The organism is Roseateles sp. DAIF2, from assembly GCF_015624425.1.
Taxonomy (GTDB): domain Bacteria; phylum Pseudomonadota; class Gammaproteobacteria; order Burkholderiales; family Burkholderiaceae_C; genus Kinneretia.
The window spans coordinates 5,421,993-5,642,611 of the sequence record NZ_CP049919.1 but is presented as its reverse complement, the minus strand read 5'-3'; the positions used below and the strand labels follow the sequence as shown (position 1 = coordinate 5,642,611).

The window sequence follows — 220,619 nt, the reverse complement described above, 5'->3', positions numbered from 1 at the left end:
GAGCCCGAGGCATCCTCGCCGATACCCGCGAAGAGCGAGAACCCGTTGGCGCTGCCGTCGCTGAGGTCGACGCCGATCTCCGACAGCCAGCTCGACGAGAAGGTCGACAGATTGACGTTCCACGAGATGGCGGTGATGCGGGCGCCCTCGAAGAGATTGATGAAGTGGGTCTCGTTCGAGGCATCGCCGAACCCGGCGTTGCTCGAGATGCCCGCCACGTCGAAGGTGACGACGCCCGCGTGGGCCGCGGTCCCGGCCATCATGCTTGCGGCGATCAGCGCCGTGCCGATGGCGCTGCGCTTGAACAGATTCATCATTTGCATTTGTTCTCCAGACTCGTTGACTCCCGGCCGGCCAGTTCCGGGCGGAAGCACAAAGTGGCGCCAATCTGCCATCCGATGTCGCGAGCGACAAGATGAGATGCCCTGCTCGGCCGCTGGCCTCCCCCGCGACTCGGTGGCCGGGCTTACCCGCGTGTTCCCGAGTGCGCAGTCCGCCCGTCGGGAAAGCACCGATCCAAACGCCGCGCCAAGTGGTGAGCATCCTCACTTTCGCAAATCGGAGAGTTGCATGCCCAATTGGAATTTGAGCCGCAAGCCCATCGTGCTGGCGATTGCCGCGCTGTCGACCGCCACGCTGGCGATGGCCCAGTCGGTGCCGGCGTCGGAGGCCGAGGGCTCGCGCCTGTGGTTCATCGAGTTTGCCGGCAAGCCGGTGGCCGATGGCGCCAGCGTGGCCGCGGTGCAGGCCGAGCAGGCCGCGTTCCGCTCGGCCGCCGCCGCCGCCAAGGTGAGCTACCAGGAGCGCCGCGCCTTCAATTCGCTGTTCAACGGCCTGGCCGTCTCCGTCAGCGCCGCCGAGCGCGCCAAGCTGGCCAGCCTCACCGGCGTGAAGGCGCTCCATCCGATCGAGACCATCCAGGCCCCGACGCCCGAGCAGGCCGCCGGCTCCATGATCGAACTCAGCCGGGCGCTTGCGCTGACCGGCGCCAATATCGCGCAGAACTTGCTGGGCCTGACGGGCGCGGGCGTGAAGGTGGGCATCATCGACAGCGGCGTCGACATCGACCATCCGGCCTTCGGCGGCAGCGGCGTGAACGGCACGACCCCCTTCCCGAACGCCCGGATCGTGGCGGGCTGGGACCTGGTCGGCGATACCTACAACGCGGACTCGACCAGCCCCACCTACAACCCGATCCCCTCGCCCGACAGCGTGCCCGACGACTGCGGCGGCCATGGCACGCATGTGGCCGGCATCGTGGGTGCCAACGGCGGCGGCCTCAAGGGCGTGGCGCCCGGCGTCACCTTCGGCGCCTATCGCGTGTTCGGCTGCAACGGCAGCACCGAGGCCGACATCATGCTCGAGGCGATGGAGCGCGCCCTGGCCGACGGCATGCAGGTGATCAACCAGAGCATCGGCTCCGGCCGCCAATGGCCGCAGTACCCGACCGCCCAGGCCGCGACACGCCTCGCGAAGAAGGGTGTCGTGATGGTGGCTTCGATCGGCAACAACGGCCCCGGCGGCAGCTCGCCGGATGCGCTGTATGCCGCCGGCGCGCCCGGCGTGGGCGAGGGCGTGATCGGCGTCGCTTCGTTCGATAACGCGCAGGTATCGTTCGCCGTCAATGGCACGCCCTATGGCTACAACCCGTCCACCGGCGCGCCGCTGCCGCCGACCTCGGGCAGCCTGACTATGTCCAAGACGGGCGTAGCCGGCCAGCCCACGCTGCCGGCGACGGCCCCGGATGCCTGCTCGCCGCTGCCGGCCGGCAGCCTCACCGGCACGGCCGCGCTGATCCGGCGCGGGGCCTGCTCCTTCTACATCAAGGCGGCCAATGCACAGGCGGCGGGCGCGGCGGCGGTTGTCCTCTACAACAATGCCGCGGGCGCCATCAGCGCCACGGTGGTGCCGACGGGCAGCGACCCGGCGATCACGATCCCGGTCGTCGGCATCACGGCGGCGCAGGGTGCCGTGCTGGACGCCGCCATCGTCGCCGGCGCGACCTCGCTGAACTGGACCGCCAATGGCGTCGGCTTCCCCTTCGGCACCGGCGGCCTGATCTCGGGCTTCAGCTCCTTCGGCCTGGCCGCGGACCTGAGCTTCAAGCCCGACCTGGGCGCGCCCGGCGGCGGCATCTTCTCGGCCTATCCGCTGGAACTGGGCGGCGGCTCGACGCTGAGCGGCACCTCGATGGCGGCACCGCATGTGGCCGGCGCGGCCGCGCTGATCCTGCAGGCCCTGCCCAACGCGGGCCTGGGCCGCGAGGGCCCGATCGTCGGCCGCAACGCGCCGCCGATGATCAATATGCTGACGCGCCTGCAGAACACCGCCAAGCCCAAGGCCTGGTCGGGCAATGCGAACCTCGGCCTGCTGGACCATGCCTTCCGGCAGGGCGCCGGCATGGTCGACATCGTGGCCGCGGTGAAGGCGCAGCAGTTCGTGCTGCCGAGCAAGATCTCCACCGGCGAGAGCGACGCCGGGCCGACGGTGCAGAAGCTGACCCTGCGCAACGATGCCCTGGTGCCCGTGACCTACACGCTCGGCCATGTCGCTGGTGTCGCGGCGGGTGCGAACACGCAATCGGGCACGAGCTACAACATCAGCGGGGTCTTCGACGCGCCGGCCACGGTGGCCTTCAGCAGCCCCAATGTGGTGGTGCCGGCCAAGGGCGTGGCCACGGTGACCGTGACCATCACCGCCAATGCGAGCCTGCCCAACCGCGCGCTCTATGGCGGCTACATCACCTTCACGCCGCAGGCCGACGGCGCGCCGATCCAGGTGGCCTACGCCGGCTTCAAGGGCGACTACCAGTCGACCCAGGTGCTGACGCCGACGGCCAACGGCTTCCCGTGGCTGGCCAAGCTCAACGGCACCAGCTACAGCAAGCAGGCGGCCGGCGCGAGCTACACGATGGTCGGCAATGACATTCCCTTCGTGCTGCTGCATCTGGACCATCAGCTGCGCACGCTGAAGCAGGAAGTGCTCGACGCCACCACCCTCGCGTCCCGCGGCGTCATCAGCGAGCAGCACTACCTCGGTCGCAGCGCGACGCCGACCGGCTTCATCGCCAACGGCTGGAACGGCACGACGAACCAGGGCACCCTGCCCAACGGCAGCTACATCATCAAGGTGTCGGTGCTGAAGGCGCTGGGCGATGCCGCCAATCCGGCGCATTGGGAGACCTGGAGCTCTTCGCCGCTGACGATCGCACGCCCCTGAGCGGTCGCGCGCCGTCATGAAGAACAGGCCCCGCGGGGCCTGTTTTTTATGGCTGTTTGAAGGCCTGGGCGTGTCTCGCCCGGCCTAACGCAAAACCTGACCCCCGAGACCCGGTTTGTCACGGTAGAAACCCCGGTAATCCCTAGATCACGGGGCGGGCAAGCGCGAATGTAAAGGAAGCTTCACACAGCCAGAATCGCGCGCTGACACTTTGGCCGCCTAAAGCCAGTTGCTGCGGTGTCACGAGCAGTGATTTGCGCGGGGCCGCTGGTATCGCCTATGGCCTCGCGTACGCCATATCCGGGTGCAAAGACACCAAGACCATTGGTAATGAGAAGAGGTTCAGTATGCGAGTGATAGTCAAGAGTGCCATTGCGCTGGCAGCCGCGACCCTGGTCGGCTCCGCGCTGGCAAGTCCGGCCACCGCCTTCAACATCGAGTTCGAGGGCACGGCGGGCACCAATTTCAACGGCGGCAGCAGCTTCAACGAAGCCGGCATGAAGCTGAGCGTGGTGGATCCGAACGGTTCGGGCTTCGTCGGCGCCGGCATCGGGGGCGGCACCTGCTCGATCTCGATCTGCCCGCCGCGTGGATCGACCTACTATGCCGCCCTGACCGACGGCAGCCTGACCCTGCAGAACCAGCAGGGCCTGGGCTTCACCCTGCATGGTTTCGACCTGGGCTTCATCGCGACGGTGTTCGATCCGCTGCTGGTCGGCCAGGTCGGCCAGATCGTCGTGACCGGCCAGGCGGCCTATGGCGCCAAGGAAGTGCGGTTCGACCTGCAGGGCCTGCTCGACGACGGCACCAGCCAGTTCGCCCATTTCGACTTCGATCTCAACTTCCGTTCGACCTGGTTCAGCCGCATCAATATCGCGGCCTGCATCTACGACTTCGACGGCTCCTGCAAGCCGGGTGAGAGCTTCAACCTGGCCCAGTTCGGCCTGGACAGCGTGGCCGGCCAGGTCATTCCCGAGCCCGCCACCTATGCCCTGATGGGGCTGGCCCTGGGCGCCGCCGGTTTTGCCGGCCGCCGCCGTCGCAGCGCCTGAGTCGCGCCCGCCAGTCGCATCCATCCCGAACGGAGTCGAAATTCCATGAAACGTACGTCCATCAACTGGGCAGCCTTGCTGCTGCTGTCCGGCGCCGCCTCGCTGGCCGCCGCCGATGACATCCGCCGCCCCTATATCGTGCAGCTGGCCGACACGCCGGCCGCTTCCTACACCGGCGGCGTTGCCGGCTACGCCGCCACCCGCCCGGCCGTGGGCTCGCGCCTGGATGTCAGCGCCGCCTCGGTGCAGGCCTACATCAGCTACCTGGAAGGCAAGCGCAACCAGGTGCTGTCGACCGTGTCCGGCGCCAACATCGTGCACCGCTACTCGGTGGCCTTCAACGGCTTCTCGGCCCTGCTGACCGACGCCGAGGCGCGCCGGCTCAAGTCCGATCCCGGCGTCGTCGCGATCGAGGCCGATGTGCCGCGCCGGCTCGACACCAACTACACGCCCAGCTTCCTGGGCCTGGACAAGCTGCCGAACGGCCTGTGGGCCCAGCTGGGCGGCCCGACCGGCGCCGGCGAGGACATCATCATCGGCGTGATCGACGGCGGCGTCTGGCCCGAGAACCCCTCGTTCGCCGACCGTGTCGATGCGAATGGCAAGCCGACCTTCGATGCCGCGGCCACGCTGGCCTACGGCCCGCCGCCGGCCCATTGGAAGGGCGAGTGCGAGGCCGGCGAGGCCTTCAGCGCGGACCTCTGCAACAACAAGCTGATCGGCGCGCGCGCCTTCTCGCAGACCTTCCTGGCCAATGTGGCCTCCGGCCGCCTGGTCAAGCATCCGGCCGAATTCCTCTCGCCGCGCGACAACGGCGGCCATGGCACCCACACCGCCAGCACCGCCGGTGGCAATGCCAAGGTGGATGCCAAGCTGGACAACACCAATGTGCTGGTGGGCGGCGTCTCGGGCATTGCGCCGCGCGCGCGCCTGTCGACCTACAAGGTCTGCTGGACCTCGGTCAATCCGCAGACCACGCGTCCCGACGCACGCTGGCCCGACTACGACAATGGCTGCTACGGCGGCGATTCGATCCGCGCCATCGAGGCCGCGATCGAGGACGGCGTGCATGTGCTGAACTATTCGATCAGCGGCTCGACGACCAATATCGCCGACTCGGTGGACGTGGCCTTCAAGGCCGCGGTCGACGCCGGCATCTTCGTCGCCGCCTCGGCCGGCAACAGCGGCCCGACCACCTCGTCCACCGCCCACCTGGGTCCCTGGATGACCACGGTCGGCAACTCCACGCACGACCGCCTGTTCACCGGCACCGTGACCCTGGGCAATGGCGCCACGCATGTCGGTGCCTCCAGCAATCCCGACACCCCGTCGGCACCGCTGATCCTGGCCGAGAACGCCGGCCTGGACGGCCTGTCGGCCAGCGACCAGCTGCGCCTGAAGGAATGCTTCGGCCTGTCCGATGCGAACGCCGTCGTCGGCGGCGCGGCCTGGAGCAAGAAGAGCCTGCTGGATCCGAACAAGGTCCGCGGCAAGCTGCTGGTCTGCAACCGCGGCAACAACGTGCTGGTCAACAAGAGCGCCAACGCCAAGGCGGCCGGCGCGGCCGGCGTCGTGATCGCCAACGTGGCGGGCTTCGCCAACACCATCGTCAACCAGGGCCACACGGTGTCGACCGTGCATGTGGCCCAGGCCGATGGCGACGCGATCAAGGCCTATATGGCGGCCAATGCGGCCAACGCGACCGGCTCGCTGGGCAATCTGCAGGCGATCAAGGACCAGAGCGTGGCGGCGCCGGCGATGAACGACGGCTCCTCGCGCGGCTTCAATGCGGGCAACCCCAGCATCATGAAGCCCGACCTGACCGCGCCCGGCACCTCGATCCTGGCCGGCTACACGCCGGACTACACGATTGCCGAGCATGACCAGATGATCGCCACCGGACAGGCCGGCCGGCCGAACTACTCGATGCTGTCGGGCACCTCGATGTCCAGCCCGCATGTGGCCGGCCTGGCCGCGCTGCTGCGCCACAAGTATCCGAGCTGGAGCCCGGCCGCGATCCGTTCCGCGCTGATGACCACCGGCATGGACGTGTTCAACACGCTGACCGGCCTGCAGCAGGGCCGCCTGCCCTGGGGCCAGGGCGCCGGCTTCGTGCAGCCCAACAATGCGGCCGATCCGGGCCTGATCTATGACATCGCGCCGATCGACTACAACCGCTTCCTGTGCGGTGTGGGCCAGGCCGGTGTCGTGGCCTCGGTGGGCCTGCAGCCGGGCGTGAACTGCGGCACCACCGGCAGCATCGTCGCGACCGATCTGAACCTGCCGTCGCTGACCTCGGGCAGCGTGCTGGGCATCCAGGTCTTCAACCGCAAGGTGACCAATGTCGGCGCCGCCGCGGCGACCTACACGGCCAGTGCCAGCGTGCCCGGCTTCACTACCGTGGTGACGCCGTCCAGCCTGACCCTGAACCCCGGTGAGACCAAGAGCTTCCAGGTTCGCCTGACCCGCACGACCGCGGCCCAGGGTGCCTGGAACTATGGCTCCCTGGTCTGGACCGACGGCTCGCATGTGGTGCGCAGCCCGCTGACGGCCCGCGCCAGCTTGGTGGCCGCGCCGGCGCTGCAGTCCAGCGATCTGGCGGCGGGCAACAAGATCTTCCCGATCGGTACCGGCTTCGATGGCGCGATGGGCGTGGTCAAGGGTGGCCTGAAGGATGCCACCCGCACGCCGCTGACCGTGACCGGCGTGAACCGGGCCAGCCAGCTGCCGACGCTCGGCGCGGCCTGCCTGGCCGGCGGCGCGGGCATGAGCCCGTTCAATGTGGTGATCCCGGCCGGTGCCCTGGCGGCGCGTTTCATGACCTTCAGCGCGGAGACCTCGGGCGGCCAGGCCGGCCTGGATGACGACCTGGACATGGTGATGATCAACAGCACCGGGGGCGTCGTCGGCTACAGCGGCAACAACGGCAGCAGCGAGGAGATCACCCTGGTGGCCCCGGCCGCCGGCACCTACCGCGTCTGCACGATCGGCTATTCGCATGCCGCCGGTGCCAACAGCACCAACTACACGCTCAGCTCATGGGTCGTGACCCCGGCCGACAACGGCGGCAACTTCGCCGTGTCCCTGCCCAGCCGCGCCTATGTGGGCCGTACCGCCACGGCCGGCCTGAGCTGGTCGGGCCTGGCCCCGGGTGGCCGCTACCTGGCCGCCGCGAGCTATCAGGTCGGCGGTGCCTCGGCGGGCGCGACCACGCTGCTGGTCGTCAACACCGATGCGCCGGTCGCGACCAACGCGGCGATCACGGCCGGCCGCGAGGCGGGCCAGGCCGCGCAGTAAGCGGCGAGCAGGTCGGTGGCGCAGCCCTTGCGGCTGTGCTGGCCGTCCCGATGATCGGAGCCAAGGCGGGCAGTGATGCCCGCCTTTTTTCATGATCTGGCCGACTCAGCGAACCGACAGCCCGCCGCCGATGCCCTGCTGCTGCAGCTGGCAGCGCCCGGCCCTGCAGACGGCCCCAGGGTCCGTCACCAGGCGGCAATCCGACATTCGGCCCAGTCGCTCGCTCTCGGCCCGTTCGGCCTGGGCGTGGCGCTGCACCAGATCCTTCAGCCGGGCCTCGTCGACATTCTTGGTCGACCAGGCCATATAGCTCCCCGGCCCGCCGCAGGCCTTGAAGCCGACGGCGATGGTGCGGCATTGCGCATCGCTGTCGCAGGGGGCGTCGCCGATCAGGGTCTTGATGCGCGGCATCAGCTGCCTGGCGCTGTCGTCCTCGTCGCCGCTGGCGGCGCGTGCGGGCGGTGGCGGCGTGGCGCAGGCGCTGAGCTGGCTCGCGCAGAGCAGCAGCAGGACGAAGATCCGGCGCGACAGGCGAGGGCGGCGGGAAGAGGTGGGCGTGTTCATGCCCCGATGCTGGCCCAGCCCGCGCCGGCTGGCAAGCCGGCGTCCCTGCTGGTTTATCGGCAAGAATCCGGGGCTCGGAATGGCGGAGCGGCAGCGGTTGGCGATGGTGATGGCAGGGGGATGGCGGTATTGCGGCATGGCGGGTCTGCTGGCCTGCGGCATGGCCTGGGCGCAGCAGGCGCCCCTGCCTGCCTGCCAGCCGAGCGCGGAGCAGGTGCTGCAGCACCTGAACGCGCTGCGCGCCAGCCCCCGTTCCTGCGGCGGTGCTCCGCCGCTGCCGGCCGCCGGCCCGCTGCGCTGGCATGAGCGCCTGGCCGATTCCTCGCAGCGCTATGCCGAGGAGCTGGCGCGGCGCGACCTGATCAGCCACCAGGGCCTGCAGGCCGCGACCCTGCGCGAGCGCCTGCGCCAGTCCGGCTACCGCCTGCGCAATGCCGGCGAGAACCTGGCCGCCGGCCCCGGCAACCTGGACGAGGCGCTGGCCCAATGGCTGCTCAGCCCGGCCCATTGCGACAACCTGATGGCGCCCGAGTTCGAGCATGCCGGCCTGGCCTGCGTCGCGGCGCCGGGGCGCTACGGGCATTTCTGGGTGCTGCACCTGGGGCGCAGCCTGCCGGACTAGATCCAGCCGAGGTCGATCGCGCGCAGCACCGCCTGGGTGCGGTCGCGCACGCCCATCTTCGAGAAGATCGCCGAGCAGTGGTTCTTGATCACGCCTTCGCTATTGCCCAGCAGGGCCGCGATCTCGGTGTTGCTGCGGCCGCTGGCGACCAGGCGCAGCACCTGCAGCTCCTTGGGGCTCAGCGGATCGGGCTCGGGCGTGGCCTGGAAGCCGCGCTCGACCTTGGAGACCTCGCGCTCCATGCGTTCGGTCAGGCCCGGGCGCAGCGCGGTGCCGCCGCCGGCGACGTCGCGCAGCGCCTGCATCAGGGTGTCGGGGCTGATCGCCTTCAGCAGGAAGCCCTTGGCGCCGGCGCGCACCGCCTCGTCGAAGGCCTGGGTGTCGTCGAAGGTGGTCAGCAGCACCACCGGCACCGGCAGCGCGCGTGCCGCCAGCGCGCGGATCAGGCCCAGGCCGTCCAGGCGCGGCATGCGCATGTCCGACAGCACCACATCGGGCAGGGACTCGGGCGCCTGCTCGGTGATCAGCGCCAGCGCGTCGGCGCCGTCGGCGGCCTCGCCGACCAGCCGGATGTCGGGGTTCAGGCCCAGCAGGCCCTTCAGGCCCTCGCGCACCAGCTGCTGGTCCTCGACCAGCAGCACCTTGATCGGGGCGGCGGCATTGGTCGTATGGCTACTACTGCTACTACTCATCATGCGGTCCTCGGGCAACGCAGTTCGATCTTGAATCCGGGGCTCTGGCGCGCCAGCGTCATGCTCCCTCCCAGTTCGGCCATGCGCTCGGCCATGCCCTTCAGGCCGTTGCCGGCCGTCAGGCGCGGCGCGCCGCCGCCATCATCATCCACCGTCACCAGCACCTGCTGGTGATCGGCCTCGCCGTCGCCGGGGGCATCGCCCAGCACGGCCAGGCTGACCCGCACCCGCGCGGCGCTGGCATGGCGCACGCTGTTGGTCACCGCCTCCTGCACGCAGCGCAGCAGCGCATGGGCCAGGCGCGGGCTCAGGTCGCGCGCGGCCGGCGCGATGTCCAGTTCGATGCGGGTGCTGGCGATGCCCTCGGCCAGCACCTGCAGCGCCTCGCTCAGGTCGATGCGCTGCGAGGCCCGCTCGGCCGACACCGCGGCGCGCACATCGGCCAGCAGCCGCTCGGCGCTGCCGCGCGCCTTCTCGACCGCCTGGCTGGCGCCGGCCGTGTCGGCGCGGCGCAGCAGCGCGTCGCCCAGCTGCAGCTGCAGGTTCAGCGCGGTCAGGTGGTGGCCCACCACGTCGTGCAGCTCGCGCGCCATCAGCGCGCGCTCGGCATAGCGCAGCTGCTCGGCCTGCAGGCGCTCGGCGCTCAGCTTCTCGGCCAGCATCGCCTGCAGCCAGCGGCGCTTCTCGGCCTCGGCGGCGGCCATGCGACCCAGGCCGAAGGCCATGCCATGCAGGGCCACCATCGCCATCAGCTGGCCGAGGACGTCCAGCCACAGCGGCTGGCCGGAGCGCAGCTGCTCCAGGCGCTGGCCCTCGCTGGGCAGCAGCAGATAGAGGCCGACGCTCAGGCCCACCTGGGCCAGCGCGAAGCCGAAGGCCGGGCGCAGGCGCAGGATGATGGCGCCCAGCGCGGTGACCAGGAAGGGCAGGCCCGGCGTGACCGCCAGCGCCAGCAGGTCCAGCGCGACGATGCGCGCCAGCGCATGGGCCGGGGCGCGGTCCGTGCCGCCCTGGCTGGCCAGGCGCCAGTAGCCGACGGCGAACAGCAGCACCAGCGCGAAGCTCAGCAGGGTCAGGCCATGGGCGCCGCTCGCGCCGCCGAGCAGCCGGTGCAGGGTGGCCAGCAGGCCGTCATAGGGCTCGGTGCGATGCCCCAGCAGCGCGCCGACCAGGGCCCACAGCTCCAGCACGCAGACCGCCAGCGCGGCCACGCGCAGCACGAAGCCGGGCTGGGCGATGCGGGCGAGCAGGCGGTCGTGATTCACGGGGCGGGTTTTAACTCAGGGTCGGACGCAAACCCGCGAGCCTGCCACAGCCGCCGGGGTGTGTCTAAGGTAATGCCTGGGCGATCACGCCGCCGCCGAGGCAGACCTCGCCGTCGTACAGCACCGCGCTCTGGCCCGGCGTCACCGCCCATTGGGCCTGCGGGAAGTCGAGCCGGATGCTGGCCTCGCCGGGCGTCAGCGCGCAGGGCGCGTCGGCCTGGCGGTAGCGGGTCTTGGCGCCGAAGCCACCGAAGGCAGGCATCGCGCCACCGGTCCAGCTGAGGTCCTCGGCGACCAGGGAGCGGCTTTGCAGCAGCGCATGGTCATGGCCCTGCACGACGATCAGGGTGTTGCTCTCCAGGTCCTTGCGGGCGACGAACCAGGGCTCATGCGCACCGCCGCCGCGCGGCGCGCCCTTCTCCTTGACGCCGCCGATGCCCAGGCCCTGGCGCTGGCCCAGGGTGTAGAAGGACAGGCCGACATGCTCGCCCAGCTTGCGGCCGCGCTCGTCCTTGATCGGGCCGGGCTGGTGCGCCAGGTAGCGGTTCAGGAACTCGCGGAAGGGCCGCTCGCCGATGAAGCAGATGCCGGTCGAGTCCTTCTTCTTCGCATTCGGCAGGCCGATCTCCTCGGCGATGCGCCGCACCTCGGTCTTGGGCAGGTCGCCGACCGGGAACAGGGTCTTGGCCAGCTGGGCCTGGTTCAGGCGGTGCAGGAAATAGCTCTGGTCCTTCAGCGGATCCAGGCCCTTCAGCAGCTCGAAGCGGCCCGCGCGTTCGCGCACCCGCGCGTAATGGCCGGTCGCGATCTTCTCGGCGCCCAGGCGCATCGCATGGTCGAGGAAGGCCTTGAACTTGATCTCGGCATTGCACAGCACGTCCGGGTTCGGCGTGCGGCCGGCCTGGTACTCCTGCAGAAAGGCGGCGAACACGCGGTCCTTGTAGTCGGCCGCGAAGTTGACATGCTCGATCTCGATGCCGATCACGTCGGCCACCGCGGCCGCGTCGACGAAGTCGATGTTGGACGAGCAGTATTCGCTGTCGTCGTCGTCTTCCCAGTTCTTCATGAAGATGCCGACCACCTCATGGCCGGCCTGCTTCAGCAGGTGGGCGGTGACGGCCGAATCGACGCCGCCGGACAGGCCGACGACGACGCGCTGCTTGGGATCCCTACTCAGATTCATCGGCCGATTGTCCCGCAAGGGCGCAAATGGCGGTCCCGGCGGGGTCTTCATCTGCTACTCATCTGAAGTCCGTATGCTGCCGACCCATTTGCCTTTACATTGCGCCCCCGGCTCCGTGCCGATGAGAACTGGGGGGATCCAACATGAGCATCAACAACGCCTTGCGCGAAGTCCTGGCCGAAACCCTGGCCATCGACACCGAACGCTTCGTCGCCGGCACGCCGCTGCTGGGCGCGGTGCCGGAACTTGACTCGATGGGGGTGACCGCCCTGATCATCGCGATGGAGCAGCGCTTCTCGATCCAGATCGCCGACGAGGATGTCGGCGCCCAGATCCTCGCCAGCATGGGCAGCCTGGAGAACTATGTCTGCGCGCGCCTGAGCGGCTGGGGCAACGCATGAGCGTCCTGATCGACGGCTCGATCCGGCTGCTGACCGGTGGCCTGCGGCGCCTGCCGGCCACCGCGCGCCAGGCCTTCGCCTTCGCGGTTGCGCCCTGGGTGCTGCGGCTGGCGGGGCGCACGCACCGCCGCTTGCTGGACAACCTGAGGCTGGCGCAGCCGGCGCTGGATGCGGCGCAGCGCGAGCAGATCGCCCGCGGCGTCAGCCAGCATATCTGCCTGGGCGTGCTGGACGCGTTCTGGATGGACCAGCTGCAGCTCGATATCGACTATGCCGACCCGCAGGCGCGCCAGATCCTGGCGGCCGGCGAGGGCGCCAGCATCGTCACCCTGCACATGGGCTGCTACGAGGCGGTGGCGCTGGCGGTGCAGCGCCTGACCGGCAAGTCGACCACGATGGCCAAGCTGCCCGCCTATCTGAAGGATGGCGACCGGATGTACCGCCGGGTCGGCATCGACTGCCTGCGCCAGAAGCAGGACGGCGCCTTCTTCGCGCTGCTGCAGGCGGCGCGCGAGGGCCGCTATGTCTCGCTGCATGGCGACCACCATGGCACCGACATGCCGGTGCGCTTCTTCGGCCGCGACACCCGCGCGCCGGGCGGTGCGCTGCTGCTGTCGGCGCTGGCGCGCAAGCCGCTGCTGCTGGCCTACGCGGTGCTGAGCGGCCCCGGCCGCTACCGCGTCGTGTTCGAGACCCTGCATGCGACGCCGCTGCGCCGCCATACCGCCGAGCTGCAGCAGGCCGCGCAGCGGGTCTACACGCGCTTCGAGCAGATCATCGAGCAGCATCCCGCGCATTGGGACTGGTCCTACAAGCGCTGGCGCGAGGGCGACCGCGCCGCGGCGCCGGCCACCGCCGCCGCCGCGCCCTCAGGGCCGGCGCTCGGGGACAAACAGGCTGTCGTCGGCCTGCACCAGGTCCAGCGGCAGGCGCCGGCCGGCCAGATGGTCCTCTAGGCAGCGCCAGACCAGCGGGCTGCGCAGCCGGCCCGCGTCGCGCGCCGCGGCGATCTCCGCCGGGCTCAGCCACAGGCAGCGCAGGATGCCCTGGTCCAGCGTCAGCCCCGGCAGCGGGCCCTCGCCCTCGATGCCGCCGCAATAGGCGATGCGCAGATAGGTGACGTCCTCGCCGCGCGCGGCGCGCTGGAAGCGCGACATATAGAAGCCCAGTAGCGCCTCGGGCCGGAAGCGGTGCGCGGTCTCCTCCAGCGCCTCGCGCACCGCGCCCTGCAGCGGCGTCTCGCCCTGTTCCAGATGCCCGGCCGGGTTGTTCAGGCGCAGGCCCTCGGCCGTCTCCTCCTCGACCAGCAGATAGCGCCCCGCGCGTTCGATCACGGCGGCGACGGTGACGGAGGGCTTGAAGGGACGCGAGGCTTGAGGATCGGACATGGGCGGCGATGCTGGGGGCTGGTCGCGTCCCGGTCAACACCTAGACCGCAGCGGTTTTAGGAAAAACCCTGTCGTGCGCGCAACACGGCGTCCCGCCAAGCCCATGTAAGCTCGGTGCAAGCGATTGACGAGGCCGGGTGCCCGGTGGGCGCCGGCCTGGCAACAGGAGGGATTCCGATGCTGATAGGTGTCCCGCGCGAACGCGCGGCCGGTGAGACGCGGGTGGCCGCCACCCCGGAGACGGTCAAGAAGCTGAAAGCCCAGGGTCATGTCTTGCGCGTCGAGAGCGGCGCGGGCCTGGCCGCCAGCGCCACCGACGCGGCCTACGAGGCCGCCGGCGCGGAGATCACCGACCAGGCCGGCGCTTTGAGCGCCGAGCTGCTGCTGAAGGTGCGCGCGCCGGAGGCCGAGGAACTGGCCCTGCTGCGCCCCGGCACGGCCCTGGTGGGCATGCTCAACCCCTTCGACCGCGCGGGCCTGGAGCGCCTGGCCGCGGCCGGCCTGACCGGCTTCGCGCTGGAGGCGGCGCCGCGCACGACGCGCGCGCAGAGCATGGACGTGCTGTCCAGCCAGGCCAATATCGCCGGCTACAAGGCGGTGATGATCGCGGCCGACAAATACCAGCGCTTCTTCCCGATGCTGATGACGGCGGCCGGCACCGTGAAGGCCGCGCGGGTCGTGATCCTGGGCGTCGGCGTTGCGGGGCTGCAGGCGATCGCCACCGCCAAGCGCCTGGGCGCGGTGATCGAGGCCTCGGACGTGCGGCCCTCGGTGAAGGAGCAGGTCGAGTCGCTGGGCGCCAAGTTCATCGAGGTGCCCTACGAGACCAGCGAGGAGCGCGAGGCGGCCGAGGGCGTTGGCGGCTATGCGCGGCCGATGCCGCAGAGCTGGCTGGACCGCCAGCAGCTGGAGGTGGCCAAGCGCGTGGCCCAGGCCGATGTCGTGATCACCACCGCGCTGATCCCGGGCCGGGCCGCGCCGGTGCTGGTCAGCGAGGCCATGGTGCGCAGCATGAAGCCGGGCTCGGTGATCGTCGACATCGCGGCGCCGGCGGGCGGCAACTGCCCGCTGACCGAGCCGGGCCGCACCGTGAGCAAGCATGGCGTGACGATCGTCGGCGAGACCAATCTGCCGGCCCTGGTGGCGGCCGATGCCTCGGCCCTGTATGCGCGCAATGTGCTGGACTTCCTCAAGCTCGTGATCACGAAGGAGGGGGGGCTGCAGGTGCCGATGGACGACGACATCGTGGCGGCCGTGCTGGTCTGCCGCGACGGCCAGGTCACGAGGAGCTGACGAGCATGGAACTGATCTCCCCCACCATCACCAACCTGATCATCTTCGTGCTGGCCATCTATGTCGGCTACCACGTGGTCTGGACCGTCACGCCGGCGCTGCACACGCCGCTGATGGCGGTCACCAACGCGATCTCGGCGATCGTCATCGTCGGCGCGATGCTGGCGGCGGCGCTGACCGAATCGGACGCCGGCAAGATCCTCGGCACCCTGGCGGTGGCGCTGGCCGCGGTCAATGTGTTCGGCGGCTTTCTGGTGACGCGCCGCATGCTGGAGATGTTCAAAAAGAAGGACAAGGCCGTGGCGAAGAAGGAGGGCAAGCAATGAGCCTCAACCTCGTCACCCTGCTGTACCTGATCGCCAGCGTCTGCTTCATCCAGGCGCTGAAGGGCCTGTCGCATCCGACCACCTCGATCCGCGGCAATATCTTCGGCATGGTCGGCATGACGATCGCGGTGCTGACCACCGCGGCGCTGATCGTCAAGCTGGCCGGCGGGTCGGGGCCGGGCCTGGCCTATGTGCTGGCCGGCCTGGTGGTCGGTGGCGGCATCGGCGCCTACATGGCCAACAAGGTCGAGATGACCAAGATGCCCGAGCTGGTGGCCTTCATGCACAGCATGATCGGCCTGGCCGCGGTCTTCATCGCGGCGGCCGCGGTGCTGGAGCCCTGGGCCTTCGGCATCACCGACAAGGGCGGGCCCATCCCCGGCGGCAACCGCATCGAGCTGGCCCTGGGCGCCTTCATCGGCGCGGTCACCTTCAGCGGCTCGGTGATCGCCTTCGGCAAGCTCAGCGGCAAGTACAAGTTCCGCCTGTTCCAGGGCGCGCCGGTGGTCTTCCCCGGCCAGCACAAGCTGAACCTGGCGCTGGGCCTGGCGGCGCTGTTCTTCTGCTTCGGTTTCTGGCATTCGCAAAGCTGGATCGACTTCGCGCTGATCCTGGCGCTGGGCTTCGCCCTGGGTGTGCTGCTGATCATCCCGATCGGCGGCGCGGACATGCCGGTGGTGGTGTCGATGCTGAACAGCTATTCGGGCTGGGCCGCGGCCGGCATCGGCTTCTCGCTGAACAACAGCATGCTGATCATCGCCGGCTCGCTGGTGGGCAGCTCGGGCGCGATCCTGAGCTACATCATGTGCAAGGCGATGAACCGCTCCTTCTTCAACGTGATCCTGGGCGGGTTTGGAGGAGACGCCGCGGCCGCGGCGTCCGGGGCGGCGACACAACGGAGCGTCAAGAGCGGCAGCGCCGACGATGCCGCCTTCATCATGGGCAATGCCGAGAGCGTGATCATCGTGCCGGGCTACGGCCTGGCGGTGGCGCGCGCCCAGCATGCGGTGAAGGAGCTGGCCGAGCGCCTGCACGAGAAGGGCGTGACGGTGAAGTACGCGATCCATCCGGTGGCCGGCCGCATGCCGGGCCATATGAACGTGCTGCTGGCCGAGGCCGAGGTGCCCTACGACCAGGTGTTCGAGATGGAGGACATCAACGCCGAGTTCGGCCAGGCCGATGTGGCCATCATCCTGGGCGCCAACGACGTGGTGAACCCGGCCGCGCATACCAAGGGCAGCGCGATCTACGGCATGCCCATCCTCGAGGCCTACAAGGCCAAGACCATCATCGTCAACAAGCGCTCGATGGCGGCCGGTTATGCGGGCCTGGACAACGAACTGTTCTACATGGACAAGACCCTGATGGTGTTCGGCGACGCGAAGAAGGTGGTCGAGGACATGCTGAAGGCGGTCGAATAGGCGGCCCGTCGCGGCAAAAACAACAAGCGGACCCGGCGGCGCCGGTGCTCCATCGTGGTGCCCTGCGCACCCGAGAGCCCACTCTACGCACCGCTATCGAATCCCCTGATGCTGGTGTTTTCCAGCATCGGGGAGAATCCGGGCCGCAATTGGAGACGATTTGATGGAGAAGATCTGGCTGAAGAACTACCCGGCGGGCGTGCCGGCGGACATCAATGCGGAGCTGTATCCGTCCTTGGTGGCCCTGATGGAAGGGGCGTTCAAGAAATATCCGCAGCAGGCCGCCTACAAGATGCTGGGCCGCTCCATCAGCTTCGCGCAGATCGACGAGGCCTCGCGCGCCCTGGCCGCCTATTTCCAGGGCCTGGGCCTGGAGCGCGGTGACCGCGTCGCGCTGATGATGCCCAATGTGATGCAGTACCCGGTGGCGGTGGCCGCCGTGCTGCGCGCCGGCCTGGTGGTGGTCAACGTCAACCCGCTCTACACCCCGCGCGAGCTGGAGCACCAGCTGAAGGATTCCGGCGCCAAGGCGATCGTGATCCTGGAGAACTTCGCCGCCACGCTGCAGCAGGTCATCAACAACGTGCCGACCAAGCATGTGGTGCTGGCCTCGATGGGCGAGATGCTGGGCTTCCCCAAGGGCATGATCGTCAACTACGTGGTGCGCAAGGTGAAGAAGCTGGTGCCGGCCTTCGAGCTGCCCGGCGCGGTGCGCTTCAACGACGCGGTGGCCAAGGGCCGCGGCCAGCCCTATACGGCGCCCAAGGTCGGCCCGGGCGATATCGCGGTGCTGCAGTACACCGGCGGCACCACCGGCGTCTCCAAGGGCGCGGTGCTGCTGCATCGCAACCTGGTGGCCAACACCCTGCAGGCCGAGGCCTGGTACCAGCCGGCATTGAAGAAGGTGCCCAAGGACGAGCAGCTGATGAGCGTCTGCGCGCTGCCGCTGTATCACATCTTCGGCTTCACGACCAACATGATGCTGTCCATGCATGTGGGCGGCTGCAACATCCTGATCCCGAATCCGCGCGACCTGCCGGCGGTGTTTAAGGAGTTGTCCGGCCATCGCTTTCACAGCCTGCCGGCGGTCAACACCCTGTTCCTGGCGATGGCCAACCATGCCCAGTTCAACACGGTGGACTGGAGCGGCCTGGTGATCTCGGTCGGCGGCGGCATGGCGGTGCAGCAGGCCACGGCCAAGCTGTGGCTGGAGAAGACCGGCTGCCCGATCGTCGAGGGCTACGGCCTCTCGGAGACCTCGCCGGTGGCCAGCTGCAACCCGACCGACAGCACCACCTACACCGGCTCGATCGGCCTGCCCCTGCCCAGCACCGAGCTGTGCCTGCTGGACGACGAGGGCCAGGAGGTGACCGGCGGCGGCACCGGCGAGATCGCGATTCGCGGCCCGCAGGTGATGGCCGGCTACTGGCAGCGCCCCGACGAGACCGCCAAGGTGATGACGGCCGACGGCTATTTCCGCACCGGCGACATCGGCACGGTGGACGAGCGCGGCTACTTCCGCATCGTCGACCGCAAGAAGGACATGATCCTGGTCAGCGGCTTCAACGTCTATCCGAACGAGGTCGAGGACGTGATCACGCAGATGGACGGCGTGCTGGAGGCCGCGGCCGTCGGCGTGCCGGACGCGAAGGCCGGCGAGGCGGTCAAGGTGGTGATCGTCAAGAAGAACCCGGCCCTGACCGAGGACGATGTGCGCGCCTTCTGCGAGGCCAACCTGACCGGCTACAAGCGCCCGCGCGTGATCGAGTTCCGCGCCGAGCTGCCCAAGACCCCGGTCGGCAAGATCCTGCGGCGTGAACTGCGCGACAAAAAATGACAAAGTCGGCGTGATCCGGCCGCGCTGCCGCGTAGGGCCTGCCACCCAATAGGACAGCCCTGCGTAGCCTCACCCGGCGGGCGCAATCTAGGCGCAAAGCGGAACCGGGGTTGGGCCCCGGTGAGCATTTGCAACGACGAGTGCGCCCGCTGGGTGGGGCTACCCGAAGGGCCGGGGCTGCAAGACACGCATCGCGTCGTTGCGGTCCTGGGTCGGGGATGGCCCCGACCTGCGGCCCGCGTCTAGCGCTGCATGCCTTGCAGTCCCGGCGCAGGGTTGCCCTATTGGATGACAGGCCCTAGATTCGCGGCACAAGAGATGCGGAGGAGAGGCGGGCATGCTGGATCACAGTTATAGCAAGACCGAGGCGGGCCGAGGCGAGATCAAGGCGCGCGCGCTGCCGCTCTCGCGCAGTGCGCGCAACCTGCTGCTGGTGCTGGACGCCAGCAAGCCGGCGCGCCAATGGCTGAGCCTGGTGCAGGGCGTCGGCGAGCCCGACCTGGCCTTCCTGCTCGAGCATGGCCTGATTGCCATGGCGGGCGCGGCGGCCCCGGTCGCCGCGCCGCTGCCGGCGCTGGCCGATGATTTCGGCAACCCGCCGCGACTCGGCTACGAGCAGCTCTATGCCTATCTGAGCGGCCAGGGCCCGAAGCAGCTGGGCCTGGTGAAGGGCTACAAATTCGCGCTGGAGGTCGAGCAATGCCCCGACCTGGCGGCGCTGCAGAAGCTGGCCCTGACCCTGGTCGAGCGGGTGCAGCAGAGCAAGGGCGCCGAGGCCGCGGCCGCGCTGCGCCAGGCGCTGGGCCTGCAGCCGCGCGGCTGACGGGCCGCGATGCTCGTCACAGATAGCTGGTGACCGCCGGCGGCTGGTGCCAGCAGTTGTTGCGGCCATCGGCATAGGCGACCGGGATCGCCGCCAGCACCTCGGGCGCCACATCGTCCAGGCAGGCGAGATTGACGCTGACATAGTCGCCGCCCAGGATGTCCAGATGGCCGCGCAGGAAGGGCCGCACGCCGCAATGGCGGCAAAACAGGTGGTGGCCGCTGCGGGAGCCGAACTGGTAGTCGCTCAGCTCGGCCTCGCCGGCCAGCACGCGCAGTTGCGCGGGCCGCACCAGCTGGTTCCAGCCGCGGGTCTTGCCGCAGATCGAGCAGTTGCAGCGGCCGCTGGGCTGGCTCAGGTCGAGGTCGGCCTCGAAGCGGACTTGGCCGCAGTGGCAGCTGCCGGGGTAGGTCTGGATGGGCATCGGAAGGCTCCGTTGGCGTGGGATCCGCATTGTTGGCGGGCCCTGCTGCCAGTCTGTGTCAGCATTACGCCCCGAGAAGCATTCGAGACCGAGAAGAGAGAAAGCAAGAGCCATGGCCCCGCCGCGTTTTTTTGTCGACCAGCCGCTCGTCGCGGCCGGCGAGATCGAGTTGCCGCCCGTCGCGGCCCGCCATGTGCAGGTGCTGCGCCTGCAGCCCGGCAGCCCAGTGCTGCTGTTCGACGGCGCGGGCGATGACTGGGCGGCCGAGGTCACCGCGATGGGGCGCAGCGCCGTGCGGGTAAACCTGCTGGAGCGCCGGCCGGTGGCGCGCGAGCTGGCCCAGGCCGTCACCCTGGCGCTCGTGATGCCGGCCAACGACCGCATGGACGGCCTGGTCGAGAAGGCCACCGAGCTGGGCGTGGCCCGCATCCAGCCGCTGATGAGCGAGCGCTCGGTGCTGCGCCTGGCCGGCGAGCGGGCCGAGAAGAAGGTGGCGCATTGGCGCGGCGTCGCGATCGCGGCCTGCGAGCAATGCGGCCGCGGCCGCGTGCCCGAGATCGCGCCGGTGCGCCCGCTGGCCGCCTGGCTGCAAGACCTGGCCCCGGTTGGCATGCAGCAGCGCCGCTGGCTGCTGAGCCCGACCGCGGCGCAGCCGCTGGCCGCGCAGGCGGCCGCCGGCGAGACCCTGGTGCTCAGCGGTCCCGAGGGCGGCCTGAGCCCGGCCGAGGAGGATGCCGCACGCGCGCGCGGCTTCGTCGCGCTGCAACTGGGACCGCGCATCCTGCGTGCCGATACGGCGCCGCTGGCGGTGCTGGGCTGGCTGGCGCTGTCGGAGGCCTGAACCATGTCGGGCGGCGACTGGAAGGAGATGTATGGCGCGGCGGTCGACGGTGATGTCGAGCTGCTGCGCTATTACCTCGGCAAGGGCGTCGACCCGAACTTCCAGCATCCCGAGTTCCAGTGCAGCGCGCTGGTCGGCGCCCTGCTGGCCGGACGGCTGGAGACCAGCCAGGCCCTGCTCGAGGGCGGGGCCGATCCGCGCCTGCTGTCGGAGTTCGACGCCCTGACCCCCGTCCAGGCGGCGCAGCGCAGCGGCCGGTCGGAGCTGCGCGAGCTGCTGGCGCGGCATGGCGTCGCTAGCGACGAGGGGATCGCTGTGACAGGACCGGAGGCGAAAGACTTCGGCTTGCGAGCACTGTGGCGTTGGTGGCGTGAGATGTAAACGCTACAGTCCCGGCTCCACAACATCCAACAGGGAGCCCAACCCATGCAACGCCTTCTGTCGATCCTCGCTCTAGCGGCCCTCACGGGCTGCGCGACGCTCCAGCCCTCGGTACCAGACGACTACAAGGGGCCTACCGCTACGGTTGCCGACAGCGGTTTTGCCGAAGACGGGAGCAAGGCTCAGTTTTTTGCGGTGCAGGAGATCGATGGCCGCGCGATCAACAGCGCCATCATCGAATCGCGCAAGGCGAGCCATGGACGAGGCTTTGCACTGAGCGCCCAGTTCGTCACGCGCAAGGTTCCGACCGTGCCATTGAAGCTCAAACTGATCGGCACTCACCAGACGGCGGCCCCGATTCACGAGCTGGCCAGCCGTGCCGCCGGCACCTTCTTCGAGGTGGAAGGGGTCGTCGAATTCACGCCGGTGGCCGATGCCCGCTATGTGGTCAAGGGCGAGCTGAAGAAGGACGGCTCCTCGGTCTGGATCGAGGATGCCGCTACCCAGCAGGTCGTGACGGAGAAGGTGCGAGCCAAGAAGTCCTGAGGTCCCAGCTTGGGACCCGGTAACTAGCGAGCCGTTCAGGCCTCTTCCGCCGCCGGCTTGTCCTTGCGCGCCGAGCCGGCCACCAGGTCGAAGCGGAACATGCGGCATTCGATCGGGCCGTTCCACATCGGCACGCGGCGCGACTCCTTCAGTCGCATCTTGCTGGGCAGCTTCATGTCGGGGCACAGCAGCCAGGCGGTCCAGCCGGCCGCATGCTGCGTGTAGGCGCGCTTCCAATGCGCGGACAGGCGCGGGAAGAAGTCGTCGCCGCCATCGCGCGCCTCTGAGCCGCCGGCATCGCGCACGGCGGCGGCCTTGCCGCGCACCTCGATGCGCTCGCCGTAGGGCGGGTTCATCATGATGGTGCCGGGCATGTCCTCGGGCAGCCTGGGCGCCGGGCGCTCCAGCGCGTCGCCGCCGTTGAACTGGATGTATTGCGCGACGCCGGCGCGCTCGGCGTTGCGGCGCGCGAAGTCGACCATGCGGAAGGCCACGTCGCTGCAGTAGATCGGCACCGCCGGAGCATGCTCGCGTGCCTTGGCCTCCTGCTTCAGCTCCAGCCAACGCTGGCGCAGCGGCGCGAATGGCAACTGGCGCTCGAAGGCGAAACGGCGGTGCAGGCCGGCGGCCATGCCGCAGGCGATCTGCGCGGCCTCGACCGCGATCGTGCCGGAGCCGCAGCAGGGATCGTGCAGCGCGCCACCGCTCTCGGGCGTGCCCTTCCAGCCGGCCGCGGCCAGCATCGCGGCGGCCAGGGTCTCCTTCAGCGGCGCATCGCCCTTGTCCTCGCGCCAGCCGCGCTTGAACAGCGGCTCGCCCGAGGTGTCGACATAGAGCGCGGCGCGCTCCGCGCCCAGGTGCAGCACCACCGGCAGGTCTGGCGCGCGGGTATCGACGCTGGGGCGCTCGCCCTGCGACTCGCGTAGCTGGTCGCAGATCGCGTCCTTGATGCGCAGGGTGGCGAAGTTGAGGCTCTTCAGCGGCGAGCGCTGGGCGGTGGTGTCGATCTTGATCGTGTGCTGGGGCGTGATCCAGCGCTCCCAGTCGACCCGGCGCGCCAGCGCGTAGAGATCGTCCTCATGGCGGTAGCCGCCCTCGATCAGCTCGACCAGCACGCGCTGCGCCAGCCGGCTTTCGAGGTTGATACGCATCACGCCCTCGGCATCGCTGTGCACCGAGACCCCGCCGCGCAGCGCCTCGACGCCGGCCTTCGGCACGATGGCCTTGATCTCGTCCGCCAGCCAGGACTCGACGCCGGCGGGGCAGGAGACGAAAAGATAGAGAGTTTCGGGGCGGGCCATGATGGGGACGGAAGCGACGGAAGAAAGCGCTATTGTCCCCTGCCCGCGGTTAGAGCGATTTGCGCAGGTTCGCCGGCGCGATCTTCAGCGCCTCGCGGTACTTGGCGACGGTGCGGCGCGCGACCTGGATGCCCTGCTCCTCCAGCATGTTCGACAGCGCGCTGTCCGAGAGCGGCTTGGCCGGGTCCTCGGCGGCGACGAACTGCTTGATCAGCGCGCGTACCGCGGTGCTGGAGGCGTTGCCGCCGGCCTCGGTCGAGAGGCCGGAGCCGAAGAAGTACTTCAGCTCGAAGGTGCCGAAGCGGGTCGCCATGTACTTGGCGTTGGTGACGCGCGAGATGGTCGATTCGTGCAGGCCCAGCTCGTCGGCTATTTCTCGGAGCACCAGCGGCTTCATCGCCAGCTCGCCATGGGTGAAGAAGCCCTTCTGGCGCTCGACGATGGCCCGCGAGACGCGCAGGATGGTGTCGAAGCGCTGCTGGATGTTCTTGATGAACCAGCGCGCCTCCTGCAGCTGGGCGCCCAGCGCGGTGTTGCTGACGCCGCCGCGCGTGGCGCGCAGGGCTTGGGCATAGAGCTCGTTGATGCGCAGCTTGGGCGCCACATCGGGATTGAGCAGCACGCGGAACTCGCGCCCGACCTTCTGCACGATCACGTCGGGCACGACGGCCTGCGCCTGGTTGCGCGAGAAGGGCCGGCCGGGCTTGGGCTCCAGCGCGGTGATCAGGGCCTGGGCCTCGCGCAGCAGGGCTTCGTCGGCGCCGGTCAGCGACATCAGGCGCTTCGCATCGCGCTTGGCCAGCAGCTCCAGGTATTGCTTGCAGATCAGGATCGCCACCGCCTGGGCCTGGCAGCGCGGCTGGGCGCGCAGCTGCAGCAGCAGGCATTCGGGCAGGTCGCGCGCGCCGACGCCGGCGGGCTCCAGGCTCTGCAGCCATTTCAGCGCGCAGCGCAGCCGGTCCAGCAGTTCCTCGCGGGTCTCGGCATCGGCCTCCCCGCCGAGCAGCGCCTCGGCCAGCTCCTCGAGGCTGTCCTCCAGATAGCCGTCCTCGTTGAGCGACTCGATCAGCACATGCAGCGCGGCGCGGTCCTCGGGGCCCAGCAGCATGCCGGCCAGCTGCTGGTTCAGATGCTCCTGCAGGCTGATCGACGGCGCCTCCTGCTCGGGGCGCTCGCCATCCTCGTCGCCATTGCCGCTCGCGCCGCTGCCGGGCAGCTCGCGAATGCCGTCGAAGTCATCGCGCTCGGTGCCATTCTCCCAGTCCTCGCGCTCGGTGGTGCCGAAGTCCTCGGCGCGCATCTCCTCGCTCGGGGCCTCGGCATCCGCGGCCTGGCCGCTCGGCTCGTCGTTGCTGGCGCTGCTGCGCGGCTCGGGCATTTCGGGCGCGGGCTGGTCGGCGAACTCCTCATCGGTCTCCAGCAGCGGGTTCTGCGCCAGCATCTGCTCGACCTCCTGGTTCAGCTCCAGGGTCGAGAGCTGCAGCAGCCGGATCGACTGCTGCAGCTGGGGCGTCAGGGCCAGATGCTGGCTGAGGCGGACCTGCAGGGAGGGCTTCATGCGGGCCGCTGCCTCTACATCCGGAAATGTTCGCCCAGATAGACCTTGCGCACGTCCGCGTTCTCGACGATCTCGTGCGGCGTGCCCTCGGCCAGCACCGTGCCCTCGCTGATGATGTAGGCACGGTCGCAGATGCCCAGGGTCTCGCGCACGTTGTGGTCGGTGATCAGCACGCCGATGCCGCGCTGCTTCAGGAAGCGAATGATGCGCTGGATCTCCAGCACCGCGATCGGGTCGACGCCGGCGAAGGGTTCGTCCAGCAGGATGAAGCGCGGTTGGGTGGCCAGCGCGCGCGCGATCTCGACGCGCCGGCGCTCGCCGCCGGACAGGGCCGGGGCCGGGCTGTCGCGCAGCTTCTCGATCGAGAGCTCGTGCAGCAGGTTGTCCAGCGCCTTGTCGATGCGCGCCTTGGGCCAGGCGCGGCCCTCGGCGTCCTGCTGCAGCTCCAGCACCGCGCGGATGTTCTCCTCGACGGTGAGCTTGCGGAAGATCGAGGCCTCCTGCGGCAGGTAGGACAGGCCCAGGCGCGAGCGCAGATGAATCGGCAGGCGCTGCACCGGTCGGCCGTCGATGCGGATCTCGCCGGCATCGGCGCGCACCAGGCCGACGATCATGTAGAAGCTGGTGGTCTTGCCGGCGCCGTTGGGGCCCAGCAGGCCGACCACCTCGCCGCTGTGCACGTCCAGGTGCACGTTCTTGACCACCTTGCGCACGCCATAGGTCTTCTGCAGGCCCTCGGCCTCCAGACGGCTGACCGGGGCGGCCGGCGCGCTGACGGCCGCGCTCATGAGGGCTGGCGCGGGGTCAGGGTGAGGCTGGGCTGCAGCGGCGCGGCCGAGGGCGGTGCTGCGGCCGGCGCGGCGCCGTCCGGGGCGGAGGCGGCGCGCGGCATCATCACCAGGCGGCCGCGGCCGGTCGGATGTGGCGAGGCCTGACCACCCTCGACGCTGAAGACCTCGGAGCGGTTGTCGAAATTGATCACCGCGCCGATCACCTCATCGGCGACGACGCTGCCGCGCAGGCGGCGCACCACCGCGTTGCCGACGAAGCGCATGGTGTCGGAACGGGTGTCGTATTCGACCTGGTCGGCGCGGCCCTCGATCGATTCGCCGGGCACGTCGCGCGCCTGGCGGAAGCTGACCGGCTTGCCGGAGGCGCCGCTGGCATAGGCCTGCTGGTAGCCGTCCGCGGTCTCGCGCAGATCCAGATGCTCGGCCTGCAGCACCATGCTGCCCTTGCTCATCACGACATTGCCGCTGAAGCCGGTGCGCTGCTTGACCAGATCCACATCGCCACGGTCGTAGGTGATGTGAATCGGCTTGTTGCGGTCGGCCCGCTCGGCCAGCGCCGCACCGGTGCACAGGAGCAGTGTCAGCGGCAGCAGGCCGAGGCGGCGGAGGAGGGGCGTGGTGGGCTTGCGGGTCATAAGGGCACAAATCTTGCAGACCATTCTAGCCCTGGCGGGGGACGGGATGTCCCCCGAATGCTTAAGCCTTGCCGCCGCGCAGCTGCTGGAGCAGGAAGTCGGTGGTCTGCAGTGCGCGCTGGCCCGACTCCAGCTCGCTCATGCGCTGGCCGCCGGTGGCCATCGCGGGCGAGGTCAGGAAACGGCCGCCGACGCCGATTGCCGGCACGCCGTCGATGCGGTAGGCCTCGCTGAGCTTCTCGGCCTGCAGGCATTTGGTCTGCACGCCGAAGGAGTTGTAGGCCTGCTCGAACTTGGCCGGCTCGATGCCCAGCGGCGCCAGGAACTCGGTCATCGCCTTCAGCGAGTCCAGCCCCTTGTTCTCGCGGTGCATCGCGCTGAAGACGCGGGCGCGCACTTCCTTTTCCTTGCCCAGCGCTTCCAGCGCGTAGAACAGGCGCTGGTGCAGCTTGACGTTGGCGCGGAAGGCCACATGCACCGGGCGGAAGCTGACGTCGGCCGGCAGCTTGGCGGCCCAGTCGGAAATCAGCGGCTCGAAGGCGTAGCAATGCGGGCAGCCGTACCAGAAGAACTCCACCACCTCGATCTTGCCGGGCGTGGCCGGCAGGGCCTGGGACAGGCGCTGGTAATGGCGGCCTTCCTGCGGGCCACCCTGGGCCAGGCTCAGGCCCGGCAGGCTCAGGCCGCCGACAACACCGGCGGCCAGGGTGGAAAAGTCACGACGCTTCATCCTGAAATCCTTGCGAAGGGGTGATGGAAAACCGACCGCATCCTAAGCGCTAGCGCTCAACGTTGCACGCGGACGAGATTGGCCTCCATGCCGGCGGCCTCGACCTTGCGCTGCAGCGCCTCGGCCTCGTCGCGGCCGTCCAGCGGGCCCATGCGGACGCGGAAGACGGTGCGGCCGGACTGCTCGCGCTCGAAGATCTTGGCGCCGAAGCCCTGCATCGCCAGCTTGGCGCGCTGCGCCTCGGCGTCCTCGGTGCGGGTGTAGGCGCCGACCTGCACGAAGTAGACGTAGGGGTCGGCACCTGCCGGCGCGGTGGTGCCGGCGGGCTTGGACGCGGCGGCCGTCGCCACCGGGGCCGAGGCCGCGGGCTTGGCGGCGGTCGGCGCGGCGGGCGTGACGGCGGGGGCGGCCGGCTGCTGCGGCTCGGGCGCCGGCGCGGTGCCGCCGACCACGCCGCTGGCGGCCTTGGCGCTGGGGCGACTGCCGCCCAGGGCCGCATTGGGATCCCAGTTGCGGTTGCGCGCCGCTTCCTCGGCGTCCTGCTCGGCGGTGCGCTGCGGCACCTTGTTGACGAAGGGGATGGGCACCTTGGTGATGTACAGCGCCACGCCGAGGGCGACGCCCAGGCCCAGCAGCAGGCCGATGATCAAACCGAGGACAAAGCCGCCGCGTTGGCTGGCCTGGGCCTTAGACATGCACGCTCCTCAAGCAATCAATGAGTCTTGTCTTCAACGGCGATGTCGCGCGACATCGCTTCCGGCGCGCTGACGCCCAGCAGGGCCAACGCATTGCGCAGCACCTGGCGGGTGGCCGCCAGCAGCGCGATGCGGGCGCGGGTCAGCTCGGGCGTCTGGTCCAGCACGCGTTCCGCCGCATAGTAGCTGTGGAAGGCGCCGGCCAGGTCGCGCAGGTAGAAGGCCACGTCATGCGGCGCCAGGCCCTCGGCCGCGCCGGTCAGCACGCGCGGGTAGTCGGCCAGCTTGAGCATCAGCGCGGCCTCGGTGGGCGCGTTCAGCAGGCCCAGGTCGGCGTCGGCCAGGGTGGCCTCGTCGGCGCCCCAGTTGCGGATGATCGAGCAGATGCGCGCATGCGCGTACTGCACATAGAACACCGGGTTCTCGTCGTTCTGCTTCAGGGCCAGGTCGATGTCGAAGGTGAACTCGGTGTCGGCCTTGCGGCTGATCAGGAAGAAACGCACCGCATCGCGGCTGGTCCAGTCGATCAGGTCGCGCAGGGTGACGTAAGAGCCGGCGCGCTTGGAGATCTTGACCTCCTCGCCGCCCTTCATCACCGTGACCATCTTGTGCAGCACGTAGTCGGGGAAGCCTTGCGGGATGCCGACGTTCTGGGCCTGCAGGCCGCCGCGCACGCGCGCGATCGTGCCGTGGTGGTCGGTGCCCTGGATGTTGATGCACTTGGTGTAGCCGCGCTCGAACTTGTTGACGTGATAGGCCACGTCCGGCACGAAGTAGGTGTAGCCGCCGTCGGACTTGCGCATCACGCGGTCCTTGTCGTCGCCGTAGTCGGTCGAACGGAACCAGAGCGCGCCGCCGTCCTCGTAGGTCTTGCCGCTGGCGACGATGCGTTCGACCGCCTTTTCCAGCTGGCCGCCGGCGTAGACGCTGCTCTCGAGGAAGTAGTTGTCGAACTTCAGGCCGAAGGCCTGCAGGTCCAGATCCTGCTCGTGGCGCAGGTAGGCGACGGCGAACTGGCGGATGCCGTCCAGGTCCTCGGCGTCGCCGCTGGCGCTGAACTCGCGGTCATCGGCCTTGACGGTTTCGCGGCGCAGGAAGGCGTCGGCGATGTCCTGGATGTAGTCGCCGTTGTAGAACTTCTTGCTCTCGGGATTTTCCGGATCGGTGGGCCAGCAGGCGTCACCGGGCTTGAAGCCCTTGATGCGCAGCTGGGTGCTGTGCGCCAGGGTGGCGATCTGCACGCCGGCGTCGTTGTAATAGAACTCGCGCGTGACCTGCGAGCCCTGGCTGCGGAACAGGCTGCAGATCGCGTCGCCCAGCGCGGCCTGGCGGGCATGGCCGACATGCAGCGGGCCGGTCGGGTTGGCCGAGACGAACTCGACCATCACATGGCGATCGTTGGCCGGCTGGTTGCCGAAGGCGGCCTCGGCGCGCAGCACCTCGGCCACGACGGCCTGCTTGGCGGCGGGCTTCAGGCGTAGATTGATGAAGCCGGGGCCGGCGATCTCCAGGGCCTCGACCCAGGTCTGGAAGGCGGGACGGCGCTGCAGCGCCTCGATCAGGGCTTGCGCCAGCTCGCGCGGGTTCTTCTTCAGCGGGCGCGCCAGCTGCATCGCGGCGGTGATGGCGTAATCGCCATGGCTGGCCTGCTTGGGCGACTCGAAGGCGGGCGCCAGCTCGGCGCCGGGGCTCAGTTCTTGGATGGCCTCGCCCAGGGCGGCGAGCAAATCCTGCTTGGCTTGAATCATGGCTGCAATTCTACGGGGGCCTTATATGATGGCCCGATGTCCATGGACTCCAGCACGCCGACCACGATCCCTCCCGGGGTGGCCGATCTGCCCGCCTATGTCGGCAAGTACCGGGTGCTGCGCCGGCTGGGCGAGGGTGCGACCAGCGATGTGTTCCTGGGCCAGGATGATTTCCAGGGCATCGAGGTCGCGATCAAGCGCGTGCGCGCCTGGGCGCTGAGCAGCCGCAGCGGGCCCGAGGGCCAGATCGGCAATCGCTTCTTCGCGGCCGAGGCGGCGCTGGCGGGGCGGCTGTCTCATCCGAATGTGGTGCAGATCCTGGATGCGGTGCCCGACCCGGACGCGCCCTATCTGGTGATGGAATATGTGCCGGGCGTGACCCTGAAGAGCTTCTGCCGCAGCGACCGGCTGCTGCCGCTGGACCAGATCGTCGAGCTGGGCTTCAAGTGCGCAATGGCCCTGTCCTATGTGTTCCGCCAGGGCTTGATCCACCGCGACGTCAAGCCGGCCAATCTGCTGGCGGTGCTGGACGGGCAGGGGCAGGTGACCGATGTGAAGGTCAGCGATTTCGGCAGCGCGCTGAACCTGCGCTCCGATGCGACCCAGGTGCACCGGGTCGGCTCGCTGGCCTATATGCCGCCGGAGCAGATCGAGGGCGGCGACGTCGATGCGCGCGCCGACATCTACTCGCTCGGCGCGGTGCTCTACAACCTGGTGGCCGGGCGGCCGCCGTTCGACGCGCCGACCCAGATGGCGCTGATGCACCAGATCTACCACCAGGCGCCGGCCTCGCTGGTGGGGCAGCGCGGCGGCGTGACGCCGGAGCTGGACGCGGTGATCCTGCGGGCGCTGGCCAAGCATCCGGGCGAGCGCTATGCGGACTGGGAGGAATTCGGCCGCGCGCTCTCCGAGCTGGTGTCGCGCCAGCTGGTGCCGCTGGCGCGGCTCTACGAGGTCAAGGACTCGGAGCGTTTCAATCTTTTACGCGAGCTGGAGTTCTTCGCGGACTTCGGCGACGTGGAGCTGTGGGAGGTGGTGCACCGCGCGCGCTGGCGCCGCTACCCGCTGGAGCATGCGCTCTACAAGAAGGGCCAGGAGGGCAACAGCTTCCACATCATCGCGCAGGGCGAGGTCGAGGTGTTCCGCGACGGTACCCTGGTGGCGACCCTGGGCAAGGGCACCTCGGTCGGCGAGATGGCCTATCTGGCGCCGAACCCGGACCTGCGCCGTCACAGCACCGACATCAAGGTCAGCGAGGTCTGCACGACGATCTCCTTCACGCCCGAGTCGCTCGGGGCGCTGAGCCCCGAGTGCCAGCACCGCTTCGATCGCGCCTTCATCCAGGTGCTGGTGCGGCGCCTGCATGCGGCGCATGAGGCGTTGGCGCATCCGCGCCGCATTCTGTAGCGCCGCCGCTGTAAACCGAGCTTGAGCGGGCTGCGTTGCTGTGTTGGAATCAACGCGGCACCCCGCCACTCACATGCCCTCGATGACAGGGAAGGAGACCTCAGCATGAAGCGACAACATCTCATCGGCCTGCTGGCCCTCGCATTCGCCGCCTTCGGCGCTCAGGCCGAGGACAAGGCCCCGACCAAGCAGCAAGGCAAGATGACGACCTGCAACAAGGATGCGGGCGAGAAGAAGGGCGACGAGCGCAAGGCCTTCATGAAGGAATGCCTCTCGGCCAAGCCCGCTGCCGCCACCGCCGCGACCGGCACGCCGCAGCAGGAGAAGATGAAGACCTGCAACGCCGATGCCAAGGGTAAGACCGGCGACGAGCGCAAGGCCTTCATGAAGGAATGCCTGAGCAAGAAAGCCTGATTCCATCAGGCCCGATAAAGCGACAGCCCCTCACGAGGGGCTGTCGTCATTTCAGCGCGTCAGCACGCCGCGCGCCAGCATCACCGCGGCGATCGGGATCAGCAGCAGCAGATGGGCCTGCAGCATGATGCGGGCGCGCGTGCTCTTCACCTCGGCCTCGGTCGGCAGGGCGCCGCTGGCGTCCAGCGCCTTGACCCAGCGACGAAAGCGCAGGGTGGGCTGGATCGACAGCAGGCCGATCACGACGAACAGGCCCAGCTTGGCATGCAGCAGCGGCTGGCTCCAGTACCAGCTGCCGCCCTTGATGCCCCAGTAGGCGCGCGCCAGGCCGCTCAGCAGCACGGCCACCGCGGTGGCGCCGTAGATCGCGTCCAGCCGCGCCAGGCGCCGCACCACGGCGGCGTTCAGCCATTCGACGCGGCACAGCGCCGCCTGGCTGCTGAGGAACACCACCAGGCTGAGGATGGCGAGGATGTGGAGACCGGCGAGCAGGGCTTCGAGCGTCATGATGATGAGGAGGCGGATGGGTGGCGGGAAGGCTGGGCCCAGTAGCTGGGGTTGCTGTAGTGCTGCTTCAGGAAATCGATCCACAGCCGCACGCGCAGCGGCAGATGCTTGCGCTGCGTCACGACCGCGTAGATGCCGTTGGGGGGGGCGGCGAACTCGTCCAGCACCGATTGCAGCCGGCCGGCCGCGATATCGCCCTCGACCTCCCACAGGCTGCGCCAGGCCAGGCCCAGGCCGGCCAGGCACCAGTCGTGCAGCACCTGGCCGTCGCTGCAATCCAGCCGCCCACCGGGGCGCCAGTGCAGCACCTCGCCATCGACCAGGAAGGCCCAGCCGCGCGTCTGGCTGGCCTCGGAGGACAGGCCCAGGGTCTGGTGCCGCGCCAGCTCGGACGGGTGCTTGGGCGTGCCGGCCCGCTTCAGGTAGGCGGGCGCGCCGACGCACAGGCGCCGGTTGTCGGCCAGGCGCATGCTGACCAGGCTGGAGTCGACCAGGTCGCCGACCCGCACCGCGCAGTCGAAGCCCTCGTTGACGATGTCCACCACCCGGTCGCTAAGGTTCAGCGAGACGCTCAGGTCCTGATGCCTGGCCAGGAATTCGGGCAGCAGCGGCGCCACATGGCGGCGCCCGAAGCCGGCCGGCGCGGTGATGCGCAGATGGCCGCTGGCTTTCAGCCCGCCGGCGCTGACGCTGGCCTCGGCATCGGCGAACTCGACCAGCAGGCGCTGGCAATCCTCCAGGAAGGCGCTGCCCTCATGGGTCAGGGTGATGCGCCGCGTCGTGCGCACCAGCAGCTTGACACCCAGGCGCTCCTCCAGCGCGTCGATGCGCCGGCCCATCACCGCCGGGGCCACGCCCTCGGTCTGGGCCGCGGCGGTCAGGCTGCCCTTGGTAGCCACCAGCGCAAAGGATTCGATCTGTTTCAGGCGATCCATGGCGCCGGATTGTGCGCTCTCATCGGGTGATTTTTACGAAAATCTCATGGATTACATGCTTTTGACTCGATGAATCGATAGGCGTCGCTGGCATAAATTGCGAGCAGAGCTGCTGTCTTCCCATTTCACTATCTATTCATCCACCAGGAGTCCGCCATGTCCGCACGCACCGCCTGCCATCGCCTGCAGGTCGACACGCCCCTGTACCGCTTCATCGAGGAGCGGGTCCTGCCCGGCACCGGCATCGCCAGCGCGGCCTTCTGGGCCGGCTTCGACGCGATCGCCCATGAGCTGGCGCCGAAGAACGCCGCGCTGCTGGCCGAGCGCGACCGGCTGCAGACCGAGCTGGATGCCTGGCACCGCGCCCACCCCGGGCCGATCACGGACATGCCGGCCTACCGCGCCTTCCTGGAACAGATCGGCTATCTGGTGCCGGTGCCCGGCGCCGTGCGGGCCACGACCGCGAATGTGGACGCCGAGCTGGCGCTGCAGGCCGGCCCGCAGCTGGTGGTGCCGATCCTGAACGCGCGCTACGCGCTGAACGCGGCGAACGCGCGCTGGGGCTCGCTGTATGACGCGCTCTACGGCACCGACGCGATTCCCGAGACCGATGGCGCCGAGCGCGGCGGTGCCGGCTACAACCCGGTGCGCGGCGCTCAGGTGATCGCCTTTGCGCGCCGGGTGCTGGACCAGGCAGCACCCCTGGCCGGCGGCGCCTCGCACAAGGATGCGAGCGCCTATCGGGTCGAGGGCGGGCGTCTGGTCGTGGGCCTGGCCGGCGGCGCCAGCACCGGGCTGGCCGATCCGGCCCAGTTGGTCGGCTACCAGGGCGGGGCGGCGGCGCCGAGCTCGGTGCTGCTGGTGCACAACGGCCTGCATCTGGACATCCAGATCGACCGCGGCACGGCCATCGGCAAGAGCGACCCGGCCGGCATCGCCGATGTGGTGCTGGAGGCGGCGCTCTCCACCATCCTGGATCTGGAGGACTCCATCGCCGCGGTCGACGCCGAGGACAAGCTGCTGGCCTACAGCAACTGGCTCGGCATCCAGCAGGGCACCCTGACCGAGGAGGTCGCCAAGGGCGGCAAGACCTTCACGCGGCGCCTGAATGCCGACCGCGTCTACACGCGGCCCGCCGGTGGCGGCACGCTGAGCCTGCACGGCCGCTCGCTGATGTTCGTGCGCAATGTCGGCCACCTGATGACGAATCCGGCCATCCTGCTGGAGGGCGGCCGCGAGATTCCCGAAGGCATTATGGATGCCGTTATCACGACGACGATCGCGCTGCATGACCTCAAGAGGCGCGGCAATTCGCGCACCGGCTCGATCTACATCGTCAAGCCGAAGATGCATGGCCCGGCCGAGGTGGGCTTCGCGGCCGAGCTGTTCGGCCGCGTGGAGCAGCTGCTGGGCCTGCCGGACAGCACGGTCAAGCTGGGCATCATGGACGAGGAGCGCCGTACCAGCGTCAACCTGAAGGCATGCATCGCCGCCGCGGCCAGCCGTGTGGCCTTCATCAACACCGGCTTCCTGGACCGCACCGGTGACGAGATGCACGCCGCGATGCTGGCCGGGGCCATGCTGCGCAAGGGCGACATGAAGTCCAGCGCCTGGATCCAGGCCTATGAGCGCAGCAATGTACTGGTCGGCCTGTCCTGCGGCCTGCGCGGCCGCGCCCAGATCGGCAAGGGCATGTGGGCGATGCCGGACCTGATGGCCGCGATGCTGGAGCAGAAGATAGGCCACCCCAAGGCCGGGGCCAACACCGCCTGGGTGCCGTCGCCGACCGCGGCGACCTTGCATGCGCTGCACTACCACCAGGTCCATGTGGCCGCGGTGCAGCAGGAGCTGGAAAAGATCGACGCGGACGCCGAGCGCGCCGCCATCCTGGAGAAGCTGCTGACCGTCCCGGTGGTGGCCGCCCCGGCCTGGAGCGCGCAGGAGCGCCAGCAGGAGCTGGACAACAACGTGCAGGGCATCCTCGGCTATGTCGTGCGCTGGATCGACCAGGGCGTCGGCTGCTCCAAGGTGCCGGACATCAACGGCATCGGCCTGATGGAGGATCGCGCCACCCTGCGCATCTCCAGCCAGCACATCGCCAACTGGCTGCAACATGGCGTCGTGACCGAGGCTCAGGTGCGCGAGACCTTCGCCCGCATGGCCGCGGTGGTCGACGGCCAGAACGCCGGCGACCCGCTCTACAAGAGCCTGGCCCAAAACCCGCAGGGCGCAGCCTTCCAGGCGGCGCTGGAGCTGGTGTTCAAGGGCAAGGAGCAGCCGAGCGGGTACACGGAGCCGCTGCTGCATGGGTGGAGGTTGAGGGTAAAGCAAGGGGGGAATTGACCCGAGCCAGGCCTTTGCCTGCTCATTCACGCAACCCAGCTTGCTATACCAAGGCGCCCTCGGCGCCTTTTTTCCGCGTTTAGCAGGGGATTTAGGCCGGCGTCGGTGGTTCTCTGCTGGCTCTTTGATGAAAACAGGCGCCGGATAGCTTGAATTTGTTCGAATGTCGCCCTTTACTGTGGTGGTAAGGCAACTAGGGGGTGCCAAAACTCATAGATAGACTGGTATTAACCCTTGCCGTGATAGCGTTTTTTTCATCAATTAGCAGTTGGGTGTAATCAATTAGGGGGAACCCGCGGCATTGAAAGAGTTTGAACCTGAAAACTTGCGCCTCTTTTCGAGGCCCTGGTGACATGACCGGCGGCCATTTGTTGGTGGCGCCGGTATCCAAAAGAGCCGGTGTGGCGCCTTTTTTGGAGCGATTGGATGTTCAAACTCAACACAATCAGCGCTGCGGCGCTGGTCTGCCTTGGCTTGGCCGTGACGGCATCTGCCACGGCGCAAGAAACCCTGGAACGCGTCACCGTGACCGGTTCCAACATCAAGCGGATTTCCGCCGAAGGGCCGCTGCCCGTCGAGGTGATTACCCGTGCCGACATCGAGCGCAAGGGCGTGGCTACGACGAATGAGCTGCTGCGCTCGCTGTCGTACATGTCGAGCTTCAACGATGAGCTGCAGTCGAACAGCCCCAACGCCACCGGCTCTGCTACCGCGGGCTTCCGTGGCCTGTCTGGCGATCAGACCGTGGTGCTGCTGAATGGCCGCCGCCTGGCCAACTACGGCTTCGACGGGGCCTTCGTCAACCTGAATACCATCCCGCTGGGTGCTATTCAGCGCGTCGAAGTGCTGAAAGATGGCGCCGCGGCGATTTACGGTGCCGATGCGATCGGCGGCGTGATCAACTTCATCACCCGGCGTGACTATCGCGGCGCTGAAATGTCGGCGTCCTATGGCGTCACCTCGAAGGGTGATTCCGATGAAACATCGGTGACCGGCACGGTTGGCCATGGCCAGTTGGACAGCGATGGCTACAACGTGCTGGTCAACCTGAACTACTTCAAGCGCGAGCCGCTGATGAATCTGGACCGTGAGCGCACGCGCACGGGTGACTACAGCCGCTTTGGCGGCAGCAACCAGCTGTCGACCTATGCGCCGACCGGCAACTTCGTGAACCCGACTACCGGCCTGCAATCGCCGTTCACGCCCTGTCCCGATCCCAGCCTGATCGTCACGCCGTCGCCGCTCTCCGGCTCCGGTTCCAGCTGCGTCTTCGACTTCACTCCCTACCGCACGACCTTGTACGGTGCGGAGCGCTGGGGCGGCCTGATCTCCGGCCGAGCTAATCTGGGCAGCAACGCTCAGGCCTTCGCCGAAGTGATGTTCTCGCGTAGTGAGAGCTTCGCCAGTGCTGCTGGAGCTCCCGGCATCTTTACGCTGCCGGTGGGGCATCCCGCCAACAGCTTCAATACCGCCATCTCGGTGCGCGGACGTCCGCTGCAGGCCGGCCCGCGAACCACCGACAACACTTCCGACGCTTCGCGCGTGCTGGTCGGCATCGAGGGCACCTTTGGCAAGTACGACTACAACGTGGCGGTTGGTCAGGCGAAGAACAAGACGACCAACGTCGATGGTGGCTACTTCCTGCTGGACAAGATGTTCGCGGCGATCGCCAACCGTACCTTCGATCCGTTCTCGCTGAAGAACCCACAATCGGTGGTTGATGCGATCAAGTCGAGCGACACCCGTGTCGGCGAGACCACCAATACCTTCATCGACGCCAAGGTGTCGACGGAGGTGGGGCAACTGTCCGGCGGCGCCATCGGCCTGGCGGCCGGCGTGACCTTTGGCAAAGAGGAAATTTCCGACGTGCCGGGTGCGAATGCCCGTATTGGCAACATCTTCGGCGGCATCCAGCAATCGCAGGTCGTTGCCGACCGGACCTTGTCGGCCGCCTATGCCGAAATGAGCCTCCCATTCACCAAGAGTATCGAGGCCCAGCTGGCGCTGCGCCACGACCGTTATGAGGGCGGCATCAGCTCGACGACGCCCAAGGTCGCGGTGCGCTTCCAGCCGGTGAAGGAGGTGCTGCTGCGCGCCTCCTATTCCGAGGGCTTTAAGATGCCCTCGCTGCGTGACCAGTTTGGCGGCCAGAACCAGAGCGCCGACTCTGTGCAGGATACCCCGGGTTGCACGGCGCGCAAGCAGACGACCTGCCCGCGCCTGCAGTACGACCGCTTCTCCAGCGGCAATCCGGCACTCAAGCCCGAGAAGGCCAAGGGCATGAACTTCGGCGTGCAGCTGGAGCCGACCGCCAACACGCGCCTGGGCCTGGACTATTTCATGATCGACAAGACCGATGAGATCGGCCTGGTCCTCACGCAGTACGTCATCGACAGCGTGCCTTATGTGACGGGCGCCACTACGACCCTGGGCGGCAACTCGCTGTACTCGGTGACGCGCAATGCCGGCGGCACCATTACGGCGGTGAACACCTCGAACGGCAACCTGGGCCAGCGCAAGATCCGCGGCTTCGATGTTTCAGCTGAGCAGCGCATCCTGACATCGATTGGCCGCTTCACCCTGGAGGCCTCGGGCACGTACTACAGCAAGTACACCTATGCCGACATGCCCGGCACGCCGATGTACAACCGTCTGGCCCTGCTGAACCTGCCGCGCTGGCGCACTCAGGCCCGCCTTGGCTTCCAGACGGGCAACTGGGACAGCAGCCTGGTGTTCAATAGCCGCGCCGACATGTATGACAAGCCGCAATCGCAGGCGGCCACGCCCGTGACCGCTGCCACCGCCGTTGTTGGCAACTTCGACACCTTCGATTTCTCGCTGGTCTACACGGGATTCAAGGGGTTGCGTCTGTCGGGGTCGGTGCGGAACCTGCTCAACAAGGAGCCGCCGTTCTCCAACAACGACCCTCGCACCCTGGGCTTCTCGCAGATGGACGATATTCGCGGCCGCTACTTCACGGTCAGCGCCAACTACTCGTTCTGATCGAACAGCAAGACTGCAAAAGGCCCTTCGGGGCCTTTTTTTTGGCCCGCTCTTCCCGCCGATCTATGTGGGCGTGCAACGCCCATCAATCTCCTATTGCAGTGGATCTCGTTCGCGGCGTCTTGGGTCTCTCTGATGTTGGTCGCATGGAGTGATCGCGGTTTGACGAGTCGATAGCTGAATGTCTCGCGTCGATGCAAGCATCAAGAGCGACCAAATGCCGGAGGTCACCCTCAGTTTTCGTGCGATCTGCGGCGTGTTTTCCTGCGCTGTGTGCTTCGGCTGACGCCGTATGGTTTCTCCGCATTCTTGGGTCCAAGCAAGTCATCGAAATTGGCGCCCTCGTTCGAAACACTCGAGCGAGAAGGGAGTCTGCCGGTGTACGTACCACGTGACTGGTTGGCTATGACGAAATCAAAACGAATGCACTGGAAAATCATGTTCAAAATGACTCGGGTGAGTGCCGCAGTGTTAGCGGTGCTTGGGGGGATATCGGCGAGTTCGGTTCTTGCGCAGCAGCAACAGCTTGAACGCGTAGAGGTCACGGGGTCGTCCGTGCGCCGTATCGATGCCGAATCGGCCTTGCCGGTGATGGTGTTGAAGCGCGAGGACATCGAGCGCTCCGGCGCCACATCGACGGTCGACCTGCTGCGCCGCGTGACCTCGGTGCAAGGGGCAACCGGCGAGGCCAGTTCCGTGGGCGGAGCCACCTTCGGCTTCTCTGGCGTCTCGGTTCACAACATCGGTGAGACCCGCACCTTGGTGCTGTTGAACGGGCATCGACTGTCCTTGTTTGGCGGTCAAACCCTGACCGGCTTTGCTGCGGGCTTCGATCTGAATGCAATTCCCGTCTCGGCCATCGAGCGTGTCGAGGTGCTGACCGATGGAGCTTCCGCGCTGTACGGTGCAGACGCGATTGCCGGCGTGGTGAACTTCATCACCAAGCGCGATCTGTCCAAGGGGGATTTGAGCGTCGGAATTTCCAAGCCCGATGGGGGCGCCGAGGAAAAGCGCTTCAGCATCAGCAAGGGCTTCGGCAATGTGGCGGCCGACGGCTACAACCTGATGCTGGCCTATGCACATGACGAGCGCACCCAGTTGCTGTCGTCGGCACGCAGTTATGGCAAGACCGGCCTGATTCAGTTTGAGCATGCCGGCAAGCGCTACCAGTTCAAGCAGTTCTCGCAGAGCCCCATCCCGGCGAACGCCACCAATGATGCGGGCCTGCTGTTCAGCCCCTATCTGAAGGCAAATGGCTCCTGCCCGGAGAAGACCTTCCGCATCACTGATGCGGGAGGCGACTATTGCGGCTACGACTTTGTCGGCGATCTGGAAATTTATCCGGAGCGCAAGCGCGACAGCGCCTTTGCCTCCTTTACCAAACGGCTGGGCGAGCATGAGCTCTTCGCCGACCTGCTGTGGTCCAAGACCGAGCAGACATCGCGCATCGCCCCCGTGCCGGGCAACATCACCATCGCGGCCGGCTCCGCCTTGCATGACAAGTACCTGAAGCCCTGGGGGGTCACGGGCGACAGTACGGCTGCTTATCGCCTGTTCGATATGGGCAAGCGCACGAACAACGACACGGCCAAGTTCTTCGACCTGTCGCTGGGTGTGCGTGGCGCGTTTGCGGGCTGGGACTACAACGCCGGCTTTACCCATTCCAAGAGCGATGTGGCCGGTGTGACTTCTGGCTATCCGGGTGCGATGGCGGTCGGGCGCCTGCGCGCCAGCGGTCTGCTCGATCCCTTTGTCGGCCCGGGCAAGCAGTCGGCCGAGGCGATGAAGGCGATTGCGGGCACCAACTATGTTGGCTACTGGGACGGTGGCGTGTCCAAGCTGACCACGGCCGAGCTGCGCGGCTCGCGCGAATTGCTGCAGCTGCCGGCCGGCCCGATGCTGCTGGGTGTCGGCGTGAATCTCAGCAAGGAGGACTTCGCGTCCAAGCCCAGCCTGTTTGCCCAAGGTCTGCTGTCCGACCCGGTGGCCGGCACTATCGCCACCAAGCCGGAGGACCGCGACCAGCGTTTCGGTGATGCCTCGGCAAAGGGGCCCTATTCGGCCGGACGCAAATTGCGGGGCGGCTTCGCCGAACTGGTGATTCCGGTGGTCAAGGGTTTCGAGTTGGGCACAGCTATCCGCTATGACCGTTTCTCCGACTTTGGTGGCACCACCACCTTCAAGGAGAGCTTCCGCTGGACCCCGACCTCCAATCTGCTGATCCGTGGCTCGCTGGGTTCGGGCTACCACGCTCCCACCGTCTCGCAGATCAACTCGCCGCTGCAGGCCTATGGTGTGACCAGCGACAAATATGACTGCTCGGATCCGAATGCACCGCAACTGGCGGCCATGGCCAAATCACTGGGCGTGCTATGCCATCCCGGCAGCAAGCAGTATGACCAGTTGGCCGGCGGCAACCCGGAACTGAAGCCCGAGAAGTCGCGTCAGGCAACGCTGGGCGTGCGCTTCGAGCCGACCAAGAGCGTGACGCTGGGCGCCGATCTGTGGTGGGTGGGGATCACCGATGCCTTCGGTCAACTGCCCGAGCAGCTGGTGTTTGGCAATCCGCAAGCCTATGCCAGTTCCTGGGGCAAGCAGACCGATGTCGGGACGGGCAAGACCTACCTGGCTTTCAAAGCCGACAACCGCAATCTGGGCAAGGCCTATCACTCGGGCATCGACCTGGATTTCGCGACGCGCATGAAGCTGGCCTTCGGGGACTGGAATTCCCAGTTCACCGCGACCTACATGATCCGCGAAGACCAGCAGCAGCTGAAGGATGGCCCTTACAACTCGGCCATCGGCGACTACAGCAAGGCTCTGGGGGTCGTCACCTTCCGCGTTACTGGGCGTTGGACCAATACCTTGAAGGCCGGCCCCTGGACCCACACCCTGGGCATCAACTTCAAGTCCGGCTTCAAGGACCAGGAAAAGACCGTGGAGGTTCTTGATGCCAGCGGCAAGGTGACGGGCAAGGAGACAATTCGCCTGGACGTGGGTTACTACGCGACGGCGGATTGGCAGACCGGCTACGAGCTGAACAAGAGCTTCGTCTTCACGGGTGGGGTACTGAATCTGTTCGACAAGAACCCCCCGCTGTCGATCTCGACCAGTGGTGCGAATCGGGGTCAGCCGTTTGGCTACGACCCTCGCTACTACGACCCACGTGGACGTACCGTCTATCTGAACGGCACCTACAAGTTCTGACTTAAATCCGGCTGAAGCCGGTCGAGCCACCTGGGTCGGGCCATGCCTCGATTCAGGTGGCTTTTTACTCTGCCAATCGAAGCTTCAAGCTATTTGGGCGATTTGCAATGCACATGTGTGGCAAAAGGGCGTTGTCCGACTGCAACGTCCGACACCCGCACAGTTGGTCGGAGGGCTAGGGCTTTCACCAGGATTTTGTGCGAAAGGCGGTCGAATGTGCTGCCGTCCCTGTGATCCGTTGGCTCAATTGGGGCCAACCCGGAGGGTCGATTTTTTCCGCTTCGTGAACAGTTGGTAACTGGATCGCAGAAGGCTTACTGGCCCATGCCCCACCAACTTGCCTGTTTCTCACGAAGAAACGGCTTCATTGTCTCTTCCGCACTTGGAGTGCTCTATGTTCAAACGAAAAGCCACCAGCATCGCAGTGCTGATCGTCATGGGAGGTGCTCTAGCGACCCCCGTGGTCGCACAGGAGAAGCTTGAGCGCATTGAGATTACTGGCAGTCGGATCAAGAAAGTCGATCTGACGGCAACCAGCCCCATCCTTACGATCACCGAGGCAGAGTTGAAGGCAAACCAGGACGTTACCCTGGATACCTTCCTGAACTCGCTGCCGCAGATCAACCCTGCGGGCACCACCACCTCCAACAATCCGGGCAATGGCGGTCAGGCCAATATCGACCTGCGTGGTCTGGGCTCCAACCGCAACCTGATCCTGATCGATGGACGTCGACCGATGGTGTCGGCGTCGGATCAGACGGTGGACTTGAACACCATTCCGATGGCGCTCGTCGAGAGCATCGAAGTGATCACCGGCGGTGCCGGCGCGGTGTATGGTGCCGACGCGATCGGTGGCGTGGTCAATATCAAGCTGAAGCGTCGCTTCCAGGGTCTGGATCTTCGCGCCGGCATTTCGAACACGACCAAGCAAAAGGATGCCGAGGAGAAGAACGCCAGCATCACCCTGGGTGGCAACTTTGCGGACAACCGCGGCAATGCCGTCCTCTCGTTCGAGTTTGCCAAGCGTGAAGGCCTGATCAAGGGGCAGCGCCCGTTTGCCGCCGTGGCGACATCGACGACCTCCTTCTGGCCTGAGGGGCGCTATATCGCAGGCTCCACCAATCAACCTAGCCAGGCCGCGGTGGATGCGCTGTACAACGGCTACGCTGGAACGCCTGCCGGCCTGATTACGAGGGGATCGGCCCATTCGTTCAATACGGACGGCACCTTGTTCTATCCTGGGGTGTTCAACAACAAGAACCTGGACGTCATCAACTGGCGCTACCCGGTGGACATGGGGGTGAACACCAAGCTGTTCCCGGACGTCTATTCGTACAACTTCGATGCCGTCAACATCCTGACGCTCCCCTTGGAGCGGCGCTCGATGATGGGCCGCATGGACTTCAAGGTGACGGACAAGACCGAGGTCTTTGCCCGTTTCGGCTACACCCGCTATGAGTCCGCCACGGCCCTGGCCCCGACCCCGGTGCCGACCATCGAGGTCAAGGCGCCCAACGTGGCCAAGTCGAACGAGGGTTCCAGCGCGCTTGTGACACCTGGTCGATCGGCTCTGAGAAACCTGGTCATTCCGGTCACCAATCCCTTCATCCCCAAGGACTTGGCGGTACTGCTTGCGTCGCGGACCGGCGATGACCCGAACCTGGTGGGCTCGGGCGCCAGCGAGGCCTTCCTCTTTACCTGGCGTACCGTCCCGGTGGGTCTGCGCCAGAACAAGTTCACCAATGAGGTGAGCCAGGGCCTTATCGGGGCCAAGGGCGAGCTGTGGTCGGATGCGTGGACCTGGGAGGCCTACCTGTCCGAGGGCCGCACCAAGATCACGAACGACGTGACGGGCAATGTCGACACCAACAAGCTGCTGAATGCCCTGGCCGCTGCGGACGGCGGCAAGAGCCTGTGCGATGGCGGGATCAACCCCTTTGGCCGCCAGAGTATGTCGGCATCCTGCCAGGCCTATCTGGCAGCGCCCGGAGGCCAGCAGACCACCTTCGATCAGAGCATCGGCCAAGCCTTCATCTCCGGTGAACTGGCTCAGTTGTCTGCCGGCCCGCTGGCCCTGGTTGGCGGTCTGGAGTTCCGCAACTTCAAGTACAACTTTGATCCCGGTGCGGGCAGCGGCCCAATCTCGGGTTTCAACGTCCAGTCTCCGGCCGGCGGGAAGAACAGCTTCAAGGACGTGTTCGGTGAACTACAGATCCCGTTGCTGAGCCGCGCTCCGATGGCGAAGTCCCTGGACCTGAGCCTGGCAGCACGCCACTCCACGGCCAAGGCCACGGACACCTTGAATAACCTGGACACCCCCAGCCAGAGCAGCAATGCCTTCTCGCTGAACCTGACATGGGTGCCCAGCGACGACCTGCGCGCCCGCATGTCGCTGCAGAAGGCGGTGCGTGCGCCCAATTTCGGCGAGCTGTTCGATGGCAGTGGCTCTGCGCCGCAGATCTTCGACCCCTGCTCTGCCAGTTCGGTGGCGCGTACGACCGGCGCGGATGCGGCCAAGCTGGCCGCCCTGTGTCAGGCGACCGGCGTCTCGGCCTCCAATCTGGCGACCTACGCCCAACTGCCTGGATCGCAGCTCGGTATCAATCAGGCGGGCAACATCAACCTGAAGCCCGAGAAGGGCAACAGCGTGACCGTGGGCCTGGTCTGGGTGCCGACGGACGGCATGTTCAAGGGCTTCTCCGGGTCTATCGACTACTACAGCTTCGACGTCAAGGATGCGATCCTTACTCCCGACTCGAACCAACTGATCGCAAGTTGCTACAACTACGATGGCAGCAATGCGCAGTACAGCAAGGACCATCCGGCCTGCAAGGGCATCGGGCGCTCCGGTGCTGACATCGGTGTGCTGGAAAACGGTTACGCCGCCGATGGGCTCTTTGCCAACAGCAATGAAGGCCGGATCAAGACCAGCGGTATCGATCTGGCGCTTGGATGGAGTGATCGTGTCGGCCCTGGCCGCCTGGATCTGGGTGCCAACCTGAACTTCCTGCTCAAGCATGAACGGAAAGCTGCCAGCTATCTGCAAAGCAAGAGCTATGAAGGTACGGTGGCCTACTTCGGTTCCGGCTTGGGCCAGTCGTTCCCCAAGACTCGTGGCATCTTCAACATCCGCTACAAGCTGGGCGATGTCTCGGTGGACTCGCGCATCCGCTACATCGGTTCGATGAAGAACCGCATGGCGCTGAACTTCCCCGGCGAAGTCTTTACCGGTGTGCCTGACGTGACCTATGTCGATCTGGGTGCGACCTGGGAGTTCCGCAAGGGGATGTCGGTGCGCATGGGCCTGAACAATGCGTTCGACAAGAAGCCGCCGGTCTACGCGCCGAACGTGCAGTCGGGCACCGATCCGTCCACCTATGACGTGATCGGCCGTCGCTTGTTTGCGCAGATGCAGTTCACCTTCAATTAAATCCTTCGTCATTGGAAGGCCCTGCGATGGCATGTCGCGGGGCCTTTTTCATTGGGCGCTGGAGATAATCGATCGATGAAGAAGAGGGGGATCAATGCTGATTCAGCGGGCCTTGCAGACACAGTCTTTTGTCGCCTCGCTCCGTGACAGCGGCCGAGGCCAGGCCGTGGGCGTGCTGGAACCCGAGGTCGCGCAGCGCTTGGCGCTAGCGGCCGCGCAGGCTGCATTCAGCTTGTCGGTGAACAGCGGGCCCAAGTCCATGGACCTTTCCTTGGCCGAGCTCGCAACGCTGACGCAGCCGCAGCACGACCAGATGACGGCGCTGATCCATGCCGGTGCGCGTTCTGGGTTCCAGTATTGCTTCGACAGCTATCGTCTCTCCGATGCCATCGAGCAGGGCGAGTTGCAGCAAGGGCCGCTGTACGACTTCTACCGATCGCTCAACTCGGCACCGGTGCTCGATCTGTTTCGCCAGATCGCCGGTGATGCCGCCATCGACTTCTGCGATGCCCAGGTGACGCGGTACAGGCCGGGGCATTTTCTGACGCAGCATGATGATGCGGTCGACGGCAAAGGGCGGGTCATGGCCTTCGTGCTGAACTTGACGCCGCAATGGCGTGCCGACTGGGGGGGGCTGCTGCTGTTCCATGGCTCGGATGGCCATGTCGAGGGGGGCTATACCCCGGGATTCAATTGCTTGAATCTGTTCAAGGTGCCCAAATTGCACGCGGTCAGCCAGGTTGCGGCGTTTGCCGGGGCCGCCAGGCTCTCGATCACGGGCTGGGTGCGCCGCCGCGCCTGACGGCTGACGATGGGCACCGACGGCCGCGATGTTTGTCGTGGGACGGCAACATTCGTGCGCTGTGCAAGGTGTGTTAACCCCGAAATTTGCTTGAACTGGTTGATATTCGCCCTTTTGTGCGAATCGAAGGTGAGTGGCAAAAGTCATTAACTTGAAGCATTGCAAACTTTCCTCCACGAGGCCCCGGTTCGTCACCGGGGCCTTTCGTTTTCAGGGCCAGTTCCCCTCGGTCCTCAATTCAAGGAGTTTTCATGTTCAAGCTGAATGCGGTCAGTTTCGCAGTGGCGACCATTGCGGCTGCCGCGGCGTTGCCGGCCCTGGCCCAGGATCAACAACTGGAGCGCGTCGTCGTGACGGGTTCCGCGATCAAACGCATCGCCGCCGAAGGCGCCTTGCCGGTGCAGACCATCTCCAAGCAGGAGATCGAGCGCAGTGGTGTGACTTCGGTCGTCGAGCTGATGCAAAACCTGTCCTCCATCCAGGGTGGTGTGGTGGAAGGCGACACGGTCGGCGGCGGCGGTGGCGGCCAGGCCACGGTGTCGATCCACAATCTCGGCGGCGATCGCACCCTGGTGCTGTTGAACGGGCGACGCATGATCGGCGAGGCCGGCGGTTCCGTCGACCTGAACATGATTCCCCTGGCCATCGTCGAACGCGTCGAAGTGCTGACCGATGGCGCCTCGGCGCTGTACGGCTCCGATGCCGTGGCCGGCGTGGTGAACTTCATCACCCGCACCAACTCGAGCAAGCGCAACATCACCTTGTCGGCCTCGGTGCCTTCCGAGTCGGGTGGCAAGGAGCGCAATGCCTCGATCTCCGGCGGCTTCGGCGATCTGGACACCGATGGCTTCAATGTCATCGCGGGCCTGTCGATCGACAAGCGCGACGCGCTGAACGCCAGCCAGCGCGAGTTCTCCAAGACCGGTGTGATCCACTTCGGCTTCGAGGGCAAGCGCTACGAGTTCTTCAACGGCTCGGGCTCCAGCATTCCGGGCAATGTCAATGTGCCCATCCCGAAGGCCGACGGTACCTATGACACGGTGGCCCGCAATGCCTACCTGGCCCAGAACGGCAAGTGCGCGCCGATGCATGTCAAGGATGGCGACTCCTGCTCCTTCGACTACGCCGGTACCGTGCAGGCCTTCCCGGACCGCGAGCGCTCCAACTTCTTCGGCTCGTTCAGCAAGAAGCTGGGCGAGAACCATCTGTTCCGCGCCGACGTGCTGCTGGGTAAGACCAAGACCAGCGGCAAAATCGCCGCGGTGCCCGGCCAGGTGCTGGTGGACGTGAACGGCCCCTTCGCCAAGGAACTGGCCTCGGTCGGCTACACCCCGGCCTACCTGAGCTCGATCGGTCTGGACCCGAACCGCCCGGCCGCGGTGTCTTATCGCGTCTACGACCTGGGCAATCGCACCAGCACCTTCGAGCGCGACACCAAGGGTCTGTGGCTGTCGCTGGAGGGGCAACTGGCCGGCTGGGACTACAACGCCAGCCTGGGTTACCAGCGCGCCCTGATGGAGGAGAGCAATGCCGGCTATCCGCTGGCCAATGCCTTCGGCGCCCTGCTGCGCAGCGGCATCTGGAACCCCTTCGCGTTGCCGGGCCAGCAGTCGCAGGCCGCGATGGACGCCGCCAAGGCGATCATGATCAGTGGCGTCTACGACAGCGAGAAGAGCACGCTGATGAACGCCGACGTGCGTGCCTCGCGCGAACTGTTCGCGCTGGGTGGCGGCAAGGCCGCCCTGGCTGTCGGTGCCAGCTTCTCGCAGGACAAGGTCTCGACCGACCCGGGAGCGGTGGCGCGCGGCGTCGGCGGCCCGAATGGCAACGACCAGCGTTTCGGTGACGGCACCGTGGCGATTCCCTACTCGGCCAAACGTGACACCATGGGCCTGTTCGGCGAGCTGGTGGCGCCGATCAGCAAGACCTTCGAGCTGACCGCCGGCCTGCGCTACGACGACTACCGCCATATCGCCAGCGCGACCAACGGTAAGGTCTCGTTCCGCTTCCAGCCCAGCCCCGTCGTGCTGCTGCGCGGCTCGATTGGTACCGGCTTCCGCGTGCCGACCCTGCGTCAGCTCTATCGTCCGCTGCAGGAGTTCGGCGTGACCGCCGAGCCCTACGCCTGCTCGGACGAGATGTCCGCGATGGCCAAGAGTCTGGGCGCCGCCTGCCAGGGCAGCAAGAAGCAGTACAACGTCTATACCGGTGGCAACAAGGCGATTCAGCCCGAGGAGTCCAAGCAGGCCACCCTGGGCGTGCGTATCGAGCCGTCCAGCAGCTTCTCCGTTGGCGCCGATTGGTGGTGGGTCGGCATCGACAAGACCTTCGGCTCGGTGGATGAGAACGAGGCCTTCGGCAACGTCAACAAGTACTCGAACCTGTGGATGGTCTACACCGATCCGGTGACCAAGGAGAAGTTCCTGGCCTACAACGCCAGCCAGACCAACCTGGGCAAGTCCTACACCAGCGGCATCGACTTCGACGCCACCGCGCGCTTTGATACCCCGCTGGGCAAGCTGACCTCGAACCTGCGCGCCACCTACATGCTGCGCAGCAAGAAGCAACTGCTGGCGGGCGGCGAGTACTTCTCGACCGTGGCTGACAACCATCCCTCGATCGGTGACGTGACCTTCCGTTGGAAGGGGCAGCTGACCAACACGCTGCAAAGCGGTCGTTGGATCCATGCGGCCAATATCAACTTCCAGTCGGGCTACAAGGACTTCCCGACCGACGTGTACGGCATCGATGCAAACGGCAACTACAACGGCGATGACCGTACCGTGCGCCTGAAGGTCAAGCCCTATGCGACCTTGGACTGGCAGACCACCTATGCCTGGAACAAGCAGCTGACGCTGACAGGTGGCGTGAAGAATGTGTTCGACAAGGAGCCGCCGCTGTCGCTGCGCGCCAAGGGCGGTCACATGCTGGGCTTCGACTATCGCTACTACAGCCCGCTGGGTCGTACTCTGCAGGTCAAGGCCAGCTACGACTTCTGATCCATCGATCCATCATTGATGGTCTGAAAGGCCCGGGGCTCCCCGGGCCTTTTTCTTTGCTGCAAGCGTATCGGTGGCGGTGCTGCGGTGTTGTACCGCCACGAACGAGAAGGGCTGCCATCGGCAGCCCTGCTTGTCGAGTAACAGCCGGCAGGACAGGCCTGCCGGTTGACCAGGAGTCGCTCGTTCAGTAACGCAGCCCTGCCGAGACGTAGAACTGTCGGCCCAGCGGGCTGGCATAGCGGCCGTCGTAACCCACCTGGTTGCCACCACCGGCGATACGGATCGACAGCGGCGGATCCTTGTCGAGCAGATTCTTGATGCCGGCGGTGAAGTTCAGCATCTTGTTCAGCTGGAAGCGGGTCTGCCAGTCGACGGTTGAGTAAGCCTTGACCTTGCGCTTCAGGCCCGCATAGTCGCCCAGGCTGCCATCGGGGTTGACGAACTTCAGCGAGCCATCGTCCTCGGTGATCACCTGGTCGGTGTAGCCCGAGCGCCAGTTGTAGGTCAGCGTGTGGCTCCAGGCGTCGCTCGGCTTCAGGTTGGCCGAGATGCGCTGGACCACGCGCGAGGTGGCGTTGTTGTAGGCATCGAAGCGGCCGACGCTGCTTTCAACCGTGCCCGCGATCTCGACCTCGGAGCGGATCATGTAGGTGCCGCTCCAGTCCAGCCGCAGCTTGCCCAGCATGGTGCCGAAGTTCGCCGTTGCATCCCAGTCGACGCCGCTGTAGCGGGATGAGCCCAGGTTGAAATTGGGCAGCAGCGTGGCCAACTTGTTCTGGCCCTGGCCGGCGTCGAACACCGTGAAGAACAGATCGTTGTACTTGGCCGGGTCCCGGAACGGGAAGGTTTCCGGCATCGCGACGATCTGGTTCTTCATGCGCACGGACCAGTAGTCCAGGCCCACCGAGATGTCGCGCGTCGGCTCGACGCGCAGGCCCAGGGTGGCGTTCTTCGATTCCTCGGGCTTCAGACCGTTCGCGCCGCTGAGCGGGTTGCCGCCGGCCAGCAGGTCGTACTGGGTCGTGCCCTTGCAATCCGCCGCGCGCGGATCGGGGGCCTTGACCGGGCAGGGGTACTTGCCGCTGGTCACGCCGAAGTCGGAGATCGGCTTCGTGATCTCATCCAGGTTGGGCGCCTTGAAGCCGGTGCCGTAGGAGCCACGCACCATCACCGAGTCGATCGGACGGAAGCGCAGGGCCAGCTTGTAGGTGGCCTTGTTGTTGGCGTTACCCTGGCTGCCGGGTTTGTCCAGCGTGCCGTCGTCCTTGAAGATGTACTCGTTGCGGACTTTCGAGTAGTCGTCGTAGCGGACCGCGCCCGTGACCTCCAGGGTCTTGTGCAGCGGCACCAGCAGCTCGGCGAACACGCCCCAGTTGTTGCGGCTGGCGCCGACCGGCAGCGCGCCGGGCGCGGAGCCGAAGGGGGTGTCGGTGCCGTTGTGCAGCTTGTTCGGGCCTTGCGAGATCTCGCTGGGCAGCAGTTCGTACTTCTGCTTGGTGTAGTCGAAGCCGGCACCCAGCATGGCAGGGCCGGCCGGGCCCTTGAACAGCTCGCCCGAGGCGCGCAGGCTCGCCACATCCAGCGAAGTCTTGGTGCGGTCCTGCAGCGACTTCAGCACGCAGGGCGCGAACAGCGCCTGGTTGCCGCCGGGCTCGGCGAAGGGGTTGACCTTGCCGGAGGCGATCAGCGTGTTGTAGCAGTTGCGGCTCATGAAGCCGCCGTCGTACATCGCGTCGCGCTTGGACTCCGAATGCACATAGGAGGCGGTGTAGTCATAGCCCATGAACAGACCTTCGACACCGACCGCCAGATGGTTGGACTTGGTCTTGTAGAGCATCTGCCGACCGCCGGCATCGACGAAGCGATTGTTGGTCGAGGCCTTGGACACATTGGCCGGATCCACGCCGAGCGCGGCCAGATGGGGGCTCACATACTGCGCATACAGCGGATCGGTCAGCGCCAACGAAATCACCTGGGCGGGCGGCGCGAAGCGGCCAGCCAGCTCGAAGTCGGCATAGACATATTCGGCGAACAGCGTGGTGTCGGCGTTCAGCTTGGCATTGCCGGCAAGCATCAGGCTGTCGCGCTTGCTGGTTGGGATCAACTGCACCGTGGCGCCGTAGTCGTACCAGCAGGCCTTGTCCAGGCCGGTGGTGCTCAGCGCGGTGTTCGGACTGCACTTGCCGTCCTTCATGTAGTTGGGCGAGAAGATGAGCGCGGAGATCTCCTCGCCGTCCTTCATCATCGGGTTGGTCAGGTTCAGGTTCACCGAGGCCGGCGCCGTGTTCACCGCCAGTTGATACAGCGAGTAGCGCTTGCCGCCCTCGTTGAACTGCATCACGCCCGACTTGGCGTAGTCACGGTCCTTGGCATCCAGGCCCGCCTGCTTGTCGCGGGAGAAGGCGGCGAAGACATTGAAGCCGTCTTGCTCCAGATTGCCGAAGCCCTTGGACAGCGAGACATTGCTCGAGTCGCCGCCGCCCTTGGCTTCGGGCATGTTCTTGTTCAGGTCGATGGCCAGTTCGGTCTGGTTCTTGCGGGTGATGAAGTTCACCACGCCGGCCACGGCGTCGGAGCCATACAGGGCCGAGGCACCGTCGGTCAGCACCTCGACGCGCTCGATCACGGCGAGCGGAATGCTGGACAGGTTGACGGCTGAGCCGGCGTCATAGGAGGCCACGCGGCGGCCATTCAGCAGCACCAGGGTGTAGCGATGGCCGATGGAGTGCAGCGATGCGGTCTGGACACCGCCTGCATTGCCATTCACCGATTCTGCGGAGGCGTAGAAGCCCTGCATCGACGGCAGGTTCTGGATCAGGTCCTCGGCGCTTTTTGCGCCGGAGCGCTCGATGTCGGCGCGCGACAGGGTCAGCACCGGCAAGGCGCCTTCGGCGGCGATGCGCTTGATCGAGGAGCCGGTTACTTCAACGCGTTCCAGGGACTGCTGTGCGAGAGCGTTGCCGGCCAGCAGCAGCGAACCGCCGCTGGCAGCCAGCATGGCGGCGATGCAGATTTTGGTTTTCCTGAACATCATGTGAGTGCTCTCCTTATGTGGGGAAGATGGAGCTGAGACCTTGTTGGGTCCCGATGGGCCTGGTGAGCCCGACAGCGAGGGAGTGAGAAAAGTCAGGGGTGCCATTGTGCGAATTGCGTTCGAAGTCCAGCGCGGGGCTTCCCCCAAGAGCCATTGGTGACCCCGCGAGGGCTGCGATGCGGCTGTTTCAGCAGAGGTACAAAAAAAGCAATGGGAACAAGGGCTTATATAAGGTGTCGGTGGTAACCCTGAAATGCTTGAAACGTCCCGAATGTCGGTCCCCATCGCGGCAAACCCTAGTCCTGGCGCCGATGACAATGTCGCTTGCTGACAACGAACAACGACCGGTAAGACCCATCGCAGCATTCGGGAAGAGCCCCGCAGCCGGCCGAGCAAGCCTTTCTAGAATGCAGGCTCATAACAAGGAGGAAACAACATGTCGCTGCCGCCCCTCACCCCGCCCGCCGCCTGCGAGGTGCTCGTCATCGGCGCCGGCCCTGCGGGCAGCGCCGCGGCGCGGCAGCTGGCGCGGGCGGGTGTCGATGTGCTGCTGGTCGACCAGCAGCCGCCGGGGCGCGACAAGGTCTGCGGCGATGGCCTGATCCCGGATGCGCATCAGGCGCTGGCGCGGCTGGGCCTGCTGGAGGCGGTGATGGCCAAGGCGGAGCGCGTGGCCCATGTCGGCTGCATCGGGCCGCGCGGCGGGCGGGTCGACGTGCCGGGTTCGCTGGCGGTGCTGCCGCGGCGCGAGCTGGACCGGCTGCTGCTGGACGCGGCGCTGGATGCCGGCGCGCATTTCCTGCAGGCCCGCTTCGAGGCGCCGCTGGAGGCTGATGATGATCAGCAGCCGGCCCGCGTCGGTGGCGCCGTGCTGAAGCTGGAGGACGGTTCCCTGCATGAGCTGCGCGCGGGTCTGGTGCTGCTGGCCACCGGCGCGGTGCCGAAGGCGCTGATCGCGGCCGGCATGTGCGAGCGCCACACGCCCAGCGGCGTCGCGCTGCGCGGCTATGTGCGGGCGCCCGCCCTGGTCGGGAAGATCAAGGCGATGGAGGTGGTCTGGTCGCGCGCGGTGCGGCCGGGCTATGGCTGGATCTTTCCAGCGCCGGACGGTTGCTTCAACATCGGCGTCGGCGTCACCGACAGCCACCGTGCGGTCGGTGGCAAGGGCGCGAAGAAGGAGCTGAACCTGCGCGCGATCTTCGACGCCTTCGTCGCCCACTACGAGCCGGCTGCGCGCCTGATGCGCGAGGGCGAGCTGCTGGGCGAGCTGAAGGGCGCGCCGCTGCGCTGCACCCTGGCCGGCGCGCGCTGGAGCCGGCCCGGCCTGATGGTGATCGGCGAGGCCGCCGGCTCCACCTATTCCTTCACCGGCGAGGGCATCGGCAAGGCGATGGAGACCGGCATGCAGGCCGCCGAGGCCTGGCTGGCCCATCGCGACGACGAGGCCGCGGCGCGCGCCCGCTATGAGACCGGGCTGCGCGCGCTGCAGCCGCGCTACGACCTCTATGAGCGCGCCAACCGCGTCAACGCCTATCCCTGGCTGGCCGATCTGCTGATCTGGCGGGCGGGCAAGAGCGAGCGCCTGCTGCGCCGCATGAGCGGCGTGCTCAACGAGACCAGCAATCCCGGCAATCTGGTCAGCTGGCGTGGCCTGACGCGCATCATCTGGGAATGACGGACAAGGTAGTAACAGCAGTATGTGTCAACTTCTCGGGATGAACTGCCACGGCCAGCACGACATCATGTTCAGCTTCCGCGGCCTGGCCTCGCGGGCCGACGAGCACAAGGACGGCTTCGGCATCGCCTTCTTCGAGGGCCGCGGGCTGCGCCATTTCGTCGACCACCACAGCGCGCGCCGCTCGCCGCTGGCCGAGCTGGTCAAGAGCTACCCGATCCGGAGCGACAACGTCATCGCCCATATCCGCAAGGCCACACAAGGTCAGGTCGCGCTGGAGAACACCCACCCCTTCCAGCGCGAGCTGTGGGGGCGCTACTGGGCCTTCGCGCACAACGGCAACCTGAAGGACTTCCAGCCGCGCCTGCATGCCGCGTTCCGGCCCGTCGGCCAGACCGACAGCGAGCGCGCTTTCTGCTGGCTGATGCAGGAGCTGGCCAAGGCCCATGCCGACGTGCCCTCGGTCGAGGAGCTGACCCGCACGCTGGCCGAGCTGATGCCGCAGATCGCGGCCCATGGCACCTTCAACATGCTGCTGACCAATGGCGAGGCCATGTGGGCGCATTGCTCGACGCATCTGCACTACACCCTGCGCGGCTTCCCCTTCGGCTCGGCGGTGCTGCAGGACGAGGACCTGACGGTGGATTTCGGCAGCCAGACCATGGCCAGCGACCGCGTCGCGCTGGTCGCGACCCAGCCGCTGACCCGCGACGAGACCTGGACGCCTTTTGGCAGCGGCGAGCTGCTGGTGTTCCGCCAGGGGGCGCTGCTGCGCACCTGAGCCCGCTTCAGCGCAGCGAGGGATCGGCGCGCAAGGTGGCCGCCGCCATCTCGATGAAGCGCCGCACCCGGCTCGGCGCATGGCGGCCCTGCGGATAGACGATGTGCACCGGCAGCACCTCCGGCTCGAAGCCGCCCAGCAGCACCCGCAGCCGGCCCTCGCGCAGCGGCTCGGCCACCTGGTAGGACAGGGCGCGCGCCACGCCCAGGCCCTGGCTCGCCGCGGCGATGGCCGAGTCGTTCGTCGTGCACCACAGCCGCGGGCGCAGCCGCACGCTGAGCGCGCGGCCCTCGTCCTGGAAGCGCCATTCCGAGGTCGGCGTCAGCCCGGCGGTGGCGATGCAGTCATGGTCCTGCAGCTCGCGCGGATGCTGCGGCTCGCCGCGCTCGGCCAGATAGGCCGGCGCCGCGCAGGCCACCAGGCGCACCTGGCCGACCACCTGGGCATGCAGGCCCGAGTCCGGCAGGCGCCCGATGCGAAAGGCCAGGTCCACCCCCTCGTCGACCAGGTTCACGACCCGGTCGACCATCAGCGCCTGCACCTCGGTCTTCGGATAGGCGCGCAGGAAGGCGCCGATCAGCGGCATCGCATACATCGCGCCGAACAGCACCGGCGCGGTCAGCACCAGCCGCCCCTGGGGTTCGGCCTGCTGGCCGGCCGCCGTCTCCTGGGCCTCCTGCACCTCCGCCAGGATCCGCTTGCAATCCTCGTAGTAGCGCAGCCCCGCCTCGGTCGCCCGCACCATGCGGGTATTGCGCTGCAGCAGGCTGGCGCCGAGCTGCGCCTCCAGCGCGGCGATCGAGCGGGTCACCGCCGCCGGTGACAGCCGCAGCTCGCGGGCGGCGGCGGCGAAGCCGCCCTGGTCCATCACGGTGACCAGCACGCGCATCTGGTGCAGCAGATCCATGCGGGACGGGGCTCCTGATTGTTGCGTTGAGCGAAATGCCAGATTGAATTTTCCGGCAATTCAAAACTCCGGCGCAATCCCAAAACTAGGAGTCGGGCGCCCGGGACATTCGGGCCACCAAGTCCACCCACCTGCTTGCCGAAAGGTCGTTCCCCATGAAACTGCGTCAACTTGCCGCTGCCGTCGCCACCGCCCTGATCAGCCTGAGCCTCGCGCCGCAGGCGCTGGCCGCTCCCGTGGCCGAGGCGCCGACGGCCCGCGTGGCCGCCGAGCCGCAGATCCGCTACCGCAGCCTGAGCATCGATGGCGTCGAGCTGTTCTACCGCGAGGCCGGGCCGGCGCAGGGGCCGGTGCTGCTGCTGCTGCACGGCTTCCCGACCTCCTCGCACATGTTCCGTGAGCTGATCCCGCGGCTGGCCACCAAGTACCGGGTGATCGCGCCCGACTACCCCGGCTTCGGCCATAGCGCGATGCCGCCGCGCGAGCGCTTTGCCTACACCTTCGACAACTACGCCGGCCTGATCGGCAAACTCACCGAGGCGCTGGGCGCAAGCAAGTATTCGCTGTATGTGATGGACTATGGCGCGCCGGTCGGCTACCGGCTGGCGACCCGGCATCCGGAGCGGGTCAGCGCGCTGATCGTGCAGAACGGCAATGCCTATGAGGAGGGCATCGAGGGCTTCTGGGATCCGATCAAGGCCTACTGGAAGACCGGCGCGGCGCCGGAGCGCGAGGCGCTGCGCTGGCTGACCTCGATCAAGGCGACCCGCTGGCAGTACAGCAACGGCGTGGCCGATGCCTCGCTGCTCAGTCCCGACGCCTGGACCGTCGACCAGGCCCTGCTCGACCGCCCCGGCAACCAGGAGGTGCAGCTCGACCTGTTCTACGACTACCGCCGCAACCTCCCGCTCTACCCGGTCTGGCAAGCCTATTTCCGCAAGCATCAGCCGCCGACCCTGGTGGTCTGGGGCAAGAACGATGCGATCTTTGTCGCTGCCGGTGCCGCGCCCTACAAGCGCGACCTGCCCGAGGCCGAGATCCATCTGCTCGACACCGGCCATTTCGCGCTCGAGACCCATGGCCCGCAGATCGCCGGCCTGATCGACGAGTTCCTGGCGCGCAAACTGCCGGCCCAGGGCGCCCGCTGACGCGGCGACCGGTCCGCCCGCCGGGGCGGGCCGGTGCGCGGGCGGCGGACGCCATTCGCCACATGGATTCCGCCGTTCGCCGCGCGCCGCGGGAGGCGGGGCCCACCCCCTGCCTACACTGTGTTCATGACATCGGACAGCCGTCTTCTTTGCATGAACAGTTTCCAGCGCTGGTACTTCAACTGGGCCGAGCCCCGCTACCAGCGGATGCCGGCGGACATGCAATGCCAGGCGCGTGCGATGGACCGCTTCCTCTACAGCCGGCGCGGCCTCTGGGCCTGGAGCGGCACCGCGCTGGCGGTGGGCGGCTGCACCCTGGCGCTGAACGCGGCCGGCATGCCCTGGTGGCTGGCCCTGCTGGTCGCGCTGATGCTGGTGTTCGGCCTGGCGATGGGCCTGGTGATCGCCTGGCTGATGCCCGACATCCTCGGCCGCGGCGGCCTGCCGCGGGTCTCGGCCCAGGTGCTGCTGGGCGCGGTGGCCGGCTCCAGCCTGAGCTTCCTGGGCCTGCGCCTGGCGGGCCCCGGCGGCTCGGCGGGGCTGGACGATCTGCCGGCCGCGCTGCATGAGCTGCTGCGCGTCGGCCTGCCGGCGGCGCTGCTGGCCGCGCTGGCCCTGCTGCTGCTGATGTGGACCGTCGCCGGCGCACGCCGCGCGCAGATGCAGCGCGAGCTGGCGCGGCTGCGCGAGGCCAGCGAGCGCGAGAGCGCGGCCCGCGAGACCAGCGAGGCGCGGCTGCGCCTGCTGCAGGCGCAGATCCAGCCGCATTTCATCTTCAACACCCTGTCCGCGGTCCAGCATTGGGTGGACAGCGGCGACGCCCGCGCCAGCGGCCTGCTGCGCGCGCTGACCGCCTTCCTGCGCGGCACCGCCGAGCTGATGCTGCGCCCGCGGGTCAGCCTGGCCGAGGAGCTGGCGCTGGCCGAGCAATACCTGCATGTGATGCAGGCGCGCTGGGGCGGCCGCCTGCGCTACCAGCTGGAGATCGACGCCGCGCTGGCGGCGCGCGCCGAGTTGCCGCCCGGCATCCTCTTGAGCCTGCTGGAGAACGCGCTGGAGCATGGCCTGGCGCCGGCCCTGGCCGGCGGCCAGCTGAGCCTGGGCCTGAGCGCGCGCGCCGGCGGCGGTTGGTGCCTGGAGGTGGCCGACGACGGCGTGGGCCTGGCGGCCGGCTGGTCCGAGGGCCTGGGCCTGGCCAACAGCCGCGCCCGCCTGGGCCATGCCTTCGGCGCCGCGGCCCGCCTGGAGCTGTGTCCGCGCCCCGAGGGCGGCACCCTGGCCCGCCTGGTGGTGGAGGGCGCCCGATGACGCGCGCCGCGGCTCGGCCGGGCATCGACTGGAGCCAGCTCTGGTATCCCGGCCCGACCCGGGTGTTCAGCGCCGAGGAGCTGGCGCGCGCCGGCGGCGACCGCCCCGGGCTGACCTTCCTGCTGCTGCTGGCGGTCAATATCGTGATGTTCTGCTTCGCGATGCTGGTGGCCACGCCGGCCCATCTGGTGCCGCGTCTGGTGTTGCTGCTGCTCGGCTTCGCCCTGCTGGGCGTTGCCGGCTGCGTGGCGCTGTGGCGCCGGCCGGCCCGGCCCCGGCTCAATCTGCTGATGTTCGGCGCGATGGGCTTCTTCCTGCTGCCGCTGTTTGGCATGAGCGGCGGTCCCGTGGCGGATCGCAACACCCTGCTGCTGTGCACCGGCCTGGCGACGGTGGCGCTGACCCTGGGCTTCTGGTTCACGGCGCTATTCCGCGCCCACCAGATCGCCGCGCGCCTGCGCGAGCTGGCGGAGCGCGAGCGCACCCAGGCCGCGCTGGCCCAGCTGCTGCATGCGCAGATCCAGCCGCATTTCCTGTTCAATTCGCTGGCCTCGCTGCAGCATTGGGTGGAAAGCGGCGACCAGCGCGCCGCGCCGCTGCTGCGTTCGCTGACCTCCTATCTGCGCGCCACCCTGCCGCTGTTCAACCGCGAGCGACTGAGCCTGGGCGAAGAGCTGGAGGCGGTGCGCCATTACCTGGACGTGATGCGCGGCCGGCTCGGCACGCGGCTGACGGTGGCGATCGACGTGCCGCCGGCGCTGGGCGGCCAGCTGCTGCCGCCGGCCCTGCTGCTGACCCTGGTCGAGAACGCGATCGAGCATGGCGTCGCGCCCAAGCTCGGCGCCGCGCACCTGAGCCTGCGCGCCGGCTGGGAGGCCGGCGGCACCGGCACGAGCATGGTCTGGCTGGAGGTGGCCGACGACGGCCCGGGCCTGCCCGAGCCGGGCGGCCTGCCGGTCGCGGGCCGCGGCGTCGGCCTGGCCAATGCGCGCGCCCGGCTGCGCCAGGGCTTCGGCCCGCGCGCCAGCCTGCTGCTGCAAAACCGGGACGAGGGCGGCTGCGTGGCGCGGGTGCGCCTGCCGGCCCTGACGAGCCATCACGAAAGTAGCCACGAGGAGCCAAGCGCATGACGAGCACGACCCCACGCTGTACCGCCCTGATCGCCGACGACGAGGAGGGCCCGCGCGAGCAGCTGCGCGCCGCGCTGACGCGGCTGTGGCCCGAGCTGGAGATCGTCGCGGCGAGCGAGCATGGGGTCGATGCCTGGGACGACTTCCTGGCGCTGGAGCCGCAGATCTGCTTCCTGGACATCCGCATGCCGGGTCTGACCGGGCTGGAGGTGGCGCGCCGCATGGCCGCCACCGACCATCCGCCCCAGGTGGTGTTCGTCACCGCCTTCGGCGACCATGCGCTGTCGGCCTTCGACGCCGGCGCGGTCGACTATGTGATGAAGCCGGTCGACGACGAGCGCCTGGCCCAGGCGATCGAGCGGGTCCGGGCGCGGCTGCAGACCCCGCAGCCGGGCCCGGACCTGCAGGCCCTGCTCAAGCAGCTGCTGCCGGCCGCCGCGGCCCCGGTGCGGCCGCGCCTGATCCAGGCCAGCCTGGGGCGCGAGGTCAAGATGATCGCGCCCGAGGAGGTGATCTTCTTCGAGAGCGACAACCGCTACACCCGCGTCGTCTACCAGGGCGGCGAGGCGCTGATCCGCACCCCGCTGAAGGAGCTGCTGACCACGCTGGACGCCGAGGTGTTCTGGCAGGTGCACCGCTCGGTGCTGGTGAACAGCCGGCATGTCGCCAGCGCGCTGCGCGTCGACGAGAACTCGATGGTGCTGACCCTGAAGGGCCGCGAGGACAAGTTGCCGGTGTCGCGCCAGTTCCAGGGCCTGTTCAAGGGGCAGTGATGACCCGGGCGTCGGCCCGGGCGCCTTTGGGCACAATGGGCCGCACCTGGCGCAACAAGAATCATCATCACCATGGCCGTTCTGCCGACCCCGCGTTTCGACGAGTTCTACCGCTATGAGGAACTGACCGAGCTGCTGTTCAGCTATGCCGAGGCCCTGCCCAACCTGGTCTCGGTGCGCTCGATCGGCAAGAGCTTCGAGGGCCGCGACCTCTGGGTGCTGGTGCTGACCAATACCGCCACCGGCGCCGACATCGACAAGCCCGCCTTCTGGCTGGACGGCAATATCCACGCGGCCGAGCTGACCGCCTCGACCACCTGCCTGTACTACCTGCACCATCTGGTGACCCTGTACGGCGCCGATCCCCAGGTCACCCAGCTGCTGGATACGCGCTGCGTCTACATGGTGCCGCGCCTGAACCCGGACGGTGCCGAGCTGGCGCTGGCCGACCGGCCGCGCCACATCCGCTCCTCGACCCGTCGCTATCCCCATGACGAGGAGCCGGTCGACGGCCTGACGATGGAGGATGTGGACGGCGACGGCCGCATCCTGACGATGCGCATCCCCGATCCGCATGGCGGCTACAAGAAGCATGCGGACGAACCGCGCCTGATGGTGGCGCGCGAGCCGGGCGAGTTCGGCGGCGAGTATTTCCGCCTGGTGCCCGAGGGCTTCGTCAAGAACCATGACGGCCTGACGGTCACCATCAACAAGGACCGCGAGGGGCTGGATCTGAACCGCAACTTCCCCAGCGAGTGGCGCCAGGAATACAAGCAGCTGGGCGCCGGCCCCTACCCGACCAGCGAGCCCGAGGTGCGGGCGATGGTGGAATTCATCACCGGCCATCCGAACATCGGCGCGGCGATCAGCTATCACACCCACAGCGGCGTGATCCTGCGCCCGATGGGCAGCTGCAGCGACGACGACATGATTCCCGAGGACCTGTGGAGCTACAAGAAGTTCTCCCAGCTCGGCGAGCAGCTCAGCGGCTATCCCGCGGTCTCGATCTGGCACGAGTTCAAGTACCACCCGAAGGAAGTGATCACTGGCACCCAGGACTGGGTCTACGAGCATCTGGGCGCGCTGTTCTGGGTGGTCGAACTGTGGTCGCCCAACAAGGAGGCCGGCGTCGAGGGTTACAAGTGGATCGACTGGTTCCGCGAGCATCCGGTGGAGGACGACCTGAAGCTCCTGAAGTGGAGCGATGAGCAATGCGAGGGCCAGGCCCATGTGGACTGGCGGCCCTTCCACCACCCGCAGCTGGGCCCGGTCGAGATCGGCGGCTGGGACAAGATGAACTACTGGCGTAACCCGCCGCCGGCCCTGCGCGAGCGCGAGGCGGCGCGCTTCCCGCGCTGGATGAACCAGATCGCGCTCTCGCTGCCCAAGCTGGAGCTGCTGCGCACCGAGGTCCGCGCGCTCGGCCCCGACACCTGGCGCGTGCGGCTGGCGGTCGCCAACAGCGGCTATCTGCCCGCTTACGTCACCAAACGGGCCCTGGAACGCAAGGTGGTGCGCGGCGTGATGTTCGAGATCCACCTGCCGGCCGGCAACCCCGAGGTCAGCCTGATCGGCGGCAAGGAGCGCATCGAGGGGCCGCAGTTGGAGGGCCATGCGCCCCGGCAGAGTCAGCAGGCCTTCCTGCCCAGCCGCGAGGCCACCGGCGACCGCGCGGTGGCCGAATGGGTGGTGCGCGCCCCGCAGGGCACGCGCCTGGCGCTCACCGCGAGTGCCGAGCGGGCCGGTACCGTGCGCACCGAGGTCTCGCTCGACTGAACTGGAGTTTCCGCCCCGCGCCGCCCAAACTAGCGGAGCGGGGCGGCCGATGGAGAGCCCTGCGACATCACATCAAGGAGGCTCCCATGTCGATACCCAGCCGGTTGACCCGCTATCTCCGCCAGCAGGACGCGCGTTACGACAGCGACCTGCACCGCCCCAGCCGCAGCAGCGCCGAGACCGCGCGGGTGGCCCATGTCGCGCCGCAGCAGCTTGCCAAGTCGGTGATCCTGGAAGATGACACCGGCCATATGCTGATGGCGGTGCTGCCGGCCGATGCCGAGGTCGAGCTGCCGGTGCTGGCCGAGATGCTGGGCCGGCGCAGCCTGAAGCTATGCGACGAGGCCCAGGTGGCGCGCCTGTTCGGCGACTGCTGCCCCGGCGCGGTGCCGGCGCTGGGCATGGCATGGGGGGTGGAGACCGCGGTCGACACCGCGCTGGTCGACGGCAATGCCGTGATCTACATGGAGGCGGGCGACCATGAGCAGTTGCTGCGCATGTCGCGCGAGCAGTTCAGCGCCCTGATGCGGCCCGCCCGCCACGGCAGCTTCAGCCGCCGCCCACAGCCGCATTGAGCGGTGGCAGGGCGCCCGTCTTGGCTGTGACCGCGCCGGCCGCCGGGCCGCCGCGGCACTGGTCCTGCTGCAGGGTCGCCAGCAGCGACGGCCCCAGGCTCTTCAGCAGCTGCACCGAGAGCGCGCTGGTGAAGTGGTAGCGCGCAGCGTCCGGCTCGTGTACATAGGTGGTGACGGTGCCGAAATAGCGGTCGCCCAGGGTGAAGACCAGGGTGCCGGAGCGCTCGACGATGCGCTCCGAGATCAGCCGCCCGTCGCGCCCCAGCACCGTGTAGCGGTGATCGCCGGTGCCGGTCTTGCCGCCGACCGCCAGGGCCTGGCCCTGGGCGTCGAGGAATACGCCCTTCAGCCGCCGCGCCGTGCCTTCCTCGACCACATCGACCAGGGCCAGCCGCACCGCCTCGGCCACCTCGGGCGCCAGCACCTGCTGGGCCGCGCCGGGCGGGCGCGCCAGCCGGGTGTCGAAGGGCGTGGCGCGGGCGAAATGCAGCGCGTCGATCGGCTGCTGCGGCCGGCGTGCGCCACGGTTCACGATGATGCCCATCAACTCGGCCAGCGCCGCCGGTCGGTCGCCCGAGGCGCCGATCGCGCTGGCGTAGGAGGGCGTCAGCCGGTCGAAGGGATAGCCCAGGCGGCGCCAGGACTGCAAGAGGCCGGCGAAGGCCTCGCGCTCCAGCATCTGGCGCAGGCGCTGGTCCTGGGCGGCGCGCTGGCGCGGCTTGAACAGCCAGGCGTAGGCCAGCTGGCGCTCCTCGGCGCTGTCGGCCAGCAGCTCGGCCAGCTCGGCCCCGGGCCGCTGCTGCAGGCGCGCCACCAGCCACAGCTCCAGCGGATGCTGGCCGCTCAGATAGGCGCGGTCGGCCAGGCTCATGCGACGGTAGCGCTCATGCGCACCAATCGCCAGCCGGCTGCCGCGCGGCGCGCGCTCGTCCAGCCATTCGACCAGGCGCAGCGCATCGGCCTCCGGCTCGAACAGATAGAGCAGGGCGGCCTGGCTGGCCGCATTGGCGCGCGCGCCCTCCAGCAGCTTCGCGCGCGCCTGGGCCGGCGTCAGACCCTGGTAGCGGCGGTAGAAGCCGGCCATGAAATGGCTGCCCTCGGCATCGGCGAAGCGGGCCAGCAACGCGCGCCGGCGCGGCGATTCGGGATCGGACAGCGGGATACCCGAGGCGTCGGCGTTGTGGATGCGGTGCTGGACGATGTCACGCATCAGCCGGATGAAGACCAGATTGACCGAATGCCGGAAGGCCTCGCGCACCGTCAGCACCTGGTGGTCATGCTCATGCTCGAAGTTCTCGAAGCGGTGTAGGCCGCCGCCGGTGAAGAAGGCCTCGCCCGGGCTGGCCGAATAGCGGCGCGCCAGCGCGGCGTCCAGCATGGCGGCCAGGCCGCGGTCCTCGCTCTGCTGCAGGTACTGGCGCGCCCAGCCGGAGAGGGCATCCGGCGCCGGCGGCAGCGCGCGCAGCTCGACCGCGGGCAGCGCGGCCCAGCGGCCATGCAGCTCGGCCACCAGCTCCAGGTAGGAGATCAGGGTGCGCAGCTTGGCGGTCGAGCCCAGGTCCAGCTTCGCGCCCTGGTTGACGTCGAAGGGCTGGTCGACGTTGTCGGCCTGCACCCGCAGCCAGTTGGCCTCGGGGCCGCGCTCGTAGAGCGTCAGGCTGAACACCAGCGGCTGCAGGTCGGCGCCGGCATCCAGCAGGTGCGAGCCGTAGAGCCCGGCCGCGCGCGCCGCCGCGGGCGTGCGCAGCCCGGTCAGCGCGCGGGTGGCCAGGGCCTGGGCGCGGCCGTCCAGGCTGGTCTGCACCTCCAGGTCCAGGCGGTCCAGCTCGTAGCTGCCCGGCACCTCCAGCAGCGCGGCCAGGCGCGCGCGCAGATTGCCAGTGGCCTTGCGCTGCGCGAAGTCGGGGCGCTCGGCCTGCGGCGGGGCGGCGCTCAGCACCAGCGGCAAGTGCAGGGCGGCGTCGCGCAGCTCGCTTGGGATCGCGCCGGCCTCGGCCAGCAGGCGCAGATAGCTGTCGGTCAGGCGGCGCAGCGATTCGCCCTCGCGCTGCAGGAACTGCACCGGGCGGCGCTGCGCGATCAGCAGCGACAGCGCCTGCTTGTAGGCCAGCGCGCGCTCGGCCAGCGTGCCGTCCTGCAGCGCGCGGCGGAACTCGCCGAACTCGCGCCCATACCAGGCCCACAGCCCGTCGCCCAGGCCATGCACCTCGCCCACGCCGGGGCGCGCGGCCAGCGGCACGGTGTTCAGGTAGTCGAGCAGGATCTCGCGCCGGCGCGTCAGGGTCTCCCGGCCGTCGAGGTAGGCGCGCTGCGAGGCCGAGGCCATCTGGCGCAGCTTCTCGCCGACCGAGCCGGTGCGGCCCTGCGGCGAATGGCGGTACTTCTCGATCTGGGTCGCCAGGGTCGAGCCGCCGGCCGAGGGCGCGCTGGCATCGAGCCGGCGCTGCAGCTGCAGCAGCGCCGCCTTGGTCAGGCGCTCCGGGTCCAGCGCCGGGTTGCGGCGCGGCTCGTCCTCGTCCAGCAGATGCCGGTCCTCGATGAACAGCAGGCTCTGCACCAGCAGCGGCGGCGCCTCCTCGAAGCGCGCGAACTGGCGCTGCGGCAGGCGCAGCGCGAACAGCGCCTCGCCGCGGCAGTCGCGCAGCGCCAGGCCGGCCTGGTTCTTCTCGCGGTAGGGCAGGAACAGGCCCTGGTCGGCCAGGGCCAGCAGGCGCTGTGACTGGCGCGCCTGGGCCGCGACGACGAAGCCCTGCTCCTGCAGGCGCTCGATATAGCGCGGCAGTTCGCTGTAGCCCAGGCGTTCGTCGTAGGGGCCGCCGGCAGGGAAGCTGATGCGCTCGCTGGCGCCGGGCTGCACCTCGTAGTTGGCCGCGCGCGCGGATTCGGACCACAAGGTGGACTGCAGCCGCGCGCTGCGCAACTCGGTCCAGCCCGCCAGCGCCGCTGCCGTCGCCGCGAGCCCCCCGCCCAGCCAGATCAGCCTGCTGATCCTTGCCATGACCGCCCCCACTTGCCATGCTCCGCGACGCCGAAAAAACCGTCGCAGGGCTTGTACCGAGTCTGTTCCGAACGGGCGGTGCGGGCAAGGCTCGCCCCCGTGCATGAAGGAGGCAAAGAGGGTTTTATTTCGCGCCTTGTGACGGCGCGATGACGCTCAACTCGGCTTCTTGTCCTGTTCGGCCGCGGCCAGCATGGCCTCGCGCCACAGCCGTGCCGGCACGAAGCTGCGTAGCTGCTCCATCGCCTTGTCGACCAGCTGCGGGTGCAGCTCATGGCCGACGCCCGGCAGCACGTCGGCGGTGACGTCGCCGCCCAGCTGCACCAGGGTCTGGGCGGACTCCACCGCGTACTGGTAGGGCATCACCGCATCGGCCTTGCCGTGCAGCAGGTGCACGCTGACATCCTGCGGCGCCTGCTGGGGCAGGCTGGCATGGCGCGCGCCGAAGGCCATCACCCGGCCGGCCAGCTGCGGCTCGGCCTGTACCGCCTCCAGCGCCATGATGCCGCCCTGCGAGAAGCCGCCCAGCGCGACGCGCTCCCAGCCCAGGCCGTACTGCGCGCCGAAGCCGCGCACCCAGGCGATGAAGCGCGGCAGCGCCGCCGCGACGCGTTCGACGCGATTGAGGTCATCGACACCGCGCACCGAGAACCATTGGTAACCACTGCCGCCGCCGGGAATCCCGTCGAAGGCATCGGGCGCATCGACACTCAGCACCGCGGCCTGCGGGTATTGCGCCCGCAGCGCCTCGGCCAGCGGCTGCATTTGCGCGCCGTTGCCGCCCACGCCGTGGAACAGCAGGAACAGCAGCTGCGGTGCCGCACCATCGTTGGGCAGCAGGGTCAGGGCGGGGTGGGGGAGATGGTCTGCACTACTCATGCCGCTATTGTGAACGCCCGTTATGCTCGACGGGCGGGTGAGGAAAAGGGAGCTGGCGAGATGGAGTTGAAGGTCAACGGGCAGCTGCGCGCGCTGCCGGCGCATGCCTCGGATCCGGCGATGCCGCTGCTGTGGGCGCTGCGCGACGGGCTGGACCTGACCGGCACCAAGTTCGGCTGCGGCGTCGCGGCCTGCGGTGCCTGCACCGTGCATCTGGACGGTCAGGCGGCGCGTAGCTGCGTCACCCCGCTGGCCAGCGTCGCCGGCAAGGCCGTCACCACGATCGAGGCGCTGGGCCCGGACCATGCGCTGCAGCGTGCCTGGATCGAGCACCAGGTGCCGCAATGCGGCTACTGCCAGAGCGGCATGCTGATGGCCGCCGCGGCCCTGCTGGCGAAGAACCGCAAGCCCAGCGACGCCGACATCGACGCCGCGATCACCAACCTCTGCCGCTGCGGCACCTATCCGCGCGTGCGCGCCGCGATCCACAGCGCCGCGGCGCGGCTGGGCGGGGCGCGCAAGTGAAACGGCGGACCCTGCTGCTGTCCGGTCTGGCGGGCGGCGGCGCGCTGCTGGTCGGCGCGGCGGCCTTGCCGCCGCGCGGCCGCCTGGGGCGTGCCAACACCCTGCCTGCGGCGCCGGGCGAGCTGGGCCTGAACGCCTGGATCAAGATCGACGCGGCCAGCGGCGATGCGCTGCTGGCGATGCCGCGCAGCGAGATGGGCCAGGGCGTGCACACCGCGCTGGCCCAGCTGGTGGCCGAGGAGCTGCATCTGCCGCTGGCGCGCGTGCGGCTGATCCCGGCCGGCCACGAGAGCCTGTACGGCAATGTCGCGATGTTCGTCGGCCAGCTGCCGCTGGCGCCGCAGCATCTGGAGCCGGGGCGCGAGAGCCGGCTGGCGCGCATCGCGCAATGGAGCGTGGCCAAGCTGGCGCGCGAGCTGGGCGTCAATGCCACCGGCGGCAGCTCCAGCATTGCCGATGCCTGGGAGCCGCTGCGCTGGGCTGCGGCCACCGCGCGTCAGCAGCTGCTGGGCGCGGCGGCGCTGCGCTGGCAGCAGTCGATCGAGGAACTGAAGCTGGAGGACGGCTGGATCAGCCACGCGATCGGCCAGCGCGCCCATTACGGCGAGCTGGCCCAGGCCGCGGCCGCGACGCCGCCCGGCGCGGTGGCGCTGACGCCGCCGGCGGCCTGGCGCCTGATCGGCCGCCCGGCGCCGCGCAGCGATCTGCCGGCCAAGGTGGATGGCTCGGCGCGCTTCGGCATCGACCAGCGGCCGCCGGGCCTGCTCTATGCCGCGGTGCGCCATGCGCCGATGCTGGGCGGCGCGCCGGGCGCGGTGGACGAGCGCGCGGCCATGGGCCTGCCCGATGTGCTGCGCCTGGTGCGGCTGCCGCCTTATGCGGGCAGCCAGCCGGCGCTGGCGGTGGTGGCGCGCAACAGCTGGCGCGCGCTGCAGGCGGTGCGCGCGCTGGATGTGCAATGGCAGGGCCGGCCCGCCGGGGCGCTGGACGGCGAGGGCATCGCCGCGGCGCTGCGCGAGGGCGCGCGGCGCGCCGCGGCCGAGGGCCTGGCCTTTCGCAGCGCCGGCGATGCCGCGGCCGCGCTGGCCGAGCCGGGCGGGCGCCGGGTGGAGGCGCTCTACGAGGCGCCCTATCTGGCCCATGCGACCCTGGAGCCGATGAACTGCACCGCCCAGGTGCGGGGCGGCCGGGTGACGATCTGGGCGCCGACCCAGGTGTCAGGTCTTGCGCGCGCGCTGGCGGCCCGGGTCGCCGGCGTCGAGGAGGAGGCGGTGACGGTGCATGTCACCTATCTTGGCGGTGGCTTCGGCCGGCGCCTGGAGGTGGACGTGGTCGGCCAGGCGGTGCGCGTCGCGCTGGAGACCGGCGGCGCGCCGGTGCAGCTGCTGTGGTCGCGCGAGGAGGACATGGCACATGACTTCTACCGCCCGGCCGGCGCCGCCTTCTGCGAGGCGCGGCTGGACGAGCAGGGGCGGCCCGCGGCGCTGCGCATCGGCAGCGCCGGCGACGCGATCTCGCCGCGCTGGATGGAGCGGGTGCTGCCGCACTTGAGCACGCGCATCGAGCTGCCGGACAAGACCGCCGCCGAGGGCCTGCTGGACCATCCCTATGCGATCGCGCACCAGCGCATCGCGCATCTGGCCACGCACAGCGGCGTGCCGATCGGCTTCTGGCGCTCGGTGGGGCATTCGCACAATGCCTTCTTCATCGAGAGCTTCGTCGACGAGCTGGCCCATGCGGCCCGCGCCGATCCGCTGGCCTACCGCCTGGCGCTGCTGGACCCGGTGCTGCCGCGCCATGCGGCGGTGTTGAGGCTGGCGGCCGAGCGGGCGGGCTGGGGCCAGGTCTTGCCGGCCGGCGTCGCGCGCGGCCTGGCGCTGCACGAGAGCTTCGGCAGCATCGTGGCCCAGGTGCTGGAGCTGCGGCGCGACGCCCAGGGCCAGCCGAGGGTGCAGCGCGTGGTCTGCGCGCTCGACTGCGGCCAGGTGGTGAACCCGGCCATCGTCGAGCGCCAGATGGAGGGCGCGATCGTGTTCGGACTGACGGCGGCGCTGTGGGGCCGCATCGACATCGGCGCGGACGGCGCGGTGCGCCAGCAGAATTTCCACGACCAGCCGCTGCTGACCCTGGCGCAGACGCCGCGCATCGAGACTTATCTCGTCGCCAGCAGCAACCCACCCGGCGGCGTCGGTGAGCCCGGTGTGCCGCCGGTGGCGCCGGCCCTGGCCAATGCCTGGTTCGCGCTCAGCGGCGAGCGGCGGCGGCGCCTGCCGCTGTGGGGCGCGAGCGCCTGAGCCACAGGCCGAACAGGGTGCCGATCGCGTACATGCTGATCGAGTAGGCCGCGGCCGGCAGCGCCATCGTGAAGTCCTGCAGCACGCTCAGCGCGATATAGAGCGCCAGGGTGCTGTTGTGGATGCCGATCTCGAAGCTGATCGCGGTGGACATCGGCTTGTCCAGACCGATCCAGCGGCTGAAGCGATAGCCCGACAGCAGGCTCAGCAGATTGAAGATCAGCACCACCGCACCGATCGCCGCGGCCGAGTCGGCCAGCGCGCGCCATTCCTTGGCGATCGCGCCGATCGCCAAAAGGGCCAGCACCAGGGCGCTGAAGATCTTGAAGGGCTTTTCCAGCCGCGCCGCCAGCGCCGGCCGCGTCTTCGCCACCGCCATGCCGACGGCCACCGGCAGCAGCACGACCGCCATCACCTCGGCCACCTTGGCCGTCTGCAGCGGCACCGCGCCGGCGCCGATGAAATGCTGCAGGGCCAGGTTCGCGATCAGCGGCATGCTGACGACCGACAGCAGGGTGTTGATCGCGGTCAGCGAGATGTTCAGCGCCACATGGCCGCCGAACAGATGCGAGAACAGATTGGCCGAGACGCCGCCCGGCGAGGCGGCCAGCAGCATCAGGCCCACCGCCAGCACCGGCGGCAGCTCGAAGGCCACCGCCAGGCCCCAGGCCGCGGCCGGCAGCGCCAGCATCTGCAGCAGCAAGGCGAGGATCACCGCCTTCGGATGCTCGGCCAGGCGCCGGAAATCGGCCCAGGACAGGGACAAGCCGACCCCCAGCATCACCAGGGCCAGCGCGACCAGCAGCAGCTGGGGCAGGGTTTGATTCAAGGCCATCGTGCGTCTCCTCGCGCCTCTTTCTTCATTTTCTAATGGTCATAGCCGGGGTTGCGGCGCTCCAGGTCGCGCAGCAGCGCGGGCCAGGCCAGCGCGCCCAGGCCGCCGCCGGCGCCCGCGCTCTGCACCCGCATCGCCTCGCCGGTGCCGCGGATGATGGCCTCGGGGATGCGGGTCAGGGCGCCGCCGCCGGCCTGCGCGCCGATCTGGATCTGGCAGGCGCTCTCGAAGATGTACATCGCCAGGAAGGCCTCGGGGATGCTGCGGCCGAGGGTCAGCAGGCCATGGTTGCGCAGGCATAGATAGTTCTTGTCGCCCAGATCGGCCTGCAGGCGCGGGCCCTCGTCGGGCCGGAAGGCCACGCCCTCGTAGTCGTGATAGGCCAGCGAGGCCAGCACGAAGCTGCTCTGCTGCGAGATCGGCAGCAGGCCCTCGGCCTGGGCCGAGACCGCGACGCCGGCGCGCGTGTGGGTGTGCAGCACGCAGCCGGCCTCGGGCCGCGCTGCGTGCACGGCCGCATGGATCACGAAGCCGGCCGGGTTGACCGGGAAGGGCGTGTCCTGGCGCTTGTTGCCCTGTGCGTCGATCTTCACCAGGCTGGACGCGGTGATTTCGTCGAACATCAGGCCATAGGGATTGATCAGGAACTCATGCTCCGCGCCCTCGCCGGGCAGCTTGGCGCTGATATGGGTGAAGATCAGGTCGCTCCAGCCATAGCGCGCCACCAGGCGGTAGCAGGCCGCGAGCTCCACGCGCAGCCGCCACTCGGTCTCACTGACCCGGCCGCGCAGCGAGGGGATGCCGGGATCGGAAGTTGTCGTCGTCGCCATCGGGCTTGCCTCCTTGGCCATGTCGCCAGGGCCGATCTTGGCAAAGCCCGCCGGGCCTGCACTGGCAAGAAGGCGACAAATCAGGGTATGTCTGGAGGCGGGCCGGGTGCCGGCGCCAGCCGCGCGATCTGCCGGTCCTGCCAGCGCGCCAGCAGCAGGATGCCGGCCAGGGCGCCCAGGAGCGCGAGGAACATGTCGGACTGGGTGTCCCAGGGATCGCCCTGGGTGCCGAGGAATTCGTCGGCGCCCTGGCCCAGCGCCAGCGCGGCCCACCATTCGATCAGCTCGTAGACCGCGCTGACCGCCAGCGCGACGCAGACGGACAGGAAGCTCGCCATGCGCCGGCCGCGCACCTGGCCGCGGCGCAGCAGGATCTCGCGCGCCAGCAGGGCCGGGATCAGGCCCTGGGCGAAATGACCGATCTTGTCGTAGGGGTTGCGCGAGAGCGCGAACAGATCCTGCAGCCAGAAGCCCAGCGGCACACGGGCGTAGGTGTAGGCGCCGCCCAGGATCAGCACCAGGCCATGCAGGAAGATCAGGCCATAGAGCAGGGCGCTGAGCGGAAAGCGGCGCCGCGTCGCGGCCAGCAGCGGCAGGGCGATCAGCACCGGCGCGACCTCCATCCACCAGGTGGCGCGGTCATGGGGCCGCCAGCCGGAGGCCAGCAGGGCCAGCAGCAGCGCGAGGCCCAGCGCGGCCAGTGCTGCCGGGCCCAGGCTGCCGGCGTGATTTCTATTGCTGTCGGGCGTCATGGCGCTGCGAGTATCGCAGCGCTCATACCCCAGTCGTGGCTCAGCATCAACGATGCTGATGGCGCTCCACATGGCGGGCGAAGTTGTCCAGGATGGACTGCCAGCCCTGGCGCTGCACCTCGACCGGGTTCGAGGTCTCGGCATCGAACGTTTCGCGCACCGTGACGGCGCCGTCGGCGCCGGGCAGGAACTCGACCCGCAGGCTGCGGTCGCCGAAGCTGGCCTCGATCAGCCGCTGCTCGACGATCGCGGTGTAGGTGCCGGCGAAATCGAAGCCCATGCTGCCGTCCTTGGCCTCCATGCGCGAGGAGAACGCGCCGCCGACGCGCAGGTCGACCGCGGCTTTGGTGGTGTGCCAGTCGGGCGAGGCGGTGTTCCAGGCCACGATGTCGGCCGGCGTGGTCCAGGCGCTCCAGACGGCGTCGATCGGGGCCTTGACGGTGGTTTCGATGGTGATCTTCATGGTGCGTGCTTCCTTCTTCCCTGGCTGGGGTTCAAGACGGTTGATGATGATGAATGAAGGCAGGGGCGGAAGATGAAAGAAAGAGAAAAGAGATTTCCGTCCCCTTGCTGCTATGACGAGCGGGGGCGGGGGAATTCGACATGGGAGGCGAAATTTCTTTTGTAGCCTTGCCGCTCAGCCCCATCGCGAGACTTCCGTCTGCGCCTTCTTGCCCTGCTTGGGTGGCCGCCGTCCAGGAATACAGGTCTTGAAGGTGAGGGGCCTTGTGGGGGCAGTCCTTGCTACTTGCCGTCCTTGCCGAGGCAGGACGTTGTCAATGGTCCCCGCGCCGCGAAATGGCGTGGGCGGTCTTGAAGCGGGCTTGTGAATGAGGCCGTCGTTCCTCGGGTCGAAACCTGCTGCTTGAGCGGCATGACTTGAGCGAGACTGTGTGGCATCCATTGGCGACATCCCAGCCGAGCCCCATGCCCTTCGAAAACCCGAAATCCAACGGCGTCTATCTCAAGCTCTTCGTCGTGATCCTGCTGGGCGTGACCGGCGGCAATCTGCTGTCGAACTGGATCACGGTGCGCGTCGCCGAGTACCGGCTCGAGCAGACTCTCGCCGCGACCCAGGCCAAGCTGAAGCATGAAAGCCGGCAGGCCCAGCAGGCGGCTGCGGAGGCGCAGGCTCGTGGCCAGAGGGGCGCCGAGGCGCGGCAGGCAGCCGCGCAGCAGGCCCGCCGCAATGACCAGATCGGTCTCAAGCTGGCTCAGGCTTGCGCGGAATGGACGAAGGCAAGCCAGGAGCTGCAGTCCTACACCACCCGGACCGAGCAGGACAAGGCCTGCTCGCGCTTGAACGACTACGTTCAGGGTGGCATCCTGCCCCGCCCCTAGGTCGCAGCAGCGCTGCCAGTCCTGGCGGCGCCCGCTCTCAAGTCCTGCGCTTGTCGTTGTCCTTATGCCCGATCAGCCTGACCAGGGTCGCGCGCAGGCGCTGCGCGTCGATCGGCTTGGTCAGGAACTCGTTCATGCCGGCGGACAGGGCCTCATCGCGTTCGGACAGCAGGGCGGCGGCGGTCAGCGCGACGATCGGCAGCTCGGCCGCGCCGAAGCGGCGGCGCACCTGGCGGGTCGCCTCGTGGCCGCTCATCACCGGCATCTGCACGTCCATCAGCACCGCGTCGAAGGGCTTGCCCATGCTGGCCTGGGCGTGGATCGCCTCGACCGCCTGGCTGCCGTCGCTGGCCTGCGAGACCTCCAGCCCCCATTGCTCCAGCAGCGCCACCGCGATCATCATGTTGACCGGGTTGTCCTCCACCATCAGCACGCGCAGGCCCTGCAGGTCCTGGTTGTCGCGCGCCTCGCGCAGGGTGGTGCTGATCGGCGTCGGCGCGCCGGGCAGCGGCAGCTCGGCCCAGAAGGTCGAGCCCTGGCCCGGCACGCTGTCCACGCCGACCCGGCCGCCCATCAGGGTGGCCAGCTCGCGGCAGATCGACAGGCCCAGGCCGGTGCCGCCGTAGCGCCGGGTGGTCGACTCGTCGGCCTGGGTGAAGGGCTGGAACAGGCGCTCGTGCAGCGCCGGCGCGATGCCGGGGCCGGTGTCGCTGACCTCGATGCGCAGGCGCTCGTCGTCCAGGCGCAGCACGCGCACCGCGACCGAGCCGGCCTCGGTGAACTTCAGCGCATTGGTCAGGTAGTTGCTGAGGATCTGGCGGGTGCGGATCGGGTCGCCGACCACCCAGGCCGGCACGTCCTCGGCCACCTCGATCTGGAAGGCCAGGCCGCGTGCCTGCGCCAGGGTCAGGTAGGCCAGGCGCATCGTGCCCAGCATCTCGCGCAGCGCGAAGGGCAGGGACTCCAGGGTCAGGCGGCCGGCCTCGATCTTGGAGAGGTCCAGGATGTCGGAGATCAGGCCCGACAGGCTCTCGGCGCTGTCCAGCATCTGGTCCAGGTATTCGCGCCGCGTCGGCTCGTCCAGGTCGGGCTGCTGCACCATGCGCGCCAGGCCCAAGAGGCCGTTCAGCGGCGTGCGGATCTCGTGGCTGGTGTTGGCCAGGAAGGCGCTCTTGGCGCGGTTCGCGGCCTGGGCCTCGTCCTTGGCCTGGGCCAGCGCGGCCTCGACGCGGCGCTTCTCGGTCACGTCCTCCATGATCCAGATCGTGCCGCCGCGGCTGGAATGCTGCGGGTCCACCGCCTTGGCCAGCAGGCGGCACAGGAAGGTGCTGCCGTCGCGGCGGCGCATCGGGCGCTCGATCTCGACCTGCTCGCCGGCGGCCAGGCGCGGGCCCAGCTCCTCGCCGACCGCGGCATAGGCCTCGGGGCCGGGCCAGACCACGCTGCCATGCTGGCCGATCAGGCCGCCCGGCGGCCAGCCGAACATCTCCTCGATCAGCGGGTTGGCCTGCACGAAATGCTGGTCGCGGGTCAGGGTGATGCCGATCGAGGCGTTCTGCAGGATCGCCGCATGCACGAGGCGGGTGCGCTCGCTCTCGGTGACGTCGCGCGCGTTGACGACCAGATAGGCCTGGCCATCCATATTGAAGGGCGCGGCCGACAGCACCATCGAGATCACCTCGCCATTCTTGGTGACGAAGTTGGCCGGCAGCTCGCTGACCCGGCCATGCTCGCGCACGCCGCGCACCACGCGCTCCCGCTCGCCCTGGTTCTGCCAGATGCCCAGATCGTCCGAGGTGCGGCCCAGCACCTCCTCGGCGCTATAGCCCGACAGGGTCTCGAAGGTCTTGTTGACCATCGCGTAACGGCCCGAGCTCATCTCGGTCAGGGTGATCACGTCGGGGCTGGTCGCCACCAGATGCGACAGCAGGCCCTCGCTGCGGCGCAGCGCATCCTGGGCGCGCGAGGCCTCGGTCTGGTCGATGAAGAAGGAGAGCGTGGCCGCGCCACTGGCGGCCTCGACCCGCACGCTGGTGGCCTGCACCAGGCGACGTCGGCGCGACAGGGTGCGCAGCTTGAACTCGGCCATCGGCAGCATGCCGCCGATCGGCATCGCCTCGATCTTGGCGCTGCGCTGGCGCGCGCGCTCGTCGTCGCCCGGCTCGTAATGCGAGAACAGGTCCTGGCCGATCATGCTGCTGCGCTGGGTGTAGCCGAACATCGCCATCGCGGCGGGGTTGGCGTCCAGCACCCGGCCCCAGCGGTGCAGCACCAGCGGGCTGGGCGAGCGGCGGAACAGCTCGCGGTAGCGCGTCTCGGTGGCGGCCACCGCCTGCTCGGCCTGCACCTCATGCGTGACGTCGCGGCCCACGCCCCAGTAGCCGCGGAAGCTGCCCTGCGCATCGAAGCGTGGCTCGCCGCTGATCGAGACGAAGCGGGTCTCGCCGTCGGCGCCGCGGCGGCGCGCCACCAGGCCGTGAAAGGCGCGGTGCGATTCGAGGTCGGCGCGGTGCGCGTCCATGTCCTCGTCGGTCAGGCCCATCATGCCCTCGATCTCCCAGGGCGTCTTGCCGAGCCGGCTGCTCAATTCGACGCCGGAGCTGCCGCTGCGGTCCTCGGCCAGATGGGTGAAGCGGAACTCGCGGTCCATCTCCCAGTACCAGTCGGCCGCCATCGACAGCAGGTGGCGGAAGCGCGCATTGCGCTCGCCCGCCTCCTGCAGCGAGCGGCGCAGCATGCGCATGCAGCCCAGGCCGATGATCAGCGCCGCGCTGAGCAGCACCAGATGGGTCCATAGCCGCGCGCCCAGGCTGCTGACCGATTGCGACCCCGGGCCCCAGCCGCCCAGTTCGGCCCAGGTCAGGCCGCCGATGCCCAGCAGCGCCAGGCCGAAGATGAGCAGGCCGCCGCGCAGCCCCTGCAGGGTGGTGGCCAGCACCACCATCAGGCCCATGATGCCCAGCGAGATGCTGGCCAGGCCGAGCTGGCGCGACAGCGCCAGCACCACCGGCAGCGCCAGCACCAGGCTCATCACCAGCAGCGAGAAGGCCGCCGCATGGCGGCGCGGCGGGCGCCAGACGCTGACCGCGCCCAGCAGCGCGATGCCCCAGGCCAGCAGCGGCGGCAGCAGGCCGTCGAAGGGTTCGCGCGGGCTGCGGCCGAACCATTGCAGCGCGCCGACCAGGGCGCATAGCAGCGCGCAGGCGCCCAGGAACAGGCGCTGCGAATGGCGCTGCACGCGCAGCTCCAGCTTGGCCTGCGGGCCGCCCTGGTCGGAATCCACGCCGACCAGGCTGCTCAAATCGTCCGGGATGTCCTTGCTCACTGTGCTGCTGCCGGCGCGCGCCCTTGCCTCAAAGGGTCGGAGTCTCCGCCAGAACGGGGCGCCCTGAACATCCGGTCAGCCCCGCAAAGCCGGGATAGTTCGCAGCCGGGGCGGCCGAGTGAGCAATAGTTCTCAGGCCTTGGCGCGATTCAGCTGCTCGCGGGTGGCCTGGGCCGCGCGGCGGGCGGCCGCGGCGAAGTCGTCCAGCTGGGCGCCGGCATAGAGCACCGCGCGCGAGCTGTTGACGATGATGGGGCCGCCGGCGCGCCGGCCGGCCTTGACCGTGGCGTCCGCATCGCCGCCCTGGGCGCCGACGCCCGGGATCAGCAGCGGCAGGGTCGGGGCCAGCTCGCGCACGCGGGCGATCTCCTGAGGGTAGGTAGCGCCGACCACCAGGCCCAGCTGGCCGTTCTTGTTCCACGCGCTGTGTGCCAGATGGGCCAGGTGCTCGAACAGGCGCGGCTGGCCCGGCACATCGGCCAGGCGCTGCATCTGCCAGTCGTTGCCGCCGGCATTGGAGGTGCGGCACAGCAGGATCACGCCCTTGTCGCCGTAGCGCAGATACGGCTCGATCGAATCGAAGCCCATGAAGGGCGAGACGGTCACCGCGTCGGCCTGGTAGCGCTCGAAGGCCTCCTTCGCGTACTGCTCGGCGGTGGAGCCGATGTCGCCGCGCTTGGCGTCCAGGATCACCGGCACGCCGGGCGCGACGCGCTTGATATGCGCCATCAGGCGCTCCAGCTGGTCCTCGGCGCGGTGCGCGGCGAAATAGGCGATCTGCGGCTTGAAGGCGCTGACCAGGTCCTTGGTGGCGTCGACTATTGCCGAGCAGAAGTCGTAGATGCGCTCAGCATCGCCCTTCCAGGCGCCGGGGAACTTGGCCGGTTCCGGATCCAGCCCCACGCACAGCATCGAGTCGTTCGTCTGTTCGGCCTGCTGGAGTTGCTGGATGAAGGAAGTCATGGGCGAAGGCCGTGCGGCGGCGGGGCGGGTGGAGGTGTCGTATTGTCCCGCTTTTGAACCCGGCTCGCGGGAGGGGATGCGGATGCAAGTGTTGACGACCGAGCGGCTGCGGCTGCGCTGGTTCCGGCCGGAGGATGCGGCCTTCATGCTGGGGCTGCTCAACGAGCCGTCCTGGAAGGCCAATGTCTCCGACCCCGGCGTGCGCGACGAGGCGCAGGCCCTGGCCTGGATGGAGCAGCGCCTGTTCCCGGCCTACTGGCGCCACGGCCATGGCTTCTGGGCGGTGGAGCGGCGCGAGGACGGCGAGCTGCTGGGCCTGTGCGGTCTGTTCAAGCGCGATTTCCTGGAGCATCCGGACCTGGGCTACGGCTTTCCGGCGCGCTTCAGGGGCCAGGGCTATGCGCGCGAGGCCGCCAGGGCCTGCCTGATCTACGCCCGCGAGGCGCTGGGCCTGGAGCGCCTGCTGGCGACGACGGCGCCGCACAACGAGACCTCGATGCGGGTGCTGCGCGACTGCGGCTTCACCGACTTGGGGCTGCGCCAGTTCCCGGCCTACGAGGGCGGCTCGCGGCTGTTCGAATGGGCGGCGGCGCCAGCGGCCGCACCAGGCGACGATGACGCGGCCCAGCTGGACCGCCTGAGCGCACGCCTGCTGGCCGCCTTCGGCAACCGTGACGGCGGCCTGCCCGCGCTGGCGGCCTTGCCTTACTGGATGCTGCCCGGCGCCGTCATCAGCGCCGCGGCCGGCGACGGCGCGCCGCCGGTCGTCAGCGATGTGCGCGGCTTCCTGGAGCCGCGCGCCGAGCTGCTGTTCGGCGGCCGGCTGCAGGACTTCGCCGAATGGGAGACCGAGAGCCAGACCCGCATCGAGGGCGCCATCGCGCAGCGCTGGCTGCGCTACCGCAAGAGCGGCCGGCTGGACGGCCGGCCCGTCGAGGGCGAAGGCATCAAGACCCTGCAGTTCGTCCGGACCGCGCGCGGCTGGCGCATCGCGGCGCTGGCCTGGCAGGACCTGGCCTGAGTTTCTGGGTGACTTGACCCGGAGCCGAGAGCCTTTCGTCGCGAGCCGTCGTCAGGCTAGGCGGCCGGAGCACAGGGACCGGAACGTACTGGAAGTACGTGAGGATCCCGAGCATCCGGCCAACGACGCATGGCGGCGGCGCAGTAGAAAGGCGCTCAGATCTTGCGTGCCAATTCCTCGGCCTTGCCCGTGTAGTTGCCGGGCGTCAAAGCCAGCAGGCGCTGCTTCTCGGCCTCGGGCAGTTCCAGGGTGTTGATGAAGGCCTGGATCGCCGCGCGGTCGATGGTCTTGCCGCGGGTCAGTTCCTTCAGGCGCTCGTAGGGGTTGGGCAGGGCGTAGCGGCGCATCACGGTCTGGATCGGCTCGGCCAGCACCTCCCAGGCGCTGTCCAGGTCGGCGGCCAGCGCGGCCTCGTTGACCTCCAGCTTGTCCAGGCCCTTCAGCAGCGAGTCGTAGCCCAGCACCGCATAGCCCAGCGCCACGCCCATATTGCGCAGCACGGTCGAGTCGGTCAGGTCGCGCTGCCAGCGGCTGATCGGCAGCTTCTGGCTCAGATGGGTCAGCAGCGCGTTGGCCAGGCCGAAGTTGCCCTCGGCGTTCTCGAAGTCGATCGGGTTGACCTTGTGCGGCATCGTCGAGCTGCCGATCTCGCCGGCCTTGGTGCGCTGCTTGAAGTAGCCCACCGAGATATAGCCCCAGACATCGCGCGACCAGTCGATCAGGATGGTGTTGGTGCGGGTCACCGCGTCGAACAGCTCGGCCATATAGTCGTGCGGCTCGATCTGGATCGTGTAGGGGTTGAAGGCCAGGCCCAGCTGGTCCTCGATCACGCGCTGGCTGAAGCCCTCCCAGTCATGCTCGGGCCAGGCGGACAGGTGGGCGTTATAGTTGCCCACGGCGCCGTTCATCTTGGCCAGCAGTTTCACATCGGCGATGCGCTCGCGGGCGGTGCGCAGACGCGCGACGACGTTGGCGATCTCCTTGCCGACGGTGGTCGGGCTGGCGGTCTGGCCATGGGTGCGGCTGAGCATCGGCGTGGCGGCCAGCGCATGCGCCATCTCGCCCAGCTTGGCGATGATGCGGTCGACGGTGGGCAGCAGCACCTCGGCGCGAGCGGCCTTCAGCATCAGGCCATGGCTGGTGTTGTTGATGTCCTCGCTGGTGCAGGCGAAATGCACGAACTCGCCGGCGGCCTTCAGCTCGGCGTTGGTTTCGAAGCGCGACTTCAGCCAGTACTCGACCGCCTTGACGTCGTGATTGGTGGTCTTCTCGATGTCCTTGATCGCCTGGGCGTCGGCCTCGGAGAAGCGCGCGACGATGCCGCGCAGCAGGCCGCGCGCGGCCTCCGACAGCGGCTTGAACTCGACGAAGCCGGCGTCCGACAGCGCGATGAACCATTCGACCTCGACCTGCACGCGGCGGTGCATCAGTCCGAACTCGGAGAGCAGCGGACGCAAGGCGGCCACGCGCGAGGCGTAGCGGCCGTCCAGGGGCGACAGGGCACTGATGCTGGAGAAGGCGGTGAGGTTCATGGTGCTGGGGTGCGGATCGGGCGCCGCACTGGCTTGGGGCAAACCCTGGGATTTTATCCGGCCCGGCTCTTGCTTAAATCGGAGCTGCCTTCGGGCGTCCTGCGCACCCCCGACGGGGGCGCCGGCGCCGCCCCGGCTAGAGTCCCGCCCCGTCCCAGCCAAGGAGCCCTCCCATGCCTGTCGCCGCCGCCCCGTCGTCCCCCTCTTCGGCCCTGCGCCGCCTCACGCTCGGCCTCGTCGCCGCCGGCCTCGCCGCGCTGGCCCTGCCGGCCGCCGCGCAGGCCAAGCTGAAGGTGGCCGGTATCTACACGGTGCCGGTCGAGCAGCAATGGGTCAGCCGCATCAACAAGGCGCTGAAGGCGGCCGAGGCGCGCGGCGAGATCGAATATGCCTTCTCCGAGAACGTCAGCAATGCCGACTACGAGCGCGTGATGCGCCAGTACGCCGAGCGCGGCTACGGCCTGTTGGTCGGCGAGGCCTTCGCGGTCGAGGCCGCGGCGCGCAAGGTGGCCAGGGACTATCCGAAGACCGCCTTCCTGATGGGCAGCAGCGGCAAGCCGGCCGCGCCCAACTTCGCGGTGTTCGACAACTACATCCAGGAGCCGGCGTTTCTCACCGGCATGATCGCCGGCGGCGTCAGCAAGAGCGGCAAGATCGGCCTGGTCGGCGGCTTCCCGATCCCCGAGGTGAACCGCCTGATGAACGCCTTCATGGCCGGCGCCAAGGAGATCAACCCCAAGGCCGAGTTCACCGTCAGCTTCATCAACAGCTGGTTCGATCCGCCCAAGGCCAAGGAGGCCGCCTTCGCGATGATCGACAAGGGCGCCGACGTGATGTACGCGGAGCGCTTCGGCGTCAGCGACGCGGCCAAGGAGCGCAAGGTGCTGGCGATCGGCAATGTGATCGACACCCAGGCCCAGTACCCCGACACCGTGGTCGCCTCGGCGCTATGGCATATGGAGCCCAGCATCGACGCCGCGATCAAGGCGGTGAAGGGCAATGCCTTCAAGGCCGAGGACTACGGCCCCTTCTCGATGATGAAGCACAAGGGCAGCTCCCTCAGCGCCCTGGGCACCTTCGAAAAGAAGGTGCCGGCCGACATCGTCGCCAAGGTCAGGGCCAAGGAAAAAGCCATCCTGGACGGCAGCTTCACGGTCAAGGTCGACGACGGCCAGCCCAAGTCCACGAGCAAGTGACGATGGCGGCGGCGCTGCGGCTGCGCGGCATCAGCAAGCGCTTCGGCGCCCTGCAGGCGAATGACGCGATCTCGCTGAGCCTGGCGCGCGGCCAGGTGCTGGCCCTGCTGGGCGAGAACGGCGCGGGCAAGAGCACCCTGGTCTCGATCCTGTTCGGCCATTACGTTGCCGACGTGGGCGAGATCGAGGTGTTCGGCCGGCCGCTGCCGCCGGGCCAGCCCAAGGCGGCGCTCGCCGCCGGCATCGGCATGGTGCACCAGCATTTCACGCTGGCCGAGCGCCTCTCGGTGCTGGACAACGTGATGCTGGGCCTGGAGCCGCTGTGGCGGCCCTTCTCGCGCCGGCGCGCGCTGCGCCAGCGCCTGCTGGAGACGGCGCAGCGCTTCGGCCTGCAGGTCGATCCGGAGGCGCTGATCGCGGACCTGTCGGTCGGCGAGCGCCAGCGCGTCGAGATCCTGAAGGCCCTGGTGCGCGGCGCCCGCATCCTGATCCTGGACGAACCCACCGCGGTGCTGACGCCGCAGGAGAGCGAGGCGCTGTTCGGCTCGCTGAAGGCGCTGGTCGCCGAGGGCCTGTCCATCATCTTCATCAGCCACAAGCTGGACGAGGTGCTGGCGGTTTCTGACCGCATTGCGGTGCTGCGCGCCGGCAAGCTGGTGGCCGAGTTGCCGAACGAAGCCGGCTTGTCGAAGGCCGATCTGGCCGAAGCGATGGTCGGCCGCGCGGTGCAGCCGCCGCGGCGCAGCAGCGCCGCCGCGGCGCCCGGCGAGCCGGTCTGCACGCTGCGCGGTGCGCGCCTGGTCGGCAAGCCGGGCCTGCGCGGCGTGGACCTGGAGCTGCGCGCCGGCGAGGTGCTGGCGGTGGCCGGCGTGGCCGGCAATGGCCAGCAGGCGCTGGCCGAGCTGCTGCAGGGCCTGCATGGGCTCGACGGTGGCGAGCTGCGGGTGCTGGGGCAAGACCTGGCCCCGCGGCCGCGGGCCTGGCTGGCCGCCGGCGTCGCGCGCATCCCGGAGGACCGCCATGCGGTCGGCGTGGTCGGCGACCTGGCGCTGTGGGAGAACGCGCTGCTGGAGCAATACCGCAGCCGCGGCTTCGCGCGGTTTTGTAGCCAGCTGATCCGGCGCGGCCGGGCGCGCGCGCATGCGCAGGACATCGTGCGCCGCTTCGATGTGCGCGGCCTGGAGGACCGGGGCCTGGACACCGTCACCCGCAGCCTGTCGGGCGGCAATATGCAGAAGCTGATCCTCGGCCGCGCGCTGAGCGGCGACCCCGCCGCCGGCCGGCCGCCGAAGCTGATCGTCGCCAACCAGCCCACCTGGGGCCTGGATATCGGCGCGGTCGCCTATGTGCACCAGCAGCTGCTGGACGCCTGCGCGGCCGGCGCCGCGGTGCTGCTGATCTCCGAGGATCTGGACGAGATCTTCACGATCGCTGATCGCATCGCGGTGATGCATGACGGTCATCTGAGCGCGGCGCGGCCGCGCGCCGACTGGACCCTGGCCGGCATCGGTCTGGCGATGGCGGGCAACGAGGAGCGGCAGACCCATGCGGCTTGAGAAACGCGCCAGCCCCTCGCCGGCCTGGCGGCTCGCGGCGCCGCTGCTGGCGCTGCTGGCGACCCTGCTGATCGGCTCGTTGCTGGTGGCCTGGGCCGGCGCGCCGATCGGCAAGGCCTATGCGCTGCTGCTGGAGGGCGGCTTCGGCTCGCGCTTCGCCTGGAGCGAGACCCTGACCCGCGCGACGCCGCTGATCCTGACCGGCCTGGCCGCGGCGGTGGCCTTTCGCGCGCGGCTCTTCAATATTGGCGCCGAGGGCCAGCTCTATATCGGCGCGCTGGCCGCGGTGGCGGTGGGCGGCCTGCACGGTGGCACGGGTTACGAGCTGTCGCCCTGGCTGCTGTTCCCGCTGATGATGGCCGCCGCCGCGCTGGCCGGCGCCCTGCTGCTGCTCGGGCCGGCGCTGCTGAAGAGCCGGCTGGGCGTCGATGAGGTGGTGACGACCCTGCTCCTGAACTTCTTCGTGCTGCTGTTCGTGTCCTGGATGCTGGACGGGCCGATGAAGGACCCGCTGGCGATGGGCTGGCCGCAGAGCGTGGGTCTGCAGGAGGCGCTGCAGCTGGACAAGCTGATAGCGCGCAGCCGCGTGCACAGCGGGCTGCTCTGGGCCATCGTGGCGGCGCTGCTGCTATGGGGCCTGCTCAAGCATGGCACGACCGGTTTCGAGATCCGCGCGGTCGGCGCCGGCCCGACGGCCGCGGCCTTTGCCGGCATGCCGATCGCCTGGGTCACGGTCAAGGTGGCCCTGCTGTCGGGCGCGCTGGCCGGGCTGGCCGGCGCGATCGAGGTGGCGGGCCGCACCGGCTATGTCACCCTGGACATGAGCCCCGGCTATGGCTACAGCGGCATCGTGATCGCGATGCTGGCCGGCCTGCATCCGCTCGGCGTCGTGGCCGCGGCGGTGTTCGTCGCCGGCCTCCTGGTCGGGGCCGACAGCATGAGCCGCGCGGTGGGCGTGCCGACCTATATCGCCGATGTAATCGTCGCGACCGCGCTGATCGCGATGCTGGTCAGCAGCCTGCTGATCAACTACCGGATCCGCTGGAGGGAGCGTCGCGATGGGCGCTGAGATCCTGGACCTGCTGTCGGGCAGCGCCTTCTGGATCGCGGTGCTGCGCATCGCGACGCCGTTGATCCTCGGCACCCTGGGCGTGCTGCTGTGCGAGCGCGCCGGCGTGCTGAACCTGGGCATCGAGGGCATCATGGTGGCCGGTGCCTTCGCCGGCTGGCTGACGGTCTACCAGGGCGGCGGGCTGTGGACGGGCGTCGCGGTGGCGGCGCTGGTGGGCGCGCTCTTGGGCCTGCTGCATGGCTGGCTGACCGTCTCGCTGAGCCTGTCCCAGCATGTGTCCGGGCTGGGCATCACCCTGCTGGCGACGAGTCTCGCCAGCTATGCCTACCGGGTCAGCTTCCCCAAGGTGGAGAGCCCGCCGACGATCCAGCCCTTCGCGACGATGGAACACTGGCTGCCGATCCCGGTGCTGAATGCGCAGACGCCGCTGACCCTCTTGGCCCTGCTGCTGGTGCCGCTGCTGGCCTGGGGGCTGAACCGCACGCCGCTGGGTCTGGCGGTGCGCATGGTCGGCGAGAACCCGGCCGCGGCCGAGGGGCAGGGCCTGTCGGTCGCGCGCCTGCGCATCGGCGCCATCATGGCCGGCTCGGCCCTAATGGGCGTGGCCGGCGCCTTCCTGACCCTGGCGGCCTTCAACGCCTTCTACTTCAACATGGTCAACGGCCGCGGCTGGGTCTGCGTCGCGCTGGTCGTGTTCGCGTCCTGGCGGCCCGGCAAGGCGCTCCTGGGCGCGCTGCTGTTCGCCTTCTTCGACGCGCTGCAGCTGCGCCTGCAGCAGAGCAGCGGGGGCGCGGGCGGCCTGCTGCCCTACCAGGTCTATCTGATGCTGCCCTATCTGCTGTCGATCGTCGCCCTGGTGCTGGTGGCCCGCAAGGCGGCCTATCCGCAGGCGCTGATGAAGCCCTATCGCAAGGGGGAGCGCTGAGGCTGGTACAGGGCCCGCGGCGACCGGCGGCCGATGCGTTGTCGCGAGGACTTGAGCAGCAGCTTCGCACTGGGGCGGCAGGGGGCTGCTTCGGGCAGCTCGCGGCCATGACCGGCCACTGGCGACCGGCTGCTTCGTGTCGTTCCAATTGGAACAGACCAAACAGGCCGGCGTCGCGCGCTGTATCTGCTGCTTTGGCGCCTCCAGGCTGTTGCGGACGTTCGACCTGCGTCGGCGAAGGGCGGCTCAGTGTTCGTTGGCAAACGGGGGCATTGAGAAATGCCTTCGATGGTTTTCTCGTGTAGCCAGCGGCTACGATTTGCGGATGTCGACTCAGGCCGAGCACCACTACATTCCCAAATTCCTGCTGCGCGGCTGGGAGGGTGGGGCCGACGAAAAGCTTTCGGCAATGCGCTGGCTTCGAGGCCAAATTTCTGAGCACCGATACAAGGCCAAATCGGTGGCAAAGGAACGCCACCTTTACGCCATCCGCAGGGACCTGCCTGAGCCGAACCAGCGCCTTGAGCAGGAGTTCATGACGAAGCATGTGGACGAACCCGCATCCTTGGTCCACAAAGCAATCGTTGCCAATGGGATGGCCAATCTCACTGAGAGAGAGCAGTACATCTGGACCAGGTTTTTGGTGTCGCTCGTCATGCGAGGCCCTGGCGCTATCGCATACGTGCGAGCCAAAGGCATCAACGCACTTGGCGAGCAGTTCGACGTGTCGCCTGACGACTATCTCGACCAGCGGGGGGCGGAGCCAGAGCCGACGCTGCGCAAATACATAGAAAAACACGCCCCCGAGGTGCTGACGGACTTCGGCAATGTGGCCCTGCCGAACATCATTCAGACCAGCTTCTTGAACAAGAAAATCTTCGAGGCGCAGTGGATTACAAGGCGGCTGACGAAGGGGCCGCAGCGATTCGTCATCGGCGACCGACCACTCACCTTGTTCGGCGCCATCGCAGACCGCTTCCTGCTGTTCGTGCCGGTTGCACCGGACCTCGGATTCTTCGCGTTTAACTCGCATGAGACGGGCGCGCGGCTTCGGGAAAAAGGCGAACCAACGCTCATCAGGGAGATGAACCGAGGGATGGTTGAGCAGGCCAGCGTCTATGTCTATGGCACCAACAATGAGCACAGGAGATTGCTCGAATTGCGGCTCGAAAAGACGGCAGCAGGGCCTGGGCTAGGACTGGGGCCACGACCGCCAGCGCAAGCGTGAACAAGCCAGCTCCGGCCTGCCTGCTCGAAGGGCCTCAGGCTTCGTTCTGAAGGAGGACGCTCCCCCCAAGCGAAGATCTTGCCCGTGGCCTTTAGCGCCTTGACCCTGCCGGTCTTCAGGTTCACGCGATAGTCTCTGCGGTTCTTCAGCGTCAAGCCGCTCGGCAGGGGGAACTCCGGCACCACCCGATTGCGCTCGTGACGTCAAGTACAGGTTCCGAAGAGCAGCCTGTCGATGGTGGCCGTTCAGGGTCGTCTCTTGTCGGCCACGAACGGGCTGTCGCGAGAGACGGCTATTGGGTAGCTACGCTGCCTCGACAGATCTCGCAACGCTCCACAACCTCAGGGCTGTCGGTTCGTCTCTGTGCTTTGACCCTGACCGGTCGCCGAAACAGTCTTCTGATTGGAGGCAATGAACTTCTCGGCCGCGGCCATCAGAATGCCCACCTCGTCAACGTCTCGGGCACCGCGAGGTTCGTTGTTCAGCATGCCCAACAGCTCGCGCTCAAACGCCGCGCCAAGGTCCTCAATCAGCAGTGGGAGCACGTCGGCGCCATGCTGATCCAGGAACTTGGTGTAGTGCGGCAACGCACCTTTAACCTCGGCAATCGACTTTTCGATCTTTGTGAAGTCTTTGTCTATGCCAGTTTCGAGTTGCTTCAATCGGAGCAAGAGAACGTGCAGGACACCTTGGTACGCCTCAAACAACTTCCACGCTTGCTCGCTTACATAAAGGCGAGCTTTCCAGGGTGATTCTTCTGCCCTGGCCTGAAGCTTCTCCGTGGTCACACCCGCCAGCCTCGAAAGATCAGTAAAGAACGCCCGGGTGTTCGGGTCGGTAGCCGCATGCGTTAGTGCTGCGTCGTACTTGATTGTCTCCATGAATCTCGCGGCCATTCGAAGAGGCGCTAGGCCATGGAACGAAGCCCATAGCGCATCGATGGCATCTAGGCGCCTTGCGTCCAACGCGGCCTGACGAGATGCTCTAGCGGACAGAACGCCGCTCTGTAGCAACTGGAGCTGCTGGTCCCTGTTACGCAGTTCGGCCTGCAGTCGGGTGTCCTGAGCCTTGAGTTCGGCCTGCAATAGCGTCTCGCGTTGCTTCGCTTCCGCTCGGATGGTCTCCAGCTTCTCGTTGAACTCGTGCTGCACGCCGGCTTTCAGTCGCTCGTAGATGATGGTTCGTGCAAGCCATGCCAGAACCGCAACCAGGACGGTCGAGACTGCAGCGCTGGACAACGTGTACTCGAGAAAGCTCCGCATGTGGTCGAGGGAAGAGTTTCAGAAAGGTAAGAACGATTTTGGCCCATGGCTTTGCTCGCACGTCGAACGACTGCATGCAGAGGCCCAATCCCGCAAAGGCTACGACCGCACTGGGTCGTGAACCGCCACCCTTCGCCGCCGCCCTCAGTTTTTGACCGCCCCGTGCCGCCAGCCATCGGCATGTTGTGAGCATGGCCTGACACGAACAGCCGCCGTTGTCCGACGCCCACCCCACGGTGTTCCCGGCACGATGCAATAGCAAAGGCCAGCCGGAGTCCGCCATGTCCTTCATCTACCCGACCTCGTCCCCCGAGACCCTGCATGAGCATCGCCCGCCGATCAAGGCGCCCGGTGATGATGAGGAGCCCCGGCCCATGCCCGTCGACCCCGATGAGGGGCCGATCGACCCGGCGCCGGAGGATGATCAGACACCGGGGCGCGGCATCGATCGCGGGCGCTGAGTGTCGGCGCGATGGCGACGAATCGACCGCGAGCCCTCGTCGACCCGCGCGCCGCCCAGTTGCTGCGCCATCCGGGCCGCTTCCTGCTCGATGTACTGAAGGCCTTCCGCGCCAACCAGGGCCTGCTGCTGGCCGGCGCGGTGGCCTATTACGCGCTGCTCTCCGTCGTGCCCCTGCTGATACTGACGGTGATCGCGCTCTCGCACCTGGTCGATCAGGGCGAGCTGCTGCGCACCGTGGGCCGCTATCTGGAGCTGCTGGTGCCCGGGCAGTCGGCGGCCATCGTCGGCGAGCTGGCCCGCTTCCTGGCGCATCGCGATGTGCTGGGTTGGGTGCTGCTGGCCAGCATGCTGTTCTTCAGCTCGCTGGCCTTCACGGTGCTGGAGAACGCGCTGTCGGTGATCTTCCACCACCGCGTGGCGATACGGCGGCGCCACTTCCTGGTCTCGGCCGTGATTCCCTATGTCTACATCCTCAGCCTGGGCATCGGGCTGCTGCTGGTCACCCTGGTGGCGGGCAGCCTGCAGGCGCTGGGCCAGCAGCGGGTCGAATTCCTGTGGCACAGCTGGTCGCTGGGCGGCATCTCGGGCGCGCTGCTCTACCTGCTGGGCTTTGCCGGGGAGGTGTTCGTGCTGACCTCGGTCTATCTGGTGATGCCGGTGGGCCGGCCCTCGCTGCAACACGCCCTGTTCGGCGCCCTGGCCGCGGCCCTGCTGTGGGAGCTGTCGCGCCAACTGCTGGTCTGGTACTTCGGCACGCTCTCGCAGATCGGCGCCGTCTACGGCTCCATGACCACGGCCATCGCCGTGCTGCTGAGCCTGGAGCTGGGGGCCAGCCTGCTGCTGTTCGGCGCCCAGGTGATCGCCGAGTACGAACGGCTCGGGCATGCCGCTGCGCAGACGCCGTCACCGCCCTTCACGACGGCAGCGCCTTGAGCCCGGCTCGCTCAAAGCCAGTAGGCCCAGAGCCGCGCAAACCACTCCTTCAGGCGCAAGGCCGGCGAGCGCCGCTGCCATTGCGTCAGCGTGATCGCCTCGGACGCGGCCTCGTCCCGGGTGAACATGGCCTGCAGCTGCAGGCCGAACTCGGTGCCCAGCATGACGGCGTTCAGCTCGTGGTTGTGCAGGAAGCTGCGCCAGTCGAGATTGGTGGAGCCGACGGTGGCCCAGACGCCGTCGATCAGTGCGGTCTTGGAATGCAGGATGGCGCCGCGCCGCTCGAAGATCTTCACGCCGGCGCGCAGCAGGCGCTCGTAGTAGCCGCGCCCGGCGTGGAAGACCAGCCATGAATCGCTCTGTCCCGGCAGGATCAGCCGCACGTCGACGCCGCGCGCGGCCGCGGCCTCCAGCGCGGCCAGCAGCTGCGGGTCCGGCACGAAGTAGGCGTTGGTCAGGTGCACCGTGGTCTCGGCGCTGCCGATGGCGGAGAGCAGGGTGGCGTAGATCAGGCTGAAGGCCTCCTCGGGCGAGCTGCCGATGATGCGCACCACCTGGCGGCCGGCGCTCTGTGGCGTGGGCAGGTAGTCGCGGTCCCGCAGCGGCTCGCCCTGCTGCGCCGCCCAATTGGCCAGGAAGAGCTTCTGCAGCTCGGTCACCGCCGGGCCGCGCAGCTGCAGATCGGTGTCGCGCCAGGTGGGCGCGCTGTCCGCCCGGGCCTGCGGCCGCGGCTTCTTGCCGAAGGAGCCGCCGGAATAGACGCTGCTGATATTGATGCCGCCCAGGAAGGCGACGCGGCCGTCGACGACCAGCAGCTTGCGGTGGTCTCGCTGGTTGAGCTCCCAGCCCCGCCGCGCCGCCAACGGATTGAGCGGGTTGAACTCCAGCACCCGCACGCCGGCATCGCTGAGCTGCTGGAAGAAGGCGGCGGGCGTGCCGATGGTGCCGGCACTGTCGCGCAGCAGGTTGACCTGCACACCCTCGCGCTGCTTGGCGATCAGGGCCGCGGCAAAGTGCCGGCCGACCTCGTCGTCGTCGAGGATGTAGGTCTCCATATTGATGTGCTCGCGCGCGGCCGCGATGGCGGCCAGCATGGCGCGGTAGGTGGCCGGGCCGTCCTGCAGCAGTTGCACCGCGTTGCCGGTGGTCAGCGGGCTGCCGACGATGGCCTCCTCCAGCGCCAGATGGCGGGCGAAGATGTCGGTGTCCTGGCCGCGGGCGCGCAGGCCGTCGAGGATGGCCCGGCTCTGCGGCGCCGTGAGCGGGCCGCGCGCACCCTGCAGCTGCACGGGCGCGCCGCTGTGGCGGGCCAGGTCGGGCACGATGGTCGGCAGGCTGGCGCAGCAGGTCAGGCCCAGCAGCACCGGCAGGCACAACAGCAGCAGCGCGCGGCAGGCCGAACCGCAGCGCCGCGGGGGCTGCGGGCGCGCCGCTGGCGAAGGATGGGGATGCTGCAGCATTTCATGCGGCCCGGTACGGGGCGCCCGCTGGCCTTGACTGGCTCTCTTGTCGTCGGGGCGGCGCGCGGCGTCTGTGCGACGCCGCACGCTGCTGTGCAGCGCCGCCGGCCGGGTGCGTTGCCGGACAGACCCGCGGCCCGCGGGCCCTTAGTTTGCTTCATCGGCGCTGCTTGCAAGACGCGGCCCGATTCACCCTCCCACACTTTGCCTGGAGACAGCGATGAACTACTTGGAACGCGACACGTTCGGCATGTACAAGGGCCTGAGCAACGGCGGATCCGGACCCAGCCGGCGCCAGGGGCCGGGGCCCGAACTGATGGGGGCCGACACCCTGGTCGGCAACGCAGTCTGCAATCGGAATTCAGAAAATCTGGGCGATATCAAGGAGATCATGCTCGACATGCGCAGCGGCCGGATCGGCTATGCGGTGCTGTCCTTCGGCGGGTTCCTCGGCCTGGGCGAGAAGCTCTTCGCCGTGCCCTGGAATGCGCTGAAGCTCGATACCGACAACAAGCGCTTCGTGCTGGACGTCGAGAAGGATCGCCTTGATGAGGCGCCGGGTTTCGACAAGAATCACTGGCCCGATATGGCCGACCCGAGCTGGGCCAAGGGCATTCATGACTACTATGGAACGAAGCTGTACGTGGACGATGCCCACAGCTGAAGAAGATCTCCGCTCGACCGGCGCCCGGGCGCGGCACCGCCGGTGAGACGCGACCTGCAACGCTATGCCCAGCTGGCCGCGGTGGTCAGCGTCGTGGTCGGCTGCTACCTGATCCTCACGCCCTTCATCCCGGCCATCCTGTTCGCGGCCGTGGCCTGCTCGTCGAGCTGGCCGCTCCACCAACGCGTGCGCCGCGCCCTGGGCGGCCGCGCGGGCTGGGCGGCGGCGCTGATGGTGCTGCTGCTGGTGGTGCTGGTGATCGGCCCGACCGCGGTGCTGGCGTTGAGCCTGGTGGACGATGTGGCGGCCGGCGTCGATGCGGTCAAGGGCCTGCTGGACCATGGCCCGCTGCTGCCACCGGCCTGGCTGCGCGACATCCCGCTGATCGGCGGGCCGCTGGACAGCTACTGGCAGCGCCTGGCGGCCAGTCGCGAGGAGCTGACGGCCCTGCTGAAAAGCTTGATCGAGCCGATCAAGAACTTTCTCGTCGGCACCGGCAAGGCGCTGGGCGCCAGCCTGCTGCAGCTGGTGTTTGCCGCCTTTGTTGGCTACTTCTTCTATCGCGATGGCGAGGCCACCGTGCAGGCCATCCGCAAGATCCTGGCGCGGCTGTCCGGCCCGCTGGGCGACGAGTTGCTGGCGACCATCGACAGCACGGTCACCGGCGTCGTGCATGGCATCTTCGGCACCGCCCTGGCCCAGGCCCTGGTGGCCCTGCTGGGCTTTCTCGTGGCCGGCGTGCCGGGCGCGCTGGCGCTGGGCACGGCGACCTTCTTCCTGTCGATGGTGCCGATCGGCCCGCCCCTGGTCTGGGGTGGCGCGACGGTCTGGCTGTTCTATCAGGGCTCGGTCGGCTGGGCCATCTTCATGCTGCTGTGGGGGCTGTTGGCGATCAGCAGCATCGACAACTTCGTCAAACCCTATCTGATCAGCCGCAGCAGCAGCCTGCCGCTGCTCCTGATCGTGCTGGGCGTGTTCGGCGGCATCTTGGCCTTCGGTTTCATCGGCGTCTTTATCGGCCCGCCGGTGCTGGCGGTCGGGCTGACGCTGGTGCAGCTGTGGATCAGCAAGGGCGAGGGCAACAACAAGGCCGCGGGCGGCTGAGCTCAGGCGCCGACGCCCAGCCACATCTCGCCCTCGGTGACCCGGGCCCACAGCGCGAAGGGATGGCGGTGCGTCTCGACCACGGTCTGGGGGGGCAGCATCGCTCGATCGACCTCGTCGAAGCTGCGGGCGCCGGCCTGCTCGGAAACCTGCGCGAAGCTGGGCAGGGAGTCCGGCATGGCAGGTTCCCGTCGCGAGGGTTGTGACCGCGATGGTAGGCTGGCGCGTTCCGATCCGCCAGCGTCCCTTCTTCTTCGATCACTGCCATGCTGATACGCAATCTCCGCCTCCCCGACGGCCGTAGCGGCCAGGACCTGCTGGTGCAGGACGCGCGCATTGCCGCCATCGGACCAAGCCTTCCCGCGCCTGCTGGCGTCGAGATCATCGACGGCCAGGGCTGGCTGCTGAGCCCGCCCTTCGTCGACGCGCATTTCCACATGGACGCGACGCTCAGCTACGGCCTGCCGCGTGTCAATGCCAGCGGCACCCTGCTGGAAGGCATCGCGCTGTGGGGCGAGCTGAAGCCACTGCTGACCCAGGAGGCCTTGGTCGAGCGCGCGCTGGCCTATTGCGACTGGGCGGTGGCCAAGGGCCTGCTGGCGATCCGCAGCCATGTCGATGTCTGCGACCCGCGCCTGCTGGCGGTCGAGGCCCTGCTGCATGTGCGCGAGCGGGTGAAGCCCTATCTGGACCTGCAGCTGGTGGCCTTCCCGCAGGACGGCGTGCTGCGCGCGCCGGGCGCGTTGGCGAACCTGACGCGTGCGCTGGACCTGGGCGTCGACGTGGTCGGCGGCATCCCGCATTTCGAACGCACGATGGCGGACGGCGCCGCCAGCGTGAAGCTGCTGTGCGAGCTGGCCGCCGAGCGCGGCCTGATGGTGGACATGCATTGCGACGAGAGCGACGACCCGCTGTCGCGCCATATCGAGACCCTGGCGTTCGAGACCCAGCGCCTGGGGCTGCAGGGCCGCGTCACCGGCTCGCACCTGAGCTCCATGCATTCGATGGACAACTACTATGTGTCCAAGCTGATCCCGCTGATGGCAGAGGCGCGGCTGCATGCGGTGGCGAACCCGCTGATCAACATCACCCTGCAGGGCCGTCACGACAGCTATCCCAAGCGCCGCGGCATGACCCGCGTGCCCGAGCTGCTGGCGGCCGGCGTCAATGTCGGCTTCGGCCATGACTGCGTGATGGACCCCTGGTACAGCTTGGGCAGCGGCGACATGCTGGAGGTCGCGGCGATGGGCCTGCATGTGGCGCAGATGACCTCGCAGGCCGGCATGAAGGCCTGCTTCGACGCGGTGACCGCCAACAGCGCCCGCATCCTGGGTCTGGCCGACTACGGGCTCGAGGTCGGCAAGCGGGCCGACTTCGTGCTGCTGCAGGCGCGCGATCCGGTCGAGGCGATCCGGCTGCGCGCCCAGCGCCTGCTGGTGGTGCGCGGGGGCCAGGTCTTGAGCCGCTGCGCGCCGGCCCGCGCACAGCTGAACCTGCCGGGCCGCCCGACCGAGGTGGACTGGACCCTCAGTCGCTGACGGGGTCGGCGCCGGCGGAGAAGAAGCGCATGCGCTCCTCGTCCGCCGGATGGCTGGAGATCGCGGTCGGCCAGCTGGTTTTCTCCCCGTCGCGGTGGCGATGCTTCTCGATGCGCTCGAAGAACACCAGCATCGCGCGCGGCGGGCGGCCGTCGGCGCGCAGCAGGCGCAGCGCGGCCGCATCGGCCTCGCGCTCGAAGTCGCGCGAATAGGCCTGCTGGCCCAGCAGGGTCGGGATGCCGGCCAGCACCGTCGAGAAGTCGCCCACCACCAGGCCGGCCAGCGCGCCGACCAGGCTGGTCTGCACCGCCATGCGCAGGCCATGGCGGCCCTGCACATGGCCCAGCTCATGGGCCAGCACGCCCACCAGCGCGTCCGGCTGGTCGGCCAGCAGCTCGGCCAGCGCATCGGTCAGCACGATATGGCCGCCCGGCAGCGCCAGCGCGTTCGGGCCCAGCTCGCGGCCGGCGGCGCGGAAATGCAGGTGGTAGTCCGGCAAGACCTGGCCCTGGACGCGGCCGGCCCGCACCAGGCGAGCGAAGTCGGCCTCGATCTCGCTGCGCCGCGCCGCGGGCAGGGCGCTGGGCTTGAGCAGCAGGCGGTCGATGCTTTCCAGCGCCTGGGTGCCGATCTGGCCCTCGGCCTCGGCCGGGATCAGGGCCAGCGCGCCCTCGGCCGCCAGCGGGATGCCGATCTTCCAGCCCATCCACAGCAGCCCGACCAGCAGCAGCAGGGCCGACAGCACATGGCGCCAGCTCTGCGCCCAGGACACCGCGACCGGCTCATGCAGCCCGGCCTGCGCCGCCCAGGCGTCCCAGGCCGGGGCGTCGGGGCAGTTCAGCACCCCGCCATCGGGCAGCTGCACCAGGCGCTGGCCATGGCGCTGGCGCTCCGGCCAGGCCACCTGCTTCAGCGGGTAGCGGTGCTGCTGCCCGTCGGCCTCGACCACCAGCTGGTCGCCGTCGCGCCGGATCTGCGCCGCATGGGCGCGCGCATGGCGCCCGTCGAAATACTGCAGCGCCAGGCGCTCGGGCGCGGGATCGGAACTCATGCCGGGGATCACAGGCCCATGTCGATGCCGAAGAAATCGCCGGCCGCGTCGCCGGCGGCATCGGGCTGGGCCAGGGCCTGCTCGGCCACCCAGGCGTCCAGGTCGCCGCGCACCAGCAGCTGCACCGCCTCCAGCCGCAGGCGCGTGCTGTTGATTGCGGCGAAGGGGCGGTACAGGCCCAGCGTGATCAGGGTCAGCAGCCAGTTCTTCAGGCTCAGCCAGGCGAAGGAGCGCAGGCTCAGGCCGCTCTCGAAGCGCATGTCCTCGCTGCGGGTGCGGTTCCAGACCAGGTTCTGCAGCCGCACCGTCAGATAGGGCCAGACCAGGGCCAGCAGGCCGAGGTAGAGCAGCACGACCAGCGGCACCAGGAGCCAGGCCCCGGCCAGCTTGGTCAGGATGAACAGCAGGCCGCCCGCCAGCAGCAGGTAGGCCAGGGTCCAGCCCAGGTACTTCAGCATCAGGATGTAGAAGGCGCCGACACCCAGATCGGTGCGGCTGTGCTGGTTGGCCAGCGCGTAATGGCCATGCTGGTAGATCTTGCTCAGCGCCAGGGTCCAGGGCCCCAGCAGCATCAGGGCCAGCGAGGCCGAGAGCACGGCCAGATGCGGGCCGGTCAGCTCGGTTGCGGTCCGGTCCTGCAGCACCTCGGGCCACCAGGCGCCGACCGCGACGATCACCAGCGCCGGCAGATAGGTCGGCAGGAAGGCGCGATAGGCGCCGGCCAGGCCGCCGCGGAAGCCGAAGCGCAGGCCGCGCCAGCTGGTGTTGGCCAGCCGGAACTGCAGGCTGGCGCGCCACAGCGCCGGCCAGATCGCGCACAGGATCAGGAAGGCGACCAGGCCCGCCAGTGGCGAGAACTGGCCCGACAGGGCATAGGCCGCCATCAGCAGGGCCAGCAGCACGAAGCCGCGGAACATGCGCCAGGGGTTGCCGTGGAAGGCCAGCGCCTGACCGTCGATCAGGGTGTTGCTGTAGAAATAGCGCAGGCGCCGCGCCTTCGCGAAGGGAATGTACAGGCCCAGCGTGACCAGGCTCAGCAGCAGGTTGACGATCCAGATGCGGAAGTACTCGCTGCCGGAGCCGGTGAATTCGATGCGGAAGAATCGGGCCGGCGCATGGCTGCTGTGGCCGAAGGTGGACTGCTCTTGCAAGGTGAACCTCCCTCAGGGATTGGTCGTGATGACGGGCAGCGCCTCTGGCGGGCGCCTTTCCTCCGTGGGCCGCAAGTCTCGGGCCCGCGGCCGGCGCTGACAACGGCCCCAAAGAGGGATGCGTTGTCTGCCCCAGCCGCCGGCGTTTGTCCAGCCCGTCGCGCAACAGGTGCTTCGCTAGAATCGTTCGCAACAGGACTCGCGTCCCGCATCATTTCGACATGAAACTCATCGGTTCACTCGCCAGCCCCTATGTCCGCAAGGTCCGCGTCGTGATGGCGGAAAAGAAGCTCGACTACCAGTTCGTGCTCGAGGACGTCTGGGGCAACGACAACATCCTGAAGATGAACCCGCTGGGCAAGGTGCCCTGCCTGGTGATGGAAGGCCAGGACTCGATCACCGGGGCGGTGTTCGATTCGCGCGTCATCTGCGAATACGTGGACACCCTGTCGCCGGTCGGCAAGCTGATCCCCGAGCGCGGCCGCGAGCGCACCGAGGTGCGCACCTGGGAGGCGCTGTCCGACGGCCTGATGGATGCCGCGATCGCCGCGCGCCTGGAGCAGACCTGGGCCGGCCGCAGCGCCGAGCAGCGCTCGCCCGCCTGGACCGAGCGCCAGATGGGCAAGGTGCATGGCGCGCTGAAGGCGATGAGCCAGGGGCTGGGCGAGAAGGCCTGGTGCTCGGGCAACCATTTCACCCTGGCCGACATCGCGGTCGGCTGCGCGCTGGGCTATCTGGACTACCGCTTTACCGCCATCGACTGGCGCGGCGACTATCCCAACCTGGCCCGCCTGCTGGAAAAGCTGGCGACGCGTCAGAGCTTCATCGACACCGCGCCGCCCGCGGCCTGAGGCATAGCCGCGGCTGCGGCCGCCGCCGACAGGCGGTGCAGGGCCGCGTAGACCGCGGCCAGGCGCCGGCCGATCTCGAGCGGATCGAGCTGCCAGCGCTGTGCGATCTCCCCGTCCAGCAGACCCTGGGCCACCAGGGTCAGCAGATGCTGCTCGCTGCGCGCCAGGCCCGCGGCGGCCGGGGCCAGGTCTTGCCCCGCGGCGACGTTGTGCGCCAGCTGCGGCTCGCTGCGCGGCAGCCCCAGGGCCAGCAGCGCCTGGCGCGCCAGCGCCGGCGACATGCGCGCCGCGCCGGCGGCGCAGTCGTGCAGCGCCGCGGCCAGCCCGCGCGCCTGGCCGGGGTCCTGCCAATAGCCCTGGGCGCCGGCGGCCAGCGCGTCGAACAGCAGCGGGTCGTCGCCCACCGCGGTCAGCAGCAGCACCGGCGGGCGGCGCCTGAGCGGCAGGCGCCGCAGCAGGGTCAGGGCATGGCCGTCGGTCAGGCGCAGGTCGGTGGCGATCAGGTCCGGGCCCAGCTCGGCGATGCGCGGCAGCGCCTCGTACAGCAGGTCGCTGGCGCCGACGCAGGTCCAGCGCTCGGCGCGGCCGCGCTCCGCCTCATCGAAAAGAGCGCGTTGCGCGGCGAGCAGCGCGGAGCGGGTACGGCGGAGCAGGAAAACGGCAGGCATGCGGGGGCGACAGGGAAGCCGGCCGATTGTCCCGGCTTCAGGGGACGCGACAACCCCGCGACCGGGTGTGAACGGGCCCGCAAGCCGGGGTGCGGGCGCTGTGCGCCCGTTTGGGGCTCAGCGCTTGTGGACCAGCACGAGCAGCAGCGCGCACAGCGCACCGGCCAGCGTGCCGCTCAGATGGGCGGCCGGCGCGATCGCGATGTCCCAGCCGGGCCAGGCCTGCAGCGCCGGGCCGAGTGGGTCCTCGCTTGCGAGCTTCAGCGCCAGGCCGGCCGCGATCAGCGCGCCGATCAGGCGTTCGTGCCCTGCGCGCGTCAGCAGCAGCTCGAGCGCCAGCACCGCGACGCCGGCATGCAGCACGCCGGAGAGGCCGCCGTAATGCGCCAGCCCGGGCGCCAGCCACAGCAGGCCCAGCTGGGTGGCGGGCCAGGCCAGGGCCCAGGCCAGCGCGGCGCGCGCCGGCAGCCGGGCCCGCGCGCCGATCCAGGCCAGCACCGCGCAGCCGACCAGGTTGACCGCCAGATGGCGCGGGCTCCAATGCACGGCCGCGGCGCTGAGGCTGCGCCAGGGTTCGGCGCCGGCCAGGCCGGGCTGCCAGTCCAGCGCGGCGCGCGGCAGCGGCCAGGCCAGCAGCGCGCAGGCGGCCAGGGTCAGCGCCAGCGCGCTCCAGGCGCTCAGCCGAAGACGGCGCGCCACAGCGCCAGCACGGCGTCGCGATGCCGCTCCAGATCCAGCTCGGGAAGGCGGGCCTCGGCCAGCGCGGTGGGCTGTTCGTCCAGGCGCGCGCGGTGCTGGGCGCGGCGCAGCTCGCGGTAGGCATCGGCCGCGGCATGGCCGACCTGGGCCGGCAGCAGGCCGGCGCTCTCGGCGCGCTGCAGCAGCGCGATCGTGCCGGCGTTGTCCTGCAGCTCGGGATGCGCGGCCGCATGGGCCAGCACCAGGTACTGCAGCGCGAACTCGGCGTCCATCATGCCGCCGGGGCTGTGCTTGACGTCGAACTCGCCCGCCTTGACCGGCCGTGCGCCGCGCACCTTCTCGCGCATCGCCTGCACCTCGGCGCGCAGCGCCGCGGCATCGCGCGGCGCGGTCAGCACCGCGCGGCGCACGCCCTCGAAGCGCGCGGCCAGGTCCGGCGCGCCGGCGCAAAAGCGCGCGCGCGTGATGGCCTGGTGCTCCCAGGTCCAGGCGGTGTTGCTGCCGCGCCCGCTCTGGTAGTTCTCGAAGGATTGCAGCGAGGTGACCAGCAGGCCCGAGTTGCCGTTCGGACGCAGCGCGGTGTCGATGTCGAACAGCTCGCCGGCCGCGGTGCGCAGGGTCAGCCAGGTGATCAGCTTGCGCACGAAGGCGGCGTAGATCTCGTGCGCGTTCTCGTCCTCGTCGTCGAACAGGAACACCACGTCCAGGTCGCCGCCATAGCCCAGCTCCTTGCCGCCCAGCTTGCCGTAGGCGATCACCGCGAAGCGCGGCTCCGGCCGGTGCGCTTGCTTGAGCCGCGCCCAGGACCAGGCGATCGCGCATTGCAGGGTCGAGTCGGCCAGCGCCGACAGCTCGTCGGCCACCTGCTCGACCGTGATGCGGCCCTCGATGTCGCGCACCAGGGTGCGGAACACCTCGGCATGGTGGGCGCGGCGCAGGGTGTCGAGCAGGGCCTCCTCGTCGGCCTCGCCGCTGCGCTCCCAGGCCTCGTGGCGGGCCTGCAGGTCGGCGATGAACTCGGCGCCGTCAAAGCGTTCGTTCTGCAGGCGCTGGTCGGCCAGTTCGTCGATCACGCCCGGATGCAGCATCAGGTAGCGCATCGGCCAGCGCGCCAGGCCCAGCAGGCGCAGCAGGCGCGCCTGCACCGCGGGCCGCTCGACCAGCAGGGCCAGATAGCTCTCGCGGCGCAGCAGCGGCTCGATCCAGTCGACGAAGCGCAGCGCGCCGGCCAGCGCGCATTGCTCGGCGCGCACCGCCTGCGCGGCGCGGCCGACCAGCTTGGCCAGGCGCAGGCGCGATTCCTCGCGCAGGCCCTGCACGCGCGGCTGCTGGGCCCAGCGCCGCACCGCCTCGCCCAGCTCGGGCGGCAGCTTCTCGAGGAATTCTTCTGAATCAATCGGCAGCGCCGGGCCGCCGCAGCTGCCGCCCTTGCAACTGCCGTTCTTCGGCGCCTGGCCGTCGTGCAGCAGCGCGTCGAACTCGGTGGCCACCGTCTCGCGCACCTCGCACAGCCGGTCCATCAGCTCGCACACGCCGGGCGTGCAGCCGGTGCGCTCGGAACCCGGGGTCAGGCCGAGGCTGCGCGCGATCCAGGCCAGGTCCTTGTCCTCGCAGGGCAGGCAATGGGTCTGCTGGTCGTCCAGGTACTGGATGCGATGCTCGACCTGGCGCAGAAAGCGGTAGGCCTCGATCAACTGCTCGGCCATCGCCGGCTTCATCAGCCCGCGCGCGGCGACGCGCTGCAGCGCCTTGACGGTCGAGCGGGTGCGGATCTCGGGGAACTGGCCGCCGCGCACCACCTGCAGCAGCTGCACGGTGAATTCGATCTCGCGGATGCCGCCGCGCGAGAGCTTGACGTCGTTGGCACGCTCGGGCCGGCCGGCGGCGCGCTTGCTGGCCTCGTCGCGGATCTTGCGGTGCAGCTGGCGCAGGCCCTCGAACACGCCGTAGTCGAGGTAGCGGCGGTAGACGAAGGGCGTCACCAGCGAGCGCAGCGCCAGCGCGCGCTGCTTGGCCTCGATCGCCAGCGGCGCGACGACGCGGCTCTTCAGCCAGGCGAAGCGCTCCCACTCGCGGCCCTGCACCAGGAAATATTCCTCCAGCATCGCCAGGCTGACGACCGGCGGGCCGGAGTTGCCGTTCGGGCGCAGCGCCAGGTCGACGCGGAACACCTGGCCGTCCTCGGTGACGTCGCCGATCAGCGCATACAGGCGCCTCGCGACCAACGAGAAGTATTCATGCGCCGAGATCGACTTGGGGCCCTCGGTCTGGCCCTCGTCGTCGTAGACGTAGATCAGGTCGATGTCGGACGAGACATTCAGCTCGCGCGCGCCCAGCTTGCCCATGCCGACGACCCAGAAGTCGATCACCTGGCCCTCGGCGTTCAGCGGCCGGCCGTTGATCTCGTCCTGCGCGGCGCGCGCCTCGGTCAGCGCCAGGTCCAGGGTGGCCTCGGCCAGATGGGTCATCGCCAGCGTGATGTCCTCCATCGAGCGGCCCTGCTCGATGTCCAGCACCGCCAGCCGCTCCAGCACCAGCTGGCGCGTCACCCGCAGCGCCGCCGGCAGCGCGCGGCCGCCGGCCAGCAGCGCGGCGACCAGGGCCTGGATCGAGGCCAGGTCCGGCAGGCCCGGGGCCAGCAGCGCCAGCTCCTCGGCATAGCGGCGGCGGATGCGCTGCACGAAGCGGCTGTGCTCGGCGCGCGGCGGCAGCACGGGCGGCTCGGCGGGGATTGTGTCGGTCTGCAAAGAATGCTCGGGCGAACTCATTTCAATCGGCACCCTGTGCCAGAATCTCGGCCAACCTGGGAGCGTCGGGCCGCGTTGCTGGCATGGGCACGCGGTCTTTGATCACGCGGCAGCGGTCGCGATGCCTCGTTGTCCTCGTCGTCGTTTCCAGCTCCACGGCGCTCCCAATCCATGTCGTTCACTGCAACTGTCACGGCCGCCCTCAAGTCCACCCCGGGGCGACTCGCCGGGCGTTCCGCCCGCTGGCTGCTGGGCTGCGGGCGCTGGATCCTGGGCCTGCTGCTGCTGGTCTGGACCCTGCTGCTGGCGGCCTGGCTGCTGTTGCACTGGGCGATTCTGCCGCACATCAATGAGTGGCGCCCGGATCTGGAGCGCTTGGCCTCGCAAACCCTGGGGGTTCGCACCGAGATCGGCGAGATCGAGGTGCGCTCCGGCGGCTGGATCCCGGCGCTGGAGCTGCGCGATGTGCGCTTCCTCGATCCGGCCGGCCGCGAGGCGCTGCGCCTGCCGCGGGTCGCGGCGGCGCTGTCGGCGCGCTCGCTGTGGGCGCTGGAGCTGCGTTTCGCGCAGCTGCTGATCGACCGGCCCGAGCTCGAGGTGCGCCGCGACGCGCAGGGCCGCGTCTTCGTCGCCGGGCTCAGCATGGAGGGGCAGGGCCCCTCCGGCGAGGCCGGCGATGCGCTGGCCGACTGGTTCTTCGCCCAGCATGAGTTCGTGATCCAGCAGGGCCGGGTGCGCTGGATCGATGAGAAGCGCGGCGCCGCGCCGCTGGAGCTGTCCGGCCTGGACCTGGTGCTGCGCAACGGCCTGCGCCGCCATGAGCTGCGCCTGGACGCGACGCCCCCCGCCGAATGGGGCCAGCGCTTCTCCTTGCGCGGCCGCTTCACCCAGTCGCTGCTGAAGCGGCCCGGCGAGCTGCGCCACTGGAGCGGCCAGCTCTATGCCGAGCTGCCGCGCGCCGACGTGCGCCAGCTGCGCCGCCATGTGGATCTGCCCTTCGAGCTGGACGAGGGCGACGGCGCTTTACGCGCCTGGGCCGACTTCAAGCAGGGCGAGGCGCAAGCCCTGACCCTGGACATGGGCCTGCGCGCGGTCAAGCTGCGCCTGGGCGCCGACATGGAGCCGCTGGCGTTGGCGCGCATCGAGGGCCGGCTGGCGCTGGCGCGCAACGCCCAGGGCTTCAACCTGAACGCGCACCAGCTCGGCTTCGAGCTGGCGGCCGCGGCCCAGGGTGGCGAGGGCCTGGTCTGGCCGCGCTCCGACTGGGCCCTGAACCTGAAGCGCGCGCCGGTCAAGGCCGGCCAGGCGCCGGGGCCGCTGCTGGGCGGCGAGCTGAGCGCGCAGCGCCTGGACCTGGCGCTGATGAGCCAGATCGCGACCCGCCTGCCCTTCGGTGCCAGCCAGCGCCGCTGGCTGGCCGAGCTGGCGCCGCAGGGCCTGGTCAGCGAGCTGAGCGCGCGCTGGGACGGCCCGCTGGAGGCGCCGACCAGCTACCGCGTCAAGGCCGGCCTGAGCGGCCTGGTGCTGGAGGCCAAGGCGCAGGGCGCCGACATCGGCCGCCCCGGCCTGGCCAATGCCAGCCTGCAGCTGGACGCCAGCGAGCGCGGCGGCCAGGCGCGGCTGGCGATCCAGGACGGCAGCCTGGAGTTTCCCGGCGTGTTCGAGGAGCCGGTGCTGCCGCTGCAGCGCTTCCACGCGATGCTGGACTGGCGCATCGAGCCGCGCCCCGGCGGCAGGCCGCCGGCGATCGAGCTGCGCGTGTCCGACGTCAAGCTGGCCAATGCCGATCTGCGCGGCGAGCTGGAGGCGCTGTGGAAGACCGGCGCCGGCGGCGCCAGCGGCCTGGAGCATGGCCGCGGCGGGCGCTTCCCCGGCCATTTGGACCTGAACGGCCGGCTCGATCAGGCGCAGGCCGCGCGCGTCGCGCGCTACCTGCCGCTGGGCATCGGCAACGTGGCGCGCGAGTATGTGCGCGACGCGATCCGCGGCGGCGAGGCGCGCCAGGTGCAGTTCAAGGCGCGCGGCGATCTCTGGGACTTCCCCTTCGACGCGGTGCAGCAGGGCCAGTTCCGCATCAGCACCCAGGCTCAGGACCTGCAGCTGGCCTATGTGCCCGGCGTCGGCGGCGCCGAGCCGGCCTGGCCGGCGATGGACAAGCTGTCCGCGGAGCTGGTGTTCGAGCGCGGCAGCATGCAGATCAAGAACGGCCGCGCCCGCGTGCTGGGCTACGAGCTGCATGGCGTGAACGGCGGCATCAAGGACCTGATGCACCAGCAGGTGCTGGAGCTGGAGGGCCAGGGCCGCGGGCCGATGAGCGAGCTGCTGCGCTTCACCAAGCTGTCGCCGGTCGGCGAATGGATCGGCGGCGCGCTGAAGGACACGACGGCCAGCGGTGCCGCCCAGCTGCGCCTGGGGCTGCAGATCCCGCTCAACGATGTCGACAAGGCCCAGGTCAAGGGCCAGGTGCTGCTGGCCGGCAATGATGTGCGCATGCGCCCCGATGTGCCGCTGCTGGGCAATGCGCGCGCGCGCATCGAGTTCGACCGCCGCGGCGTGAACATCCAGGGCGGCGCGGCGCGGGTGCTGGGCGGCGACGCGAGCTTCGAGGGCGGCACCCAGCGCGACGGCAGCCTGCGTTTCAACGGTCAGGGCGTGGTCACGGCCGAGGCGCTGCGCCGCGCCGGCGAGCTGGGGCCGCTGGCGCGGCTGGCGCAGTCGCTGAACGGCCAGACCGCCTACCGGCTGCAGCTGGGCTTCAAGGAGGGCGGCGGCTCCGAGCTGAGCCTGAGCAGCAGCCTGCAGGGTCTGGGCGCCGAGTTGCCGGCGCCGCTGGCCAAGGCGCCCGAGAGCCAGCTGCCGCTGCGCTACCAGACCACCCAGCTGGGCAATGGCCGCGACGAGCTGCGCCTGGAGCTGGGCGCGGTGCTGGCGGCCCAGTACCAGCGCGACATCAGCGGCGAGACGCCGCGCGTGCTGGCCGGCAGCCTGGCGCTGCAGGACAAGCTGCCGTCCGTGCCGGCCCAGGGCGTGGCGCTGCAGGCCAATCTGGGCCAGCTGAATCTGGACGCCTGGCAGGCCGTCGCGCAGCGCCTGCAGGGCGGTGGCACAGCTACCGCCGGCGGCGGCGCTGCGGACGCGCTGGAGGGCGGCGGCTATGCGCCGACCCAGATCGCGCTGCGCGCCCAGGGCCTGGTCTTCGCCGGGCGCCCGCTCAGCAAGGTGGTGGCCGGCATCACGCGCGTGCCGGAGCAGGGCCTCTGGCGCGCGAACCTGGATGCCGAGCAGCTGAACGGCTATCTGGAGCTGCGCCCGGCGCGCGGGGCGCAGCCGGCGCGGGTGCATGCGCGGCTGGCGCGGCTGTCGCTACCCAAGAGCGAGGCCGACAGCGTCAGCCAGCTGCTGGAGCAGCCGCAGGCGGGTGGCGCCGGCCAGCTGCCGGCGCTGGACATCGTGGTCGAGGACTTCGAGCTGCGCGGCAAGCGCCTGGGTCGGCTCGAGGTCGATGCGCAGGCCCAGGGGCCGCAGCGCGAATGGAAGCTCGGCAAGCTGCAGCTGCGCCACCCGGATGCGGTGCTGAACGCCACCGGCCAATGGCTGGCCGAGCCGGGCCGGGCGCAGCGCCGCACGGTGCTGGACTGGAAGCTGGAGGTGGCCGATGCCGGCAATCTGCTGGAGCGCCTGGGCCAGGGCCGGCTGCTGCGCGGCGGCAAGGGCCAGGCCTCGGGCCAGCTGGGCTGGCTGGGCTCGCCGCTGGCGCCCGACTACCCCAGCATGAGCGGCCAGCTGCATCTGGCGCTGGACGCCGGCCAGTTCCTGCAGGCCGAGCCGGGCGTGGGCCGGCTGCTGGGCATCCTGAGCCTGCAGTCGCTGCCGCGCCGCCTGGTGCTGGACTTCCGCGACGTGTTCAGCGAGGGCTTCGCCTTCGACGGCTTCAGCGGCGACGTCAAGATCGCGCAGGGCGTGGCCAGCAGCAACAACCTGCGCATGAGCGGCGTGCAGGCGGTGGTCGTGATGGAGGGCCAGGCCGATCTGGCCAAGGAGACCCAGGACCTGCGCGTGCTGGTGGTGCCCGAGATCAATGCCGGCGGCGCCTCGCTGGCCTATGCGGCGATCAACCCGGCGGTGGGCCTGGGCACCTTCCTGGCCCAGCTGTTGCTGCGCCGGCCGATGATGGCGGCCAGCACGCGCGAGTTCCGCGTCACCGGCAGCTGGGACGATCCCAAGGTCGAGCGGGTCGAGCGCAAGCCCGATGCCGAGCTGCCGGCCGCCGCGTCCACACCCTAGGAGTTCCCCGATGAAGATCGCCGCGATCCAGATGGTGTCCAGCCCCGACATGGGCCGCAACCTGGCGCGGGCGCGCCACTGGCTGGAGCAGGCCGCGGCCGAGGGCGCGCAGCTGGCCGCGCTGCCCGAGTACTTCTGCCTGATGGGCCAGCGCGATACCGACAAGCTGGCGCTGGCCGAGCGCCTGGGCGAGGGGCCGATCCAGCGCATGCTGGCCGAGGCGGCGCGCGATCTCAAGCTGTGGATCATCGGCGGCACCCTGCCGCTGGCGACGCCGGACCCGCTGCGGGTGCGCAACAGCTGCCTGGTGCATGGACCGGACGGCAGGCTGGCCGCGCGCTACGACAAGCTGCATCTCTTTTGCTACGACAACGGCCGCGAGCGCTACGACGAGGCGCGCGTGCTGGAGGCCGGCGAGACGCCGGTGGTGGCCGAGGCCGGCGGGCTGCGCATCGGCCTGTCGGTCTGCTACGACCTGCGCTTTCCGGAGCTGTACCGCGCGATGGGCGCGCCGGCGCCGCTGGACCTGATCAGCGTGCCGGCGGCCTTCACCCACACCACCGGCCAGGCCCATTGGGAGCTGCTGCTGCGCGCACGAGCGGTCGAAAACATCGCCTATCTCATCGCACCGGCCCAGGGTGGGCTCCATGAGAATGGACGCCGCACCTGGGGCCACACGATGATCGTCGACCCCTGGGGCGAGGTGCTCGCCTGCCTGCCGGAGGGCGAGGGCCTGGTGACGGCCGAGGTGGATGCCGCCCGGCTGGCCCAGGTGCGCCAGCAGCTGCCGGCCCTGCAACACCGACGTCTATGAAAGCTCCCGCGCGCGCGCTGCTCTCCGCCCTGCTGCTCTGCTCGGCCGGCCTGCTGGCCGGCTGCGGCACGCCCTCGCAATCGCTGTACATGAGCGTCAAGCCGGGCGATGCGCTGCAGCTGCGCGGCTTCATGCCGGCGCCGTTGCGCGGCCAGGTCGGGCTGGCGCCGGCGGCCGGCGGGGCCGAGACCGGCCGGCTGTGGGGTTCCAAGATCAGCGACCTGGCGCTGGAGCATGCGCTGGAGGATTCGCTGCGCGCGGTGGGCCTGTGGGCGATGACGCCGCAGGAGGCGCGCTACGAGCTGAAGGCGCAGCTGGTCAGTCTGGTGCAGCCGCTGCTGTCGTTGAACACGACGGTGGCCGCCACCGTGCATTACACCCTGGTTGAGAAGACCAGCGGCGCGCTGCTCTACCAGCGCAGCGTGCGCGCCGCCTACAAGGCCGAATTCAGCGAGGCCATCGTCTCCCAGCCCGAGCGCCTGAAGCTGGCCAACGAGGGCGCGATCCGCGCGACGACCGAGATCATGCTGCGGGATCTGCCGAATCTGCGCTTCTGATTCAAGGCCGAGCTTGCTGGCGCTCGTGGGCGGCCAGCATCTCGGCCGCCAGCGCACGCTCCTGTGCATTCAGCCCGCCTTCCGGCGATTGCAGCTGCGCGAGTCGCCTTGTGGTCTGGTCCTGGGCATCCGAAAAGAAGGTCCAGTCGCCCAGCAGGGCCGGATTGATCCATTTGGCAAGTTCCTTCATGGCCGCAGCATTGAGGGCCGAAACCTCGGGTCCTCGGAGCCAGCGCTCTTCGATCTGTAGCGCCGCAAGTTCGCTGGGACGCTGAAGTGGCGCGGGCACCTCATAGGGCAGTTTGCGCTTGGCCAGGATCTTCATGGCCGGCGCATCGCCCTGCATGGCGTCAGTGCGCAGCGCATGCAATACCAGCTCCGGCCTCCCGGCCTCAAGGAGTTGCTCGCGTGAGGCGCTTTCCACAAACTGGGCAGCGGCACCGAATTCGCCGCTCTGCATGGCCTTCAGCAGCAAGGGCGTTCGCAGGGCCTCGATCTGTGGCGTGACGGTCTGGCAACGTCGCTGCACCGCCTCCAGCTCTTGCGCGTAGTCCATTGTGATCTGTGCCTTCCTGGGCTCGAGCCCCGGTGTCTGTGTGGCGTACCTGCGCGCGCTCTCGATGTAGCCGGCAACGTTTTTGCATTGGTCCAGCTGCTTCACGGCCTGGTAAGCAAGGGCCCCGGTACCCGAGTCTAGGGCCGCCTGGATGTGCGGCGCGAAACCCTCCGAGCCGACCCGGACTGTGGGCGACATGACCGAGGCGTCGGCGCGCCACTCGCTGCTCGGCGTTGCGCTCCTGTCGTGACGCGGGCGTTGAGGTGCGGAATGAGTGCTCCCCTCCGAGTGCTTGGCAGTGGATATCGGCGGTGCGACTTGGCTTTGCGAGCGGGCTTGCTCATTCAGGGCCGGAGGGCTGCTCGGCTCCGGCCAGAAGCTGAATGCAGCGAGCGCGATAGCGCTCAGGGCTACCGCAAGGAACATGAGCGTCGTTGCTTTTTTGGGCATCTGCTTGGTTGGTGGAGCGATTCTTGGAGGCTGCTGTGCCGGCGGGGGCGCGCGCGCAGACATGCTTCCATGCCTGCGTTGCGATCCGAATCCCTCTGAACGGGGTTGTCCGCCGTGCAGCAGAGGGGGCTGGCAGACTGGCGCTGTGGATCACCTTCGGGTGAATTTGCTTATGACCATTCGGTTCTTCCGAAGGTTTAGGGGTTTCCACTAGGATTGCGGGCTGATTCCAAGGCGGGCCACCAGCCCGCCGCCCTTTCCCGGTGATAGAACTCCAAGAAGTCCACAAGTCCTACCCAATGGCCGCCGGCGCGGGCCAGGTGCCGGCGCTGCGCGGCCTGAGCCTGAGCGTCGAAGCCGGCGAGGTGTTCGGCATCATCGGCGCCTCGGGCGCCGGCAAGAGCACCCTGCTGCGCGTGATCAACCTGCTGGAGCGGCCCGACAGCGGCCGCGTCGCGGTGGCCGGCCAGGACCTGCTGGCGCTGGACGAGGCGGGCCTGCGCGCCGCGCGTCAGCGCATCGGCATGATCTTCCAGCACTTCAACCTGCTGTCGAGCAAGACCGTGGCCGAGAACGTGGCCTGGCCGCTGAAGATCGCCGGCCGCGCGCCGGCCGAGATCGCGCCGCGCGTGGCGGCGCTGCTGGCCCGCGTCGGCCTGGCCGACCAGGCGCACAAATACCCGGCCCAGCTCTCCGGCGGGCAGAAGCAGCGCGTCGGCATCGCCCGCGCGCTGGCCACCGAGCCGCGCGTGCTGCTGTGCGACGAGGCCACCAGCGCGCTGGACCCCGAGACCACCCGCTCGATCCTGGACCTGCTGGCCGAGATCAACCGCGAGCTGGGCCTGACCATCGTGCTGATCACGCATGAGATGGACGTGGTGCGGCGCGTCTGCGACCGCGTCGCGGTGCTGGACGGCGGCCTGATCGCCGAGCAGGGCCCGGTGGCCGAGGTCTTCCTGCACCCGCGCCATCCGGTGACGCGGCGCTTCGTGCTGGAGGCCGAGCATGTGGACGAGGGCCAGCAGCTGGACGATTTCTCCCATGTGCCGGGCCGCATCGTGCAGCTGACCTTCCGCGGCGAGCGCACCTACGAGCCGCTGCTGGGCGAGGTGGCGCGCCGCACCGGGCTGGACTTCGGCATCCTGTCGGGCCGCATCGACCGCATCAAGCAGGAGCCCTATGGCCAGCTGACCATCTCGGTCTCCGGCGGCGACCTGGCCGCGGCCCAGGCCCTGTTGGAAGCGCGCGGCGTGCGCGTGGAGGTGCAGCGCTGATGGATGCCTTGTTGAATGCTATCGACTGGGCCGAGATCGGCCTGGCCTCCTGGGACACCCTGCTGATGCTGGCGGGCTCGCTGCTGTTCACCGTGCTGCTGGGGCTGCCGCTGGGCGTCGCGCTGTTCCTGTTCGACCGCGGCCAGCTGCTGGCGGCGCCGCGCTTTTACGCGCTCTTGTCGCTGGTGGTGAACGTGCTGCGCTCGCTGCCCTTCGTGATCCTGTTGATCGTGCTGATCCCCTTCACCTTGCTGGTGGCCGGCACGTCGCTGGGCGTGGCCGGCGCGATCCCGCCGCTGGTGGTGGGGGCGACCCCCTTCTTCGCCCGCCTGGTCGAGGGCGCGCTGCGCGGCGTGGACCGCGGCATCGTCGAGGCCGGCCTGGCGATGGGCGCCAGCACGCGCCAGATCGTCTGGCAGGCCCTGCTGCCCGAGGCGCGGCCGGCCATCCTGTCGGCGATCACCGTCACCGCGATCACCCTGGTCGGCTACACCGCGATGTCCGGCGTGATCGGCGGCGGCGGCCTGGGCGACCTGGCGATCCGCTTCGGCTACCAGCGCTTCCAGACCGAGGTGATGGTCGTGACCGTCGCACTGCTGCTGCTGCTGGTGCAGCTGCTGCAGATGCTGGGCGACTGGCTGGTGCGCCGCTACACGCGCCGCTGACGAGACTTCGCTACCCCCCGTTTCTTTTTCGTTGTACCTAGTGAGGAGTTGACCCGATGAAGACAAAGATTGCAGTTGCCCTGGCCGCCCTGGCCCTCAGCGGCCTGGCCGCCGCCCAGAAGATCACGGTGGCCGCCACCGCGGTGCCGCATGCCGAGATCCTGGAATTCGTGAAGCCCCAGCTCGCCAAGCAGGGCGTGGAGCTGGACGTGAAGGTGTTCACCGACTACGTGCAGCCCAATGTGCAGGTGGCCGAGAAGCGCCTGGACGCTAACTTCTTCCAGCACAAGCCCTATCTGGGCGAGTTCAACAAGGGCAAGGGTACCAATCTGGTGGCCGTGACCGCGGTGCATGTGGAGCCCTTCGGCGCCTATTCCAGCAAGCACAAGGCCCTGACCGAGCTGCCTAGCGGCGGCACCGTCGCGATCCCGAACGACCCCAGCAATGCCGGCCGCGCGCTGCTGCTGCTGGACCGCGCCGGCGTGATCAAGCTGAAGAGCACCGACAACATCCTGGCCACGCCCAAGGACATCGCCGACAACCCGAAGAAGCTGAAGTTCCGCGAGATCGAGGCCGCCACCCTGCCGCGCATCCTGCCGCAGGTGGACCTGGCCCTGATCAACACCAACTACGCGCTGGAAGCCAAGCTGAACCCGGTGAAGAACGCGCTGGCGATCGAGGATGCCCGCTCGCCCTATGCCAACTGGCTGGTGGCCCGCCCGGACAACAAGGATGCCGACGCGCTGAAGAAGCTGGCCGCCGCGCTGAACAGCGCCGAGGTGAAGAAGTTCATCGAAGGCAAGTACAACGGCGCGGTCGTGCCGGCGTTCTAAGCCGCGCGTTCCCGCGTCGCACCCAGGTGCGCCAACCGCCCGGCCTCGGCCGGGTTTTTTATTGGCGGGCCGGGACCGCGCATTTGTGCCGAGCGTCCCGGGCGCGAAGCCGTCAAGATCGGGAGCTCCGCATAAACCCTGATCTTGCCGCTGCCGCGATGCTGAACGAGTTCTTCCTTTTCCGCGATGGCGCGCCGACCCTGCTGCTGGTCGGCAGCCACCAGCCCTGGCTGGTGGCCCTGTCGGTGGGGGTGGCCGCGCTGACCTCGGCGCTGGCGCTGCAGATGGCCGGCATGGCCAAGCGCGCCGAAGGCCGCGCCCAGCGCCACGCGATCCTGGCCAGCGGTGCCGCGGCGATGGGCGGCGGCGTCTGGTCCATGCATTTCATCGGCATGCTGGCCTTCCAGCTCTGCGCCGGCGTGCGCTTCGACACCGGGCTGACCCTGCTGTCGGCGCTGCCGGCGCTGCTGGCCTCCTGGGTCGCGCTGGCGCTGCTGTCGCAGGGCCGGCTGGGGCGCTGGCAATGGGTGATGGGCGGGGTGCTGGTCGGTGCCGGCATCGGCTCGATGCATTACATCGGCATGGCGGCGATGGAGCTCAATGCCGAGCTGCGCTACGACCCGCTGTGGTTCGCGGCCAGCATCGTCGTCGCGGTGCTGCTGGCGATGCTGGCGCTGTGGATCCGCTTCGGGCTGGAAGGGCGGCTGGGCCGGCTGTGGACCGTGCTGCTGGGCGGCCTGGTGATGGGCGGCGCGATCTCGGGCATGCACTACACCGCGATGGGCGCGGCGCGCTTCATCGGCAGCTCCGACGAAGTCTGCGACACCGTGCTGGGCAGCAACGGCGCGCTGGCGCTGGGCGTGACCCTGGTGACCCTGGCGATCAGCCTGCTGACCGCCGGCACCCATGGCCTGCTGAGCTACCGGCGCCTGAACCGGCGCCTGCGCGACAGCGAGCAGCAATACCGCAGCCTGATCGACAACAGCCCCGGCGTGAACTTCCGCTGCCGCATCGATGCCGACTGGAGCATGCTGCTGATCAGCGATTCGGTGCAGACCCTGACCGGCTGGCCGGCGCAGGACTTCCTGGCCGGGCGCGCCAGCTTCGCGCCGCTGATCCATCTCGAGGACCGCGAGCGTGTCAATGCCGAGGTGACGCGCGCGCTGGCGGCCGACGAACCCTACAAGCTGGAGTACCGGCTGCACACCCGCGAGGGCGTGGAGCGCTGGGTCTCCGAGACCGGCCGCGGCGTGCGCGACGAGAGCGGCGCGCTGGGCCTGATCGACGGCGTGATCCTCGACATCAGCGAGGCCAAGCGCCTGCAGCTGGACCTGCAGGAGGCCAAGGGCCGCGCCGAGGCCGCGGCCGCGGCCAAGAGCGCCTTCCTGGCCAATATGAGCCACGAGATCCGCACGCCGATGAACGCGGTGCTGGGCTTCACCGAGCTGCTGCTGGATACCACCCTGAGCGAGAGCCAGCGCAAGCACCTGAACACGGTGCGTGGCTCGGCGCGCTCGCTGCTGGGCCTGCTGAACGACATCCTGGACACCGCCAAGCTCGACAAGGGCGCGGTCGAGCTGGAGCGGCGCGACTTCTCGCTGCGCGCGGTCTGCGAGCAGACCCTGGCCTCGCTGCGCCTGGCCGCCGAACGCAAGGGCCTGGAGCTGCGCCTGGACTATCCGGCCGAGGCGCCGCAGTTCTTCCAGGGCGATGCGCTGCGCGTGCAGCAGGTGCTGGTGAACCTGGTCGGCAATGCGATCAAGTTCACCGAGCGGGGCTCCGTCACGCTGCGCCTGCGCATCGACGCGGCCGATGGGGCGGTGCATCTGGCCGTGATCGACACCGGCATCGGCATCGCGCCGGACCGGCTGGAGCGCATCTTCGACGCCTTCGCGCAGGCCGACGCCTCGACCACGCGGCGCTTCGGCGGCACCGGCCTGGGCACGACGATCTCGCGCCAGCTGGTCGAGCGCATGGGCGGGCGCATCCGGGTCGAGAGCCAGATCGGCGCGGGCAGCTGCTTCCATGTGCATCTGCCGCTGCCGCCCGGCGCGCCGGTGGCCGCCGTGGTCGAGACGCCCGATGCGGCGACCACGCTGCCGCCGCTGCGCCTGCTGGTGGCCGACGATGTGGCGCAGAACGGCGAGCTGATGCAGCTGCTGCTGGGCCGCGACGGCCATCGTGTGCGCCTGGTCGGCGACGGGCTGCAGGCGCTGCAGGCCTTCGGCGAGGAGGAGTTCGACGCGGTGCTGATGGATGTGCACATGCCCGAGCTGGACGGCCTGGGCGCGACCCGGCGCATCCGCAAGTTCGAGCTGAGCGAGGCACGGCCGCGCACGCCGATCATCGCGCTGACCGCCAGCGTGCTGGAGGAGGACCGCCAGGCCGCGCTGGCCGCCGGCATGGACGGCTTCGCGGCCAAGCCGGTGGAGCCGGCGCGGCTGCGCGCCGAGCTGGCGCGGGTGCTGGGCCTGAGCCCGGGGGCGGCGTCCGGCGCAGCGCTGGCGATGCCCTCGGCGCAGCAAGAGCTGGTCGACATCGACTGCGAGCAGGGCCTGCAGCTGTGGGGCAGTGCCGGCGCCTGGCAGCGCGCGCTGCGCCGCTTCGCGGTCGAGCAGCGCGACGGCGCCGCGCGCCTGCTGGCCCTGCTGCATGCGCGCGAATGGCTGGAGGCGCGCGCGCTGGTGCACCGCTGGCGCGGCGTGGCCGGCAGCCTGGCGCTGCCGCGCCTGCTGGCGGCGACCCTGCCGCTGGAGGAGGCGCTGCGCCAGGGGCGGCAGGAGCCGGAACTGTCCGCGCTGGGCGAGGCCCTGGCCGGCGCGCTGCGCGAGGTGCTGGCCGCGATCGCCGAGCAGGCGGCCGCGGGGCCGGCCTCGGCGCCCGCGCCGCTGGAGGCCATGCCACCCGTGGCCCCGGCCTCGCTGGACCGGCTGGAGCGCGCGCTGCAGCATGGCGAGCTGGACGATGCCGCCTTCGCCGAGCTGCAGCAGCATCTGGGCCAGGCGCGCTGCGCCGCGCTGGCCGAGGCGCTGGACCAGTTCGACTTCGAGGCGGCGCTGCGCGCGCTGCAGGCCCTGAAGCAGGCTGCCGGATCATCATCATCATGACGACGAGCGATACCCGCCCCAAGCTGCTGCTGGTCGACGACGAGCCGGCCAATCTGCAGGTGCTGCGCCATGTGCTGCAGGACGACTACCGCCTGCTGTTCGCGCGCGACGGCCACAAGGCGCTGGAGCTGGCGCGCGCCGAGGCGCCGCAGCTGGTGCTGCTGGACGTGATGATGCCGGCGCTGTCGGGCCTGGACGTGTGCCGCACCCTGAAGGCCCAGGCCGCGACCCGCGCGATCCCGGTGATCTTCGTCACCGCGCTGGCCGATGCGCAGGACGAGGCCCAGGGCTTCGAGGCCGGCGCGGTGGACTACATCAGCAAGCCGATCAGCCCGGCCATCGTGCGGGCGCGGGTGCGCACCCATCTGTCCCTGGTGCGCGTCGAGGAGCTGCGCGCGACGCGGCTGCAGATCGTGCAGCGCCTGGGCCGCGCCGCCGAGTACAAGGACAACGAGACCGGCTGGCATGTGCTGCGCATGAGCCACTATTCGCAGATCCTGGCGCGCGCCGCCGGCTACGACGAGCGCCGCGCCGACGATCTGCTGCATGCCGCGCCGATGCACGATGTCGGCAAGCTGGGCATCCCCGACGCGATCCTGCAGAAGAACGGCCCGCTGAGCGAAGCCGAATGGGCCGTGATGCGCCGCCATCCCGAGATCGGCGCCGAGATCCTGGGCGAGCATGAGGGCGGCCTGCTGGCGATGGCGCGCCGCATTGCGCTGGCGCACCACGAGAAATGGGACGGCAGCGGCTACCCCGAAGGCCTGGCCGGCGAGGCCATCCCCGAGGAGGCCCGCATCGTCGCGATCGCCGACGTATTCGACGCGCTGACCAGCGTGCGCCCCTACAAGCCGGCCTGGCCGGTCGAGCGCGCCGTCGAGTTCCTGCGCGAACAGGCCGGCCGGCATTTCGAGCCGCGGCTGGTGGCGCTGTTCATCGCGGAGCTGCCGAAGGTGATGGAGGTGAGGGAGCGCTTTCTGGAAGAGGGGTGAGCAGCGGCCGCGTCGGCGGTCTCTCGCCTGGTTTGTGTCCAAAGCAACGAGATCCCCCACCGGTGTGATGGACGGGCAGCGCGCCCTTGCCTCCAATCCACCCTCGAACGGCGGCCGTCGCTCGTTTCGGGGCGTCCATGCTGTTTTCGCCCAGCAGTTCCCCTGGGATGCGGCGCATCGTGCCTGACGAGCAGCGCCGGCCGCATCGGACTCTGCAGCGGGAGGCGGCCATTGAATTCCAGCTATGGGCCTATCGCATGTATCGACTTCGCACCCCACGCATCCTTTTCACGAGCCTTCTCCTGGCAGGGGGCGTCACGGCCTGTGGTGGTGGTGGCAGCGGTGATGGCCCGGAGACGGCCGGCCCCTGCGTTCATAGCTATGGCGAACCGTCGCTGATCATTGAGTCGGCACAGGACGCCACGACGACGACGGCGCTGCCCATGCTGACTCTCAGCAGCATCCAGCTCGATGGCGCGCCCTTCGACACCAGCGTCCTGGCCAAGGAGGCGAAGAACGTGAAGATCGTCGCCGGTGGGCTGGAATGCACCGTCCCCTGCGGCTTCAGCACGAAGCAGGGGGGCTTCACCTTCACGGCATCGGCCGCGGGCTATGCCGCAAAGCAGGTCGGCGCCACCGCGGCTTACGCCTCCTCGACCGGCGGCTGCCCGTCGTCGCAGACCGGGGGCAAGCGCATCGCGGTCATGCTGTCGCGGCCATAGCCGCGGCTCATCGGTACGGGCCGCGGCGCTGCGATGAGCGGGCTGGTGATCGGCATCATCTGTCGGAGCTGGTGGCCTGCTGGCTGGCCTGGCGCATCCTGCGCTCGCCGGGCCCGCTGTGGCTGCGCCTGCTGAACGCCGCGGTGGCCTTCATCCCCTTCATCGGGCCCTTGTTCGCCTTTTGGGCGAGCGACTTCCCTGCGCCGCATCACCCCGCGTATCGAGACAACAGCAGGTACTCGCCGGACGTGTATTTACGCTGGATCGATGTGCTCCGGATGAGGAATGAAAGCGCGCGGCAACAGCGCTGGAAGGAGCTCATGAAGAAGAACCATGAGGAGGAGCCGTAAGGTGATCCGCGATCGGCGGCACGATCCTCAGTGACAACAAGGGCGACCTGTTGGTGCCGGGGCGGTGCGAGGTCGCACGGACCGTCCGCGTAGTTTTAGCGGTAACGACATGACCGCAAGCTCGGCGTCGCAACATCAAGGGTATCGAGACAATGGGGAGGGATGGGATGAGGACGCAAGATCCAGATAGAAGATTCACGCGGAACTTCGGCGCCTTGCTTGTTGCAGCCGGATTTTGCTCACCGGCATTCGCGGATCCATCGTCCGATCCCGGGCGGCGACAGCCCCCGGTGCTCGATACATCAGCCCCATTGGGCTCGCGAGTCAATCCCGTCCGGGCTTATGCGCCCTTGGGCCAGAGGGAGTTCCTGATGCGGCTGCGTTGTCCGGAGGGCGATGCGCCGGGCTTTTCGCGATCGGGAAGTTTTGGCACCGGTCCATATGGCACGGTCATCGATGCGTACCGCGTCGTCTGCGCCTCCGGACGACAGAGCGACATCTTCATGGACATGTATCACCCGCACAAGGAGATGGGCGATGTGCCGGGATTCAAGACGCTGCCCGAGCTGCCTGCGCGGATTGCAAAGGGTTGTCCGCCCGAGGTGCCGGACGCGGCACCGGGGACCTACGTCTTTCAGGCGCTTGAGCTTGAGCGCCCGTCGGGCATCGACTTGCGCAAGGCAGAACTCTCGCATCCGGACGTCGGGGGCTGGGTGTACGCCCGGTTCACGATCGGCGCCGATGGGCGGGTAGATCCATCAAGCCTGGACTTTCCGCTCCCGAGCCTTGATCCGCGGCTCAAGGAGTTGGTGTCCAAGTACCTCATCAGCCTGCAACTGGATCCGCCTCTGCACAAACCGGGCTGCCCGGTGCCACAGCGCTTTGAAGGTGGCGTCGAGGTCCGCAAGTCATCTTGAAGTCGGTCCGGCCCGTCGCGTTCCTGCGCGAACAGGCCGGCCGGCATTTCGAGCCGCGGCTGGTGGAATTGTTCATCGCGGAGCTGCCGGCGGTGATTTGGGGCTCATCAGCCTTTGGGGTTGCTGGCTTGCGAGCCGGGTGGAGTTCCCCGGCGAGCATGTCTCCCGGTTGTCGCGGGAGCTCCGGGTGGGGTGGTTGGTCCCGCAGACCTTCTGGCCGTCGCTGCATCCGCAGCCTTGTCGACGGACCTCGCCTCCGCACTCGGCTCCTGCGGCTTGAGTGGGAGCTTCTGTGTGCAGGAGGCGGTCAGTTCACCGACCGCCGAGGCGTCTCCCCATCCCAGGATTGCATCGAGATTCGAAAGCAGCGCCGTGCGCTCGGGTTGCGCGTGCTGAAGCGCCATCTGGCATGCCAGCAGCGCGTACTGGCGCTTCTCCCAAATCGTGTGTCGCTTGAAGAAGTCGAACTGGGTGAACGCGAGCGTTGAGATCAGGGGCACCAATGCGGTCAAGACCAAGTTGCTGGTCTTGAGCCGAGCGGATGGTGTCTTGCCCTCCTCAAGTGCTGCGACTCGCGCGGCGCCGACGGCGGCGGCGCAGGAAACGGCGAAGAGCAGCAGCTTGAATCCGATGTCGTAGGTCTGGTTGACGAGCGCATTCCTCGCCGAGCGATTGCGCTCCGGCTCGATCGAAGCATGCAAGGCCTTGCGATCGGCGTCGGTGAAGGAGGTGCTGCCGTCGGTTGCAAGGCACGCGCCGCAGAAGGACGCCGGGGCCGGCGGTGCGCCGGCCTGACTCAGCTTCTGGATGTCTGCCTGGGTTGCCGCCAGACTCAAACTGGCGTCTCGGCTGGCCATTGCGACATAGAGCGCCAGCGCGGCCGTAACGATGCCCAGCAGAAGGCTCGCATACCTGATGACGGCATCGAGGGAGCGTCCCCGCTGCTTCGTTGCTTCCTCCATCATGGCTAGTCCTCAGCCGGGACGAGGTTGGTGCCGGGATCGATGGGCACCGAGGCGGGCTTGAACTTGACGCCGGAGACGGTGCGCAGATTGCCTTCCGGGTTCGGGATGCGACCCTTGAGCCAGCAACGCCCCTGCGGCCCTTGTAAGCCCGGGCGGGCATAGGTCCAGGCTGCGCAGGAGCGATCGCCGCCGCATGCCGCCTCGCAGCTTTTCCATGAGCTTGAAACGAAATTCTTGTAGTCCGATCCGGGGCGATCCGTGCGGTCTTCCGGCTTCATGTCGGCCCTTGAGATGTATTTGCGAGGTCCCGAGTTGCAGCAACTGTTCTTCACCAGCGCGGGCAGCCGGCTCTTGAGCCAGCAGCGCCCGGTGGGGCCCTGGACGCCTGGCTTGACCCACGTCCAGGCCTGACATCTGGAATCGCCGCCGCACGAATTTCTGCAGACCGGCGGCGAGTCAGCATTGAAGTTGGCGTAATCGAACCCGGGTAAGTCGATCCCGTCGACCGCATGGGCCGTCGGCGGGAGCAGCAGCGCGCCCATCGCGCAAAGACAGGTCGCGAGAACATGCGTTCCGACCCAGGCTGTGGCGGTTCCCATGGTGTTTGACCCGGCTGCGATGCGTTGGCATCGATCGCTCAACCGTAGTCGATGCGGACCGGCCTCCCATCCACCAAGGTATGGATTGCCGCAGGTAGTGAACGAGCGCAGGACGTAGCGCAGAAGGGCGGTTCGACCTTGCTGAATGAACCGGCCACCGCAACGGCGCTGGGTCCCCCACATCACCCCCAGTTATCCCGCCCCGCCCCTTCGGCATGCCCCCGCCGGCGGGCGCGCCGCGCGAGCCGGAATAATGGGCGCCTTCTCGGCCGCCCCTTACTCCTGACCTCGCGATGGTGCTCAACTACATCTGGATCGGTTTCTTCCTGATCGGCTTCGGCGTCGCGCTGGCGCGGCTGCTGGGCGGCGACCTGGCGATCTTCGGCCAGGTGTTGACCGGCATCTTCGATACCGCCAAAACCGGCTTCGACATCTCGCTGGGCCTGGTCGGCGTGATGAGCCTCTGGCTGGGCATCATGAAGATCGGCGAGAACGCCGGCGTGATCCAGCTCTTCGCGCGGGTGATGGCGCCGTTCTTCGCGCGCATCTTCCCCGAGGTGCCCAAGGGCCACCCGGCCGGCGGCTCGATGGTGATGAACTTCTCCGCCAATATGCTGGGTCTGGACAACGCGGCCACGCCGCTGGGCCTGAAGGCGATGAAGGAGCTGCAGGAGCTGAATCCGCAGAAGGACACCGCCAGCAACGCGATGATCATGTTCCTGGTGTTGAACACCGCGGGCATCACCCTGATCCCGACCTCGGTGATCGCGATCCGCCAGGCGCTGGCGGTGGACCAGGGGCTGGTCGGCTTCAACGCGGCGGACATCTTTTTGCCCACCCTGATCGGCACCTTCATCTCCTTCATGGCCGGCCTGGTGGCGGTTGCGATCTACCAGCGTATCAATCTGTTCAGCCTGCCGGTGCTGGCCTTCTTCGGCGGCTTCATCGCGATCATGGCGGCCCTGTTCGGCTGGCTGCACCAGTACCCGCCGGAGATCATGGCCAAGTACATCGGCCTGCTCGGCAGCCTGGTGATCCTGTCGATCATCGTGCTGTTCATCGCGGTCGGGGCCTGGCGGCGCATCAATGTCTATGAGATCTTCGTCGAGGGCGCGAAGGAGGGTTTCGGCGTTGCGATCGGCATCATTCCCTACCTGGTCGCGATCCTGGTCGCGATCTCGGTGTTCCGAACCACGGGCTGCATGGACTATGTGGTGGGCGGCATCGCCTGGGTGGTGGGCGCGCTGGGCCTGCCGACCGATTTCGTGCCGGCCCTGCCGGTGGGCCTGATGAAGACCCTGTCGGGCAGCGGCGCGCGCGGCCTGATGGTGGACGTGATGAAGACCTATGGCGTCGACAGCTTCGAGGGCAAGCTGGCCGCGATCATCCAGGGCTCGACCGAGACCACCTTCTATGTGCTGGCGGTCTACTTCGGCAGCGTCAAGATCGCCAAGACCCGCTATGCGCTGACCTGCGGCCTGTTTGCCGACATCGTCGGCCTGGTCGGCGCGATCCTGGTCGGCTACTGGTTCTTCAAGTGAGCGACTCGGCCGCGGCCGTGGCGGCCGCGCCGTCCAGCCATTGCCGCGGCGACTGCCCCAGGCGCTGGCTGAACAGGCGCGACAGCGCCGAAGCGTTGGCATAGCCCAGTTCGTCGGCGATCTGCTTGACCGGCCGGCCCTGGCGCAGCCGGGCCTGGGCCAGGGTCAGGCGCCAGTCGGCCAGGTAGTTGGCCGGCGTCTGGTCCAGCACCGCCTTGAAATGCGCGGCGAAGGCGCTGCGCGACATGCCGGCCCGCTCGGCCATCGCCTCCAGGCTCCAGGCCGCGCCCGGGTCTTCGTGCAGCGCGACCAGCGCGCGCGCCAGCCGCGGGTCCGACAGGCCGGTGACCAGGCCCGGCTGCACGCCGGCCTCGGCCGGATGGTCGATCAGCCAGCGCAATAGCTGGATCAGCACCACCTCGAACAGCCGGTCCGCCAGCAGGCGCTGGCCGCAGCGCAGCCGTTCGGTCTCGCTGAACAAGAGCTGCAGCGATAGCTCCAGCCCCTCGACCCGCGCCAGCGGCAGCACCAAGAGCGGCGGTAGTGCCCGCACCAGCGGGTTCAGCGCGCCGCCGTCGAACTCCAGCTCGGCGCAGACGAAGTCCGAGCCCTCCTCGGGCGGGTTGCGGAACTCATGCGCCAGCGGCCGCGGGTAGAACAGCAGGGTCGGCTCGTCAATGCGCAGGCGCCGCGGCAGGCCGGCCTGCCCGGCGCCATGGCGCAGTTCCAGCTCGCCGCGCCGCATCACATGCAGAAAGCCGCGCCCGGGCTCGGCCGGGAAGCGGCTGATGCCGCACAGCGGGCCGTTGTGGAACAGGCGCGTCCGCACCTTGAAGCGGTCCAGCAGGCTGGACAGGCGGTCGATGGTCGGCGGCGGGCTCATGTCTGCTGGACGATTGGGTATGCGCTCTGGACGATAGGTGGCCAATGGTACGGCCGGGCGGCGCACACTGAAGTCCAGCAGCTGCCCGCCCCTTCTTCTCCACCGCAAAGGAAACCACCATCATGTCCCGCATCCCCCTGATCGATCCCGCCCAGGCCACCGGCAGCGCCAAGGCCCTGCTGCAGCAGATCCACGGCGCCTTCGGCGCCACGCCCGCGATGTTCCGCGCGGTCGCCAACTCGCCCGCCGCGCTGCAGAGCATGTGGGCCGCCTTCGGTGCCCTCGGCTCCGGCGTGATCCCGGCCAAGCTGGGCGAGCAAATCGCCGTCGCCGTCGCGGACCGCAACGATTGCGAGTACTGCCTGGCCGCCCACACGATGCTGGGCCGCAAGGCCGGTGCCAGCGCCGCCGAGATGGCCGCCGCCCAGCAGGGCGAAGCGGCCGACCCGCAGACCGCTGCCGCGCTGCGCTTCGCGCTGAAGCTGGTCAACCAGCGCGGCCAGGTCGGCGATGCCGATGTGCAGGCGCTGCGCGAGGTCGGCTTCAATGACGAGCAGATCGTCGAGATCCTGGCCCATGTGGCGCTGAACCTGTTCACCAACTATGTGAACGTGGCCTTCCAGGTGCCGGTCGACTTCCCGGCCGTCAAGCTGCATCGTCAGGCCGCCTGACATCATCCCCAGGGGCCGCAGGGCCCCTGGGCTCTTCGCCAAGGAGACCCGCGATGTCCTTCGAGATCCCCGCCGCCCGGGCCGAGCCGGCCCCACCGCTGCAGATCGCGCAATGGTTCAACACCGACGGCGGCAGCGCATCGCTCGCGCTGCCGGCCCTGCGCGGCCGCGTGGTGGCGCTGCATGCCTTTCAGATGCTGTGCCCCGGCTGCGTGGCCCATGGCCTGCCGCAGGCGGCCCGGCTGCATGAGCTGTTCCCGCCCGAGCGCCTGGCCGTGATCGGCCTGCACAGCGTGTTCGAGCACCATGAGGTGATGGGCCATGCGGCCGCGCTGCAGGCCTTCATCCACGAGTACCGGCTCGCCTTCCCGATCGGGCTGGACCGGCCGGATCCGCGCGGCGGCCCGGTGCCGCTGACGATGCAGGCCCTGGGCCTGCGCGGCACGCCCAGCCTGATCCTCCTGGACAAGCGCGGCCGCATCCGGCTGCACCAGTTCGGCCGCGTCGACGATCTGCGCCTCGGTGCGCTGATCGGCCAGCTGATGGCCGAACCCGACCCCGATGCGCCGTCGCTCTGCGACGATGACGAGGGTTGCCGCCTGCCCGCATCCGCCGACCTCCGTTGAGGAATCAACTCCCACCATGAGCAAGACCGTCCTGGCCCTGCGCCATCTCGCCTTCGAAGACCTGGGCCTGCTGGAGCCGCTGCTGCGCGAGCGCGGCTATGCGCGCATCGACTACCGCGACGCCGGCGTCGATGCGCTGGATGCCGCCGAGGCGGAGGCGGCCGATCTGCTGGTCGTGCTGGGCGGGCCGATCGGCGCCGAGGACGAGGCGCTGTATCCCTTCTTGGCCGAGGAGCTGCGCCTGATCGAGCAGCGCCTGGCGGCGGGCCGGCCGCTGCTGGGCGTCTGCCTGGGCGCGCAGCTGATGGCGCGCGCGCTGGGCGCCGCGGTGCGGCCGATGCCGCATGGCCGCAAGGAGATCGGCTTCGCCCCGCTGAGCCTGAGCGAAGCCGGCCTGGCCTCGCCGTTGGCGCCGCTGCGCGCCGGCCAGCCGGTGCTGCACTGGCATGGCGACCAGTTCGCGCTGCCCGCCGGCCTGCCCAGCCTGGCCGCCACGCCGCTGTGCCCGCACCAGGCTTTCATGGCCGGCCCGGCCGCGCTGGCGCTGCAGTTCCATCTGGAGGCCGATCCGCGCCGCATCGAGCAGTGGCTGATCGGCCATGCGGCCGAGCTGGGCCAGGCCGGCGTCGACATCGCCGCGCTGCGCCGCGACACGGCCCTGCACGGCCCGGGCCTGCGCGCCGCGCTGGCCGCGGTGCTGGACGCCTGGTTGCCGGGCTGCGCCGCATGAGCGACGCAGTGATGGATGAGGCGGGCATCGAGATTGGCCGCCTGCGCGCGGTGCTGACGGGCAAGTCCCGACCCTATACCCGGCCCGGCAGCATCAGCGGCATCGCCAAGACGCCGCTGGGCGCGCCGGTGGAAGTCGGCCCGGAAGGCCTGGCCGGCGACGAGCAGGGCGACCGGCGCCTGCATGGCGGCCCCGACAAGGCCGTGCATTGCTATGCCTGGAGCCATTACGAGGCCTGGCGCCGCGAGCTGGCCGGCATCGAGCCGGCCGCGGCGCTGCTGCAGCGGCCCGGCGCCTTCGGCGAGAACTTCAGCCTGGAGCCGGGGCTGGACGAGGCCGAGGTCTGCATCGCCGATCGCTGGGCCATCGGCGAGACGGCGCTGTTCGAGATCAGCCAGGGCCGCCAGCCCTGCTGGAAGCTGAACGACCGCTTCGGCGTGCCCGACATGGCGCTGCGCCTGCAGCAGAGCCTGCGGCCGGGCTGGTATCTGCGTGTGCTGCGGCCGGGCGTCGTGGCCGCGGGCGATGCGATCCGCCGCGTCGCCCGCCCCCATCCGGACTGGCCGTTGCGGCGCCTGCTGCGCGTGATCGCCGAGCGCGACTGCGACCCGGCACTCCTGCGCCAGGTCGTCGAGCTGCCGCTGCCGCCCTCCTGGCTCAAGCTCTTTCGCGGCCGGCTGGCAAGCGGCGAGGTCGAATCCTGGAGCCGGCGGCTGGAGGGCTAAAGTCGCGTCCGGCAAGGCCCCGATGGATGGGGCGGGAGGATGACGCCGATGAACCCGGAACAGCGAGCGGCCTTTTTCGAGGCGCTGGAGCGCCGCCGCGCCCAGGCTACCGAGATCTGTCAGGGCAACTTGGCATGAGCACCGCGCGACAGGACTGGCCGGTCGACCTGGCCCGCGCCGACGAGCTGGAAGCGCTGCGGCGCATCGAGGCCGCGGCGGCCACCCTGTTCCCGCCGCAAGACCTGCCCCCGGCCCTGGCGCAGCATCAGCTTTCGCTGCAAGCACTGGAGCAGGCACGCGCGGCGGGGCTGCTGTGGGTCGTGCGTGCGGCGGCCTCATCGCAGCCGGTGGCCTTCCTGCTGGCCGAGGCCTGCGGCGACTGCCTGCACCTGGCCGAGATGGACGTGCTGCCGTCCCATGGCCGCCGCGGCATCGGCGCGGCCCTGCTGGCCCGGGCCGGTGCGGAGGCGGCCGCGCGCGGCCTCGCATGGCTGACCCTCAGCACCTTCGAGCATCTGCCCTGGAACGGGCCCTTCTATGCGCGGCAGGGCTTTCGGCCGTTCGATGAAGAAGAAGCAAGCGGCGCGGACTCAGCAGCGTTTCCCCATCTCGCGGCGCGGCTGGCGGCCGAGCGGGGGCTGGGCCTGGCGCGGCGCATCGGCATGGTCCGGCCGGTGGCCTCACCGGAGGGCGCTACGATGGCCCGACAACATCGGGAGACATGGCGATGACGACCAGCGACGAATCCGTTCTGCGCGGCAGCTGCCATTGCGGCCGCGTCGCCTTCGAGGTACGGGGCCGGCCGGACTCGGCGCTGGCCTGCAACTGCTCGATCTGCCAGCGCAAGGGCTCGCTGCTGTGGTTCGTGCCGCGCAGCCGCTTCAGCCTGCTGACGCCGGACGAGAACGCCGGCAGCTATCTGTTCAACAAGCATGTGATCAAGCACCGCTTCTGCAGCACCTGCGGCATCCATCCCTATGCCGAGGGCCAGGACCCGCAGGGCCACGCGATCGCGGCGATCAATCTGCGCTGCCTCGAGGACTTCGACCTGGCCAGCGTGCCGGTCACGCAGTACGACGGCCGGGCGCGCTGAGGGTTTGTTCAGCCGAGAAGGCTGGCGCGCCAGCGCTCCGCGAGCTCCAGCGGCCGCGTGAGGCCGCGCTGCCGCAGTGCCTCGGCCGCGGCGATGGCGGCCTCGGCATGGCTCAGCGCCTCATCGCGCGCACCGGCAGCGGCGGCAACCGCGCCGGCCGCATAGGCGGTGCCGAAGCGCTCGGCCAGGGCCAGGCCCTCGGCGTCCGTCAGGCGGGCCAGCATCGCGCCGGCGCGCGCTGCGGCAGCACCCAGCGGGATCGCGCGTTCCTGGGGCGAGGGGCCGGGCCGGCCCAGCGCCGCGCATTCCAGCTCGCAGGTCCGGGTGATCGCATCGGCCACCTGCTGCAGCACCGGCATCTCGCGGCAATGCACCAGCAGCTTGAAGGAGCCGCTGGTCAGGTAGTCGCCGGCCAGCACATTGCCGGCCGTGCCCAGCAGCGCCGCGCCACCCTCGGCCTCGGGATCGTCCACCCGCGCATGCAGGCGCTGCAGGCCCACATGCACCAGGTCCAGCGCCGCGCCGACATGCAGGCAGGCCTCGCTCTCGTCGAAGCTGCAGGCGATCAGCGTGTGCACCGGCTCATGCTGCGCCGACAGCAGGGCACCCAGCGCCAGCTGCACCGGGGCGGCCTGGCAGGGCAGGGAGGCGAGCACGGCGGCGCGCAGGCGGGCATGGATGGAATCCGGAAAGCTCATCCGGCCATTGTCCTTGAAGGCGGGGACAGCGGCTCGCACAATCCGCACATGTCCGCGCCCGATCCCACCCCGACTCCCACTGTCATTGCCGTCGTCACCACCCTGCCGGACCGCGCCGCGGCGCAAGACCTGGCACGGGCGCTGGTCAGCCAGGGCCTGGCGGCCTGCGCCCAGATCTCCGAGATCGAGAGCGTCTACCGCTGGGACGGCGCGCTGCAGCAGGAGCGCGAGTTTCGCCTGCTGCTGAAGACCCGCGCCGCCCTGTACCCGCGGCTGGAGGTGGCGATCCGCGCCGCCCATCCCTACGAGCTGCCGGCCATCCATGCGCAGGCGCTGGGGCCGGTGTATGGGCCCTATGCGCGTTGGGTCGAGGAGCAGACCTTGGCCGCCGGCGACGACGCGGCCTGAGCCGGGGCCGGCGCCCCCTCTTGTTCCTGCGGCCAGACCAGCAGGTCGCAGCCGGCGCGTCCGAGCAGGGTGGCCGCGGTGCTGCCCAGCAGCGGCCCGGCCCAGGCCGGCCGGGGCGGGCGCAGCCCGACGACGATCAGCTCCGCACCGCCATGTTCCTGCTGCACCAGGGTCTGGCGTGCCGGATCGCCGCGGCCCAGGGTGTACATCAGGCGGTTGCGGCGCGCGCCCAGCGAATCGCTGAGCTGCAGCAGATGCTGGCGGGCCTGGCGGTACAGGGCCTCGCGGTAGGCCAGCACGCTGCGGTAGGAGGCCTCGGCGGCGCGCAGCCGGGCCTCGTCGCGCGTGCCGATCGCATGGAACAGCTCCAGCTGCGCCTCGGGCTGCAGCGCGGCGGCGGCCTCGACCAGCCGCAGCGCGCGTTGCGGCGCCATTAACTCCACCGCGACCAGCAGCTTGGCATAGGCCCGCTCGGCCGGCCGCCGCACCACCAGCAGCGGGCAGGGCTGGCGCCGCAGCAGGCGCCGCGCCAGCGGCGTGAACAGCCAGGCATGGCGCTGCTCCTCCGGCCAGCCCAGCACCAGCAGGTCGATCGAGCGGGCCCGCAGGATCTCGCGCAACTGGGTCTCGCCGTCCAGCACGCCCAGGCAGCGCACGCGCAGGCGGTGCCGACGCGCCAGCATCGCGGCGCAGCGCTGCAGGCGTTCGCCGACATCGGGCGGGCCGGTGCCGTCCAGATGGGCCAGCTCCAGCACCGCGTCATGGCGGCGCGCCAGCAGGACCGCGCGGGCCAGGGCCTGCTCGGCCGCGCTGGAGAAATCGTTCAGGGTCAGGATGGTGTGCATGAGAAAAAAGATTTGTGGGTGATGTGTGAGCCGCGCAGCGCGGCGCGCCACCCGCACCGGCGCCGGGCCGGGGGTGGTCGATGGGTGCGGTGAGCGAGAGAGAGGGCGTGCGAGCGGGGTCGGGTCTTGCCTCTAGCGCCGCCGCAGCTGCGCCTCAGCGCAGCAGGTCGCCGCTCGCCTCGGGCTGGTAGAGCAGGGCGCTGATCAGCAGCGTCGCGCCATCGCCGCCGCCCGGCGTCCGCCAACTGGCCTGCGCGCCGACCGGGCGGCCCAGCAGGCTCAGGCCCACCGGCGACAGCACCGAGATGCGGCCCTCGTCGGGCCGGGCCTCGGCCGGGTAGCACAGGGTCAGGCGGCGCTGGCGGCCGGTGCCGAGCTCGACCACCTCGAGCTCCGAGTTCATCGAGACGATGTCGGCCGGCAGGCGCGGCGAGGGCAGCAGCTCGGCGCCGTCCAGCAGGGCCTGCAGCGGCTCATGGTCCTGCGCCAGGCGGCTCAGGCGTTGATGGTCGAGTTCGGTCAGCAGGCAGCTGGCGTCGCCGGCCGGCGGGATAGGAGTGGAAGCAGAAGACATTGCGGCATTCCTCGTCGGGAAAAGGCGGGGCGCCGCAGCGTGAGAGGCTCACGGGCATGGCGGCGCACCCTCGCGCTGGCGGTTGGGGCCCGGCGATCGAGAGGTGTTGCGCTGTCTGGGGGAGGGGTGGGGGATCGCCGGGCTCAGGAGTCTGCGGCCGGGCGCTGGGGTGCCACGGCCGCGCGCAGGCCTGCCGCCGCGAGCGCGGACAGGAAGGCGGTGCTGAACTGGTGGGCCGGGAGATGCATGACGGGCCGCATTGTGCCGCAGCGGCGCGCAAGCGCAAGCCCGGGGCTCAGCGCCGCCCGAACATCATCTGCCGCGCCAGCGCGCGCTTCACCGGCGGCAGCGCCTGCAGCGCGGCCAGCCCCAGGCCGCGTGCGGCCGGCAGGCCGGGCCAGCGCCAGGCGAAGCTGCGCGCCAGGAAATCGGTGGCGGCGATCATGCTCCAGCGGTCCGGCGCGCGCTGCCATTCGACGCCGCGCAGCGCGCGGTCCAGCTCGGCCGCGCTGGGGCATGGCTTCAGCGCGTCGACCAGCGCATAGGCGTCGCGCAGGCCCAGGTTCAGGCCCTGGCCGGCGACCGGGTGCAGGGTCTGGGCGGCATTGCCGATGCGCACGCTGCGGCCCTCGACCAGGCTGCGCTCCGCGTTCAGGCCGAGCGGGAAGCATTTCAGCGCCGAGATGCCCTGCAGCCGGCCGATGCGAGCGGGCAGCAGGCTCTGGATCACCGCCAGGCGCTGCGCGTCGTTCAGGCCGGCGATCTCGTCCTCGGCCTGCGGCATGCACCAGACCAGCGCGGCGCGGCGCCGGCCGTCGTCCAGGGCCTTGAGCGGCAGCAGGGCCAGCGGGCCGTTGCGGGTGAAGCGCTCGTAGGCGACGCCGGCCGGGCTGTCGGGCGCCAGCATCACGGTGCCGACCCAGGCGTTCTGCTGATAGTCGTGGGTTAAGGCCTTGCGCGCCTGCTCCGCGAACACGCCGCCCTCGGCGACCACGGCCAGGTCGTAGCTCTCGGCGATGCCGGCATCGACCTCGATGCCGTCCTCGACCGGCTTCAGCCCCGCGACCGGCTGGCCGAAGCGGCTCAGCAGGCGCTGCGGCGCGCGCGCGGTCTCGGCCAGCCAGGCGGCCTGCAGCGGCGCGACCAGCTGGCCGTAGCTCAAGACCGCGCCGAGCTGGGCCACGCCCTGCTCGGCCGCGCTGATGCGCACCTCGGGCTCGCCGGCCGGGCCGAACAGCGGATGGTTCAGGGTCGGCGGGGCCTGGCTGACCTGCACCTCGGCGATCGCCTGGGCGGCGCCGGCGTTCCAGGCCGACAGGCGCTGCAGCAGCTGCACGCTGCCCAGCGACAGGGCGAGGGTGCGCGGGTCGGCCGAGACATCGCGCTCCAGCGGGCGGGCGTCGAACAGGGTGATCTGCGCCCGCGGCAGCGAGCGCGCCGCAAGCAGGGCCAGGGCCAGGCCGGCCGGGCCGGCGCCGACCACGGCCAGGCGCAGCGTGGGGGCTGGCAACGGGGTATCGAGGGACATGGCGGCACTATAGCCGCCGGCCCTGCAGGCCCGGCGCGGCTGCGCTACGCTTGCCGCCTGCCACAAGAGGAAGCGTCTTCATGCAATACCGTCGTCTGGGCCGCAGCGGCCTGCAAGTCTCCGAACTGTCCCTGGGCTCCTGGGTCACCTATCACAACCAGGTCGACACCAAGGCCGCCAGCGAGATGCTGGCCGCGGCCTTCGATGCCGGCGTGAACTTCTTTGACAACGCCGAGGTCTATGCGCTGGGCGAGAGCGAGGTGGTGATGGGCCAGGCCTTCAAGCAGCTGGGTTGGGCGCGGCACCGCTACATCGTCTCGACCAAGTTCTTCTGGGGCATCGACCGCGACGTGCCGCACGCCACCAACTTCAAGGACACGCTGAACCGCAAGTACCTGATGCAGGCGATCGACGGCTCGCTGAAGCGCCTGCAGCTGGACTTCGTCGACCTGGTCTACTGCCACCGCCCCGATCCGCACACGCCGATCGAGGAGACGGTCTGGGCGATGAGCGACATGATCCGCCAGGGCAAGGCGCTGTACTGGGGCACCAGCGAATGGAGCGCCGCCGACATCCGCGCCGCCTGGGAGATCGCCGAGCGGCATCACCTGCACAAGCCGGTGGTGGAGCAGCCGCAGTACCACCTGTTCCACCGCCAGCGCGTCGAGCAGGAATACGCGCGGCTCTACGAGGACATCGGCCTGGGCCTGACCACCTGGAGCCCGCTGGCCTCGGGTCTGTTGACCGGCAAGTACCGCAGCGGCATCCCGGCCGGCAGCCGCGGCGCGCTGGAGAGCATGAGCTGGATGCGCGAGCAGCTGCAGGACCCGGCGCGCAATGCCGCGGTGGCCGAGCTGCAGGGCATCGCGGCCGAGCTGGGCGGCAATGTGGCGCAGCTGGCGATCGCCTGGGCGAACCGCAACCCGCGTGTCTCGACCGTGATCCTGGGCGCCAGCAAGCTGGCCCAGCTGCAGGACAACCTGGGCGCGCTGGCGCTGACGCCCAAGCTGACGCCCGAGCTGCTGGCACGCATCGACGCGCTGACCCTGCCGCTGGCGAAGTAAGCAGGCAAGCGGGCAACAGTTCCTTACCCCGGCCGCGGCCGGGGCGCTCCACAATCGACATGCCGTTGCTTCCCTTCCTTGCAGGAGGTCCGTCATGAAGATGAGCTGTCTGGGACTGTTTCTGGGAGTGGCGCTCGCCGCCTGTGGTGGCGGGGGTGGCGATGCCGGCGAGCCGGTGCTGAACAACGGCACCCTGCGGGTGGCGATGACCGATGCGCCGTCCTGCGGCTACGACGCGGTGTTCGTCACGGTGCAGAAGCTGCGCGTGCATGGCAGCGCCAGCGCCGCGGAGACCGACGGCGGCTGGTCCGAGCTGCTGCTGAACCCGGCGCGGCGCGTGGACCTGCTGACCCTCACCAACGGGGTGCTGGAGGAGCTGGGCCAGCTGCCGCTGCCGGCGGGGCGCTACAGCCAGCTGCGCCTGGTGCTGGCGGCCAACGACGCGGCCAACCCGATGGCCAATGCGGTGACGCCCAGCGGCGGCACGGCCATCGCGCTGGATACGCCCAGCGGGCAGCAGAGTGGCGTCAAGCTGAATGCGCAGATCGATGTCGAGACCGGCAAGCAGGCCGATGTGGTGCTGGACTTCGATGCCTGCAAGTCGGTGGTCAAGCGCGGCAACTCGGGGCGCTACAACCTGCAGCCGGTAATCCGCGTGCTGCCGCGCCTGTCGGACGCCGGTGCGCGCGTGGTCGGCTATGTCGAGGCCAGCCTGGCCAACAGCGACACGCGGGTCTCGGTGCAGCAGGCCGGCGTGCCGGTCAAGAGCACCTGGCCGGATGCCAACGGGCGCTTCGTGCTCTATCCGCTGCCCAGCGGCAGCTACGAGCTGGTGCTGGCCGCGCCGGGCCGCGCCACCGCGGTGCTGAGCGGCGTGCCGGTGGTCGCGGCCACGCCCACCGAGGTGAATGGCGCCGGCGCGCCGATCGCGCTGGCGGCCTCGAGCGAACGCGAGATCGGCGGCACCCTGACGCCCGCCAGCGCCGGCCTGCGCGCGCTGCAGACCCTGGGCGGGGCGATCACGGTCGAGGTGGCCTGGGCCTCGGTGCTGGCCGACAGCGGCGCCTACACGCTGCGCCTGCCGGTGGCCGCGCCGCGGCTGGCGGCCTATGCGCCGAACGCGGCCGCACTGAACTTCCAGCCCGATGCGGCCGCGGCCGCCAAGTACAGGCTCGAGGCCAGCTCGAACGGGGTGCTGAAGACCGCGGACGTGAACGTCAGCGGCGTGGTGGCGCCGATCGACTTCGGCTTCTGAGCTCCGTGTTCAGGCCGGCTTGTTGAGCGCCGCCAGGCGCTCGGCCGTGCCGACATCGGTCCAGGCGCCGGCGTAATGCTCGGCGCTCATCCGGCCGGCCGCGATCGCGGCGTCCAGGTGCGGGCGCAGCGCGGCGCGCTCGCCCGGCTTGACCGCGGCGAAGAAGGCGGCGCGGAACAGGCCCACGCTGGCCCAGGTGTAGCGCGGCGCGCCGTCCAGCCGGGCCAGGCCTTGCGCGTCGATCGCGAAATCGCCGCGCGGGTGGTGCGGCGCGTTGTCCACCATCCACAGATGGGCCAGCGCATCGCCGGCCGCGAAGCGTGCGGCCGCGGCCGGGTCGAAGGGGAAGCCGGGCAGGAACACATCGCCGGAGACGACCCAGAAGGCGTCCTGCCCATCGGCGCCCAGCAGCGGCAGGGCCTGGGCGATGCCGCCGGCGGTCTCCAGCGCGCCCACGGGTTCCATCGAGTAATGCAGGCGCAGGCCGAAGGCGCTGCCGTCGCCCAGCCGGGCCGGGAACTGCTCGCCCAGCCAGGCGCAGTTGATCACGATGTCGCGCACGCCGGCGGCGGCCAGGGCCTCGATATGCCACACGATCAGGGGCTTGCCGCGCACGTCCAGCAGCGGCTTGGGGGTATGGTCGGTCAGCGGCCGCAGGCGCTCGCCACGCCCGGCCGCGAGGATGATGGCTCGCATGGGGCGCGAGTGTAGGCGCGCCGACGGCGGGTTCAGCCAGGGCCGGCCGCCGGCACCCAGACCTTGAAGCGGGTACCGACCCCGGGCTCCGATGTCAATTCGATCTGCCCGCCATGCTTCTGCACGATCGAGAAGGACAGCGAGAGTCCCAGCCCCGTGCCCTGGCCGACCGGCTTGGTGGTGAAGAAGGGCTCGAAGATGCGGCGCTGCAGTTCGGGTGTCATGCCGCAGCCGCTGTCGGCCACTTCGACCCAGACCCAGTCCTGCCCGTCGCGCTGCCCGGTGCCGCTGCTCAGGGTGATCACGCCGCGGCCTTCGATCGCATGGGCGGCGTTGACGATCAGGTTCATGAACACCTGGTTGAGCTGACCCGCCAGGCAGCGCACCGGCGGCAGGTTGCCGTACTCGCGCCGCACCTCGGCCTTGTACTTGACCTCGTTCATCACGACATTGAGCGTCGACTCCAGGCCGGCGTTGAGGTCGGCCTCCTGCCAGTCCGCATGGTCGACGCGCGAGAAGTCCTTCAGGTCCTGCACGATCTTCTTGACCCGGCCCAGCCCGTCCTCGCTTTCCTTCAGCAGCTGAGGCAGGTCCTCGGCGATGTAGTCCAGGTCGGCCGCGCGCTTCAGCGCGGCCAGCTCGGCGTCCGCCGCGGCCGGCTCGCGCCTTGCATAGGCCTGCAGCAGGTTCAGCAGGGCCTCGACATAGCGGCGCAGCGAACCGAGGTTGGAGTTGACGAAGCCGATCGGGTTGTTGATCTCATGCGCGACGCCGGCCGCCAGCTGGCCGATCGAGGCCATCTTCTCGGACTGCAGCAGCTGGTTCTGCGCCTCTTCCAGGCGTTCGTTGGTCTGCTTGATGCGCTCGTAGTTCAGCTCCAGCTCGCGCTGGACGCGCTGCACCTCGGTGCGGTCCTGCAGCAGCCACCAGGTGCCGGCGGTCGGGTCCAGTGGGTTCGCCACATAGGCGATCAGCTGCACCCACAGCCGGTTGTCGCGGCGGGTGCGCATGGCCATCTCGTGCGACATCGACTGCCCCTGCGACAGCAGCGGGCCGGCGATGCGACCCAGCTCGGCATGGTCCTCGGGGCTGCAGAACATCTCGCTGGTCGGAATGCCGATCGGCGAGGCCTCGCCGAACTCAAACATCCGGGCGAAGGCCCGGTTGGCGCGGGTGATGCGCTGGTTGGCCGTCGCGATGATGCCGACCGAGGCATTCTCCAGAAAGGCCTCCAGGTCATGGTGGGTGGTCAGCAGCTCGGCGGTGCGCTCGGCCACCATCTGCTCCAGGTCGCTGCCATGGCGCTTCAGTGCCTCCTCGGCATTGCGGCGCGCGCTGACATCCTGCAGGGTCTCGATCGCGCCGACCACCCGGCCCTCGATGTCCAGCAGCGGTGCGGCGGTGAAGAACAGCCAGCAGCCCGCGGCACCGAAGCGCGGGAAGAAGTCCTCGGCTTCGTAGGCGCGCTCGGAGACCGGCGAGCGGCGCAGCTTGTCCCGGTAGCGGGCCTCGATCTCGGCCTCGCCGCGGCCGTCGATGATCAGGTCCGCCAGCAGCGGGCGCCGCTCCGGATAGAAGGCACGCCAGGCCTCGGTGCTGCCCAGCATCTCGAGGGAGTCGATGCCGGTCAGCCGCGCGCAGGCCTCGTTCCAATGGGTGACGCGATGGCCGGCGTCGAGCACGAAGGTGGCCACCGGGTCGTACTCGACGATCTGGTGCATCACCCGCCCCACCTCCAGCAGGCTGTGCTGCACATGCTGCATGTCGCTGAGATCCTGGCAGGTGGTCAGCGCCAGGCTGCCCTGGGGGTCGTGCAGCGCGCGGGCGCTCAGCTCCAGGAAGCGCTGGCTGCCGCTGGCGGTGCGGGCCTGCAGGCTCAGCACCGGCAGCTCCGCATCGCCGTGCAGGCAGCCCAGGCCGTAGTCGCGCAGCGCCGGCTGCGCCTCGGGGCCGGCCCAGGCATCGAAGTCGAGCGCGAGCAGCTGGGCCAGCGTGAAGCCGGTCAGCCGCAGCATCGCGGGATTGGCGAGCAGGATGCGGCCGCCGGCATGCGCGTAGGCCGGGGCGCTGACGGCGTCCAGCACCCGGGCGCAGTGGTCCAGCCAGCCGGCGGGCTGCGGCAGGGCGCTCACGGCAGCGGCTGCGGGCCGTCATCCATGATGACCGAGCCGTCGCTGTCCCAGCGCACCCGCGTCAGCCCGGGCTCCAGGCGCTCCAGCCGGCGCTGCTCCAGCTCCTGCGCGCTCAGCTCGCCGCGCTGCCGGCGCATCGCATCGGCCAGCGCCTCGGTCTCGAGCCGCCGCTCGCGCTGCGCCAGCAGCTCGCGCAGCGCGGCGATCAGCTCGGCATCGACCCAGGGCTTGGCGATGAAGCGGGCGATCTGGGCCTCGTTGATCGCCGCCAGCAGGGCCTGCTGGTCGGCCTGGCCGGACAGGATGACGCGCACGCAGTCGGGCTGCAGCTCACGCAGCCGGCTCAGCAGCGCAACACCGTCCAGCTGCGGCATGCGGTAGTCCGACAGCACCAGCGAAAACGCGCAGTCGCCGGCCCTTGCCAGCGCCGCGCGTGGGTCCGCATGGGGTTCCAGCTCCCAGTGCAGGTCCAGCTCGCGCAGGCCCAGGCGCAGGCTGCGCTGCAGGGCGCTGAGGATATGGGGCTCGTCGTCAACGAGCAGGATGCGCGGATTCATGGGCGGCCTCCGTGGCTGCGGTGGGGGGCGGCCGGCGCACATGCAGATTGAGCCGGACGCCGCCGCGTTCGATGAACTCGTGGATCTGCCGCACCTTGTGGGCGTCGAAGCAGAAGCCGGCGGCCAGCAGCAGGGTGCCCTGCGGGCTCAGCAGATCGCGGGCCAGCACCATGCCCGGGCGCAGCTCGGCCGCGGCGATCAGCCAGTCCGACTCGACCTCCGGCGGGGCCTCGGCCAGCACCTGCTGGAAGGCCGCGACGACGGCCGGCTCATAGCGCAGGCCGGCGCCCTGCTTGATCACCGCCGCAGCCTCGGTCGGCCCCAGCCGCTTCGCCGCCAGCCGGCCCGACAGCAGACCGTGGTAATGGACCGCCAGGCTCAGGGCCTGGGCCGCGCGCGGCAGTTCGTCGCCGGCCAACCCGTCGGGCAGGCCGCGGCCGTCGATGCGCTCATCCTGCCAGCGCACGAAGCGCGCGGCGCGCTGCAGGCGCGGCAGGGCCAGCAGCGCGGCCTCGGCATTCAGGTTGTGCTGGCGGTAGCGCGCCTGTTCTTCGCCGTTCATGGTCGAGACCGGCTTGCGCAGCAGCGCATCGGGCAGGCCGATCTTGCCGATCTCGTGCAGCAGGCCGGCGCTGAAGACGTCCTGGCATGTCGGCGGATCCAGCCCCAGGCGCTCAGCGGTGCGGCGCGCCAGCAGCGCCACCCGGCGCGAATGGCCGGCGCTGCCACCCTCGCGCAGCTCCAGCAGGCCGGCGAACACGTCCAGCGAGAGCAGGAACTGCTGCTCCAGTTCGGCATAGGCCTGCTCGAGGAAGCCGTTGATCTGGGCGATCTCCTGCGTGCGCGCCAGCACGCGCCGCTCCAGCTCGGCATTGGCGCTCTGCAGCTGCTCGTTCTGCGCCGCGGTCAGCCGCTGCAGATGCCGGTTCTCCTGCTCCAGCCGGCGCCGCGTCAGGCCCTCGCGCACCACCAGCAGCAGGTCCTGGTCCTCCCAGGGCTTGGCGATGTAGCGGTGGATCTCGCCGCGGTTGATCGCCGCGATGGTGGCGCCGATGTCGGCATAGCCGGTCAGCAGGATGCGCACCAGCTCGGGCCAGCGCCGCCGCACCTGCTCGAGGAACTGCGCTCCGTCCATCACCGGCATGCGCATGTCGGAGACCACCAGGTCCACCGGCTCGGTCTCGAGCAGGGCCAGCGCGGCGGTTGCGCTCTCGGCCAGCAGCACCCGGTAGCCCTCGGGCCGGAACAGGCGCCGCAGGGCGCTGAGGATCGAGGGTTCATCGTCCACGAACAGGATCGTGGGCGACGCTGCTTCTGACGCGGTTACGGTCATGCCGTCTCCCTGCCGCTGTCGAATGAAGAAGAAGGATCGCGAACGGCCCCAGTCTATGCCGGTGCCGCGCGTTGGCAAGCCCTTCTTGGCGGCTCAGTTCGGCGCGCCCAGCCCCAGCGGCGCCGGCACCAGGCGCAGGATGCGCGCGAACAGGGCCTGGTAGGGCTCGTCCGGCGCGTGGCCGGTCAGCGGATCGCGGTTGGCGGCGAAGGCCTCGTCCAGCTCGGCCCAGTCCTCGGGGCCTAGCAGGCGCAGCGCCAGCGGCAGCACCTCGCGCTCCTCGAGGCCCATATGCTCCAGATAGGCGTCCACATAGCGCAGCGCGGCGGCCTCGAAGGCCTGGCGGCGCGGTTCGCCGAGCAGCTCGTAGGCCAGCAGCGCATGCTGCAGCGCGCGCACCGCGCGCTCGCCGCGGGCATGGTCGGCGTCCAGCCGGTCCAGCAGCTCGCGTGCCTGCGGCGCCAGCGCGCGCAGGCGGGCGAACAGCAGCTCGCTCTCCTTCGGATGGTGCAGGCGCTCGGGGAACTCGTCGACATAGAACAGCATCGCGCGCAGCGCGTCGAAATCGGGACGCGGCTGGCGCGCCATCAGGGCCAGCGTGTGCAGCATCGCGGCCAGCGCGCCATGCTCGGCGCGGATGATGCGAAGGGTCTTGGGCTCCATGGCCGGCTCCTGTCCCGGCGCCAACCCGGGCTGCCTGCCAGCTTGCCCGGGCGGGGCGGTAACCGGCTTGTCCCAGGTCAAACCCAGGGGGCGTCGGCGGCCAAGTAAAATCCCCGATTCCCTCGCAACTCCGTCCCGCACCGACCATGGCCGATACCGCTGCCGTCCAGAACACCTCCCTGATGGCCAACGCCATCCGCGCATTGGCGATGGACGCCGTGCAGCAGGCCAATTCCGGCCATCCGGGCGCGCCGATGGGCATGGCCGAGATCGCCGTCGCGCTGTGGGGCCGCCATCTGCGCCACAACCCGGCCAATCCGCATTGGGCCGACCGCGACCGTTTCGTGCTGTCCAACGGCCATGGCTCGATGCTGATCTATGCGCTGCTGCACCTCACCGGTTACGCGCTGCCGATCGAGGAGCTGAAGAACTTCCGCCAGCTGCACAGCAAGACCCCGGGCCACCCCGAGGTGGGCATCACCCCCGGCGTCGAGACCACCACCGGTCCGCTGGGCCAGGGCATCACCAACGCGGTGGGCCTGGCGCTGGCCGAGAAGATGCTGGCCAAGGAGTTCAACCGCGAACAGCATTCGATCGTCGACCACCACACCTATGTGTTCCTGGGCGACGGCTGCCTGATGGAGGGCATCAGCCACGAAGCCTGCGCGCTGGCCGGCGCCTGGAAGCTGAACAAGCTGATCGCGATCTACGACGACAACGGCATCTCGATCGACGGCCAGGTCGCGCCCTGGTTCATCGACGACACCGCCAAGCGCTTCGAGGCCTATGGCTGGAACGTGATCGGCCCGGTGGACGGCCATGACGTTGAGGCGGTGGACGCGGCGATCGCCCGCGCCAAGACCAGCAGCGACAAGCCGACCCTGGTGATCGCCAAGACCCATATCGGCAAGGGCTCGCCGAACCGCGCCAACACCGCCAAGGCGCATGGCGAGCCGCTGGGCGTCGAGGAGATCAAGCTGACCCGCGACGCGCTGGGCTGGGTGCACGAACCCTTCCACCTGCCGGCCGAGGTCTACAACGAGTGGGACGCCAAGGACGCCGGCGAGAACCTCGAGCAGGCCTGGGATGCGCGCTTCGACGCCTATGCCGAGGCCCATCCCGAGCTGGCCGCCGAGTTCCAGCGCCGCATGGCCGGCGTGCTGCCGGAGAACTTCGCGCAGATCGCGGTCGATGCGGTCGTGAAGGCGCATACCGAGGCCCAGACCGTGGCCAGCCGCAAGGCCAGCCAGCTGGCGCTGGAGGCCTTCACCGCCGCGCTGCCCGAGCTGCTGGGCGGCAGCGCCGACCTGACCGGCTCGAACCTGACCAACACCAAGAGCACGCCGGCCTTCCGCCTGGAAGTCGACGGCAGCGCCAACGGCGGCCGCCACATCAACTACGGCGTGCGCGAGTTCGGCATGGCCGCGATCATGAACGGCATCGCGCTGCATGGCGGCTACATCCCCTACGGCGGCACCTTCCTGACCTTCAGCGACTACAGCCGCAACGCGATCCGCATGGCCGCGCTGATGAAGCAGCGCGTGATCCATGTGTTCACGCATGACTCGATCGGCCTGGGCGAGGACGGCCCGACGCACCAGTCGATCGAGCATGTCTCCAGCCTGCGCCTGATCCCCGGCCTGGACGTCTGGCGCCCGGCCGACACGACCGAGACGGTGGTGGCCTGGACCATGGCGATCGGCAATGCTCAGCGCCCCAGCGTGCTGGCCCTGAGCCGCCAGAACCTGAACTACGCGCCGAAGACCGCGGTGGACGAGATCGCCAAGGGCGGCTACGTGCTGAGCGAGCCGGCCGCGATCGGCCTGAAGAACAAGAAGGCCCAGGCGGTGATCATCGCCACCGGCTCCGAGGTGCAGCTGGCGCTGGCCGCGCAGCAGCAACTGGCGGTGGCCGGCATCGCGGTGCGCGTGGTGTCGATGCCTTCGACCAATGTGTTCGACCGCCAGGACGCCAAGTACAAGGCCAGCGTGCTGCCCGAGGGCCTGCCGCGCATCGCGGTGGAAATGGGCGTCACCGATTTCTGGTGGAAGTACCGCTGCGCCGCCGTGGTGGGCATCGACAGCTACGGCGAGTCGGCCCCGGCCGGCGTGCTGTTCAAGCATTTCGGCTTCACCGCCGAGAACGTGGCCGACACGGTCAAGGTCGCGATCGGCGCGGCCCGCCTGAAGGCACGCAAGTGATGACGAAGTGAGAAGAAGGGGTGCGGCAACGGCACCCCTTGTCGTTTGGGTTTTGTGTTTTTCTTGTTTTTGTTAGGAGACTGACGTGACGATCAAGATCGGTATCAACGGCTTCGGCCGCATCGGCCGCATGGTGTTCCGCGCTGCCGTGGCCAACTTCAAGGACATCGAGGTCGTGGGCATCAACGACCTGCTGGAGCCCGACTACCTGGCCTACATGCTCAAGTACGACAGCGTGCACGGCAAGTTCGAGGGCGATGTCGCCGTCGACGGCAACACCCTGATCGTCAACGGCAAGCGCATCCGCCTGACCGCGGTCAAGGATCCGTCCGAGCTGAAGTGGGGCGAGGTCGGCGCCGACATCGTGGTCGAGTCCACCGGCCTGTTCCTGAGCAAGGACACCGCCGAGAAGCACCTGGCCGCCGGCGCCAAGAAGGTCGTGATGTCTGCCCCGTCGAAGGACGACACTCCGATGTTCGTCTTCGGCGTCAACGACAAGACCTACGCCGGCCAGGCCATCATCTCGAACGCCAGCTGCACCACCAACTGCCTGGCCCCGCTGGCCAAGGTGCTGAACGACAAGTGGGGCATCAAGCGCGGCCTGATGACCACCGTGCACGCCGCCACCGCGACCCAGAAGACCGTCGACGGCCCGAGCAACAAGGACTGGCGCGGCGGCCGCGGCATCCTGGAGAACATCATCCCCAGCAGCACCGGCGCCGCCAAGGCCGTCGGCGTGGTGATCCCCGAGCTGAACAAGAAGCTGACCGGCATGAGCTTCCGCGTGCCGACCAGCGACGTCTCGGTGGTCGACCTGACCGTCGAGCTGAACAACGAGGCCAGCTACAAGGACATCTGCGCCGAGTTCAAGGCCCAGTCCGAAGGCGCGCTGAAGGGCGTGCTGGGCTATACCGAGGACAAGGTGGTCGCCACCGACTTCCGCGGCGACGCCCGCACCTCGATCTTCGACGCCGAGGCCGGCATCGCGCTGGACGGCACCTTCGTCAAGCTGGTCGCCTGGTACGACAACGAGTGGGGCTACTCCAACAAGGTGCTGGAGATGGTGCGCGTGATCGCCAAGTAAGCGGCGTATTTCACCACCCCTTGAAGCCCCGGCCGGAGACGGCCGGGGCTTCTTCTTTTGTGACTTGGCTCACTCTTTGGTGGGATCTGTGCCGTGGTGAGCCCGGCGCATACTGCGCTGCCACCCGCTGGGGTGGCGGACAACAACAGTACAAAGGGATGGTGAGGATGGCTGCAAAGACACAGGCACCGGGGCAACGGTGCAAGGGCTGGGGTCAGGGGCTGTTGGCGATCCTGTTGCTATGGCAAGGCGCTGCGCTGGCTCAACAGCAACAAGCGGTCAACAACGAGGAGGGCAAGGAGCTGCTGGCCTGCTTGCAGCGCCCGCAGGCCCCGCCCGACTATCCCGAGTTCGATAAGAAGGCCTTGCGCGACGGTACCCTGCGTGTGCGGCTCAGCTTCACCGCGGCGGACAAGGCGCCTGCGGTCCAGTTGCTGTTCCGCGCGGGCAGCGAGCGCATCGTGGAAAGCGTGGAGCGTCATGTCGCCGCGTATCGCCTGCCCTGCTTGCCGGCCGGGCAGCGCGTGGATGTGGTGCAGGAGTTCAACTTTGCCGCGCGCGGTGGTGATGCCGTGCACTGGAGCGCGCCGCGCCATGTGCCGTCGACACCGCACAAGGATTGGCATGCCTGCATTCGCACCCCGGCCCGTCAATTGCGCGTCTGGGAGGACTCGCTGACAGGCACGCGCTTCAAGCCTCGCGAGTTCGGCAACGTGGTGGTGCAAATGCGCTTCGACAGCCCGACGGCACCGCCTCAGGTCAAGGTGGTCTATGCCAAGGCCGATGACCGGGTGCGCAATGCGGTGCTGGACCATGTGGCCGAGTACCGCATGCCCTGTCTGCCCGACGGCGCAGAGCCGCAGGTTTCCGAGCAGCTCTTCAAATTCCGCTCGCATACGGCGGATGATCCGGTGTACACCTTCAAGGACATGGATTTGACGAGCTTCCTGGCCCGCATGACCGACCTGGAGCGTAGACCCGTGCGGTTCGATCTCGACTCCATGGGCTGCCCCTTCAAGCTGATGTGGACGCTTGGGCGGCCCGCCCTGCCCAATCGGGTGGGCGAGATCGGAGAACCCAATCTGAACAGGCTGGAGCTCACGACCTGGCTGTCCGAGCTGACGATGGGCATGCCGCCGACTTTGTTCGATCAGATGTTGGGGCAGAGCCTGGTCGTGACGGTGCCCTGCGGCAAGGTAGAGCTGGGCTGACCCTTGTGCAGCCAAGGACGTGTACGCTGGATTTGACATCCACCGCTCGCCCTTCTTGACCCTTGCACCGTCACGGAGCGCGCCTACACTGGGCTGGCCCAATGCGGAGTTCCCCCATCATGAAGCCCATGCTGCTGCGTTTGTCCCTGCTGAGCTCGGCCCTGGCGCTGGGCTATGCGTCCACTGCCGTCCATGCGGCCAGCGAGGCGGAGGAGGCCCGGGTGATCGTGCGCTTCAAGGCCGCGGCGCAGAGCGTGCGCGCCAAGCCGCTGGCGCTGCGCGCCCGCGCTATGGAGGCCGCCGACATCGCGCAGACCCGCGCCTATGGCCTGGGCCTGCGCACCGGTCGCAGCCTGGCCGCGCGGCTGAGCCTGGACGAGCGCACCCATGTGATCACCGCCCGCGGCATGAGCTCCGCCGCGCTGGCCCAGCGCCTGGCGCAGGACGGCGAGGTCGAGATGGTGGTGGTGGACCAGCGCCGCCGCCACTATGCGACACCCAATGACTCTTATTACATGACCGGCCCCTCAAGCGGTCCGGCCGCCGGTCAGTGGTATCTGCGCGAGCCGAGCGCGGGCATCGTCTCCAGCATCAATGCCCCGGCGGCCTGGGATCGCACCACCGGCAGCAACTCGATCGTCGTGGCGGTGCTCGATACCGGCATCCGCAAGGATCATCCGGACCTGGCCGCGCAGATCGTCGGCGGCTATGACATGGTCGGCTTCAGCAGCGGCAGTTCGACGGCACTGGCGATCGCCAACGACGGCAACCATGCCGACAACGACGCCTCCGATCCCGGTGATTGGGTCACTCAAGCCGACATCAACGGTGGCAGTCTGGGCAGTACTTGCACCAGCGAGGATGTGGCCAACAGCAGCTGGCATGGCACCCGTGTGGCCGGCCTGATCGCCGCGACCAGCAACAACGGCCAGGGCATCGCGGGCGTGGCCTGGGGCAGCAAGATCCTGCCGGTACGGGTGCTGGGCAAATGCGGCGGCTACGACTCCGACATCATCGCCGGCATGCGCTGGGCCGCCGGCGTCAGCGTGCCGGGACTGCCCGCCAACCCGAATCCGGCCCGGGTGTTGAACCTCAGCCTGGGCGGTAGCGGCAGCTGCGGCACCACGGGCATTGGCGCGCTGTATCGACAGGCCATCAGCGAGGCAACTGCACGCAATGCCGTTGTGGTTGCGGCTGCCGGCAATACCGAGGGCCTGGCGGTCGGCCTGCCCGGCAACTGCCCCGGCGTGATTACCGTGGCCGGCCTGCGCCATATCGGCTCCAAGGTCGGTTTCTCCAGCCTGGGCTCCGAGGTGACCCTGGCCGCACCGGGCGGCAACTGCGTCAATGTTGATGCCAATGGCAATGCGACCGGCCCCTGCCTGTATCCGATCCTCAGCACGACCAACAGCGGCAGCCAGGGGCCGGTGGCGAACGATGAGCGCTATGTCGGCGGCGTCGGCACCAGCTTCTCAACCCCGCTGGTCAGCGGCGTGGTGGCCCTGATGCTGGCCCAGCAGCCGAGCCTGACACCCAGTCAGGTCGCCAACCTGCTGCGCAGCACCGTGCGGCCCTTCGTGAGCAGCGGCGCGACCGCCGGCATCGCGCAATGCCAGGCGCCCAGCGCCACGAAGCAGGACGAGTGCTATTGCACCACCAGCACCTGCGGCGCCGGCATGCTGGATGCCGCCGCCGCGGTGGCGGCCGCGACCCCGGCGCCGGCTCCTGCTCCAGCCCCAGTGCCTGCTCCTGCGCCAACGCCCGCGCCAGCACCAGCTCCCGCTGCGGATAGTGGTGGTGGCGGAGGCGGCGGCGGTGGTGCCGCCGGCTGGGCCTGGATGCTCGGCTTGGTCGCGGCGGGCGCAGCCCTGCGCGGCCGTAGTGTGCGGCGCCCCGCACCGCGGCCGGCGCAAGACGAGACTTAACTTAACGCGAAGCGGCGGCGCTGGCCGCCGCGGCGGCCTCGGGGGCTGCCGGGCAGGCCGCCAGGGTGGCGCCGGCCAGGGCCGGTTCGCGGCCGGAGGCCAGCAGGTTCTGCAGCTGGGCCGTCAGCGCCGCATCGGCGCGCGGCAGGCTCAGCGCGTGGCGCGTCTGGGCCGCGCGCAGTTGCAGCACCCGCAGGCCCTTCAGCGCGCGCTGCTCGTAGCCGGCCAGCGCGCTCGCGGCGGCCTGCTCGCTGGGATGCTCGCTCAACACCAGGCTGGGCTGCTCGTCCGGCAGGCCCTGCAGCGGCTCGAAGTTGAGCTTCATGCGCTTGTAGGTTTCTTCCTTGCGGGCGCGGAACTCGGCCGAGCCGAGCTTGATCGTCGCGACGACCCAGAGCCCGCCCTGCTCGCCGCGCACCAGCACCTGCCAGTCGGCGCTGCCCAGGCCTAGCCGCTCCAGCGCGGCCTGGGCGGCGCGCAGGCCCTCGTCGCCTGCCAGCGGGCCCAGCTCCTGGCAGCTGCGGGTCTGCAGCGCGGTGACGGCCTGCGGGCTCAGCACGGTCATGCGCTCAGGATGGTTTTCCAGCTTCAGGCGTTCGGGCTCGCGCTCGGCATGCAATCCCAGCACCCGGTCCAGCCAGCCTTGCGACCAGCCCAGCGCCAACAGATTGGCGAGCAGCAGCATCACGACCAGGGCGCGCAGCATGCGGTCAGCGGCCCCCGTCCTGCGGTGCCGCGCCGGCCAGGCGCACGCTGACCTCGCCGCTGACGACGGCCTGCGGGCCGGCCGCGGTCTGCAGCAGCAGCTCGCCCTGGGCATTGACGCCCTGGGCCAGGCCCTCCTGGGCGCCGGCCGTGATCTGGCGGCCCTTCAGGTAGTCGCGCCGCGCATAGGCCTGTTCCCAGGCCGCGAAGCCGCCCTGCGGGAAGTCCAGCAGGGCCCGGATCAGCGGCCGGGCGATGCGCGCCAGCACCGCCGGGGCGGTGTAGCGCGCGTCCAGCTCGCTCAGGCTGGCATAGCCGGTGTTGTAGTGCGGCTGCTCGCCGCCGACCTGGCCCTGGGGGTCGGAGGCATGGATGTTCAGGCCGACGCCGACCACCACCACGCGCTGCGCGCCGGCGGGCACGGTCTCGATCAGGATGCCGCCCAGCTTGCGGCCGTCCAGCCAGATGTCGTTGGGCCATTTCAGCTGCAGGCGCGGTGCTGCGTCCGAGCCCGCTTCCAGCGGTTCCAGCGCATCCGCGACCGCGCAGCCGACCACCAGGGACAGGCCCGACCAGTCGGCCGGCGCCAGCGGCAGCGACAGCGAGAAGGTCAGCGAGGCGCCCGGCGCCGCATGCCAGGAGCGGCCCATGCGGCCGCGGCCATGGGTCTGGTGCTCGGCCACCAGCAGGCAGGGCTGTAGGTCATGGGCGCGCCGGCCGTAGGGGCTGGGCTCGAAGCTCGAATGGGTGCGGCTCTCGCCGCGCACCCGCTCCAGCAGGGCCGTGTTGGTGGACTCGGCGCGCGCCAGCACCTCGATGCTCATGCCGGGCAGCAGCGGTTCCAGGTCTTGCCAGAGGGCCTCGACGCCCCAATGTTGATGTTCGGCCATGTATTGCCTATCGCTTCGGCGCAAGCATCGTGCCACGACAGCCTTCGCTGCCGCAATAACAGGCGAACTGTTTTTTCAGCTTGGGGGTGTAGCGCTCGTCGATCACCAGACCGTAGTCATAGAACAACTCCTCGCCCGGCAGCAGGTCGCGCAGCGCCCGGATGAAGACCCGGCCGTCGTCGGTTTCCTCGGCCTCGCAGTTCGGTTCGCAGGAATGGTTGATCCAGCGCGAGCTGTTGCCGCCGTACAGCGCGTCGATCACGTTCCCGCCCTCGATATGGAAATAGAAGGTGTGGTCGGGCTGCTTGGGGTCGTGCGGATGGCGGCGCAGCGCCTCGTCCCAGCTGATGCGCTCGCCGGTGTACTCGATCAGGGTCGCGCCGGCCTCGAGGTGCCGGGCGGCGTAGACGCCGCGTCCATGCACGCCCGAGCGTTTGACCTGAAGGCGATTGCGTGAGGTCTTGGGAGCGGCGTCTTGCGTCATCGTCCGAGTTCGGTACATTGAAATCATGGGTGCGCGCACGTGCGTGCGTACGCGCGAGGCCGGATTGTAGGCAGGTCGTGGAGCTATGCTCCGCCGCTTGCGAAGAAATAAAGAACCATGAGCAAGTCCCTGATCATTGCCGAGAAGCCATCTGTTGCGCAGGACATCGTGCGGGCGCTGACGCCGCAGTCCGGCAAGTTCGACAAGCATGACGAGTATTTCGAGAACGACGAGTACGTGGTCTCGTCCGCCGTCGGCCATCTGGTCGAGATCAAGGCGCCGGAGGAATTCGACGTCAAGCGCGGCAAGTGGAGCTTCGCCCACCTGCCGGTGATCCCGCCGCATTTCGACCTGAACCCGATCGACAAGAGCAAGGGCCGGCTCAACGCCCTGGTCAAGCTGATCAAGCGCAAGGACGTGACCGGCCTGATCAACGCCTGTGACGCGGGCCGCGAAGGGGAGCTGATCTTCCGCCTGATCGTGCAATACGCCGGCACCGCCAAGACCGCGGTCAACAAGCCGGTGCAGCGCCTGTGGCTGCAGTCGATGACGCCGCAGGCGATCCGCGACGGCTTCGACAAGCTGCGCAGCGACACCCAGATGCTGCCGCTGGCCGACGCCGCGCGCTGCCGCTCCGAGGCCGACTGGCTGGTCGGCATCAACGGCACCCGCGCGATGACCGCCTTCAATTCGCGCGATGGCGGCTTCTTCCTGACCACCGTCGGCCGGGTGCAGACGCCGACCCTGTCGATCGTCGTCGAGCGCGAGGAGAAGATCCGCAAGCATGTCTACCGCGACTACTGGGAGGTGCGCGGCACGTTTGATGCCGTCGCCGGCCAGTACGAGGGCAAGTGGTTCGACCCGAAGTGGAAGAAGGACGAGCACGACGCCGAGCGCAAGGCCGACCGTCTCTGGACCCTGGCCGAGGCCGAGGCCATCGCCGCCGCTGCCCAAGGCCAGCCGGCCACGGTCACCGAGGAAAGCAAGCCCAGCACCCAGGCCAGCCCGGGCCTCTATGACCTGACCACCCTGCAGCGCGAGGCCAACTCGCGCTTCGGCTTCTCGGCCAAGACCACGCTGAGCCTGGCCCAGGCCCTATATGAAAAGCACAAGGTGCTGACCTACCCGCGGACCGACTCGCGCTACCTGCCGGAGGACTATCTCAGCGTGGCCAAGCAGACCGCCGAGGTGCTGGCCAGCGAGGAGCTGCCGATCAGCCTGATGCCGCTGGCCACCCATGCCGCCACCGCGCTGAAGAACGGCTATATCAAGCCGACCAAGAAGGTGTTCGACAACAGCAAGGTCTCGGACCACTTCGCGATCATCCCGACCCTGCAGACGCCCAAGAGCCTGACCGATGCCGAGGCCAAGCTCTACGACATGGTGGTCAAGCGCTTCCTGGCGGTGTTCTTCCCGCCGGCCGAGTTCCAGGTCACGACCCGCATCTCCACCGTCAAGGCCGCCGGCAAGGAATTCGCCTTCCAGACCAATGGCAAGGTGCTGGTCAAGCCGGGCTGGCAGGCCGTCTACGGCAAGGAGGCGACCGACGAGAACGCCGAGCCGGGCACCAGCGGCGCGATGCTGGTGCCGGTGGCCCCGGGCGAGGTGGTGCGCACCGAGAGCGTGGACGTGAAGGCGCTGCAGACCAAGCCGCCGGCGCGCTACAGCGAAGCGACGCTGCTGTCGGCGATGGAAGGCGCGGGCAAGCTGGTCGAGGACGACGAGCTGCGCGAGGCGATGGCCGAGAAGGGCCTGGGCACGCCGGCCACGCGCGCCGCAATCATCGAAGGCCTGCTGACCGAGAAATACATGCTGCGCGAGGGCCGCGAGCTGATCCCGACCGCCAAGGCCTTCCAGCTGATGACCCTGCTGCGCGGCCTGGGCGTCGACGAGCTGACCAAGCCCGAGCTGACCGGCAACTGGGAGCACCAGCTGTCCGAGATGGAGAAGGGCCGCCTGAAGCGCGAGGCCTTCATGGCCGAGATCGCCGCGATGACCGAGAAGGTGGTCCGCAAGGCCAAGGAATACGACCGCGACACCATCCCCGGCGACTACGCCACCCTGAAGGCGCCCTGCCCGAAATGCGCCGGCGTCGTGAAGGAGAACTACCGCCGCTTCAGCTGCACCGGCAAGTCCGGCGAGGGCGAGGGCTGCGGCTTCTCGATCGGCAAGATCCCGGGCGGCCGCAGCTTCGAGCTGCATGAGGTCGAGCAGTTCCTGCGTGACAAGAAGATCGGCCCGCTGGAGGGCTTCCGCTCCAAGGCCGGCTGGCCCTTCACCGCCGAGCTGGCCCTGGTGTTCGATAGCGAGATCGACAACTGGAAGCTGGAGTTCGACTTCGGCGAGGATGCGAAGAAGGCCGAGGAGAACGGCGAGCCGGTCGACTTCGGCGACCAGGCCTCGCTGGGCGCCTGTCCCAAGTGCCAGGGCCATGTCTACGAGTACGGCAGCAACTATGTCTGCGAGCATGCCGTCGGCGCCAACGTGACCTGCGATTTCAAGAGCGGCAAGATCATCCTGCAGCAGCCCATCGAGCCGGCGCAGGTGCACAAGCTGCTGAGCCTGGGCAAGACCGACCTGCTGGAGAACTTCGTCTCCAACAAGACCCGCCGCAAGTTCAAGGCCTATCTGGCCTACGACAAGAAGACCGGCAAGGTGGCCTTCGAGTTCGAGCCGCGCGCCGCCAAGGCGCCGCCGCGTTCATCGGCCGCTGCCAAATCGGCCGCCCCGGCCGAGGCGGAGACGGCCGCGCCGCCGGCCAAGAAGGCGGCAGCGGCGAAGAAGGTGGTGCGCAAGGCGGCCAAGAAGGCCTGAGCGGCCCGTTCCGCATGAGTCGCCTGCCGCGCCGCACCTGCCTGGCCTGGATGGCCGGGGCGGCGCTGCCGCTGCGGGCCCAGCCGGCCGCGGCGGGTGTCACCGCCTTCGTCGATGTGCGGCTGCTACCGATGGACGAACGGCCGCGCCTGCTGGAGGGCCAGACCCTGCTGGTTCGCGCCGGCCGCATCGAGGCGATCGGCCCCGGCTTGCCGGTGCCCGAGGGCGCGCTGCGCATCGAGGGCCAGGGCCGGCTGTGCCTGTCGCCCGCGCTGGCGGACATGCACATGCATTCCGACAGCGCCGAGGACATGGCGGTCTACCTCAGCCATGGCGTCACCACCGCGCTGAACATGGGCGGCGCGCGCAGCCGCTTCCTGCAGCGCACCCTGCCGGCGCTCAATGAGGGCCGGCTGCCGGGGCCGCGCGTGCATGCCGCCTTCACCGTCGACGGCGTCCCCGACCATGGCCATTTCCAGCTGCGCACGCCGGCCCAGGCCGAGGCCCTGGTCGAGCTGGCCCAGCTCAACGGCTACCGCTTCATCAAGGCCTACAACGGCCTGGCGCCCGAGGTGTTCGCGGCGCTGGCCCAGGCCTGCCGGCGCCGCGGCCTGCCGCTGCTGGGCCATGGCGTGAGCCGGGTCAGGCTGGCGCGCCAGCTCGAGGCCGGCCAGGTGCTGGTGGCGCATCTGGAGGAGTTCTTCTACACCTTCTTCGCCGCGCCCGGCGAGGCCCAGACCGACACGCCGCCGGACGATGCGCGCATCCCGGCCGCGGTGGCGCTGCTGCGCGCGCACCCGGGCGCTGCGGTGGTGGCGGACCTGGTCACCTACGAGGCGATCGCGGCCCAGATCGGCCGACCCGAGCGGTTGGCGGAGTGGCTGGCCGATCCGGCCGCCGCGACCCTGGCGCCGGCCGACCGCCTGGCCTGGCGCGCCAGCCCCTATGTCGCGAAGAACGCGCGGCTGCAGGCGCGGCTGGCCTTCCTGGGCCGGCTGGCCCGGGCGCTGGCCGAGGCCGGCGTGCCGCTGCTGGCCGGCACCGACAGCCCGACCATCGCCGGCCTGTTCCCGGGCCTGTCTCTGCACCGCAATCTGCGGCTGCTGGAGCGCGCCGGGCTGAGCCGCTGGCAGGCCCTGGCCAGCGCGACGCGCGAGCCGGGCCTGTTCCTGAGCAGACAGCTCGGCGAGCCGCCCGCGGGCCAGCTGCTGCCGGGCGCCCGCGCCGACCTGATCCTCAGCGAGGCCAGCCCGCTGGACGATCTCTCGACCCTGGAGCGCCCGCTGGGCGTGATGGCCGGCGGGCGCTGGTTCGATGCGGCCGCGCTGGCGGCGCTGCGGCGCGGCGTGGCCGAGCGCTATCGCGCGGTGGCGGCCTAGAAGCCGCCGCCCTGCAAGATGGGCTCGGCGCGCAGGCGCTCGGCCGCGAACTCGATGAAGGTCCGCACCTTGGCCGGCGCGCGCCGCCCGGCCGGGTAGACGATGTGCACCGGCACCGGCGGCAGCTCGAATTCCTCCAGCAGCACCCGCAGGCGCCCGGCGCGCAGCCCCTCGGCCGCCTGGTAGGCCAGGCAGCGCGTCAGGCCCTGGCCGGCCTCGGCCGCCGCGATGCTGACCTCGTTGTTGTTGCTGACCCAGGCGGTGCGCGGATGGGCCACCTGGCCGTCACGGAAGCGCCAGGGCTTGGGCGTCAGCGCATCGAAGGAGAAGCCGATCGCCTGGTGTCGGTCCAGGTCCTGCGGGGTCAGCGGCCGGCCCTCGCGGGCCAGATAGTCGGGCGAGGCCACGACCAGGCGCCGCAGGCTGCCGACCGGCAGCGCGGTTAGGCCCGAGTCGGGCAGATGGGCGATGCGCACCGCGACGTCCATGCCCTCGTCCAGCAGATGGACCAGGCGGTCGACGAACAGGCTGCGCATCTGCACCCGCGGCTGCGCGCGCAGGAAATCCGCGATCAGCGGCGCCACATGCAGGCGGCCGAACATCTGCGGCGCGGTGATCGCCAGCAGGCCCTGGGCCTCGCCCTGCACGCCGGCCGCGGCGCGCTCGGCCTCGTCCAGCTCGGCCAGGATGCGGCGGCAGTCCAGCAGGAAGCGCTCGCCGGTCTCGGTCAGCCGCACCGAGCGGGTACTGCGCTGCAGCAGCAGTACGCCCAGCCGGCCCTCCAGCGCCGCGATCGCCCGGGTCACGGCCGGCGGCGAGCAGGCCAGGCGGCGCGCCGCCGCGGCGAAACCGCCCGCGTCGGCGACGGCGACCAAGGCGCGCAGGCTGTGCAGATGATCCATTGTTCCGAGAGGCGAAATTCTGAAAGCCAGACTATCGGTATTCAAAACGTTGTTGGCAATAGATAAGGTATGGGCTCCTTCCCCGCTCTTCCGTTCCAGGAGTTCCTTGCGATGAACCACTCGCCCGCCCCGCGTCGCCTCTACCAGCTGCCCGGCTCCGGCCATTGCCACCGCATCGAGCTGATGCTGGCCCTGCTGGGCCTGGACTACGAGACCGTCGATGTCGACCTGCAGGCCGGCGAGCAGCGCCGGCCCGAGTTCCTGGCGCTGAACCGGCTCGGGCAGGTGCCGGTGCTGGTGGACGGCGAGCTGACGCTGAGCGACAGCAATGCCATCCTGGTCTACCTGGCGCAGCGCTATGCGCCCGACGGCGGCTGGCTGCCGCAGGATCCGGTGGCCGCGGCCGGGCTGCAGCGCTGGTTCAGCCTGGCCGCCAGCTGGCTGGCCTACGGCCCGGCCAGCGCGCGCTTCCAGGCCCTGGTCGGTCGGCCCATCGAGGAGCGCAGCCTGGTCCAGGGCCGCGCCCTGTTTGGCTTCATGGAGGCCGAGCTGGCCGACGGGCGCGACTGGCTGATGGCCGGCGCCCGGCCCAGCCTGGCCGATGTCTCGCTCTACAGCTACAGCTCGCAGGCGGCGCTGGGCGGCCTGCCGCTGGACCCCTATCCGCAGGTCCGCGCCTGGCTGGCCCGGGTCGAGGCGCTGCCGGGTTTCATCCCCTTCCAGGATCATCTGTGATGGACATCGACGACGACGCCTTCCACGCCGGCGAGCAGGCCCTGCAGGCCCGCATCGGGGTGCGCGAACGCATGGCCGAGGTCGGCCGCATCGTGTTCCGCGACCATATGCCGGACCAGCACCGCGAGCTGTTCGACAAGCTGCCGACCCTGCTGCTGGGCGCGCTGGACCCGGCCAGCGGCCAGCCCTGGGCCACGATGCTGGGCGGCCCGCCGGGCTTCGTGCACACGCCCGATGCGCGCTCGATGCATGTCGCGGCCGCGCCGGACGCCGAGGATCCGGTGCTGTCCCGGCTGGCGATCGGCGCCGCCGTCGGCGTGCTGGGCCTGGAGCCGCACACGCGCCGGCGCAACCGCATGAACGGCCGCCTGCGCGGGCGCCTGGCCGCGGGCGGGCTGGATATCGAGCTGCAGCAGAGCTTCGGCAACTGCCCCAAGTACATCCAGGCGCGCCGGCCCGAGCCGATCGACCACCAGGGCCCGCGCACGGCCGCGCAGGTTCTGGGCCCGGGCCTGGATGCGGCGGCGCGCGCGCTGATCGCCGCCAGCGACAGCGTCTTCATCGCCAGCGCCGCCGCGCCGCGCGCCGCCGCCGGCCCGGCGCGCTGGCAGGGCGTGGACGTCTCGCACCGCGGCGGCGAGCCGGGCTTCGTGCGCATCGTCGAGGAAGAAAAGGGCGGGGCGCTGCAGCTGCTGCTGCCCGACTACCCGGGCAATCAGTTCTTCAACACCCTGGGCAATCTGCAGCTGCACCCGCGCGCCGGCCTGCTGTTCGTCGACTATCAGCAGGGCGGCCTGCTGCACCTGAGCGCCAGCACCGAGCTGCTGTGGCCCGGCGATCCCGGCGCCGACTTCGGGCCCTGGCCCGGGGCCCTGCGCCTGCTGCGCCTGCGCGTCAGCGGCGGGCTCTGGCGCGCCGGCGTGCTGCCCTGGCGCTGGAGCGCGGCGCAGCCGGCGCCGCAATTCGAGGCGATGCGGCGGGCCAACTCAGGCTGAACCCTGGGGCGGGGCTCCCTAGTTTTTGGGCGACACTCCGCTCCGGACTTCCGCGCGTGGCGCGCGGAGGCAAAGGGAGAGGCATGGCCTTGCTGCCAAAGACGCTGAGCATCCAGACCCGCTTCATCGCGGGCATTGCCATGGCCGCCAGCATCCTGGTGGTGCTGATCGGCTGGTACTGGACCGCGCGCGAGGAGCGGGCCCTGACCCTGGCGCTGCAGGCGCGCGCAGACCGCACCACCCAGCTGGTGGCGCGCGGCTTTGCCGGCCCGATCTGGAACCTCGACACCGCCGCGATGAGCACCCTGCTGGACGCGGTGATGGCCGACCCGGAGGTGCACGAGGTCGAGGTCAGCGCGCTGGGCGTCGACGCCGAGCCGATGCGCCGGCGCCGCGACCAGCTGCTGGTGGAGCCGCTGGAGCGCCGCACCGACATCCTGCACCAGGCCGCGCCGCAGGCGCAGCCGGCGCCGGTCGGCCGGGCGCGGCTGGTGTTCAGCCGCGAGCCGGTGCTGGCCGCGCTGAACCAGACCCGGCTGCTGGTGGCCAGCCTGCTGGCCGCGGTGCTGGCGGCGGTGATGATCACCAGCTACTGGCTGGTGCACCGCCTGGTGGCGCGTCCGGTGGCGGCACTGGGCGCTCTGGCGCAGCGCGTCGCCGGCGGCGAGCTCGGCGCCACCCTGCCGGTGGAGCGCGAGGACGAGATCGGCACCCTGACGCACCGCTTCAACAGCATGAGCGCGCAGCTGCAGCGCTCGGCCGAGGGGCTGCGCCTGTCGGAGGCGCGCTACCGCAGCCTGTTCGAGAACGCCACCGAGGGCATCTTCCAGGCCGATGGCCGCGGCCGCCTGCTGGGCCTGAACCGCGCGCTGGCCCAGCTGCTGGGCTTCACCCGGCCCTCGGAGGCGCTGGCCGGGCGGCTCAGCCTGCGCCGGCTGGTGCGGGTGGAGCCGGCCGAGTTCCGCCGCATCGCGCGGGCGCTGGCGCGGCACCGGGTGCTGCAGCAGGTGCCGATGCTGGTCGGCACCCTGGACGGCCGCGAGCTGTGGATCGAGCTGAGCGTGCACATCGTCGCGGCGGCGGAGGAGGGCCTGCGCATCGAGGGCATGGTCAGCGACATCACCCAGCGCCGCCTGGCCGAGCAGGAGCTGACCCAGCACCGCGACCACCTGGAGGAGCTGGTGGCCGAACGCACCCTGGAGCTGAACCAGGCCAAGCTGCGCGCCGAGGGCGCGAACCAGAGCAAGAGCCGCTTCCTGGCGACGATGAGCCATGAGTTCCGTACGCCGCTGAACGCGATCCTCGGCTTCGCGCAGCTGCTGCAGATGGACGGCAGCCTGAGCCAGGCCCAGTCCGGCAAGATCAACCTGATCCGCGATTCGGGCGAGCATTTGCTGAGCCTGATCTCGGACCTGCTGGACATGGCCAGCATCGAGGCCGGCAAGGTGCGGCTGATGCCGGCCGCGGTGGACCTGCGCGGCCTGCTGGAGGTGGCCTGCGATTCGGTGCGCCTGCGCGCCGAGGAGAAGCGCCTGCAGTTCCGCGTCGAGCTCGACCCCGAGCTGCCGACCCGGGTGCGCATCGACGGCCAGCGCCTGCGCCAGGTGGTGCTGAACCTGCTGTCCAACGCGGTCAAGTTCACCGACCAGGGCTGGATCTCGCTGAGCGCGCGCGTGGTGGCGCGCGGCACCGGCAGCGTGCGCCTGCGCCTGGAGGTGGCCGACAGCGGCATCGGCATCGGCGCCGAGCCGCTGGAGCGCCTGTTCCAACCCTTCGAGCAGGTCTCGGACGCCAGCCGGCGCGACGGCGGCACCGGCCTGGGCCTGTCGATCAGCCAGCAGCTGATGCGGCTGATGGACAGCCAGATCGAGGTGCGCACCACGCCCGGCCAGGGCAGCTGCTTCAGCTTCGAGGTGGAGCTGCCGCTGCAGTCCTGAACCCAAACGGCGCCGCGCCGCATACGCGCGATCACGCACGGCCGCGGCCGCCCCCGGCGCGATACTGCCGCCATGTCCTGGTTGGTTTTCTACAAGCTGCTGGCGATCTTCATCACGGTGGCGATCGGCTGGTTCGTCGGCCATATGCGCTGGCTCGGCGGCCGCGATGCGGGCGGGCAGGGCGGCGACCCGGCGCGGGTGCTGTCGGCCGCGGCCTTCTACCTGTTTGTGCCGGCCCTGCTGTTTCGCACCACCGCGCGGGTCGATTTCGCCAGCATGCCCTGGCTGACCGTCAGCGCCTTCTTCGCGCCGCTGCTGGCGATGATCCTGATCGTCTACGGCGTGCAGCGCTGGCGCGGCGCCGGGCGCAGCGAGCCGGCCCTTCCCTGCGTGCAGGCGATCACGGCCAGCTTCGGCAACACCCTGCAGATCGGCGTGCCGCTGGCGGCCGGGGTGTTCGGCGAATCGGGCCTGGCGGTGCACATCACGGTGGTCAGCCTGCATGCGCTGGTGATCCTGAGCGTGCTGACTCTGCTGGTCGAGCATGACCTGGCCCGCGCCCAGGCCGGCATGAGCCTGAAGCAGACCTTGCTGACCACGATGCGCAACACGGTGATCCATCCGGTGGTGCTGCCGGTGGTGGCCGGCCTCGTCTTCAACGGCCTGGGCCTGAGCCTGCCGGCGGTGCTGGACGAGGTGCTGCAGCTGCTGGGCACGGCCGTCGTGCCGCTGTGCCTGACCCTGATCGGCATGTCGCTGGCCTATTACGGCTGGCCGCGCGACTGGCGCGGCGCGCTGGGCCTGGCGGGGCTGAAGCTGTTCCTGCTGCCGGCCCTGGTGCTGGTGGTCGCGCATTGGGGCTTCGGCCTGGCCGGCCAGCCGCTGGCGGTGATCGTGATGCTGGCGGCGCTGCCGGTCGGCTCGAACGCGCTGATCTTCGCCCAGCGCTACCAGACCCGCGAGATGGAGGTCACCGCCGCCACCGTGATCTCGACCCTGGCCTTCGTGCTGACCGCGCCGCTCTGGCTGGCCCTGCTGGCCCTGCTGGCCCTGGTGCGCTGATCGCGCGCCGAGCGCGCCGAGCGCGCGCCGGATGGCCCGGCGCCGCGCCCGGCTTTCGTCTCGTGCGAGGATCGGCGCATCGCCCCTCCCGGACATCGAGATGACCAGCCGCCCCAGCGCACAAGACCTGACCCTGGTCCCGGCCAGCGAGCCGGCCCCCGAGCGCCTGCATGCCGCCTTCATCGCGGCCTTCGCCGACTACCTGATCGGCCCCTTCACGCTGGGCTTCGAGCAATGGCCGCAGTTCCGCGCGCGCCAGGGCGTGGACCTGGCGCTGAGCCGGGTGGCGCTGGGCGCCGACGGCGAGATCCTGGCCTTTGCCTTCGTCGCGCCGCGCGCGGGGTGTTGGCGCCTGGCGACCATGGGCGCGCTGCCGGCCGCGCGCGGCAGCGGCGCCGCGCCGCGCCTGCTGGACGATTTCATCGAGCGCGCCCGGGCCGCGGGGCAGGGCGCGGTGGAGCTGGAGGTGTTCGCGCAGAACGAGCGCGCGCTGCGCCTGTACCGGGGCCGCGGCTTCGAGCCGCTGCACGAGCTGCAGGGCCATGTCGCCGCGCCCGGCGTGGTGGCGCCGGCCGCGGGCGCGGCGATCCGTGTCGTCCCGCCGGCCGAGGCGCTGGCCTGGCTGGAGGCGGCCGAGGCGCGCATCGCCGGGCTGCCGCTGCAGGTCGGCGCGGTCGCGCTGCGCGTGGCCACGGGGATGACCGCCTGGCAGCTGGGCCGGGCCCAGCTGATGTTCGGCCGCCCGGACGCGCAGCAGCAGATCGCGATCGCCAGCCTGATCGACACCGGCCCCGAGCAGGCCGATGCGCGCGCCCTCGTGCAGGCGCTGCGCGCCGAGTTCCCGCAGGCCACCCTGCGCGTGCCGCAGCTGCAGCGCGCCGACCTGGGCGGCGCGGCGCTGCGCGCGCTGGGCTTTGCGCCGCTGCCGCTGCACCAGCTGCTGATGCGGCGCGAGTTCTGACGAGAGGACATGACGATGGACAAGAAGATCTGGCCCGATACCCGCATCCAAGCGCTGTTCGGCATCGAACTGCCGATCATCCAGGCGCCGATGGCGGGGCCCACCCAGCATGAGATGGTGATCGCCGTCAGCGAGGCCGGCGGCCTCGGCTCCCTGCCCTGCGCGCTGCTCACGCCCGAGCAGCAGCGGCGCGAGCTGGGCCTGATCCGCGCCGCCACCGCCAGGCCGATCAATCTGAACTTCTTCTGCCACCGCACGCCGGCGCCCGATGCCGCGCGCGAATCGGCCTGGCGCGAGCGCCTGCGCCCCTATTACCTGGAGCTGGGCCTGGATCCGGACGCGCCGATTCCCAGCAGCGGCCGCAACCCCTTCGATGCGGCCGCCTGCGCGCTGGTCGAGGAGTTCCGGCCCGAGGTGGTGAGCTTCCATTTCGGTCTGCCGGAGCCGGCCCTGCTGGCGCGGGTCAAGGCCGCGGGCGCGGCGGTGATCGCCTCCGCGACCACGGTGGCCGAGGCGCGCTGGCTGGAGGTCCATGGCGCCGACGCGATCATCGCGCAGGGTTCCGAGGCCGGCGGCCATCGCGGCGTGTTCCTGAGCGAGGAGATCTACAGCCAGGTCGGGCTGTTCGCGCTGCTGCCCCAGGTGGTCGACGCGGTCCGGCTGCCGGTGATCGCGACCGGCGGCATCGCCGATGCGCGCGGCATCGCCGCGGCCTTCGCGCTCGGCGCGGCCGCGGTGCAGATCGGCAGCGCCTATCTCTACACCCCCGAGGCCAAGCTGGCGGCACCGCATCGCGCGGCGCTGGAGGGCCCGGACGCCGAGACCACCGCGCTGACCAATCTGTTCACCGGCCGGCCGGCGCGCGGCATCGTCAACCGGGTGATGCGCGAGCTCGGGCCGATGTCCACGCTGCCCCCGGCCTTCCCGACCGCCGGCGGCGCGCTGGCGCCGCTGCGCGCCGCGAGCGAGCCCCAGGGCTCGGGCGATTTCATGTCGCTGTGGTCGGGCCAGGCGGCGCCGCTGTCGCCGCGCGGCCTGGGTTCGGGCGAGCTGACGCGTCGATTGGCGCAAGAGGCGCTGGCGCGCATGTATCCGGGAGCGGGCGCATGAAGCGGCCTCTGCTCTTGGCGGCGCTGCTGGCCGGCGGCAGCGCGGCGCTGGCCCAGCCCCGGGATGCCGAGATCGAGCGCATGCTGGGCGAGGTCTCGGCCGCGCGCATCGAGCAGCGCATCCGCGCCCTGGTCGGCTTCGAGACCCGCCACACCCTGTCGGAAACCGAGTCCGAGACCCGCGGCATCGGCGCCGCGCGGCGCTGGATCCAGCGCGAGCTGCAGGCCTGTTCGCGCGCCGCGGGTGGGCGGCTGCAGGTGGCGATGGACGAGTTCGTCGAGCCGGCCGGCCGCCGCATGCCGCGCGCGGCCACCCTGGTCAATGTGGTCGCGACCTTGCCGGGCGTCTCGGCCGCGTCCAAGGACCGCTTGCTGGTGGTCAGCGGCCATTACGACTCGCGCAACGGCGAGGTGATGGACGCCGAGGGCGCGGCGCCGGGCGCCAACGACGATGCCTCGGGTGTGGCCGCGGTGATGGAGCTGGCCTGCGTGATGGCGAACCGCCCCTTCGACGCCACCCTGGTCTTCATGGCCGTGCCGGGCGAGGAGCAGGGCCTGCTGGGCGCCGCCCAATGGGCCCGCAACGCGCGCCGCCAGGGCCTGAACATCGAGGCGATGATCACCAACGACATCGTCGGCAGCCCGCGCGGCGATGCCGGCCAGCGCGATGCGAAGCAGCTGCGCCTGTTCGCCGATGGCTACGACCCGCTGCTGCGCCTTTTGGTGCAGGCGCGCGCCAACCAGCCGGCCACGGCCGACGCGGCCGAGCAGCGTCAGATCGACGCCGCGCGCGAGCAGCTGCAGCGCCTGGCCCTGGCCGGCGGCGGCGAGGACCTGCCGACCGCCCAGCTGGGCCGGCATCTGAAGGCCACCGGCGAGCGCTACCTGCCGGGCTTCACGGTCAACCTGATCCAGCGCCGCGACCGCTATCTGCGCGGCGGCGACCATCTGCCCTTTCTGGAGCGCGGCTACGCGGCGGTGCGCTTCACCGAGCCCTTCGAGAACTTCGCCCACCAGCACCAGAACCTGCGCACCGAGAACGGCGTGGTCTACGGCGACCTGCCGGAGTTCGTCGATTTCTCCTATGTGGCCGATGTGGCGCGCATCAACCTGGCCGGCCTGGCCAGTCTGGCGCGCGCGCCGGCGCCGCCGGCCGGCGTCGAGCTGGAGACCACCGAGCTGACGAACGACAGCACCCTGCGCTGGGCCGCCAGCGCCGACCCGGCGGTGGCCGGCTACCGCGTGGTCTGGCGCCATCCGGAATCGGCGGTCTGGCAGCAGGCGCGCGATGTCGGCCTGGTGCAGCGGGTGCGGCTGCCGGTCTCCAAGGACAACGTGGTGTTCGGCGTGCAGGCGCTCTCGAAGGGCGGCCACGCCAGCCTGGCGGCCTATCCGCTGCCGGCGCGCTGAGAGGCCGGCAGCACCACCCCTATCCCGGAGGATGGGCGCGGCCGCGCCGCGGCGTCACCATGCGAGTCGGCGCGCCGCCCTCGGGCATACCCCGCGCGCCGGCCAGGAGGTCCGCCATGCCGCATCGCCCCTCGCTCCTTCCCCTGGTCCAGGCCCTGGCGGCCGCGGCCCTGCTGCTGCCCCCGGCGCTGGACCGGGCGGCCGAAGCCGCCGATCCGGCCATGCCCGATGAGCTGGCGCCGCTGTGCGGCAGCGCGGGCGGTGGCGGGGCGCCGCGGCTGCTGCAGGGCCTGCTGCTGGCGGCGGCGGCCAAGCCCGAGACCCAGCCCTTCCCGCCGGCGGCGATGCGGGCGGCGCCCGGCGCGGTGCCGCTCTACGAGGACCTGGGCCGGATGAGCTACCGGCTGGCGCGTGTCGCCGACGTGAGGGTGCAGGCCTATTTCGACCAGGGCCTGCGCCTGGCCTTCGCCTTCAACCATGCGGAGGCGCAGCGCGCCTTCCAGGCCGCCCAGGCGCTGGATCCGCGCTGCGCACTGTGCTTCTGGGGCGAGGCCCTGGTGCTGGGGCCGAACATCAACGCGCCGATGCCGCCCGAGGCGCAGGCACCGGCCCTGGCCGCGCTGGCGCGCGCGGTGGCGCTGAAGGCGGGTGCGGCGCCCCGGGAGCGCGCGCTGATCGAGGCGCTGCAGGCGCGCTACTCATCGGATCCGGCCGCCGAGCGCGCCACGCTGGACCTAGCCTATGCCGACGCGATGCAGCGCCTGGCCGCGCGCTTCCCCGCGGATGATCTGATCCAGGTGCTGAGCGCCGAGGCGGCGATGGACACCCAGCCCTGGGATTACTGGGAGGCCGGCGGCGCCCGCCCCAAGGGCCGCGCGGCCGGGATCCTGCGCGCGCTGGAGACGGTGCTGAATCGCAACCCGCAGCATGCCGGCGCGATCCATCTCTACATCCATGCGGTCGAGGCCTCGACCCGGCCCGAGCGCGCCTTGCCGCATGCGCGCCGCCTGGCGGCGCTGATGCCCGGGGCCGGCCATATCGTCCACATGCCGGCCCATATCTACTACCGCGTCGGCCTGTACCGCGAATCGCTGGAGGCGAACCGGCGGGCGATCGCGGTCGACGAGCGCTACTTCCAGCGCTCGCCCTCGGACCCGATGTACCGCTCGGCCTACTACCCGCACAACATCCATTTCCTGATGGTCTCGGCGCAGATGGGCGGCGACGGCCGCACCGCGATCGAGGCGGCGGCCAAGCTCGACGCGGCCCTGCCGGCGGACACGGTGCGGGCCTTCGAGATCCTGCAGCCGATCAAGGCCGCGCCCTATACGACCCATGCGCAGTTCAGCGCGCCCGAGACCATCCTGGCCCTGCCGGCGCCGCCGGAGGGGCTGGTGCTGGTCCAGGCCATGTACCACTATGCCCGCGCGCTCGCCCAGGCCCGGCTGCAGCAGGTCGAGGCGGCGCAGCGCGAGATCGCGGCGCTGGCGGCGTTGGAGCGGCAGACGGAGCTGTTCAAGCCCTTCGAGCCCTGGGGCGTGCCGGCCCAGGCCATCGTGCAGACCGCGCGCCTGGTGGCGGGCGCGCGCCTGGCCGACGCGCGAGGCGACCTGGACGGTGCCGCCGCGGCCTTCGAGGCGGCGATCGCGGTCGAGGACGGCCTGGCCTATATCGAGCCGCCCTACTGGTACTACCCGCTGCGCCAGTCGCTCGGCGCGCTGCGCCTGCGCCAGGGCCGGCTGGACGAGGCGGAGGCGGCGCTGCGCGGCTCGCTGGCGCGGGTGCGCAACAACGGCTGGGCCCTGGCCGGGCTGGCCGAGCTGCACCGGCAGCGTGGCGATGCGCGCGCCGAGCGCGAGGCCCGCGCGGCGCTGGCGCGCGCCTGGTTCGGCCCGCCGGGCGGGCCGGCGCTGCAGCAGCTCTGAGCGCAAAACCCCCGGCGCCGCGGCGCCGGCGCGGCTTGGGCGAGAATGGCGCCACCATGAGTAGCAGCTCCAGCACCACCGATCTCGCCGCCTATATGCAGACCCTGGGCCGGCAGGCCCGCGTCGCCGCCACCCTGATGGCCGCCGCGCCGACGGCGGCCAAGAACCGCGCGCTGCTGGCGCTGGCGCGCCGCCTGCGCGAGGCCGGTCCGGCCCTGGCCGAGGCCAATGCGCGCGACCTGGGCGCGGCCGAGGCGGCCGGCCTGTCCGGCCCGATGCTGGACCGGCTGCGCCTGAGCGACAAGGTGCTGGCCACGGTGGCCGAGGGCTGCGAGCAGATCGCGGCGATGCCGGACCCGATCGGCGAGATCACCGGCGTCAAGCGCCGCCCGACCGGCATCAGCGTCGGCCAGATGCGCGTGCCGCTGGGCGTGTTCGGCATGATCTACGAGAGCCGGCCCAATGTGACGATCGAGGCCGCCTCGCTGGCGATCAAGAGCGGCAATGCCTGCATCCTGCGCGGCGGCTCCGAGGCCATCCATTCGAATCTGGCGCTGGCCGCGCTGGTCGGCGATTCGCTGGCCGAGGCCGGCCTGCCGCGCGCCGCGGTGCAGCTGATCGACACGACCGACCGCGCCGCGGTGGGCCTCCTGATCAGCGCACCGGAGTTCGTCGACGTGATCATTCCGCGCGGCGGCAAGGGCCTGATCGAGCGCATCTCGGCCGAGGCCAAGGTGCCGGTGATCAAGCACCTGGACGGCAACTGCCACAGCTATGTCGATGCCGAGGTGGACCTGGAGCAGGCCCTGGTGGTGGTCGACAACGCCAAGACCCAGAAGTACAGCCCCTGCAACGCGACCGAATCGCTGCTGGTGCACGAGGCCCAGGCGCGCGCCTTCCTGCCGCGGATCGGCGCGGTCTTCGCCGCCAAGGGCGTCGAGATGCGCGCCGACCCGGCCGCGCTGGCGATCCTGTCGGACGTGGCCGGCGCCCAGCTCGTGCCGGCCACCGAAGCCGACTGGAGCGAGGAGTACCTGGCGCCCGTCATCAGCGTCAAGATCGTCGCCGGCCTGGACGAGGCGATCGCGCACATCAACCGCTACGGCTCGCACCACACCGATGCGATCCTGACGACCAACCACGCATCGGCGATGCGCTTCCTGCGCGAGGTCGATTCGGCCAGCGTGATGGTCAACGCCAGCACCCGCTTCGCCGATGGCTTCGAATACGGCCTCGGCGCCGAGATCGGCATCAGCACCGACAAGTTCCACGCCCGCGGGCCGGTGGGGCTGGAAGGGCTGACCTCGATGAAATGGGTGGTGCTGGGGCAGGGCGAGATCCGCTCCTAACCTTGGTCGGTATTCCCGCCAAGCTTCTTCGCAGACCGCATCGGAGCCCGGCGGCTGGCGGGACCGGGTCTGCACAGCGCCGCTCAGCGCGGCAGCCCCGTGATGCGAGCATCCTTCGGATAGCCGATCACATAGTCTGCGCTGAAGCGCTGGCGCTGGCCCGGGGCCAGCTCGACGGTCCAGGCCGCGATGCCGGGCTGCTTGCGCCATTCGCGCTCCGCGGGCTGCGGCTCGAAGCGGGCCTCGACCTTGATGTCCTCATGGCGCGGCACCGGCGCCGCCTCCAGGATCTGCACGGTGAAGGGGCGCTGGTGCAGGTTCTCGACCAGGTAGGCGCGGGCGACTTTCTGCTCGGCGCGCGAGCCGACGAAGCCGGTGCTGCCGGCGTTGCGCTGCTCGGGCTCGCTGCTGATGCGCAGCAGCTCGTCGCGGCCGAAGTACAGGTCCAGCTGCTCCTGGCTGCCGACATTCAGCTGGCTCTGGCCGACGAAGGCGCCGTCGCGGTAGAGCTGCAGCTTGCCGGCGGGCCAGATGCCGGCCGGGCGCTTGGCCTCGGCCACCAGATAGGCGCTGCCGGCATCGCTGCGCGGGTTCGCGCGCGCCAGCAGCCGCGCATCGAGCGCCACCTGGCCCAGCGCCAGCGCGATGCGCTGGCCATCGGCCGTCACCGTCACCCGGCCCGGCACCGCGAACTCGGTGGCGAACTCGCCCTGGAACACGCCGACGTCGAAGCCCAGGTCGGCCTCGGCCACGGCCTTCGCGGACATCGGCGCGGGCGCCGGCGCGGCGGCATAGGCGACGCGGGCCTCGCTGCGCTCGGTCGAGGGCGGCGGCAGCAGGTCCAGGGTCCAGGGGCGCGGCGGCGGCAGACCGCTGGCCTGGCGCGGCTGGGTGGTCGAGAGGCGCAGCTTCACGTCGCGCCAGTCCTCGCCGCTGCTCTGCGCGACCTGGGCATGGCGCTCCAGCCGGACCTTGCCGCTGGCGCTGTCCAGATAGGCGCGGTAGACCGGCTCCCAGCCGGCCTGATTCAGGCGGTAGCTCAGGCGCAGCTCGGTGTCGCGCGCGGCGTTCAGCCGGACCAGCAGGGTGCGCAGGCGCGGGTTGGCCTGCACCAGGCGCTCGCGCTCGGCGGTCAGTGGTGCGAGCTGGCGCTCCAGCTCCTCCTTGCGCAGGTTCAGGGCCTGCTGGCGCTGCAGGGTCTCCAGGCCGCTGCGGCGCAGCTGCTCGGCGGTGCCGGCGATCGGCGTGGTGGCGGCGCTGCTGCCGGCGCTGCCGTAGTTCTTCAGATAGCCGAGCGCCAGCTCATGGGCGCCCAGCTCGGCGGCGAGCGCGTTGCGCTGCGCCTCCAGCTCGCGGATGCGCTCGTCCAGCGGCGAGCGGGCGCAGTCGGGCTGGGTGGCGCGCTCGGCGCTCTGCACCGTGATGTCGCCAATCGCCACGCCCTCGGCCGGCAGGATCTGCAGCGAATCGCCGTCGAAGCGCTCGCTCAGGCAGGCGATGCGCAGCAGCTGCTGCTGGCCGGCCTTGACCGGCACCAGGCGCTCGACCGTGGCGCCGCCCGGGTAGACCAGCACCTGTTCGATGCGGCCCTGGGCCTGGACCGCGATGGATGCCAGCGCGAGGGCGACCGGCAACAGCATGTTTTTCATCCTCTTGTCCTCCTGGATGGGGCCGGGCCACCATAACATGCGGCCCTGCAAGAGCCCTCCGATCCCGAATCATCATGACCGCTGTCGTTCCCCCTCAAGCCGCCACCCAGCGCAAGGCCCTGGTGCTGTTTTCCGGCGGCCAGGATTCCACCGCCTGCCTGGCCTGGGCGCTGGACCGCTATGCCGCGGTCGAGACCCTGGGCTTCGACTACGGCCAGCGCCATCGCGTCGAGCTGGACTGCCGCCAGACCGTGCGCCGCGAGCTCGTCGCGCAGTTTCCGGCCTGGGCGCCCAAGCTGGGCGAGGACCATCTGCTGGACCTGAGCCTGCTGGGCCAGATCTCCGACACCGCGCTGACGGACGAGCGTGCGATCGAGCTGCAGGCCAACGGCCTGCCCAATACCTTCGTGCCGGGCCGCAACCTGCTGTTCCTGACCTTTGCCGCGACCCTGGCCTACCGGCGCGGCGCCTCGGTGCTGGTCGGCGGCATGTGCGAGACCGATTTCTCCGGTTACCCGGACTGCCGCGACAACACGCTGAAGGCGCTGCAGGTGGCGCTGAGCCTGGGCCTGGACACGCCGATGACCCTGGAAACGCCGCTGATGTTCATCACCAAGGCCGAGACCTGGGCGCTGACCGAGGCGCTCGGCGGCGCGGCGCTGAACGAGCTGATCGTCGAGCACACCCATACCTGCTATCTGGGTGAGCGCCGCCAGCGCCAGGCCTGGGGCTATGGCTGCGGCAGCTGCCCGGCCTGCGAGCTGCGCGCACGCGGGCACCAGGAGTTCCTGAGCGCCAAGGCGGCCGCGGCATGAGCGGCGGCAGTGGCAGCGGTTGGACCCTGGTCGGCTGGCTGGTCGCGGGCCTGCTGCTGTTCTGGGGCATCGGCGCCTACAACCGCCTGATGCGCCTGCGCAATGCGATCGGCGAGGCCTATCTGCAGCTGGACCAGCAGCTCAACGCCCGCGCCGAGACCTGCAGCAAGCTGCTGGCCCTGCTGCGCCCGCAGCTGCCCAACGAGCAGGCCACCTTCGACGCGCTGGATGGCGCCCAGGCCGAGGCCCAGGCCGCGGCCCAGGCGGCGCGCGCCCGGCCCTATGCCGGCGATCCGGTCGGCAGCCTGGCGGTGGCCACCGCGGTGCATGCGGCCGCGGTGACGCGCCTGGCCTCGCTGGTGGAGCACCATGCCGAGCTGGCCTCGCAGGCCGAGCTGCGCGAGCTGCAGGACGAGCTGAAGCTGATCGAGCGCCAGCGCGCCTTCTCGCGCCAGGTCTTCAACCAGGCGGTGGCTCAGTACAACGAGGCCCTGCTGCAGTTCCCGACCCGCATCCTGGCCAGCCTCTACGGCTTCAAGGAAGCCCGGTCCTTGTAGACCACCCCCTACGCGCTGCGCGCGCGCCCTCAAGGGGGCAACGCCGGCCGCCCGGCAAAGCCGGATCGGCGGCGTTCGCTCGGAAGACAGTGTCGGGACCTGGATCGTGACGATGGGGCATATCCATATCGGAAATGCTTGTTGGCATTTCCCGGGGTGCGTGCCTAAACTGCGCCCTCACCCCGAGGAGACCCCCATCATGAAGCTGCTGCGAGCGACCCTGTCCGCCGCGCTGCTGGCCGCTTGCGCCGGCACCGCGCTGGCGCAAGATGCCAGCAAGGCCCTGCACCTGAAGGCCCTGGCCGCCACCTGCGCCAACTGCCACGGCACCAACGGCCGCGCCATCGAAGGCTCGGCGGTGCCAGGTCTTGCCGGCATGCCGGCCACCTATTTCACCGAGCAGATGAAGGCCTTCAAGAGCGGCGCCCGCCAGGCCACCGTGATGCACCAGCTGGCCAAGGGCTATAGCGAGGCCCAGATCGAGCAACTGGCCGGCTACTTCTCCGCGCTGCCGCGCAACTGACCGGGAGATCACGAAGATGAGCAAGCTGCAACGACGCAATCTCCTGCAGGGCGCCGCGGCGCTGGCCGCCCTGGGCCTGGCCGGCTGCGCCACCACTTCTTCCGCGCCGTCGAAGGCGCGCGTGCTGGTGGTGGGCGGCGGCTACGGCGGCGCGACCGCCGCCAAATACATCCGTCTGCTGTCGGACTACAAGATCGAGGTGGTGCTGGTCGAGCCGAACGAGGCCTTCGTCTCCTGCCCGATCTCGAACCTGGTGCTGGGCGGCGCCAAGCAGATCGGCGAGCTGACGACGCCCTATGCGGCGCTGAAGTCCAAGCATGGCGTGACCGTGGTGCGCGACTATGTGTCCGGTATCGACGCGGGCAAGCGGGTCGCGACCCTGGCCTCGGGCTCAACCATCGCCTACGACAAGCTGGTGCTGAGCCCCGGCATCGACCTGATCTGGGACTCGGTCGCTGGGCTCAAGGAAGCCAACGCCGCCGGCCAGATCCTGCAGGCCTGGAAGGCCGGCCCGGAAACGGTGGCCCTGCGCCGCCAGCTGGAGGCGATGCCCGACGGCGGCGTCTACGCGATCACCATCCCCGAGGCGCCGTACCGCTGCCCGCCCGGCCCCTACGAGCGCGCCAGCGTGATCGCCGGCTACTTCAAGCAGGCCAAGCCCAGGTCCAAGGTGCTGATCCTGGACGCCAACCCCGACGTTACCTCCAAGGGCCCGCTGTTCAAGAAGGTCTGGGCCGAGCAGTACAAGGGCATCCTCGAGTACCGCGCGCAGCACAAGGCGGTGGCGGTCGACGCCAAGAGCGGCGTCGTCAAGTTCGAGGTGCAGGACGATGTGAAGGCCGATGTGCTGAACGTGCTGCCCAGCATGCGCGCCGGCGCGATCGCGGTGCAGACCGGGCTGGCCAACGCGAACGGCCGCTGGGTCAATGTCAACTACCTGAACTTCGAGGCCACCGCCGCCAAGCATATCCACGTGTTGGGCGACTCGATCCAGATCGCGCCGGGCATGCCCAAGAGCGGCCACATGGCCAACAGCCATGCCAAGGTGGCGGCCGCGGCCATCGTCGCCGAGCTGAACGGCTGGGAGATCAACCCGGCACCGATGCTGACCAACACCTGCTACAGCTATGTGGACGCCGGCAAGAACGTGATCCACGTCGCCAGCGTGCACGAATATGTGACGGCCGAGAAGACCTTCAAGACCGTAGCCGGCTCCGGCGGCGTGTCGGCCGCGCCGACCGAGCTGGAAGGCACTTACGCCTGGAACTGGGCTCGCACGATCTGGTCTGACTCCTTGGCCTGACGAGCCGGGCCCGCGGTGACGCGGGCTATGAACAGACGATGGCGCCCGAGCTGACCAGCTCGTGGAACAGCGCCATCAGCGCCCGGCCGGACATCGCATAGGGGTCCAGCTTGGTGTTGGGCGAATACTTCAGCACCAGGGCCGGGTTCAGCCGGTGCAGGTTGACCTGGCCCATGCTCCAGCCGGCGAAATGGCGCTCGCCGATCTCCTCGTAGCTGAGCAGGATCACGTCGCGATGCCGCGCATCGTCGATGATGGCCTTGTAGCGCGCATTGACCGCATCGCGTCCGCCCTCCAGCACCTGGATGAACACGCCCTCGCTGTAGCAGAGCAGGCCGGTCAGGCCGGTCTCCAGGTTGTGCTCGCGCGATGACTTCAGGATCGCGTTCAGCTCGGCCTCGCTCATCGCATGGGCGGCACGGCTGGCATAAAGCAGGCGGACTAGCATGCGGATCTTCTCCTCACTTCTTGGAAAGCAGTGACAGGAACTCGCGGCGCAGATTCGCGTCCTTCAGGAAGGCGCCGCGCATCACGCTGTTGGTCATCATCGACTCGCTGTCCTTGACGCCGCGCCAGTGCATGCAGAAATGGTCGGCCTCCATCACGATGGCCAGGCCGTCCGGCTGCACGCGTTCCTGCAGCTCGTTGGCCAGCATCGTGACCGCCTCCTCCTGGATCTGCGGGCGGCTCATGATCCAGTCGGTCAGGCGCGCGTACTTGGACAGGCCGATCAGGTTGGAATGCTCGTTGGGCAAGAGGCCGATCCAGACCCGGCCCATGATCGGGCAGAGGTGGTGCGAGCAGGCGCTGCGCACCGTGATCGGGCCGACGATCATCAGCTCGTTCAGGCGCTCGGCGTTCGGGAACTCGGTCACCGCCGGCGCTGCGCCGTAGCGGCCCTTGAAGATCTCGCGCAGGTACATCTTGGCTACGCGCTTGGCGGTTTCCTGGGTGTTGTGGTCGCTGTCGGTGTCGATCACCATCGCGCGCAGCACCTCCTGCATCTTGGCGGCCACCTCGTCTTGCAGCTGCTCCAGCTCGCCGTCCTCGATGAAGGACGCGATATTGTCGTTGGCATGGTGGCGGCAGCCGGCGCTGACCAGGCGGTAGCGGATGCGCTCGGACACCGGGGCGTCGTCTGCGGGCGGGAGAGGGCCCTGGTTCGTCGTCGTCATGACTGTCTCGGATTGCTATGGCGGGCATTGTGTACGCAATGCGATTTCCTGGCGATCCGCGGGCCTGCTCCGGGTCTGCCCCTAAACTGCGCCGGTGTCCGCCCCCACCTCTCCCATTGTTTCCCCGCCGCTGAGCCGCCTGCTGCTGCAGGTGGCCGATGCCGTGCAGGCCGTGCGCGACGGCAAGTCGCTGACCGATGTGCTGGCCCGCTGCCCGGCCGAGCTGCGCCCCGGCACCCAGGCCCTGAGCTTTCACGTGCTGCGCCTGCTGGGCGGTGCGCAGGCCGCGCGCGCGGTGCTGGCGCCGAAGAACCCGCCGCCGCGGGTCGACAGCCTGCTGACCAGCGCGCTGGCCCTGCTGTGGCCCGGCGCCGGCGAGCCGCCCTATGCCGAGCACACGGTGGTGGACCAGGCGGTGGAGGCGGCGCGCCAGCGCGCGCCGGCCAGCGCCGGTTTTGTCAATGCGGTGCTGCGGCGCTTCCTGCGCGAGCGCGAGGCCACGGTGCGCGCCGCCGAGCGCGACCCGCAGGGCGCCTACAACCACCCGCCCTGGTGGATCGAGCGGGTGCGCCAGGACTGGCCGACCCAATGGCAGGCGGTGCTGCGGGCCAACAACGAACATCCGCCGATGACCCTGCGCGTCAACCAGCGCCAGGGCACGGTTGCGGCCTACCAGGAGCGGCTGGCCGCGCTGGGCATCGTGGCGCGCCCGGTCGGGCCGCTGGCGCCCCAGGCCCTGGTGCTGGAGCGCGCGGTGCCAGTGACGGCCTTGCCCGGCTTCGCCCAGGGCGCGGTCTCGGTGCAGGATGCGGCCGCCCAGCTGGCCGCACCGCTGCTGCTGGACGAGCGGCAAGACCTGCCCCCGCTGCCGCAGGGCGCCCGGGTGCTGGATGCCTGCGCCGCGCCGGGAGGCAAGACCGCGCACCTGCTGGAGCAGCGCGGCGACCTGGAGCTGCTGGCGCTGGACGCCGACGCCGGCCGGCTGACCCGGGTGCAGGACAACCTGAACCGGCTGGCGCTGCAGGCCGGCCTGAAGGCCGCCGACGCGCGCGACACCGCCGCCTGGTGGGACGGCCGGCCCTTCGACGCGATCCTGCTGGACGCGCCCTGCAGCGCCTCCGGCATCGTGCGCCGCCATCCGGATGTGCGCTGGCTGCGCCGGCCGGGCGATATCGGCGCGCTGGCGCAGATCCAGGCCCAGCTGCTGGACGCGCTGTGGCCGCTGCTGAAGCCGGGCGGGCGTCTGGTTTATGCCACCTGCTCGATCTTCAAGGCCGAGGGTCAAGCCCAGGTCGATGCATTTTTGCAACGCCAATCCGAGGCTCGCCCGCTGCCGTTGCAGGGCTTCACAGGTCATCTGCTGCCCCTGACTGACAATGGTCCCAAGGTGGGCGAGGGGGCCGCGGTGGTCGACGGCTTTTTCTACGCCCTGTTGCGGAAGAACTAGTCCCTTGCTGCTGCTGTCGCGCGTCCTCCCCATCCTGCTGCTGCTCCTGGCCCTGCTGCCGGGCGTGGCGGCGCATGCCGAAGGGGTGGAGCTGACCCAGCTGAGCACCGAGCGGCAGGAGGAGGCGCTGGTGCTGAACTTCGGCACCCGCTTCGAGCTGCCGCGCGTGGTCGAGGATGCGCTGCTGAAGGGCGTGCCGATCTATTTCGCGGCCGAGGCCTCGCTGCTGCGCTCGCGCTGGTACTGGCGCGACGCCCGCGTCGCCCGCGTGTCGCGCAACTGGCGCCTGGCCTGGCAGCCGCTGACGCGCCAGTACCGGGTCTCCACCGGCGGCCTGCACCAGAGCTACGCCAGCCTGCCCGAGGCGCTGGCCTCGCTGCGCGGCATCGCCGGCTGGCGCCTGGCCGAGGCCAAGGAGCTGGAGGAGGACGGCAAGTACTACCTGGAGTTCAGCTTCCGGCTCGACACCAGCCAGCTGCCGCGTCCGATGCAGATCGGCCTGGGCTCGCCGCAGGGCTGGGCGCTGGGCGTTGAACGCACGCTGAGCCTGAACGCGGATCTGACGAGCAAACCATGACCCGTGCCGCGCGCTGGGCCTGGCTGGTCTCGCTGGTAGCCGTGACCGGCGCCTGCGGCGTGCTGGCCTTCCTGCTGTCGATCGGCGCCACCACGCCGCGCGGCTTCTTCGAGCGCCATTACGTCTGGCTGTTCTGGCTCAATGCCGCGGTGGCCGCGGCGCTGGTGCTGGTGATCGGCATCGCCGCGGTGCGCCTGCTGCTGCGGGTGCGGCGAGCCAAGTTCGGCAGCAAGCTGCTGCTGAAGCTGGCCGGCATCTTCGCGCTGGTCGGCGTGGTGCCGGGGCTGCTGATCTACACCGTGTCCTACCAGTTCGTGAACCGCAGCATCGACAGCTGGTTCGACGTGCGCCTGGCGAGCGCGCTGGACGCCGGCCTGAACCTGGGTCGCGGCACCCTGGACGGCCTGGTCAACGAGCTGTCGCTGAAGACGCGCGACGCGGCCGACCGCCTGGCCGAATCCAGCGCCGGGCAGCCGGTGCAGCTGCTGGCGCTGGAGCGGCTGCGCGAGCAGATGGCGGTGCGCACCGTGGCCCTGGTGGGCAGCGGCGGCCAGATCCTGATGGCGGTGGGCGGCGACACCAGCGCGCTGACGCCGGACCGGCCCAGCGCCACCTTGCTGCGCCAGGCCCGCACCGCCGGCGTGATGAGCCAGCTGGAGGGGCTGGAGGATGAGGCGCTGGCGCTGCAGGGCCAGGCCCGCATCCGCGCGCTGGCGCGCCTGCCCGCCAGCGACATGAGTCTGGGCAGCGGCGACCGCTACCTGATGGTGGTGCAGCGCGTGCCGGGCCAGGTGCTGACCAATGCGCTGGCGGTGCAGACCGCCAGCAGCGAATACCAGCAGCGCGCGCTGGAGCGCGACGGCCTGCGCCGCATGTACCTGGGCACCCTGACCCTGGTGCTGATCCTGGCGGTGTTCGCGGCGCTGCTGCTGGCCGTCATCCTAGGCAACCAACTGGCGCGCCCGCTGCTGCTGCTGGCCGACGGCATGCGCCAGGTGGCCAAGGGCGACCTCTCGGCCAAGCCGGTGCTGGCCTCACGCGACGAGCTGGGCGGCCTGACCCGCAGCTTCGCCGACATGACCGACCAGCTGGCCGACGCGCGCGTGCAGGTGGAGCGCAGCGTGGCCCAGCTGGAGGACGCGCGCAGCAATCTGCAGACCATCCTGGACAACCTGACCGCCGGCGTGATCGTGTTCGACGCCCGCGGCCTGATCGAGACCGTCAACCCCGGCGCCACCCGCATCCTGCGCCTGCCGCTGTCGGCCTACCGCGGCCGCCGGCTCGAGGAACTGGCGCCGCTGCAGGGCTTCGCGCAGTCGGTGGCGCAGCGCTTCGAGCAGCTGGGCGACAGCCCCGAGGCCGGCGAGCGCGGCACCTGGCAGGACGCCTTCGAGCTGCAGCTGGAGGACGGCCAGGACACGCTGACCCTGCTGGTGCGCGGCGCGCAGCTGCCGCCGGACGCCCGCCTGCTGGTGTTCGACGACATTTCCGAGGTGGTCTCGGCCCAGCGCTCGGCCGCCTGGAGCGAGGTGGCGCGCCGCCTGGCGCATGAGATCAAGAACCCGCTGACGCCGATCCAGCTCTCGGCCGAGCGCCTGCAGCACAAGCTGGAGGCCAAGCTGGAGGGCGCCGATCAGGCGATGCTGGTGCGCTCGGTCGGCACCATCGTCAACCAGGTGCAGGCGATGAAGCAGCTGGTCAACGAGTTCCGCGACTATGCCCGCCTGCCCTCGGCCCAGCTGAAGGCGCTGGACCTGAACGCCCTGGCCAGCGAGGTGCTGCTGCTCTATGCCGAGGCGCAGGAGTCCGGCCGGCTGCATGCCGAGCTGGCCGCCGACCCGCCGGCCATCCAGGGCGACCCGACCCAGCTGCGCCAGGTGATCCACAACCTGGTGCAGAACGCGCTCGACGCTGTCAGCGACAAGCCAGACGGCCAGGTGACACTGCGCACCCAGAAGGCGTTCAACGACGCCGGCGAGCTGCGCGGGCTGCGCCTGCAGGTGATCGACAATGGGCCCGGCTTTGCCGACAAGGTGCTGAAACGCGCTTTTGAGCCCTATGTCACGACCAAGAGCAAGGGCACGGGTCTGGGGCTCGCCGTCGTGAAGAAAATCGCCGACGAGCATGGCGCGCGGGTGCGTCTGGTCAACCTACATTTGCAAGGCGACGAGGGCGGGGCGGCGATAGGCGCCCAAGTTTCGTTATCATTTTCAAAACTCGCGACTGCACCGGGCCCGCTTGACGCCGGCAATGCACACAGGGCCGCGTGAACAGCAGGCATACATGGCAACCATTCTTGTAGTTGACGACGAACTGGGCATCCGCGCCCTGTTGTCCGAGATCCTCACCGACGAGGGCCACACCATCGAGCTCGCCGAAAACGCCGCGCAGGCCCGCGCGGTGCGCGAGCGCATGCGGCCCGACCTCGTGCTGCTCGACATCTGGATGCCCGATGTCGACGGCATCACCCTGCTCAAGGAGTGGGGCAGCAGCGGCCAGCTCTCGATGCCCGTCATCATGATGAGCGGCCACGGCACGATCGACACCGCCGTCGAGGCCACCAAGTTCGGCGCCATCGCCTTCCTGGAAAAGCCGATCACCCTGCAGAAGCTGCTGCGCGCCGTCGAGCAGGCCCTGGTCAAGACCGCGCCGCGCGCGGCCCCGAGCGCCGGCCTGGTCACCGGCGGCATGGTGCCGGCCGGTGGTGTCGTCGCCTACGCGCGCGTCGATGGCGGCGGCGTGGCCGTCGGCGGCCTGCAGCCACTGCACCATGGCGGCGGTGTCGGCGTGTCCGGCACCCTCGGCGGCCTGCCGGGCGCGGTGGTCGGCGGCATGGGCAACAGCAGCAGCAACCCGCCGCTGACCGTGCTGCCCGCGAGCGGCCTGGCCTCCGAGCAGATGTTCGAGCTCGACCGCCCGCTGCGCGAGGCGCGCGACGCCTTCGAGAAAAGCTACTTCGAGTTCCACCTCGCCAAGGAAAGCGGCTCGATGACCCGCGTGGCCGAGAAGACCGGCCTGGAGCGCACCCACCTGTACCGCAAGCTCAAGCAGCTCGGTGTGGATCTGACGCGCAACAAACGGGGTGGCGGACTCTGAATCTTGTGCTATAGTCGCGGTCTTCGCTGATCGACGGCAACAACCGCAGACCAGCATAAGAAGAAAAAACAAAAGGCCAAGTAGCTCAGTTGGTAGAGCAGCGGATTGAAAATCCGCGTGTCGGTGGTTCGATTCCGCCCTTGGCCACCAGAATTCCCAAGTGCCCACAAGCACTTACAGAGAGCCCCGCGCAGTTTGACTGTCCGGGGCTTTTCTACAATTCGGGCTTTGCATCTACAAAAATAGCGTTCGCAACTTGCGTCAATGTTTAGCGTTTGCTAAATTTCGGCTCTATCAAGCCCTCGGCAGTACGCGTGACTACTCAATCCAAGTCACGCCGATCCCGGGGGTTTTTTGTGTCTGCGTTTTGAAGGGGCGTCAATGCCAACGGCAGTGTTGATTGACGGCGCTTTTTTCCTTAAGCGCTATCGCAGCGTTTTTGTTGGCGGCTCAGGGCACACCGCCCAGCAGATTGCCAAGCGGGCCTTTTGGATGGCGCTGAAGCATCTGGAACAGCAGCACGAACGACGGCAGCTGTACCGCATTTTTTTCTACGACTGCCCCCCGCTTGAGAAGAAGCTGCACAACCCGGTAACGGGCAAGGCGATCGATCTCGCCAAGTCATCGGAGGCGCTGTTTCGTCGCGCGCTTCATGACGAACTGCGGAAGCTCCGAAAGGTTGCTTTGCGGCTCGGTCATTTGGGCGAATCCGGGGGCTGGGCGTTGAAGCCCGAGCCAACAAAGGCACTGCTCTCGAAGAAGATTGCAGTTACAGACCTGACGGATGCGGACGTGGCCTACGACCTGCGCCAGAAAGGCGTCGACATGCGGATCGGCTTAGATATCGCCTCGCTCTCATACAAGCGGCAGGTCGATCAGATCATCCTTGTTGCAGGCGATAGCGACTTCGTGCCAGCCGCGAAGTTGGCGCGGCGCGAAGGCGTGGATTTCCTGCTCGACCCTATGTGGTCAAACATTCACCCGAGCCTGCATGAGCATGTGGATGGGCTGCACTCTGTTTGCCCTAAGCCGACCAAGGGGACTCCGGCCGGGATACTTGCTGCGGTTATCGAACCAGTTGCCCCTGCGGCTTCTGCTGTGCCAGCAGTTGCTCCACCCGTTGCAATAGCTCCTCCTGAAGCGAAATCGCCTACCTGAGCGGCTGCACTCGTTCGCCGACTCGCGCCCGCTCGTAATGCTCGGTCATTTCCCGATTGCGATGGCCCAACAGCTTCTGCGAGTGCGCCAAATCGCCCGTGTTGGTCGCGGCCTTAGCCTGGATGTCCCGAAACTGAAACTCTACGCCGGCCGCGCGCCGCGCCTTGTCGAAGCGTGAGCGCAGGCCGAAGGTGCCCAGCGGCTTGCCGTCATCGTCCTGAATCAGCCAGGCGCTGAGGCGCTCGCGCGGCCTGGCGTTGATGCGCTCGATCAGCGCGGCCAGCTCGATGGCGCGCTTGGCCTTGGTCTTGTTCTGCACGATCCACAGTGCGCCGTCGCGCAAGTCCTCGCGCTTGATCTTCAGCACATCACCCGGCCACTGGTCGCTGCGACCCAATTGATCCGCCTCAAGGGCTGGTGAAGCGATACACGTTGCCTGCTTCAACAAACGTCGTCCGGATCGTCCGGCCGGTTGGTTTGAATGAGCCGTTCGTGGTGAGTATCTGCTCCTGGAGCGATACGCCCTGGGGGGCCTCGGCGTTTTCTGGCCAGCGGTAGCTGCTGCTGTAAAACAGCACGGCCCCCCCGCTCCCGTCGAAGAGTCCCAGGCAACTGGCGAACAAGCTTGGAAGCTCGAAGCGCTTGGCGTTTGGCTGGTAGGGGTTGGTGACCAGCGTGACGCGGATGTGGCGCACGGCCGTACCACTCGCGCCGGGCGAGATGCCTTGGACGCAGACATATCGATCGTTCGCATACACGGTAGCGTCGCGCCCGAGCGCGGGGGCCAGGTGCTCGCCATCGAAACGCTTGGCCTTGATCGCAGGTAGGTGTCGCCCATTGATCAGCAGATCTGCGCCGCGCAGTTCCATGACATGCGGGCGGTTAATCTTCTTGTTCGATGGCCACTTCCAAAAGTCCCCGGCCGGCTGACCGATGCCGTACTCGACGCGGGCGCGCTCGTCAGTGGCAGCAAAAAGCGTGGGCCCGAGGGCTTGATAGAAACTGTCGTACCCGTCGAAGACTCTGGCGCCGAAGGCCGGAGCGGTGTGGTCGACTGCGTTGATTGGCGTTGCCGTGAGCGTCTGAGCGGATGCCCATGTGCTGATGGCCATCAACAGCGCTGGCAGCGCCAGCGGAGAGCATGCTTTCATGATCGCCTTCAGCGGTAGGGCTTGCCCCCGGTTGCCTCTAGGTACTCGGGTGGGTGTGTCCAGAAGATGGTCGATCCGTGCGCGGCGGTGGACACCCAGACCGCAGTGTATCGGCCGCGCTCCTTGGTGTTGACGAGCGTTCCGTTCTTCTTGGCTGTCCAATAGGTGATGACCTCGGCATTGACGGGTTCTGGTACGTCAAAGATGTTGTGAGACGGATCGCCAAAGCGGAAACCCTCTTTGACCTTGGGATGATTCTTGTGATTGGTCTTGAAGTCTTTGCCGTCCCACCAGAAGGCCCCTCTTGCGGGGTCTGGCCCGCGACCGGCCAGTGCAGTTTGCGCCCACTGACGAGCAAGTCGCATGCCGGGATCGGCTTCGATTTGCGCCTCGGAGGCGGTCATTAGTTTTCCATAGCGAACGTTGCCGTCCTTCACTGCATAGGTGTAGTTCGGGTCGGCCGCCAGCAACTCGTCGACGGTCTTGCCGCCCCATGCCCTGCAGCGATTGGCAACCGCGAATGCAATACCACCGATCTCGTCGGAGACATTCGATGTGGACGCCTCGCCATAGGCAATCGCGGCCAACTTCCGCGCTTGCGGATCAAGAGCAGGCGGCCGGCTCTCGAGATTGGTTGCGCATAGCGTCCCAGGCGTTGGTGATCGATGAAGGCACAAAGTGCCCTTGTCAATCTGCGGACTGTTGGTTTCGGTTCCAAGAGGGCCGGGCATGGAGGTAGCTGGTCGAGGCTGTCCATTGGTCGGACTGGTGAAGAGCAGTTAAGTACTGGTCGAGCACTCTTGCTAGTGACTTTGGTTGGTGCCTGGCGGTTTGAGGCAGCCATGGTTGGCACCTCACTCAGCCGCCTTATCACTTGTCGTCTCTGTCCTATGTCGTTTTGCTATGTCCTCCCATCGGGTGCCCACCGAGGCGGGATTGCCGGGCGCTGCGCGATGACCGATGCTTCGGGTCATGGATGACAGTAGCAGGATGTTCGAAGTAGCGATGACGACGACGGTGGCGGAGCTGCCGGCTTTGGGTTTTGAGCAGCGGCGCCGCCGCACCGTGCCGACATCGGCGCAGATCCTGGACAACTTCAAGCGAGCGACCGCGCTGTTCTTCAAGCGCCGCCAGCCCGAAGCGAACCGCCGGCCCTTGCCGGAGAAGCGCGACGCGATCGGTGGAGCAAGCCCAACAGGCACCGCCTGGGTCAGCAATTGCACGATGCAGGCCTGGGAAGAGGCGCTGGGCATGAAGCCGCTGCCGCAACAGCAGTGCAAGCTCGGCATCGCGAAGAAGATTAATAGGAAGGCGCAGCCGCAGTAAGTGGGGGCTGGCGCGTGGCCGTGCGGCCTGCGCCGCCGCCGCGCGAGCCTGTCAGGATTTTTGTGTGCGAGGCATAGCATGACGACCAGGAGCATCTATGCCAACCAAGAAGAAGCCGGCGGGAGCCGGCATGACGGCGCTGCCGTCGATCCCCAAGGAACTCATTGAGCAGCTGACCGGCGGCTCGACGCCGATGACGGCCGAGCAGATCAACGCCACGACCATGGCGCTGAAGAAGGCGCTGATCGAGCGCGCGTTGGGCGCGGAGCTGTCGCACCACTTGGGCTATCCGCCCGGCACGGCCAAGCCGGAGGAGGCCGGCAACCAGCGCAACGGCAAGTCCGCCAAGACGGTCTTGACCGAGGACGGTCCGTTGCGCATCGAGGTGCCGCGCGACCGCGCCGGCTCGTTCGAACCCATCCTTATCCCCAAGCACGAGCGGCGCTTCACCGGCTTCGACGACAAGATCGTGGCCATGTACGCGCGTGGCATGACGGTGCGCGAGATTCAGGGCTTCCTGGCCGAGCAGTACGGCACCGAGGTCAGCCCCGAGTTCATCAGCTCCGTGACGGATGCCGTGATGACCGAGGTCTCGGCCTGGCAGAGCCGGCCGCTGGAGCCGATGTATCCGGTGGTGTTCTTCGACGCTCTGCGCGTGAAGATTCGCGAGGATGCGGTGGTGCGCAACAAGGCTATCTACCTGGCCCTGGGCGTGCTGCCCGATGGCACGCGCGACATCCTGGGCCTGTGGATCGAGAACACCGAGGGCGCGAAGTTCTGGATGAAGGTCTTCAACGATCTGAAGACCCGAGGAGTCGCCGACATCCTGATTGCCGTCACCGATGGGCTCAAGGGCATCCCCGAGGCGCTCGCTGCCGTGTTCCCAGCCACGACGCTGCAGACCTGCATCGTGCACCTGATCCGCAACAGCCTGGACTTCGCGAGCTGGAAGGACCGCAAGGCCCTGGCGGCGGCCTTGAAGCCAATCTACACGGCGTCCAGTGCTGACGCGGCCCAGGCCGAACTCGATGCCTTCGAGGCGAGCGCCTGGGGCCAGAAGTTCCCGACCGTGACGGCCACCTGGCGCCGGGCCTGGGATCGGGTCATCCCGTTCTTCGCCTTCAGCCCAGCCGTGCGGCGCGTGATCTACACGACCAACGCCATCGAGAGCATCCACAGTCGGCTGCGCAAGATCATCAAGACGCGCGGCCACTTCCCCAGTGACGATGCCGCTACCAAGCTCCTGTGGCTGGCGCTGCGCAATATCACGGCCGACTGGGGCCGCGCGGCCAAGGAATGGAAGGAGGCCATGAACCAATTCGCCATCGCCTACGGCGAGCGATTTACCTGACCTGCCGCGTAATATGCGGCGCGGGCTCGTCTGAATCGGCGAGCCCTACACCGAGCCTCGAACACAGAAATTCAGACAGCCCCCCGCCGCGCTTGTCGATCGGCGTTGCCTCCACCATCCTTCATCGGTCCATCATCCCGCCCCGAGCCCGGTACTACTCAACACCTGGCCCCCGCTTGTCCTCGCTGCGATTGACAATTGTCATGCGCGGCTTTTCCAATCGTTGCCCATGAGCCGGACAAAGAATCCGGCCGACGGGCCGCGGACAGAAAAAGAGAACAAGTGAATAGCACGCGACCCGCGACCACGAGGGAGTCCAGCAACGGACAAGGAGCGGCGGGTGGTGGTAATGGTGATGTTGGGACAACGGCGGCGGCTGGAGCGACAGCGAGCCTTGACGAGCGGCCGCGCAATGGCCTGGATGCTCGGGCCTGCGCTGTCAGCTTTTCTCTTTCTCCTCCTCTCGCCCGGCGCGGCGCAAGCCGTCGAGCAATCCGCGGCGCCGTCATTGCCACCCCTGCGCATGGCCTATCCCGACGCGATGCCGCCGATCGCCTATCAGGATCGCGAGCCGCAGCATCGGTTGCCGCAACAGCCGCCGCCGATGCGCGGTGCCTGGGTTGCGGTGGCGGACGAGCTGGGGCGCCGGCTGCAGTTGCCGCCGGTGGAGCATGCCGGCTATCCCTGGGCGCGCGCGCAGCTGATGGTGCGCACCGGCCGGGCGGACGGCATGATCACCGCGGTCAATCCGGAGCGCCTGGGCTATGCGGTGGCGGGCCAGGAGGATGTGCTGGAGAACGACACGCGCATCTATGTGCACAAGAGCAACCCGCGGCTGGCCGAACTGACCGGCGTGCAGCGCATCGGCGAGCTGCAGAAATACCGGGTCGTCAGCTACCTGGGCAATGGCTGGCTGAAGGCGCGGCTGCCGGCCGATTCGGTGCGCTGGCTGCGCAGCCTGGACGACGCGGTGCGCATGGCGGCGCTGCAGCCCGAGATGGTGCTGGTGGAGGGCGAGCGCCTGCTGCTGCCGGCGCTGCGCCGGCGCGGGCTGGAGGATCAGTTCATCCCGGTCGGGCCGGTGCTGGAGCGCACCAGCTCACGCCTGCTGATCGGCAAGCAGTCGCCCTATGCGGCGCGCATCGCCGAGTTCGACAAGGCCCTGGCCGCGATGCGGCGCGACGGTACGCTCAAGCAGATCATGGTCGCACACGGCCTGGACTGAGCGAGCGAGCCCAGCCGGGCTCGCTCGCGCTTACCAGCTGCCCGTGTTGGGCATCGAGGCCCAGGGCTCGGCCGGGGCCAGCGCGGGGCCGTCCTGCAGCAGCTCGACCGAGATCTGGTCGGGCGAGCGCACGAAGGCCATGCGGCCGTCGCGCGGCGGACGCAGGATGGTCACGCCATGGTCGGCCAGGCGCTGGCAGGCGGCATAGATGTCCGGCACCGCGAAGGCCAGATGGCCGAAGTTGCGGCCGCCGCCGTAGGCCTCGCCCTTGCCGTCGGCATCGGGCCAGTTGTAGGTCAGCTCGACCTGGGGCTGGTACTTGCCGGCCTCGTCGCCGGGCGCGGCCAGGTAGACGAGGGTGAAGCGGCCGGCCTCATGCTCGCTGCGGCGCACCTCGACCAGGCCCAGCGCATCGCGGTAGAACTTTAGCGAGGCGTCGAGGTTCTCGACGCGGACCATGGTGTGCAGGTACTTCATGTCTGGCTTGATGCTTGATGGGGGGAGTCCGTCATTGTCGCCGCTGCCGCCTCGTCCCGCCGTGGCAGGGGCTTGGTGGTGGCGCCGCGCGTGATGCCCAGCGCCGGGGCCAGCCAGGGGATGCGGCGCGCCGGCAGGTAGATCGCCAGGCCGGCGGCCAGGGTCAGCAGCACCAGCAGCGGGCCTTCGAGCAGGGGCGGCAGCGCCAGCGGCGCCAGGGCCTGGCTCCACAGCACGATCAGGGTCTGGTGCAGGATGTAGAGACAGAACACCGCGGCCGACAGGCGCGCGCGCCAGGGGCCGTCGACATCCAGCCAGCGCCGCGCGAAGCCGCAGGCCGCGACGATGGCCCACCAGGCGATGCCGCCCCACAGCAGGCGCTGCAGCCATAGCAGCGGTGCATAGGGGGTCAGGTCATGCTCGGCGCGCCAGTAGAGCAGGGCCAGGGCCCAGCCCGCCAGCGCCAGCAGCAGCGCGCGCCAGCGCAGGCCGGCCATCGCGTCCCACAAGGCGGCGCCCCGGTCGGCGCGGCGCGCGATCAAGAGGCCCAGCAGGAAGATGTAGAGGTACTGCGCATGGTTGTACCAGTCGTGCACCAGGTCATGGGTCGACGGGAAGCGCGGCGCCAGCAGCCATTTGGCCGCGATCGGCAGCAGGGCCAGGCCCAGCAGCAGGGCCGAGGGCCGCCGCGGCAGCCGCGCGGCCAGCCGGTCCAGCAGCCGCGGCGCGCGGCGCGCCAGCGCCCAGCCGATCAGGCCGTAGGCCCAGAGATAGGGCAGGAACCAGAGATGGTTCCAGGTCGGCAGGGTCAGGCATTCGCCGTTGAGGCAGAAGCCCCGGTAGGCCCGCAGGTACAAGCCCATGAAGTCGAGATAGCCGCCGGCATAGGCCACCTTGGTCACCACCTCGTAGTAGGACTGCGGCGGCACGATCACCAGCATGCCGAACAACAGCGGCCAGAGCAGGCGCCGCGAACGCTGCGCGATGAAGGAGGAGGAAGGAGAAGAAGCGTGCTGCGGGCCCGGCGCGCGGCGCAGCAGGGCCTGGGTCGCGACGCCGGCGATGAAGAACAGCAGCGACAGCCGCCAGGGCCCGGACAGCAGCATCAACGGCTCCAACGCCGGCCCGGCATGCGGGCTCTTCACATGCCAGTCCCAGCCGACGTAGTACATGCCGACGTGATAGGGCACGAGCAGGCCGAAGGCCAGGATGCGCAGCCAGTCGAGAAAGAAGAAGCGCCCGGCGGGCGGATGTTCGAGGCGAGGGTGGTTCATGCCCGGCATGCTGGGCGCTGCGGCCGCGAGGGCCAAGCACGGCGGGGCGGATGCGTCGCGGCCCGGGGCGAGTCGGCGCCCGACTCTTTCTCAGCCTCGCAGCAGCAGGGCCTCGCGGTAGCCGCGCGAGACGCGCAGCTGCGTGCCGCCGGCCAGGGTCACGAGCGCCTCGCCGCGCGCCAGCGGTGCCAGCGCCTGGATGAAGTCGCGGTTCACCGCATGGCTGCGATGGATGCGCAGGAAGCGGCCGGCGCTGGCCGGATGGGCCAGGAACTCGGCCAGCGTGCGCCGGTCCAGATGGCAGGCCGGCGGCGCATGCAGCTCGATGTAGTTGTCGGCCGCCGCGACCCAGGCCACCTCGGCCAGCGCGACGCGCTGCAGCCCGCCGCCGCGCCGCGGCACCAGCCAATGGCCGGCCAGCGGCTGGGCCTGGGCCAGGCTGCTGCTCAGCGTGCTGCGGGGCTGTGGCGCCGCCGCCGCCTGCAGGCGCTGACGCAGCCGCGCCAGGGTCTCGGCCAGGCGTTCGCCGGTATAGGGCTTGAGCAGATAGTCCACCGCATTGAGCTCGAAGGCGCGCAGCGCATGGGCGTCGAAGGCGGTGCTGAAGGCGCAGGCCATGCCCTCGGGCAGGGCCGCGGCCAGTTCCAGCCCGTTCAGCGTGCCGGGCAGCTGGATGTCCAGCAGCGCGGCGTCGGGCCGCTGCGCGGCGGCCAGGGCCAGCGCCTCGTCGGCATCGCCGGCCTCGGCCACCAGCGCGACCCCGGGCAGGCCCGCCAGCAGGCGGCGCAGCCGGGCGCGCGCCGGTGGCTCGTCGTCGACGATCATCAGCCGCATCATCATCGTCATGCGGCCGCATCCCGCTGCGCCGGCAGGCTCAGGCTCAGCAGGCTGCCGCCGGCGGCACCGGCCGCGCCGAACTCCAGCCGCGCCGCATCGCCGTAGAGCCGGGCCAGGCGCTCGCGCATATTGGCCAGGCCCAGCGCGCCCTCGCGCTCCAGCCGCTGCGGCGCGCTGCCGCTGTTGCTGATCGCCAGGTCCAGCCGCCCGTGCAAGACCTGGCCCCGCAGCGCCACCCGCACCGGGCCCTTGTTGCGTGCCACGTCATGCTTGATCGCGTTCTCCACCGGCGACAGCAGCAGCAGGGCCGGCACCGTGCAGCGCCGCGCCTCCTCGCTCACCTCGATCGCGACCGTCAGCCGCTCGCCGAAGCGCGCCTGCATGATGGACAGATAGGGCGCGACCAGGGCCAGCTCCTGCTCCAGGCTGTGGCTGCCCGCGGCCTCGGCTGCCAGCGCCTGGCGCAGCAGGGTGGCCAGCTCGCAGAGGATGCGGTCGGCGCGCTCGACATCCTCGTGCATCACCGCGGAGATCAGGTTCAGCGTGTTGAACAGGAAATGCGGCTGCACCTGCTCGGCTAGGCGCGCCAGCCGCGTTTCGGCCAGCTCGGCGCGCAGGGCATCCAGCTCCTGGCGGCGCTGTTGCTCGGCGAAGAAGAGGCGCAGGCCATGGCAGACCGCCACCATCATCGTGTAGCTGACCAGGTCCTTGCCGGTCTCGTAGGCCAGCACCTCCAGCGGCCCGCCGGGCCGGTAGTCCAGCCCGGCCAGCGCATAGACCGCGAAGCGCAAGCCGAACATGCCGCCCACATGGACCAGCGAGAACAGCAGGGCCCCCAGGCCATGCAGGGCCAGCAGGCGCGGCCAGGACCCGCCGGCATGCAACACCCGGCCATGCCAGCGGTAGACCGCGATGCCCAGCAGCCCCATGCACAAGACGGAGCTGCCCTCCCACAGCAGCGGCTCCCAGGGATGGCGGCCGCCCAGCGCCAGGTAATGCTGCAGCTCGGACAGGCCCAGCAAGGTCGCGACGGCCGCCAGCAGGCCTGCATAGGCCAGCCACAGGCCGCGGCGCGAGGGCGCGACATGGGGCGTGGCGGAGGGGGCTTGGGGCATCGCGCGAACATACCACCGCGCCCGGCGGCCGCGCGCCGATCCGCCCCGCGCGAAGTCCCGTTCGTCCCGCGGCTAGCGTGCGGGCAGGCGCCTGCCCGCGCTGACCCGGTTGCGCCCCGCCTCCTTGGCCGCGTATAGCGCCTCGTCGGCGCGGGCCAGCAGCGCATCCACCGTCGGCATCTCCGGCGTCAGCTCGGCGCAGCCGATGCTGACGGTGACGGCGACCGGCAGCTCCAGCGTGGCGATGCCGTGGCGCAGCCATTCGGCCAGCGCTGCGGCCTGGGCCAGGGTGCTGCCGGGCAGCAGCAGCGCGAACTCCTCGCCGCCGATGCGGGCCGCCAGCTCATGCGCGCGCAGGCCGGCGCGGCAGCGTTGCGCCACCTCGCGCAGCACGCGGTCGCCCAGCTGGTGGCCGCCGCGGTCGTTGATGCGTTTGAAGTGATCCAGGTCCAGCGCCAGCAGGGCCAGCGGCCGGCCGTCGCGGCGGCAGTCGGCCAGCGCGGCCTCGGCGGCGCGGAAGAACTGGCGCCGGTTCGGCAGCGCGGTCAGCGCATCGGTGCGGGCCAACTCGTCGGTCTCGGCCAGCAGGCGCTGGTTTAGCAGCAGGCTGCCGCGCAGCTCGCTCTCCGCCGCATGCAGCTGGCGGTTCAGGCGCTGGATCACCCAGGCCGCGATGCCCGCAACGCCGGCCCACAACGCATGGAAGAACACCACCCGGCCGATCGTCTGCGCGTCCAGCCCCAGGGCGCTCAGCCCCAGGGCGCAGGTCAGCACCGTGATCGCGCCGCACAGCAGGGTCAGGGCCAGCTCCGCCTTGGCGATCAGCAGGCCCATCAGGTAGAACAGCGAGGTAGCCAGGATGAATTCGGGCCGCTCCAGCAGCCGGCCGTCGATCAGGCAGGCAAAACCGACGCCGACCAGGGTGTAGAGCGGATAGGACAGGCGCAGCGGCAGGCGCCGGCCGGGCTTGAAGGTCAGCAAGCCCAGCAGCGCCCAGCAGCCCAGGTAGGCGAGGCGCAGCGGCAGCACCGCGGCGGCGGCCGGCTCGGCGAGCAGCCAGTCGCCCAGCAGGTAGAGCAGCGGGATCAGGCCGCCGATCGCATAGACAAAGCGCAGCACCGGCCAGGAACGCGCGGCGCGCCAGTCTGCATAAGGAATAGGAAGCAGAGGAGGGGCCGCGGGCGGCGGGGCGGAAGCAACAAGCGCTTCGGCGCCGGCGGCAACGACGGCGGTGGACGGCGGGAACACGGCGGCGATCGGACAAGTCGGGCGGGGAGGGGCTCCGATTGTCCCCTCTCGCCCGATAGGCCCGTGCGCCTCAGGCCAGTACGCCCTCCGCACGCAGCGCCGCGATCGCCGCCTCGTCATAGCCCAGCTCGGCCAGCAGCGAATCGCCGTCCGCACCGAGAGCCGGCGCCGGGCGGCGCAGCGGCAGGCGTTCGCCGTCCAGGCTCAGCGGCAGCATCGGCACGCGCGCCTCGCGGCCATCCGGCAGCGCCATCGGCGCCAGGCCGCCGGTGGCCAGCAGATGCGGGTCCTCCAGCAGCTGCTCGGGCCGGGTGATCGGCGCGAAGGGCAGGCCCTGGGCCTCGAACACCGCGGCGATCTCGGCCGCGGGGCGCTCGGCCAGGCGCCGGCGCAGCTCGGGGATCAGGGTTGCGCGCGCCTGCACGCGCTGGTTGTTGCCGGCCAGCGCCGGGTCCCCGGCCAGGTCGGTGAAGCCGAAGGCCGCGCAGAACAGCGCCCATTGCGTGTCGCTGACCACGGCCAGGAAGATCTGCTCGCCGCCGGCCACGGTGAACACGTCGTAGATGCCCCAGGCCGAGATGCGCTCCGGCATCGGCGCGGCCGGCTTGCCGGTGACCGCGAACTGCATCATGTGCTGCGCGACCAGGAAGACATTGTTCTCGAACAGGGCCGACTGCACCTGCTGGCCGCGCCCGGTGGCATGGCGCTGCTGCAGCGCGGCCAGCACGCCGATCGCGCCGAACATGCCGCCCATGATGTCGTTGACGCTGGTGCCGGCGCGCAGCGGGTCGCCGGGCCGGCCGGTCATGTAGGCCAGGCCGCCCATCATCTGCACCACCTCGTCCAGCGCGGTGCGGTGCTCGTAGGGCCCGGGCAGGAAACCCTTGTGCGAGACATAGATCAGGCGCGGGTTCAGCGCCGCCAGCGCGGCATGACCCAGGCCCAGGCGCTCCATCACGCCGCCCTTGAAGTTCTCGCTGAACACGTCGGCGCCGGCGACCAGCTTCAGCACGATCTCCAGGCCCTGCGGATGCTTGACGTCCAGCGCCAGACTCTTCTTGTTGCGGTTGAACAGCGGGAAGAAGCCGGAGCCCGAGCCCAGCAGGCGGCGCGTGTTGTCGCCGGCCAGCGGCTCGATCTTGATGACCTCGGCGCCCAGGTCGGCCAGCACCATGCCGCAGGTCGGGCCCATCACCATATGGGTGAACTCGATCACCCGGATGCCGGCCAGGGGCAGGTCTTGCTTGTTGTTGATGTCGCTCATGCTTGGAATCCCTTGGGAAGGCCGGCCTCGGCCAGCATGCCGTAGACCGCCTCGCCGGGCAGCCCCTCGCGCAGCGGCGCGCGGGCGGCCAGCAGGCGGTCGATGTCGATGCCGGTCGGCACGCCCATCGCCTCGAACATGAAGACCAGGTCCTCGGTCACCACATTGCCCGAGGCGCCCGGCGCATAGGGGCAGCCGCCCAGCCCGCCCAGCGAGGCGTCGAAGGTGCGCACGCCGACGTCATAGGCCGCCAGGCAGTTGGCCAGGCCCAGGCCGCGGGTGTTGTGCAGATGGGCGGCGCCGGCCCGCTCGCCCAGCTCGGCGCGCAGCCGCGTGAACAGGCGCCGCACCTGGGCCGGATTGGCCATGCCGGCAGTGTCCGACAGGCCCACCTCGTCGGCGCCGGCCTCGACGCAGGCGAGGGCCAGGCGGATCACCGCGTCCTCGTCCACCGTGCCCTGCAGGGTGCAGCCGAAGGCGGTGGACATGCCGACCTCGACGCCCAGCGCCGGCGCGCGTTCGCGGCGCAGCGCGGCGATGGCGCGCAGCTCCTCCACCATCGCGGCCGGGGTCTTGCGCACATTGGCCAGCGAATGGGCCTCGCTGGCCGAGATCGGCAGGCTGATCTTGTGCGCGCCGGCGGCCAGTGCGGCCTCGGCGCCGCGCAGATTGGGCACCAGGGCCAGCACCCTCAGGCCCGGCAGCGTGCGGGCGTAGGCGACCAGCTCGGCCGTGTCGGCCAGCTGCGGCAGCAGCCGGGCCGGCACGAAGGAGCCGACCTCGATCTCGCGCAGCCCGGCGGCATGCAGCGCGGCGAGCCAGCGCTGCTTGGCCGCGGTGGGCATCACCGCGCCGACGCTCTGCAGGCCGTCGCGCGGGCCGACCTCGCTGATCAGCACCGGGTCTGGGTTGCTTGGGCTTGACATGTTCTATCTAATGGAACAAAGTTCCAAAAAGTATCACGCCGATCCGGCCCGCCGTCAACCGAAAGCCCCGCCGCCATGCCTCGCAAAGCCGCCTCCCCCTCGCTGGCCGAAACCGATGCCGCACCCGGCGGTGTCGGCGCGGTGGACAAGGCGCTGAGCCTGCTGGCGGCCTTCCGCACTGGCGATGCGGCCCTGAGCCTGGCCGAGCTGGCCGAGCGCACCCGGCTCTACAAGAGCGCGGTGCTGCGCCTGGCCGCCTCGCTGGAGCATGGGCGGCTGCTGCAGCGCAGCGCCGACGGGCGCTATGCGCTGGGGCCGGAGCTGGCACGCCTGCATGGCCTGTACGCCGCCGGCTTCTCGCTGGAGGCCGAGGTGCTGCCGGCGCTGCAGGCCCTGGTGGCGCGCACGCGCGAGAGCGCGGCCCTGCATGTGCGCCAGGGCGAGCAGCGCCTGTGCCTGTTCCGCGTCGATTCGCCGCAGCCGCTGCGCGACCATCTGCGCGTCGGCGATCTGCTGCCGCTGGAACAGGGCGCCGGCGGGCGCGTGCTGCTGGCCTTTGGTGGCGCGCGCGGCAAGCGCTACGAGCAGATCCGTGCCGAGGGCCTGGCCGAGCTGGACGGCGATCGCGTCGAGGGCCTGGCCGGCATTGCCGCGCCGGTGTTCCGCGCCGGCGGCGAGCTGGTCGGCGCGTTGACCCTGAGCCTGCCCAGCAGCCGGCTCAAGCCGGGCCTGGCGGCCGAGGTCAAGCGCGCCGCCGCGGCGCTGAGCCGGCGCCTGGGCGGATAGTTTGCCGGGCCGAGCCGCGGTCCCGCCGCCACGCGCGGCGCAACCGTCGGTGGCAATGTGCAGCAATCGGTGACACCGCGGCCCGAGCCTGCCCTGGCGTCGAGATGCCTGCTTACATCCGTCACCGCCCGGCGGGCTATCGTGTCGTATGAAGTTGCTCCTCCTGCTCAGCGCGCTCGCGATGCCGCTGATGGCCTGGCTCGCGCGCCAGGGCCTGTTCGGTCCCGATCCCGCCCAGCTGTCCGATCGTTTCCCCACCCTGCTGGTTGCCGCCGGCTACGCCTTCTCGATCTGGGCGCCGATCTTCCTGCTCGATCTGCTGCTGGCCCTGCATCCCTTCGGACGGCAGCGCCGCGCCGGCGAGGGCTGGCGCCAGGCGCGGCCGGCGCTGGTGGCGGGCTTTGCGCTGTGCGCGGCCTGGATGGCGCTGTTCCCGATGCAGCGCTTCGGGCTGGCGCTGCTGAGCTGCGGGGCGGCCTGGGCCTGCGTCTTCTACGCCGCGCTGCGCCTGGCGCGCTCGGGTGAAGAAGAGAGCTGGCTGCTGCGCGCCGGCGTGGGCCTGCATGCGGGCTGGCTGAGCCTGGCGCTGCTGATGAACAGCGCGCAATGGATCGTCGCCCGCCAGTTGCTGAACACCGAGCGCATGCTGCCCTGGAGCCTGTTGCTGTGGGGGGCGGGCGCGCTGCTGCTGATGCTGGCCAATCGCGCGCTGCGCGGCCATTGGGCCTTCGTCCTGGCGCTGCTGTGGGGACTGCTGGGCGTGCAGGTCAAGCAGTCGGCCAGCGCGCTGCCCGGCGCCGATCTGTCGGCCGGCATCGCGCTGCTGCTGGCCGGCCTGCTGCTGCTGCAAAGCCTGTGGCTCTGGTGGCGCGACCGGCGCGGCCGCCGCGCGCGGCGCGGCGGCGAGATCACGCTGGTGAACCTGCGCTGAGCGCCGCTCAGGCGGCGGAGGGGCGCGCGGGAATCGTCAGCCCCTTGGCCACCGCCGGCCGCGCCAGGAAGTCCTGCAGCGCGCGCTGCACCTGCGGGAATTCCTGGAAGCCGACCAGCTCGCCGGCGCCGTAGAAGCCGATCAGGTTGTTGATCCAGGGGAAGGTCGCGATGTCGGCGATCGTGTACTGCTCGCCCATGATCCAGCGCCGGCCCGTCAGGCGCTGCTCCAGCACCGCCAGCAGGCGCTTGGATTCGGCCGCGTAGCGCTCGCGCGGGCGCTTGTCCTCGTAGTCCTTGCCGGCGAATTTATGGAAGAAGCCGACCTGGCCGAACATCGGGCCGATGCCGCCCATCTGGAACATCAGCCACTGCAGGGTCTCGTAGCGCAGGGCCGGGTCTTGCGGCAGCAGCGGGCTGCCGGCCTTCTCGGCCAGGTAGATCAGGATCGCGCCCGATTCGAACAGCGCCAGCGGCCGGCCGCCCGGCCCCTGCGGGTCGAGGATCGCGGGGATCTTGTTGTTCGGGTTCAGCGACAGGAACTCGGGCGAGAGCTGGTCGTTGCGGCCGAAGTCGACCAGATGCGGCTCATAGGCCAGGCCCAGTTCCTCCAGCGCGATCGAGACCTTGACGCCGTTGGGCGTCGGCAGCGAGTAGAGCTGGATCAGCTGCGGATGCCGCGCGGGCCATTTCTTTGTGATCGCAAAGGCGGAGAGATCGGTCATGAGGGCGGTCCTGCGTGAGGGAGGGATTTGTTTGGTGTGCGGCGATTCTCACCGCGGCCCCGCGACCTTGCCGGCGCGGGTCTATTTCAGTGGCCCGTGGGGCGCAGGAGAGCGGGCAGGCCTGCTGCTGCGTGTCCCCCGGGCCGCAAGCGGCCCTCCTCCTTGACCTCCGCATCAGGCCCGCCCGCCCTCCTGCTTGGGCCGAGTGGCAAGCGCTTGTGCATCCGCAGCCCTGCGACCACTGGACTCGTCGCGCATCAGGCCTCCTGAACCAAGGCCTTGGTCAAGACGGCCTGGGCGGCGCCAGATGCTCCAGCAGCGCCGCGGCGCCGGCGCTCGGCTCCTCCTCGGCCGGCCAGCACAGCAGCAGGCGGCGTGTGGCCCAGGCCTCGGCCAGCGGCCGCTGGCACAGGCCCGGCCCCGCCAGCCGCGCGGCCGCCAGCGCCGGCACGATCGCCAGGCCCGCGCCTTCGGCCACCAGGCGGGCCAGCGCCTCGAAGCCCGGCACCCGTACCCGGTGATGCAGGCCGCGGCCATGCTGCAGCGCGCGCTGCTGCAGGAAGCGGCTCAGCCCGGCCTCGGCCGGCAGACCGACGAAGGGCTGCTCCAGCAGCGCGGCGAAGGCCGCTCCGGCGTTGGAGCGGCCGAAGCGCCGCGCCCAGGCCGCGGGCAGCAGCAGCACCAGCCGGTCCTCGCGGAAGACGCGGGTGTGCAGGCCCTCGGTCGCGACATGGTCGGCGACGATGCCCAGGTCGGCGCGCTCCTGGCGCAGCGCCTGCAGCACGTCCTGGCTGGCCAGCTCGCGCAGCTCCACATCGGTCTGCGGGTGCGCGGCGAGGAAGGGCCCCAGCAGCGGCGGCAGATGCTCGCTGATCGCCGCGGTATTGCACAGCAGACGCACGGTGCTGCGCATGCCCCGCGCATGGGCCGACATTTCGGCATGCAGCGTTTCCAGCTCGCGCTGCAGCCGGCCGGCATGGCGCAGCAGGGTGCGGCCGGCGTCGGTCAGGCTGATGCCGGTCTTGGCGCGCCGCAGCAGCGCGGCGCCCAGGCCATGTTCCAGCGCCGCCAGCCGCGCGCTGGCCGCGGCCAGCGACAGATGCACCGCCCGCGCGCCGGCGGTGATGGTGCCGGCCTCGACCACCGCGGCGAACAGGCGCAGGTCGAAGGGATCGATGCGGTAATGCGGGCGGGCGGCAGGCTTCGGCATGGCCGAAGGATATCCGCGGCATTGCGCGATGGACCGCCGGCCGCGCGGCGTCGACGATGGGCACATCATGCCGATGCCGCAACTCAACGATCCCTCGCTCCTGCTTTCGATCGCTGCCAGCTTCGCCGCCGCGGGTCTGGTCAAGGGCGTCTCCGGCATGGGCTTGCCGACCCTGGCGATGGCGCTGCTGAGCCTGTTCATGCCCGCGCCCGAGGCGGCGGCGCTGATGTTGGCGCCGGCGCTGCTGAGCAATGTGGCGCAATGCCTGGGGCCGCAGGCGCCGATGCTGACGCGCCGGCTCTGGCCGCTATGGGTGGGCATGGCGGCCGGCACCTGGCTCAGCCCCTGGTCGGGCCTGCGGCCCGGCGCCGGCGAGACGGCGCGCCTGCTGCTGGGGCCGGTGCTGCTGGCCTATGGTCTGTTCGGGCTGTGGCGGCCGCAACTGCCGGCGCCGGGTCGGCATGCGGCCTGGATCGGCGCCGCGGCCGGGCTGCTGGGCGGCGCGCTGAACGCCGCGACCGGCGTCTTCGTGCTGCCGATGGTGCCCTATCTGCAGGCGTTGAAGCTGGAGCGCGAGGCGATGATCCAGGCGCTCGGGCTCAGCTTCACCGTGGCCGCGCTGGCGTTGGCGGCGCGCCTGGGGCCGCAGCCGGGCATGAGCTGGCCCGCGCCGCTGGCCATCGCGCTGGCGCTGCTGGCCGCCTTCGCCGGCATGGGGCTGGGCGCGCGGCTGCGCGGCCGGCTGGCGCCGCAGGCCTTCCAGCGCTCGCTTTATGGCGTGTTCCTGCTGCTGGGCCTGTTGATGCTGGCGCGATGAGCGGCGGCCCGGTCGATCCTCGGCTCGCGCTGCTGGAGCGCGCCGGCCGGCTGGCCCATGCGCTGGAGGCGCTGGCGCAGGCGCGGCTGCTGCGCTCCACCGAGCCGACCGCCGAGGACGAGGCCCTGTGGGCGCTGGCCGACGCGCTGCTGCGCCTGCTGGAGCAGGCCCGCGCGCCTCACTGAGCCAGCACGGCGGTGGCCTCGATCTCGATCAGCATGCCGTCCAGCGCCAGGCGCGGCACGGGGATCAGGGTGCAGGCCGGCGTCGGCGCGTCGCCCCACAGCGCCTTCAGCGCGCCGCTGAGCAGGGCCAGCCGGGCCTCGCTGTGGTCGACCACCAGCACCGTCAGGCGCGCGACATCGTGGATGCCGGCGCCGGCCGCACGCAGCGCGAGCCGCACATTGAGCAGGGCCTGGTCCAGCTGGGTACCGAAGTCCTCGGACAGCAGGCCATGGACGTCCTCGCCGCCCTGGCCGGACAGCAGCAGCAGCCGGGCCGGGCCCTGCACGACCGCCAGGTGCGAATAGCCGTTCGGCGCCGGGTCGTACAGGCTGGCGGGGTTGACGAAGTCCAGCAGGGCGCGGGGGCGGGAGGCGGAGGTGGCGGCATTCATGCGGATGAACCTTCAGGTGGATGAATGCCGCGAGTCTCAAACCTCAGCCGCACTTGAGGTCAAGGCGGACGGCCGAATGCCCCATCGGCCGCCGGGCTCATTCGGTCAGCTTGGCCACCAGCTCGTCCAGGGTCTGGTACAGGCGTGCCAGGTCTTGCCTGCCGAGCTTCTTCTCCAGCAGCCGGTACTGGGTCTGCATGCCCTCGCGCATCGCCTCGAACAGGGCCTCGGCGGCCGGCTGCAGCTCGACGATGACGACCCGCTGGTCCTCGGCGCGGCGGCGGCGCTGCACATAGGCGGCCTGTTCCATGCGGCCCAGCATGCCGGTCAGGCTGGGGCCGTGCAGCGAGCAGATGTCGGCCAGCCGGCCGATCTCCAGCGGACCCTCGCTCTTCAGCGCGCGGATCACGCGCCATTGCTGCTCGCTGACGCCATGCTCGCGCAGCAGCGGCCGGAAATGCTCCATCACCGCCTCGCGTGCCTGCAGCAGCAGCAGCGGCAGGCTGCGGCGGATGGCTTCGGGTTCAGGGGCGGCGGGGACGGGGCGCTTGGTGGCGGGCATGGCGGAAGGGTGAAGAAGAAGAACGCTTGGCAATCGGCTCAGGTCGCCATTATGATGATATTTAACTTGTTAAGTAATTGGCCGCCATGTCCCTGCTTCCCGATCCGCCGGGCACGCTCTACGGCACCCTGCTGAACCGCGCCAGCAACCTGGCCGCGCTGCGCGCCGGCCTGGGCGAGGGCGGCCTGGCCGCCTCGGTCTACAAGGCCGAGCCGCGCGCGCCGGTGCTCTACCTCAAGCCGGCCAACTGCTTCGCGGCCGATGGCGCCGTGATCGATCTGGATGCCGATGTGGCCGAGCTGGAGCTGGGCGCCACCGTGGCCCTGGTGCTGGCGCGGCCGGCCGCCAAGGTGGATGAGGGCGAGGCGCTGGCGCGGGTCGCCGGCTACCGGCTGATGATGGACTTGAGCCAGCCCCATGCCAGCCTGCACCGGCCGGCGATCCGCCAGCGCTGCCGCGACGGCTTTGCGCCGCTGGGCACCGCGTTGCTGCCGGCCCTGCCGACGGCGCTGCGGGTGTTCGTCAACGAGGAGCTGCGCCAGGTCGTCGAGTTCGACGATGACTTGCTGCGGCCGCCGGCGCGGCTGCTGGCCGATGTGTCGGCCTTCATGACCCTGCAGGCCGGCGACCTGCTGCACCTGGGCGTGGCCGAGGGCGCGCCGCGGGTGCGCGCCGGCGACCGGCTGCGTATCGAGGGCGGCGGTGCCAGCCTGTCGGTGCGGCTGGCCGGGAGGCTCGCATGAGGACCGGCCGCATCGCCCACAACGGCGCGATCCACAGCGTCACGCCGCATGCCGATGGCGGCGTGCTGCTGGCCGATGGCCGGGTGCTGGCCGAGGACGCGGTGATCTGGCTGCCGCCGCTCGTGCCGCGCACGATCTTCGCGCTGGGCCTGAACTATGCCGACCATGCCAAAGAGCTGGACTTCAAGCCGCCCAGCGAACCGCTGGTGTTCATGAAGGGCCCCAACACGCTGGTCGGCCACCGCGCCCGCACGCCGCGGCCGGCCGACGCGACGCATATGCATTACGAATGCGAGCTGGCGGTGGTGATCGGCCGCACCGCGCGCGGCGTGCGGCGCGAGGAAGCGCTGCAGTTCGTGGCCGGCTACACGGTCGCGAACGACTATGCGATCCGCGACTACCTGGAGAACTACTACCGGCCGAACCTGCGCGTGAAGAACCGCGACGCCTGCACGCCGCTGGGGCCCTGGCTGGTCGGCGCCGACGAGGTGCCCGACCCGCAAGACCTGGCCCTGCGCAGCCATGTCGACGGCCAGCTGGTGCAGAGCGGCAGCACGCGCGACATGGTGTTCCCGGTGGCGCAGCTGATCGAGTTCCTCAGCGGCTTCATGACCCTGAGCCCCGGCGACATCATCCTGACCGGCACGCCGGACGGGGTGGTCGACTGCCCGGTGGGCTCGGAGGTCGTGACCGAGATCGAGGGCATCGGCCGCCTGGTCAACTACATCGTCGCCGAGGAGCGTCGGACATCATGAGAAGAATCGAACATCTGATCGACGGCAAGGCGGTCGCCGGCCGCGACTACTTCGAGACCGTCAGCCCGGCCACCCAGGAGACCCTGGCCGAGGTGGCGCGCGGCGGCGCGGACGAGGTCAACGCCGCGGTGGCCGCGGCCAAGGCGGCCTTCCCGGCCTGGGCCGCGACGCCGGCGCCGCAGCGCGCCAAGGTCTTGCGGCGCCTGGGCGAGCTGATCGCGGCCCATGTGCCCGAGATATCCGAGACCGAGACGCGCGACACCGGCCAGGTGATCGCCCAGACCAGGAAGCAGCTGGTGCCGCGCGCGGCCGACAACTTCCACTACTTCGCCGAGATGTGCACCCGGGTGGACGGCCATACCTACCCGACCGAGACGCACCTGAACTACACCCTGTTCCATCCGGTCGGCGTCTGCGCGCTGATCTCGCCCTGGAACGTGCCTTTCATGACCAGCACCTGGAAGGTCGCACCGGCCCTGGCCTTCGGCAACACCGCGGTGCTGAAGATGAGCGAGCTCTCGCCGCTGACCGCCGCGCGCCTGGGCGAGCTGGCGCTGGAGGCCGGTGTGCCGGCCGGCGTGCTGAACGTGGTGCATGGCTATGGGGCGGAAACCGGCGAGCCGCTGTGCCGCCACCCCGACGTGCGCGCGATCTCCTTCACCGGCTCCACCCTGACCGGCAACCGCATCGTGCAGAGCGCCGGGCTGAAGAAGTTCAGCATGGAGCTGGGCGGCAAGAGCCCCTTCGTGGTCTTCGACGATGCCGACCTGGAGCGCGCACTGGACGCGGCGCTGTTCATGATCTTCTCCAACAACGGCGAACGCTGCACCGCCGGTTCGCGCATCCTGGTGCAGCAGAGCATCTATGCCGACTTCGCCGAGAAGTTCGCGGCCCGTGCGCGCAGCATCGCGGTGGGCGACCCGCTGGACGAGAAAACCATCATCGGCCCGATGATCAGTCCGGCCCACCTGGCCAAGGTGCGCGGTTATATCGAGCTGGGCACGAAGGAAGGCGCGACCCTGCTGTGCGGCGGCCTGGGCGCGCCCGAGCTGCCGGCCCATCTCAAGCGCGGCAACTATGTGCTGCCCACCGTGTTCGCCGATGTCGACAACCGCATGAAGATCGCGCAGGACGAGATCTTCGGCCCGGTGGCCTGCCTGATCCCGTTCAAGGACGAGGCGGAGGCGATTGCCAAGGCCAACGACACCCCCTACGGCCTGTCCAGCTATGTCTGGACCGAGAACATCGGCCGTGCCCACCGGGTGGCCGCGGCGATCGAGGCCGGCATGTGCTTCGTCAACAGCCAGAACGTGCGCGACCTGCGCCAGCCCTTCGGCGGCACGAAGGCCAGCGGCACCGGCCGTGAGGGCGGCACCTGGAGCTACGAGGTCTTTCTGGAGCCCAAGAACGTCTGCGTCTCGCTAGGCTCGCATCACATTCCGCATTGGGGAGTCTGAGATGAAGTGGCTGCTGGCAAGAGCGCTGGTGCGGGAGGCGCAGGGCGGTGGGACACCCCCCGACTTGGCCGTGGAAACGAGCGCTGGCCTGCCTCGGGATGTGGGTGGGGGCGGCCACGCAAGTCAAGGAGGAGGGCGCGCAGCGCCCGGGGGACATGGAGTGGACGCCCCCGCCCGCAGCCCGAGGCTTCGCCCGACTCACGCATGGGGTGCATCGCATCATGCGCGGCGAGTGGCATGTGGCGCCATGGAGCACTGAGATGGGCAAACTCGCACTGGTCGGCAAGATCACCCATGTGCCGTCGATCTATCTGTCGGAGCTGGACGGGCCGCGCAAGGGCACGCGCCAGGACGCGATCGACGGCCATCGCGAGATCGCGCGGCGCTGCCGCGAGGCGGGGGTGGACACCCTGGTCGTGTTCGACACCCATTGGCTGGTCAATGCGGCCTACCACCTGAACTGCGCGCCGCATTTCAAGGGTGAGTACACCAGCAACGAGCTGCCGCATTTCATCGCCAACCTGCCCTTCGAGTTCCCGGGCAACCCGGCGCTGGGCCAGATCCTGGCCCGGGCCTGCAACGAGGCCTGCGTCGAGACCCTGGCGCATCACGCGACCACCTTGGACCCGGAATACGGCACCCTGGTGCCGATGCGCTACATGAACGCCGACCAGGGCTTCAAGGCCATCTCGGTGTCGGCGATGTGCATGGCGCATTACCTGAACGACAGCGCGCGCCTGGGCTGGGCGATGCGCCGCGCGGTGGAGGAGCATTACGAGGGCACGGTGGCCTTCCTCGCCAGCGGCTCGCTGAGCCACCGCTTTGCGCAGAACGGCCAGGCGCCGGACTATGCCTTCAAGGTCTGGAGCCCGCTGCTGGAGCAGATGGACCATGCGGTGCTGCAACTCTGGCAGCGCGGCGACTGGAAGACCTTCTGCGAGATGCTGCCGGAGTACGCCAGCAAGGGCCATGGCGAGGGCTTCATGCATGACACCGCGATGATGCTGGGCGCGCTCGGCTGGTCCGAGTACGAGGGCCGGGCCGAGATCATCACGCCCTATTTCGGCGCCTCCGGCACCGGCCAGGTCAATGCGCTGTTCCCGGTGCAGCCGGTCAGCGGCCGCGCGATCCCGGCGGCGCAGGCCTCGGCCGGCGTCATGCCATCCGCAGGGAGGCTCTGAGCGATGCCGCATCTGGTCATCCTCTACACCGGCAATCTCGATGCCGTCTGCGACATGACGGCGCTGTGCCGCGCGCTGGCCGACGTGATGCTGCTGCAGCGCGACGAATCGGCAAAGCCGGTGTTCCCGCCCGGCGGCGTGCGCGTGCTGGCCTATCCGGCGCCGCACCATGCGGTGGCCGATGGCGGCGCGGCGGGCGCGGCCGCGGGCCTGGGGCGCGACTACGGTTTTGTCTACCTGAACCTGCGCATGGGCCGCGGGCGCAGCGCGGCCGTGCATGCCGGCGTCGGGCGCGCGCTGGAGGCCTGCGCGAAAGACTTCTTCGCGCCGCTACTGGCCGCGCGGCCGGTCGGCGTGACCCTGCAGATCGACGAGGGCCCCGAGGTCTTCGATGCGAAGAACAGCTCGCTGCATCCGCTGTTTGCGAACAGGAAGAGAGAAGACTGACATGGCCTTTGAGCAGGCATTGATCGACACGCTGGCCGCGGAGCTGGAGGCGGCGCGGCGGGAGCGCCGGCAGCTCGAGCATTTCTCCAAGCGCTTTCCCGGCATGAGCATCGAGGACGGCTATCGCATCAGCCGCGCCTGGGTGGCGCTGCAGACCGCGGTGGGCGCGCGTGTGATCGGCCACAAGATCGGGCTGACCAGCCGCGCGATGCAGCTCTCCAGCCAGATCGACGAGCCGGACTACGGCACCCTGCTGGACTACATGCGCTACGACTGCGCGCCCGGCGCGACCCTGGACATCCCGGCCGAGCATTTCATCGCGCCGCGGGTCGAGGTCGAGCTGGCCTTCGTGCTGAAGGCGCCGCTGAGCGGGCCCAAGGTCGGCATCGACGAGGTGCTGGAGGCCACCGACTATGTGACGCCGGCGATCGAGATCATCGATGCGCGCATCGAGCAGTTCGACCGCCACACGAAGGCGATGCGCAAGGTCTACGACACGATCAGCGACAACGCGGCCAATGCCGGCATCGTGCTGGGCGGCGCGCGCATCGACCCGCGCGCCGTGGACCTGCCCTGGTGCGGCGCGATCCTGAGGCTCAACGGCCAGGTCGAGGAGACCGGGCTGGCGGCCGGGGTGCAGGGCCATCCGGCGATCGGCATCGCCTGGCTGGTCGAGAAGCTGCATCCCTGGGGCGAGTCGCTGCGGCCGGGCCAGATCGTGCTGGCCGGTTCCTTCACGCGGCCGGTGCCGGCCCGGGCCGGCGACCGTTTCGAGGCCGACTACGGGCCGCTGGGGCGGCTGGACTTCCGTTTTGTCTGAGTAGTTAGCAGTGAGGAGCATCTGATGCAATTGCCACGCAACCGCTTTCGCGACGCGCTGCGCGCCGGCCGGCCGCAGATCGGGCTCTGGGTCGGCCTGGCCGATCCCTATGTGGCCGAGGCCCTGGCCGGCTGCGGCTACGACTGGCTGCTGATCGACGGCGAACATGCGCCCAACGATGTGCGCTCGATGCTGGCGCAACTGCAGGCGGTCGCGCCCTACCCGGTGCATCCGATCCTGCGGCCGGTGCAGGGCGAGGTGGCGCTGATCAAGCAGATCCTCGACATCGGCGCCCAGACCCTGTTGATTCCGATGGTCGACAGCGCGGCCCAGGCCTCGCGCCTGGTGGCCGCGACCCGCTATCCGCCGCAGGGCATCCGCGGCGTCGGCGCGGCGCTGGCGCGGGCCTCGCGCTGGAACCAGGTCGAGGGCTATCTGCAGCAGGCCGATGCCGAGATGTGCGTGCTGGCGCAGGTGGAGACCACCACGGGTCTGCAGAACCTGCAGGCCATCGCGGCGGTGGAGGGCGTGGACGGCGTGTTCTTCGGCCCGGCCGACCTGTCGGCCTCGATGGGCCATCTGGGCAACCCCGGCCACCCCGAGGTGCAGCGCGCGATCCTGGACGGCATCGCCACCGTGCGCGCGGCCGGCAAGGCGCCGGGCATCCTGGCCACCGATCCGGCGCTGGCCAAGCGCTATCTGGAGGCCGGCGCGCTGTTCGTCGCGGTGGGGCTGGACACCGGCCTGCTGGTGCGTGGCGCGAGCGAGCTGCTGCGCCAGTTCCGGCCGCAGGGCGCGCCGGCGCCGGAGGCCGCCAGGAGCGCGGGAGGAGGGTACTGAGATGAGCGACGCTGCCTATCCCCGCCCCAAGCACATCGCCCCCGAGGAATGGCAGGCCCGCACCGAGCTGGCCGCCTGCTACCGCATCTTCGACCGCCTGGGCTGGACCGAGCTGATCTACAACCACATCTCGCTGCGCGTGCCGGGCGAGCCCGGGCATTTCCTGCTCAACCCTTTCGGCCTGCATTACAGCGAGGTCTGTGCCTCCAATCTGGTCAAGGTTGATGTGCGCGGCCATATCGTTGGCGCCAGCGACTGGCCGATCAACCCGGCCGGCTTCACCTTCCACGGCGCGATCCACGAGACCCTGGGCGAGGATGCGCATTGCGTGATGCATGTGCACACCACGCCGACCATGGCCGTCTGCTGCAGCGACGAGGGCCTGTCCTTCACGAACTTCTACGCGGCCCAGCTCTGGGGCAAGGTGGCGTATCACGAGTTCGAGGGCATCACCGTGCACCTGGACGAGGGCCGGCGCATCCTGGCCAGCGCCGGCGGCAAGCCGGTGCTGCTGCTGCGCAACCATGGCCCGGTGACGATCGGCTTCAGCCTGGCCAATGCCTTCTCGCTGATGTGGCTGCTGAACCGCGCCTGCGAGGTGCAGCTGGCGACGCTGGCGATGGGGCGGCCGCGCGCGATTGCCGTGCCGGTGCTGGAGGGCTGCGTGCGAGACTCGCTGAATTTCAACCCGAAGTTCGGCGCCGGCCAGGACGCTTTCGACGCGATGCGCCGCCTGGTGGACCGGACCGATCCGAGCTACAGACGATGACGGTAAGCAAGAAGATTTGCATTGTGGGCGCCGGCGCCATCGGCGGCTGGTTCGCCGCCCATCTGGGCCACAAGCTGGGCGACGAGGTGCGCTTGAGTGCGCTGGCGCGCGGCGCCACCCTGGCCGCGCTGCGCGCGCAGGGGCTGCGCATGGAAAGCGGCAGCGGCGGCGAGCGCATCACGGTGCCGATCAATGCCAGCGACAAGCCGCAGGAGCTGGGCCCGCAGGACCTGGTCGTCATCGCGGTCAAGGGCCCGGCGCTGGCCTCGGTGGCGCCCGCGGTGCGGGCCCTGCTGGGCCCCGAAACCAAGGTGCTGGTGGCGATGAACGGCGTGCCCTGGTGGTTCTTCGAGGGCCTGGGTGGTCCGCTGGATGGCCAGCGCCTGGAATCGGTGGACCCGGGCGGCGCGGTCGCCGCGCTGATCCCGGCGGAGCGGGTGATCGGTTCGGTCGTGCATGCCAGCTGCACCACGCCCGAGCCGGGGCTGGTGCGGCATGTGATGGGCATGGGTCTGATCCTGGGCGCGCCCGAGGGCGGCCGGCCGGCCCATGTCGAGGCCCTGGCCGCGCTGCTGCAGCGCGCCGGCTTCAATGCCACGGTCTCGGAGCGCATCCAGCGCGACATCTGGTTCAAGCTCTGGGGCAATATGACGATGAACCCGATCTCGGCCCTGACCGGCGCGACCGCGGACCGCATCCTCGACGACGAGCTGGTGCGCGGCTTCGTCACGAACGTGATGCGCGAGGCCGCCGAGATCGGCGCCCGCATCGGCTGCGCGGTCGACCAGACGCCCGAGCAGCGCCACGAGGTGACGCGCAAGCTTGGCGCCTTCAAGACCTCGATGCTGCAGGACACCGAGGCCGGCCGCGCGCTGGAGCTGGACGCCCTGGTCGCCTCGGTGCGCGAGATCGCGCAGAAGCTCGGCATCGCGACGCCCTTCACCGATGCGATGCTGGGGTTGACGCGGCTGATGGCGAGGACGCGAGGGCTGTACTGAGCTGTTGATGGTTTGCCTGCCGCCGCAGGTCAACCTAGATGCTGGCAAGCCCTGATGCCCTTCCCATTCCTTTGCCCTACGCTTGCCGGGGCAAAGAAGATTGGATAAGTCGCCAGGGATGGACTCACGCTATGCGCCGGTCACCGAGCCTTTTTCGCATCGAGCATTGCGAGATGGAACGGTAGCGGCTATCTCGCAGTCCGGTGACCATGTCTTTCTTAGCGCGCATGAGTTGGCCCTGCTGCGCGAACGACCCTCGGCCTTGCCGCTGAATCTGCAGGCCGCACTGAAGGCCCGGTTCTTCCTCAAGGACCCGCGGGCCCAGGGCATGAGAACGTTGCTGCGCTCTCGCATCGCAGCAAAACGCGAGACGGTCACGGTCGGGCCCTCGTTGCACATCCTGGTGCCTACCTTGCAATGTGCTCACTCGTGCCGGTACTGCCAGGTCAGCCGCGCCTTGTCCTCGGCCGGCTTTTCGATGACCGAGGCGGACATTGACCGTGCCTGCGACACAATTTTGCAAAGCCCAGCACCGGTCCTGACGGTGGAATTCCAAGGCGGCGATCCATTGATTCGCTTTGACCTGATCCAGCGAGCCGTATTGCGTCTTGTGGGTTCTCCTGATTTGAACGGTCGTCGGCTGCGCTTTGTGATTGCATCGACTCTGCATCAGCTCGACGAGGCCATGTGCGACTTCATGAAATCGCACGGCATCCTGCTGTCCACCAGTCTTGACGGTCCCGAGTCCTTGCATGACAGAAATCGCCCGACACCTTCGCGCGATGCCTACAGGAAGACCATGGCTGGCGTTGCACTTGCGCGACGCCGCTTGGGTGAAGACGCGGTGTCCGCTCTGATGACGACGACCAAGGCGTCCCTGGAGCAGCCGGAAGCGATCGTTGACGAGTACGTGCAAAGAGGGTTTCGTGATCTTTTCATCCGCCCCTTGAGCAGCTACGGTTTTGCCAAGCGCAATCCGACCAGGCTCGCCTACAGCCAGGACGAGTTCCGGGAGTTCTATGGCAGGGCTTTGGATCGGGTGCTGCATTGGAACCGGCAAGGCGTGGCGCTGCGCGAGGTCTACGCGAGCATCATCCTGAACAAGCTGCTGAGTCCCTTCGATGCGGGATATGTCGACCTGCAGAGTCCTACTGGAGCCGGGTCAAGCGTTCTGGTCTACAACTACGATGGCTATGTCTATCCGAGCGATGAGGCGCGGATGCTGGTCGAGACCGGAGATCGCTCACTGCGCATCGGACGCATCGGAACCTCATTGTCAGATCTACAGAAGTCGCCGGTGCTGGAGGCGCTGAGACAGGCGAGCTTGGTCGACTCCATTGCCGAGTGCTCGCGGTGTGCCTATCGGCTGTTCTGCGCACCGAATCCGGTCGACGCGCAGGCGCAGTTTGGCAACTTGAATGCTCCGGTCGCTGCAACCGAGCATTGCCAACGGCATCTTTGGCTGTTCGATCTGTTTCTCCAGTACCTCCACGACGCGGATGCCTGGCAGCTGGACTTGTTCCACGCCTGGGCTGCGCCCGTGGGGATCGAGGCATAGCATCGATGCGCAGGCTACTTGTCAGCGAACTGGAGCCGGCCGGGCAAGGGGTGCATCGTGTCATATCGGCCGAGGAGCTGAGTGCCGGATGGCGGCCGGACCTGCAATGTCTGCTGCTGTGTCAGGGCCCGGAGGATTGGCAACTGTTTCGGCGGCTTCGTCGCAATGGCCTGTCTATTGGTGCGGTGAGCGGTAAAGGAATTGAGAACGGCGACGTGGTGGCCGTCCGGTCGGACAAGCCGGAGCTGATGGTGTTGTTCCGGGAGTCGGATCTGCATCACGCCTTGCTGCTGACGAATCGCTGCAACAGCTACTGTCTGATGTGCTCCCAGCCACCGACGCCGCAGCTGGATCCCTGGTTGATGGAGGAAGCGCTGGCGGTCGTGCATCACATCCGCTGCTCGCCAGTCTCGCTGGGCTTGTCCGGTGGAGAGCCTCTGCTGCTGGGCGCCAGCGAGCTGCGCAGGCTTATCGCCTTAGTTGCTGAGCGCCATCCGAGCACGCGCATTGATCTCCTCAGCAATGGCCGGCTGCTTGGCCAACCCTCGCTGGCCCACACACTGCTGCATCGACTTGAGGCACGTTTGTCGTGGCTAGTCCCGCTCTATGGCCATGCCGACTTTCTGCATGACTATGTCGTCCAGAGCCCGGGTGCCTTCGATGAGACGCTGGCCGGTTTGTTGGAGTTGCAAAGGCATGGGCAGTCAATTCAACTCAGGATCGTGTTGATTGCTCCCGTGCTCGAATCTTTGCCGGAGATTTGCCGGTTCATCGCGCGCAATCTGCCGTTTGTCAGCGAGGTGGCCTTGATGGCGGCCGAGCCCATTGGCCTTGCGCTGGCCAATCGGCAACTTTGCGAAGTCGATCTGGCCAAGTGGGGCGATGTCTTGGTCGAATCCTGCCAGGCACTGCGACGCGGGCGGGTTCCCTTTGTTTTCATGAATGCCCCGCTATGTGCCCTGCCAATGGATCTCTGGCCCGCAGCAAGCCGGAGCATTTCCGATTGGAAGCAGGTCTATGCGAGCGAGTGCGAGCTCTGCGAGGTCAAGGCGCGCTGCTGTGGATTGTTCGCATGGCATGAGCGCGGATGGCAGCCTACGAAAATCAAACCGATCCGGAGGGTGGAGGCGTGAGCAGATTCATCAAAAGCTTGGCCGTTTTCCTTGCAGGGAGCCCATTGCTGGCCGGGAAATCGATGGCGAACGACGCGGCCAAGCAGGGCTCGCTGGAACCCTTGCCGGAACCCCTCGCGGTGCTGCTGCGGCCGTTGAATCGGGATGCAGACAATCTGTTTGCGGGGCATCGTTCGCATTCAAGTCATAGATCCCATTCCAGTCACAGCTCGCACTATTCCGGTAGCAGCTCCTCCTATTCGCGCGTCCCTGCTGCCCCGCCTCCTGCGCCAAGTCCGCAGCATTTGCTGACTCCACCCAGCCCGGCATCGGCGCCGCCCATCTCGCAGCCGGCCCCGTGGCCAAGCACGGCGGGCCGGGTCAAGCCTGCCGCCGGCGTTGATCCCCACTCCACGCAACCTGCACAAGCCCTGCTGCCGGAATCGGCGCAGGATGCAAAGGCCCCGACATTGAAGCCCTTGGGCGATGGCCAGTCGTCGAGTGGACCGGACCTGAGTCGTGGAGAGAAGCTCAAGCTGCAGATCATGCGGGTGCAGATTGCGCTGACTCGCATGGGTCTGTACGACGGGCCGATCGATGGCGTGATGAGTCACGCCACGCAAGAGTCGATCGGCTACTTCCAGCGCCTGAAGGGCTTTCCGAATACGGGCCTGATGAGCACTCCTACCCTCAATGCCCTTGGAGTTCCCGCGGTGAACTGAGGGGTGAAGCGCTCAGGCCAGCAGATACTCCCGCGCCAGCTCCCGCGCCCGATGCAGCCGGCTCTTGGTGGCCGCCACCGTCAGCGCGAGGCGCTCGGCGATCGCCAGCTCCTCGAAGTCGCGCAGCAGCAGCACCTCGCGGTAATGCGGCGGCAGCGATTGCAGCGCCTGGCTCAGCTCCAGGCGCAGGCTGTGGTTGTCGTGATGCGTGACCAGCCATTGCTCCAGCTTTTCCTCGTCATAGGGGTCGTAGGCGAAGGCCAGGCGGCCCAGGCGCCGGCATTCGCGCTGCACGACACGCAGCAGCCAGCCGGAGAAGGCGACCACCGCGCGCAGCGAGCGCAGGCGCCGCGCCAGCAGCAGCAGGGACTCCTGCACCGCGTCGTCGACATCGCTGATCAGGCAATGGCGCTGCGCGTAGCGGCGCACATCGGGCCGGCAGACGCGCAGCAGCTGTTCCATGGCCCGCAGGTCGCCGCCATGGGCGGCTTCGAGCAGGGGCAGGTGTTGAGGGGCGAGGGCCATGGCCGCGGATTGTCTGTCGGTCAGCGGTCCTGCCGGTCCAGCCGGCGCCCGAGCAGCGCGCAGGCCGGGCAGAACCCCAGCAGGCCCGAGCCCATCGCGCCCACCGCCGCCGCGGCCAGCACCCAGCCCCAGACGCCGGGCACCGCCACCAGCGCGACGACGCCGGTGCACAGCCCGCAGCCGATGCGCAGCGCCCGTTCCCAGCCCGGGAGATTGGTCTTCATATAGAGCATGTCATGCACTCCTGATAAGGTCCGAGGACCATCCGTCCTCCGCACTAAGAGGCGGGCGCGGGTCCAAAGGATTCGCGCGGCGTGAAAAAATCTTTCCAGGAGATCCTCCCGATGACGATCCGTTCCACCGCCGCCGCCCTGCTGCTGGGCCTGGCCACCGGCGCGAGCCTGGCCGGCCCTTTGCTGATCGGCCACCGCGGCGCCAGCGGCCACCGCCCCGAGCACACGCTGGCCGCCTATGAGCTGGCGATTGAGCAGGGCGCCGACTACATCGAGCCGGACCTGGTGATGAGCAAGGATGGCGTGCTGCTGGCCCGCCACGAGCCGCTGCTGGCGCGGGTCGAGCTGGAGGCGGACGGCCGCACGATCAAGCGCGACGCCGACGGCAAGCCGGTCCTGCATCGCACCGACACCAGCACCAATGTCTGGCAGCTGGACAAGTATGCGCAGCGCCTGAGCGTCAAGCAGGTGGACGGCCGGCCGATGGCGGGCTGGTTCGCCGAGGACTTCAGCGCGGCCGAGATCCGCGCCGACATCCGCGCGCAGGAGCGCCTGCGCGACCAGCGCCTGGCCAACAAGGCCTACGACGACCGTTTCACGATCCCGACCCTGGGCGAGGTGATCGCGCTGGCCCAGGCGCGCGGCGTCGGCATCTATCCGGAGACCAAGCACCCGAGCTACTTCAAGGCCTTCACCGACGCGGCCGGCCTGCCGCGCCTGGAGGACCGGCTGTTGGAGACGCTGCACGCGGCCTATGGCAACCGCGCCGACGCGCCGGTCTTCATCCAGTCCTTCGAGGTGGCCAATCTGCAATACCTGCGCGGCAAGACCAAGCTGCGCCTGGTGCAGCTGCTCAGCGCCGGCGGCAAGCCCTATGACTTCACCTTGGCCGGCGATGCGCGCGGCTATGCGGACCTGGTCCAGCCGGCCGGGCTGGACTTCATCAAGCGCTATGCCGACGGCGTCGGCGCGCACCTGAACCTGATCATCCCGCTGGTCGGCGGGCAACTGGCCGCCGAACCGACGCCCCTGGTGGCTGAGGCGCATCGGCGCGGCCTGCTGGTGCATGGCTGGACCTTCCGGGCCGAGAACGCCTATCTGCCGACCGAGTTCCGCCGCGAGGGGCAGGCGCTGGGCGACATGGCCGGCCAGCTGCAGCGCTTTCTCGCCACCGGCATGGACGGCTTCTTCGCGGACCAGCCGGACCTGGGCCGGGCGGCGATCACGGCCGCCGGCAAGCCCTGACCCCGGTCAGTGCACCAGCTTGCCCAGGCTCCAGAGCAGGGCGGGGTAGCCCAGGCCCCAGACGGCGGCGACCAGGGTCACGGCCTTCAGCGCGGTGCCCATGGCATGGGCGCGCGGGGAGTGCAGCAGGGCTTGGCTCAGGCTTCTCTTGATCATGATGGCGACAGGCCTTCTTCGCGGGACGATGCGGATCCAACGCGCAAGAGCCGTGCCCGGCCGACCTGGGTTACCCGGCGTTTCCTCCTCAGGCGCTGCGGTCGACGCGCAGCGCCAGCACCACCGAACTGGTGGTCTTGATCACGCCCTCGATGTCGCCGATCTCGTCCAGCAGCGCATCCAGCCGCATCGTCGATTCGGCGCGCAGCACCGCCATGTAGTCGAACTCGCCGCTGACCGAGGCCAGCTGGCGCAGCTCCGGGAAGCCGCCGAGCTTCTTCACCACCTCGCGCCCGGCGCGCGGCTGCACCGTGATGCCGACGAAGGCCTGCACGCCGCGGTCCGGCGCCTCGCTGCCGAGCTTGGCGGTGTAGCCGACGATCACGCCCGACTGCTCCAGCCTGGCCAGGCGCGCCACCACGGTGGTGCGCGCCACGCCCAGTTTGCGGGCGAGATCGGCCGTGCTGGCGCGGGCATTGGCCTGCAGCAGGGTGAGCAGCTGACGGTCGGTCTGGTCCCTGGCGGCCTCGTTCATGGATAACCCTTGGTTTGGACGAATTGAACCGATAGTTTGTCATATCGTCGGAATCAAGGAGTATTTTGACGAATGATCGCTTTCTTTCGTCCGAGCTCCTTCCTAGACTGCGGCGCATTCCAGACCCCAGTTATCAGGAGCCCCACCATGAAGATCGCCCTGCTCGGCGCCGGCCATATCGGCCAGACCATCGCCCGCCTGCTGCACGCCACCGGCGACTACCAGGTCACCGTGATCGACAAGAACGCCAAGTACCTGGCGGTGCTGGCGGCCGAGGGCATTGCCACCGCCGAGGTGGACACCGAAAACAAGACCGCCCTGGCCGCCCAGCTGCGCGGCAAGGACGCGGTAGTCAACGCGCTGCCCTACCACCTGGCCATCACCGCCGCCACGCTGGCGCTGGAATGTGGCTGCCATTACTTCGACCTGACCGAGGACGTGGCCGCCACCAAGGCGATCAAGGACCTGGCCAAGAGCGCCAAGACCGCCTTCATGCCGCAATGCGGCCTGGCGCCGGGCTTCATCGGCATCGTCGCGCATCACCTGGCCAAGGGCTTCGACGAGGTGCGCGACGTGCAGATGAGAGTCGGCGCGCTGCCGGCCTTCCCGACCAATGCTTTGAAGTACAACCTGACCTGGTCGGTCGACGGCCTGATCAACGAGTACTGCCACCCCTGCGAGGCCATCCATGGCGGCGAGTTCATCTCGGCCCTGCCGCTGGAAGGCCTGGAGCATTTCTCGCTGGACGGTACCGAGTACGAGGCCTTCAACACCTCGGGCGGACTGGGCACCCTGTGCGAGACCTGGGCCGGCAAGGTGCGCAACCTGGACTACAAGACCGTGCGCTATCCCGGCCACCGCGACCTGATGAAGTTCCTCTTGGAAGACCTGGCGCTGGCCGCCGACCAGGACAAGCTGAAGGACATCATGCGCAAGAGCATGCCCGCGACCATGCAGGACGTGGTGCTGGTCTTCGTCACCGTCTCCGGCATGAAGAACGGTGTGCTGATGCAGGAGGTGTTCGCCCGCAAGATCTTCGCCGAGCGCGATGCGAAGGCGCCGCTGTCCGCGATCCAGATCACCACCGCCGCCGGCATCTGCGCCGCCGTCGACCTGTTCCGCGAGGGCAAGCTGCCGCAGTCCGGCTTCATCCGCCAGGAAGAGGTCGAGCTGCCCGCCTTCCTGGCGAACCGCTTCGGCAAGGCCTATCAGCAGTCGCGTCAGGTCGAGAGCATCGGCTGAAGGAAAATCCAACCATGAGCAAGCAAATCCAAGACCTGTTGAACGCCCTGGGCGTTGCGAGCGCGGCCTACACCGGCGGCAGCCTGATCGTGCGCAGCCCGATCGATGGTGCGCAACTCGGCGCCGTGCCCGAGGCTTCCGCCGCCGACATGACGGCCGCCATCGCCCGCGCGCAGGCCGCCTTCCTGCAATGGCGCAATGTGCCGGCTCCGAAGCGCGGCGAGCTGGTGCGCCTCTTTGGCGAGGAACTGCGCGCCAACAAGGCCGCGCTGGCCCGCCTGGTGTCGCTGGAGGCCGGCAAGGTCACCAGCGAGGGCGAGGGCGAGGTGCAGGAGATGATCGACATCTGCGACTTCGCGGTCGGCCTGAGCCGCCAGCTGCATGGCCTGACGATCGCCAGCGAGCGCCCCGGCCATCGCATGATGGAGCAGTACCTCCCGCTGGGCGTGGTCGGCATCATCTCGGCCTTCAACTTCCCGGTGGCCGTCTGGGCCTGGAACTCGGCCCTGGCCCTGGTCTGCGGCGACAGCTGCGTCTGGAAGCCCAGCGAGAAGACCCCGCTGACCGCGCTGGCCACGCAGGCATTGTTCGAGAAGGCGGTCGCTCGCTATGAGGGCGCGCCCGCGCACCTGTCCCAGGTGCTGATCGGCGGCGCCGCGGTCGGCGAGGCCCTGGTGGACGACGCGCGCGTCGCCCTGGTCTCGGCCACCGGCTCCACCCGCATGGGCCGCGCGGTCGGCCCGCGCGTCGCTGCGCGCTTCGGCCGCTGCCTGCTGGAACTGGGCGGCAACAACGCCATCATCGTCACGCCCAGCGCCGACCTGGACCTGGCCGTGCGCGGCATCCTGTTCGGCGCCTACGGCACGGCCGGCCAGCGCTGCACGACGACGCGCCGCGTCATCGCGCACGAGAGCATTCACGACGAGCTGGTGGCCCGCCTGGACCGCGCCCGCGCGCAGCTGAAGATCGGTAGCCCGGTCGAGCCCGGCAACCTGATCGGCCCGCTGATCGACAAGGCATCCTTCGATGCGATGCAGGCCGCGCTGAAGTCGGCCCGCGAGCAGGGCGGCGAGGTCAGCGGCGGCGGCCGCGCGCTGGCCGAGCAGTATCCCGAGGCCTGGTACGCGGTGCCGGCCCTGGTGCGCATGCCGGCGCAGACCGACATCGTCAAGCACGAGACCTTCGCACCCATCCTGTACACGCTGAAGTACAAGACGCTGGACGAGGCGATCGCGCTGCAGAACGAGGTGCCGCAGGGCCTGTCCTCGGCCATCTTCAGCAACGACGTGCGCGAGGCCGAGGCCTTCATGAGCGCCAGCGGTTCCGATTGCGGCATCGCCAACGTCAATATCGGCACCTCGGGCGCCGAGATCGGCGGCGCCTTCGGCGGCGAGAAGGAGACCGGCGGCGGCCGCGAATCCGGCTCCGATGCCTGGAAGGCGTACATGCGCCGCACGACGAATACCGTGAACTACTCGCGCGAACTGCCGCTCGCACAGGGCGTCAAATTCGACATCTGATCGGTCTTATCCTTATTGCGCCCCGCCTTGCGGGGCGTTCTTCCATCTGGAGTGCTTGTTGTGATGCGTAGTGTTGATACCGGCCTGTTCCGCCTGCTCGCTTCCGTGCTCGGCGAGGCCGAGGCCCAGAACAGCTTCGACCAGCTGCATGTCGTGCCGGCCCTGCTGCAGCCGATCGGCGCGCAGGTCTCGCGCGCCGAGCTGGCGCAGGCGCTGAACATGGCGCTGTTCGTCGATGTGATGCGGCGCGTGCCCGAGGGCGCGGCCTATGTGGCCGACAACCAGCGCGCCGGCCAGGCCCTGGTGTTCGACCATGGCGCGCTGCGCACCGTGGCCTGGCCCAGCGGCGCGCTGCCGCCCGGCGAGGCGGCGATCACCCGCGTGCTGCGCCCGCTGGGTTACGCCCATGCCGAGACCTATCCGCTGACGAAGCTGAAGATGACCGGCCGCAGCTGGCGGCACCAGGACCTGCCCGAGGACATCGCGCAGTTCTTTGTCTCCGAGCTGCATCCGGAGCGCTTCAGCGGCGAGTTCCAGGCCGCGGTGAGCCGCGTGGTCGGCGCCTCGCGCGACCCGCTCTCGCCCGCGGACCTGGCCGCGCTGGAGCGCCTGGCGCGCGACAAGGCCCTGCCCTGGGCCGAGGCCCTGCCGCTGCTGCCGCGCCTGGTGGCCTGCTTCGAGCGCCAGCATCCGCTGTTCAGCCAGGCCGACTACGAGCTGCTGAAGAGCGAGTCGGCCGAGATGGCCTGGATCGCCACCGAGGGCAATGCCTTCAACCATGCGACCGACCGCGTCGCCGACATCGCCGCGGTGGCCGAGTTGCAGCGCGCGCTGGGCCGCTCGATCAAGGACAGTATCGAGACCTCGAAGAGCGGCCGCGTGCGCCAAACCGCGTTGCGCGCCGCCCAGGTCGAGCGCCAGTTCCTGCACGAGGGTCAGGTCGTGAGCCGCCAGGTGCCGGGCAGCTTCCACGAGTTCATCCAGCGCGAGCAGGACGGCGAGGGCCTGGACCTGCGCTTCGACGCCGGCAACGCGACCGGCATCTTCAAGATGACGGCCAGCGCCGAGGCCTGCTGAGATGAGCGTGCAGGCCTTCCTCGCCGCCGCCCGCGCCATCGTCGGGCCTGAGTTCGCGCTCGAGGGCGCGGCGATCGAACCGCGCTACCTGGAGCCGGCCCGCTATGCGCCGGGCCGAGCCGCGGCCCTGGTGCGCCCGGCGACGACGGCCCAGGTCGCCGAGCTGGTGCAGCTGGTCGCCGCGCATGACCTGACCCTGGTGCCGCAGGGCGCACACACGGGCCTGGTGCGTGCCGGCACGCCGACCGATGGCGAGCGCCATGTGCTGCTGGCCACCGACCGCCTGCGCGAGCGCTTCGAGTTCGACCCGCTGGACCGCACATTGCGCGTCTCGGCCGGCTACAAGCTTTCCGAGATCAACGAGCGGCTGGAGGCCGAGGGCCTGTTCTTCCCGATCGACCTCAGCGCCGATCCCAGCGTCGGCGGCATGCTGGCGCACAACACCGGCGGCACGCGCATGCTGCGCTACGGTGACGTGCGTGCCAACACCCTGGCGCTCACCGCCGTGCTGGCCGGGGGCCAGGTCTTGCAGGCCGGGCGCGGGCTGCAGAAGGACAACACCGGGTTGGCGCTGCAGCAGCTCTTCGTCGGCAGCTCGGGCTCGCTGGGCGTGATCACCGAGGCGACCCTGAAGCTGCATCCGCTGCCACGCCAGCGCGCCGCGGCCCTGGTCGCACCGGCCGCGCTGGACGCCGTGCTGCCGCTGTACCAGACCCTGATGGCCAGCGAGCTGGCCGGCCTGGTCAGCGCCTTCGAGGGCATCTCGAAACCGGCGCTGCAGGCGGCCTTGCAGCATGTGGGCGACGCCGGCAAGCTGTTCGATGGCCACCTGCCCGAGTACGCGCTGCTGGTCGAGCTGGCCAGCGAGCTGCCAGCCGCGCGGCTGGACCTGAACGCGCTCCTGCAGGAGGTGCTGGAGCGCGAGTTCGAAAGCGGCCGCGTGGTCGATGCGGTGATCGGTGCCGACGAGCAGATCTGGGCGTTGCGCCACAGCATCAGCGAGGGCTTGCGCGACTGGGGCAAGGTGATCGGCTTCGACGTCTCGCTGCCGCGCCGACATTTCATGCGCTTCCGCGCCGAGGGCGCAGCCTGGCTGGCCGAACATTTCCCGCCGGCGCGCCTGGCCGACTTCGGCCATCTGGGCGACGGCGGCCTGCACTTCAACCTGGCCTGGCCGCATGACGCGCCGCCGCTCGATGCCGAGGCGATGGCGCGGCTGCGCGAGGGCATCAATGCGATCGTCGTGGCGCTGGGGGGCAGCTTCAGCGCCGAGCATGGCGTGGGGCCGCAGATCCAGGCCGCCTACTGGCAGTTCAGCGACGCGGCCACGCTGGCGCTGGCGGGCGGCATCGAGGCCCTGATGAACCCCAAGCGCACCCTGGGTCTGACAAGATTTGGAGCGCCCGATGCAAAAACTTGATCGCGCTCGAAAAACCATGCTATAGTCCTATCTCTTCGCTGCTGACAGGCAGCAAAGAAAATCCTGAAAGCCCAGGTGGCGGAATTGGTAGACGCACTAGTTTCAGGTACTAGCGGGTAACTCCGTGGAGGTTCGAGTCCTCTCCTGGGCACCAAATACGAAGGCCAGCACGCAAGTGCTGGCCTTTTCGTTTTGGCCCTCCGCTTCTTGCTGATCAGGACGCGGGCTTGGCCGCCAGGGCCTGCTGCTCGCGGAACTCGCGCAGGTCGCGGGCCGGTGGTGCGCCGTACATGCGCGCATATTCGCGGCTGAACTGCGAGGGGCTCTGGTAGCCGACGCGATGCGCCGCGCTGGCGGCATCCAGCCCACCGCTGAGCATCAGGCCGCGCGCCTCCTGCAGGCGCAGCCGCTTCTGGTACTGCAGCGGGCTCATCGCGGTGACGGCCTTGAAGTGGTGGTGCAGCGACGAGGGGCTCATGTGCACCGCATCCGCCATCTCGGCGATGCTCAGCGGCTCGGCTACGCGCCGGCGCAGCCACTGGATCGCCTGCGCGATGCGTGCCGCGCAACCGCTATTGCCCAGGGTCTGGGCCAGGCGCCAGCCGTCGGGGCCGGACAGCAGGCGGTAGCTGATCTCCTGCAGCGCCAGCGGCGCCAGGGCCTGCAGATGCTGTGGCGTCTCCAGCAGACGCAGCAGGCGCAGCAGCGGATCCAGCAACTCGATGCCGGTGCGGCCGACGAAGAGGCCGCGCACGCTGGCGCTGTGCGCCGCGGCCGCCGGTTCGGGCGGGGCATGGCGCACCAGCTCGGCCAGCACCGCCGGATCGAAGTCCAGGCGCACGCTCAAATAGGGCTGCTCGCGCGAGGCCTGCCAGACCTGACCCATCACCGGCAGGTCCTGCGCCACCACCAGGTGATGCGTGTCGTCGTAGTCGTACAGCTCGTCCGCGAGATGCAGGCGCTTGGCCCCCTGGGCGATGAAGCAGATCGCCGGCATGTGCATGCCGTGGTGCGGCTGGTTGGGCGCATTCAGCCGGGCCAGATGCAGGCCCGGCACGGCGGTTTCGTACAGGCCCTCGTTGGGCGCCAGCGCGGCGATGCGTTGCACCAGCTCGGCGCGGCGCAGCAGCAGCTGAACCTGGGCATCGCCCTGGGCCTCGCTCAGATCGGACGGCAGCGGGGTGTGAATTTGCGGCATGGCGCCCAGTCTATGCAAGCGACGTCGCGCGCGCATCGCGCGCGGCTCAGCTTCGCAGCTTTGGGCAAGAAGCCTGCAGGAACGGGCTATCGCCGGCGCGGCCGCGCTTTCTAGACTGCCGTGCCGCGCTTCCTCCCTTCCTTCCATCAGTCAGGAGTCCTGCCGTGACGACGAGCTTCAGCCCATCCGACGCATCGACCTTCTTCCTCGCCCGCGGCCTGGCGGGCCAGGTCATCGCGCTGACCGAGGCCGCAGAGGGCCCCGGTGCGGCGGCCGCGCCGCTGCTGGCCGCCGCCGGCGCGCATCTGGTGCTGGGCGCGCGCCGCCTCGATGCGGTCGAGGGCCTGGCGCAGGCCCTGGCCGCGCAGGGCGGCTCGGTGCGCGCGCTGGCGGTCGATGTCGGCGATCGACGCGACATGCAGCGCTTCATCAGCCTGGCCCATGCCTGGTTCGGCCGGCTCGACGTGATCGTCAACAGCGCCGGGCCGGATGAGGAGATGCCCGACCGCGGCCTGCGCGGCGCGCTGCATGGCATCGCGGCGGGCCTGCCGCTGTTGCGCTCGCGCGGCCGGGGGCTGATCGTCAACCTCGTGCCGCGCGCGCAGCAGCAGGTGCTGCGCGCGCTCGGCGAGCGCTTGCGCCACGGCAACGAGCCATGCCCGTGCTTGCGCATCACGGCGATTGAAATGGCAAGCAAGAGTTACAGCGATGCGATGGTGGCCAAGGCGTTGGTGAGGGAGATTGTTCGATGGGATCCGGAGTTGCAGGTGGGACGGGCTTCCTGCTTTGCATCACGTTTTGGCGAAACGATGATCGGCACCCAAGGTTCCGATCATCGTTTTCACGAAACTTCGCTCGGCGCCTGCGGCACCGATCATCGTTTTCCCGCGTCGCCATCGGGATCGTGGCGATTTTTCGGTGAGAATGGCGCCCGCCCGAGATCGTCGGGCGCCAATTTGAACTGAGACTCAGGAATGAACAAAACCGAACTGATCGAGCACCTGGCTGGCAAGCATGAGCTGACGAAGGCCGAAGCCGGCCGCATCGTCGAGACCCTGCTGGACGCGGTGGTCACCACCGTCAAGAAGGGCGGCACGGTCTCCATCCCCGGCTTTGGCTCCTTCAAGCAGCACGCCCGCGCTGCCCGCACCGGCGTGAACCCCAGCACCGGCGAGAAGATCAAGATCGCCGCAGCCAAGCTGCCGAAGTTCACCCCGGGCGCCGGCTTCAAGGCCGCCGTGGACCCCAAGGCTGCCGCTCGCAAGGCCGAGAAGGCCGCCAAGGCTGCACCGAAGGCCGCTGCCAAGCCGCCCGCCAAGAAGGCCGCCGCCAAGGCCAAGAAGTAAATTCTTCGATCGGCGCGCAAGCAGTCATCTGCTTGCTGTCAATCAGGCCGGCGTCTCCGCGGAGGCGGCCGGCCTTTTCTTTTTCTCAGGGGCCCGGCTTCAGCAGCCGCGCGCGCACCAGCGGGTGCCACAGCCGCGCATCGGCCAGCGGCGTGCTCGCGGGCAGGGCCGGGTTCTCCAGCCGCCACCAATGGCGTTGCTCAAGCCGGGCGCGCCGCAGCTGCGCGCCCAGGCGCTGCTCGAACAGGGCCTCGAAGCTGCCGTCCGCCAAGGCTCGGTCCCAGCCGATGCGCAGCCGCTCGGCCAGCTCGGGGCGTGTCGGGCTGACGAAGAAGTAGAAGGCCGAGGGGTAGGCGATGGCCCAGCGCTCGCCCACCACCACCTCGTGGCGGGTGCCGGCGATCGGATAGGCCTCCAGCACGCCCAGGCTGACGAAGTCCAGGCGCCGGCGCCGCAGCAGCTCGCCGAACTGGCCCAGGCGCGGCAGGCGGTCGACCTGCCAGCCGTTGTGCGCCAGCACCGCGGTGTCGGGCCAGTCGGCCACCTGACCGTTGTGCAGCGCGCGCGGCGGCTGCGTCGCGCCGGCCGCGTCCAGCTCCTCGCGGCGGTTGCTCAACATCAGCGGCAGGCGCACGCCCTGCAGGCCGCGGTAGAGGCAGACCCGCAGCGGCAGGCCCTGCACCTCGCGCTCGCGCGAGGTCATCGAGCTGATCAGATCCACCTCGCCGGCCACCAGCTGCAGGAAGGCGCGGTTCTGTGTCATCGGCGCCGAGCCCTCCAGGCGATAGGGCCCATGACTGGCCTGTGTCTTGTCCAGCAGCAGCTGCAGCACCTCGAGCTCGTAGGTGATCTCGGCGGCGCTCTGCTGCTGCGCCAGTGCGTGGCGCACCCGCAGCGGATCGGCCTGGGCCGGCGGGACAGCGGCGCTCAACAGCAGCAGGGCAAGCAGCGCGGTGCGGCGCAGACGTCCGGACCCGCGGAGGAAGACAGCGGCGAAGGGCATGGGTGTTTTTTGTCCGGGCCGCCAGGGTAGCGCAAGAGGGTCCACCCGACCCCCAGTCGCGTGGTGGTCGGAGGCCGGCTCCGCCGTTAAGCTGCGCCGCACCTGACCGAGGGAGGATCGCGTCGCGCGGTCCTTGGAGGCAGGCCACCCCATCACCATGAGAGTCCTGATCGCCATGCAGAAGAAGCCACAAGCCCTGATCGCCCTGACCTTGTCCGTCCTGGCCTGCGCCGCCTCGGCCCAGAGCATCACGCCCGAAGGCCTGCGCGCCGAATGCGCGGCCAAGCACCAGCCTCAGCTGGATGCCAAGGGCCAGGCCGCCAACGAATACCGCTTCGTCTACTACAAGGGCCAGTACCGCGGCGAGCCGCAGGCCGGCCAGGCCCTGGCCTGCGCCGAGGCGCAGTACGCCGCCTACCTGGACACGCAAGACCCGGCACGCGTGCTGTCGGCCTACCCGACGGCCGCCGGTCGTCCCAGCGTCAGCAAGTAAGCCCAGCGCCCGCAAGGGCCAGCCGGGGCGCGCGGCCGCATCGGTGGCGCGCCCATTGGGATTTCACGATTCGATTTTTGCGAAGCATCAAGGTCGCAAATTCGCATTTACCCGAGGGTGGCGGGCGCGGTATCGTGCGCTCTTCACACAATTCAGGCGAGCGCTTGGCCGCGCCGCTCCTCACACCGTGGAATTCCTCCTCGACCCCAATATCTGGATCGCGTTCGCGATGCTTACCGCCCTGGAAATCGTCCTGGGCGTCGACAACATCATCTTCATCTCCATCCTGGTGGGCCGCCTGCCGGCGCATCTGCGTGACAAGGCACGCCGCCTGGGCCTGGGCTTCGCGATGATCTCGCGCCTGGCGCTGCTGTTCTCGCTGAGCTGGGTGATGGGCCTGACCGAGACCCTGTTCTCGATGTTCGGCCAGGACATCAGCGGCCGCGACCTGGTGCTGCTGTTCGGTGGCCTGTTCCTGCTGTACAAGGCTTCGCACGAGATCTTCGTCGAGGTCGAGGCCCGCGAGCAGGACGGCCCGCCCGCCACCGACGAGCAGGCCCTGAAGGCCGCCGGCAACCGCCTGTTCTGGGGCATCATCGGCCAGATCGCGGTCATCGACATCGTGTTCTCGCTGGACTCGGTGATCACCGCGGTCGGCATGGTGGACCAGATCGGCGTGATGGTGGCCGCCGTGATCGTGGCCGTGTTGGTGATGCTGGTGGCGGCCAAGCCGATCGGCGACTTCGTCGACCGTCATCCCTCGGTCAAGGTGCTGGCCCTGGCCTTCCTGGTGATGGTGGGCATGGCGCTGACGGCCGAAGCCTTCGACGTCCATATGCCCAAGGGTTACATCTACGCCGCGATGGCCTTCTCGCTGGTGGTGGAAGGACTCAATATCCGCGCCCGCGGCAAGCGCCTGCTCAACAAGGAAGAGCCGGCCAAGTAAGGCGATACGAGACCAGGGGACCGAAAGGTCCCCTTTTTCCTTGCCGGCCCGATTGAGATCGGGGCCGGCGACCTCAGCTGACAGGGATTCGGCCTGAGTAGCGAACCCCGTCAGCAAGAAAGCAAGGAGTGACCCCGCGATGAAATGCCCCACCTGCCCCGATGCCACGCTTGTGATGGCCGACCGCCAGGGCATCGAGATCGACTACTGCCCGCAATGCCGCGGCGTCTGGCTGGACCGCGGCGAGCTCGACAAGCTGATCGAGCGCTCGGTGGCGGCCCAGCCGCCCGCCCCGCAGGCCCCGCAAGCACAACAGCCGCAGCACTATCCCCAGCAGGGCCGTCCCGACTTCGTCGATTCGGACTACTACAAGAAGCAGGGCGGCCATCACGGCCATTACCGCAAGAAGTCCTGGCTCAGCGACTTCTTCGATTGACCTAGGCGCCGCGGCACCTCGCCGCGGCGGGCGGGGCGCTATCCTCGCGGACTCCGCTTGAGATGTCTGCCGCCGTGTCCCGTTTCCGCCGTCCCCTCCTGATTGCCGCCGCCATCGTCGCGGCCCTGAGCCTGTTGATCATCGGCGGCCTGCGCCTGGCCGTCGGCCAGCTGCAGCGGCAGATCGAGGGCGCGCTGGGGCCGCGCGCCAGCATCGGGGCGCTGACGGCGGACTGGTCGGGCCTGGAGCTGAGCGAGCTGCGCATCCGCGCCGCGCCGGGCTGGCCGGCCGAAGATGAACTGCGGGCGCGGCGGGTGCGGGTCGAGCCGGAGTTGCGCAGCCTGTTCGGCGGGCCCTGGCGCATCGCGCGCATCGAGGTCGAGGGCGCCTATTTGTCGGCCCTGCGCACCCGCGAGGGCCGGATGCGCCTGCTGCCGGCGCTGCTGGAGGAGCAAGGGCAGGCACGCCCGTCCGACGAGGCCGCCGGCGCTGCCAATCCGCTGCGGCTGGAGATCGACCAGGTGCGACTGGACGATGCCAGCCTGGCCTTCTTCGACGCTTCGGTGCGCCGCGGCACGCCGCTGCCGCTGCGCGTCGAGGGCCTGCGGGCCGAGGCGGGCCCGATCGTGCTGCCGGCGCTGGACCGCGCGATCGCGCTGAAGCTGGAAGGCCTGTTCAAGGGCGCCGCGTCCGGCCGCCCGGCGCGGGACGGCCGCATCGAGATCGAGGGCGAGTTCACGCCGGCCACCCAGGACGCGCGGCTGCGGGCGCAGTTCCGCGGTGTTGACCTGGTGGCGCTGCAGCCTTATCTGCTGAGGGCCGCCGAGACCGGCGTGCGCCGCGGCACCCTGGACCTGAGCCTGCAGGCGCGGGTGCGCGACAAGAAGCTGCAGGCGCCGGGCGTGCTGACCCTGCGCCAGCTGGAGCTGTCCAACGAGGGCGGCATGCTGGGCACCTTTGCCGGCGTGCCGCGCCAGGCGGTGCTGGCGGCGCTGACGCGCAACGATGCGCTGGAGGTGAAGTTCACCCTTGAGGGGCGGCTCGACGATCCGGCCTTCTCGCTCAACGAGAACCTCGCGACCAAGATCGCCTCGGGCCTGGCCGATGGCCTCGGGGTTAGCCTTTCGGGCGTCGTCAAGGGCTTGGGCGGTGTGGTGAAAGGGCTGTTCGGCCGTTGACCGGGTGGCCCCGGTCGCGCTGCGATACTCGCCGGATTACCAGGAGTTTCAGCGTGGAGACATTGACGATTGAGACCGACGCGCGCGGCGTGGCGCGCGTCACGATGAACCGGCCCGAGGTGTTCAACGCCTTCAACGAGGCGATGATCGCGGACCTGGCGGCCGCCTTCGAGCGCCTGACGGCCGACCCGGCGGTGCGCCTGATCGTGCTGGCCGGCAGCGGCAAGGCCTTCAGCGCCGGCGCCGACCTGCAATGGATGAAGCGCGCCTCGGAGGCGACGCAGGCCGCCAATGTCGAGGACGCGCGCCGCTTCGCCACGATGCTGCAGCGCATCGCCGAATGCCCGAAGCCCACCCTGGCGCGCGTGCAGGGCCTGGCCCTGGGCGGCGGCGTCGGCCTGGCCGCGGCCTGCGACATCGCGCTGGCCACGCCGGACGCGAAATTCGCGGTCAGCGAGGCGCGCTTCGGCATCCTGCCGGCGGTGATCGGCCCCTATGTGGTCAACGCGGTCGGCCCGCGCCAGGCGCGCCGCCTGGCGCTCACGGCCAGCCGCATCCCGGCCGCCGAGGCGCAGACCCTGGGCCTGGTGCAGGAGGTAGCCGAGGACATCGACGCCGCGCTGGAGCGCTGGATCGCCGAGCTGCTGCTCAACGGCCCGGCCGCGCAGGGCGAGATCAAGGCGCTGTTCGCCCAGCTGGAGGTCGGCCCGATCACGCCCGAGGTGCGCGAGCTGACCGCACAGACGATCGCGCGCGTGCGCATGACGGACGAGGCCAAGGAAGGCTTTGCCGCCTTCCTGGCCAAGCGCCCCGCGGCCTGGATCCCCAACAAGGACTGAAGACACCATGAGCGATTGGATTGTGGCGAAGCGCCCGGCGGGCGAGGCGATGGTGGGCGTGATCGGCGCCGGTGTGATGGGGGCGGGCATCGCCCAGGTGGCGGCGCAGGCCGGCCATGAGGTGCGCCTGCTGGATGCGCGCGAGGGCGCGGCCGAGGCCGCGATCGCGCAGATCGCCAAGAGCCTGGACGGCCTGGTCGCCAAGGGCCGCATGGAGGGCGGCCAGCGCGAGGCGCTGCTGGCGCGCATCCAGCCGGCCAGCGCGGTGGCCGAGCTGGCGGACGTGGCGCTGGTGGTCGAGGTGATCGTCGAGAAGCTGGAACCCAAGCAGGCCCTGCTGCGCGAGCTGGACGCGCTGCTGCCGGCCGGCGCGATCATCGCGTCCAACACCTCGTCGATCAGCATCACCGCGCTGGCCAATGGCATGCGCAACCCGCAGCGCCTGGTTGGCATGCATTTCTTCAACCCGGTGCCGCTGATGAAGCTGGTCGAGGTGGTGTCGGGCGCCGAGACCGCGCCCGAGGTGGCCGCCGCGATCTTCGAGCTGGCCGCGCGCTGGGGCAAGACGCCGGTGCATGCGAAATCGACGCCCGGCTTCATCGTCAACCGCATCGCCCGGCCCTATTACGCCGAGACCCTGGCCCTGCTGCTGGAGCAGGCCGGCCAACCGGCGCAGCTGGACCGCGCGCTGCGCGGCGTGGGTTTCCGCATGGGGCCTTGCGAGCTGATGGACCTGATCGGCCACGACACCAACTTCCTGGTCACGCAGTCGGTGTTCGAGGCCAACTTCGGCGACAAGCGCTACATGCCATCCCTGGTGCAGAAGGCCCTGGTCGACGGCGGCCGCCTGGGTCGCAAGGTCGGCAAGGGCTTCTACGAGGGCCTGCCCGCCGCGGCCGCGCCGGTGGCCGCGCCAGCGGCCGCGCCGCGCCACCTGGTGCTGGTGGGCGCCGGGCCGCTGGTCGAGGGCCTGGGCCGCTGGCTGAGCCACAAGGGTCTGAGCTTCACGCGCGAGACGCATAGCGACTGGGACGGCCTGCGGGTCGGCGACGTGGGCCTGCAGCTGCATCTGAGCACCGGCATCAGCGCCGCGCAGCTGGCCTTCACCCGCTGCCACGACGCGCTGGCCGTGATCGACTGGCCGCTGGCGCCGGACAAGATCGATGCGCTGGCCTATGCGGCCGCGCCGAAGCTGGCCGGCGGGCAGCGCGCCCTGGTCGAGGACCTGCTGCGCGCGCTGGGCTGGGAGCCGCTGGCGCTGCGCGACGTGCCGGGCCTGGTGGTGGCGCGCACGATCGCAATGCTGGTCAACGAGGGCGCCGATGCCGTCTGGCAGGGCGTCTGCGACGAGGCCGGTGCCGACACCGCGATGAAGCTGGGCGTCAACTATCCGGCCGGCCCCTTCGAGTGGCTGGCGCAGCTGGGCTCGGGCCCGGTGGTGCAGCTGCTGGACGGCCTGTTCGAGGCCTACCGCAGCGAACGCTACCGGGTCAGTCCGCTGCTGCAGCGCCTGCGCTGGGGCGCCTGAGCTCGGGCGGGCGGCGCTGCTCGGCCGCCGCCCACAGGCCGCGCGGGCGCAGCAGCATCATTGCGATCATCGCCAGCGCCACCATCAGCTGGCGCAGGATCGGCGCGTCCAGCCGGCCGTCGCTGAGCTGCTGCAGCGGGCCGGCCACATAGCGCAGCGCCTCGGGCAGGGCCGACAGCAGCAGGGCGCCGAGGATCACGCCGGGCATGTGGCCGATGCCGCCCAGCACCACCATCGTGACGATCAGCACCGATTCCTGCAGGCTGAAGGCTTCGGGCGAGATGAAGCCCTGGAAGGCGCCGAACAGCACGCCGGCCACGCCGCCGAAGGCCGCGCCCATGCCGAAGGCCAGCAGCTTCAGGCGCCGCGTGTCCAGCCCCATCGCGAGCGCAGCGGTCTCGTCCTCGCGGATCGCCATCCAGGCACGGCCGATGCGCGAGCGCTCCAGCCGGTGGCAGGCCAGCGCGGCCAGCAGCACCAGGGCCAGGAACAGGTAGTAGTACAGCGTCACCGGCGGCAGGCTCAGGCCCAGCAGCTCTTGGCGCCGCCCCAGATCCAGGCCGAAGATGTGGATGTCGTCGATCGGGCCGATGCCGCGCGCGCCATTGGTGATGTTGGCCGGATGGCCCATGTTGACGATGAAGAGCCGGATGATCTCGCCGAAGGCCAGGGTCACCACGGCCAGGTAGTCGCCGCGCAGGCGCAGGGTCGGCGCGCCCAGCAGCACGCCCAGCAGCGCCGCCAGCGCCGCGCCCAGCGGCAGGACCAGCCACCAGGGCTCATGCAGGCCGGCCGGGAAATGCGCCTGCACCGCGGCGAACTGCTCGCTCAGATGCGGCGAGGCCAGCAGCGCGAACAGATAGGCGCCGAGCGCGTAGAAGGCCACATAGCCCAGGTCCAGCAGGCCGGCGTAGCCGACCACGATATTGAGCCCCAGCGCCAGCAGCACATAGAGCAGGGCCTGGTCGACGATGCGCACCGGCGCCTGGCCCAGCTGCTGCAGCAGCAGCGGCAGCACCAGCAGGCCGACGCCGGCCGCGAGCCAGCGCCGGGATTGGCTACTCACGGGCCTTTCCGAGGTCCTCGCGGTCGTAGTAGTCGACATCGGTCTCGGCGCGGAAGATCTTGCGCAGGCGGCGCTGCCCGCCGATGCTGGACGAGATCAGCACCTTCTGCGAATCCGGGTACTCGCAGGCCTCCAGCTCCATCAGGGTGGAGAGCGACAGGTAGCGCATCGTCGTCGTGCCGGTGTTGATGATCTGGTGCGCCACCTCGGGCCCGCCGGTCGGGCAGGCGATCACGTCGTGGCGGCGCAGCGGGTAGCGCTGCTCGCCGAAGCGCAGCTCGCCCTCGCCCTCCAGGATCAGGAACATCTCCTCCTCGCCATGGTGGTTGTGGAAGGGGCATTGCGCCTTGCCGGGCGGCAGCACGGTCAGGTTGTAGCCGAGCTGGCGCGCGCCGATATGGTCGCTGATCTGGCCGCGGCTGGAGGTGTAGAAGCCGTTCTCCTCGACATCGTCGAACACGACCTCGTCCAGATTCATCAGGGGCTTGGGACTCATCGCAGGTTCCTCCGGGGCGTGATGATCGTGGCCGCGCCCGGCCCCCGCCCCGGGACAAACCCTTGCCGCGTGCCGGCGCGCTCAGCGCGTCGCGGTGCCGAGCCCGAACAGCTCCGCCAGCGCCGCGCGGTACTGGCCCTGGCCGACCGCATTGGTGTTGTGATGCGAGCCGCCCTCGACCAGCACGAAGCGCTTGGGCTCGGGCGCGCGCTCGAACAGGGCGCGGCCCAGCTCGGGCTTGATCACCGCGTCGGCGCTGCCATGCACGATCAGCACCGGGGTGCGCAGCCGGCCGATGCGCGAGGCCGAGTCGAAGCGCTGCGTGATCAGCGGCCCCACCGGCAGCCAGCCCCAGCGGTAGCTGCCCGCCACCTCGGAGATGGAGGTGAAGCTGCCCTCGACGATCAGGCCGGCGCTCTGCTCCTGCACCTCGGTGGCCAGCTGCACCGCGATCGCGCCGCCCAGCGAATGGCCGAAGATGTAGCGCGGCCGGCCCGGGTACTGGCGGCCCAGCCAGTCCCAGGCGGCGCGGGCATCCTCATAGGCCATGGCTTCCGAGGGCAGGGTCTGGCCGTAGCCGCTCTTGCCGAAGCCGCGGTAGTCGACGCCCAGCACCGAGAAGCCCAGCTCCTGCATGCGGCGCATGCGGTTGGCGCTGCCGCGCACGTCCCAGCGCGCGCCATGCAGATAGAGCAGCACCGGCGCATCGGGCTTGTCGGCCGGCGCCCACAGGCCATGCAGCCGGACCGGGCTGCCGTCCTCGCGGGCCTTGAACTCGATCCAGACCTCGTCCATGCCCTGCGCGGCGGCCAGGCCGCCGGCCCAGCTGCGGTCGCTGGGCTGGAAGATCCATTCGCGCTGCTTCTCGTCCAGGGTGGTGCAGCCGCCCAGCAGCAGGCCGCTGGCCAGGACGGCGGCGCCCAGACGGCGCCAGGGCAGGGGGGAAGGGCGGGGCTCGGTACGGCGGGTCGGCGGCATGGTGGCCGCAAGGATATCGGAGCCGCATTAAGCCGGGACGGCGCCCGGTTTTTCCGGCGGCGCGCCGCCTTCCTTTACCACGGGACCCTGCGGGGCAAAGCTGTCGGCCGTGGCCAGCGGCCAGTAGTAGCGGAACACATTGCCGGGCAGCTCGCCGGCCAGCAGGGCGCCGGGCTTGACGAAGGGCAGCAGGTTGGACAGCAGCTTGACCTCATGCGTGCTGACCCGGTGCACGATATGCGCGGCGCAGATCTCGTTGGGATGCTTCAGGCCGGCGGCCTGCACCAGCTCCTGCAGCGCCTTCAGCGTGTTGTCGTGGAAGCGCCAGACCCGCTCGGCCTTGTCCGGCACCACCAGGGCCCGCTGGCGGCGCGGGTCC

The 220,619-nt window shown here is 69.5% G+C and carries 201 protein-coding genes and 2 tRNA genes (2 of these 203 cut by a window edge); 124 read left to right on the top strand and 79 right to left on the bottom strand.

All coding sequences use genetic code 11. The features are described from left to right. On the bottom strand, positions 1–317 hold the 5' portion of the coding sequence (locus G8A07_RS25980; protein WP_195794796.1) for a PEP-CTERM sorting domain-containing protein. Its footprint begins 238 nt before the window's first position; only the first 317 of its 555 coding nucleotides appear in the window; its start codon is at positions 315–317; the stop codon falls past the left edge of the window. Between the two features lie 253 nt (positions 318–570). Between G8A07_RS25980 and G8A07_RS28210 the strand changes: the two genes are divergently transcribed. The 3 genes from G8A07_RS28210 (at position 571) to G8A07_RS25965 (ending at position 7,568) form a co-directional block, all read left to right on the top strand. Beyond that, positions 571–3,219, top strand: coding sequence for a S8 family serine peptidase (locus tag G8A07_RS28210; protein ID WP_305798630.1), 2,649 nt, complete (start codon positions 571–573; stop codon positions 3,217–3,219). Positions 3,220–3,566: 347 nt separating this feature from the next. After that, positions 3,567–4,271: an NF038120 family PEP-CTERM protein gene (locus G8A07_RS25970; protein ID WP_195794795.1), complete on the top strand. Its 705-nt coding sequence runs from the start codon at positions 3,567–3,569 to the stop codon at positions 4,269–4,271. Positions 4,272–4,316: 45 nt separating this feature from the next. After that, positions 4,317–7,568 (top strand): S8 family peptidase, encoded by a 3,252-nt coding sequence (locus tag G8A07_RS25965; protein ID WP_195794794.1) that lies wholly within the window; start codon positions 4,317–4,319, stop codon positions 7,566–7,568. A 105-nt stretch (positions 7,569–7,673) separates the two neighbouring features. Here the strand turns inward: G8A07_RS25965 and G8A07_RS25960 are convergent, their stop codons facing one another. Next, positions 7,674–8,132, bottom strand: coding sequence for a hypothetical protein (locus G8A07_RS25960; RefSeq protein WP_195794793.1), 459 nt, complete (start codon positions 8,130–8,132; stop codon positions 7,674–7,676). A 136-nt stretch (positions 8,133–8,268) separates the two neighbouring features. On the opposite strand from G8A07_RS25960, the gene G8A07_RS25955 reads away from it, so the two are divergent. Then, the gene (locus G8A07_RS25955; protein WP_195794792.1) at positions 8,269–8,754 is read left to right on the top strand and encodes a CAP domain-containing protein; all 486 of its coding nucleotides are present in this window, start codon (positions 8,269–8,271) and stop codon (positions 8,752–8,754) included. Here G8A07_RS25955 and G8A07_RS25950 read toward each other — a convergent pair. The 3 genes from G8A07_RS25950 to mnmA form a co-directional block, all read right to left on the bottom strand. After that, the gene (locus G8A07_RS25950) at positions 8,751–9,446 is read right to left on the bottom strand and encodes a response regulator transcription factor (protein WP_195794791.1); all 696 of its coding nucleotides are present in this window, start codon (positions 9,444–9,446) and stop codon (positions 8,751–8,753) included. The genes G8A07_RS25955 and G8A07_RS25950 overlap by 4 nt on opposite strands. Beyond that, positions 9,446–10,711: a sensor histidine kinase gene (locus tag G8A07_RS25945; protein WP_195794790.1), complete on the bottom strand. Its 1,266-nt coding sequence runs from the start codon at positions 10,709–10,711 to the stop codon at positions 9,446–9,448. Before G8A07_RS25945 ends, G8A07_RS25950 begins: the two co-directional genes overlap by 1 nt. A gap of 64 nt (positions 10,712–10,775) precedes the next feature. After that, positions 10,776–11,894, bottom strand: coding sequence for a tRNA 2-thiouridine(34) synthase MnmA (gene mnmA / locus G8A07_RS25940; RefSeq protein ID WP_305798629.1), 1,119 nt, complete (start codon positions 11,892–11,894; stop codon positions 10,776–10,778). Positions 11,895–12,037: 143 nt separating this feature from the next. Between mnmA and G8A07_RS25935 the strand changes: the two genes are divergently transcribed. Together G8A07_RS25935 and G8A07_RS25930 are read left to right on the top strand one after the other, a co-directional pair. After that, positions 12,038–12,295 carry an acyl carrier protein gene (locus G8A07_RS25935; protein WP_195794789.1) on the top strand — a complete coding sequence of 86 codons (258 nt, stop codon included), beginning with the start codon at positions 12,038–12,040 and terminating at the stop codon, positions 12,293–12,295. Then, entirely contained in the window at positions 12,292–13,251 is a 960-nt protein-coding gene (locus tag G8A07_RS25930; protein WP_195794788.1) for a lysophospholipid acyltransferase family protein, read from the top strand. Before G8A07_RS25935 ends, G8A07_RS25930 begins: the two co-directional genes overlap by 4 nt. Here the strand turns inward: G8A07_RS25930 and G8A07_RS25925 are convergent. Next, positions 13,165–13,683, bottom strand: coding sequence for an NUDIX hydrolase (locus G8A07_RS25925; protein WP_195794787.1), 519 nt, complete (start codon positions 13,681–13,683; stop codon positions 13,165–13,167). The genes G8A07_RS25930 and G8A07_RS25925 overlap by 87 nt on opposite strands. 177 nt (positions 13,684–13,860) lie before the next feature. Here G8A07_RS25925 and G8A07_RS25920 point away from each other — a divergent pair, with 177 nt between their 5' ends. The 5 genes from G8A07_RS25920 (at position 13,861) to G8A07_RS25900 (ending at position 19,383) form a co-directional block, all read left to right on the top strand. Then, complete coding sequence (locus G8A07_RS25920; RefSeq protein WP_195794786.1) at positions 13,861–14,976, top strand: Re/Si-specific NAD(P)(+) transhydrogenase subunit alpha; 1,116 nt, start codon at positions 13,861–13,863, stop codon at positions 14,974–14,976. A 5-nt stretch (positions 14,977–14,981) separates the two neighbouring features. Further along, entirely contained in the window at positions 14,982–15,302 is a 321-nt protein-coding gene (locus G8A07_RS25915; RefSeq protein ID WP_195794785.1) for an NAD(P) transhydrogenase subunit alpha, read from the top strand. Further along, positions 15,299–16,723, top strand: a complete 1,425-nt coding sequence (locus tag G8A07_RS25910) for an NAD(P)(+) transhydrogenase (Re/Si-specific) subunit beta (RefSeq protein WP_195794784.1) — start codon at positions 15,299–15,301, stop codon at positions 16,721–16,723. Before G8A07_RS25915 ends, G8A07_RS25910 begins: the two co-directional genes overlap by 4 nt. 163 nt (positions 16,724–16,886) lie before the next feature. Then, on the top strand, positions 16,887–18,560 hold the full coding sequence (locus G8A07_RS25905; RefSeq protein ID WP_249937146.1) for a long-chain-fatty-acid--CoA ligase: 1,674 nt from the start codon (positions 16,887–16,889) through the stop codon (positions 18,558–18,560). 337 nt (positions 18,561–18,897) lie between these two features. Beyond that, a complete protein-coding gene (locus G8A07_RS25900; RefSeq protein WP_195794782.1) occupies positions 18,898–19,383 on the top strand; it encodes a hypothetical protein in 486 nt (161 codons plus the stop codon). A 16-nt stretch (positions 19,384–19,399) separates the two neighbouring features. Here G8A07_RS25900 and G8A07_RS25895 read toward each other — a convergent pair whose 3' ends face one another. Next, entirely contained in the window at positions 19,400–19,807 is a 408-nt protein-coding gene (locus tag G8A07_RS25895; RefSeq protein WP_195794781.1) for a GFA family protein, read from the bottom strand. A gap of 112 nt (positions 19,808–19,919) precedes the next feature. Here G8A07_RS25895 and G8A07_RS25890 point away from each other — a divergent pair, with 112 nt between their 5' ends. From G8A07_RS25890 to G8A07_RS25880, 3 genes are read left to right on the top strand one after another with little or no spacing between them, the layout of a single operon-like run. Further along, on the top strand, positions 19,920–20,648 hold the full coding sequence (locus tag G8A07_RS25890; protein ID WP_195794780.1) for a 16S rRNA (uracil(1498)-N(3))-methyltransferase: 729 nt from the start codon (positions 19,920–19,922) through the stop codon (positions 20,646–20,648). 3 nt (positions 20,649–20,651) lie between these two features. Continuing rightward, entirely contained in the window at positions 20,652–21,029 is a 378-nt protein-coding gene (locus tag G8A07_RS25885; protein WP_195794779.1) for an ankyrin repeat domain-containing protein, read from the top strand. Between the two features lie 45 nt (positions 21,030–21,074). Continuing rightward, positions 21,075–21,575, top strand: coding sequence for a hypothetical protein (locus G8A07_RS25880; protein WP_195794778.1), 501 nt, complete (start codon positions 21,075–21,077; stop codon positions 21,573–21,575). 35 nt (positions 21,576–21,610) lie between these two features. Here G8A07_RS25880 and G8A07_RS25875 read toward each other — a convergent pair whose 3' ends face one another. The 7 genes from G8A07_RS25875 to argS form a co-directional block, all read right to left on the bottom strand. Further along, the gene (locus tag G8A07_RS25875) at positions 21,611–22,876 is read right to left on the bottom strand and encodes a class I SAM-dependent RNA methyltransferase (RefSeq protein ID WP_195794777.1); all 1,266 of its coding nucleotides are present in this window, start codon (positions 22,874–22,876) and stop codon (positions 21,611–21,613) included. A gap of 49 nt (positions 22,877–22,925) precedes the next feature. Next, positions 22,926–24,434 (bottom strand): RNA polymerase factor sigma-54, encoded by a 1,509-nt coding sequence (locus G8A07_RS25870; RefSeq protein WP_195794776.1) that lies wholly within the window; start codon positions 24,432–24,434, stop codon positions 22,926–22,928. A gap of 14 nt (positions 24,435–24,448) precedes the next feature. Continuing rightward, on the bottom strand, positions 24,449–25,222 hold the full coding sequence (gene lptB / locus G8A07_RS25865) for an LPS export ABC transporter ATP-binding protein (RefSeq protein ID WP_195794775.1): 774 nt from the start codon (positions 25,220–25,222) through the stop codon (positions 24,449–24,451). Further along, positions 25,219–25,860 (bottom strand): lipopolysaccharide transport periplasmic protein LptA, encoded by a 642-nt coding sequence (gene lptA, locus G8A07_RS25860; protein WP_195794774.1) that lies wholly within the window; start codon positions 25,858–25,860, stop codon positions 25,219–25,221. Before lptA ends, lptB begins: the two co-directional genes overlap by 4 nt. Before the next feature lie 61 nt (positions 25,861–25,921). Further along, entirely contained in the window at positions 25,922–26,590 is a 669-nt protein-coding gene (locus tag G8A07_RS25855; protein ID WP_195794773.1) for a thiol:disulfide interchange protein DsbA/DsbL, read from the bottom strand. 56 nt (positions 26,591–26,646) lie between these two features. Beyond that, the gene (locus G8A07_RS25850; RefSeq protein WP_195794772.1) at positions 26,647–27,285 is read right to left on the bottom strand and encodes an SPOR domain-containing protein; all 639 of its coding nucleotides are present in this window, start codon (positions 27,283–27,285) and stop codon (positions 26,647–26,649) included. A 17-nt stretch (positions 27,286–27,302) separates the two neighbouring features. Beyond that, on the bottom strand, positions 27,303–29,033 hold the full coding sequence (argS, locus tag G8A07_RS25845) for an arginine--tRNA ligase (protein ID WP_195794771.1): 1,731 nt from the start codon (positions 29,031–29,033) through the stop codon (positions 27,303–27,305). Positions 29,034–29,069: 36 nt separating this feature from the next. On the opposite strand from argS, the gene G8A07_RS25840 reads away from it, so the two are divergent. Together G8A07_RS25840 and G8A07_RS25835 are read left to right on the top strand one after the other, a co-directional pair. Beyond that, a complete protein-coding gene (locus tag G8A07_RS25840; protein ID WP_371816396.1) occupies positions 29,070–30,440 on the top strand; it encodes a serine/threonine-protein kinase in 1,371 nt (456 codons plus the stop codon). Between the two features lie 105 nt (positions 30,441–30,545). Beyond that, complete coding sequence (locus G8A07_RS25835) at positions 30,546–30,854, top strand: PsiF family protein (protein WP_195794770.1); 309 nt, start codon at positions 30,546–30,548, stop codon at positions 30,852–30,854. Positions 30,855–30,905: 51 nt separating this feature from the next. Here G8A07_RS25835 and G8A07_RS25830 read toward each other — a convergent pair whose 3' ends face one another. Beyond that, on the bottom strand, positions 30,906–31,361 hold the full coding sequence (locus G8A07_RS25830) for a DUF2214 family protein (RefSeq protein WP_195794769.1): 456 nt from the start codon (positions 31,359–31,361) through the stop codon (positions 30,906–30,908). Beyond that, a complete protein-coding gene (locus G8A07_RS25825; protein ID WP_195794768.1) occupies positions 31,358–32,296 on the bottom strand; it encodes a LysR family transcriptional regulator in 939 nt (312 codons plus the stop codon). Before G8A07_RS25825 ends, G8A07_RS25830 begins: the two co-directional genes overlap by 4 nt. Before the next feature lie 156 nt (positions 32,297–32,452). On the opposite strand from G8A07_RS25825, the gene G8A07_RS25820 reads away from it, so the two are divergent. The 6 genes from G8A07_RS25820 (at position 32,453) to G8A07_RS25795 (ending at position 48,080) form a co-directional block, all read left to right on the top strand. Further along, the gene (locus G8A07_RS25820; RefSeq protein WP_195794767.1) at positions 32,453–34,639 is read left to right on the top strand and encodes a malate synthase G; all 2,187 of its coding nucleotides are present in this window, start codon (positions 32,453–32,455) and stop codon (positions 34,637–34,639) included. Between the two features lie 426 nt (positions 34,640–35,065). Next, complete coding sequence (locus G8A07_RS25815) at positions 35,066–37,642, top strand: TonB-dependent receptor (protein WP_195794766.1); 2,577 nt, start codon at positions 35,066–35,068, stop codon at positions 37,640–37,642. A 405-nt stretch (positions 37,643–38,047) separates the two neighbouring features. Beyond that, positions 38,048–40,849, top strand: a complete 2,802-nt coding sequence (locus G8A07_RS25810; protein ID WP_249937145.1) for a TonB-dependent siderophore receptor — start codon at positions 38,048–38,050, stop codon at positions 40,847–40,849. A 394-nt stretch (positions 40,850–41,243) separates the two neighbouring features. Next, positions 41,244–44,279, top strand: a complete 3,036-nt coding sequence (locus G8A07_RS25805; RefSeq protein WP_195794765.1) for a TonB-dependent receptor domain-containing protein — start codon at positions 41,244–41,246, stop codon at positions 44,277–44,279. Positions 44,280–44,373: 94 nt separating this feature from the next. Beyond that, complete coding sequence (locus tag G8A07_RS25800; protein ID WP_195794764.1) at positions 44,374–45,081, top strand: 2OG-Fe(II) oxygenase family protein; 708 nt, start codon at positions 44,374–44,376, stop codon at positions 45,079–45,081. 251 nt (positions 45,082–45,332) lie between these two features. Next, the gene (locus G8A07_RS25795; RefSeq protein WP_195794763.1) at positions 45,333–48,080 is read left to right on the top strand and encodes a TonB-dependent siderophore receptor; all 2,748 of its coding nucleotides are present in this window, start codon (positions 45,333–45,335) and stop codon (positions 48,078–48,080) included. A gap of 187 nt (positions 48,081–48,267) precedes the next feature. On the opposite strand, the gene G8A07_RS25790 is transcribed toward G8A07_RS25795, so the two are convergent. Continuing rightward, positions 48,268–51,117 carry a TonB-dependent receptor gene (locus tag G8A07_RS25790; RefSeq protein WP_249937144.1) on the bottom strand — a complete coding sequence of 950 codons (2,850 nt, stop codon included), beginning with the start codon at positions 51,115–51,117 and terminating at the stop codon, positions 48,268–48,270. A 436-nt stretch (positions 51,118–51,553) separates the two neighbouring features. On the opposite strand from G8A07_RS25790, the gene G8A07_RS25785 reads away from it, so the two are divergent. After that, positions 51,554–52,792: an NAD(P)/FAD-dependent oxidoreductase gene (locus G8A07_RS25785; RefSeq protein WP_195794762.1), complete on the top strand. Its 1,239-nt coding sequence runs from the start codon at positions 51,554–51,556 to the stop codon at positions 52,790–52,792. 22 nt (positions 52,793–52,814) lie between these two features. Next, complete coding sequence (locus tag G8A07_RS25780; protein ID WP_195794761.1) at positions 52,815–53,573, top strand: class II glutamine amidotransferase; 759 nt, start codon at positions 52,815–52,817, stop codon at positions 53,571–53,573. A gap of 7 nt (positions 53,574–53,580) precedes the next feature. On the opposite strand, the gene G8A07_RS25775 is transcribed toward G8A07_RS25780, so the two are convergent. Beyond that, complete coding sequence (locus tag G8A07_RS25775) at positions 53,581–54,480, bottom strand: LysR family transcriptional regulator (protein WP_195794760.1); 900 nt, start codon at positions 54,478–54,480, stop codon at positions 53,581–53,583. Between the two features lie 155 nt (positions 54,481–54,635). Here G8A07_RS25775 and G8A07_RS25770 point away from each other — a divergent pair, with 155 nt between their 5' ends. From G8A07_RS25770 to G8A07_RS25745, 6 genes are all read left to right on the top strand, one after another. Continuing rightward, positions 54,636–55,628, top strand: coding sequence for an alpha/beta fold hydrolase (locus tag G8A07_RS25770; RefSeq protein ID WP_195794759.1), 993 nt, complete (start codon positions 54,636–54,638; stop codon positions 55,626–55,628). Positions 55,629–55,781: 153 nt separating this feature from the next. Continuing rightward, the gene (locus G8A07_RS25765; RefSeq protein ID WP_195794758.1) at positions 55,782–56,936 is read left to right on the top strand and encodes a sensor histidine kinase; all 1,155 of its coding nucleotides are present in this window, start codon (positions 55,782–55,784) and stop codon (positions 56,934–56,936) included. Further along, on the top strand, positions 56,933–58,066 hold the full coding sequence (locus G8A07_RS25760; RefSeq protein WP_195794757.1) for a sensor histidine kinase: 1,134 nt from the start codon (positions 56,933–56,935) through the stop codon (positions 58,064–58,066). Before G8A07_RS25765 ends, G8A07_RS25760 begins: the two co-directional genes overlap by 4 nt. Then, entirely contained in the window at positions 58,063–58,839 is a 777-nt protein-coding gene (locus tag G8A07_RS25755; RefSeq protein WP_195794756.1) for a LytTR family DNA-binding domain-containing protein, read from the top strand. The genes G8A07_RS25760 and G8A07_RS25755 overlap by 4 nt, the downstream gene beginning before the upstream one ends. Positions 58,840–58,911: 72 nt before the next feature. Beyond that, a complete protein-coding gene (locus tag G8A07_RS25750; RefSeq protein ID WP_195794755.1) occupies positions 58,912–60,615 on the top strand; it encodes a M14 family metallopeptidase in 1,704 nt (567 codons plus the stop codon). Between the two features lie 86 nt (positions 60,616–60,701). Next, entirely contained in the window at positions 60,702–61,190 is a 489-nt protein-coding gene (locus tag G8A07_RS25745; protein ID WP_195794754.1) for an aminoacyl-tRNA deacylase, read from the top strand. Here G8A07_RS25745 and G8A07_RS25740 read toward each other — a convergent pair. Both G8A07_RS25740 and ypfH read right to left on the bottom strand, forming a co-directional pair. After that, entirely contained in the window at positions 61,165–64,188 is a 3,024-nt protein-coding gene (locus G8A07_RS25740; protein WP_195794753.1) for a transglycosylase domain-containing protein, read from the bottom strand. The two genes, G8A07_RS25745 and G8A07_RS25740, sit on opposite strands and share 26 nt — an antisense overlap. Before the next feature lie 156 nt (positions 64,189–64,344). After that, complete coding sequence (ypfH, locus tag G8A07_RS25735) at positions 64,345–65,067, bottom strand: esterase (protein WP_195794752.1); 723 nt, start codon at positions 65,065–65,067, stop codon at positions 64,345–64,347. 60 nt (positions 65,068–65,127) lie between these two features. Here ypfH and G8A07_RS25730 point away from each other — a divergent pair, with 60 nt between their 5' ends. Together G8A07_RS25730 and G8A07_RS25725 are read left to right on the top strand one after the other, a co-directional pair. Then, positions 65,128–65,592: a (2Fe-2S)-binding protein gene (locus G8A07_RS25730; RefSeq protein WP_195794751.1), complete on the top strand. Its 465-nt coding sequence runs from the start codon at positions 65,128–65,130 to the stop codon at positions 65,590–65,592. Next, positions 65,589–67,886, top strand: coding sequence for a molybdopterin cofactor-binding domain-containing protein (locus G8A07_RS25725; protein ID WP_195794750.1), 2,298 nt, complete (start codon positions 65,589–65,591; stop codon positions 67,884–67,886). Before G8A07_RS25730 ends, G8A07_RS25725 begins: the two co-directional genes overlap by 4 nt. On the opposite strand, the gene G8A07_RS25720 is transcribed toward G8A07_RS25725, so the two are convergent. The 4 genes from G8A07_RS25720 to G8A07_RS25705 all read right to left on the bottom strand — a co-directional run bounded on the left by G8A07_RS25720 (position 67,837) and on the right by G8A07_RS25705 (position 70,766). Continuing rightward, complete coding sequence (locus tag G8A07_RS25720; RefSeq protein ID WP_195794749.1) at positions 67,837–68,721, bottom strand: bile acid:sodium symporter family protein; 885 nt, start codon at positions 68,719–68,721, stop codon at positions 67,837–67,839. The genes G8A07_RS25725 and G8A07_RS25720 overlap by 50 nt on opposite strands. 32 nt (positions 68,722–68,753) lie before the next feature. Then, complete coding sequence (locus G8A07_RS25715; RefSeq protein WP_195794748.1) at positions 68,754–69,551, bottom strand: class II aldolase/adducin family protein; 798 nt, start codon at positions 69,549–69,551, stop codon at positions 68,754–68,756. Positions 69,552–69,631: 80 nt separating this feature from the next. Continuing rightward, complete coding sequence (locus G8A07_RS25710) at positions 69,632–70,303, bottom strand: DUF2238 domain-containing protein (protein WP_195794747.1); 672 nt, start codon at positions 70,301–70,303, stop codon at positions 69,632–69,634. A gap of 46 nt (positions 70,304–70,349) precedes the next feature. Next, a complete protein-coding gene (locus G8A07_RS25705) occupies positions 70,350–70,766 on the bottom strand; it encodes an SRPBCC family protein (protein ID WP_195794746.1) in 417 nt (138 codons plus the stop codon). 464 nt (positions 70,767–71,230) lie between these two features. Here G8A07_RS25705 and G8A07_RS25700 point away from each other — a divergent pair, with 464 nt between their 5' ends. Then, on the top strand, positions 71,231–71,644 hold the full coding sequence (locus G8A07_RS25700) for a hypothetical protein (RefSeq protein ID WP_195794745.1): 414 nt from the start codon (positions 71,231–71,233) through the stop codon (positions 71,642–71,644). A gap of 37 nt (positions 71,645–71,681) precedes the next feature. Here G8A07_RS25700 and G8A07_RS25695 read toward each other — a convergent pair whose 3' ends face one another. Together G8A07_RS25695 and pyrF are read right to left on the bottom strand one after the other, a co-directional pair. Beyond that, positions 71,682–74,969 carry a PAS domain S-box protein gene (locus G8A07_RS25695; RefSeq protein ID WP_195794744.1) on the bottom strand — a complete coding sequence of 1,096 codons (3,288 nt, stop codon included), beginning with the start codon at positions 74,967–74,969 and terminating at the stop codon, positions 71,682–71,684. A 132-nt stretch (positions 74,970–75,101) separates the two neighbouring features. Then, positions 75,102–75,932 carry an orotidine-5'-phosphate decarboxylase gene (pyrF, locus tag G8A07_RS25690; protein WP_195794743.1) on the bottom strand — a complete coding sequence of 277 codons (831 nt, stop codon included), beginning with the start codon at positions 75,930–75,932 and terminating at the stop codon, positions 75,102–75,104. An 82-nt stretch (positions 75,933–76,014) separates the two neighbouring features. Here pyrF and G8A07_RS25685 point away from each other — a divergent pair, with 82 nt between their 5' ends. Next, positions 76,015–76,953, top strand: coding sequence for a GNAT family N-acetyltransferase (locus tag G8A07_RS25685; RefSeq protein WP_195794742.1), 939 nt, complete (start codon positions 76,015–76,017; stop codon positions 76,951–76,953). A 155-nt stretch (positions 76,954–77,108) separates the two neighbouring features. Here G8A07_RS25685 and purB read toward each other — a convergent pair whose 3' ends face one another. Next, positions 77,109–78,485 (bottom strand): adenylosuccinate lyase, encoded by a 1,377-nt coding sequence (purB, locus tag G8A07_RS25680; protein WP_195794741.1) that lies wholly within the window; start codon positions 78,483–78,485, stop codon positions 77,109–77,111. 173 nt (positions 78,486–78,658) lie between these two features. On the opposite strand from purB, the gene G8A07_RS25675 reads away from it, so the two are divergent. The 5 genes from G8A07_RS25675 to G8A07_RS25655 all read left to right on the top strand — a co-directional run bounded on the left by G8A07_RS25675 (position 78,659) and on the right by G8A07_RS25655 (position 84,462). Continuing rightward, a complete protein-coding gene (locus G8A07_RS25675) occupies positions 78,659–79,681 on the top strand; it encodes a BMP family protein (RefSeq protein WP_195794740.1) in 1,023 nt (340 codons plus the stop codon). Between the two features lie 2 nt (positions 79,682–79,683). After that, positions 79,684–81,237, top strand: a complete 1,554-nt coding sequence (locus G8A07_RS25670) for an ABC transporter ATP-binding protein (RefSeq protein WP_195794739.1) — start codon at positions 79,684–79,686, stop codon at positions 81,235–81,237. Continuing rightward, the gene (locus G8A07_RS25665; RefSeq protein ID WP_195794738.1) at positions 81,227–82,306 is read left to right on the top strand and encodes an ABC transporter permease; all 1,080 of its coding nucleotides are present in this window, start codon (positions 81,227–81,229) and stop codon (positions 82,304–82,306) included. Before G8A07_RS25670 ends, G8A07_RS25665 begins: the two co-directional genes overlap by 11 nt. Continuing rightward, positions 82,296–83,234, top strand: a complete 939-nt coding sequence (locus G8A07_RS25660; protein ID WP_195794737.1) for an ABC transporter permease — start codon at positions 82,296–82,298, stop codon at positions 83,232–83,234. The genes G8A07_RS25665 and G8A07_RS25660 overlap by 11 nt, the downstream gene beginning before the upstream one ends. 325 nt (positions 83,235–83,559) lie before the next feature. Then, entirely contained in the window at positions 83,560–84,462 is a 903-nt protein-coding gene (locus G8A07_RS25655; RefSeq protein ID WP_195794736.1) for a DUF4238 domain-containing protein, read from the top strand. Positions 84,463–84,803: 341 nt separating this feature from the next. Here G8A07_RS25655 and G8A07_RS25650 read toward each other — a convergent pair whose 3' ends face one another. Beyond that, positions 84,804–85,700 (bottom strand): hypothetical protein, encoded by an 897-nt coding sequence (locus G8A07_RS25650; protein ID WP_195794735.1) that lies wholly within the window; start codon positions 85,698–85,700, stop codon positions 84,804–84,806. Positions 85,701–86,005: 305 nt separating this feature from the next. On the opposite strand from G8A07_RS25650, the gene G8A07_RS25645 reads away from it, so the two are divergent. Together G8A07_RS25645 and G8A07_RS25640 are read left to right on the top strand one after the other, a co-directional pair. Next, the gene (locus G8A07_RS25645) at positions 86,006–86,185 is read left to right on the top strand and encodes a hypothetical protein (RefSeq protein WP_195794734.1); all 180 of its coding nucleotides are present in this window, start codon (positions 86,006–86,008) and stop codon (positions 86,183–86,185) included. Between the two features lie 11 nt (positions 86,186–86,196). After that, complete coding sequence (locus G8A07_RS25640) at positions 86,197–87,120, top strand: YihY/virulence factor BrkB family protein (protein ID WP_195794733.1); 924 nt, start codon at positions 86,197–86,199, stop codon at positions 87,118–87,120. A gap of 11 nt (positions 87,121–87,131) precedes the next feature. Here G8A07_RS25640 and cls read toward each other — a convergent pair whose 3' ends face one another. Beyond that, positions 87,132–88,580, bottom strand: coding sequence for a cardiolipin synthase (cls, locus tag G8A07_RS25635; RefSeq protein WP_195794732.1), 1,449 nt, complete (start codon positions 88,578–88,580; stop codon positions 87,132–87,134). Positions 88,581–88,800: 220 nt separating this feature from the next. Between cls and G8A07_RS25630 the strand changes: the two genes are divergently transcribed. Together G8A07_RS25630 and G8A07_RS25625 are read left to right on the top strand one after the other, a co-directional pair. Beyond that, positions 88,801–89,244 (top strand): PRC-barrel domain-containing protein, encoded by a 444-nt coding sequence (locus G8A07_RS25630; RefSeq protein WP_195794731.1) that lies wholly within the window; start codon positions 88,801–88,803, stop codon positions 89,242–89,244. Between the two features lie 42 nt (positions 89,245–89,286). Next, positions 89,287–90,348: an AI-2E family transporter gene (locus tag G8A07_RS25625; protein WP_195794730.1), complete on the top strand. Its 1,062-nt coding sequence runs from the start codon at positions 89,287–89,289 to the stop codon at positions 90,346–90,348. A 2-nt stretch (positions 90,349–90,350) separates the two neighbouring features. Here G8A07_RS25625 and G8A07_RS25620 read toward each other — a convergent pair whose 3' ends face one another. Beyond that, complete coding sequence (locus G8A07_RS25620; RefSeq protein WP_195794729.1) at positions 90,351–90,527, bottom strand: hypothetical protein; 177 nt, start codon at positions 90,525–90,527, stop codon at positions 90,351–90,353. 87 nt (positions 90,528–90,614) lie between these two features. Here G8A07_RS25620 and G8A07_RS25615 point away from each other — a divergent pair, with 87 nt between their 5' ends. Continuing rightward, positions 90,615–91,886 (top strand): amidohydrolase family protein, encoded by a 1,272-nt coding sequence (locus G8A07_RS25615; RefSeq protein ID WP_371816395.1) that lies wholly within the window; start codon positions 90,615–90,617, stop codon positions 91,884–91,886. Here G8A07_RS25615 and G8A07_RS25610 read toward each other — a convergent pair. Then, complete coding sequence (locus G8A07_RS25610; protein ID WP_195794728.1) at positions 91,876–92,937, bottom strand: M48 family metallopeptidase; 1,062 nt, start codon at positions 92,935–92,937, stop codon at positions 91,876–91,878. The two genes, G8A07_RS25615 and G8A07_RS25610, sit on opposite strands and share 11 nt — an antisense overlap. A gap of 8 nt (positions 92,938–92,945) precedes the next feature. Then, positions 92,946–94,088: a YjgN family protein gene (locus tag G8A07_RS25605; RefSeq protein WP_195794727.1), complete on the bottom strand. Its 1,143-nt coding sequence runs from the start codon at positions 94,086–94,088 to the stop codon at positions 92,946–92,948. A gap of 221 nt (positions 94,089–94,309) precedes the next feature. On the opposite strand from G8A07_RS25605, the gene G8A07_RS25600 reads away from it, so the two are divergent. After that, on the top strand, positions 94,310–94,939 hold the full coding sequence (locus G8A07_RS25600) for a glutathione S-transferase family protein (RefSeq protein ID WP_195794726.1): 630 nt from the start codon (positions 94,310–94,312) through the stop codon (positions 94,937–94,939). Here the strand turns inward: G8A07_RS25600 and G8A07_RS25595 are convergent. The 3 genes from G8A07_RS25595 to glnE all read right to left on the bottom strand — a co-directional run bounded on the left by G8A07_RS25595 (position 94,903) and on the right by glnE (position 99,074). After that, entirely contained in the window at positions 94,903–95,607 is a 705-nt protein-coding gene (locus tag G8A07_RS25595; RefSeq protein WP_195794725.1) for a response regulator transcription factor, read from the bottom strand. The two genes, G8A07_RS25600 and G8A07_RS25595, sit on opposite strands and share 37 nt — an antisense overlap. Positions 95,608–95,724: 117 nt before the next feature. After that, the gene (gene rrtA, locus G8A07_RS25590) at positions 95,725–96,306 is read right to left on the bottom strand and encodes a rhombosortase (protein WP_195794724.1); all 582 of its coding nucleotides are present in this window, start codon (positions 96,304–96,306) and stop codon (positions 95,725–95,727) included. Next, positions 96,285–99,074, bottom strand: coding sequence for a bifunctional [glutamate--ammonia ligase]-adenylyl-L-tyrosine phosphorylase/[glutamate--ammonia-ligase] adenylyltransferase (gene glnE, locus G8A07_RS25585; RefSeq protein ID WP_195794723.1), 2,790 nt, complete (start codon positions 99,072–99,074; stop codon positions 96,285–96,287). The genes rrtA and glnE overlap by 22 nt, the downstream gene beginning before the upstream one ends. A 150-nt stretch (positions 99,075–99,224) precedes the next feature. Between glnE and G8A07_RS25580 the strand changes: the two genes are divergently transcribed. From G8A07_RS25580 to G8A07_RS25570, 3 genes are read left to right on the top strand one after another with little or no spacing between them, the layout of a single operon-like run. Next, complete coding sequence (locus G8A07_RS25580) at positions 99,225–103,337, top strand: YhdP family protein (protein ID WP_195794722.1); 4,113 nt, start codon at positions 99,225–99,227, stop codon at positions 103,335–103,337. Positions 103,338–103,347: 10 nt separating this feature from the next. After that, positions 103,348–104,151, top strand: a complete 804-nt coding sequence (locus G8A07_RS25575) for a carbon-nitrogen hydrolase family protein (protein ID WP_195794721.1) — start codon at positions 103,348–103,350, stop codon at positions 104,149–104,151. Further along, complete coding sequence (locus G8A07_RS25570) at positions 104,148–104,708, top strand: hypothetical protein (RefSeq protein WP_195794720.1); 561 nt, start codon at positions 104,148–104,150, stop codon at positions 104,706–104,708. Before G8A07_RS25575 ends, G8A07_RS25570 begins: the two co-directional genes overlap by 4 nt. A 1-nt stretch (position 104,709) precedes the next feature. On the opposite strand, the gene G8A07_RS25565 is transcribed toward G8A07_RS25570, so the two are convergent. Then, positions 104,710–105,369, bottom strand: coding sequence for a hypothetical protein (locus tag G8A07_RS25565; RefSeq protein ID WP_195794719.1), 660 nt, complete (start codon positions 105,367–105,369; stop codon positions 104,710–104,712). A gap of 608 nt (positions 105,370–105,977) precedes the next feature. On the opposite strand from G8A07_RS25565, the gene G8A07_RS25560 reads away from it, so the two are divergent. The 8 genes from G8A07_RS25560 to G8A07_RS25525 all read left to right on the top strand — a co-directional run bounded on the left by G8A07_RS25560 (position 105,978) and on the right by G8A07_RS25525 (position 114,574). Beyond that, complete coding sequence (locus tag G8A07_RS25560) at positions 105,978–106,988, top strand: methionine ABC transporter ATP-binding protein (protein ID WP_249937143.1); 1,011 nt, start codon at positions 105,978–105,980, stop codon at positions 106,986–106,988. After that, positions 106,988–107,653, top strand: coding sequence for a methionine ABC transporter permease (locus tag G8A07_RS25555; protein WP_195794717.1), 666 nt, complete (start codon positions 106,988–106,990; stop codon positions 107,651–107,653). Before G8A07_RS25560 ends, G8A07_RS25555 begins: the two co-directional genes overlap by 1 nt. 56 nt (positions 107,654–107,709) lie before the next feature. After that, complete coding sequence (locus tag G8A07_RS25550; protein WP_195794716.1) at positions 107,710–108,486, top strand: MetQ/NlpA family ABC transporter substrate-binding protein; 777 nt, start codon at positions 107,710–107,712, stop codon at positions 108,484–108,486. A gap of 158 nt (positions 108,487–108,644) precedes the next feature. After that, on the top strand, positions 108,645–111,593 hold the full coding sequence (locus tag G8A07_RS25545) for an MHYT domain-containing protein (protein WP_195794715.1): 2,949 nt from the start codon (positions 108,645–108,647) through the stop codon (positions 111,591–111,593). Next, positions 111,590–112,585 carry an HD-GYP domain-containing protein gene (locus G8A07_RS25540; RefSeq protein ID WP_195794714.1) on the top strand — a complete coding sequence of 332 codons (996 nt, stop codon included), beginning with the start codon at positions 111,590–111,592 and terminating at the stop codon, positions 112,583–112,585. The genes G8A07_RS25545 and G8A07_RS25540 overlap by 4 nt, the downstream gene beginning before the upstream one ends. Before the next feature lie 167 nt (positions 112,586–112,752). Beyond that, on the top strand, positions 112,753–113,307 hold the full coding sequence (locus G8A07_RS25535) for a hypothetical protein (protein ID WP_195794713.1): 555 nt from the start codon (positions 112,753–112,755) through the stop codon (positions 113,305–113,307). 71 nt (positions 113,308–113,378) lie between these two features. After that, on the top strand, positions 113,379–113,657 hold the full coding sequence (locus G8A07_RS25530) for a hypothetical protein (RefSeq protein ID WP_195794712.1): 279 nt from the start codon (positions 113,379–113,381) through the stop codon (positions 113,655–113,657). 371 nt (positions 113,658–114,028) lie between these two features. After that, complete coding sequence (locus tag G8A07_RS25525) at positions 114,029–114,574, top strand: hypothetical protein (RefSeq protein ID WP_195794711.1); 546 nt, start codon at positions 114,029–114,031, stop codon at positions 114,572–114,574. Between the two features lie 107 nt (positions 114,575–114,681). On the opposite strand, the gene G8A07_RS25520 is transcribed toward G8A07_RS25525, so the two are convergent. Together G8A07_RS25520 and G8A07_RS25515 are read right to left on the bottom strand one after the other, a co-directional pair. Continuing rightward, positions 114,682–115,539 (bottom strand): hypothetical protein, encoded by an 858-nt coding sequence (locus G8A07_RS25520; protein WP_195794710.1) that lies wholly within the window; start codon positions 115,537–115,539, stop codon positions 114,682–114,684. A gap of 2 nt (positions 115,540–115,541) precedes the next feature. Then, positions 115,542–116,081, bottom strand: a complete 540-nt coding sequence (locus tag G8A07_RS25515; protein ID WP_195794709.1) for a PAN domain-containing protein — start codon at positions 116,079–116,081, stop codon at positions 115,542–115,544. Positions 116,082–116,431: 350 nt separating this feature from the next. Here G8A07_RS25515 and G8A07_RS25510 point away from each other — a divergent pair, with 350 nt between their 5' ends. Beyond that, complete coding sequence (locus G8A07_RS25510) at positions 116,432–117,679, top strand: nucleoside recognition domain-containing protein (protein ID WP_195794708.1); 1,248 nt, start codon at positions 116,432–116,434, stop codon at positions 117,677–117,679. Here G8A07_RS25510 and G8A07_RS25505 read toward each other — a convergent pair. Then, positions 117,672–118,562, bottom strand: a complete 891-nt coding sequence (locus G8A07_RS25505; RefSeq protein ID WP_195794707.1) for an AraC family transcriptional regulator — start codon at positions 118,560–118,562, stop codon at positions 117,672–117,674. The two genes, G8A07_RS25510 and G8A07_RS25505, sit on opposite strands and share 8 nt — an antisense overlap. Positions 118,563–118,684: 122 nt before the next feature. On the opposite strand from G8A07_RS25505, the gene G8A07_RS25500 reads away from it, so the two are divergent. From G8A07_RS25500 to G8A07_RS25475, 6 genes are all read left to right on the top strand, one after another. Beyond that, positions 118,685–119,233 carry a carboxymuconolactone decarboxylase family protein gene (locus tag G8A07_RS25500; RefSeq protein WP_195794706.1) on the top strand — a complete coding sequence of 183 codons (549 nt, stop codon included), beginning with the start codon at positions 118,685–118,687 and terminating at the stop codon, positions 119,231–119,233. A 53-nt stretch (positions 119,234–119,286) separates the two neighbouring features. Next, positions 119,287–119,859 (top strand): peroxiredoxin, encoded by a 573-nt coding sequence (locus G8A07_RS25495; protein WP_195794705.1) that lies wholly within the window; start codon positions 119,287–119,289, stop codon positions 119,857–119,859. Positions 119,860–119,875: 16 nt separating this feature from the next. Then, the gene (locus G8A07_RS25490) at positions 119,876–120,589 is read left to right on the top strand and encodes a glutamine amidotransferase (protein WP_195794704.1); all 714 of its coding nucleotides are present in this window, start codon (positions 119,876–119,878) and stop codon (positions 120,587–120,589) included. After that, positions 120,586–121,314, top strand: a complete 729-nt coding sequence (locus G8A07_RS25485; protein ID WP_249937142.1) for an MOSC domain-containing protein — start codon at positions 120,586–120,588, stop codon at positions 121,312–121,314. Before G8A07_RS25490 ends, G8A07_RS25485 begins: the two co-directional genes overlap by 4 nt. A 134-nt stretch (positions 121,315–121,448) precedes the next feature. Beyond that, positions 121,449–122,045, top strand: coding sequence for a GNAT family N-acetyltransferase (locus G8A07_RS25480; RefSeq protein ID WP_195794703.1), 597 nt, complete (start codon positions 121,449–121,451; stop codon positions 122,043–122,045). After that, positions 122,042–122,407, top strand: a complete 366-nt coding sequence (locus G8A07_RS25475) for a GFA family protein (RefSeq protein ID WP_195794702.1) — start codon at positions 122,042–122,044, stop codon at positions 122,405–122,407. The genes G8A07_RS25480 and G8A07_RS25475 overlap by 4 nt, the downstream gene beginning before the upstream one ends. A gap of 8 nt (positions 122,408–122,415) precedes the next feature. Here the strand turns inward: G8A07_RS25475 and G8A07_RS25470 are convergent, their stop codons facing one another. After that, positions 122,416–123,105, bottom strand: coding sequence for a hypothetical protein (locus G8A07_RS25470; protein ID WP_195794701.1), 690 nt, complete (start codon positions 123,103–123,105; stop codon positions 122,416–122,418). A 48-nt stretch (positions 123,106–123,153) separates the two neighbouring features. Between G8A07_RS25470 and cutA the strand changes: the two genes are divergently transcribed. Then, the gene (gene cutA, locus G8A07_RS25465) at positions 123,154–123,513 is read left to right on the top strand and encodes a divalent-cation tolerance protein CutA (protein WP_195794700.1); all 360 of its coding nucleotides are present in this window, start codon (positions 123,154–123,156) and stop codon (positions 123,511–123,513) included. On the opposite strand, the gene G8A07_RS25460 is transcribed toward cutA, so the two are convergent. The 3 genes from G8A07_RS25460 to G8A07_RS25450 form a co-directional block, all read right to left on the bottom strand. After that, entirely contained in the window at positions 123,459–124,358 is a 900-nt protein-coding gene (locus tag G8A07_RS25460; protein WP_195794699.1) for a universal stress protein, read from the bottom strand. The two genes, cutA and G8A07_RS25460, sit on opposite strands and share 55 nt — an antisense overlap. A gap of 154 nt (positions 124,359–124,512) precedes the next feature. Then, positions 124,513–124,932 (bottom strand): GreA/GreB family elongation factor, encoded by a 420-nt coding sequence (locus tag G8A07_RS25455; protein WP_195794698.1) that lies wholly within the window; start codon positions 124,930–124,932, stop codon positions 124,513–124,515. Positions 124,933–125,227: 295 nt separating this feature from the next. Beyond that, on the bottom strand, positions 125,228–126,460 hold the full coding sequence (locus G8A07_RS25450) for an FAD-dependent monooxygenase (RefSeq protein ID WP_195794697.1): 1,233 nt from the start codon (positions 126,458–126,460) through the stop codon (positions 125,228–125,230). Positions 126,461–126,540: 80 nt separating this feature from the next. On the opposite strand from G8A07_RS25450, the gene G8A07_RS25445 reads away from it, so the two are divergent. Continuing rightward, positions 126,541–127,524, top strand: a complete 984-nt coding sequence (locus G8A07_RS25445; RefSeq protein ID WP_195794696.1) for an aldo/keto reductase — start codon at positions 126,541–126,543, stop codon at positions 127,522–127,524. Between the two features lie 94 nt (positions 127,525–127,618). Then, positions 127,619–128,779 carry a DUF4382 domain-containing protein gene (locus tag G8A07_RS25440; RefSeq protein WP_195794695.1) on the top strand — a complete coding sequence of 387 codons (1,161 nt, stop codon included), beginning with the start codon at positions 127,619–127,621 and terminating at the stop codon, positions 128,777–128,779. A 9-nt stretch (positions 128,780–128,788) separates the two neighbouring features. Here G8A07_RS25440 and murU read toward each other — a convergent pair whose 3' ends face one another. The 5 genes from murU to G8A07_RS25415 form a co-directional block, all read right to left on the bottom strand. After that, entirely contained in the window at positions 128,789–129,475 is a 687-nt protein-coding gene (gene murU / locus G8A07_RS25435) for an N-acetylmuramate alpha-1-phosphate uridylyltransferase MurU (RefSeq protein WP_195794694.1), read from the bottom strand. A 32-nt stretch (positions 129,476–129,507) separates the two neighbouring features. Next, a complete protein-coding gene (locus G8A07_RS25430) occupies positions 129,508–131,607 on the bottom strand; it encodes an ATP-binding protein (protein WP_195794693.1) in 2,100 nt (699 codons plus the stop codon). Further along, entirely contained in the window at positions 131,604–132,164 is a 561-nt protein-coding gene (locus tag G8A07_RS25425) for a response regulator (protein WP_195794692.1), read from the bottom strand. The genes G8A07_RS25430 and G8A07_RS25425 overlap by 4 nt, the downstream gene beginning before the upstream one ends. Continuing rightward, positions 132,139–133,452, bottom strand: a complete 1,314-nt coding sequence (locus G8A07_RS25420; RefSeq protein WP_249937141.1) for an HD domain-containing phosphohydrolase — start codon at positions 133,450–133,452, stop codon at positions 132,139–132,141. Before G8A07_RS25420 ends, G8A07_RS25425 begins: the two co-directional genes overlap by 26 nt. Positions 133,453–133,590: 138 nt before the next feature. Beyond that, a complete protein-coding gene (locus G8A07_RS25415) occupies positions 133,591–134,160 on the bottom strand; it encodes a hemerythrin domain-containing protein (RefSeq protein WP_195794690.1) in 570 nt (189 codons plus the stop codon). Positions 134,161–134,306: 146 nt separating this feature from the next. Here G8A07_RS25415 and tkt point away from each other — a divergent pair, with 146 nt between their 5' ends. The 4 genes from tkt (at position 134,307) to G8A07_RS25395 (ending at position 140,581) form a co-directional block, all read left to right on the top strand. Continuing rightward, entirely contained in the window at positions 134,307–136,361 is a 2,055-nt protein-coding gene (gene tkt / locus G8A07_RS25410; protein ID WP_195794689.1) for a transketolase, read from the top strand. A gap of 85 nt (positions 136,362–136,446) precedes the next feature. Further along, on the top strand, positions 136,447–137,445 hold the full coding sequence (gene gap, locus G8A07_RS25405) for a type I glyceraldehyde-3-phosphate dehydrogenase (RefSeq protein ID WP_195794688.1): 999 nt from the start codon (positions 136,447–136,449) through the stop codon (positions 137,443–137,445). A 167-nt stretch (positions 137,446–137,612) separates the two neighbouring features. Next, positions 137,613–138,656 (top strand): hypothetical protein, encoded by a 1,044-nt coding sequence (locus G8A07_RS25400; protein WP_195794687.1) that lies wholly within the window; start codon positions 137,613–137,615, stop codon positions 138,654–138,656. Positions 138,657–138,775: 119 nt separating this feature from the next. After that, positions 138,776–140,581 (top strand): S8 family peptidase, encoded by a 1,806-nt coding sequence (locus G8A07_RS25395; protein ID WP_195794686.1) that lies wholly within the window; start codon positions 138,776–138,778, stop codon positions 140,579–140,581. Position 140,582: 1 nt separating this feature from the next. On the opposite strand, the gene G8A07_RS25390 is transcribed toward G8A07_RS25395, so the two are convergent. Genes G8A07_RS25390 through G8A07_RS25380 form a run of 3 tightly spaced genes read right to left on the bottom strand, consistent with a single transcriptional unit; the run spans position 140,583 to position 142,660 of the window. Beyond that, positions 140,583–141,287 (bottom strand): hypothetical protein, encoded by a 705-nt coding sequence (locus tag G8A07_RS25390; protein WP_195794685.1) that lies wholly within the window; start codon positions 141,285–141,287, stop codon positions 140,583–140,585. A gap of 4 nt (positions 141,288–141,291) precedes the next feature. Then, entirely contained in the window at positions 141,292–142,176 is an 885-nt protein-coding gene (locus tag G8A07_RS25385; RefSeq protein WP_195794684.1) for a biotin--[acetyl-CoA-carboxylase] ligase, read from the bottom strand. Between the two features lie 7 nt (positions 142,177–142,183). Next, positions 142,184–142,660, bottom strand: coding sequence for an SET domain-containing protein (locus G8A07_RS25380; protein WP_195794683.1), 477 nt, complete (start codon positions 142,658–142,660; stop codon positions 142,184–142,186). Between the two features lie 117 nt (positions 142,661–142,777). On the opposite strand from G8A07_RS25380, the gene G8A07_RS25375 reads away from it, so the two are divergent. Next, positions 142,778–145,474, top strand: coding sequence for a DNA topoisomerase III (locus G8A07_RS25375; RefSeq protein WP_195794682.1), 2,697 nt, complete (start codon positions 142,778–142,780; stop codon positions 145,472–145,474). 14 nt (positions 145,475–145,488) lie between these two features. Then, entirely contained in the window at positions 145,489–146,853 is a 1,365-nt protein-coding gene (locus G8A07_RS25370; protein ID WP_195794681.1) for an amidohydrolase, read from the top strand. On the opposite strand, the gene G8A07_RS25365 is transcribed toward G8A07_RS25370, so the two are convergent. Further along, positions 146,850–147,755: a LysR substrate-binding domain-containing protein gene (locus G8A07_RS25365; RefSeq protein WP_195794680.1), complete on the bottom strand. Its 906-nt coding sequence runs from the start codon at positions 147,753–147,755 to the stop codon at positions 146,850–146,852. The genes G8A07_RS25370 and G8A07_RS25365 overlap by 4 nt on opposite strands. Positions 147,756–147,866: 111 nt before the next feature. Here G8A07_RS25365 and G8A07_RS25360 point away from each other — a divergent pair, with 111 nt between their 5' ends. From G8A07_RS25360 to G8A07_RS25320, 9 genes are all read left to right on the top strand, one after another. Next, positions 147,867–148,490: a glutathione S-transferase family protein gene (locus G8A07_RS25360; RefSeq protein WP_195794679.1), complete on the top strand. Its 624-nt coding sequence runs from the start codon at positions 147,867–147,869 to the stop codon at positions 148,488–148,490. Further along, positions 148,490–149,485 carry a pyridoxamine 5'-phosphate oxidase family protein gene (locus G8A07_RS25355; RefSeq protein ID WP_195794678.1) on the top strand — a complete coding sequence of 332 codons (996 nt, stop codon included), beginning with the start codon at positions 148,490–148,492 and terminating at the stop codon, positions 149,483–149,485. The genes G8A07_RS25360 and G8A07_RS25355 overlap by 1 nt, the downstream gene beginning before the upstream one ends. Positions 149,486–149,574: 89 nt before the next feature. Further along, on the top strand, positions 149,575–151,422 hold the full coding sequence (locus tag G8A07_RS25350; RefSeq protein ID WP_195794677.1) for an ATP-binding protein: 1,848 nt from the start codon (positions 149,575–149,577) through the stop codon (positions 151,420–151,422). 72 nt (positions 151,423–151,494) lie between these two features. After that, positions 151,495–152,484, top strand: a complete 990-nt coding sequence (locus tag G8A07_RS25345) for an AEC family transporter (RefSeq protein ID WP_195794676.1) — start codon at positions 151,495–151,497, stop codon at positions 152,482–152,484. Between the two features lie 100 nt (positions 152,485–152,584). Beyond that, positions 152,585–153,445, top strand: a complete 861-nt coding sequence (locus tag G8A07_RS25340; RefSeq protein ID WP_195794675.1) for an N-acetyltransferase — start codon at positions 152,585–152,587, stop codon at positions 153,443–153,445. Between the two features lie 15 nt (positions 153,446–153,460). Further along, entirely contained in the window at positions 153,461–154,555 is a 1,095-nt protein-coding gene (locus G8A07_RS25335; RefSeq protein WP_195794674.1) for a nitronate monooxygenase family protein, read from the top strand. Then, positions 154,552–155,964, top strand: a complete 1,413-nt coding sequence (locus G8A07_RS25330) for a M28 family peptidase (protein ID WP_195794673.1) — start codon at positions 154,552–154,554, stop codon at positions 155,962–155,964. Before G8A07_RS25335 ends, G8A07_RS25330 begins: the two co-directional genes overlap by 4 nt. Positions 155,965–156,080: 116 nt before the next feature. Then, positions 156,081–157,889: a hypothetical protein gene (locus G8A07_RS25325; RefSeq protein ID WP_195794672.1), complete on the top strand. Its 1,809-nt coding sequence runs from the start codon at positions 156,081–156,083 to the stop codon at positions 157,887–157,889. Positions 157,890–157,945: 56 nt separating this feature from the next. Continuing rightward, entirely contained in the window at positions 157,946–159,238 is a 1,293-nt protein-coding gene (locus tag G8A07_RS25320; protein ID WP_195794671.1) for a glutamate-5-semialdehyde dehydrogenase, read from the top strand. A gap of 83 nt (positions 159,239–159,321) precedes the next feature. On the opposite strand, the gene G8A07_RS25315 is transcribed toward G8A07_RS25320, so the two are convergent. Further along, the gene (locus tag G8A07_RS25315; protein WP_195794670.1) at positions 159,322–160,887 is read right to left on the bottom strand and encodes a mucoidy inhibitor MuiA family protein; all 1,566 of its coding nucleotides are present in this window, start codon (positions 160,885–160,887) and stop codon (positions 159,322–159,324) included. Positions 160,888–160,961: 74 nt separating this feature from the next. Here G8A07_RS25315 and queC point away from each other — a divergent pair, with 74 nt between their 5' ends. The 4 genes from queC to G8A07_RS25295 all read left to right on the top strand — a co-directional run bounded on the left by queC (position 160,962) and on the right by G8A07_RS25295 (position 164,085). Then, positions 160,962–161,702, top strand: a complete 741-nt coding sequence (gene queC, locus G8A07_RS25310) for a 7-cyano-7-deazaguanine synthase QueC (RefSeq protein ID WP_195794669.1) — start codon at positions 160,962–160,964, stop codon at positions 161,700–161,702. Continuing rightward, on the top strand, positions 161,699–162,259 hold the full coding sequence (locus G8A07_RS25305) for a LemA family protein (protein WP_195794668.1): 561 nt from the start codon (positions 161,699–161,701) through the stop codon (positions 162,257–162,259). The genes queC and G8A07_RS25305 overlap by 4 nt, the downstream gene beginning before the upstream one ends. A 199-nt stretch (positions 162,260–162,458) precedes the next feature. Then, positions 162,459–162,782 (top strand): c-type cytochrome, encoded by a 324-nt coding sequence (locus G8A07_RS25300; protein ID WP_195794667.1) that lies wholly within the window; start codon positions 162,459–162,461, stop codon positions 162,780–162,782. A gap of 16 nt (positions 162,783–162,798) precedes the next feature. Next, on the top strand, positions 162,799–164,085 hold the full coding sequence (locus G8A07_RS25295; protein WP_195794666.1) for an NAD(P)/FAD-dependent oxidoreductase: 1,287 nt from the start codon (positions 162,799–162,801) through the stop codon (positions 164,083–164,085). A gap of 25 nt (positions 164,086–164,110) precedes the next feature. Here G8A07_RS25295 and G8A07_RS25290 read toward each other — a convergent pair whose 3' ends face one another. Further along, positions 164,111–164,533 carry a BLUF domain-containing protein gene (locus tag G8A07_RS25290; RefSeq protein ID WP_195794665.1) on the bottom strand — a complete coding sequence of 141 codons (423 nt, stop codon included), beginning with the start codon at positions 164,531–164,533 and terminating at the stop codon, positions 164,111–164,113. Between the two features lie 13 nt (positions 164,534–164,546). Continuing rightward, entirely contained in the window at positions 164,547–165,260 is a 714-nt protein-coding gene (folE, locus tag G8A07_RS25285) for a GTP cyclohydrolase I (protein ID WP_195794664.1), read from the bottom strand. A gap of 94 nt (positions 165,261–165,354) precedes the next feature. Between folE and rsmB the strand changes: the two genes are divergently transcribed. The 6 genes from rsmB (at position 165,355) to G8A07_RS25255 (ending at position 171,538) form a co-directional block, all read left to right on the top strand. Further along, positions 165,355–166,707: a 16S rRNA (cytosine(967)-C(5))-methyltransferase RsmB gene (gene rsmB / locus G8A07_RS25280; RefSeq protein WP_195794663.1), complete on the top strand. Its 1,353-nt coding sequence runs from the start codon at positions 165,355–165,357 to the stop codon at positions 166,705–166,707. Positions 166,708–166,711: 4 nt separating this feature from the next. After that, complete coding sequence (locus G8A07_RS25275; protein WP_249937140.1) at positions 166,712–167,284, top strand: DUF4390 domain-containing protein; 573 nt, start codon at positions 166,712–166,714, stop codon at positions 167,282–167,284. Further along, positions 167,281–169,554, top strand: coding sequence for an ATP-binding protein (locus tag G8A07_RS25270; RefSeq protein WP_195794661.1), 2,274 nt, complete (start codon positions 167,281–167,283; stop codon positions 169,552–169,554). Before G8A07_RS25275 ends, G8A07_RS25270 begins: the two co-directional genes overlap by 4 nt. A gap of 13 nt (positions 169,555–169,567) precedes the next feature. After that, the gene (locus tag G8A07_RS25265) at positions 169,568–170,380 is read left to right on the top strand and encodes a response regulator (RefSeq protein ID WP_195794660.1); all 813 of its coding nucleotides are present in this window, start codon (positions 169,568–169,570) and stop codon (positions 170,378–170,380) included. A gap of 74 nt (positions 170,381–170,454) precedes the next feature. Continuing rightward, positions 170,455–170,530: transfer RNA gene (locus tag G8A07_RS25260), tRNA-Phe, on the top strand. Between the two features lie 231 nt (positions 170,531–170,761). Beyond that, entirely contained in the window at positions 170,762–171,538 is a 777-nt protein-coding gene (locus G8A07_RS25255) for an NYN domain-containing protein (protein ID WP_195794659.1), read from the top strand. On the opposite strand, the gene G8A07_RS28020 is transcribed toward G8A07_RS25255, so the two are convergent. From G8A07_RS28020 to G8A07_RS25245, 3 genes are read right to left on the bottom strand one after another with little or no spacing between them, the layout of a single operon-like run. Beyond that, a complete protein-coding gene (locus tag G8A07_RS28020) occupies positions 171,531–171,935 on the bottom strand; it encodes a tyrosine-type recombinase/integrase (protein WP_249937139.1) in 405 nt (134 codons plus the stop codon). The genes G8A07_RS25255 and G8A07_RS28020 overlap by 8 nt on opposite strands. Before the next feature lie 10 nt (positions 171,936–171,945). Continuing rightward, entirely contained in the window at positions 171,946–172,689 is a 744-nt protein-coding gene (locus G8A07_RS28015; RefSeq protein ID WP_249937138.1) for a hypothetical protein, read from the bottom strand. Between the two features lie 8 nt (positions 172,690–172,697). Next, positions 172,698–173,276, bottom strand: coding sequence for a hypothetical protein (locus tag G8A07_RS25245; protein ID WP_195794658.1), 579 nt, complete (start codon positions 173,274–173,276; stop codon positions 172,698–172,700). Positions 173,277–173,649: 373 nt separating this feature from the next. On the opposite strand from G8A07_RS25245, the gene G8A07_RS25240 reads away from it, so the two are divergent. The 3 genes from G8A07_RS25240 to G8A07_RS25230 all read left to right on the top strand — a co-directional run bounded on the left by G8A07_RS25240 (position 173,650) and on the right by G8A07_RS25230 (position 176,591). Further along, positions 173,650–174,015, top strand: a complete 366-nt coding sequence (locus G8A07_RS25240; protein WP_195794657.1) for a hypothetical protein — start codon at positions 173,650–173,652, stop codon at positions 174,013–174,015. A gap of 97 nt (positions 174,016–174,112) precedes the next feature. Next, positions 174,113–175,366, top strand: a complete 1,254-nt coding sequence (locus G8A07_RS25235) for an IS256 family transposase (RefSeq protein ID WP_195792716.1) — start codon at positions 174,113–174,115, stop codon at positions 175,364–175,366. Positions 175,367–175,889: 523 nt separating this feature from the next. Then, a complete protein-coding gene (locus tag G8A07_RS25230) occupies positions 175,890–176,591 on the top strand; it encodes an ABC transporter substrate-binding protein (RefSeq protein ID WP_195794656.1) in 702 nt (233 codons plus the stop codon). A 30-nt stretch (positions 176,592–176,621) separates the two neighbouring features. On the opposite strand, the gene G8A07_RS25225 is transcribed toward G8A07_RS25230, so the two are convergent. The 7 genes from G8A07_RS25225 to G8A07_RS25195 all read right to left on the bottom strand — a co-directional run bounded on the left by G8A07_RS25225 (position 176,622) and on the right by G8A07_RS25195 (position 183,732). Beyond that, positions 176,622–177,068: a VOC family protein gene (locus G8A07_RS25225; protein WP_195794655.1), complete on the bottom strand. Its 447-nt coding sequence runs from the start codon at positions 177,066–177,068 to the stop codon at positions 176,622–176,624. Further along, complete coding sequence (locus G8A07_RS25220; RefSeq protein WP_195794654.1) at positions 177,065–178,342, bottom strand: acyltransferase; 1,278 nt, start codon at positions 178,340–178,342, stop codon at positions 177,065–177,067. The genes G8A07_RS25225 and G8A07_RS25220 overlap by 4 nt, the downstream gene beginning before the upstream one ends. A gap of 90 nt (positions 178,343–178,432) precedes the next feature. Beyond that, a complete protein-coding gene (locus tag G8A07_RS25215) occupies positions 178,433–179,188 on the bottom strand; it encodes a LytTR family DNA-binding domain-containing protein (protein WP_195794653.1) in 756 nt (251 codons plus the stop codon). Beyond that, a complete protein-coding gene (locus tag G8A07_RS25210; protein ID WP_195794652.1) occupies positions 179,185–180,294 on the bottom strand; it encodes a sensor histidine kinase in 1,110 nt (369 codons plus the stop codon). Before G8A07_RS25210 ends, G8A07_RS25215 begins: the two co-directional genes overlap by 4 nt. A 72-nt stretch (positions 180,295–180,366) precedes the next feature. Next, positions 180,367–181,413, bottom strand: a complete 1,047-nt coding sequence (locus tag G8A07_RS25205; protein WP_195794651.1) for a GGDEF domain-containing protein — start codon at positions 181,411–181,413, stop codon at positions 180,367–180,369. Between the two features lie 199 nt (positions 181,414–181,612). Then, the gene (locus G8A07_RS25200; protein ID WP_195794650.1) at positions 181,613–182,806 is read right to left on the bottom strand and encodes a CaiB/BaiF CoA-transferase family protein; all 1,194 of its coding nucleotides are present in this window, start codon (positions 182,804–182,806) and stop codon (positions 181,613–181,615) included. Further along, entirely contained in the window at positions 182,803–183,732 is a 930-nt protein-coding gene (locus tag G8A07_RS25195) for a hydroxymethylglutaryl-CoA lyase (RefSeq protein ID WP_195794649.1), read from the bottom strand. The genes G8A07_RS25200 and G8A07_RS25195 overlap by 4 nt, the downstream gene beginning before the upstream one ends. Positions 183,733–183,807: 75 nt before the next feature. Between G8A07_RS25195 and G8A07_RS25190 the strand changes: the two genes are divergently transcribed. Then, positions 183,808–184,518, top strand: a complete 711-nt coding sequence (locus G8A07_RS25190) for an IclR family transcriptional regulator (RefSeq protein ID WP_195794648.1) — start codon at positions 183,808–183,810, stop codon at positions 184,516–184,518. A gap of 148 nt (positions 184,519–184,666) precedes the next feature. Then, on the top strand, positions 184,667–185,449 hold the full coding sequence (locus tag G8A07_RS25185; protein WP_195794647.1) for a hypothetical protein: 783 nt from the start codon (positions 184,667–184,669) through the stop codon (positions 185,447–185,449). Positions 185,450–185,456: 7 nt separating this feature from the next. Here the strand turns inward: G8A07_RS25185 and G8A07_RS25180 are convergent, their stop codons facing one another. Together G8A07_RS25180 and G8A07_RS25175 are read right to left on the bottom strand one after the other, a co-directional pair. Then, positions 185,457–186,173 (bottom strand): glutathione S-transferase N-terminal domain-containing protein, encoded by a 717-nt coding sequence (locus G8A07_RS25180; protein WP_195794646.1) that lies wholly within the window; start codon positions 186,171–186,173, stop codon positions 185,457–185,459. Positions 186,174–186,456: 283 nt separating this feature from the next. Next, a complete protein-coding gene (locus G8A07_RS25175) occupies positions 186,457–187,383 on the bottom strand; it encodes a LysR substrate-binding domain-containing protein (protein ID WP_195794645.1) in 927 nt (308 codons plus the stop codon). On the opposite strand from G8A07_RS25175, the gene G8A07_RS25170 reads away from it, so the two are divergent. Beyond that, positions 187,382–188,200: a sulfite exporter TauE/SafE family protein gene (locus tag G8A07_RS25170; protein ID WP_249937137.1), complete on the top strand. Its 819-nt coding sequence runs from the start codon at positions 187,382–187,384 to the stop codon at positions 188,198–188,200. The two genes, G8A07_RS25175 and G8A07_RS25170, sit on opposite strands and share 2 nt — an antisense overlap. Continuing rightward, positions 188,197–188,385, top strand: a complete 189-nt coding sequence (locus G8A07_RS25165) for a hypothetical protein (RefSeq protein ID WP_195794644.1) — start codon at positions 188,197–188,199, stop codon at positions 188,383–188,385. Before G8A07_RS25170 ends, G8A07_RS25165 begins: the two co-directional genes overlap by 4 nt. Here the strand turns inward: G8A07_RS25165 and G8A07_RS25160 are convergent. Both G8A07_RS25160 and hpaR read right to left on the bottom strand, forming a co-directional pair. Further along, positions 188,379–188,816 (bottom strand): RidA family protein, encoded by a 438-nt coding sequence (locus tag G8A07_RS25160; RefSeq protein WP_195794643.1) that lies wholly within the window; start codon positions 188,814–188,816, stop codon positions 188,379–188,381. The two genes, G8A07_RS25165 and G8A07_RS25160, sit on opposite strands and share 7 nt — an antisense overlap. A gap of 97 nt (positions 188,817–188,913) precedes the next feature. Next, positions 188,914–189,378: a homoprotocatechuate degradation operon regulator HpaR gene (gene hpaR / locus G8A07_RS25155; protein WP_195794642.1), complete on the bottom strand. Its 465-nt coding sequence runs from the start codon at positions 189,376–189,378 to the stop codon at positions 188,914–188,916. Positions 189,379–189,464: 86 nt separating this feature from the next. Here hpaR and G8A07_RS25150 point away from each other — a divergent pair, with 86 nt between their 5' ends. The 12 genes from G8A07_RS25150 (at position 189,465) to hxsA (ending at position 200,780) form a co-directional block, all read left to right on the top strand. After that, complete coding sequence (locus G8A07_RS25150) at positions 189,465–190,121, top strand: fumarylacetoacetate hydrolase family protein (protein ID WP_195794641.1); 657 nt, start codon at positions 189,465–189,467, stop codon at positions 190,119–190,121. Further along, positions 190,118–190,876: a fumarylacetoacetate hydrolase family protein gene (locus G8A07_RS25145; protein WP_195794640.1), complete on the top strand. Its 759-nt coding sequence runs from the start codon at positions 190,118–190,120 to the stop codon at positions 190,874–190,876. Before G8A07_RS25150 ends, G8A07_RS25145 begins: the two co-directional genes overlap by 4 nt. Continuing rightward, positions 190,873–192,333: a 5-carboxymethyl-2-hydroxymuconate semialdehyde dehydrogenase gene (gene hpaE / locus G8A07_RS25140; protein WP_195794639.1), complete on the top strand. Its 1,461-nt coding sequence runs from the start codon at positions 190,873–190,875 to the stop codon at positions 192,331–192,333. The genes G8A07_RS25145 and hpaE overlap by 4 nt, the downstream gene beginning before the upstream one ends. 260 nt (positions 192,334–192,593) lie before the next feature. Then, the gene (gene hpaD / locus G8A07_RS25135; RefSeq protein ID WP_195794638.1) at positions 192,594–193,514 is read left to right on the top strand and encodes a 3,4-dihydroxyphenylacetate 2,3-dioxygenase; all 921 of its coding nucleotides are present in this window, start codon (positions 192,594–192,596) and stop codon (positions 193,512–193,514) included. Positions 193,515–193,517: 3 nt separating this feature from the next. Next, complete coding sequence (locus G8A07_RS25130) at positions 193,518–193,961, top strand: 5-carboxymethyl-2-hydroxymuconate isomerase (protein WP_195794637.1); 444 nt, start codon at positions 193,518–193,520, stop codon at positions 193,959–193,961. 1 nt (position 193,962) lies between these two features. After that, on the top strand, positions 193,963–194,781 hold the full coding sequence (gene hpaH / locus G8A07_RS25125; RefSeq protein WP_195794636.1) for a 2-oxo-hept-4-ene-1,7-dioate hydratase: 819 nt from the start codon (positions 193,963–193,965) through the stop codon (positions 194,779–194,781). A gap of 24 nt (positions 194,782–194,805) precedes the next feature. Next, the gene (hpaI, locus tag G8A07_RS25120; protein ID WP_195794635.1) at positions 194,806–195,621 is read left to right on the top strand and encodes a 4-hydroxy-2-oxoheptanedioate aldolase; all 816 of its coding nucleotides are present in this window, start codon (positions 194,806–194,808) and stop codon (positions 195,619–195,621) included. 1 nt (position 195,622) lies between these two features. Beyond that, the gene (locus G8A07_RS25115; protein WP_195794634.1) at positions 195,623–196,390 is read left to right on the top strand and encodes a class II aldolase/adducin family protein; all 768 of its coding nucleotides are present in this window, start codon (positions 195,623–195,625) and stop codon (positions 196,388–196,390) included. Next, a complete protein-coding gene (locus G8A07_RS25110; protein ID WP_195794633.1) occupies positions 196,387–197,388 on the top strand; it encodes a 2-dehydropantoate 2-reductase in 1,002 nt (333 codons plus the stop codon). Before G8A07_RS25115 ends, G8A07_RS25110 begins: the two co-directional genes overlap by 4 nt. Before the next feature lie 118 nt (positions 197,389–197,506). Further along, a complete protein-coding gene (gene hxsB, locus G8A07_RS25105; RefSeq protein ID WP_195794632.1) occupies positions 197,507–198,946 on the top strand; it encodes a His-Xaa-Ser system radical SAM maturase HxsB in 1,440 nt (479 codons plus the stop codon). Positions 198,947–198,951: 5 nt separating this feature from the next. Next, positions 198,952–200,079 (top strand): His-Xaa-Ser system radical SAM maturase HxsC, encoded by a 1,128-nt coding sequence (hxsC, locus tag G8A07_RS25100; protein WP_195794631.1) that lies wholly within the window; start codon positions 198,952–198,954, stop codon positions 200,077–200,079. After that, the gene (hxsA, locus tag G8A07_RS25095; protein WP_195794630.1) at positions 200,076–200,780 is read left to right on the top strand and encodes a His-Xaa-Ser repeat protein HxsA; all 705 of its coding nucleotides are present in this window, start codon (positions 200,076–200,078) and stop codon (positions 200,778–200,780) included. The genes hxsC and hxsA overlap by 4 nt, the downstream gene beginning before the upstream one ends. Before the next feature lie 12 nt (positions 200,781–200,792). On the opposite strand, the gene G8A07_RS25090 is transcribed toward hxsA, so the two are convergent. Continuing rightward, positions 200,793–201,305 (bottom strand): RNA polymerase sigma factor, encoded by a 513-nt coding sequence (locus G8A07_RS25090; RefSeq protein WP_195794629.1) that lies wholly within the window; start codon positions 201,303–201,305, stop codon positions 200,793–200,795. Positions 201,306–201,325: 20 nt separating this feature from the next. Beyond that, entirely contained in the window at positions 201,326–201,538 is a 213-nt protein-coding gene (locus G8A07_RS25085; RefSeq protein ID WP_195794628.1) for a DUF2892 domain-containing protein, read from the bottom strand. Between the two features lie 111 nt (positions 201,539–201,649). Here G8A07_RS25085 and G8A07_RS25080 point away from each other — a divergent pair, with 111 nt between their 5' ends. Next, positions 201,650–202,783, top strand: coding sequence for a glycerophosphodiester phosphodiesterase family protein (locus tag G8A07_RS25080; RefSeq protein WP_195794627.1), 1,134 nt, complete (start codon positions 201,650–201,652; stop codon positions 202,781–202,783). Between the two features lie 6 nt (positions 202,784–202,789). On the opposite strand, the gene G8A07_RS25075 is transcribed toward G8A07_RS25080, so the two are convergent. Together G8A07_RS25075 and G8A07_RS25070 are read right to left on the bottom strand one after the other, a co-directional pair. Next, entirely contained in the window at positions 202,790–202,939 is a 150-nt protein-coding gene (locus tag G8A07_RS25075; RefSeq protein WP_195794626.1) for a hypothetical protein, read from the bottom strand. 88 nt (positions 202,940–203,027) lie between these two features. After that, complete coding sequence (locus tag G8A07_RS25070; protein ID WP_195794625.1) at positions 203,028–203,474, bottom strand: Lrp/AsnC family transcriptional regulator; 447 nt, start codon at positions 203,472–203,474, stop codon at positions 203,028–203,030. Between the two features lie 147 nt (positions 203,475–203,621). Here G8A07_RS25070 and G8A07_RS25065 point away from each other — a divergent pair, with 147 nt between their 5' ends. From G8A07_RS25065 to G8A07_RS25045, 5 genes are all read left to right on the top strand, one after another. Next, entirely contained in the window at positions 203,622–204,716 is a 1,095-nt protein-coding gene (locus tag G8A07_RS25065; RefSeq protein WP_195794624.1) for a saccharopine dehydrogenase family protein, read from the top strand. Between the two features lie 14 nt (positions 204,717–204,730). Further along, positions 204,731–206,236, top strand: a complete 1,506-nt coding sequence (locus G8A07_RS25060; protein ID WP_195794623.1) for an aldehyde dehydrogenase family protein — start codon at positions 204,731–204,733, stop codon at positions 206,234–206,236. Between the two features lie 63 nt (positions 206,237–206,299). Further along, positions 206,300–207,313, top strand: coding sequence for a DUF1338 domain-containing protein (locus G8A07_RS25055; protein ID WP_195794622.1), 1,014 nt, complete (start codon positions 206,300–206,302; stop codon positions 207,311–207,313). A 1-nt stretch (position 207,314) separates the two neighbouring features. Next, entirely contained in the window at positions 207,315–208,733 is a 1,419-nt protein-coding gene (locus tag G8A07_RS25050) for an FAD-binding oxidoreductase (protein ID WP_195794621.1), read from the top strand. A 69-nt stretch (positions 208,734–208,802) separates the two neighbouring features. Next, positions 208,803–208,887, top strand: a tRNA-Leu gene (locus G8A07_RS25045). A 60-nt stretch (positions 208,888–208,947) separates the two neighbouring features. Here the strand turns inward: G8A07_RS25045 and G8A07_RS25040 are convergent. Continuing rightward, a complete protein-coding gene (locus tag G8A07_RS25040; protein ID WP_195794620.1) occupies positions 208,948–209,931 on the bottom strand; it encodes an AraC family transcriptional regulator in 984 nt (327 codons plus the stop codon). Positions 209,932–210,095: 164 nt separating this feature from the next. Between G8A07_RS25040 and G8A07_RS25035 the strand changes: the two genes are divergently transcribed. Further along, complete coding sequence (locus tag G8A07_RS25035; protein ID WP_195794619.1) at positions 210,096–210,896, top strand: SDR family oxidoreductase; 801 nt, start codon at positions 210,096–210,098, stop codon at positions 210,894–210,896. Positions 210,897–210,905: 9 nt separating this feature from the next. Beyond that, the gene (locus G8A07_RS25030) at positions 210,906–211,277 is read left to right on the top strand and encodes an HU family DNA-binding protein (RefSeq protein WP_195794618.1); all 372 of its coding nucleotides are present in this window, start codon (positions 210,906–210,908) and stop codon (positions 211,275–211,277) included. An 85-nt stretch (positions 211,278–211,362) separates the two neighbouring features. On the opposite strand, the gene G8A07_RS25025 is transcribed toward G8A07_RS25030, so the two are convergent. Beyond that, positions 211,363–212,280: a hypothetical protein gene (locus tag G8A07_RS25025; protein WP_195794617.1), complete on the bottom strand. Its 918-nt coding sequence runs from the start codon at positions 212,278–212,280 to the stop codon at positions 211,363–211,365. A gap of 157 nt (positions 212,281–212,437) precedes the next feature. On the opposite strand from G8A07_RS25025, the gene G8A07_RS25020 reads away from it, so the two are divergent. The 6 genes from G8A07_RS25020 (at position 212,438) to G8A07_RS24995 (ending at position 217,700) form a co-directional block, all read left to right on the top strand. Further along, positions 212,438–212,773: a hypothetical protein gene (locus G8A07_RS25020; RefSeq protein ID WP_195794616.1), complete on the top strand. Its 336-nt coding sequence runs from the start codon at positions 212,438–212,440 to the stop codon at positions 212,771–212,773. Positions 212,774–212,960: 187 nt separating this feature from the next. Beyond that, the gene (locus G8A07_RS25015) at positions 212,961–213,719 is read left to right on the top strand and encodes a TerC family protein (RefSeq protein WP_195794615.1); all 759 of its coding nucleotides are present in this window, start codon (positions 212,961–212,963) and stop codon (positions 213,717–213,719) included. Between the two features lie 139 nt (positions 213,720–213,858). Further along, entirely contained in the window at positions 213,859–214,155 is a 297-nt protein-coding gene (locus G8A07_RS25010) for a zf-TFIIB domain-containing protein (RefSeq protein WP_195794614.1), read from the top strand. 74 nt (positions 214,156–214,229) lie between these two features. Further along, on the top strand, positions 214,230–215,333 hold the full coding sequence (locus G8A07_RS25005) for a DUF748 domain-containing protein (RefSeq protein WP_195794613.1): 1,104 nt from the start codon (positions 214,230–214,232) through the stop codon (positions 215,331–215,333). Between the two features lie 53 nt (positions 215,334–215,386). After that, positions 215,387–216,172 carry an enoyl-CoA hydratase-related protein gene (locus G8A07_RS25000; protein ID WP_195794612.1) on the top strand — a complete coding sequence of 262 codons (786 nt, stop codon included), beginning with the start codon at positions 215,387–215,389 and terminating at the stop codon, positions 216,170–216,172. 7 nt (positions 216,173–216,179) lie between these two features. Continuing rightward, positions 216,180–217,700 (top strand): 3-hydroxyacyl-CoA dehydrogenase, encoded by a 1,521-nt coding sequence (locus G8A07_RS24995; protein WP_195794611.1) that lies wholly within the window; start codon positions 216,180–216,182, stop codon positions 217,698–217,700. Here the strand turns inward: G8A07_RS24995 and G8A07_RS24990 are convergent. The 4 genes from G8A07_RS24990 to G8A07_RS24975 form a co-directional block, all read right to left on the bottom strand. Then, positions 217,663–218,766: a branched-chain amino acid ABC transporter permease gene (locus G8A07_RS24990; protein ID WP_249937136.1), complete on the bottom strand. Its 1,104-nt coding sequence runs from the start codon at positions 218,764–218,766 to the stop codon at positions 217,663–217,665. The two genes, G8A07_RS24995 and G8A07_RS24990, sit on opposite strands and share 38 nt — an antisense overlap. Continuing rightward, positions 218,759–219,262 carry a cupin domain-containing protein gene (locus G8A07_RS24985; protein ID WP_195794609.1) on the bottom strand — a complete coding sequence of 168 codons (504 nt, stop codon included), beginning with the start codon at positions 219,260–219,262 and terminating at the stop codon, positions 218,759–218,761. The genes G8A07_RS24990 and G8A07_RS24985 overlap by 8 nt, the downstream gene beginning before the upstream one ends. An 81-nt stretch (positions 219,263–219,343) precedes the next feature. Then, positions 219,344–220,240, bottom strand: coding sequence for an alpha/beta hydrolase (locus G8A07_RS24980; RefSeq protein ID WP_195794608.1), 897 nt, complete (start codon positions 220,238–220,240; stop codon positions 219,344–219,346). 27 nt (positions 220,241–220,267) lie between these two features. Next, positions 220,268–220,619, bottom strand: the end of a protein-coding gene (locus G8A07_RS24975; protein ID WP_195794607.1) for an FMN-binding glutamate synthase family protein. It continues 1,328 nt past the right edge of the window; the window shows 352 of its 1,680 coding nt (coding positions 1,329–1,680); its start codon lies beyond the right edge, outside the window; it ends in the stop codon at positions 220,268–220,270.

What these genes read in the sequence shown, in the direction of transcription:
- G8A07_RS25490 (WP_195794704.1), top strand. Translation starts at nt 119,876, where the DNA reads ATGAGCAAGACCGTCCTGGCCCTGCGCCATCTCGCCTTCGAAGACCTG.
- G8A07_RS25390 (WP_195794685.1), bottom strand. Translation starts at nt 141,287, where the DNA reads ATGCTGCGCGCCCTGGTCGTGATGCTGCTGCTCGCCAATCTGTTGGCG.
- G8A07_RS25085 (WP_195794628.1), bottom strand. Translation starts at nt 201,538, where the DNA reads ATGCTCTATATGAAGACCAATCTCCCGGGCTGGGAACGGGCGCTGCGC.
- G8A07_RS25855 (WP_195794773.1), bottom strand. Translation starts at nt 26,590, where the DNA reads ATGAAGCGTCGTGACTTTTCCACCCTGGCCGCCGGTGTTGTCGGCGGC.
- G8A07_RS25040 (WP_195794620.1), bottom strand. Translation starts at nt 209,931, where the DNA reads ATGCCGCAAATTCACACCCCGCTGCCGTCCGATCTGAGCGAGGCCCAG.
- G8A07_RS25090 (WP_195794629.1), bottom strand. Translation starts at nt 201,305, where the DNA reads ATGGCCCTCGCCCCTCAACACCTGCCCCTGCTCGAAGCCGCCCATGGC.
- G8A07_RS25295 (WP_195794666.1), top strand. Translation starts at nt 162,799, where the DNA reads ATGAGCAAGCTGCAACGACGCAATCTCCTGCAGGGCGCCGCGGCGCTG.
- G8A07_RS25075 (WP_195794626.1), bottom strand. Translation starts at nt 202,939, where the DNA reads ATGATCAAGAGAAGCCTGAGCCAAGCCCTGCTGCACTCCCCGCGCGCC.
- hpaE (WP_195794639.1), top strand. Translation starts at nt 190,873, where the DNA reads ATGAGAAGAATCGAACATCTGATCGACGGCAAGGCGGTCGCCGGCCGC.
- G8A07_RS25055 (WP_195794622.1), top strand. Translation starts at nt 206,300, where the DNA reads ATGCGTAGTGTTGATACCGGCCTGTTCCGCCTGCTCGCTTCCGTGCTC.
- G8A07_RS25950 (WP_195794791.1), bottom strand. Translation starts at nt 9,446, where the DNA reads ATGAGTAGTAGCAGTAGTAGCCATACGACCAATGCCGCCGCCCCGATC.
- G8A07_RS25890 (WP_195794780.1), top strand. Translation starts at nt 19,920, where the DNA reads ATGGCCCCGCCGCGTTTTTTTGTCGACCAGCCGCTCGTCGCGGCCGGC.
- G8A07_RS25800 (WP_195794764.1), top strand. Translation starts at nt 44,374, where the DNA reads ATGCTGATTCAGCGGGCCTTGCAGACACAGTCTTTTGTCGCCTCGCTC.
- G8A07_RS25750 (WP_195794755.1), top strand. Translation starts at nt 58,912, where the DNA reads ATGGCCGTTCTGCCGACCCCGCGTTTCGACGAGTTCTACCGCTATGAG.
- G8A07_RS25380 (WP_195794683.1), bottom strand. Translation starts at nt 142,660, where the DNA reads ATGACGCAAGACGCCGCTCCCAAGACCTCACGCAATCGCCTTCAGGTC.
- G8A07_RS25790 (WP_249937144.1), bottom strand. Translation starts at nt 51,117, where the DNA reads ATGATGTTCAGGAAAACCAAAATCTGCATCGCCGCCATGCTGGCTGCC.
- G8A07_RS25025 (WP_195794617.1), bottom strand. Translation starts at nt 212,280, where the DNA reads ATGCCCTTCGCCGCTGTCTTCCTCCGCGGGTCCGGACGTCTGCGCCGC.
- G8A07_RS25240 (WP_195794657.1), top strand. Translation starts at nt 173,650, where the DNA reads ATGCTTCGGGTCATGGATGACAGTAGCAGGATGTTCGAAGTAGCGATG.
- G8A07_RS25335 (WP_195794674.1), top strand. Translation starts at nt 153,461, where the DNA reads ATGGACAAGAAGATCTGGCCCGATACCCGCATCCAAGCGCTGTTCGGC.
- G8A07_RS25265 (WP_195794660.1), top strand. Translation starts at nt 169,568, where the DNA reads ATGGCAACCATTCTTGTAGTTGACGACGAACTGGGCATCCGCGCCCTG.
- G8A07_RS25555 (WP_195794717.1), top strand. Translation starts at nt 106,988, where the DNA reads ATGGATGCCTTGTTGAATGCTATCGACTGGGCCGAGATCGGCCTGGCC.
- lptA (WP_195794774.1), bottom strand. Translation starts at nt 25,860, where the DNA reads ATGACCCGCAAGCCCACCACGCCCCTCCTCCGCCGCCTCGGCCTGCTG.
- G8A07_RS25445 (WP_195794696.1), top strand. Translation starts at nt 126,541, where the DNA reads ATGCAATACCGTCGTCTGGGCCGCAGCGGCCTGCAAGTCTCCGAACTG.
- hpaR (WP_195794642.1), bottom strand. Translation starts at nt 189,378, where the DNA reads ATGCCCGCCACCAAGCGCCCCGTCCCCGCCGCCCCTGAACCCGAAGCC.
- G8A07_RS25720 (WP_195794749.1), bottom strand. Translation starts at nt 68,721, where the DNA reads ATGGCCTTGAATCAAACCCTGCCCCAGCTGCTGCTGGTCGCGCTGGCC.
- G8A07_RS25065 (WP_195794624.1), top strand. Translation starts at nt 203,622, where the DNA reads ATGAAGATCGCCCTGCTCGGCGCCGGCCATATCGGCCAGACCATCGCC.
- G8A07_RS25580 (WP_195794722.1), top strand. Translation starts at nt 99,225, where the DNA reads ATGTCGTTCACTGCAACTGTCACGGCCGCCCTCAAGTCCACCCCGGGG.
- G8A07_RS25825 (WP_195794768.1), bottom strand. Translation starts at nt 32,296, where the DNA reads ATGGATCGCCTGAAACAGATCGAATCCTTTGCGCTGGTGGCTACCAAG.
- G8A07_RS25030 (WP_195794618.1), top strand. Translation starts at nt 210,906, where the DNA reads ATGAACAAAACCGAACTGATCGAGCACCTGGCTGGCAAGCATGAGCTG.
- G8A07_RS25330 (WP_195794673.1), top strand. Translation starts at nt 154,552, where the DNA reads ATGAAGCGGCCTCTGCTCTTGGCGGCGCTGCTGGCCGGCGGCAGCGCG.
- G8A07_RS25670 (WP_195794739.1), top strand. Translation starts at nt 79,684, where the DNA reads ATGGCGGCGGCGCTGCGGCTGCGCGGCATCAGCAAGCGCTTCGGCGCC.
- G8A07_RS25255 (WP_195794659.1), top strand. Translation starts at nt 170,762, where the DNA reads ATGCCAACGGCAGTGTTGATTGACGGCGCTTTTTTCCTTAAGCGCTAT.
- G8A07_RS25925 (WP_195794787.1), bottom strand. Translation starts at nt 13,683, where the DNA reads ATGTCCGATCCTCAAGCCTCGCGTCCCTTCAAGCCCTCCGTCACCGTC.
- G8A07_RS24980 (WP_195794608.1), bottom strand. Translation starts at nt 220,240, where the DNA reads ATGCCGCCGACCCGCCGTACCGAGCCCCGCCCTTCCCCCCTGCCCTGG.
- G8A07_RS25745 (WP_195794754.1), top strand. Translation starts at nt 60,702, where the DNA reads ATGTCGATACCCAGCCGGTTGACCCGCTATCTCCGCCAGCAGGACGCG.
- G8A07_RS25315 (WP_195794670.1), bottom strand. Translation starts at nt 160,887, where the DNA reads ATGAAAAACATGCTGTTGCCGGTCGCCCTCGCGCTGGCATCCATCGCG.
- G8A07_RS25815 (WP_195794766.1), top strand. Translation starts at nt 35,066, where the DNA reads ATGTTCAAACTCAACACAATCAGCGCTGCGGCGCTGGTCTGCCTTGGC.
- tkt (WP_195794689.1), top strand. Translation starts at nt 134,307, where the DNA reads ATGGCCGATACCGCTGCCGTCCAGAACACCTCCCTGATGGCCAACGCC.
- G8A07_RS25785 (WP_195794762.1), top strand. Translation starts at nt 51,554, where the DNA reads ATGTCGCTGCCGCCCCTCACCCCGCCCGCCGCCTGCGAGGTGCTCGTC.
- G8A07_RS25550 (WP_195794716.1), top strand. Translation starts at nt 107,710, where the DNA reads ATGAAGACAAAGATTGCAGTTGCCCTGGCCGCCCTGGCCCTCAGCGGC.
- ypfH (WP_195794752.1), bottom strand. Translation starts at nt 65,067, where the DNA reads ATGAGTAGTGCAGACCATCTCCCCCACCCCGCCCTGACCCTGCTGCCC.
- G8A07_RS25060 (WP_195794623.1), top strand. Translation starts at nt 204,731, where the DNA reads ATGAGCAAGCAAATCCAAGACCTGTTGAACGCCCTGGGCGTTGCGAGC.
- G8A07_RS25840 (WP_371816396.1), top strand. Translation starts at nt 29,070, where the DNA reads ATGTCCATGGACTCCAGCACGCCGACCACGATCCCTCCCGGGGTGGCC.
- G8A07_RS25300 (WP_195794667.1), top strand. Translation starts at nt 162,459, where the DNA reads ATGAAGCTGCTGCGAGCGACCCTGTCCGCCGCGCTGCTGGCCGCTTGC.
- G8A07_RS25910 (WP_195794784.1), top strand. Translation starts at nt 15,299, where the DNA reads ATGAGCCTCAACCTCGTCACCCTGCTGTACCTGATCGCCAGCGTCTGC.
- G8A07_RS25850 (WP_195794772.1), bottom strand. Translation starts at nt 27,285, where the DNA reads ATGTCTAAGGCCCAGGCCAGCCAACGCGGCGGCTTTGTCCTCGGTTTG.
- G8A07_RS25920 (WP_195794786.1), top strand. Translation starts at nt 13,861, where the DNA reads ATGCTGATAGGTGTCCCGCGCGAACGCGCGGCCGGTGAGACGCGGGTG.
- G8A07_RS25540 (WP_195794714.1), top strand. Translation starts at nt 111,590, where the DNA reads ATGACGACGAGCGATACCCGCCCCAAGCTGCTGCTGGTCGACGACGAG.
- G8A07_RS25700 (WP_195794745.1), top strand. Translation starts at nt 71,231, where the DNA reads ATGCCCTTCGAAAACCCGAAATCCAACGGCGTCTATCTCAAGCTCTTC.
- G8A07_RS25070 (WP_195794625.1), bottom strand. Translation starts at nt 203,474, where the DNA reads ATGAACGAGGCCGCCAGGGACCAGACCGACCGTCAGCTGCTCACCCTG.
- cutA (WP_195794700.1), top strand. Translation starts at nt 123,154, where the DNA reads ATGTCCGCGCCCGATCCCACCCCGACTCCCACTGTCATTGCCGTCGTC.
- G8A07_RS25460 (WP_195794699.1), bottom strand. Translation starts at nt 124,358, where the DNA reads ATGCACACCATCCTGACCCTGAACGATTTCTCCAGCGCGGCCGAGCAG.
- G8A07_RS25715 (WP_195794748.1), bottom strand. Translation starts at nt 69,551, where the DNA reads ATGGCGACGACGACAACTTCCGATCCCGGCATCCCCTCGCTGCGCGGC.
- G8A07_RS25770 (WP_195794759.1), top strand. Translation starts at nt 54,636, where the DNA reads ATGAAACTGCGTCAACTTGCCGCTGCCGTCGCCACCGCCCTGATCAGC.
- G8A07_RS25470 (WP_195794701.1), bottom strand. Translation starts at nt 123,105, where the DNA reads ATGAGCTTTCCGGATTCCATCCATGCCCGCCTGCGCGCCGCCGTGCTC.
- G8A07_RS25915 (WP_195794785.1), top strand. Translation starts at nt 14,982, where the DNA reads ATGGAACTGATCTCCCCCACCATCACCAACCTGATCATCTTCGTGCTG.
- G8A07_RS25885 (WP_195794779.1), top strand. Translation starts at nt 20,652, where the DNA reads ATGTCGGGCGGCGACTGGAAGGAGATGTATGGCGCGGCGGTCGACGGT.
- G8A07_RS25290 (WP_195794665.1), bottom strand. Translation starts at nt 164,533, where the DNA reads ATGCTAGTCCGCCTGCTTTATGCCAGCCGTGCCGCCCATGCGATGAGC.
- G8A07_RS25220 (WP_195794654.1), bottom strand. Translation starts at nt 178,342, where the DNA reads ATGAACCACCCTCGCCTCGAACATCCGCCCGCCGGGCGCTTCTTCTTT.
- G8A07_RS25235 (WP_195792716.1), top strand. Translation starts at nt 174,113, where the DNA reads ATGCCAACCAAGAAGAAGCCGGCGGGAGCCGGCATGACGGCGCTGCCG.
- G8A07_RS25895 (WP_195794781.1), bottom strand. Translation starts at nt 19,807, where the DNA reads ATGCCCATCCAGACCTACCCCGGCAGCTGCCACTGCGGCCAAGTCCGC.
- hxsB (WP_195794632.1), top strand. Translation starts at nt 197,507, where the DNA reads ATGGACTCACGCTATGCGCCGGTCACCGAGCCTTTTTCGCATCGAGCA.
- G8A07_RS25955 (WP_195794792.1), top strand. Translation starts at nt 8,269, where the DNA reads ATGGCGGGTCTGCTGGCCTGCGGCATGGCCTGGGCGCAGCAGGCGCCC.
- G8A07_RS25740 (WP_195794753.1), bottom strand. Translation starts at nt 64,188, where the DNA reads ATGGCAAGGATCAGCAGGCTGATCTGGCTGGGCGGGGGGCTCGCGGCG.
- G8A07_RS25270 (WP_195794661.1), top strand. Translation starts at nt 167,281, where the DNA reads ATGACCCGTGCCGCGCGCTGGGCCTGGCTGGTCTCGCTGGTAGCCGTG.
- G8A07_RS25440 (WP_195794695.1), top strand. Translation starts at nt 127,619, where the DNA reads ATGAAGATGAGCTGTCTGGGACTGTTTCTGGGAGTGGCGCTCGCCGCC.
- G8A07_RS25415 (WP_195794690.1), bottom strand. Translation starts at nt 134,160, where the DNA reads ATGGAGCCCAAGACCCTTCGCATCATCCGCGCCGAGCATGGCGCGCTG.
- queC (WP_195794669.1), top strand. Translation starts at nt 160,962, where the DNA reads ATGACCGCTGTCGTTCCCCCTCAAGCCGCCACCCAGCGCAAGGCCCTG.
- folE (WP_195794664.1), bottom strand. Translation starts at nt 165,260, where the DNA reads ATGACGACGACGAACCAGGGCCCTCTCCCGCCCGCAGACGACGCCCCG.
- G8A07_RS25880 (WP_195794778.1), top strand. Translation starts at nt 21,075, where the DNA reads ATGCAACGCCTTCTGTCGATCCTCGCTCTAGCGGCCCTCACGGGCTGC.
- G8A07_RS25325 (WP_195794672.1), top strand. Translation starts at nt 156,081, where the DNA reads ATGCCGCATCGCCCCTCGCTCCTTCCCCTGGTCCAGGCCCTGGCGGCC.
- G8A07_RS25170 (WP_249937137.1), top strand. Translation starts at nt 187,382, where the DNA reads ATGGCCGAAGGATATCCGCGGCATTGCGCGATGGACCGCCGGCCGCGC.
- G8A07_RS25930 (WP_195794788.1), top strand. Translation starts at nt 12,292, where the DNA reads ATGAGCGTCCTGATCGACGGCTCGATCCGGCTGCTGACCGGTGGCCTG.
- G8A07_RS25050 (WP_195794621.1), top strand. Translation starts at nt 207,315, where the DNA reads ATGAGCGTGCAGGCCTTCCTCGCCGCCGCCCGCGCCATCGTCGGGCCT.
- G8A07_RS25355 (WP_195794678.1), top strand. Translation starts at nt 148,490, where the DNA reads ATGGACATCGACGACGACGCCTTCCACGCCGGCGAGCAGGCCCTGCAG.
- hpaH (WP_195794636.1), top strand. Translation starts at nt 193,963, where the DNA reads ATGGCCTTTGAGCAGGCATTGATCGACACGCTGGCCGCGGAGCTGGAG.
- G8A07_RS25495 (WP_195794705.1), top strand. Translation starts at nt 119,287, where the DNA reads ATGTCCTTCGAGATCCCCGCCGCCCGGGCCGAGCCGGCCCCACCGCTG.
- G8A07_RS25110 (WP_195794633.1), top strand. Translation starts at nt 196,387, where the DNA reads ATGACGGTAAGCAAGAAGATTTGCATTGTGGGCGCCGGCGCCATCGGC.
- G8A07_RS25615 (WP_371816395.1), top strand. Translation starts at nt 90,615, where the DNA reads ATGCTGATACGCAATCTCCGCCTCCCCGACGGCCGTAGCGGCCAGGAC.
- G8A07_RS25620 (WP_195794729.1), bottom strand. Translation starts at nt 90,527, where the DNA reads ATGCCGGACTCCCTGCCCAGCTTCGCGCAGGTTTCCGAGCAGGCCGGC.
- G8A07_RS25165 (WP_195794644.1), top strand. Translation starts at nt 188,197, where the DNA reads ATGAGCGGCGGCCCGGTCGATCCTCGGCTCGCGCTGCTGGAGCGCGCC.
- G8A07_RS25835 (WP_195794770.1), top strand. Translation starts at nt 30,546, where the DNA reads ATGAAGCGACAACATCTCATCGGCCTGCTGGCCCTCGCATTCGCCGCC.
- G8A07_RS25340 (WP_195794675.1), top strand. Translation starts at nt 152,585, where the DNA reads ATGACCAGCCGCCCCAGCGCACAAGACCTGACCCTGGTCCCGGCCAGC.
- G8A07_RS25970 (WP_195794795.1), top strand. Translation starts at nt 3,567, where the DNA reads ATGCGAGTGATAGTCAAGAGTGCCATTGCGCTGGCAGCCGCGACCCTG.
- G8A07_RS25760 (WP_195794757.1), top strand. Translation starts at nt 56,933, where the DNA reads ATGACGCGCGCCGCGGCTCGGCCGGGCATCGACTGGAGCCAGCTCTGG.
- G8A07_RS25185 (WP_195794647.1), top strand. Translation starts at nt 184,667, where the DNA reads ATGAAGTTGCTCCTCCTGCTCAGCGCGCTCGCGATGCCGCTGATGGCC.
- G8A07_RS25775 (WP_195794760.1), bottom strand. Translation starts at nt 54,480, where the DNA reads ATGGATCTGCTGCACCAGATGCGCGTGCTGGTCACCGTGATGGACCAG.
- G8A07_RS25645 (WP_195794734.1), top strand. Translation starts at nt 86,006, where the DNA reads ATGTCCTTCATCTACCCGACCTCGTCCCCCGAGACCCTGCATGAGCAT.
- G8A07_RS25870 (WP_195794776.1), bottom strand. Translation starts at nt 24,434, where the DNA reads ATGAAGCCCTCCCTGCAGGTCCGCCTCAGCCAGCATCTGGCCCTGACG.
- G8A07_RS25230 (WP_195794656.1), top strand. Translation starts at nt 175,890, where the DNA reads ATGGCCTATCCCGACGCGATGCCGCCGATCGCCTATCAGGATCGCGAG.
- hpaI (WP_195794635.1), top strand. Translation starts at nt 194,806, where the DNA reads ATGCAATTGCCACGCAACCGCTTTCGCGACGCGCTGCGCGCCGGCCGG.
- G8A07_RS25710 (WP_195794747.1), bottom strand. Translation starts at nt 70,303, where the DNA reads ATGACGCCCGACAGCAATAGAAATCACGCCGGCAGCCTGGGCCCGGCA.
- G8A07_RS25305 (WP_195794668.1), top strand. Translation starts at nt 161,699, where the DNA reads ATGAGCGGCGGCAGTGGCAGCGGTTGGACCCTGGTCGGCTGGCTGGTC.
- glnE (WP_195794723.1), bottom strand. Translation starts at nt 99,074, where the DNA reads ATGAGTTCGCCCGAGCATTCTTTGCAGACCGACACAATCCCCGCCGAG.
- G8A07_RS25535 (WP_195794713.1), top strand. Translation starts at nt 112,753, where the DNA reads ATGCGGCGCATCGTGCCTGACGAGCAGCGCCGGCCGCATCGGACTCTG.
- G8A07_RS25665 (WP_195794738.1), top strand. Translation starts at nt 81,227, where the DNA reads ATGCGGCTTGAGAAACGCGCCAGCCCCTCGCCGGCCTGGCGGCTCGCG.
- G8A07_RS25385 (WP_195794684.1), bottom strand. Translation starts at nt 142,176, where the DNA reads ATGGCCGAACATCAACATTGGGGCGTCGAGGCCCTCTGGCAAGACCTG.
- G8A07_RS25010 (WP_195794614.1), top strand. Translation starts at nt 213,859, where the DNA reads ATGAAATGCCCCACCTGCCCCGATGCCACGCTTGTGATGGCCGACCGC.
- G8A07_RS25810 (WP_249937145.1), top strand. Translation starts at nt 38,048, where the DNA reads ATGACGAAATCAAAACGAATGCACTGGAAAATCATGTTCAAAATGACT.
- G8A07_RS25500 (WP_195794706.1), top strand. Translation starts at nt 118,685, where the DNA reads ATGTCCCGCATCCCCCTGATCGATCCCGCCCAGGCCACCGGCAGCGCC.
- G8A07_RS25365 (WP_195794680.1), bottom strand. Translation starts at nt 147,755, where the DNA reads ATGGATCATCTGCACAGCCTGCGCGCCTTGGTCGCCGTCGCCGACGCG.
- G8A07_RS25210 (WP_195794652.1), bottom strand. Translation starts at nt 180,294, where the DNA reads ATGCCCCAAGCCCCCTCCGCCACGCCCCATGTCGCGCCCTCGCGCCGC.
- G8A07_RS25640 (WP_195794733.1), top strand. Translation starts at nt 86,197, where the DNA reads ATGGCGACGAATCGACCGCGAGCCCTCGTCGACCCGCGCGCCGCCCAG.
- G8A07_RS25965 (WP_195794794.1), top strand. Translation starts at nt 4,317, where the DNA reads ATGAAACGTACGTCCATCAACTGGGCAGCCTTGCTGCTGCTGTCCGGC.
- pyrF (WP_195794743.1), bottom strand. Translation starts at nt 75,932, where the DNA reads ATGACTTCCTTCATCCAGCAACTCCAGCAGGCCGAACAGACGAACGAC.
- G8A07_RS25400 (WP_195794687.1), top strand. Translation starts at nt 137,613, where the DNA reads ATGGCTGCAAAGACACAGGCACCGGGGCAACGGTGCAAGGGCTGGGGT.
- G8A07_RS25145 (WP_195794640.1), top strand. Translation starts at nt 190,118, where the DNA reads ATGAGGACCGGCCGCATCGCCCACAACGGCGCGATCCACAGCGTCACG.
- G8A07_RS25820 (WP_195794767.1), top strand. Translation starts at nt 32,453, where the DNA reads ATGTCCGCACGCACCGCCTGCCATCGCCTGCAGGTCGACACGCCCCTG.
- G8A07_RS25795 (WP_195794763.1), top strand. Translation starts at nt 45,333, where the DNA reads ATGTTCAAGCTGAATGCGGTCAGTTTCGCAGTGGCGACCATTGCGGCT.
- G8A07_RS25660 (WP_195794737.1), top strand. Translation starts at nt 82,296, where the DNA reads ATGGGCGCTGAGATCCTGGACCTGCTGTCGGGCAGCGCCTTCTGGATC.
- G8A07_RS25610 (WP_195794728.1), bottom strand. Translation starts at nt 92,937, where the DNA reads ATGAGTTCCGATCCCGCGCCCGAGCGCCTGGCGCTGCAGTATTTCGAC.
- G8A07_RS25425 (WP_195794692.1), bottom strand. Translation starts at nt 132,164, where the DNA reads ATGAATCCGCGCATCCTGCTCGTTGACGACGAGCCCCATATCCTCAGC.
- G8A07_RS28210 (WP_305798630.1), top strand. Translation starts at nt 571, where the DNA reads ATGCCCAATTGGAATTTGAGCCGCAAGCCCATCGTGCTGGCGATTGCC.
- G8A07_RS25570 (WP_195794720.1), top strand. Translation starts at nt 104,148, where the DNA reads ATGAAAGCTCCCGCGCGCGCGCTGCTCTCCGCCCTGCTGCTCTGCTCG.
- G8A07_RS25175 (WP_195794645.1), bottom strand. Translation starts at nt 187,383, where the DNA reads ATGCCGAAGCCTGCCGCCCGCCCGCATTACCGCATCGATCCCTTCGAC.
- mnmA (WP_305798629.1), bottom strand. Translation starts at nt 11,894, where the DNA reads ATGAATCTGAGTAGGGATCCCAAGCAGCGCGTCGTCGTCGGCCTGTCC.
- G8A07_RS25730 (WP_195794751.1), top strand. Translation starts at nt 65,128, where the DNA reads ATGGAGTTGAAGGTCAACGGGCAGCTGCGCGCGCTGCCGGCGCATGCC.
- G8A07_RS25545 (WP_195794715.1), top strand. Translation starts at nt 108,645, where the DNA reads ATGCTGAACGAGTTCTTCCTTTTCCGCGATGGCGCGCCGACCCTGCTG.
- murU (WP_195794694.1), bottom strand. Translation starts at nt 129,475, where the DNA reads ATGCGAGCCATCATCCTCGCGGCCGGGCGTGGCGAGCGCCTGCGGCCG.
- G8A07_RS25180 (WP_195794646.1), bottom strand. Translation starts at nt 186,173, where the DNA reads ATGACCGATCTCTCCGCCTTTGCGATCACAAAGAAATGGCCCGCGCGG.
- G8A07_RS25360 (WP_195794679.1), top strand. Translation starts at nt 147,867, where the DNA reads ATGAACCACTCGCCCGCCCCGCGTCGCCTCTACCAGCTGCCCGGCTCC.
- G8A07_RS25505 (WP_195794707.1), bottom strand. Translation starts at nt 118,562, where the DNA reads ATGAGCCCGCCGCCGACCATCGACCGCCTGTCCAGCCTGCTGGACCGC.
- G8A07_RS25765 (WP_195794758.1), top strand. Translation starts at nt 55,782, where the DNA reads ATGAACAGTTTCCAGCGCTGGTACTTCAACTGGGCCGAGCCCCGCTAC.
- hxsC (WP_195794631.1), top strand. Translation starts at nt 198,952, where the DNA reads ATGCGCAGGCTACTTGTCAGCGAACTGGAGCCGGCCGGGCAAGGGGTG.
- lptB (WP_195794775.1), bottom strand. Translation starts at nt 25,222, where the DNA reads ATGAGCGCGGCCGTCAGCGCGCCGGCCGCCCCGGTCAGCCGTCTGGAG.
- G8A07_RS25160 (WP_195794643.1), bottom strand. Translation starts at nt 188,816, where the DNA reads ATGAATGCCGCCACCTCCGCCTCCCGCCCCCGCGCCCTGCTGGACTTC.
- G8A07_RS25675 (WP_195794740.1), top strand. Translation starts at nt 78,659, where the DNA reads ATGCCTGTCGCCGCCGCCCCGTCGTCCCCCTCTTCGGCCCTGCGCCGC.
- G8A07_RS28015 (WP_249937138.1), bottom strand. Translation starts at nt 172,689, where the DNA reads ATGAAAGCATGCTCTCCGCTGGCGCTGCCAGCGCTGTTGATGGCCATC.
- G8A07_RS25705 (WP_195794746.1), bottom strand. Translation starts at nt 70,766, where the DNA reads ATGAAGATCACCATCGAAACCACCGTCAAGGCCCCGATCGACGCCGTC.
- G8A07_RS25875 (WP_195794777.1), bottom strand. Translation starts at nt 22,876, where the DNA reads ATGGCCCGCCCCGAAACTCTCTATCTTTTCGTCTCCTGCCCCGCCGGC.
- G8A07_RS25450 (WP_195794697.1), bottom strand. Translation starts at nt 126,460, where the DNA reads ATGTCCCTCGATACCCCGTTGCCAGCCCCCACGCTGCGCCTGGCCGTG.
- G8A07_RS25130 (WP_195794637.1), top strand. Translation starts at nt 193,518, where the DNA reads ATGCCGCATCTGGTCATCCTCTACACCGGCAATCTCGATGCCGTCTGC.
- purB (WP_195794741.1), bottom strand. Translation starts at nt 78,485, where the DNA reads ATGAACCTCACCGCCTTCTCCAGCATCAGTGCCCTGTCGCCCCTGGAC.
- G8A07_RS25510 (WP_195794708.1), top strand. Translation starts at nt 116,432, where the DNA reads ATGGTGCTCAACTACATCTGGATCGGTTTCTTCCTGATCGGCTTCGGC.
- G8A07_RS25595 (WP_195794725.1), bottom strand. Translation starts at nt 95,607, where the DNA reads ATGCCTGCCGTTTTCCTGCTCCGCCGTACCCGCTCCGCGCTGCTCGCC.
- G8A07_RS25900 (WP_195794782.1), top strand. Translation starts at nt 18,898, where the DNA reads ATGCTGGATCACAGTTATAGCAAGACCGAGGCGGGCCGAGGCGAGATC.
- G8A07_RS25655 (WP_195794736.1), top strand. Translation starts at nt 83,560, where the DNA reads ATGTCGACTCAGGCCGAGCACCACTACATTCCCAAATTCCTGCTGCGC.
- G8A07_RS25395 (WP_195794686.1), top strand. Translation starts at nt 138,776, where the DNA reads ATGAAGCCCATGCTGCTGCGTTTGTCCCTGCTGAGCTCGGCCCTGGCG.
- G8A07_RS25805 (WP_195794765.1), top strand. Translation starts at nt 41,244, where the DNA reads ATGTTCAAACGAAAAGCCACCAGCATCGCAGTGCTGATCGTCATGGGA.
- G8A07_RS25215 (WP_195794653.1), bottom strand. Translation starts at nt 179,188, where the DNA reads ATGACGATGATGATGCGGCTGATGATCGTCGACGACGAGCCACCGGCG.
- G8A07_RS25375 (WP_195794682.1), top strand. Translation starts at nt 142,778, where the DNA reads ATGAGCAAGTCCCTGATCATTGCCGAGAAGCCATCTGTTGCGCAGGAC.
- G8A07_RS25525 (WP_195794711.1), top strand. Translation starts at nt 114,029, where the DNA reads ATGCGGCTGCGTTGTCCGGAGGGCGATGCGCCGGGCTTTTCGCGATCG.
- G8A07_RS25520 (WP_195794710.1), bottom strand. Translation starts at nt 115,539, where the DNA reads ATGATGGAGGAAGCAACGAAGCAGCGGGGACGCTCCCTCGATGCCGTC.
- cls (WP_195794732.1), bottom strand. Translation starts at nt 88,580, where the DNA reads ATGCTGCAGCATCCCCATCCTTCGCCAGCGGCGCGCCCGCAGCCCCCG.
- G8A07_RS25630 (WP_195794731.1), top strand. Translation starts at nt 88,801, where the DNA reads ATGAACTACTTGGAACGCGACACGTTCGGCATGTACAAGGGCCTGAGC.
- argS (WP_195794771.1), bottom strand. Translation starts at nt 29,033, where the DNA reads ATGATTCAAGCCAAGCAGGATTTGCTCGCCGCCCTGGGCGAGGCCATC.
- G8A07_RS25685 (WP_195794742.1), top strand. Translation starts at nt 76,015, where the DNA reads ATGCAAGTGTTGACGACCGAGCGGCTGCGGCTGCGCTGGTTCCGGCCG.
- G8A07_RS25480 (WP_195794703.1), top strand. Translation starts at nt 121,449, where the DNA reads ATGAGCACCGCGCGACAGGACTGGCCGGTCGACCTGGCCCGCGCCGAC.
- G8A07_RS24995 (WP_195794611.1), top strand. Translation starts at nt 216,180, where the DNA reads ATGAGCGATTGGATTGTGGCGAAGCGCCCGGCGGGCGAGGCGATGGTG.
- G8A07_RS25600 (WP_195794726.1), top strand. Translation starts at nt 94,310, where the DNA reads ATGAAACTCATCGGTTCACTCGCCAGCCCCTATGTCCGCAAGGTCCGC.
- hpaD (WP_195794638.1), top strand. Translation starts at nt 192,594, where the DNA reads ATGGGCAAACTCGCACTGGTCGGCAAGATCACCCATGTGCCGTCGATC.
- G8A07_RS25485 (WP_249937142.1), top strand. Translation starts at nt 120,586, where the DNA reads ATGAGCGACGCAGTGATGGATGAGGCGGGCATCGAGATTGGCCGCCTG.
- G8A07_RS25475 (WP_195794702.1), top strand. Translation starts at nt 122,042, where the DNA reads ATGACGACCAGCGACGAATCCGTTCTGCGCGGCAGCTGCCATTGCGGC.
- G8A07_RS25905 (WP_249937146.1), top strand. Translation starts at nt 16,887, where the DNA reads ATGGAGAAGATCTGGCTGAAGAACTACCCGGCGGGCGTGCCGGCGGAC.
- G8A07_RS24985 (WP_195794609.1), bottom strand. Translation starts at nt 219,262, where the DNA reads ATGAGTCCCAAGCCCCTGATGAATCTGGACGAGGTCGTGTTCGACGAT.
- G8A07_RS25345 (WP_195794676.1), top strand. Translation starts at nt 151,495, where the DNA reads ATGTCCTGGTTGGTTTTCTACAAGCTGCTGGCGATCTTCATCACGGTG.
- G8A07_RS25190 (WP_195794648.1), top strand. Translation starts at nt 183,808, where the DNA reads ATGCCTCGCAAAGCCGCCTCCCCCTCGCTGGCCGAAACCGATGCCGCA.
- G8A07_RS25935 (WP_195794789.1), top strand. Translation starts at nt 12,038, where the DNA reads ATGAGCATCAACAACGCCTTGCGCGAAGTCCTGGCCGAAACCCTGGCC.
- G8A07_RS25115 (WP_195794634.1), top strand. Translation starts at nt 195,623, where the DNA reads ATGAGCGACGCTGCCTATCCCCGCCCCAAGCACATCGCCCCCGAGGAA.
- G8A07_RS25200 (WP_195794650.1), bottom strand. Translation starts at nt 182,806, where the DNA reads ATGAGCGACATCAACAACAAGCAAGACCTGCCCCTGGCCGGCATCCGG.
- G8A07_RS25150 (WP_195794641.1), top strand. Translation starts at nt 189,465, where the DNA reads ATGTCCCTGCTTCCCGATCCGCCGGGCACGCTCTACGGCACCCTGCTG.
- G8A07_RS25830 (WP_195794769.1), bottom strand. Translation starts at nt 31,361, where the DNA reads ATGACGCTCGAAGCCCTGCTCGCCGGTCTCCACATCCTCGCCATCCTC.
- G8A07_RS25780 (WP_195794761.1), top strand. Translation starts at nt 52,815, where the DNA reads ATGTGTCAACTTCTCGGGATGAACTGCCACGGCCAGCACGACATCATG.
- G8A07_RS25960 (WP_195794793.1), bottom strand. Translation starts at nt 8,132, where the DNA reads ATGAACACGCCCACCTCTTCCCGCCGCCCTCGCCTGTCGCGCCGGATC.
- G8A07_RS25020 (WP_195794616.1), top strand. Translation starts at nt 212,438, where the DNA reads ATGAGAGTCCTGATCGCCATGCAGAAGAAGCCACAAGCCCTGATCGCC.
- G8A07_RS25320 (WP_195794671.1), top strand. Translation starts at nt 157,946, where the DNA reads ATGAGTAGCAGCTCCAGCACCACCGATCTCGCCGCCTATATGCAGACC.
- G8A07_RS25195 (WP_195794649.1), bottom strand. Translation starts at nt 183,732, where the DNA reads ATGTCAAGCCCAAGCAACCCAGACCCGGTGCTGATCAGCGAGGTCGGC.
- G8A07_RS25515 (WP_195794709.1), bottom strand. Translation starts at nt 116,081, where the DNA reads ATGGGCGCGCTGCTGCTCCCGCCGACGGCCCATGCGGTCGACGGGATC.
- G8A07_RS25455 (WP_195794698.1), bottom strand. Translation starts at nt 124,932, where the DNA reads ATGTCTTCTGCTTCCACTCCTATCCCGCCGGCCGGCGACGCCAGCTGC.
- G8A07_RS25575 (WP_195794721.1), top strand. Translation starts at nt 103,348, where the DNA reads ATGAAGATCGCCGCGATCCAGATGGTGTCCAGCCCCGACATGGGCCGC.
- G8A07_RS25755 (WP_195794756.1), top strand. Translation starts at nt 58,063, where the DNA reads ATGACGAGCACGACCCCACGCTGTACCGCCCTGATCGCCGACGACGAG.
- G8A07_RS25370 (WP_195794681.1), top strand. Translation starts at nt 145,489, where the DNA reads ATGAGTCGCCTGCCGCGCCGCACCTGCCTGGCCTGGATGGCCGGGGCG.
- G8A07_RS25225 (WP_195794655.1), bottom strand. Translation starts at nt 177,068, where the DNA reads ATGAAGTACCTGCACACCATGGTCCGCGTCGAGAACCTCGACGCCTCG.
- G8A07_RS25080 (WP_195794627.1), top strand. Translation starts at nt 201,650, where the DNA reads ATGACGATCCGTTCCACCGCCGCCGCCCTGCTGCTGGGCCTGGCCACC.